At 72.8% G+C, this 230,686-nt stretch carries 160 protein-coding genes, 5 tRNA genes and 7 pseudogenes (2 of these 172 cut by a window edge); 65 read left to right on the top strand and 107 right to left on the bottom strand.

Going from position 1 to position 230,686, the window contains the following annotated elements:
• Both dnaJ and hrcA read right to left on the bottom strand, forming a co-directional pair.
• Positions 1 to 7, bottom strand: the beginning of a protein-coding gene (gene dnaJ / locus E4N63_RS22505; protein ID WP_043460094.1) for a molecular chaperone DnaJ. Its footprint begins 1,130 nt before the window's first position; only the first 7 of its 1,137 coding nucleotides appear in the window; it begins with the start codon at positions 5 to 7; its stop codon lies beyond the left edge, outside the window.
• A complete protein-coding gene (gene hrcA, locus E4N63_RS22500) occupies positions 8 to 1,024 on the bottom strand; it encodes a heat-inducible transcriptional repressor HrcA (protein WP_125621947.1) in 1,017 nt (338 codons plus the stop codon).
• A 193-nt stretch (positions 1,025 to 1,217) separates the two neighbouring features.
• Between hrcA and E4N63_RS22495 the strand changes: the two genes are divergently transcribed.
• Together E4N63_RS22495 and E4N63_RS22490 are read left to right on the top strand one after the other, a co-directional pair.
• Positions 1,218 to 1,940, top strand: a complete 723-nt coding sequence (locus E4N63_RS22495) for an MBL fold metallo-hydrolase (protein WP_125621817.1) — start codon at positions 1,218 to 1,220, stop codon at positions 1,938 to 1,940.
• A 35-nt stretch (positions 1,941 to 1,975) separates the two neighbouring features.
• Positions 1,976 to 2,821, top strand: a complete 846-nt coding sequence (locus tag E4N63_RS22490) for a DUF3097 domain-containing protein (protein WP_125621819.1) — start codon at positions 1,976 to 1,978, stop codon at positions 2,819 to 2,821.
• A 56-nt stretch (positions 2,822 to 2,877) separates the two neighbouring features.
• Here the strand turns inward: E4N63_RS22490 and hemW are convergent, their stop codons facing one another.
• From hemW to lepA, 3 genes are all read right to left on the bottom strand, one after another.
• Positions 2,878 to 4,110 (bottom strand): radical SAM family heme chaperone HemW, encoded by a 1,233-nt coding sequence (gene hemW, locus E4N63_RS22485; RefSeq protein ID WP_125621821.1) that lies wholly within the window; start codon positions 4,108 to 4,110, stop codon positions 2,878 to 2,880.
• A 230-nt stretch (positions 4,111 to 4,340) separates the two neighbouring features.
• The gene (locus tag E4N63_RS22480; RefSeq protein WP_230241559.1) at positions 4,341 to 6,227 is read right to left on the bottom strand and encodes a long-chain fatty acid--CoA ligase; all 1,887 of its coding nucleotides are present in this window, start codon (positions 6,225 to 6,227) and stop codon (positions 4,341 to 4,343) included.
• 232 nt (positions 6,228 to 6,459) lie between these two features.
• A complete protein-coding gene (lepA, locus tag E4N63_RS22475; RefSeq protein ID WP_230241558.1) occupies positions 6,460 to 8,334 on the bottom strand; it encodes a translation elongation factor 4 in 1,875 nt (624 codons plus the stop codon).
• Positions 8,335 to 8,520: 186 nt separating this feature from the next.
• Here lepA and rpsT point away from each other — a divergent pair, with 186 nt between their 5' ends.
• Positions 8,521 to 8,787 (top strand): 30S ribosomal protein S20, encoded by a 267-nt coding sequence (rpsT, locus tag E4N63_RS22470; protein ID WP_019709101.1) that lies wholly within the window; start codon positions 8,521 to 8,523, stop codon positions 8,785 to 8,787.
• 383 nt (positions 8,788 to 9,170) lie between these two features.
• Here the strand turns inward: rpsT and holA are convergent, their stop codons facing one another.
• A complete protein-coding gene (holA, locus tag E4N63_RS22465; protein WP_125621827.1) occupies positions 9,171 to 10,166 on the bottom strand; it encodes a DNA polymerase III subunit delta in 996 nt (331 codons plus the stop codon).
• Positions 10,167 to 10,337: 171 nt separating this feature from the next.
• On the opposite strand from holA, the gene E4N63_RS22460 reads away from it, so the two are divergent.
• On the top strand, positions 10,338 to 10,559 hold the full coding sequence (locus E4N63_RS22460; RefSeq protein ID WP_374112814.1) for a hypothetical protein: 222 nt from the start codon (positions 10,338 to 10,340) through the stop codon (positions 10,557 to 10,559).
• A gap of 173 nt (positions 10,560 to 10,732) precedes the next feature.
• Here the strand turns inward: E4N63_RS22460 and E4N63_RS22455 are convergent, their stop codons facing one another.
• The 5 genes from E4N63_RS22455 to leuS all read right to left on the bottom strand — a co-directional run bounded on the left by E4N63_RS22455 (position 10,733) and on the right by leuS (position 19,796).
• Entirely contained in the window at positions 10,733 to 13,423 is a 2,691-nt protein-coding gene (locus E4N63_RS22455; RefSeq protein ID WP_230241557.1) for a ComEC/Rec2 family competence protein, read from the bottom strand.
• Complete coding sequence (locus E4N63_RS22450) at positions 13,420 to 14,157, bottom strand: ComEA family DNA-binding protein (RefSeq protein WP_308188731.1); 738 nt, start codon at positions 14,155 to 14,157, stop codon at positions 13,420 to 13,422. Before E4N63_RS22450 ends, E4N63_RS22455 begins: the two co-directional genes overlap by 4 nt.
• Positions 14,158 to 14,799: 642 nt before the next feature.
• Complete coding sequence (locus E4N63_RS22445) at positions 14,800 to 15,648, bottom strand: DegV family protein (protein ID WP_230241555.1); 849 nt, start codon at positions 15,646 to 15,648, stop codon at positions 14,800 to 14,802.
• A gap of 246 nt (positions 15,649 to 15,894) precedes the next feature.
• Entirely contained in the window at positions 15,895 to 16,713 is an 819-nt protein-coding gene (locus E4N63_RS22440; RefSeq protein ID WP_230241554.1) for a hypothetical protein, read from the bottom strand.
• A gap of 176 nt (positions 16,714 to 16,889) precedes the next feature.
• Positions 16,890 to 19,796, bottom strand: a complete 2,907-nt coding sequence (leuS, locus tag E4N63_RS22435; RefSeq protein WP_230241553.1) for a leucine--tRNA ligase — start codon at positions 19,794 to 19,796, stop codon at positions 16,890 to 16,892.
• Positions 19,797 to 20,169: 373 nt separating this feature from the next.
• On the opposite strand from leuS, the gene E4N63_RS22430 reads away from it, so the two are divergent.
• Together E4N63_RS22430 and E4N63_RS22425 are read left to right on the top strand one after the other, a co-directional pair.
• Complete coding sequence (locus tag E4N63_RS22430; RefSeq protein ID WP_230241552.1) at positions 20,170 to 21,597, top strand: hypothetical protein; 1,428 nt, start codon at positions 20,170 to 20,172, stop codon at positions 21,595 to 21,597.
• Positions 21,594 to 23,165 carry an NADH-quinone oxidoreductase subunit NuoF family protein gene (locus E4N63_RS22425; protein ID WP_125621843.1) on the top strand — a complete coding sequence of 524 codons (1,572 nt, stop codon included), beginning with the start codon at positions 21,594 to 21,596 and terminating at the stop codon, positions 23,163 to 23,165. The genes E4N63_RS22430 and E4N63_RS22425 overlap by 4 nt, the downstream gene beginning before the upstream one ends.
• 174 nt (positions 23,166 to 23,339) lie before the next feature.
• Here the strand turns inward: E4N63_RS22425 and E4N63_RS22420 are convergent.
• Positions 23,340 to 23,412 (bottom strand) — tRNA-Ala (locus tag E4N63_RS22420).
• A 379-nt stretch (positions 23,413 to 23,791) separates the two neighbouring features.
• On the opposite strand from E4N63_RS22420, the gene E4N63_RS22415 reads away from it, so the two are divergent.
• The gene (locus E4N63_RS22415; RefSeq protein WP_374112813.1) at positions 23,792 to 25,210 is read left to right on the top strand and encodes a glycosyltransferase 87 family protein; all 1,419 of its coding nucleotides are present in this window, start codon (positions 23,792 to 23,794) and stop codon (positions 25,208 to 25,210) included.
• Positions 25,211 to 25,236: 26 nt separating this feature from the next.
• On the opposite strand, the gene E4N63_RS22410 is transcribed toward E4N63_RS22415, so the two are convergent.
• The 8 genes from E4N63_RS22410 to E4N63_RS22375 form a co-directional block, all read right to left on the bottom strand.
• Positions 25,237 to 25,470, bottom strand: coding sequence for a hypothetical protein (locus tag E4N63_RS22410; protein ID WP_019706682.1), 234 nt, complete (start codon positions 25,468 to 25,470; stop codon positions 25,237 to 25,239).
• Positions 25,470 to 25,631: a hypothetical protein gene (locus tag E4N63_RS22405; protein WP_167466102.1), complete on the bottom strand. Its 162-nt coding sequence runs from the start codon at positions 25,629 to 25,631 to the stop codon at positions 25,470 to 25,472. Before E4N63_RS22405 ends, E4N63_RS22410 begins: the two co-directional genes overlap by 1 nt.
• 160 nt (positions 25,632 to 25,791) lie before the next feature.
• Positions 25,792 to 25,864: transfer RNA gene (locus tag E4N63_RS22400), tRNA-Ala, on the bottom strand.
• Between the two features lie 156 nt (positions 25,865 to 26,020).
• Positions 26,021 to 26,674: a histidine phosphatase family protein gene (locus tag E4N63_RS22395; protein ID WP_125621845.1), complete on the bottom strand. Its 654-nt coding sequence runs from the start codon at positions 26,672 to 26,674 to the stop codon at positions 26,021 to 26,023.
• Positions 26,671 to 27,111 (bottom strand): ribosome silencing factor, encoded by a 441-nt coding sequence (rsfS, locus tag E4N63_RS22390; RefSeq protein ID WP_019709087.1) that lies wholly within the window; start codon positions 27,109 to 27,111, stop codon positions 26,671 to 26,673. The genes E4N63_RS22395 and rsfS overlap by 4 nt, the downstream gene beginning before the upstream one ends.
• A 150-nt stretch (positions 27,112 to 27,261) precedes the next feature.
• Positions 27,262 to 29,091, bottom strand: a complete 1,830-nt coding sequence (locus E4N63_RS22385; RefSeq protein WP_230241551.1) for an LCP family protein — start codon at positions 29,089 to 29,091, stop codon at positions 27,262 to 27,264.
• Between the two features lie 31 nt (positions 29,092 to 29,122).
• Positions 29,123 to 29,746, bottom strand: coding sequence for a nicotinate-nucleotide adenylyltransferase (gene nadD, locus E4N63_RS22380; protein WP_125621849.1), 624 nt, complete (start codon positions 29,744 to 29,746; stop codon positions 29,123 to 29,125).
• A gap of 43 nt (positions 29,747 to 29,789) precedes the next feature.
• Positions 29,790 to 29,954, bottom strand: a complete 165-nt coding sequence (locus tag E4N63_RS22375) for a hypothetical protein (protein ID WP_019709084.1) — start codon at positions 29,952 to 29,954, stop codon at positions 29,790 to 29,792.
• 197 nt (positions 29,955 to 30,151) lie between these two features.
• Here E4N63_RS22375 and E4N63_RS22370 point away from each other — a divergent pair, with 197 nt between their 5' ends.
• Complete coding sequence (locus E4N63_RS22370; RefSeq protein WP_230242597.1) at positions 30,152 to 31,252, top strand: M48 family metallopeptidase; 1,101 nt, start codon at positions 30,152 to 30,154, stop codon at positions 31,250 to 31,252.
• On the opposite strand, the gene E4N63_RS22365 is transcribed toward E4N63_RS22370, so the two are convergent.
• From E4N63_RS22365 to proB, 5 genes are all read right to left on the bottom strand, one after another.
• On the bottom strand, positions 31,249 to 32,355 hold the full coding sequence (locus tag E4N63_RS22365; protein WP_230241550.1) for a hypothetical protein: 1,107 nt from the start codon (positions 32,353 to 32,355) through the stop codon (positions 31,249 to 31,251). The genes E4N63_RS22370 and E4N63_RS22365 overlap by 4 nt on opposite strands.
• Positions 32,356 to 32,448: 93 nt before the next feature.
• On the bottom strand, positions 32,449 to 33,057 hold the full coding sequence (locus E4N63_RS22360) for a hypothetical protein (protein WP_185831066.1): 609 nt from the start codon (positions 33,055 to 33,057) through the stop codon (positions 32,449 to 32,451).
• Between the two features lie 91 nt (positions 33,058 to 33,148).
• Positions 33,149 to 34,471: a glutamate-5-semialdehyde dehydrogenase gene (locus E4N63_RS22355; protein ID WP_185831067.1), complete on the bottom strand. Its 1,323-nt coding sequence runs from the start codon at positions 34,469 to 34,471 to the stop codon at positions 33,149 to 33,151.
• A gap of 178 nt (positions 34,472 to 34,649) precedes the next feature.
• Entirely contained in the window at positions 34,650 to 35,165 is a 516-nt protein-coding gene (locus tag E4N63_RS22350; RefSeq protein ID WP_125621852.1) for a hypothetical protein, read from the bottom strand.
• A gap of 243 nt (positions 35,166 to 35,408) precedes the next feature.
• Positions 35,409 to 36,551, bottom strand: a complete 1,143-nt coding sequence (proB, locus tag E4N63_RS22345) for a glutamate 5-kinase (RefSeq protein WP_125621854.1) — start codon at positions 36,549 to 36,551, stop codon at positions 35,409 to 35,411.
• Positions 36,552 to 36,985: 434 nt separating this feature from the next.
• Here proB and E4N63_RS22340 point away from each other — a divergent pair, with 434 nt between their 5' ends.
• Complete coding sequence (locus E4N63_RS22340) at positions 36,986 to 39,133, top strand: hypothetical protein (RefSeq protein WP_230241549.1); 2,148 nt, start codon at positions 36,986 to 36,988, stop codon at positions 39,131 to 39,133.
• A 110-nt stretch (positions 39,134 to 39,243) separates the two neighbouring features.
• Here the strand turns inward: E4N63_RS22340 and galE are convergent, their stop codons facing one another.
• From galE to E4N63_RS22260, 16 genes and pseudogenes are all read right to left on the bottom strand, one after another.
• On the bottom strand, positions 39,244 to 40,224 hold the full coding sequence (gene galE / locus E4N63_RS22335; protein WP_230241548.1) for a UDP-glucose 4-epimerase GalE: 981 nt from the start codon (positions 40,222 to 40,224) through the stop codon (positions 39,244 to 39,246).
• 143 nt (positions 40,225 to 40,367) lie between these two features.
• Positions 40,368 to 41,807 (bottom strand): GTPase ObgE, encoded by a 1,440-nt coding sequence (gene obgE, locus E4N63_RS22330; RefSeq protein WP_125621860.1) that lies wholly within the window; start codon positions 41,805 to 41,807, stop codon positions 40,368 to 40,370.
• 228 nt (positions 41,808 to 42,035) lie between these two features.
• Positions 42,036 to 42,293, bottom strand: a complete 258-nt coding sequence (gene rpmA / locus E4N63_RS22325) for a 50S ribosomal protein L27 (protein ID WP_019709074.1) — start codon at positions 42,291 to 42,293, stop codon at positions 42,036 to 42,038.
• A 14-nt stretch (positions 42,294 to 42,307) separates the two neighbouring features.
• Positions 42,308 to 42,628, bottom strand: coding sequence for a 50S ribosomal protein L21 (gene rplU / locus E4N63_RS22320; protein ID WP_019709073.1), 321 nt, complete (start codon positions 42,626 to 42,628; stop codon positions 42,308 to 42,310).
• A gap of 379 nt (positions 42,629 to 43,007) precedes the next feature.
• Positions 43,008 to 47,163, bottom strand: a pseudogene (locus E4N63_RS22315) (Rne/Rng family ribonuclease).
• 217 nt (positions 47,164 to 47,380) lie between these two features.
• Positions 47,381 to 48,184 carry a TIGR03936 family radical SAM-associated protein gene (locus E4N63_RS22310; RefSeq protein ID WP_125621862.1) on the bottom strand — a complete coding sequence of 268 codons (804 nt, stop codon included), beginning with the start codon at positions 48,182 to 48,184 and terminating at the stop codon, positions 47,381 to 47,383.
• A gap of 249 nt (positions 48,185 to 48,433) precedes the next feature.
• Complete coding sequence (locus E4N63_RS22305) at positions 48,434 to 50,359, bottom strand: TIGR03960 family B12-binding radical SAM protein (RefSeq protein ID WP_125621957.1); 1,926 nt, start codon at positions 50,357 to 50,359, stop codon at positions 48,434 to 48,436.
• A 112-nt stretch (positions 50,360 to 50,471) separates the two neighbouring features.
• Entirely contained in the window at positions 50,472 to 51,671 is a 1,200-nt protein-coding gene (gene rodA, locus E4N63_RS22300) for a rod shape-determining protein RodA (RefSeq protein WP_125621864.1), read from the bottom strand.
• Positions 51,668 to 53,797, bottom strand: coding sequence for a penicillin-binding protein 2 (mrdA, locus tag E4N63_RS22295; RefSeq protein WP_125621866.1), 2,130 nt, complete (start codon positions 53,795 to 53,797; stop codon positions 51,668 to 51,670). The genes rodA and mrdA overlap by 4 nt, the downstream gene beginning before the upstream one ends.
• A gap of 94 nt (positions 53,798 to 53,891) precedes the next feature.
• Entirely contained in the window at positions 53,892 to 54,626 is a 735-nt protein-coding gene (gene mreD / locus E4N63_RS22290; protein ID WP_125621868.1) for a rod shape-determining protein MreD, read from the bottom strand.
• A gap of 3 nt (positions 54,627 to 54,629) precedes the next feature.
• On the bottom strand, positions 54,630 to 55,568 hold the full coding sequence (mreC, locus tag E4N63_RS22285; protein ID WP_125621870.1) for a rod shape-determining protein MreC: 939 nt from the start codon (positions 55,566 to 55,568) through the stop codon (positions 54,630 to 54,632).
• 206 nt (positions 55,569 to 55,774) lie between these two features.
• Positions 55,775 to 56,794, bottom strand: a complete 1,020-nt coding sequence (locus E4N63_RS22280) for a rod shape-determining protein (RefSeq protein WP_039821277.1) — start codon at positions 56,792 to 56,794, stop codon at positions 55,775 to 55,777.
• A gap of 304 nt (positions 56,795 to 57,098) precedes the next feature.
• Positions 57,099 to 57,512, bottom strand: a complete 414-nt coding sequence (gene ndk / locus E4N63_RS22275; RefSeq protein ID WP_019709064.1) for a nucleoside-diphosphate kinase — start codon at positions 57,510 to 57,512, stop codon at positions 57,099 to 57,101.
• Positions 57,513 to 57,660: 148 nt separating this feature from the next.
• Positions 57,661 to 57,999, bottom strand: a complete 339-nt coding sequence (locus E4N63_RS22270; protein ID WP_019709063.1) for a DUF4233 domain-containing protein — start codon at positions 57,997 to 57,999, stop codon at positions 57,661 to 57,663.
• Between the two features lie 3 nt (positions 58,000 to 58,002).
• Positions 58,003 to 59,532, bottom strand: a complete 1,530-nt coding sequence (locus E4N63_RS22265) for a folylpolyglutamate synthase/dihydrofolate synthase family protein (RefSeq protein ID WP_125621871.1) — start codon at positions 59,530 to 59,532, stop codon at positions 58,003 to 58,005.
• Positions 59,533 to 59,718: 186 nt separating this feature from the next.
• Positions 59,719 to 62,355 (bottom strand): valine--tRNA ligase, encoded by a 2,637-nt coding sequence (locus E4N63_RS22260; protein ID WP_228429796.1) that lies wholly within the window; start codon positions 62,353 to 62,355, stop codon positions 59,719 to 59,721.
• Positions 62,356 to 62,473: 118 nt separating this feature from the next.
• On the opposite strand from E4N63_RS22260, the gene E4N63_RS22255 reads away from it, so the two are divergent.
• From E4N63_RS22255 to E4N63_RS22245, 3 genes are all read left to right on the top strand, one after another.
• A complete protein-coding gene (locus tag E4N63_RS22255) occupies positions 62,474 to 63,427 on the top strand; it encodes a hypothetical protein (RefSeq protein ID WP_230241547.1) in 954 nt (317 codons plus the stop codon).
• A gap of 28 nt (positions 63,428 to 63,455) precedes the next feature.
• The gene (locus E4N63_RS22250) at positions 63,456 to 64,391 is read left to right on the top strand and encodes a hypothetical protein (RefSeq protein WP_230241546.1); all 936 of its coding nucleotides are present in this window, start codon (positions 63,456 to 63,458) and stop codon (positions 64,389 to 64,391) included.
• Between the two features lie 111 nt (positions 64,392 to 64,502).
• The gene (locus E4N63_RS22245; protein WP_125621879.1) at positions 64,503 to 65,321 is read left to right on the top strand and encodes a hypothetical protein; all 819 of its coding nucleotides are present in this window, start codon (positions 64,503 to 64,505) and stop codon (positions 65,319 to 65,321) included.
• Between the two features lie 89 nt (positions 65,322 to 65,410).
• On the opposite strand, the gene clpX is transcribed toward E4N63_RS22245, so the two are convergent.
• The 5 genes from clpX to E4N63_RS22220 form a co-directional block, all read right to left on the bottom strand.
• Complete coding sequence (gene clpX / locus E4N63_RS22240; RefSeq protein ID WP_125621881.1) at positions 65,411 to 66,700, bottom strand: ATP-dependent Clp protease ATP-binding subunit ClpX; 1,290 nt, start codon at positions 66,698 to 66,700, stop codon at positions 65,411 to 65,413.
• Between the two features lie 180 nt (positions 66,701 to 66,880).
• A complete protein-coding gene (locus tag E4N63_RS22235) occupies positions 66,881 to 67,555 on the bottom strand; it encodes an ATP-dependent Clp protease proteolytic subunit (RefSeq protein WP_125621883.1) in 675 nt (224 codons plus the stop codon).
• Between the two features lie 68 nt (positions 67,556 to 67,623).
• Positions 67,624 to 68,226: an ATP-dependent Clp protease proteolytic subunit gene (locus E4N63_RS22230; protein WP_078648994.1), complete on the bottom strand. Its 603-nt coding sequence runs from the start codon at positions 68,224 to 68,226 to the stop codon at positions 67,624 to 67,626.
• 315 nt (positions 68,227 to 68,541) lie between these two features.
• Positions 68,542 to 69,981, bottom strand: a complete 1,440-nt coding sequence (tig, locus tag E4N63_RS22225; protein ID WP_125621885.1) for a trigger factor — start codon at positions 69,979 to 69,981, stop codon at positions 68,542 to 68,544.
• A gap of 274 nt (positions 69,982 to 70,255) precedes the next feature.
• A tRNA-Pro gene (locus tag E4N63_RS22220) sits at positions 70,256 to 70,332 on the bottom strand.
• Between the two features lie 138 nt (positions 70,333 to 70,470).
• Between E4N63_RS22220 and E4N63_RS22215 the strand changes: the two genes are divergently transcribed.
• Both E4N63_RS22215 and E4N63_RS22210 read left to right on the top strand, forming a co-directional pair.
• A tRNA-Gly gene (locus E4N63_RS22215) sits at positions 70,471 to 70,541 on the top strand.
• Positions 70,542 to 70,632: 91 nt separating this feature from the next.
• Positions 70,633 to 70,998 carry an ArsC/Spx/MgsR family protein gene (locus tag E4N63_RS22210; protein WP_230241545.1) on the top strand — a complete coding sequence of 122 codons (366 nt, stop codon included), beginning with the start codon at positions 70,633 to 70,635 and terminating at the stop codon, positions 70,996 to 70,998.
• A gap of 101 nt (positions 70,999 to 71,099) precedes the next feature.
• Here E4N63_RS22210 and E4N63_RS22205 read toward each other — a convergent pair whose 3' ends face one another.
• Positions 71,100 to 71,294: a hypothetical protein gene (locus E4N63_RS22205; protein WP_125621888.1), complete on the bottom strand. Its 195-nt coding sequence runs from the start codon at positions 71,292 to 71,294 to the stop codon at positions 71,100 to 71,102.
• A gap of 423 nt (positions 71,295 to 71,717) precedes the next feature.
• On the opposite strand from E4N63_RS22205, the gene E4N63_RS22200 reads away from it, so the two are divergent.
• Positions 71,718 to 72,935: an acyltransferase family protein gene (locus tag E4N63_RS22200; protein WP_230241544.1), complete on the top strand. Its 1,218-nt coding sequence runs from the start codon at positions 71,718 to 71,720 to the stop codon at positions 72,933 to 72,935.
• Positions 72,936 to 73,048: 113 nt separating this feature from the next.
• On the opposite strand, the gene E4N63_RS22195 is transcribed toward E4N63_RS22200, so the two are convergent.
• From E4N63_RS22195 to E4N63_RS22145, 11 genes and pseudogenes are all read right to left on the bottom strand, one after another.
• Entirely contained in the window at positions 73,049 to 74,494 is a 1,446-nt protein-coding gene (locus E4N63_RS22195) for a DUF6177 family protein (protein ID WP_230241543.1), read from the bottom strand.
• Positions 74,495 to 74,554: 60 nt separating this feature from the next.
• Positions 74,555 to 78,543: pseudogene (eccCa, locus tag E4N63_RS22190) on the bottom strand (type VII secretion protein EccCa).
• Complete coding sequence (locus E4N63_RS22185) at positions 78,540 to 79,688, bottom strand: hypothetical protein (protein WP_230241542.1); 1,149 nt, start codon at positions 79,686 to 79,688, stop codon at positions 78,540 to 78,542. Before E4N63_RS22185 ends, eccCa begins: the two are co-directional and overlap by 4 nt.
• Before the next feature lie 40 nt (positions 79,689 to 79,728).
• Positions 79,729 to 81,072, bottom strand: a complete 1,344-nt coding sequence (eccD, locus tag E4N63_RS22180) for a type VII secretion integral membrane protein EccD (protein WP_125621898.1) — start codon at positions 81,070 to 81,072, stop codon at positions 79,729 to 79,731.
• 41 nt (positions 81,073 to 81,113) lie between these two features.
• Positions 81,114 to 81,386 carry a hypothetical protein gene (locus E4N63_RS22175; protein ID WP_125621900.1) on the bottom strand — a complete coding sequence of 91 codons (273 nt, stop codon included), beginning with the start codon at positions 81,384 to 81,386 and terminating at the stop codon, positions 81,114 to 81,116.
• 13 nt (positions 81,387 to 81,399) lie between these two features.
• A complete protein-coding gene (locus E4N63_RS22170; protein ID WP_125621902.1) occupies positions 81,400 to 81,801 on the bottom strand; it encodes a hypothetical protein in 402 nt (133 codons plus the stop codon).
• Between the two features lie 60 nt (positions 81,802 to 81,861).
• Positions 81,862 to 84,177: an ADP-ribosyltransferase gene (locus E4N63_RS22165; RefSeq protein WP_230241541.1), complete on the bottom strand. Its 2,316-nt coding sequence runs from the start codon at positions 84,175 to 84,177 to the stop codon at positions 81,862 to 81,864.
• The gene (locus tag E4N63_RS22160; protein WP_125621906.1) at positions 84,174 to 84,590 is read right to left on the bottom strand and encodes a DUF6507 family protein; all 417 of its coding nucleotides are present in this window, start codon (positions 84,588 to 84,590) and stop codon (positions 84,174 to 84,176) included. Before E4N63_RS22160 ends, E4N63_RS22165 begins: the two co-directional genes overlap by 4 nt.
• 101 nt (positions 84,591 to 84,691) lie before the next feature.
• The gene (locus tag E4N63_RS22155; protein WP_125621908.1) at positions 84,692 to 85,000 is read right to left on the bottom strand and encodes a pore-forming ESAT-6 family protein; all 309 of its coding nucleotides are present in this window, start codon (positions 84,998 to 85,000) and stop codon (positions 84,692 to 84,694) included.
• A gap of 20 nt (positions 85,001 to 85,020) precedes the next feature.
• Complete coding sequence (locus E4N63_RS22150; RefSeq protein ID WP_125621959.1) at positions 85,021 to 85,353, bottom strand: hypothetical protein; 333 nt, start codon at positions 85,351 to 85,353, stop codon at positions 85,021 to 85,023.
• 143 nt (positions 85,354 to 85,496) lie between these two features.
• On the bottom strand, positions 85,497 to 86,636 hold the full coding sequence (locus E4N63_RS22145) for a PP2C family protein-serine/threonine phosphatase (protein WP_125621910.1): 1,140 nt from the start codon (positions 86,634 to 86,636) through the stop codon (positions 85,497 to 85,499).
• 150 nt (positions 86,637 to 86,786) lie between these two features.
• On the opposite strand from E4N63_RS22145, the gene E4N63_RS22140 reads away from it, so the two are divergent.
• Positions 86,787 to 88,016: a GNAT family N-acetyltransferase gene (locus E4N63_RS22140; RefSeq protein ID WP_230241540.1), complete on the top strand. Its 1,230-nt coding sequence runs from the start codon at positions 86,787 to 86,789 to the stop codon at positions 88,014 to 88,016.
• Positions 88,017 to 88,122: 106 nt separating this feature from the next.
• Here the strand turns inward: E4N63_RS22140 and E4N63_RS22135 are convergent, their stop codons facing one another.
• The 3 genes from E4N63_RS22135 to E4N63_RS22125 form a co-directional block, all read right to left on the bottom strand.
• Positions 88,123 to 88,929, bottom strand: a complete 807-nt coding sequence (locus E4N63_RS22135) for an Fpg/Nei family DNA glycosylase (protein ID WP_125621914.1) — start codon at positions 88,927 to 88,929, stop codon at positions 88,123 to 88,125.
• Between the two features lie 23 nt (positions 88,930 to 88,952).
• Positions 88,953 to 89,441 (bottom strand): ribose-5-phosphate isomerase, encoded by a 489-nt coding sequence (locus E4N63_RS22130; protein WP_125621916.1) that lies wholly within the window; start codon positions 89,439 to 89,441, stop codon positions 88,953 to 88,955.
• A 273-nt stretch (positions 89,442 to 89,714) separates the two neighbouring features.
• Complete coding sequence (locus tag E4N63_RS22125) at positions 89,715 to 90,311, bottom strand: biotin transporter BioY (protein WP_095757386.1); 597 nt, start codon at positions 90,309 to 90,311, stop codon at positions 89,715 to 89,717.
• A gap of 457 nt (positions 90,312 to 90,768) precedes the next feature.
• Here E4N63_RS22125 and E4N63_RS22120 point away from each other — a divergent pair, with 457 nt between their 5' ends.
• Positions 90,769 to 92,217, top strand: coding sequence for an amino acid permease (locus E4N63_RS22120; protein WP_230241539.1), 1,449 nt, complete (start codon positions 90,769 to 90,771; stop codon positions 92,215 to 92,217).
• Between the two features lie 78 nt (positions 92,218 to 92,295).
• On the opposite strand, the gene E4N63_RS22115 is transcribed toward E4N63_RS22120, so the two are convergent.
• Positions 92,296 to 92,949 carry a DsbA family protein gene (locus tag E4N63_RS22115; protein ID WP_230241538.1) on the bottom strand — a complete coding sequence of 218 codons (654 nt, stop codon included), beginning with the start codon at positions 92,947 to 92,949 and terminating at the stop codon, positions 92,296 to 92,298.
• 172 nt (positions 92,950 to 93,121) lie between these two features.
• Here E4N63_RS22115 and pepN (E4N63_RS22110) point away from each other — a divergent pair, with 172 nt between their 5' ends.
• Positions 93,122 to 95,722, top strand: a complete 2,601-nt coding sequence (gene pepN / locus E4N63_RS22110; protein ID WP_125621920.1) for an aminopeptidase N — start codon at positions 93,122 to 93,124, stop codon at positions 95,720 to 95,722.
• A gap of 87 nt (positions 95,723 to 95,809) precedes the next feature.
• Here the strand turns inward: pepN (E4N63_RS22110) and E4N63_RS22105 are convergent, their stop codons facing one another.
• Together E4N63_RS22105 and E4N63_RS22100 are read right to left on the bottom strand one after the other, a co-directional pair.
• Positions 95,810 to 96,997 (bottom strand): serine hydrolase, encoded by a 1,188-nt coding sequence (locus E4N63_RS22105; RefSeq protein ID WP_125621922.1) that lies wholly within the window; start codon positions 96,995 to 96,997, stop codon positions 95,810 to 95,812.
• 186 nt (positions 96,998 to 97,183) lie between these two features.
• Complete coding sequence (locus tag E4N63_RS22100; RefSeq protein WP_125621924.1) at positions 97,184 to 98,932, bottom strand: TIGR03767 family metallophosphoesterase; 1,749 nt, start codon at positions 98,930 to 98,932, stop codon at positions 97,184 to 97,186.
• A 538-nt stretch (positions 98,933 to 99,470) separates the two neighbouring features.
• On the opposite strand from E4N63_RS22100, the gene E4N63_RS22095 reads away from it, so the two are divergent.
• From E4N63_RS22095 to pepN (E4N63_RS22085), 3 genes are all read left to right on the top strand, one after another.
• The gene (locus tag E4N63_RS22095) at positions 99,471 to 102,779 is read left to right on the top strand and encodes a S8 family serine peptidase (RefSeq protein ID WP_230241537.1); all 3,309 of its coding nucleotides are present in this window, start codon (positions 99,471 to 99,473) and stop codon (positions 102,777 to 102,779) included.
• Positions 102,780 to 102,872: 93 nt separating this feature from the next.
• Positions 102,873 to 103,898 (top strand): aspartate-semialdehyde dehydrogenase, encoded by a 1,026-nt coding sequence (locus tag E4N63_RS22090; RefSeq protein WP_125621928.1) that lies wholly within the window; start codon positions 102,873 to 102,875, stop codon positions 103,896 to 103,898.
• Positions 103,899 to 104,120: 222 nt separating this feature from the next.
• Entirely contained in the window at positions 104,121 to 106,733 is a 2,613-nt protein-coding gene (pepN, locus tag E4N63_RS22085; RefSeq protein WP_230241536.1) for an aminopeptidase N, read from the top strand.
• A gap of 215 nt (positions 106,734 to 106,948) precedes the next feature.
• Here the strand turns inward: pepN (E4N63_RS22085) and E4N63_RS22080 are convergent, their stop codons facing one another.
• The 4 genes from E4N63_RS22080 to E4N63_RS22065 form a co-directional block, all read right to left on the bottom strand.
• Positions 106,949 to 107,191, bottom strand: a complete 243-nt coding sequence (locus E4N63_RS22080) for a hypothetical protein (protein WP_125621932.1) — start codon at positions 107,189 to 107,191, stop codon at positions 106,949 to 106,951.
• Between the two features lie 49 nt (positions 107,192 to 107,240).
• Positions 107,241 to 109,424 (bottom strand): 4-alpha-glucanotransferase, encoded by a 2,184-nt coding sequence (gene malQ / locus E4N63_RS22075; RefSeq protein WP_374112812.1) that lies wholly within the window; start codon positions 109,422 to 109,424, stop codon positions 107,241 to 107,243.
• A complete protein-coding gene (locus E4N63_RS22070; protein ID WP_185831070.1) occupies positions 109,425 to 109,700 on the bottom strand; it encodes a hypothetical protein in 276 nt (91 codons plus the stop codon).
• 262 nt (positions 109,701 to 109,962) lie between these two features.
• Positions 109,963 to 111,453, bottom strand: a complete 1,491-nt coding sequence (locus tag E4N63_RS22065; RefSeq protein WP_230241535.1) for an amidase — start codon at positions 111,451 to 111,453, stop codon at positions 109,963 to 109,965.
• Between the two features lie 379 nt (positions 111,454 to 111,832).
• Here E4N63_RS22065 and E4N63_RS22060 point away from each other — a divergent pair, with 379 nt between their 5' ends.
• Positions 111,833 to 114,796, top strand: a complete 2,964-nt coding sequence (locus tag E4N63_RS22060; RefSeq protein WP_230242595.1) for a beta-N-acetylglucosaminidase domain-containing protein — start codon at positions 111,833 to 111,835, stop codon at positions 114,794 to 114,796.
• Positions 114,797 to 114,922: 126 nt separating this feature from the next.
• Here the strand turns inward: E4N63_RS22060 and E4N63_RS22055 are convergent, their stop codons facing one another.
• The gene (locus E4N63_RS22055; RefSeq protein ID WP_019709022.1) at positions 114,923 to 115,459 is read right to left on the bottom strand and encodes an HNH endonuclease; all 537 of its coding nucleotides are present in this window, start codon (positions 115,457 to 115,459) and stop codon (positions 114,923 to 114,925) included.
• 265 nt (positions 115,460 to 115,724) lie between these two features.
• Here E4N63_RS22055 and E4N63_RS22050 point away from each other — a divergent pair, with 265 nt between their 5' ends.
• From E4N63_RS22050 to E4N63_RS22020, 7 genes are all read left to right on the top strand, one after another.
• On the top strand, positions 115,725 to 116,819 hold the full coding sequence (locus E4N63_RS22050; RefSeq protein ID WP_125621938.1) for a mechanosensitive ion channel family protein: 1,095 nt from the start codon (positions 115,725 to 115,727) through the stop codon (positions 116,817 to 116,819).
• A 64-nt stretch (positions 116,820 to 116,883) separates the two neighbouring features.
• Positions 116,884 to 118,182, top strand: a complete 1,299-nt coding sequence (locus tag E4N63_RS22045; RefSeq protein ID WP_230241534.1) for a 6-phospho-beta-glucosidase — start codon at positions 116,884 to 116,886, stop codon at positions 118,180 to 118,182.
• Positions 118,173 to 119,396, top strand: coding sequence for an N-acetylglucosamine kinase (locus tag E4N63_RS22040; RefSeq protein WP_230241533.1), 1,224 nt, complete (start codon positions 118,173 to 118,175; stop codon positions 119,394 to 119,396). The genes E4N63_RS22045 and E4N63_RS22040 overlap by 10 nt, the downstream gene beginning before the upstream one ends.
• Before the next feature lie 51 nt (positions 119,397 to 119,447).
• Positions 119,448 to 120,758 carry a hypothetical protein gene (locus E4N63_RS22035; protein WP_125621944.1) on the top strand — a complete coding sequence of 437 codons (1,311 nt, stop codon included), beginning with the start codon at positions 119,448 to 119,450 and terminating at the stop codon, positions 120,756 to 120,758.
• The gene (locus E4N63_RS22030) at positions 120,755 to 122,200 is read left to right on the top strand and encodes a PP2C family serine/threonine-protein phosphatase (RefSeq protein WP_230241532.1); all 1,446 of its coding nucleotides are present in this window, start codon (positions 120,755 to 120,757) and stop codon (positions 122,198 to 122,200) included. The genes E4N63_RS22035 and E4N63_RS22030 overlap by 4 nt, the downstream gene beginning before the upstream one ends.
• 1,348 nt (positions 122,201 to 123,548) lie before the next feature.
• Positions 123,549 to 123,905 carry an FHA domain-containing protein gene (locus E4N63_RS22025; protein WP_228429797.1) on the top strand — a complete coding sequence of 119 codons (357 nt, stop codon included), beginning with the start codon at positions 123,549 to 123,551 and terminating at the stop codon, positions 123,903 to 123,905.
• A gap of 116 nt (positions 123,906 to 124,021) precedes the next feature.
• On the top strand, positions 124,022 to 124,432 hold the full coding sequence (locus tag E4N63_RS22020) for a globin (RefSeq protein ID WP_125626658.1): 411 nt from the start codon (positions 124,022 to 124,024) through the stop codon (positions 124,430 to 124,432).
• Between the two features lie 107 nt (positions 124,433 to 124,539).
• Here E4N63_RS22020 and E4N63_RS22015 read toward each other — a convergent pair whose 3' ends face one another.
• The 9 genes from E4N63_RS22015 to E4N63_RS21975 form a co-directional block, all read right to left on the bottom strand.
• The gene (locus E4N63_RS22015) at positions 124,540 to 125,196 is read right to left on the bottom strand and encodes a response regulator transcription factor (protein ID WP_043459974.1); all 657 of its coding nucleotides are present in this window, start codon (positions 125,194 to 125,196) and stop codon (positions 124,540 to 124,542) included.
• Positions 125,148 to 126,509 carry a sensor histidine kinase gene (locus E4N63_RS22010; protein ID WP_230241531.1) on the bottom strand — a complete coding sequence of 454 codons (1,362 nt, stop codon included), beginning with the start codon at positions 126,507 to 126,509 and terminating at the stop codon, positions 125,148 to 125,150. The genes E4N63_RS22015 and E4N63_RS22010 overlap by 49 nt, the downstream gene beginning before the upstream one ends.
• A gap of 104 nt (positions 126,510 to 126,613) precedes the next feature.
• The gene (locus tag E4N63_RS22005) at positions 126,614 to 127,426 is read right to left on the bottom strand and encodes a hypothetical protein (protein ID WP_125626659.1); all 813 of its coding nucleotides are present in this window, start codon (positions 127,424 to 127,426) and stop codon (positions 126,614 to 126,616) included.
• A complete protein-coding gene (locus tag E4N63_RS22000) occupies positions 127,423 to 127,893 on the bottom strand; it encodes an acyl-CoA thioesterase (protein WP_374112811.1) in 471 nt (156 codons plus the stop codon). Before E4N63_RS22000 ends, E4N63_RS22005 begins: the two co-directional genes overlap by 4 nt.
• Positions 127,894 to 127,895: 2 nt before the next feature.
• Positions 127,896 to 129,560 carry an energy-dependent translational throttle protein EttA gene (ettA, locus tag E4N63_RS21995; RefSeq protein WP_125626660.1) on the bottom strand — a complete coding sequence of 555 codons (1,665 nt, stop codon included), beginning with the start codon at positions 129,558 to 129,560 and terminating at the stop codon, positions 127,896 to 127,898.
• A gap of 306 nt (positions 129,561 to 129,866) precedes the next feature.
• On the bottom strand, positions 129,867 to 131,285 hold the full coding sequence (locus tag E4N63_RS21990; RefSeq protein WP_125622736.1) for a Cys-Gln thioester bond-forming surface protein: 1,419 nt from the start codon (positions 131,283 to 131,285) through the stop codon (positions 129,867 to 129,869).
• A gap of 286 nt (positions 131,286 to 131,571) precedes the next feature.
• On the bottom strand, positions 131,572 to 132,111 hold the full coding sequence (locus E4N63_RS21985) for a single-stranded DNA-binding protein (RefSeq protein WP_230241530.1): 540 nt from the start codon (positions 132,109 to 132,111) through the stop codon (positions 131,572 to 131,574).
• Positions 132,112 to 132,308: 197 nt separating this feature from the next.
• Positions 132,309 to 134,933, bottom strand: coding sequence for a GTPase (locus E4N63_RS21980; RefSeq protein WP_230241529.1), 2,625 nt, complete (start codon positions 134,931 to 134,933; stop codon positions 132,309 to 132,311).
• A 5-nt stretch (positions 134,934 to 134,938) separates the two neighbouring features.
• Positions 134,939 to 136,588 carry a dynamin family protein gene (locus tag E4N63_RS21975; RefSeq protein ID WP_230242592.1) on the bottom strand — a complete coding sequence of 550 codons (1,650 nt, stop codon included), beginning with the start codon at positions 136,586 to 136,588 and terminating at the stop codon, positions 134,939 to 134,941.
• Between the two features lie 364 nt (positions 136,589 to 136,952).
• Here E4N63_RS21975 and E4N63_RS21970 point away from each other — a divergent pair.
• Positions 136,953 to 137,025 (top strand) — tRNA-Arg (locus E4N63_RS21970).
• Between the two features lie 213 nt (positions 137,026 to 137,238).
• Here the strand turns inward: E4N63_RS21970 and E4N63_RS21965 are convergent.
• The 4 genes from E4N63_RS21965 to E4N63_RS21950 all read right to left on the bottom strand — a co-directional run bounded on the left by E4N63_RS21965 (position 137,239) and on the right by E4N63_RS21950 (position 140,779).
• Entirely contained in the window at positions 137,239 to 137,685 is a 447-nt protein-coding gene (locus E4N63_RS21965) for a hypothetical protein (protein ID WP_228429564.1), read from the bottom strand.
• 272 nt (positions 137,686 to 137,957) lie between these two features.
• Positions 137,958 to 138,509: a DUF421 domain-containing protein gene (locus E4N63_RS21960; protein ID WP_125623067.1), complete on the bottom strand. Its 552-nt coding sequence runs from the start codon at positions 138,507 to 138,509 to the stop codon at positions 137,958 to 137,960.
• 323 nt (positions 138,510 to 138,832) lie between these two features.
• Entirely contained in the window at positions 138,833 to 139,858 is a 1,026-nt protein-coding gene (locus E4N63_RS21955; protein WP_230241528.1) for a Ku protein, read from the bottom strand.
• Positions 139,859 to 139,861: 3 nt separating this feature from the next.
• Positions 139,862 to 140,779 (bottom strand): hypothetical protein, encoded by a 918-nt coding sequence (locus E4N63_RS21950; RefSeq protein ID WP_230241527.1) that lies wholly within the window; start codon positions 140,777 to 140,779, stop codon positions 139,862 to 139,864.
• Positions 140,780 to 140,843: 64 nt separating this feature from the next.
• Between E4N63_RS21950 and E4N63_RS21945 the strand changes: the two genes are divergently transcribed.
• Positions 140,844 to 142,145 carry a DUF2188 domain-containing protein gene (locus E4N63_RS21945; protein WP_230241526.1) on the top strand — a complete coding sequence of 434 codons (1,302 nt, stop codon included), beginning with the start codon at positions 140,844 to 140,846 and terminating at the stop codon, positions 142,143 to 142,145.
• An 82-nt stretch (positions 142,146 to 142,227) separates the two neighbouring features.
• Here the strand turns inward: E4N63_RS21945 and E4N63_RS21940 are convergent.
• From E4N63_RS21940 to ctaD, 4 genes and pseudogenes are all read right to left on the bottom strand, one after another.
• Positions 142,228 to 142,427: pseudogene (locus E4N63_RS21940) on the bottom strand (tyrosine--tRNA ligase); the annotation flags it as partial.
• Positions 142,428 to 142,960: 533 nt separating this feature from the next.
• Positions 142,961 to 144,115: a PP2C family protein-serine/threonine phosphatase gene (locus E4N63_RS21935; RefSeq protein ID WP_125623071.1), complete on the bottom strand. Its 1,155-nt coding sequence runs from the start codon at positions 144,113 to 144,115 to the stop codon at positions 142,961 to 142,963.
• Positions 144,116 to 144,424: 309 nt separating this feature from the next.
• On the bottom strand, positions 144,425 to 144,862 hold the full coding sequence (locus E4N63_RS21930) for an SPW repeat protein (protein ID WP_125623072.1): 438 nt from the start codon (positions 144,860 to 144,862) through the stop codon (positions 144,425 to 144,427).
• Between the two features lie 141 nt (positions 144,863 to 145,003).
• Positions 145,004 to 146,761 (bottom strand): cytochrome c oxidase subunit I, encoded by a 1,758-nt coding sequence (ctaD, locus tag E4N63_RS21925; RefSeq protein WP_230241525.1) that lies wholly within the window; start codon positions 146,759 to 146,761, stop codon positions 145,004 to 145,006.
• 364 nt (positions 146,762 to 147,125) lie between these two features.
• On the opposite strand from ctaD, the gene E4N63_RS21920 reads away from it, so the two are divergent.
• Entirely contained in the window at positions 147,126 to 147,515 is a 390-nt protein-coding gene (locus E4N63_RS21920; RefSeq protein ID WP_125623073.1) for a hypothetical protein, read from the top strand.
• Between the two features lie 159 nt (positions 147,516 to 147,674).
• On the opposite strand, the gene E4N63_RS21915 is transcribed toward E4N63_RS21920, so the two are convergent.
• Both E4N63_RS21915 and adhE read right to left on the bottom strand, forming a co-directional pair.
• Complete coding sequence (locus E4N63_RS21915; RefSeq protein WP_230241524.1) at positions 147,675 to 148,574, bottom strand: universal stress protein; 900 nt, start codon at positions 148,572 to 148,574, stop codon at positions 147,675 to 147,677.
• Between the two features lie 104 nt (positions 148,575 to 148,678).
• Entirely contained in the window at positions 148,679 to 151,465 is a 2,787-nt protein-coding gene (adhE, locus tag E4N63_RS21910; protein WP_230241523.1) for a bifunctional acetaldehyde-CoA/alcohol dehydrogenase, read from the bottom strand.
• A 338-nt stretch (positions 151,466 to 151,803) separates the two neighbouring features.
• On the opposite strand from adhE, the gene ppdK reads away from it, so the two are divergent.
• From ppdK to E4N63_RS31230, 5 genes are all read left to right on the top strand, one after another.
• Positions 151,804 to 154,539, top strand: a complete 2,736-nt coding sequence (gene ppdK, locus E4N63_RS21905) for a pyruvate, phosphate dikinase (protein WP_125623075.1) — start codon at positions 151,804 to 151,806, stop codon at positions 154,537 to 154,539.
• A gap of 916 nt (positions 154,540 to 155,455) precedes the next feature.
• Positions 155,456 to 156,832, top strand: a complete 1,377-nt coding sequence (locus tag E4N63_RS21900) for an HNH endonuclease signature motif containing protein (protein ID WP_230241522.1) — start codon at positions 155,456 to 155,458, stop codon at positions 156,830 to 156,832.
• Between the two features lie 938 nt (positions 156,833 to 157,770).
• On the top strand, positions 157,771 to 158,376 hold the full coding sequence (locus tag E4N63_RS21895) for a TetR/AcrR family transcriptional regulator (RefSeq protein WP_125626915.1): 606 nt from the start codon (positions 157,771 to 157,773) through the stop codon (positions 158,374 to 158,376).
• Between the two features lie 119 nt (positions 158,377 to 158,495).
• Complete coding sequence (locus E4N63_RS21890) at positions 158,496 to 159,368, top strand: enoyl-CoA hydratase/isomerase family protein (protein ID WP_230241521.1); 873 nt, start codon at positions 158,496 to 158,498, stop codon at positions 159,366 to 159,368.
• Between the two features lie 207 nt (positions 159,369 to 159,575).
• Positions 159,576 to 160,160 carry a YcxB family protein gene (locus tag E4N63_RS31230; RefSeq protein WP_230241520.1) on the top strand — a complete coding sequence of 195 codons (585 nt, stop codon included), beginning with the start codon at positions 159,576 to 159,578 and terminating at the stop codon, positions 160,158 to 160,160.
• Positions 160,161 to 160,273: 113 nt separating this feature from the next.
• On the opposite strand, the gene E4N63_RS21880 is transcribed toward E4N63_RS31230, so the two are convergent.
• The 5 genes from E4N63_RS21880 to E4N63_RS21860 form a co-directional block, all read right to left on the bottom strand.
• Positions 160,274 to 160,993, bottom strand: a complete 720-nt coding sequence (locus E4N63_RS21880) for a histidine phosphatase family protein (protein ID WP_230241519.1) — start codon at positions 160,991 to 160,993, stop codon at positions 160,274 to 160,276.
• A gap of 503 nt (positions 160,994 to 161,496) precedes the next feature.
• Complete coding sequence (locus tag E4N63_RS21875; protein ID WP_228429561.1) at positions 161,497 to 162,468, bottom strand: nitroreductase family protein; 972 nt, start codon at positions 162,466 to 162,468, stop codon at positions 161,497 to 161,499.
• A 79-nt stretch (positions 162,469 to 162,547) separates the two neighbouring features.
• On the bottom strand, positions 162,548 to 163,249 hold the full coding sequence (locus tag E4N63_RS21870) for a response regulator transcription factor (protein ID WP_019706220.1): 702 nt from the start codon (positions 163,247 to 163,249) through the stop codon (positions 162,548 to 162,550).
• Positions 163,250 to 163,515: 266 nt separating this feature from the next.
• Positions 163,516 to 164,223, bottom strand: a complete 708-nt coding sequence (locus E4N63_RS21865; RefSeq protein ID WP_374112810.1) for a CBS domain-containing protein — start codon at positions 164,221 to 164,223, stop codon at positions 163,516 to 163,518.
• A gap of 89 nt (positions 164,224 to 164,312) precedes the next feature.
• Complete coding sequence (locus E4N63_RS21860; protein ID WP_125626748.1) at positions 164,313 to 165,038, bottom strand: CBS domain-containing protein; 726 nt, start codon at positions 165,036 to 165,038, stop codon at positions 164,313 to 164,315.
• A 428-nt stretch (positions 165,039 to 165,466) separates the two neighbouring features.
• On the opposite strand from E4N63_RS21860, the gene E4N63_RS21855 reads away from it, so the two are divergent.
• From E4N63_RS21855 to E4N63_RS21835, 5 genes are all read left to right on the top strand, one after another.
• The gene (locus E4N63_RS21855) at positions 165,467 to 166,078 is read left to right on the top strand and encodes a DoxX family membrane protein (protein WP_125626749.1); all 612 of its coding nucleotides are present in this window, start codon (positions 165,467 to 165,469) and stop codon (positions 166,076 to 166,078) included.
• Between the two features lie 157 nt (positions 166,079 to 166,235).
• The gene (gene gap, locus E4N63_RS21850) at positions 166,236 to 167,249 is read left to right on the top strand and encodes a type I glyceraldehyde-3-phosphate dehydrogenase (protein ID WP_230241518.1); all 1,014 of its coding nucleotides are present in this window, start codon (positions 166,236 to 166,238) and stop codon (positions 167,247 to 167,249) included.
• Between the two features lie 268 nt (positions 167,250 to 167,517).
• Complete coding sequence (locus E4N63_RS21845; protein WP_230241517.1) at positions 167,518 to 168,411, top strand: universal stress protein; 894 nt, start codon at positions 167,518 to 167,520, stop codon at positions 168,409 to 168,411.
• A 195-nt stretch (positions 168,412 to 168,606) separates the two neighbouring features.
• On the top strand, positions 168,607 to 170,187 hold the full coding sequence (locus E4N63_RS21840) for a hypothetical protein (protein ID WP_230241516.1): 1,581 nt from the start codon (positions 168,607 to 168,609) through the stop codon (positions 170,185 to 170,187).
• Positions 170,188 to 170,321: 134 nt separating this feature from the next.
• Complete coding sequence (locus tag E4N63_RS21835) at positions 170,322 to 170,642, top strand: GatB/YqeY domain-containing protein (protein WP_230242590.1); 321 nt, start codon at positions 170,322 to 170,324, stop codon at positions 170,640 to 170,642.
• Here E4N63_RS21835 and E4N63_RS21830 read toward each other — a convergent pair.
• The 6 genes and pseudogenes from E4N63_RS21830 to E4N63_RS21805 form a co-directional block, all read right to left on the bottom strand.
• The gene (locus E4N63_RS21830; RefSeq protein ID WP_230242589.1) at positions 170,639 to 171,568 is read right to left on the bottom strand and encodes a MerR family transcriptional regulator; all 930 of its coding nucleotides are present in this window, start codon (positions 171,566 to 171,568) and stop codon (positions 170,639 to 170,641) included. The genes E4N63_RS21835 and E4N63_RS21830 overlap by 4 nt on opposite strands.
• A gap of 105 nt (positions 171,569 to 171,673) precedes the next feature.
• Positions 171,674 to 171,823 (bottom strand): annotated as a pseudogene (locus tag E4N63_RS30710) (transposase); the annotation flags it as partial.
• Positions 171,820 to 171,948 (bottom strand): annotated as a pseudogene (locus E4N63_RS21820) (IS5/IS1182 family transposase); the annotation flags it as partial. The pseudogenes E4N63_RS21820 and E4N63_RS30710, both read right to left, overlap by 4 nt.
• Before the next feature lie 658 nt (positions 171,949 to 172,606).
• A complete protein-coding gene (locus E4N63_RS21815) occupies positions 172,607 to 174,028 on the bottom strand; it encodes an ATP-binding protein (protein ID WP_230241515.1) in 1,422 nt (473 codons plus the stop codon).
• Between the two features lie 285 nt (positions 174,029 to 174,313).
• Entirely contained in the window at positions 174,314 to 177,547 is a 3,234-nt protein-coding gene (locus tag E4N63_RS21810) for a glycosyl hydrolase 115 family protein (protein WP_230241514.1), read from the bottom strand.
• A gap of 329 nt (positions 177,548 to 177,876) precedes the next feature.
• Positions 177,877 to 180,729: an AAA family ATPase gene (locus E4N63_RS21805; RefSeq protein WP_230242588.1), complete on the bottom strand. Its 2,853-nt coding sequence runs from the start codon at positions 180,727 to 180,729 to the stop codon at positions 177,877 to 177,879.
• 383 nt (positions 180,730 to 181,112) lie between these two features.
• Between E4N63_RS21805 and E4N63_RS21800 the strand changes: the two genes are divergently transcribed.
• From E4N63_RS21800 to E4N63_RS21790, 3 genes and pseudogenes are all read left to right on the top strand, one after another.
• Positions 181,113 to 181,826: a response regulator transcription factor gene (locus E4N63_RS21800; RefSeq protein ID WP_230241513.1), complete on the top strand. Its 714-nt coding sequence runs from the start codon at positions 181,113 to 181,115 to the stop codon at positions 181,824 to 181,826.
• 255 nt (positions 181,827 to 182,081) lie between these two features.
• Positions 182,082 to 182,828: a DUF4255 domain-containing protein gene (locus E4N63_RS21795; protein ID WP_125626701.1), complete on the top strand. Its 747-nt coding sequence runs from the start codon at positions 182,082 to 182,084 to the stop codon at positions 182,826 to 182,828.
• A gap of 26 nt (positions 182,829 to 182,854) precedes the next feature.
• Positions 182,855 to 185,228 (top strand): annotated as a pseudogene (locus E4N63_RS21790) (ATP-binding protein).
• A gap of 166 nt (positions 185,229 to 185,394) precedes the next feature.
• Here E4N63_RS21790 and E4N63_RS21785 read toward each other — a convergent pair.
• Positions 185,395 to 186,753 (bottom strand): ricin-type beta-trefoil lectin domain protein, encoded by a 1,359-nt coding sequence (locus tag E4N63_RS21785; RefSeq protein WP_268271515.1) that lies wholly within the window; start codon positions 186,751 to 186,753, stop codon positions 185,395 to 185,397.
• A 559-nt stretch (positions 186,754 to 187,312) separates the two neighbouring features.
• Between E4N63_RS21785 and E4N63_RS21780 the strand changes: the two genes are divergently transcribed.
• The 13 genes from E4N63_RS21780 to E4N63_RS21720 all read left to right on the top strand — a co-directional run bounded on the left by E4N63_RS21780 (position 187,313) and on the right by E4N63_RS21720 (position 203,575).
• Positions 187,313 to 188,941 carry a phage tail sheath subtilisin-like domain-containing protein gene (locus tag E4N63_RS21780; protein ID WP_125625120.1) on the top strand — a complete coding sequence of 543 codons (1,629 nt, stop codon included), beginning with the start codon at positions 187,313 to 187,315 and terminating at the stop codon, positions 188,939 to 188,941.
• Between the two features lie 178 nt (positions 188,942 to 189,119).
• Entirely contained in the window at positions 189,120 to 189,563 is a 444-nt protein-coding gene (locus tag E4N63_RS21775) for a phage tail protein (protein ID WP_043472998.1), read from the top strand.
• The gene (locus E4N63_RS21770; RefSeq protein ID WP_043473001.1) at positions 189,563 to 190,051 is read left to right on the top strand and encodes a hypothetical protein; all 489 of its coding nucleotides are present in this window, start codon (positions 189,563 to 189,565) and stop codon (positions 190,049 to 190,051) included. Before E4N63_RS21775 ends, E4N63_RS21770 begins: the two co-directional genes overlap by 1 nt.
• A complete protein-coding gene (locus E4N63_RS21765; RefSeq protein ID WP_230241511.1) occupies positions 190,048 to 190,206 on the top strand; it encodes a DUF6760 family protein in 159 nt (52 codons plus the stop codon). The genes E4N63_RS21770 and E4N63_RS21765 overlap by 4 nt, the downstream gene beginning before the upstream one ends.
• 3,469 nt (positions 190,207 to 193,675) lie before the next feature.
• A complete protein-coding gene (locus E4N63_RS21760) occupies positions 193,676 to 194,170 on the top strand; it encodes a hypothetical protein (protein ID WP_230241510.1) in 495 nt (164 codons plus the stop codon).
• A gap of 211 nt (positions 194,171 to 194,381) precedes the next feature.
• Entirely contained in the window at positions 194,382 to 194,816 is a 435-nt protein-coding gene (locus E4N63_RS21755; protein WP_019711338.1) for a phage tail protein, read from the top strand.
• Positions 194,816 to 195,583 (top strand): LysM peptidoglycan-binding domain-containing protein, encoded by a 768-nt coding sequence (locus E4N63_RS21750; protein WP_125625114.1) that lies wholly within the window; start codon positions 194,816 to 194,818, stop codon positions 195,581 to 195,583. The genes E4N63_RS21755 and E4N63_RS21750 overlap by 1 nt, the downstream gene beginning before the upstream one ends.
• Positions 195,584 to 195,764: 181 nt before the next feature.
• On the top strand, positions 195,765 to 197,702 hold the full coding sequence (locus E4N63_RS21745) for a VgrG-related protein (RefSeq protein WP_230241509.1): 1,938 nt from the start codon (positions 195,765 to 195,767) through the stop codon (positions 197,700 to 197,702).
• 180 nt (positions 197,703 to 197,882) lie between these two features.
• Positions 197,883 to 198,329, top strand: a complete 447-nt coding sequence (locus E4N63_RS21740; RefSeq protein ID WP_019711342.1) for a GPW/gp25 family protein — start codon at positions 197,883 to 197,885, stop codon at positions 198,327 to 198,329.
• Positions 198,329 to 200,281, top strand: a complete 1,953-nt coding sequence (locus E4N63_RS21735) for a putative baseplate assembly protein (RefSeq protein ID WP_125625110.1) — start codon at positions 198,329 to 198,331, stop codon at positions 200,279 to 200,281. The genes E4N63_RS21740 and E4N63_RS21735 overlap by 1 nt, the downstream gene beginning before the upstream one ends.
• A gap of 5 nt (positions 200,282 to 200,286) precedes the next feature.
• On the top strand, positions 200,287 to 200,952 hold the full coding sequence (locus E4N63_RS21730; protein ID WP_125625108.1) for a phage tail protein: 666 nt from the start codon (positions 200,287 to 200,289) through the stop codon (positions 200,950 to 200,952).
• A gap of 911 nt (positions 200,953 to 201,863) precedes the next feature.
• On the top strand, positions 201,864 to 202,808 hold the full coding sequence (locus E4N63_RS21725; RefSeq protein ID WP_125625509.1) for a zinc ribbon domain-containing protein: 945 nt from the start codon (positions 201,864 to 201,866) through the stop codon (positions 202,806 to 202,808).
• A 191-nt stretch (positions 202,809 to 202,999) separates the two neighbouring features.
• Positions 203,000 to 203,575, top strand: a complete 576-nt coding sequence (locus E4N63_RS21720; RefSeq protein ID WP_019706684.1) for a TerD family protein — start codon at positions 203,000 to 203,002, stop codon at positions 203,573 to 203,575.
• A 165-nt stretch (positions 203,576 to 203,740) separates the two neighbouring features.
• On the opposite strand, the gene E4N63_RS21715 is transcribed toward E4N63_RS21720, so the two are convergent.
• A complete protein-coding gene (locus E4N63_RS21715) occupies positions 203,741 to 204,187 on the bottom strand; it encodes an ATP-binding protein (RefSeq protein ID WP_125625508.1) in 447 nt (148 codons plus the stop codon).
• Positions 204,188 to 204,546: 359 nt separating this feature from the next.
• Here E4N63_RS21715 and E4N63_RS21710 point away from each other — a divergent pair, with 359 nt between their 5' ends.
• The gene (locus tag E4N63_RS21710; RefSeq protein ID WP_095758124.1) at positions 204,547 to 204,819 is read left to right on the top strand and encodes a GlsB/YeaQ/YmgE family stress response membrane protein; all 273 of its coding nucleotides are present in this window, start codon (positions 204,547 to 204,549) and stop codon (positions 204,817 to 204,819) included.
• A 39-nt stretch (positions 204,820 to 204,858) separates the two neighbouring features.
• Here the strand turns inward: E4N63_RS21710 and E4N63_RS21705 are convergent.
• From E4N63_RS21705 to E4N63_RS21695, 3 genes and pseudogenes are all read right to left on the bottom strand, one after another.
• Positions 204,859 to 209,874, bottom strand: a pseudogene (locus tag E4N63_RS21705) (DNA repair ATPase); the annotation flags it as partial.
• A gap of 622 nt (positions 209,875 to 210,496) precedes the next feature.
• Positions 210,497 to 212,566, bottom strand: coding sequence for an SPFH domain-containing protein (locus tag E4N63_RS21700; RefSeq protein ID WP_230241508.1), 2,070 nt, complete (start codon positions 212,564 to 212,566; stop codon positions 210,497 to 210,499).
• Between the two features lie 193 nt (positions 212,567 to 212,759).
• Positions 212,760 to 213,377: a hypothetical protein gene (locus tag E4N63_RS21695; protein ID WP_230241507.1), complete on the bottom strand. Its 618-nt coding sequence runs from the start codon at positions 213,375 to 213,377 to the stop codon at positions 212,760 to 212,762.
• Positions 213,378 to 213,608: 231 nt separating this feature from the next.
• On the opposite strand from E4N63_RS21695, the gene E4N63_RS21690 reads away from it, so the two are divergent.
• On the top strand, positions 213,609 to 214,721 hold the full coding sequence (locus tag E4N63_RS21690; protein WP_230241506.1) for a CdaR family transcriptional regulator: 1,113 nt from the start codon (positions 213,609 to 213,611) through the stop codon (positions 214,719 to 214,721).
• Positions 214,722 to 215,668: 947 nt separating this feature from the next.
• On the opposite strand, the gene E4N63_RS21685 is transcribed toward E4N63_RS21690, so the two are convergent.
• Both E4N63_RS21685 and E4N63_RS21680 read right to left on the bottom strand, forming a co-directional pair.
• Positions 215,669 to 215,827 (bottom strand): hypothetical protein, encoded by a 159-nt coding sequence (locus E4N63_RS21685; protein ID WP_230241505.1) that lies wholly within the window; start codon positions 215,825 to 215,827, stop codon positions 215,669 to 215,671.
• A gap of 489 nt (positions 215,828 to 216,316) precedes the next feature.
• On the bottom strand, positions 216,317 to 222,469 hold the full coding sequence (locus E4N63_RS21680) for an RHS repeat domain-containing protein (RefSeq protein ID WP_230241504.1): 6,153 nt from the start codon (positions 222,467 to 222,469) through the stop codon (positions 216,317 to 216,319).
• 468 nt (positions 222,470 to 222,937) lie between these two features.
• Between E4N63_RS21680 and E4N63_RS21675 the strand changes: the two genes are divergently transcribed.
• The 4 genes from E4N63_RS21675 to E4N63_RS21660 all read left to right on the top strand — a co-directional run bounded on the left by E4N63_RS21675 (position 222,938) and on the right by E4N63_RS21660 (position 228,821).
• Complete coding sequence (locus tag E4N63_RS21675) at positions 222,938 to 226,033, top strand: FG-GAP-like repeat-containing protein (protein ID WP_374112809.1); 3,096 nt, start codon at positions 222,938 to 222,940, stop codon at positions 226,031 to 226,033.
• Between the two features lie 62 nt (positions 226,034 to 226,095).
• Positions 226,096 to 227,625, top strand: coding sequence for an RHS repeat-associated core domain-containing protein (locus E4N63_RS21670; protein ID WP_308188730.1), 1,530 nt, complete (start codon positions 226,096 to 226,098; stop codon positions 227,623 to 227,625).
• Complete coding sequence (locus E4N63_RS21665) at positions 227,625 to 228,242, top strand: hypothetical protein (protein ID WP_230241502.1); 618 nt, start codon at positions 227,625 to 227,627, stop codon at positions 228,240 to 228,242. Before E4N63_RS21670 ends, E4N63_RS21665 begins: the two co-directional genes overlap by 1 nt.
• 66 nt (positions 228,243 to 228,308) lie before the next feature.
• Positions 228,309 to 228,821 (top strand): DinB family protein, encoded by a 513-nt coding sequence (locus tag E4N63_RS21660; RefSeq protein WP_230241501.1) that lies wholly within the window; start codon positions 228,309 to 228,311, stop codon positions 228,819 to 228,821.
• Positions 228,822 to 229,003: 182 nt separating this feature from the next.
• Here the strand turns inward: E4N63_RS21660 and E4N63_RS21655 are convergent, their stop codons facing one another.
• Entirely contained in the window at positions 229,004 to 229,483 is a 480-nt protein-coding gene (locus E4N63_RS21655; protein ID WP_230241500.1) for an ATP-binding protein, read from the bottom strand.
• Between the two features lie 212 nt (positions 229,484 to 229,695).
• Between E4N63_RS21655 and E4N63_RS21650 the strand changes: the two genes are divergently transcribed.
• Positions 229,696 to 230,686, top strand: partial view of an XRE family transcriptional regulator gene (locus E4N63_RS21650; RefSeq protein ID WP_230241499.1) — the 5' portion only. It continues 290 nt past the right edge of the window; only the first 991 of its 1,281 coding nucleotides appear in the window; it begins with the start codon at positions 229,696 to 229,698; its stop codon lies off the right edge, out of view.

Raw genomic sequence — 230,686 nt, 5'->3', positions numbered from 1 at the left:
TGGCCACTTACGACTCCGCCAGGATCTGTCCGACGTAACGTGCCACTGCGCGTACCGCTCCCATCGTTCCGGGGTAATCCATGCGGGTCGGTCCGACCACGCCGAGTTTCGCCACCGCCTCGTCGCCCGAACCGTAGCCGACGGCGACGACGGAGGTGGATGTCAGGCCCTCATGGGCGTTCTCATGCCCGATGCGCACCGTCATCCCGGGCTCCTCGGAGGCGCCGAGCAGCTTCAGCAGCACGACCTGCTCCTCCAGGGCCTCCAGCACGGGCCGGATGGTCAGCGGGAAGTCGTGGCGGAAACGGGTGAGATTGGCGGTACCGCCGATCATCAGCCGCTCCTCGGTCTCCTCGACGAGGGTCTCCATGAGGGTGGCGAGCACCGTGGAGACCGTCCCGCGGTCCTCCGTCTCGAAGGACTCCGGAAGATCCTGCACCAAGCGCGGCACATCCGCGAAACGGTGGCCGGAAACCGCGCTGTTGAGGCGGGCCCGCAGATCGGCCAGCGAGGTGTCCCCGAACGGCGCGGGGCAGTCCACCATGCGCTGTTCGACCCGGCCGGTGTCGGTGATCAGGACGAGCATGATCCGCGCGGGCGCCATGGACAGCAGTTCGACATGGCGCACGGTCGAGCGGGTGAGCGACGGGTACTGCACCACCGCCACCTGCCGGGTCAGCTGCGCGAGCAGCCGCACCGTGCGCCCCACCACGTCGTCGAGGTCGACGGCGCCGTCCAGGAAGTTCTGGATGGCCCGGCGCTCCGCCGTGGAGAGCGGTTTCACACCGGCGAGCTTGTCGACGAACAGCCGGTAGCCCTTGTCCGTGGGGATGCGACCGGCACTGGTGTGCGGCTGGGCGATGAAGCCCTCGTCCTCCAGCGCGGCCATGTCGTTGCGCACGGTGGCGGGCGACACGCCGAGGCGGTGGCGCTCCGTGAGCGCCTTGGAGCCGACCGGCTCCTCGGTGCCGACGTAGTCCTGGACGATGGCGCGCAGCACTTCGAGTCTGCGTTCGCTCAGCATCGCGCTCACCTCCCAGTCGGTCCCTCTGGTCCGGTCTCTGGCACTCGATCCGCGCGAGTGCCAGTTTCCCCGGCCAAGTGTACGGCGGTGTGGTACGGCAAGGGCAAGGCCGGACCGGTTACGGGGCGGATACGCGGCCGGTGGACGGCACCTCGGGCGGACACGGCGACCCGCCTGCGACTAGCGTCATCGTATGGAGCACGGTTGGGAAGAGGCGGACTGGGAGCAACTGGCGCGCGGTGTCGCACGCCGCCGTCTGCCGGGCTGGGACGCCACGACGGGACTGGTGTACGGACCGGACGCGGCCCTGGTCGTGGACGCGGGGGCGAGCCTCGCCGAGGGGGCGGACATCCGCCGGTGGGCGCGGCGCCTGGCGGGGCGCCACGTGACCCATCTCGCATTCACGCACGGGCATTTCGACCATGTGCTGGGCGCCGCCGCCTTCGCCGGCGTCCGGACCTACGGGGCCGTGGGCCTGGACCGGCTGCTCAGCGGCGGAGGGGAGGCGGTGGCCGCCGACGCCGTCCGGCACGGACTGGACGCCGGGGACGCGGCCGAGGCCGCCGATCTGCTGGCCCCGCCGCAGCACCCGGTCTCCGGCGAGATGACGGTGGGCCTCGGCGGCGGCCGGGAGGCCGTGCTCGTCAACGTCGGGCCGGGGCACACAGCGCACGATCTGGCGGTGCTGGTGCCGGGCGACCCCTGCGTCGTCTTCTGCGGCGACCTGGTGGAGCAGTCGGGGGAGCCCCAGGCCGGCCCGGACGCCGTGCCCGGGCGCTGGCCGGCCGCGCTGGACCGGCTGGTGGAACTCGGCGGCGAGGACGCGCTGTACGTGCCCGGTCACGGAGCGGTGGTGGACGCACGCTTCGTACGGGCCCAACGCGACGCGCTGGCGGGGCGGTTCGGCGTGTCGTGACCGGCGCCGGCCCGCCGTTCGTATCGTCTGAGCCCATGCGCAGCAGACAGTACGGGCCCGATCTGACCCCGCCGTGGAAGAAGACCCGGCCGGCGCCCGAGGTGGCGGCCGAGCCCGGTCTCGTCGTGGAGGAGGCCGCCAGCGGGTTCTGCGGCGCGGTCATCCGCTGCGAGAAGACGGCACAGGGGCCCGTGGTGACCCTGGAGGACCGCTTCGGCAAGCACCGGGTGTTCCCGATGGAGCCGCGCGGCTTCCTGCTGGAGGGGCGCACGGTCACGCTGGTGCGCCCCGCGGCCGCCGCGCCCGCCGCCCCGCGCCGCCCGGCCCGCACCGCCTCGGGGTCGGTCGCCGTCCCGGAGGCGCGGGCGCGGGTCGCACGCGCCGGGCGGATCTATGTGGAGGGACGGCACGACGCCGAACTCGTCGAGCGGGTCTGGGGCGACGATCTGCGCATCGAGGGCGTGGTGGTCGAATATCTGGAGGGCATCGACGATCTCCCGGCGGTGGTACGGGAGTTCGGGCCGTCGGCGGACGCGCGGCTCGGGGTGCTCGTCGACCACCTGGTGCCCGGCTCCAAGGAGTCGCGAATCGCGGCGGAGGTCATGGCGGACGGTGCCCTGGGCGAGCACGTTCTCGTCGTCGGCCACCCGTACATCGACATCTGGGAGGCCGTGAAACCGGCCTCCGCCGGCATCCCCGCCTGGCCCTCGGTGCCCCGGGGCCAGGACTGGAAGACGGGCGTCTGCCGTGCGCTGGGCTGGCCGGAGAACACCGGCGCGGCGTGGCAGCGCATCCTCTCCTCCGTGCACAGCTTCCGGGACCTGGAGCCGGAGCTGCTCGGACGGGTGGAGGAGCTCATCGACCATGTGACGGCGCCGTAGCCCCCGGCCACCGGCCTTCGTGTCCCGGATCCGGCACCCGGCCGCCGGCCCCCGGGTCAGTCCACCAGGTCGCGGACCACCGCGTCGGCGAGCAGCCGTCCGCGCAGCGTCAGAGCCGCCCGGCCGTGCTCGTACGGCCCGGGCCGGAGCAGGCCGTCCGCCACGGCGCGGGCCGCCGCGCGCAGGCCTGCCGGGGCCAGCAGCTCCAGCGGGCAGCCGTCGGAGAGCCGCAGTTCGAGAAGGATCCGCTCGACGCGCCGGTCCTCGGCCGTCAGCACCTCGCGCCCGGCACCAGGCGCGCGGCCCTCGGCGAGCGCCTGGGCGTACGCCCCGGGGTGCTTCACATTCCACCAGCGCACCCCGCCGACGTGGCTGTGCGCGCCGGGGCCCGCGCCCCACCAGTCGGCGCCGCGCCAGTACAGCTCGTTGTGGCGGCAGCGGGCGGCCTCGGTGGTCGCCCAGTTCGACACCTCGTACCAGTGGAAACCGGCCGCCGACAGCCGTTCCTCGGCGATCAGGTAGCGGTCCGCGTGCACGTCGTCATCGGTCATCGGTACCTCGCCGCGCCGGATGCGCCGGGCGAGCTGCGTCCCCTCCTCGACGATCAGCGCGTAGGCGGAGACATGGTCCGGGCCCGCGCCGATCGCCGCGTCCAGCGAGGCGCGCCAGTCGTCGTCGCTCTCGCCCGGCGTGCCGTAGATGAGGTCGAGGTTGACGTGCTCGAAGCCGGCCGCGCGCGCCTCGGCGACGCAGCGCTCGGGGCGGCCGGGGGTGTGCGTGCGGTCGAGCACCCGCAGGACGTGCTGCCGCGCGCTCTGCATCCCGAAGGAGATCCGGTTGAACCCCCCTTCCAGCAGCCCGTCGAGGTACCGGGGGTCCACCGATTCGGGATTGGCCTCGGTGGTGATCTCCGCCCCTTCGGCCAGCCCGAACTCGTCCCGGATCGCGCCGAGCATCCGCGACAGGCCGGCGGCGGGCAGCAGGGTCGGTGTACCACCGCCGACGAAGACGGTCTCCACCGGGCGCGGGTCGTCGCCGAGCACCTTGCGCGCCAGCCGCACCTCCTCGGCCAGCGTGTCGGCGTAGTTCTCGCGCGAGGCGAGGGCGCCGCCGGAGCCGCGCAGCTCAGCGGCGGTGTAGGTGTTGAAATCGCAGTAGCCGCAGCGCGTGGCGCAGTAGGGCACGTGGAGATAGAAGCCGAGGGGCCGCTCCGCGGCGCCGTCGAGGGCGTGGGCGGGCAGCGCCCCGTCGTCGGGCACGGGTTCGCCGTCGGGCAGTACGGAGGGCATACCGGCCATTGTCCGTCATCGCCACGGGTCCCCCGACGGTACGGGCGGAGGGGCGGACGGCGGGAGGACGGAACACGGCCCGGGCCCGGCGCGGATCGCCTCCACGCCGGGCCCGGGCCGTTCTCGGGTCACGCCTCGCGCGACCCCGCGTACATCTCCTCGATGAGGTGCTCGGCAGCAACCACCCGGGGAGCCACCCCCGTACCCCCGGGCAGCCACCGCCCCGCACGTCACGCCTCGCGCGACCCCGCGTACATCTCGTCGATGAGGTGCTTGTACTCGCGCTCCACGACCGGACGCTTGAGCTTGAGGCTCGGGGTGAGCTCGCCGTGCTCGACGTCGAGGTCCCGGGGCAGGATGCGGAACTTCTTGATCGTCTGCCAGCGCTGCAGCCCCTCGTTGAGGCGCTGCACATAGCCCTCGATGAGCTGGTGCATCGCCGGGGAGGCGACGACCTCGGCGTACGGCTTGCCGGCCATGCCGTTCTCCTCGGCCCAGCCCGTGACCGTCGGCTCGTCGAGGGCGATCAGGGCGGTGCAGAAGTTCCGGTCGGCGCCGTGCACCAGGATGTTGGAGACGAACGGGCAGACGGCCTTGAACTGGCCCTCGACCTCGGCCGGGGCGATGTACTTGCCGCCCGAGGTCTTGATCAGGTCCTTCTTGCGGTCGGTGATCCGCAGGTAGCCGTCGGCGGAGAGCTCGCCAATGTCCCCGGTGTGGAACCAGCCGTCGTCCTCCAGGACCTCGGCGGTCTTCTCCGGCAGCCCGTGGTAGCCCTGCATGATGCCGGGGCCGCGGAGCAGGATCTCGCCGTCGTCGGCGATGCGCACCTCGGTGCCCGGCATGGGCTTGCCGACCGTGCCGGTCCGGTAGGCCTCGCCGGGGTTGACGAAGCTGGCGGCGCTGGACTCGGTGAGGCCGTAGCCCTCCAGGATGTGGATGCCGGCGCCGGAGAAGAAGAAGCCGATGTCGGGGGCGAGGGCCGCGGAGCCGGAGATGGCCGCCCGCAGATTGCCGCCGAAGGCCTCGCGCAGTTTGGCGTAGACGAGCTTGTCGGCGATGGCGTGCTTGATCGTCAGGCCGGCCGGGGCGGCCGCCTTGCCGGTGCGGCGGTAGTTGTCCTGGGACACCCGGGCGTACTCGCGGGCGACACCGGCCGCCCACTGGAAGATCTTGTACTTGGCGCCGCCGCCGGCCCGGGCCTTGGCCGCCACCCCGTTGTAGACCTTCTCGAAGATCCGCGGCACGGCGGCCATGTAGGTCGGCTTCACGACCGGCAGATTCTCGATGATCTTGTCGATGCGGCCGTCGACCGCGGTGACGTGCCCGACGCCGATCTGGCCGGCCGTGAGCACCTTGCCGAACACGTGGGCGAGCGGCAGCCAGAGGTACTGCACGTCCTCACCGGTGACCAGCCCGCTGGCCTCGATCGCCCTGGCCATGTACGACCAGCAGTCGTGCTGGAGCCGCACGCCCTTGGGCTTGCCCGTGGTGCCCGAGGTGTAGATGAGGGTGGCGAGCTGGTCGGCGGTGATCGCGGCGACCCGCTTGCGGATGAGGTCCGGCTCCTTCTCCAGCCGGGCCGCGCCGCGCCGCTCCAGCTCCGCGAGGGAGAGGACCCAGCCCTCCGGGTCGCCCTCGGCGGGTGCGGCGGCCTCGTCGAGCACCACGACATGCGCCAGCTCGGGGAGCTCGGCACGCCGCTCACGGACCTTGGCGAGCTGCGTGGCGTCCTCGGCGATCAGCACGCGGCTGCCGGAGTCGGCGAGGATGTAGGCCGTCTCCTCGGCGTTCGTGCTGGGGTAGACCGTGGTGGTCGCGGCGCCCGCGCAGAGGATGCCCAGGTCGGCGAGGATCCACTCCACCCGGGTGTTGGAGGCGATGGCGACCCGCTGCTCGGCCTCCACGCCCAGCTCGATCAGGCCGGCGGCAGCGGCGAAGACCCGCTCGGCCGCCTCCCCCCAGGTGTAGGAGCGCCACTCGTCGGGGCCCTTGCCCGAGGCAGGCGGGACCGGATAGCGGTACGCCTCCCGGTCCGGGGTCGACTCGACCCGGTCGAGGAAAAGAGTCGCCACGGAGGGCGGCCTGTTCTCAATCAACGTCTGCGTGTCGCTCACGACAATCCTCCGTGCCCCGCTGTGGTGCTGAAACGGAACTTGTTTAACCGGCGAGTAACCTTCAGGCAGGCCCAGAGTAGAGGGCGACCGGCCCGTTTGTAAGGGTCTGAGAGCCACTCGTTCGCAAAGCGGAACCTACCCCTCCCCGGGGTCGTGGCCAGCACAAAGGCGCCCGTCCGGCGGGGACGGGCGCCTTTCACGGCGTGGCCTCGGAGGGCTCGGGAGCCGCGGGCTACTTCTTGCCCTTGCTCTCGCCCGCGGCGGAGTCCGAGGACAGCACCGCGATGAACGCCTCCTGCGGCACCTCCACGCTGCCGACCATCTTCATCCGCTTCTTGCCCTCCTTCTGCTTCTCCAGCAGCTTCCGCTTCCGGGAGATGTCACCGCCGTAGCACTTGGCGAGGACGTCCTTGCGGATGGCGCGGACGGTCTCGCGGGCGATGACCCGGCTGCCGATGGCGGCCTGGATCGGCACCTCGAAGTTCTGCCGCGGGATGAGCTCGCGCAGCTTGGCCACGAGCCGCACCCCGTACGCGTAGGCCTTCTCCTTGTGGGTGATCGCCGAGAAGGCGTCCACCTTGTCGCCGTGGAGCAGGATGTCCACCTTGACCAGATCGGCGGTCTGCTCGCCGGTGGGCTCGTAGTCGAGCGAGGCGTACCCGCGGGTCTTGGACTTCAGGGCGTCGAAGAAGTCGAAGACGATCTCGGCCAGCGGCAGGGTGTAGCGGAGCTCGACACGGTCCTCGGAGAGGTAGTCCATGCCCAGGAGGGTGCCGCGGCGGGTCTGGCAGAGCTCCATGATCGCCCCGATGAACTCGCTGGGCGCGAGGAGGGTGGCCCGGACGACCGGCTCGTGGACCTCGGCGATCTTGCCGGTGGGGAACTCGCTGGGGTTGGTGACGGTGTGCTCGGTGCCGTCCTCCATGATCACGCGGTAGATCACGTTGGGCGCGGTGGCGATCAGATCGAGGCCGAACTCGCGCTCCAGCCGTTCGCGGATCACGTCCAAATGGAGCAGGCCCAGGAAGCCGACGCGGAAGCCGAAGCCGAGCGCCGCGGACGTCTCCGGCTCGTACACCAGGGCGGCATCGTTGAGCTGGAGCTTGTCCAGGGCGTCACGGAGTTCCGGATAGTCCGAGCCGTCCAGCGGATAGAGGCCGGAGAACACCATGGGCTTGGGGTCCTTGTAGCCGCCCAGCGGCTCGGTGGCGCCCTTGTTGAGCAGCGTGACGGTGTCACCGACCTTGGACTGGCGGACGTCCTTCACCCCGGTGATCAGATAACCCACCTCGCCGACGCCCAGGCCGTCGGAGGGCGTCATCTCGGGTGAGGAGACGCCGATCTCCAGCAGTTCGTGGGTGGCGCCGGTGGACATCATCCGGATCCGCTCGCGCTTGGCGAGGCGGCCGTCGACGACCTTCACATAGGTCACCACGCCGCGGTAGGCGTCGTACACGGAGTCGAAGATCATGGCGCGGGCGGGGGCGGCGGCGTCGCCGACCGGTGCCGGGACCTCGGCGACGACCTTGTCGAGCAGCGCCTCGACGCCCTCGCCGGTCTTCGCCGAGACCTTCAGCACGTCGGACGGGTCGCACCCGATGAGATGCGCCAGTTCGGCGGCGAACTTCTCGGGCTGGGCGGCCGGCAGGTCGATCTTGTTCAGCACTGGGATGATCGTGAGGTCGTTCTCCATCGCCAGATACAGGTTGGCGAGGGTCTGGGCCTCGATGCCCTGGGCCGCGTCCACCAGCAGGATGCAGCCCTCGCAGGCGGCCAGGGAACGGGAGACCTCATAGGTGAAGTCGACGTGGCCGGGGGTGTCGATCATGTTGAGCACATGGGTGGTGCCCCGGCTCTCGACCTCTCCGGGCGCCCAGGGCAGCCGCACCGCCTGGGACTTGATCGTGATGCCGCGCTCGCGCTCGATGTCCATGCGGTCGAGGTACTGGGCGCGCATCTGACGCTGCTCGACCACACCGGTCAGCTGGAGCATCCGGTCGGCGAGCGTCGACTTGCCGTGGTCGATGTGCGCGATGATGCAGAAGTTGCGGATCAGCGCCGGATCGGTACGGCTCGGCTCCGGCACAGGGGTAGGGGTCGCGGGCACGCAGGGTCCATTCGGTGATGAGACGCAGCTTGGTCGGGTCTGTGACAGTGCCCCCATCGTCCCACGACCGCGGCGCCCGGTCCGGTTTGGGAGGCCTCGGGCCTGCTGGTAGCCTGGTCCATCGCGTCTCGTGCCCTCTTCGCACGGCGCCCCCGAGAATCCGACGAAGCTGCAAAGGCTCTTTACGTGGCGAACATCAAGTCCCAGATCAAGCGGAACAAGACCAACGAGAAGGCGCGCCAGCGCAACAAGGCCGTCAAGTCCTCGCTGAAGACCGCGATCCGCAAGACCCGCGAGGCCGTCGAGGCCGGTGACCTGGAGAAGGCCACCGTCGCCGTCCGCGAGGCCTCCAAGAAGCTGGACAAGGCCGCCAGCAAGGGCGTGATCCACAAGAACGCCGCCGCCAACAAGAAGTCGGCGCTGGCCCAGCGGGTCGCCTCCCTCAAGGGCTGACCTCCGCCCCTCCGTCTCACGCGCGGTACGGAACCGACCCGCCGGCGGCACGCCGCGGAAGGCCGTACCTCATTCGCCCGACCCGGGATCTCTGCTCCCGGTAACCGCCGGTCCGGACCCAGCGGGCCCTCTCAACCGCTCCGAACCGGCACCACTCCTCCGCGGCCCCGCCGCGGAACCGCGCCGCACGCGGCCTGCGTTCGCCACGCGGGTGCGGCGCAACCCAGCTCGGACCGCAAGGCCCCGCGCCACCCCTTCCCCGGGTGGCGCGGGGCCTTCGGCGTTCCCGGACCCGCGAACGGCAAGAGCGGCAGGAACGGCGTGGAGCGGGCCGGAGATGCCGGTGGCGTGGCCGAGGGAGCCCTGACCCGGCCCGGGCCGGGTCAGGGACGCCGGGTCGCCGGACGGGCCGCGCGGGCCACCGCCACCACGGCTTTCTCCAGCGCATAACCGGGGTCGGCGCCACCGCCCTTGACGGCACCGTCCGCCTCGGCGACGGCCCGCAACGCGTCGGAGACCCCATCGGCCGACCAGCCGCGCATCTGCTGCCGCACCCGGTCGATCTTCCAGGGCGGCATGCCCAGATCCCGGGCGAGATCACCGGGCCGGGCCCCGCGCGGGGCGGACGCCAGCTTGCCGATGGCCCGGACCCCCTGAGCCAGCGCGCTGGTGATCAGCACCGGGGCGACACCGGTGGACAGCGACCAGCGGAGCGCCTCCAGGGCCTCGGCGGCCCGGCCCTCGACCGCCCGGTCGGCGACCGTGAAGCTGGACGCCTCCGCGCGGCCCGTGTAGTAGCGCGCCACGACGGCGTCGTCGATCGGGCCGTCGACATCGGCGGCGAGCTGCGAGCAGGCGCTCGCCAGCTCCCGCAGATCACTGCCCAGGGCATCCACCAGGGCCTGGCACGCCTCCGGCGTCGCCGACCGCCCCGCGGCACGGAACTCGCCCCGGACGAAGGACAGCCGGTCGGCGGGCTTCGTCATCTTGGGACAGGAGACCTCCCTGGCCCCCGCCTTGCGCGCCGCGTCCAGCAGCCCTTTGCCCTTGGCGCCACCGGCGTGCACGAGCACGAGGGTGATCTCCTCGGCGGGCGAGCCCAGATAGGCCTTGACGTCCTTGACCGTGTCGGCCGAGAGGTCCTGGGCGTTCCTCACCACCACGACCTTCCGCTCGGCGAAGAGCGACGGACTGGTCAGCTCGGCCAGGGTGCCGGGCTGCAGGACGTCGGGCGTGAGGTCGCGCACGTCGGTGTCGGCGTCGGCGGCGCGCGCCGCGGCGATCACCTCCCGCACGGCGCGTTCCAGGAGCAGCTCCTCCTGGCCCACGGCGAGCGTGACGGGGGCGAGCGGGTCGTCGGTCGTCGTCTTTCTGGCCATCGCGGTCCAGCATCCCACGGGGCGCCGACAGCGCTCGCCGGGTGGACCGCCCCTGCCCGACCCCGCGGCCCGGGCCGCGGCCGCCGGTATCGCACAATGTGCGGATGAACGGAGCACACCCCGCCCGACGAGCCCGCCCCGGCCGGGGCGGAAGCCGTACACCACCTGCTGGTGCTGCCCGACCGGGACGCGGCCGAGGAAGCGGCCGCCGAGGCCGTGGAGCGCTTCCGCCTCGGCAGGGAACCGGAACTGGTACGGGAGGCGCTCGCCGGTGAGGACGACGCCGAGGACGCCCAGTGGCTGGTGGTGATCGAGGAGCCGGCGCCCGACCTGGACCCGGCGGCCCTGGACGCGCTCGCCGCCGAGTACGACGGCTGGCTGGAGTCGGATTGACGCCGGGAGCGCGCGGGTCCGGCCGGGGCGGGGACGGAGCCTGCGCCGATGAAGGGACAATCCCGAACAGCCTCCGATGATCGAGCCCGACAGCGAACCGGTGGAGCAGGGCCGCCACCCGTACTGGACGGTCGAGTACGTCCACACCCACGGCACTCCCCGGGATGGCGGTCTCACCGCCGATTTCCTGGCCTGTCTCCACAGCGGCACCGCCGAGAACGTGATGCGTTCCCACGGCCGCGTGCCCTGCGTCGGCCACCGCTCCCTGCCGGAGTCGCTCTGCCGGCCGTGACGGCGGCGCCCGGCCGGGCGGGCGGACCGGTCACCGCGATTCCCCCGTCCGTGTCCGTCCGCAGCACGACGGCGCCCCCGGCGCGGAGGGCGGCGACCGTACGCGGAGCCGGATGCCCGTAGTCGTTGCCGGCCCCGCAGGAGATGACGGCGATCCGGGGCCGCAGCCGGGCCAGCAGCCCGGGGTCCTGGCGGGCGGAGCCGTGGTGGGCGACCTTGAGGACGTCGACGGGCGGCAACGGGACGGTGGACGCCAGGCGTTGCTGCGCGGGCGGTTCCAGATCGCCGAGCAGGAGCAGGGTCAGTCCCGCGGTGCGGACCAGCATGGTGACACTGGCGTCATTGGCACCGGTGGCCGCGGTCCGGCCCGGCAACGGCCAGAGGACCCGCCAGGCGACCGGGCCCAGTCGGCGCTCCCCCGGAGTGGTCCGCAGCACCCGCACTCCCGCCGCTGCCGCTGTCCGGCGCACGAACGCGGCCTGGCCCGGCGGCTCTTCGAGCGTCGTCGTCTCGATGGCGCCGACCGCCCGGCCCCGCAGCACACCGGGCAGACCCGCCACATGGTCCGCGTGGAAATGGGTCAGGACCAGAAGCGGGACGTGCCGGATGCCGAGGCTCCGCAGACAACGGTCCACCGCCTCCGGCTCCGGCCCGGCGTCGACGACCAGGGCACGGTCCCCGCCCGCCGCAAGCACCAGGGCCTCTCCCTGGCCCACGTCGCAGACGGCGAGCCGCCACCCCGGCGGAGGCCAGCCGGTGACGAACCGCGGCAGCGGGCCCGGGCGCAGCACGACCGCCAGCAGGACCAGGGCGCAGGCGGCGCAGAGCCACGGGTGGCGGGCCAGCCGCGGCGCCACCGGCACCAGCAGCACCGTGAGGGCGGCGAGCAGCAGCCCGCCGGTCCAGCCGCCGGGCCAGTCCAGCTCCGCGCCCGGCAGCGCCGCGCCGGTACGGGCCACGGCCGCGATCCACTCCACCGGCCAGGCGGCGAGCCGGGCCAGTGCCTCGGCGGCCGGCATGGCGAACGGGGCGGTCGCGAGCGCGGCGAAGCCGAGCACCGTGGCCGGGGCCACGGCGAGTTCGGCGAACAGATTGCACGGGACCGCGACCAGGCTCACCCGCGCCGCCAGCACCGCGACCACCGGCGCGCACACGGCCTGCGCCGCCGCGGCGGCCGCCAGCACCTCGGCGAGCCGGCCCGGTACCCGCCGCCGCTGGAGGGCCGCGCTCCAGCGCGGAGCGATGGTCAGCAGGGCACCGGTCGCCAGAACCGAGAGCAGGAAGCCGTAGGAACGGGCCAGCCACGGGTCGTACAGGACGAGCAGCAGCACCGCGGCGGCCAGCGCGGGCAGCAGTGATCTCCGCCGGCCGGTGGCGATGGCCAGCAGGGCGATCCCACCGCAGGCCGCGGCCCGCAGGACACTCGGCTCCGGCCGGCACACGATGACGAAGCCCAGGGTGAGCAGCCCGCCGAGCAGGGCCGTGCCGCGCAGTGGAATCCCGAACCGGGGCGCCAGGCCACGCCGTTCGGCCCGGAGTGCCAGATGTGGTGGCCCGATCAGCAGGGCCAGCACGATCGTGAGGTTGGCTCCGCTCACGGAGAGCAGATGCACCAGGTCGGTGGCGTGGAAGGCCCGGTCGAGATCGGCCGGCACCCGGGAGGTGTCGCCCACCACCAGTCCGGGGAGCAGCGCCCGGGCATCGGCCGGCAGCCCGTCGGACGCCTCCCGCAGCCCCGCCCGCAGCTCACCGGCCGCCCGCTGCACGGCGGTTGGTCCCCGCACCACCGCCGGCGGTCCCTTGCCGCCGACCCGCAGCACCGCGGCCATCCGGTCTCCTCCGCCCTGCGACGGCACGGCCCGCGCCTCCAGCCGCAGCCGCGTGCTCGGCAGCAGCCTCAGCCACGCCGCCCGCTCCCGCACGCCCGTGCGCTGTCCGCCCCGGCCTCCCGTGTCGGCCCGGAGCGGAACGATGAGGAGCACCGGGGTGCGGACCTCGGTGGCCGCACCGTCCGCAGCCGTGACCCGCCGGGCCTCCGCCGTCAGCACCACGGCGGGCGGACTGCTGCGTGGACCGTTCACCTGCGGACGGGTGAGCCGCGGATCGCCCGTGACCGTCACCTCGGCCGTGATCTCGGCCGACTGCCGTGCCAGGCCGGGCAGCGGTCCCCGGTACAGATCGGCGGCGTGCAAAGCCCCCGAGCCCGCCGCGGCCGCCGCGCAGAAGAGGGCCGTCGCGAGCGCGACCCGCGCGCTGCCCCGGCGCCGGGGCACGGCCGTCCCCGCCTCCGGCCCCGTTCCGGGCGGATCGCCCGCCGCCCGGCCGGGAATCCGGCTCCGGCCGCGCGCTCCCGGGCCGTGGGCGAGAGCTGCGAGCAGCAGCGCCAGGCCCACCGCCGCACAGCAGACCGCGCCGACCGCCGCGACGGGGGGCCGGACGCCGACCGCCACGGCGGCAGCCGCCCAGGCGGCCAGAGCGCACGGCAGCAGCCGCAGGTCCGGACCCTCCGGACGCGGGCGCGGAGAGACCGCGCTCCGCCCGGGGGAGACGGCGGGGACGGCCGTCCCGGTCATGGCCGCACCAAGGGCTGGAGGTCCGCGAACCGGCGGTCGCCGATCCCGTTCACCTCGCGGAGCTGGTCGACGGAGGTGAAACCCCCTTGGCGGTCGCGGTGCTCGAGGATGCGCCGGGCCAGGACCGGTCCGACACCGGGAAGGCCGTCGAGTTGTTCGAGGGTGGCGGTACTGAGACTGACCGGGCCGGCGACCGCGCCCCCGGGTGCCGGACCGGGCGTGCCCGCCGCTCCCCCGCCGGTGGCGGCCGCCGGTGCGGGACCACCCACCACGATCTGCTCACCGTCCAGGAGAAGCCGGGCCCGGTTGAGCCCGGCGGTGTCCGTGCCGGGACGGACACCGCCCGCCGCCTCCAGCGCGTCCGCGACCCGCGATCCCGCGGGGAGCCGGTGGATCCCCGGCTCGCGGACCTTGCCGGCCACGTCCACCACGACGGCGCGGTCACCGGCCGGCCGGGCGGGGCCGGGGGCGGGAGGAGCCGGATCGGGCTCCCCGGTTCCCGGAAGGGCCGCCGGATCCGCCGCGCCGGCCGGCTCGGCCGAGGGCACCCGTACCGTCTCGGGGCGTCCGCTCCAGAAGTGGTAGCCCGCGAATCCGACCGCGACCACGAGCAGGACGGCGAGCGCGGCGAGCGTCCTCGGGTCCGCTCCGCAGCGGAGGCCCACCCACAACGGAAGCCGTTCGCAGAGGGCGAGCCGCCATCGGGCGGACCACGGCAGCGGACGCTCCCGCACCCCGCTCCGCCCCGGCGTGTCCGGGGCGCTCACCGGTGCGGGCACGGGTTCGGCCGGCGGCTCCGGTTCGGGGACGACCGGCTCCCGGGCCGGAAGGCCACCGAAGAGGGCCGTCGCGCGCGCCCTCGTTCCGTCCGGTGCGTCCCGGCGGTCGTGAGGCGTCGTACGACGAGACCGGTGCCGGCGCCGGGCGCGGTGATCCGCCCCGGGCCTTCCGGGGCCGCGCGTGGCGCCGCGGGCCGGCCCCGACGGGGTCGTCACGGAGTGTGATCGGATGTCCATGCGGTGACGGTAGGCCGGGTGTCCGTCCCCGGCAGAACGGTCCGAAATTCCGTGGACAACTCGCCGGTTGTGGAAAACTCCGTGACCGTTTCGGATGAATGTCCGCTCTCAGGCCACCAATTCGACCCATCTGCCGCTTCACTGCGAGGCATGAGCCGTTTCCGTCTTCCCGCCTCGCCGCTGCCCCGTCTCCGTGCCCTCCTGGCGCGCTGCTTCCGGATCCGCCGCACCGGGTGGTCCGCCGCTCCGCTCACCGTCCTCACCCGGCCGCCGCGTCCGCCGGCGGCGCCGGGCGGTGTTCCCGCGGCCCCGCTCCCCCGCGGTACGGAGGGTCCGGCCCAGACCGCGGGCCGCGCGCGGTCAGATCCGCGGCGACAGCACCACGCCCAGCAGCCCGGGTCCGGTGTGGGCGCCGATCACCGCGCCCACCTCACTGACCAGAAGTTCGGCCAGCCCGGGCACCCGCCTCCGCAGCCGGTCCGCCAGGGCCTCCGCCCGTTCCGCCGCGGCGAGATGGTGCACCGCGACGTCCACCGGGCCGGCAGCGGCCCGTTCCACGACGATCTCCTCCAGCCGCGCGATGGCCTTCGACGCCGTGCGCACCTTCTCCAGCGGCTCGATTCGCCCGCCGCCCAGTCTCAGCAGCGGTTTCACCGCCAGCGCCGAACCGAGCAGAGCCTGCGCGGCGCCGATCCGGCCGCCGCGCCGCAGGTAGTCGAGGGTGTCCACATAGAAGTAGGCCGTGGTGCCCTCCGCCCGCTTCTCGGCCGCGGCCACCGCCTCGTCCAGAGTGCCGCCGGCCTCCGCGGTCTCCGCGGCGGTCAGGGCGCAGAAACCGAGGGCCATCGCGACCATGCCGGTGTCCACGACCCGCACCGGCACCGGCGCCTCACGTGCAGCGAGCACCGCCGCGTCATAGGTGCCGGACATCTCCGCCGACAGATGGAGGGAGACGATCCCGGTCGCCCCGGCCACGGCCGCCTCACGGTAGGTGGCCGCGAACATCTCCGGGCTCGGCCGGGAGGTGGTCACCGGGGTCCGGCTCCGCAGCGCCTGGGCGACCGACCGTGCCGAGACCTCGGTGCCCTCTTCCAGGGCCCGGTCACCGAGGACCACGGTCAGTGGTACGGCCCTGATGGCGTGCCGTTCCATCGCCTGCGGCGGCAGATAGGCCGTGGAATCGGTGACGATCGCGACATGGCGGGACATGAAGGGGAGGCTATCCGGGGATGACATGCGCGGACAGCACGGGGGCGGCCTGCCGGCCACCGGTCCCGGAGCGCGACGCCGGCAGGAACCGGGGCGGCGGGCCCGGAGCCGGGGTGCGGAGGACCGGCACTCTCCGGCCGGACGCCGCCGGTACGGACTCCGGTCCGGTCGGACCGACGGCCGTCGGCGGCCCCGCGGCGGCGGCGGACGCGCCACCGCGCGGACGGCTCACGGGGTGCGGGAGGCTCATGTGGTGCTCTCGGGGCGCCGGGTCTTCTCCCAGGGGAAACCGGTGCGCAGCCGGGAGTCGCGGGCCGTGATGGCGGGCGGTGTCCGCGGGGCCTCCGGCGCTCCGGACTGCCCTGGGCGGGCCTCCGGCCGGGTGGCGTCCGGCCCGGCCGAGTCCCGTCCGGCGGAGTCCCGTCCGGTGGAGTGCGAGCGAACCGGGCCCGGCCCTGCGGGGGCCGCGGCGTCCGCAGGCCCGGCGTCACCGCCGGCCAGCGTCCGGCCCGGGGTCTCGGCCGGCGTCCAGTGCCGCAGGGCGCCCGCCTCCATCTGAATCTGTCCGGTGAGGTCGCCCAGGTCGTCGTCGGCGAACTGGCGGGCGCGGTCCTGTGCGGCCCAGCGCAGGGAGTCGGCCGAGTGCACGATCCGCTCGGCGCGTTCCCGCAGTCCGGGAAGGCATGCGGCGACCCGGCTCTTGTCGGGCTCGTTCTCCAGGCGCTTCAGCTCGGCGTCCAGTTCCCTGCCGTGCGCGCTGAGCCGGTCGAAGAGGCCGAGCGCCTCTCCGAGCGAGGCGTCCTCCGGCGCGGCCGCCCGCAGGGTCTCCTGGGTGGCCCGCATGGAGGTGCGGAGCGAGAGCCGGAGTTGGGCCACCTCGCCGGCCGCCCCGGGCAGGGTCAACTGCCGGGCCTTGAGCGTGGTGTCCTCGACGGTGCGGCGGGCCTGCGCGACCGTGCGGTCGACACCGCGTTTGGCGGCTCCCACGGCCTTGGCCGTCGCATACACCCCGCCCGCGACGAAGAGCACGAAGAAGAGGATCACCACCAGAATCGCGGCTTCCATAAACGCTCCCTCGCAGTCTTCCGTCCACCGGTGCGCGGCGTCCGGAACATTCGCCCGCACAGTGGGGCACCGCGCGCCCCACCCCTCCACGGTAAACGCCCGGGGCGGGGCGGGGGTTCCGTACGACCCCCGGGCCCGCCCGGGAAAAACCCTGAGAAACCCCTACGGGCCGCCGGTCACGCCGGGACGATGTTGACCAGCTTCGGGGCCCGCACGATCACCTTGCGGATGTCCGCGCCGCCCAGCGCGGCCCGTACCGCGTCCTGCGCCAGGGCCAGCGCCTCCAGTTCGCCCTCGGCGATGGACGGCGCCACCTCCAGCCGGGCCTTCACCTTCCCCTTGACCTGGACGACGCAGGTGACCGTCTCGTCCTGGGCGTAGGCCGGGTCGGCGACAGGGAAGGGCTCGTGGACCACCGAGGTGGTGTGGCCCAACCGGTGCCACAGCTCCTCCGCGATGTGCGGAGCCAGCGGCGCGACCAGCAGCACCAGCCGCTCGGCGACGGTCCGGGGCACCGGGCGGCCCGCCTTGGTCAGATGGTTGTTCAACTCGGTGACCTTGGCGATCGCCGTGTTGAAGCGCAGTGCGGACATGTCCTGGGTGACGCCGTCGATGGCCTTGTGCAGGGCGCGCAGGGTGGCCTCGCCGGGTTCGGCGTCGGTGACGGTCACCTCGCCGGTGTTCTCGTCGACGACGTTGCGCCACAGGCGCTGCAGCAGCCGGTACTGGCCGACGACCGCGCGGGTGTCCCAGGGCCGGGAGACGTCCAGCGGGCCCATCGCCATCTCGTACAGGCGCAGGGTGTCCGCGCCGTACTCGGCGCAGATCTCGTCGGGCGTGACGGCGTTCCTCAGGGACTTGCCCATCTTGCCCAGCAGCCGCGTCACCTTCTCGCCCCGGTACCAGAAGGCGCCGTCGCGCTCCTCGACCTCGGCCGCCGGGACCGCGATGCCGCGGCTGTCGCGGTAGACGTAGGCCTGGATCATGCCCTGGTTGTACAGCTTGTGGAAGGGCTCGGCGGAGGAGACGTGCCCCAGGTCGTACAGCACCTTGGACCAGAAGCGGGCGTACAGCAGATGCAGCACGGCGTGCTCCGCGCCGCCCACGTACAGGTCGACACCGCCGTGCGGCTGCCCTTCGCGCGGGCCCATCCAGTAGCGCTCGATCTCGGGATCGACCAGCTTCTCGCTGTTGTGCGGGTCCAGGTAGCGCAGCTCGTACCAGCAGGAACCGGCCCAGTTGGGCATGGTGTTGGTCTCGCGGCGGTACATCCGGGGGCCGCGCCCGTCACCCAGGTCCAGACGCACGTTCACCCACTCCTCGTTCCGGGACAGCGGGGTCTCCGGGGAGGTGTCGGCGTCGTCCGGGTCGAAGGTGCGCGGGGAGTAGTCGTCGACCTCGGGCAGTTCCAGCGGCAGCATCGACTCGGGCAGCGCATGGGCGACGCCGTCCTCGTCGTAGACGATGGGGAACGGCTCGCCCCAGTAGCGCTGGCGGCTGAACAGCCAGTCGCGCAGGCGGAAGTTGACGGTGCCCTCGCCGATGCCGCGCTCGGTCAGCCAGTCGGTGATCCGCGCCTTGGCCTCGGTGACGGTCAGTCCGTCCAGCGACACGTCCTCGCCCGCCGAGTTGACGATCCGGGCGTCGTACGAGGCGAAGGCGTCGTCCCAGTCGGCCGGGTCGGTGCCGCGGCCGTCGGACGGCTCGACGACGCAGCGCATCGGCAGCTCGAAAGCGCGCGCGAAGGCGAAGTCACGGCTGTCGTGCGCCGGTACCGCCATGATGGCGCCTGTGCCGTACCCCATCAGGACGTAGTCGGCGATGAAGACGGGCACGCGCTCGCCGCTGACCGGGTTGACGGCGTACGCGCCGGTGAAGACACCCGTCTTCTCCTTGGCCTCGGCCTGCCGCTCGACATCGGACTTCGACGCGGCCTGCTTGCGGTACTCGGCGACGGCCTCGGCCGGGGTCGCGTGCCCGCCCGTCCAGACGGCGTGGGTGTCCTCCGGCCAGGCGGCCGGGACGATCGAGTCGTCGCCGGAGACCAGTTCGTGCTCCGGGGCCAGCACCATGTAGGTGGCACCGAACAGGGTGTCCTGCCGGGTCGTGAAGACGGTGATCGCGCGCTCACCGCCGGCGGCCGTGCGCACCGGGAAGTCGACACGGGCGCCCTCGCTGCGGCCGATCCAGTTGCGCTGCTGCAGCTTGATGGCCTCCGGCCAGTCCAGCGCGTCGAGGTCGTTCAGCAGCCGGTCGGCGTAGGCCGTGATGCGCATGTTCCACTGGCGCAGCTTGGCCTTGAAGACCGGGAAGTTGCCGCGCTCGGACCGCCCCTCGGCGGTGACCTCCTCGTTGGCCAGCACGGTGCCCAGGCCGGGGCACCAGTTGACCGGCGCGTCGGAGGCGTAGGCCAGACGGTACTCGCCCAGCAGACCGGCCCGCCCGGCCGCGTCCAGCTCGCTCCAGGGGCGCCATCCGGCGGGAGTGTCGCGCTCCCCGCTCTCGAACTGCTCGACCAGGGTGGCGATGGGCCGGGCCTTGTCCGCCACCTCGTCGTACCAGGAGTTGAAGATCTGCAGGAAGATCCACTGGGTCCACTTGTAGTAGTCCGGGTCGATCGTGGCGAACGACCGGCGCTTGTCGTGGCCCAGGCCCAGCCGGCGCAGCTGGGCCTTCATGTTCTCGATGTTCGCCTCGGTGCTGGCCCGCGGGTGCGTGCCGGTCTGCACGGCGTACTGCTCGGCGGGCAGGCCGAAGGCGTCGAACCCCAGGGTGTGCAGGACGTTGTGGCCGGTCATCCGGCTGAAGCGGGCGTAGACGTCGGTGGCGATATAGCCCAGCGGGTGGCCCACGTGCAGTCCCGCGCCCGAGGGGTAGGGGAACATGTCCATGACGTACTTCTTGGGCCGGCCCACCGCGTCGGCGCCGCCGTCCGCGGCCAGGTCACCGGTGGGGTTGGGGGCCTCGTAGACGCCCTCGGCGTCCCAGAAGTCCTGCCAGCGTGCCTCGATGTCGGCTGCCAGGGCCGCCTCGTACCGGAAGGGCGCCGTGGCCGGCCCGGGGGCGGAATGGGTGTCGCTCATCGTCTCAAAGCTCCATCGATCGTCTCGGCCGTCTGCGAGGCATGTTCCGGAAATGGAAAAACCCCTCACACAGGAGGGGACGCCGCGCCGATTCCGGCCTGGTGGTTCGTCCACCGGCCGGGACTGATCAGCGCGGCTCGCTAAGCAGAAGGCGTACGGCACGCATGCGTGTCAGGGTACCGCAGCGGTCCCGGCCGACGCACCGAGCCGCCGATTGAACGCTGGGCGCTCCCGCTCCGTATTGGTCGTTCGAGCAAATATCCAACTCGCCCGGACGTTGCCGGACAGGCCACTTAGCATGCGGAGCCGGGACCCCTTCTTCGCACCACAGGAGTCGCCTCGCATGAAACCTCACCGCAAGGTTCCACGGAACATGTCCTCCATACCCAAACCGGCCGCATCGCAGACGAAGGTCTTCGCCGCGTCGGTCGCACTCCTGATCGTGATCCCGCTCATCCTGGCCCTGGCCACGGGTGAGCGTTTCCGCGCCTTCCTGGACTTCGGTGCCGGCGTCCTGTCGCTCCTCACTCTCACCGCGTCGGTGGTGTGGGGCCTGATCGCGGCCCACCGGCTGCTGCTGAACCCGCGGGACCGGCTGCTGGCGCAGGGGGTCCACCGCGCCGTCGCCGTCGCCTCGCTCGGTTTCATGGTGGTGCACGTCGCGGTCAAGGTCTCGCTGGACCACGCTCCCCTGATCGCCGCCCTGGTCCCCTTCAGCCTGGGGATCACCGGTACGGGCGGGCTGATCGGGATGGGCTCGATGGCGGCCTACCTCATGGTGATCGCGGGCTCCACCGGCGCGCTGCGCAGCACCTTCGTGCCCAACCGGGAGGTCGCGGGCCGCTGGCGCGCCATCCACGCCGTGGCCTACCCGTCGTGGTGCTTCGCCGTGATGCACGGCCTCTACGCGGGTCGTCCCGCCGCGGGCTGGGTGACCGTCATGTACGGGCTGTCCCTGCTGGCCGTCGGGCTGGCGGTGGCGGCGCGGCTGCTGCCCCCGCCGCAGCGGCGCAGGATCGCGCAGCTGGTGCTGTCGGTGATGCAGCCGGAGGCCCTCGGCGCGGGACGCGGCCGCGCCGCGGCGGCCGAGGAGGGCGCCCGCCGCGACACCTCGGTCTCCCCGCTGCCGGGCGCGGGGGCCAGGCCGCGCAGCGCGGCAGCGTCCGCGCCCGCCTCCGCCGGCGTCCGCGACGAGATGCGGCCACCGCTCGACTCGACCCGCGCGGTGCCGATCGGCAGCGGTCTGGGATCCGGTCTCTCGGCGGGTTACCGCGCGATGGCGTCCGACCAGACGTCCGGCGGGCCGGGGGGCTCGTTGTCGGCGCCGGCCGGCCAGGGCTTCGCCGAGGCGCCCACCCGGCAGATGCCGACCTTCGCGGACTCCGGCGGCGGGACGGGCGGCTATGGCGGGACGGGCGGATACGGCGGATCGGACGGATACGGCGGGACGGACGGATACGGCGGCTGGGGTGGGCCCGGCGGTCAGGTGGGCCAGCCGCTGACCGGCTCGGTGACGGGCCAGGGCGACCCGCTGACGGAGCCCTTCCCCCGGCAGATGGGCGACCCCTCGGCCGGACGCGGCCCGGACCCGCTGCGCGATCCGCTGACCGAGCCGTTCCCCGGCGTCACCCATCTGGCATCATCCGAGCGCTGGCCGACGCCGTCCCCGCCGCCGCCCGCACCGGCCGAGAACATCAGGCCCGCGCCCCAGCCGGACCCGCTGACCGACACCTCGACCGGATTCTCGTATCCGCCCCCGCCCGGTGAACCCTGGCAAGAGACCGCAGGAGGCCGACCATAAACGCCGAGCTGCCCGACGTACTCGATCTCCGGGTCGTGGGAGTCCCCCAGCTGACCGCCGGCCTGGACCTCGCCCACCGCCTGGATCTCGACATGCACCTGAAGGTGCACGGGCCACTCCAGCCCATGCCCGGGGAGCGCCTGGCCGAACTGGCCGAGCTCATCTCGCTGAAGGGCAAGGGCGGCGCCGGCTTCCCCTTCGGCAAGAAACTGCGGGCGGTGGCCAAGTCCGCGATACGCCGCGGGGTCCGCCCCGTCGTCGTCATCAACGGCAGTGAGGGGGAGCCCAACTGCCGCAAGGACACCCTGATCATGAACCGGGCCCCCCACCTGCCGCTGGACGGGGCCCTGCTGGCGGCCGAGGCGCTGGGCGCCCGCACCCTCGTCATCGCCGTCACCCGGGACTCCACCGAGGCGTCCATGCGGCAGGCCCTGGCCGAGCGCGGGCTCTCGGACCGCCGGGGGCAGCCGCTGCGCGCGCGGGTCGTGCGCACGCCCGAGCGGATGGTCTCCGGCGAGTCCTCGGCGGTGATCCGGGCGGCGAACGGGGGGCCGTCGCTGCCGCCCGGACGCAAGGTCCGCGCCTCCGACTCGGGGGTGGCCAACGCGCCCACGCTGCTGTCCAACTGCGAGACGTTCTCCCAACTCGCCGTGGCCGCACGGCTCGGCGCCGACCGCTACGGCAGCATCGGACTGAGCACCGAGCCCGGCACCGTCATGCTCACGGTCTCCGGTTCCGTGCCGCGGCCGCTGGTCATGGAGGTGCCCAGCGGGGTGCCGCTGCGATACGTCCTGGAGCTGGCCGGGGCCCCGCCGATGCCGCAGGGCGTACTCTCCGGCGGCTACCACGGCAAGTGGATGGACGGGATGTCGGCGCACGGCGCCACCATCTCCCGGGCCTCGATGGACGCGGCGGGCGGGGCTCTCGGCGCCGGCGCGCTGCTGCCCCTCAGCCCGGACACCTGCCCGCTGGGCGAGTGCCTGCGGGTCGCCAACTGGCTGGCTGCGGAGACGGCGGGCCAGTGCGGCCCCTGCAAGCTCGGCCTGCCCGCGGCGGCGGCCGGGCTCGCGGAGGTGCTGGGGGGCGGCGGCCGTACGGCGCTGGAGGCGCTCCGGCAGGTCACCCAGTCGGTGAAGGGCCGCGGCGCCTGTGCCCACCCGGACGGCTCCGTGCGCTTCCTCACCTCCTCACTGAGCGCCTTCACCGACGACCTCGCGGCGCACGCGCTCCAGGGCGGCTGCGGCCGGCCCACCCACGGCGTGCTGCCGCTCCCGTCGCCCGGCTACCAGGAGGAGGGCATCCCCAGCGGGCAGAAGCTGATGGTGGACTGGACCCTCTGCAAGGGCCAGTTGATCTGCGTGGGGGTGCTGCCCGAACTGGTCCGGCAGGGCCCGGACGGCTACCCGGTGCTGGCCGACACACCCGTGCCGCTGCATCTGCAGGGCGAGGCGCAGCGGGCCGTTCGCCGCTGTCCCGAGCTGGCGCTGCGGCTGGAGGAGGCCCCGGCCCCGCGCAACGCCATACCGCCCTCGGGCGGCCGCAAGGCGCTTCCGCGCGGCGGCGGCTGAGTCGGGCCGTCACGGCCACCCCCGGTGCCCCCGCCCGCGTCCCGGTGACGCGGGCGGGGGCACCGCGCGTCGGGCGTCCGTACACACGGCGGGGGCAACCCCACGGGCAGCGGGAACCACACTCCGGGAACGACAGAGCGGGCCGTCCGATCGGACGGCCCGCTCTGTTCACTGTGGAGCTAAGGAGAATTGAACTCCTGACCTCCTGCATGCCATGCAGGCGCTCTACCAACTGAGCTATAGCCCCGCGCTCCGGCCCCGGTTCCCCGTGGCGGCTGCGCCAACATTACACGGACTCCACCGCTCGACGCCAAATCATTCTCCCGCGGGCGGATCATCCGCGGGCCCCGCCGGGGTAGTCGTCTGGCCAAGGGTTGTCCCGTAATCCGCGGTGGGGCAGCGCGCGGCGTCGGATGCGGTGCATCGCAAGGCGGAGGGGCGTCCGCATGCTGGATGTGTGCGGACGTTCCGACAACGCGGCGTGGGGGCGCCCCCGGCCGGAGGCTGGGGGAGTGCCGTAGCCGGCGTCGCGCCCCGCCGGGGATTACGGGACAACCCTTAGCATCGGTCCCCGCACCCGGAGCACAGCCGGGTCCGTCCCCCGAACCCGACTGGAGCCCCGCAGCGTGACCGCTACGGAGTCGGCCGACAAGGCCCTCGCCCCGTCCCTCCCGCCGGCGACGCGTGAACTGATCCGGGGCCGGCCGATGCTCACCACCCTGGCGTGCTGCCTCCTCTCCTTCGCGCTCTTCTGGTGCGCCCAGCGCCTGGCGAACGTCACGATGATCGACCTCATGGTCTACCGGGCCGAGGGCTGGGCCGCGCGCGCCGGGGCGGACCTGTACGCGATGCGCGCCACCGAGGCCCGGCTGCCGAACACCTATCCGCCGTTCGCGGCACTGCTGTTCATGCCGCTCACCCTGCTCGGGGTGGACGAGATGCGGACGCTGGCGACCGCGGGGAACCTGGTGCTGCTGGTGGTGCTCGTCCATCTCACGCTGCGGCTGGTGGGCCGCCCCCTGTGGTGGCCCCGCGCGGCGGTGGCACTCGCCCTGGCCTCCGCGGCGGTCTGGTGCGAACCGGTCTGGACGACGCTGCGCTACGGCCAGATAAACCTGCTGCTGGCGGTGCTGGTGCTGTGGGACCTCTCCCGGCGCCCCGGGGACGCCGGCTACCGCTGGGCCGGTCTCGGCATCGGGATGGCGGCGGGGCTCAAGCTGACGCCGGCGCTCTTCGCGGTCCTGCTGGCCGTGGCGGGCACCGTCCGGGGATGGCAGCGGCTGCGCGGGCGGCGGACGGGTTCGCCGGGCAGGACAGGTCTTGCCGGCCATGCGGGCCGGGCGGGCGGGACAGGCCGGGCGTGCTTCTGGAACCCGCTGCTGCGGCAGGCGCTGACGGCGTGCGCCGCGTTCCTCGGGACCGCCCTGCTGGCCGCGGTGGCGCTGCCGCGCGACTCACGCCGCTTCTGGACCGAGGTGATGTTCAACACGGACCGTCCCGGCCTCGTCGAGCAGACCGCCAACCAGTCGCTGCGCGGGGCGCTCGCCCGGCTGCTGCACACCCCCGATCCCGGGCTGTGGTGGGCCGGGGCGGCCGCGGTGGTGGCCGTCGCCGGGCTGGCCGCCGGGACGGCCGCGCTGCTGGCGGGGCTGGACGCCTGGGCCGCCGTGGCCTGCGCCATGACCGCCCTGCTGGTGAGCCCGGTCTCCTGGTCGCACCACTGGGTGTGGTGCATACCCCTGCTGGTGCTGCTGGGTTCGGAAACGCTCCACCGTTCCGGGCGGCGCGTGTGGCGCGCGGCCACCGCCGCCTCCGCGCTGCTCTTCTGCTCGTACGCCCTGTGGTGGGTGCCGCACACCCCGGGCGCGCGGGCGGAACTGCGCCAGAACGGCGCTCAGATGCTGCTCTCGGCCGGGTATCCGCTGTGCGGCGCGGCGTTCATCGGCCTCACCGCGGTCGTCGCGGTACGGGCGCTGCGGCGCCGGGCCGCGACGGCGGCCGGGGCCGGGGCGGAGCCGGCGGCCGGAGCGGGTCCGGCGCGGTGAAGGGGTGGGCGCCGGTGCCGGGAGGGTCAGGCCGTGGCGAACGAGTAGAAGCGTTTCAGCGTGCAGTACTCGTCGAGCAGACGTCCGTAGATCGGCTCGCCGTCGAGCTCGCGGTAGGTCTCGATCGGATCGCCGACGATGATCAGGGCCCGCGCGCACTCCTCGCACCAGTACTGGTAGTCGGAGTCGAGCGGTTCCATGTCGCGGACGACGGGCGTACCGCTGCCGCACCAGTCGCACTTCCGGCTGTGGGCACCCATCAGTCACTCCAGCTGTGGCCACAGGCCGTGCAGACGTAGGAAACTCCGCCGTTGTCCCCGAGCACCTGGGCGACCAGGGCCGATCCGCAGGAGGGGCAGTGGAGAAGGGGCACGGTGCTGCCGAGAGGACGGGCCGGCGCCTCGATCGTGCTCGTCGGCATCTGACTCCCTCCCCTTCCGACGTCCGATTCTGCCACGGGAGCACCGGCCCGGTCAGCGCCCACGGCACAGGAGTCGTCCGCCCGCGGTCGCTGTCGTTCCGGTTCCTCCCGCAACGCGACGATCCCGCCTCCCCGGAGGGGAGACGGGATCGCATGAGGGTGGAGCTAAGGAGAATTGAACTCCTGACCTCCTGCATGCCATGCAGGCGCTCTACCAACTGAGCTATAGCCCCGTGTTCGCCGCGCACCGGCCGGGTTTCCACCGCCGCGCTGTGAACGAGCAGAAGCTTAACCGGTGACCAGCCGGAATGAGAAATCCGCCCCCGGGCGCCCGGTGTGCGGCCGCGGCCGGGCCCGCGGCGCCGCTCGGGGCCCCGCCGGCCGGTCCGTCAGGTGTCGTCGCCGAGCACCGGCTCGGGCAGCGTTCCGGCGTTGTGCTCGGTGAGCCGCCAGCCGCGCACCCCTTCGCTCAGCACGGACCAGCAGCAGTTGGAGAGGCCGCCGAGCGCCTCCCAGTGGTGGGAGTCCAGGCCGAGCAGCCGGCCGATGGTCGTCCGGATCGTGCCGCCGTGGCTGACGACGACGAGCGTGCCGCCGTCGGAGAGCTTGTCGGCGTGGCTCATGACCACGGGCGCCGCCCGGTCGGCCACCTCGGTCTCCAGCTCGCCCCCGCCGCGGCGCACCGCCTCGCCGCGCTTCCAGCGGGCGTACTGCTCGCCGTAGCGCCCGACGATCTCCTCGTGGGTCAGTCCCTGCCAGCTGCCGGCGAAGGTCTCCCGCAGTCCCGCGTCGTGGGTGACCTCCAGGCCGCACAGGACGGCCAGCTCGGCGGCCGTGTCGGCGGCGCGCCGGAGGTCGGAGGCCACGATCGCCTGCGGCTCCAGGGCCGTCAGCAGCCGGGCGGCGCGGCGGGCCTGGGCGACGCCGGTGCCGGTCAGCTCGATGTCGGTCGTCCCCTGGAAGCGGCGCTCCACGTTCCAGGCCGTCTGGCCGTGCCGCCAGAGCACGATGCGGCGGCCGCGGCCGTTGCTGCTGCCGTTCAGTTCAGCTCACCGTCCTGCCCGGCCCCGTCGGCCGCGCTCTTCGCGTACTCCTCGGACCGGCCCCGGGTCGCGGCGGCGTCGGCGGGCAGTTCCAGCTCCGGGCAGTCCTTCCAGAGCCGCTCCAGCGCGTAGAACACGCGCTCCTCGCTGTGCTGGACGTGCACGACGATGTCGACGTAGTCGAGCAGCACCCAGCGGGCCTCCCGGTCGCCCTCGCGGCGCACGGGCTTGACGCCCAGTTCCTTGTTCAGCCGTTCCTCGATCTCGTCGACGACCGCCTTGACCTGGCGGTCGTTGGGAGCCGAGGCGAGCAGGAAGGCGTCGGTGATCGACAGCACGTCGCTGACGTCGTACGCGATGATGTCGTGCGCGAGCTTGTCGGCGGCCGCTTGGGCGGCGGCGTTGATCAGCTCGATGGAGCGGTCCGTGGCGGTCACAGGCAGGCTTTCGGTCGAGGAACGGAGGACCGGCCGCGGTGCCCCGGGGGGCGCCACGACCGGTATCCAGGATCGCACGCCCGGCGGACAGTGCCGTACGGCTCCGCCCGCCGGGATCGGCCCGGGCGCGGCCCGCTCCGGGTCCGGCCGCTACGGAGAGCCCTGCCCGGCCTCGTAGTCCTGCCCCAGGACGACCGTCACATCGGCGTTGGACGCCCCCTTGCCCTTCTTCACCGCGGTCTCCGGCAGGCCCAGCGTGACGGCGATCTCCTCGGCCTTCGCCGCCTGGCCGGCTTCGGTGTACGTCACCTGGGAGAGCTGCTGCGCTGCGTCGGCACTGCCGCCGTTCACGACGGTGTAGCCGCCGTTGACCAGGGCCACCCGCGCCTTCTCGGCGGCGCTGTCGTCACCGGTGGCGTTGCGGACGCTGATCCTCGGGGTGGCGTCCGGGTCGGCGTTGGTGACCTTGCCGCCGAGCACGTCCTTGACCACGGTCTCGGCGGTCTCCGGGGCGAGCGTGCCGTCGGGGCGCACGGGCAGCAGTTCGGTGGCGTACTCGCCGCCCTTCGCCTGCTCCCCCAGCTCGGCCAGGGAGGCGCCGAGCTGTGCCTCGGTGAGCGAGGGGTCGGCGATCTGGTTGAGGGAGCGGACGGTCTCGGTGGCCATCTCCGCCTCGCCGGGCATCTTCCGCAGCACGGCCCGCATGACCTGGCCGAAGCGCTGGAGCTGGTCGGTCTGGGCCTCGCCCTCGCGCAGCAGGGTGGCGTAGCCGACGGCCGCCTGGCCGCCGAGGCTCACGTCCTTCCCCTTCCGCGCGAGCGGCTCGTCCCCCTTCTTTGCGCCCGGGACGTCGGCGTCGGTGTCGACGGTGATCCCGCCCACCAGTTCGACGAGATTCTCCAGGTACGGGGTGTCGAGCCGCCAGCTGTGCTTGATCTCGGAGCCGAGCAGCGTGTTCAGGGCGTCGCGGGTGGGGCCGTTGCCGTCCTCCTCGACGGAGCTGCCGAGGGTCGTGGAACCGCCGCCCTCGGACGAGACCGCGAGGGCGTTCGGCAGCAGCAGGGTGGTGCCCTTGCCGGTGGTCTCGTTGTCGACCAGGAGCGCGGTGGAGCTGCCGCCGTCCTTGGTGTGCCGCAGATGCACGATGATCACGTCGCGCTTCTGGGGACCGCCGGCCGCCTGCGTTCCCTCCCCGGAACCGGACAGGCCGGGCAACTTGCCCGCGTACCAGAGGTAGCCCGCGCCGCCGGCCAGGGCGAGGACGAGGACCACGACCAGGGCGACCAGGCGGTTGCGTCCCTTGCGCTTGCGCTCGTCACGCCGCTCGGTGCGGGTCTCCGCGAACTTCAGCCAGTCGATGACGTCCTCGGCGTCCTCGTCGGGCTCCTCGATGAACGAGAACTGCTCGGTGCGGTAGCCGGCGGGGTCTCCCCCCTCGCCCGCGCCGTCCCCCCGTCCGCCGGCGGGCGCGGGCCGGGGGGCCGGCCCGTTCGCGGACTCCGCGGTACGGGTCTGCTGCGGGGGGACCCAGTTCTCCTCCCCGGCCTGCTGCGCCGCGTACGGGCGCCGGTTCTCGTACGTCCCCGGCTGCGTCTGCTGCGCGGGCTGTTGCTGCTGCCCGGTGGTGCCGGGCGCCGTCGCGCCGTAGGCGGCCGGGTCGTAGCCGTAGCCCTGCTGCTGCGGGTCCGTGTACGGCTGGTAGGGGCGGCCGTAGGCGTCGTACTGCTGGGGCTGCGGGGACTGGGGCTGGGACTGCTGCGGCTGCTGGTGGCCGTACGGGTCGTAGGAGCCCTGCTCGCCGTAGGGAGCGCCGTACGGGTACGGCTGTTCCGGCTGGTCCGGCCGGCGTGCCTGCCCGGCCTGCGCCGGGTCGCCGCCGCCCTGTGAGGGGTCGTAGTACTGCTGGGTGTACGGGTCGTAGACATAGGGGTCACGGCCGTCCTCGGGCCTCCCGTACCGCCCGGAGTGTGCGTCGTTCACCAGTGCCCCTTCCCTTGCCGGCCCGGATCGCTCAACCGGCGTCCCGGTACAGCCCGCGCTTGTCGATGTAGCGCACCACCCCGTCCGGCACCAGATACCAGACGGGTTCACCCGCCGCCACCCTCGCCCGGCAGTCCGTCGACGAGATGGCGAGCGCCGGCACCTCGATCAGCGAGACGCCGCCGTCCGGCAGCCCGGGGTCGGAGAGCGCATGTCCCGGCCGGGTGACGCCGATGAAGTGCGCCAGGGAGAACAGTTCGGGGGCGTCGCGCCAGCCCAGGATCTGGGAGAGGGCGTCCGCTCCGGTGATGAAGAACAGGTCCGCTTCGGGATTCCGGTCGCGCAGGTCCCGCAGGGTGTCGATGGTGTACGTCCGGCCGCCGCGGTCGATGTCGATCCGGCTGACCGAGAACTGCGGGTTGGACGCCGTGGCGATGACCGTCATCAGATAGCGGTCCTCGGCCGGGGAGACGTTCCGGTGGCTCTTCTGCCACGGCTGCCCGGTCGGTACGAACACCACCTCGTCCAGGTGGTACTTGGCGGCGACCTCGCTGGCGGCGACGAGGTGGCCGTGGTGGACCGGATCGAACGTCCCGCCCATCACACCCAGCCGGCGCTTCGCCGGACCGGTCACAGGCATGTCCTGCTCTCCCATGCGTGCAGAGCCTACTTCCCGGTCCGGGGCAGCGTCCCGGCCCTCAGCGGTCGCGGTTGAGCCGCGTGGTGATCCAGAGCAGCAGGAGCAGCGCGAACAGCGCGCCCCCACCGGTGAGATAGGGGTTGAGGCTCTCGTGGTTCCCGCCGTGTTCACCGCCCTCGGCGGCGAGCACGATCAGGGAGTGGGCGGAGCTGGGAAGACTCATCTCGCAGACCTATCCAGGTGTTCGTCGGGCAGGGACGCTTGGGTAGCGCCCTCATCGTAAGCGGGGCCCCGGCGCAACCTCACGCCGACTCCTTGCGTCCTAGGAGTCCGACCGGCGTCGTCCCGCCGTCACCGCCGCGAACTAGGGTGGGGCCGCAAGCGGGACGAGGCCAATCCGGGCCGACAAGGGGGGTCATGATGACCGAAGCAAGCCATGAGCGCGTGCCGGACCGCAACCGCAGGCGGTTCCCGGGGATCTCCTCGCGTGCCTACGAGCATCCCGCCGACCGGTCCGCGCTGGTCGCGCTCCGCAAGCTGAGCGGTTTCGACACCGTCTTCAAGGCGCTCAGCGGGCTGCTGCCCGAGCGGTCGCTGCGCCTGCTCTTCCTGTCCGATTCGGTGCGGGTGAGCGACCAGCAGTTCGCGCATCTGCACACCATGCTGCTGGACGCCTGCGACATCCTGGACCTGGAGAAGGTCCCGGCGATGTACGTGCAGCAGAACCCGCAGCCCAACGCCATGTGCATCGGCCTCGACGAGCCGATCATCGTGGTGAGCACGGGCCTCGTGGAACTGCTGGACGAGGAGGAGATGCGGGCGGTCGTCGGCCACGAGGTGGGCCACGCGCTGTCCGGGCACTCCGTCTACCGGACCATCCTGCTCTTCCTCACCGGGCTCGCCCTCAAGGTCGCCTGGATCCCGCTGGGCAATGTGGCGATCATGGCGATCGTGACGGCGCTGCGCGAGTGGTTCCGCAAGTCGGAGCTGTCGGCGGACCGGGCCGGGCTGCTCGTCGGGCAGGACCTGGAGGCGTCGATGCGGGGCCTGATGAAGATAGCCGGCGGCAACCATCTGCACGAGATGAACGTGGACGCCTTCCTCGCCCAGGCCGAGGAGTACGAGGCCGGCGGCGATCTGCGGGACTCCGTGCTGAAGATCATGAACGTGCTGCCGCGCAGCCACCCGTTCACCACGGTCCGCGCCGCCGAACTGAGGAAGTGGGCGCGCAGCCGCGACTACCAGCGGCTCATGGACGGCCACTACCCGCGCCGGGACGAGGACAAGGACACTTCGGTGACCGACTCCATCAAGGAGTCCGCGAGCCACTACGCCGACACGGTGCGCACCAGCAAGGACCCGCTCATGGGCCTGGTGCGGGACATCGCGGGGGGCGCGGGCGACCTGGGCGGCAGGCTGCGGGAGAAGTTCACCGGCGCGGCGAACGGCGGCGGCACGGGCGGCGGCAGCGGTGCGGGCGGTGCCGGCGGCAGCGGTTCCACGCCGTCCGGAAGCAGCTAGCGGGATCCGCGGGGGAGGTCCGGCTGGGCCTCGTCCGCGAGGACGCCGCAGACCGCGGAGGTGGACCGGCCCGGGGCGAACGGGTCGGTCTCGGCCGGGCCGCCCTTGTCCGCCCGCTCCCCGGCGAGCAGCGGCCGCAGATAGCGGGCCGTGTCCGCGGAGCAGCTCATCGGGCCCGCGTGCACCTGGCTCTGTACCACTTCGATCCGGTGGTCGCGCAGATCGCCGCGGTCGAATCGGAAGCGCGTCTCGCGGCGCACGGTGAAGAGGGAGGCGCGCTCGTCCCCGCCGCCGCTCTCCCCCGCCCGCCCGGTGTCCGCCGGGCGGAGCGCGTAGACGAAGGTGTGGTCGCCGGTGACCTGCAGCTGGTCCGGGCCGGCCTCGGTGACGGCGAGGCTGCCCCGTACCCGTACCCCCGGGTCGGCCAGCGCCACCTCCGCGGGGTCGAAGCGAACCAGCCATCCGGATGCGGTGTGCCGCCCGTCGTCGGCCGGATCCTCCATGCTGCGGTCGAACTGCTCCTGCTGCAGGGGGTCCACCAGCAACCGCACCGGGCGTACCGTGCCGCCGGTGAGCACCTCCGGATCGAGGGAGGACCGGACGATGTACTCCTTGGCCGCGTCCAGCGCGGCTAGCACCTGACTGTCGGTGAAGCTTCCGGTGCGCCGGGCGACGGGCAGCGAAACGCCGTCGGCGCCCACCTTGAAACCCGCCGCCGGGCTGTTCTCGAAGAGCCTGTCCGGCGCCGCCCCGGGCACACTGCCGCGCGGGGCCAGCGGGAGGACCGCGCTCCGCAGGGGGTCGGGATCGTGCTCCGTGGCCGCCGGATAGGGGCTGCGCACCCCGAGATAGACGGCCGTGGAGAAGGCCAGGGTGATCAGGACGACCAGCAGGATCACCTGCCGGTGCCCCCGGCGGTGGCCCCAGGGGCTGCGGTCGCGGACCGCCGGAGCCCGGTCGGTGAGCCGTTCCTGCGCGGAGAACTCCTGAAGCCGGGCAGCGCGGATGAACGATTCGTCGAAGACGACGGATCGGTAGTCGTCGTCGCCACCGCCCGGGACGCCCTCGGGTGTCCCCTCAGGTGGGTCTCCAGGACCGGCCATACCAACAGAGTAGGTCGGAAGGGCCCCTGGTAAACGCGGAGGTCCGGAGCGAATTCCGGACGGCCTGATGGGCCACCCGGGTGAGGCCCGCCCTCAGCGCCGGGCCGCCGGGGCGGTGGGCTCCGGAATGCCCGCGGAGACGGGCGGCAGTCCGCCCGGCGGGCCGCCGAGTCCGCCGATCCGGTCGCCGTCCACCCCGGTGGTCGCGGGCGGCGGTGCGGGGTCCTGACGGGCGCCGGACTCCCCGCGGTAGACCGCAGCGAAGGCGAGCGCCACCATGCCGACGCCCATCACCACGGCGAGCACCCAGGCCACCGGCCGGTGCCAGCGGATCCGTCCCCGGTAGGGGCGCAGGGCGCCGCCGTAGGGACCGTAGGGGTCGTGCGGGTCGTGCTCCCCGCCGTCGGCCTCGTACCAGGGGTCTCCCGCGTCGCGTTCCGTGCGGCCGACGCCGTAGAGCTCGTACAGCTCCTCGTCGGTGGTGGGGACCCCGGGCCGGGAACGGCGGGCCGCCTCGGCCTCCGCCCGCGCCTGGGCGGCGGCCAGCATCCGCTCGACGGCGGTGGGTTCGTGTACCGGTGCCGACCGGATGAAGTCCTCGTCGAACGCCACGGTGGCGAACTCCTCGTCCGCTGCCCCGTGGTGGTGGCTGTCGGGCTCGTCACCGTCCGGGAACGGCCTGCCCCCCACATCGTCCGGCACCCGTCCAGGTTAGCCCCGGACCGGCCGGTTTGGGCAGGGAGAGCTGAAAATCAGCCCGGCGCACCGGTGGTGCGCCGGGCCCGCGCGGGGGTCAGCAGGACGGGCGTCCGCCACCCCGGACATGGCCGTCACCGGTGACGATGTACTTGGTGGAGGTCAGCTCCGGCAGGCCCATCGGGCCGCGGGCGTGCAGCTTCTGGGTGGAGATGCCGATCTCCGCGCCGAAGCCGAACTGGCCGCCGTCGGTGAAGCGGGTGGAGGCGTTGACGGCGACCGTGGTGGAGTCCACCAACCGGGTGAACCGGCGGGCGGCGGCCTGCGAGGTGGTGACGATCGCCTCGGTGTGGCCGGAGGACCAGAGCCGGATGTGGGCGACGGCCGCGTCCAGCGAGTCCACGACCCCGGCGGCGATGTCGTAGGAGAGGTACTCGGTCTCCCAGTCCTCGGTGGTGGCCTCGACCACGGTCGCTCCGGTGTCCGCGCGCCCGGCGATCTCCCGCACCCGCTCGTCGGCGTGCACGGTGACCCCGGCCTCCGCCAGCGCCGCCAGGGCCCGCGGCAGGAACTCCTCGGCGATGTCCTGGTGGACGAGGACGGTCTCGGCGGCGTTGCAGACGCTGGGCCGCTGCGCCTTGGAGTTGACCAGGATCTCCACGGCCATGTCGAGATCGGTCTCGGCGTCGATGTAGACGTGGCAGTTGCCCGTGCCGGTCTCGATGACGGGCACCGTGGACTCCTCCACGACCGTCCGGATGAGCGAGGCGCCCCCGCGCGGGATCAGCACGTCGACCATGCCCCGGGCGCGCATCAGCTCGCGTACCGACTCACGGCTGTCGCCGGGCACGAGCTGCACGGCGTCGGCGGGCAGACCGGCACCGCCGACGGCGTCCCGCACCACGGTGACCAGGGCCTTGTTCGAGGCGGACGCGGAGGAGGAGCCGCGGAGCAGCACCGCGTTGCCCGACTTCAGGCAGAGCGCGGCGGCGTCCACGGTGACGTTCGGCCGGGCCTCGTAGATGATGCCGACCACGCCGAGGGGGACCCGCACCTGGCGCAGGTCGAGGCCGTTGGGGAGCGTCGAGCCGCGGACGACCTCGCCGACCGGGTCGGGAAGGGCCGTCATGGCCCGGACGTCGGAGGCGATCGCGCGGATCCGCTCGGGGGTCAGGCTGAGCCGGTCGACGATCGCCTCGCTGGTGCCGGCGGCCCGGGCCCGCTCCACGTCCTCCGCGTTGGCCTCGACGATCTCCTTGGTGCGCACTTCCAGGGCGTCGGCGATCGCCCGCAGCACGTCGTCCTTGACCGACCGGGGCAGCGGGGCGATCTCGGTGGCCGCGGCACGGGCGCGGTAGGCGGCCCGGAGGACCGGGGACTGCGGCATCGGATCGGCGAGGGGCGAAGGGAAGACGCTCATGGGCCCAGGGTACTGAGCCGGGCCCGCGTTCCCCCGCGCATTCCGCAGCGCGAGACGGCCGGTCCCCCGGTCCGGGGACCGGCCGCACACGGGGCCGGTGGCGGACCGCCGGGTCTCCCCCAGCGCCGCGCCTTGCCCGGACCGCTGGTCGGCGCCACCGGAGCGGCGCCGGCCGGCGTCAGAACGGATGGACGCCGACCGGGGAGACGGGTGGCGGGCCGTAGCCCTCGGTGACGCGCTGGTGGTAGGTCTCCCGGTCCACGACCTCCAGGCCGACGATCTCCCACGGCGGCAGCCCGGCCGTCGAGCGGTGCTCGCCCCAGAGCCGCAGGGCGACCGCCGCCGCGTCGTGCAGGTCCCGCGCCTCCTCCCAGTACCGGATCTCGGCGTGGTCGGCGGCGTAGCGGCCGGTCAGCAGGAAGGGGTGGTCGTGGGCGAGCTGCTCCAGTCCTCTGCGGACCTCCGCCGGCGGGGTCCGCGCGCCGGAGACGCTGAGGGTGATGTGCCACAGCCGGGACGGCTCGCGCTCGCCCGCACCCGGACCGTCCTCCCGCGGTCCGGTCCCGGCACCGGGCGCGGCCGGGACGACGGAGACGGGCGGGCGTGAGGTGCGGTCGCGGCCCCCGCCGGTGCCGGCCGGAGCCCTCCGCTCCGCCGTGACCCGGCGCAGCGCCTCCAGGCGCCCTCGTCTCACCGGCGGCCTCCTGTTCCGATGCGGCGCTCCGCGTCCCCGCGGGCGGGCCGTGTGCTGCTGCCGGGCCGCCTCCCTTCCGCGGAGCACGGCACCCGGGACGCCGCCCCGGCGTCCGTACCAAGAGTTGACCAGTCCGCGGGCGGCCGTGCGGGGTTTTCGGAAAAGGTCCCGGGTGAAAAGGGCGGAGTCCGGCCGTTCCGCCGCGGGGGTCCGCGGCAGGGAGTCGGCGGCGGGGGATGTCCGCTAGCGGAGCAGGACGAGGTCGTCGCGGTGGACGACCTCCCGCTCGTACGCCGGCCCCAGCTCCCGAGCGAGGTCGCGCGTGGAGCGGCCGATGAGCCGCGGGATCTCCTTGGCGTCGAAGCTGACCAGCCCGCGGGCGACGGGGGTCCCGGCGGTGTCGCGGAGCTCGACCGGGTCCCCGGCGCTGAAGTCGCCCTCCACGGCGGCGATTCCGGCCGGCAGCAGGGAGCTGTGCCGTTCGACCACGGCCCGTACGGCACCGTCGTCCAGGGTCAGGGCGCCGAGCGGTGTCGAGGCGTGGGCGAGCCACAGCAGCCGGCCGGCCGAGCGCCGCCCGGTGCGGTGGAAGTACGTGCCGACGGGGCGGGCGGCGAGCGCGTCGGCCGCCCGGCTGGCGGAGGTGAGCACCACCGGGATGCCCGCGGCCGCGGCGATCCGGGCCGCCTCGACCTTGGTGACCATGCCGCCGGTGCCGACCCCGGCCTTGCCGGCGCTGCCGATGGAGACCCCGTCCAGGTCCTTCGCCCCCCGGACCTCGGCGATGCGGCTGGTGCCCGGGGTGCTGGGGTCGCCGTCGTAGAGGGCGTCGACGTCCGAGAGCAGCAGCAACAGATCTGCGCGGACGAGATGGGCGACGAGGGCGGCGAGCCGGTCGTTGTCGCCGAAGCGGATCTCGTCCGTGGCCACCGTGTCGTTCTCGTTGACGACCGGGAGGGCGCCCATGGCCAGGAGTTGGTCGAGGGTGCGGTAGGCGTTGCGGTAGTGGGCCCGGCGGCTGGTGTCGTCGGAGGTGAGCAGCACCTGGCCGACGCGGATGCCGTAGCGGGCGAAGGAGGCGGTGTAACGGGCCATCAGCAGGCCCTGGCCGACACTGGCCGCCGCCTGCTGGCGGGCCAGGTCACGGGGCCGGCGCCGCAGGCCGAGCGGGGAGAGACCGGCGGCGATGGCTCCGGACGAGACGAGCACGATCTCCTTCGCGCCGTTGCCGCGCGAGGTGACCAGGGTGTCGACGAGGGCGTCCACGCGGTCGGCGTCGAGTCCGCCCGCGGAGGTCGTCAGCGAGGAGGAGCCGACCTTCACCACGATCCTCCGGGCCGAGGTGACCTCGTCCCGGTCCGCTGCCGATCCCGCTGCCCCTGACACCGCGCTGCTTCCTTCTCTCTCACCGGCCGGCCCACCGCGGCCGGCCGGGCCGGACCGGTCGGCCGGATGATCGAACCGCTGTCTTCCCGAGAATCTACGCCAGGTCACCGGGCGTCCGCCGGGCCGTCCGCCTCGCGGGACGGACGGCCGGGCGCACGGCCCTCGCGGGGACGGTCCCGCCGCCGGCCGCGCCCGGCAGCCCTCGCTCCGGCTCCGCGGCCGGCTGCCCGTCGGCTCCGGAACGTTATGAAACGGTCATGGGGGATCAGGCCGTCGGTCACCCCGGTGACACCCGTCACGTGAAATTGTCATAGGGGCGGCGCACGTCATACGGTCAGTGGTTGTCCTCCGTGGCAGCCCGCGTTCAGCCCGCGGCGCGTGCACCGGACCCATGCGGTCACCCTCCGTCCACTCCCCCGCCAGGAGCTCAGCTCGTGCCCTCTGCCGGACCAGCCACCCGACGTGCTGTGCAGCTCTCAGCACTCTTCGCGATGTTCGCGGCCTATACGGGCCAGCTCGCGGGTGCCCTGCTGCCCCATGTGCCGATCTTCATCATCGCCTCGGCAGGGGGGCTCGCCCTCGACCTGTATCTCCAGCTGCGGCAGCCGGGGCTGCTGTCACTGCTGAGCAAGGTCCGCTTCGACGTCACCGTCCGGCAGCTGCTGCGGGACATGCTGATCGTGCTGGGGCTCCTCCGGATGGAGGACATCAACCCGATCGCGGAGCACTCCCCGCTCACCATCGGGCTGCTGGCCTTCTACATGACGCACTTCGCGTGCCAGGCCACCGCGGTGCTGGTGCGCCGCAGCCGGACGCTGCCGATCGTCACCCGGAACATCGACACCTCGGCCCTGCGGCTCTCCCCCGCGCCGCCGCGCATCCTGTCCCGCCGCCCGGGCCACCGGCTGCTGGCCTTCTCGGTGCCGGTCACCGCCGGCCTGCTGGCCACCGTGGTCACCCGGGACGCCCTCTGGGGCGGGGTCGGACTCTCCCTGGCCCTTGCCGTCGCCATCGCCGGCACCCTGTACCTCGCGGGCTGGCTGCTGCCGGCCAAGCGCTCGGCGACCGAGGCGCAGGTCCTGAAGTGGCTGAACCACTGGCTCGCGGACTACCGGCCCACGGTCGGCATGTACTTCTCCGGCGGCACCACCTCGGCCTACCAGGCCAACATGTGGCTCTCGACGCTGCCGCAGCTCGACGGGAAGCCGGTCATCGTGCTCCGCGAGCGCTTCATGGTGCAGAAGATCGACGCCACGGACGTGCCGATCGTCTGCATTCCGAAGGTCGCGCATCTGATGCATCTGGAGCACTCGACGCTCAAGATGATGCTGCACCCGGCCAACTCCGGTAAGACCTCGCAGGTCCTGCGCATCCCCTCGATCAAGCACGCGTTCATCAACCACGGCGAGAGCGACAAGCTCTCCAGCTGCAACCCCTACGCCAAGGCGTACGACGAGGTGTGGGTGGCCGGCCCGGCCGCCCGCGAGCGCTACCAGCTCGCCGACATCGGCGTCGACGACCGGGACGTGGTGGAGGTCGGGCGCCCGCAGCTGTCGCCGATCCGCCCGTACGGCGGGCCCCCGGCCGACGACGGGCTCACCACCGTCCTCTATGCCCCCACCTGGGAGGGCTGGACCAACGACCCGGGCAACACCTCGGTGATCCTCGCCGGTGAGAACATCGTCCGCCGGCTGCTGGCCGACCCCGGCGTGCGGCTGCTCTACAAGCCCCATCCCATGACCGGGTCCGTCGACCCGCGCGCCGCCCGTGCCAACGAGCGCATCCAGGCGATGATCACCGACGCGAACTCCCGGCGCGGCGGCCCGCGGCCGGGCCCGGAAGCCGCCGCCGAGCTGCGCCGCCGCACCGTCGAACTGGACCGGCTGACCAGCACGCACTTCCGTCCCGACGCCGACGAGGCCGAGCGGATGATGATCCAGTCGACGCCCGACACCGACCGCGCCGCGGCCGTGACGGCGGCGACGGCCGCCTGGGAGCGCGCGTACTGGGCGTCCTTCCCGGAGTGGGAGCACCAGATCATCACCGGCCCCCGGCCCGCCATCTACACCTGCTTCAACCAGGCCGATCTGCTGATCAGCGATGTGTCGAGCGTGGTCTCCGACTACCTGACCAGCGAGAAGCCCTATGCCGTGGCCAACACCAGCGGGCTGAGCGAGAAGGAGTTCCGCGCCGGCTTCCCGACCGTACGGGCGGCGGCGATCCTCAGCCCGGACGCCGACGGCCTCCCGGAGCTGCTGGAGGCCGTGCGGAATCCGGAGAAGGACACCCTTGCGGCGGCCCGTGCCGAGCTGAAGACGTATCTCCTCGGCCCGTCGGACCCGCCGTCCCTGGCCCGCTTCAACGAGGCCGTGGTCGCCCTGTGCGCGAAGGCCGACGAACGGCGCGCCCGGATGGCCGCCCGCGCGTCCTCCGACGTGCCCACGCAGCGCGAGGGCGCGGAGGAGACGGCGGCCGAGCTGGCGTCCGAGGAGATCGAGCTGGAGCCGACCGGGACCCGGGAGCCGGCGGGCACGGCCGACCCGGCCGACGCTCCGGAGGGCAGCGACTCGGTCAACGTCTGACCGGCACCGGCACCGGGCCCGCAGCCCGCGCGCCGTACCACCGCACAGGGGCGGGGCCCCGGAGGACAGCCTCCGGGGCCCTGCCCCCTTCCGCGCCCGCCGCCGGGCGCTCAGCCCGTGCCGGTCTCCGGGTGCCGGGCACACCAGCCGGCCCAGGCCGACTCCACCATCTCCCGCACCCCGTACCGGGCCGACCAGCCGAGCTCCTTGCCGATCAGCTCCGCCGAGGCGACCACCCGCGCCGGGTCGCCGGGCCGCCGCTCCCGTACCTCGGGCCGTGCGTCCAGGCCGGTGACCGAGCCGATGATCTCGATCATCTCGGTCACCGAAACCCCTTCACCGCGGCCGATGTTGAGCACCAGGGAGGTCTCCGGGTCGGCGGCCAGCCGCCGCACCGCCGCCACATGCGCGTCGGCCACGTCCTCGACATGGATGTAGTCCCGGACGCAGGTGCCGTCGGGCGTGGGGTAGTCGTCGCCGAAGACGAGCGGCGGCCGCCCCTCGGACAGCCGCTCGAAGACCATGGGGACGAGGTTGAAGACGCCCGCGTCGCTCAGCTCCGGCGAGGCCGCGCCGGCCACGTTGAAGTAGCGCAGGGAGACCGTCGCCATGCCGTGCGCCCGCCCGGCCGCGGCCACCAGCCACTCGCCGGCGAGCTTGGTCTCGCCGTACGGGCTCATGGGCAGGCAGGGTGTGGCCTCGGTGACGAGATCGGTCTCCGGCATGCCGTAGACGGCGGCCGAGGAGGAGAAGAGGAAACGGCTCACCCCGGCCTCGGCGGCCGCCTGGAGGACGGTCCGCAGCCCTTCGACGTTCTCCCGGTAGTAGAGCAGCGGCTTCTCCACCGACTCGCCCACCTGCTTCCTGGCGGCGATGTGGACGACGCCCGTCACGCAGTGCTCGCGCAGGACACGGTCCAGCAGCCCGCGGTCGAGGACCGAGCCCCGCTCCAGGGGGACCCCGGCGGGCAGCCGCGCGGCCTCCCCGGTGCTCAGATCGTCGAGCACCACGGCGCGTTCACCGCTGCCGGCCAGTGCCTGTACTACATGGGAGCCGATGTATCCGGCACCGCCTGTGATCAACCACGTCATGGCGCCACCCTATGCCGTGCCGGGCGGCGGCAGGATGCCTCCCGGCGCGCGAGGGCCCCGCACGCCCCGGTGTGCGGGGCGGGCGGGGCCCGTGTGGCGGCAGGGGCCGGAGACGCCGGGGCGGGCGCCGGCCGGCGGCCCGGTCAGGAGAAGGGGTCGAACCCCCGGTACTCCGCGTCGGCCTCGTCCCGCTCCGCGTCACGGTCCCGACGGCGTACGGCGGCCGGGCGCGGCGCCTCCAGGCGGTGGTCCTCACCGCGGCGGCCGAGCATCTCGGCGCCCGCGGCCATGCTCGGTTCCCAGTCGAAGACGACCGCGTCGTCCTCCGGGCCGATCGCGACGCCGTCGCCCGCCCGGGCACCCGCCTTGACCAGCGCGTCCTCCACGCCGAGGCGGTTGAGCCGGTCCGCGAGGTAGCCGACGGCCTCGTCGTTGCTGAAGTCCGTCTGCCGCACCCACCGTTCGGGCTTCTCGCCCCGCACCCGGTACAGGTCGTCCGCCTCCCGGGTGACGGTGAAGCCCGCGTCGTCCACGGCCTTCGGGCGGATGACGATCCGGGTCGCCTCCTGCTGGGGCTTGGCGGCGCGCGCCTTCGCCACGATCTCGGCCAGCGCGAAGGAGAGCTCCTTGAGACCGGTGTGGGCCACGGCCGACGCCTCGAAGACCCGGTAGCCGCGGGACTCCAGATCGGGCCGGACCATCTCGGCGAGGTCCTTGCCGTCCGGCACGTCGATCTTGTTGAGGACGACGATCCGCGGCCGGTCGTCCAGGCCGCCGTAGCTCCGCAGCTCCTCCTCGATGGTGTCGAGGTCGGAGAGCGGGTCCCGTTCGGACTCCAGGGTGGCGGTGTCCAGGACGTGCACCAGCACCGAGCAGCGCTCGACATGGCGCAGGAACTCCAGGCCCAGCCCTCGGCCCTGGCTGGCGCCCGGGATCAGCCCGGGGACGTCCGCGACGGTGTAGACGGTCGAACCGGCCGTCACCACACCCAGGTTGGGCACCAGAGTGGTGAAAGGGTAGTCGGCGATCTTCGGCTTGGCGGCGGAGAGCACCGAGATCAGCGAGGACTTGCCGGCGCTCGGGTAGCCGACCAGCGCCACATCGGCGACGGTCTTGAGCTCCAGGACGATGTCCCCGGTGTGCCCCGGCTCGCCGAGCAGCGCGAAGCCGGGCGCCTTGCGGCGGGCCGAGGCCAGCGCGGCGTTGCCGAGACCGCCGCGGCCGCCCTGCGCGGCGACGTAGGAGGTGCCCTGGCCGACGAGGTCGGCGAGCACCCGGCCCTGCTTGTCGAGGACGACGGTGCCGTCCGGGACCGGCAGCACCAGATCCTGGCCGTCCTTGCCGGAGCGGTTGCCGCCCTCGCCCGGCTTGCCGTTGCCGGCCTTGCGGTGCGGGCTGTGGTGGTAGTCGAGAAGCGTGGTGACGGACTGGTCGACGACCAGGGTCACATCGCCGCCCCGGCCGCCGTTGCCCCCGTCGGGGCCGCCGAGCGGCTTGAACTTCTCACGGTGGACGGAGGCGCAGCCGTGGCCTCCGCTACCCGCGGCGACATGCAGTTCGACGCGGTCCACGAAGGTGGTCATACGGGTGCCTCCTGCTGTGTTACCGGCCTTCCGGCCTGGTGACGGGGTTGTCCTGCGGTACTGCCGGTCCTGCTGCCGCGCCCCCGCGCCGGGCGGGACCTTCCGCCCGGCCGAGGGGGTACGGCCGGTTCAACGCGCCGAGGGCGGACCGGCTTCCCGCCGCGAGCGTGCGCTGCGCAACGGGAAGGGCGGCCCGCCCTCGGTGCTGTGTCTTCGCGTCCGGGCTGATTACTCGGCGACCGGGACGATGTTCACGACCTTGCGGCCGCGGCTGGTGCCGAACTGCACCGCACCGGCGGCGAGGGCGAACAGCGTGTCGTCGCCGCCGCGGCCGACGCCGTTGCCCGGGTGGAAGTGGGTGCCGCGCTGGCGGACCAGGATCTCACCGGCGTTGACGACCTGACCGCCGAAGCGCTTCACGCCGAGCCGCTGGGCATTGGAGTCGCGCCCGTTCCGGGTGGACGATGCGCCCTTCTTGTGTGCCATGTGTTCTCAGTCCCTTACTTCGCAGCCGCGGGGATGTCGGTGATCTTCAGCGCCGTGTACTGCTGGCGGTGGCCCTGGCGCCGGCGGTAACCGGTCTTGTTCTTGTACCGCAGGATGTCGATCTTGGCGCCCTTGTGGTGGTCCACGATCTCGCCCTGGACCTTGATGCCCGCGAGGACCCACGGGTCGCTGGTGACGGCGTCGCCGTCGACCACGAGCAGGGTCGAGAGCTCGACCGTGTCGCCGACCTTGCCGGTGGAAATCTTGTCAACCTCAACGATGTCGCCGACAGCAACCTTGTGCTGGCGACCACCGCTGCGCACGATGGCGTACACGCGGATCTCACTCTCTGCTCGAACGGGACCCCTGATGCCAGCCGCTCACGCGGAAGCCGGATCTCCGAAGGATCCGTACCCGCGGTTTCCGGAAGGACGAGCGGCCTCCCCCGGCGGACCGGGAGGGATGTGCTCAAGGGGTTGGCGTACACACGCCGACGGTCAAGATTACGGGGCCTTGACACGCCGGTCAAACCGGCCCTGACCGTACCCGGGCCGTACGGTCCGGGGCCTCCCGGGGACGCCCCGGCCGTGCGGACGGCGGCGTGCGACAGCGGCACGATACGCCGGCCCCGCACGGCCCCGGGCCGGCGCTCCGCCCTCCGGAGAGGGGGCGCACCGGCCCGGCGCACACACGGGCCCGTGGGACCCGTCCCGGCTACGACTCGTCGGCCGAGGCCGCGGCCGGGGCGGAGGACTGCTCCGCCGCCTTCTGCGCCGTCTTCCGGGTGGCGGCCTTCTTCGCCGTGGCCTTCTTGGCCGCCGCCTTCTTCGCCGTGCCCGGCTCCTTCTTGGCAGCCGTCTTCTTGGCGGCGGTCTTCTTGGCCGCGGCCTTCTTCGCCGTCACCTTCTTGGCCGCGGCGCGCTTTGCCGCCTTCTTCGCCGGGGCGGGCTCGGTGGCCGCGGTCTCCGCGGCCTCCGGCGCCCCGGGCTCCGTTACCCCGGCCACGACCGGCTCACCGGCGGACACGACCACCACGGCCTTCTCCTCCGGCTCCTCGGTGCCCTTCGGCAGGCCCGCGGGAGCCGAGGCCTTGCGGACCGCCCGGCGGCGGGTACGGGCCGGGGGCGCCACCGCCTCGGCGGGCGCGGGCTCCGGCGCGGTCCCGGCGGCCGGCTCCGCCACCGTTTCCGCCACCGTTTCGGGCCGTTCCTCGGGCTCGGCCGGGGCGACCACCACGACCGCCTCCTCGGCGGCCGCCTTCGGGGGACCCGCCGGGGCGGACGCCTTGCGGACCGCCCGGCGCCGGCCGCGGCCGACCCGGGAGGCCGCGGCCTCCGCCTCGGCCGCGCTGCTGTACAGATCCTCGTCCGGGCTGAACGCGGGCTCCGGCAGCGCCACCGGCTCGGCGGCCTCCGCGGCCACCTCGGCCGGGGACTCCGGGGAGGCCACCGCGGCGACCGCGGCCTCGCCCCCGGCGCCGATGTCCGAGGGCTCGGGCGCGTGGATGTGCGGCTCCGCCGCGGCCGCGCCGCCCTTGCCCTTCTTCTTCCGCTTGCCACCGCCGCCGGGCGCCGACGGCTGCTCCATGTGCACGATGACGCCGCGCCCGTTGCAGTGGACACAGGTCTCAGAGAACGACTCCAGCAGCCCCTGGCCGACCCGCTTGCGGGTCATCTGCACCAGGCCCAGCGAGGTGACCTCGGCCACCTGGTGCTTCGTCCGGTCGCGGCCCAGGCACTCCAGCAGCCGGCGCAGCACCAGGTCCCGGTTGGACTCCAGCACCATGTCGATGAAGTCGATCACGATGATGCCGCCGAGGTCGCGCAGCCGCAGCTGGCGCACGATCTCCTCGGCGGCCTCCAGGTTGTTCCTGGTGACCGTCTCCTCCAGGTTGCCGCCCTGGCCGGTGAACTTGCCGGTGTTGACGTCGACGACGACCATCGCCTCGGTCCGGTCGATCACCAGCGAGCCGCCGCTGGGCAGCCAGACCTTGCGGTCCAGCGCCTTCATCAGCTGCTCGTCGATCCGGTACGTGGCGAAGACGTCGACGTCCGACGTCCACTTCTGCAGCCGGTCGGTGAGGTCCGGGGCGACGTGCGAGACATAGCCCTGGATGGTCTCCCAGGCGCCGTCACCGCTGACGATGACCTTGGAGAAGTCCTCGTTGAAGATGTCGCGGACGACGCGGACGGTCATGTCCGGCTCACCGTAGAGGAGGGTGGGGGCGCCGCCGCCCTTGGCCTTCTTCTGGATCTCGGCCCACTGCTGCTGCAGCCGCTCGACGTCCCGCGCCAGCTCCTGCTCGGACGCGCCCTCGGCCGCGGTGCGCACGATGACGCCCGCGTCCTCGGGGACGATCTTCTTCAGGATCTGCTTCAGCCGGGACCGCTCGGTGTCCGGCAGCTTGCGGCTGATGCCGGTCATCGAGCCCTCGGGCACGTAGACCAGGTAGCGGCCGGGCAGCGAGACCTGGCTGGTGAGCCGGGCGCCCTTGTGGCCGATCGGGTCCTTGGTGACCTGCACCAGCACGGACTGGCCGGACTTGAGCGCGGTCTCGATCCGGCGCGGGCCGCCGGACATGCCGAGCGCGTCGAAGTTGACCTCACCGGCGTACAGCACGGCGTTGCGGCCCTTGCCGATGTCGACGAAGGCGGCCTCCATGGACGGCAGCACGTTCTGGACCTTGCCCAGGTAGACGTTGCCGACGTAGCTGGTGGCCTGCTCCTTGTTGACGAAGTGCTCGACGAGGACGCCGTCCTCCAGCACGCCGATCTGGGTGCGCTCACCGCTCTGGCGGACGACCATCACCCGCTCGACGGCCTCGCGCCGGGCCAGGAACTCGGCCTCGGTGATGATCGGCACCCGGCGGCGGCCCTGCTCGCGGCCCTCGCGGCGGCGCTGCTTCTTGGCCTCCATCCGGGTCGAGCCCTTGATGGACTGCACCTCGTCGAAGCCCGTGCCGGGCTCGTCCTTCTTGCGCGGCTCACGGATCTTGACGACCGTGCGCTCCGGGTCGTCCTGGGAGGCGTCGACCGGGTGGTCGCCCGCGTCCCCGCTGCGCCGGCGGCGACGGCGACGGCGACGGCTGCTGCTGGTGCCGCCCGCGCCGCCGTGGTCCTCCTCCTGCTCGTCGTGCTCCCCGCGCTCGTCCTGCTCCTCGGTACCGGCCGCGGCGCGCTCCCGGTCCCGCTCGGCGGCGGGCTCCCCGGCGTCCTCGGCAGCGGCGCCCTCGGGGCCCTCCTCGCCGGTCTCCCCGGCCTCGCCGTTCCCCTCGCCCTCGCCCCGGCGGCGGCGACGGCCACCCCGGCGGCGACGGCGGGACGGGCGCTCGCCGGACTCCTCCTCACCGGCCTGCGGCTCGGCGGCGGCCTCCGGCTGCTGCTCCTCCTCGGCGGCGGCCCCGGTCCCGGCCTCGGGACCGGTGTCCTCCGCGGCACCGGCCCGGCGGCGGCGACGGCGGGGGCCGCCGGTGGCCGCGGCGGGCTGCCGCTCCTCCGCTTCCGCGGCCCCGGGCTCCTCGGCCTCGGCGGCGGCCGCGGCCGCGGCGCGCTCCGGGGTCTGGAACATGGGCTCGGTGAAGACCGGCGCCTGGAACACGGCCGTCGGCGGCCGGACGGCCCGGCGGCGGGTGCGGCCGGACGGCTCGGGCTCGGGCTCGGGCTCGGGCTCCGCGGCGGGCGCCGTGAACGCGGCACGCCCCTCGGCACCGGCTCCCGCTCCCGTCTCCGTCCCGGCTTCCGCGGCGGGCTGCCGGCGCTCGGCCCGGCGGCGCGAACGGGCGGGCTGCCCCTCGGCGGCGGAGCCCTCCGCCTGCTCCGCCTCCCCGGGGGCCGCCGCGGTCTCACCACGGGACGGTACGGCGGCGTCGTCGGCCACCGGGGCGAGCTCGGGAGCGGCCAGGCCGGTCTCGCTCCGGCGCGCGGAACGGCGGCGGGTGCGGCCTCTCGGCGCCTCCACCGCGTCGGCCACGGTCACCGAGCCCTCGGTCAGCGGCTGCGGCGGGGCCTCCGCCGGTGCGGCCGCCTCGGGAGCACCGCCCTGGGCGGCCTCGGTCCCCTCGGCCGCGGCGGCCACCTCGGCCGGAGCACCGGCGGGGCCGTGGCCTTGCGGACGGCGCGGCGGCGGGTGCGGCGCGGTGCCTCCTCACCGGGCGCGGCGGACGCGGTCTCGTCGGCGGGGGCCACGGCCGGAGTCTGGTCGCCCACGACCGTGGGCTCGGCCAGGTCGCCGTCACCGGTGACCGTGGGGCACCGGCCGGGGCGGTCGCCTTGCGGACGGCGCGGCGGCGGGTCCGGGTGCGGGGAGCGGCCTCCGCCTCGGCGGCCGGCTCGGCCTCGGGTGCGGCCGCGGCGGCTTCGGCGGGCTCCGCCGCCGGGGTGCCGCCGGAGAGTTCGTCGTCCTCCGCGGCGACCGCTTCCGCGACGGCTTCCTCCTGGGCGGCGGCGATCTCCTCGGCCGTCTCCCCGGCCTCCTCCGCCTCCTCCGCGTCCGGTGTCACGGCTTCCGGTGTCACGGCCTCCGGCTCCTCGGCCGCCCTCGGCGCTCCGGCCGGGGCCGTGGCCTTGCGGGCCGCGCGCCGCCGGCGCGGCGGGGCGGCGGGCTCGGGAGCCGCCTCCGCGGCGGCCTCCTGCTCCGAGAGGGCGGAGAGTGCCGCCGGGGCGGCGGGCGCGGAGTCCGCGACCACCGTCGTGGCCTCGACCGGCTCCGCGGCCGGTGCTTCGGCGCCCGGAGCGGAGGGCGGACCCGCCGGCCGGGAGGCCGCACGGCGCCGCCGCCGCGGAGGCAGGGTGTCGCTGGGGCTGTTGTTCTCCGGGGTGTCCCCGGCGGCGCTGTCGCGCGCCGCCTCACGGGGCTCCATGGACTGGGGCATGCGGGCGTTTCTCCCGTCACGCTCCCGGGCGCCGGGCCGGTGTCCGGTCGCGGCCCGCGTGATGTGCGCGGTTCCGCGGTCCGGGGCCTGGGCGCCGCACGGGAGCTGTCGTCTCACTCGCCGGTCCGTGGGGACGGACCGGCGAAAGCTTCTGTGTCAACGCGTCGCCGGACCCGGGTGGCTCCCTGGTGCGTCGGCGGCGCTTCGACGGCCGTCCTTACGCGGTACCCACCTGCGCTGCTCCGCCGAACGGCGGTGCCTCCGTCGTGGCGGTCGGTACGGCGGCCGTGGGTGGGGCGGCCGTGACAGCCTCGCGGTCGGGCACGAGCGGGTCGGTCACCGTGCCGGACTCCTCATCGAGCGGCCCCTGCGCCAGCCTGGTCACCGCTGCGGGGACCGGCGGCGCCAGGTCGGCCGCAGCTCGGAGGCCGGACAGGACGTCGTCGGGTCGTACGGCGGGTGTCGAATGCCGTACTACCAGGCGCAGTATCGCACAGGCCGTGTCGCCCGGCCCATCAGCCGGTGATTCCCCGGCCTCCAGCCGTACGACGGCGGCGCGTGCGTCGAAGGTGCGCATCCCGTTCTTGGTGCGCCGCTCGACCTCCACCGACTCGGCGGCGAGGAAGGCGGCGACGGCCCGGCGGGCCTCCTCGGGGCCCACCCCGGGAAGCCTCAGCTCCCACTCGGAGGCCTGCAGCCGGTCGGCCAGACCGGAGGTCCGGGCCTCGACCGCGTCGATGACGTCCAGACCGGCGGGCAGCGACGCGTCGAGCAGCGCCCCGAGCCTCTCCGGATCGCGGTGCTCGGTGAGGGCGATCTCCAGGAACTCGGCCTCACTGCCCGTGCCGGTGGGTGCGGCATTGGCGTAGGACACCTTGGGGTGCGGGGTGAAGCCCGCCGAGTACGCCATCGGTACCCCGGCACGCCGCAGTGCTCGTTCGAAAGCGCGCTGGAAGTCGCGGTGGCTGGTGAACCGGAGGCGGCCCCGCTTGGTGTAGCGCAGACGGATGCGCTGCGCCACCGGTGCGGGCGGGGGGCCTTCGGGCTGTCGCTTGCCCAGGGTCGCTCAGTCCTTCGTGAGTCACGGTCGTCCTCTTCCCAGGGTACGTGTGACGGGCACCGAGGGTTCCCGCAGGGGCACACCGGCGGGTGCGGCGGCGGGAGGACGGGCCCGCGCGAAGGCCCTCCGTTCCCGGTGTCCCGGGTCCGGAGGGCCTGGTGCGCGCGGCGGCCGGAGCCTCGCCGGGGGGCGGCCGGCCAACGTGTCCGGCTACTTGACGACCGTGAGCGGCAGCAGCTTCTTCCCGGTCGGGCCGATCTGGATGGCGGTGTCCATCTGGGGGCAGACACCGCAGTCGAAGCACGGCGTCCAGCGGCAGTCCTCGACCTCGGTCTCGTCGAGCGCGTCCTGCCAGTCCTCCCAGAGCCAGTCCTTGTCCAGGCCGGAGTCCAGGTGGTCCCAGGGCAGGACCTCCTCGTAGGACCGCTCGCGGGTGGTGTACCAGTCGACGTCCACGCCCTGCGGCGGGAGCGTCTTCCCGGCGCACTCCATCCAGCGGTCGTAGGAGAAGTACTCACGCCAGCCGTCGAAGCGGCCACCGTCCTCGTAGACGGCGCGGATGACGGCGCCGACCCGCCGGTCGCCGCGGGAGAGGAGGCCCTCGACGATGCCGGGCTTGCCGTCGTGGTAGCGGAAGCCGATGGAGCGGCCGTACTTCTTGTTGCCGCGGATCTTGTCGCGGAGCTTGGTCAGCCGGGCGTCGGTCTCCTCCGCGGAGAGCTGCGGTGCCCACTGGAAGGGGGTGTGCGGCTTGGGAACGAAACCGCCGATGGAGACGGTGCAGCGGATGTCGTTGCTGCCGGAGACCTCCCGGCCCTTGGCGATGACGTTCACCGCCATGTCGCCGATCTGGAGGACGTCCTCGTCGGTCTCGGTGGGCAGGCCGCACATGAAGTACAGCTTCACCTGCCGCCAGCCGTTGCCGTAGGCGGTGGCGACCGTGCGGATCAGGTCCTCCTCCGAGACCATCTTGTTGATGACCTTGCGGATGCGCTCGGAGCCGCCCTCGGGGGCGAAGGTGAGTCCGGAGCGGCGGCCGTTGCGGGTGAGCTCGTTGGCCAGGTCGATGTTGAAGGCGTCGACCCGGGTGGAGGGCAGGGAGAGACCGACCTTGTCCTCTTCGTAGCGGTCGGCGAGGCCCTTGGCGATGTCCCCGATCTCGCTGTGGTCGGCCGAGGAGAGGGAGAGCAGGCCGACCTCCTCGAAGCCGGTGTTCTTGAGGCCCTTCTCCACCATGTCGCCGATGCCGGTGATGCTCCGCTCCCGCACCGGGCGGGTGATCATGCCCGCCTGGCAGAAGCGGCAGCCGCGGGTGCAGCCGCGGAAGATCTCCACGGACATCCGCTCGTGCACGGTCTCGGCCAGCGGGACCAGCGGCTGCTTGGGGTACGGCCACTCGTCGAGGTCCATGACGGTGTGCTTGGACACCCGCCACGGCACTCCGGAGGCGTTGGGCACGACGCGGGCGATCCGGCCGTCCGGCAGGTACTCGACGTCGTAGAAGCGGGGGACGTACACCCCGCCGGTCCTGGCCAGCCGGAGGAGCAGTTCCTCGCGGCCGCCGGGCCGGCCCTCCGCCTTCCAGGCCCGGATGGTCTCGGTGATGGTGAGCACGGCCTGCTCGCCGTCGCCGATGACCGCGCAGTCGATGAACTCCGCGATCGGCTCGGGGTTGAAGGCGGCGTGGCCGCCGGCCAGGACAACTGGGTCGTCCTCGGTCCGGTCGGCGGCCGACAGCGGGATGCCGGCCAGGTCCAGGGCGGCCAGCATGTTGGTGTAGCCGAGCTCCGTGGAGAAGCTGAGGCCGAAGACGTCGAACGCCTTCACCGGGCGGTGCGCGTCCACGGTGAACTGTGGGACCCCGTTCTCCCGCATCAGCTTCTCGAGGTCGGGCCAGACGCTGTAGGTGCGTTCGGCGAGGACGCCCTCGCGCTCGTTGAGCACCTCGTAGAGGATCATGACGCCCTGGTTGGGCAGTCCGATCTCATAGGCGTCCGGGTACATGAGCGCCCAGCGGACGTCACAGGCATCCCAGTCCTTGACGGTGGAGTTGAGCTCTCCGCCGACGTACTGGATGGGCTTCTGAACATGCGGGAGAAGCGCTTCCAGGCGTGGGAAGACCGACTCGACAGGCATCGCGATGTCTCTCATGAGCGGATAGGGGGACCATCCAGCGTACCGCCCGTTCCGTACGGGCCGGACGCGCCGGCCGGGCGGACGGGAACGGGGGCGGCGGCGCGGACGGGTCTCAGGCCGAGAGAGGGCGCTGCACCTTGATGGACTGGAGAAGGCCGACCGCGATCCAGACCGCGAACATCGAGGTGCCGCCGTAGGACACGAAGGGCAGCGGCAGGCCGGCGACCGGCATGATGCCCAGGGTCATCCCGATGTTCTCGAAGGACTGGAAGGCGAACCAGGCGATGATGCCGGCGGCGACGATCGTGCCGTACAGCTCGGTGGTGTCCCGGGCGATGCGGCAGGCGCGCCAGAGGATGACCCCGATCAGCAGGATGATGAGCCCGGCCCCGAGGAAGCCGAGCTCCTCGCCGGCCACGGTGAAGATGAAGTCGGTCTGCTGCTCCGGCACGAACTGGCCGGTGGTCTGGGTGCCGTTGAAGAGCCCGGTGCCGTAGAGGCCGCCGGAGCCGATGGCGATCCGGGCCTGGTTGGTGTTGTAGCCGACACCGGCCGGGTCGAGCTCGGGGTTGGCGAAGGCGGCGAACCGGTTGATCTGGTATTCGTCGAGCACGCCGAGCTGCCAGACGAGGACGGCACCGACGGCGCCGGTGCCCATCAGCCCGAAGACCCAGCGGTTGGAGGCGCCGGAGGCGAGCAGCACGCCGAGCACTATCACCGCCATGACCATCACGGAGCCGAGGTCCGGCATCAGCATGATGACGGCCATCGGCAGGGCCGCGAGCGCGAGGGCCTGGACGACGGTCCGGTGATCGGGGTGGATCCGGTCGCCCGCGTCCACCCGCGCGGCCAGCAGCATGGCCATGCCGAGGATGATGGTGACCTTGGTGAACTCGGACGGCTGGAGGGAGAAGCCCCCGATGTCGAGCCAGGCGTGCGCGCCGTTGATGGTGGTGCCCAGCGGTGTCAGCACGAGGGCGACCAGCAGCACGGAGAGCCCGTAGAGGATCGGCACCGCGCCGCGCAGGGTGCGGTGGCCGAGCCAGACGGTGCCCACCATGAGGGCGAGTCCGATACCGACGTTCACGGTGTGGCGCACCAGGAAGTCGTACGGGTCGCCGTTGTTGAGCTCGGTGCGGTTGCGGGTGGCCGACCACACCAGCAGCGAGCCGAGGCCGGAGAGCATCAGCGCGGCCAGCAGCATGGGCCAGTCGAGGCGGCGGAGTATCGAGTCGCGCGCGGTGAGCCGGCCCCAGGCGCCCTGCTGGGGGGTGTAGCGGCTGACGGAGAAGCCGAAGCCGTGTGCGGTCACTCGCCGTCCCTCCGTCCGGCCTCGGGCAGCGGGGCCGCCTTGATCGAACCGTCCTCGCGGATCTCGGGCAGGTTCTTCTGGGGCTTGGGCAGCAGCGCCTTCTTCTTGTTGATGCCGCCCTTCTCGTCGATGCCGTAGAGCGCGTTGTAGATGTTGCGCACCGCGGGGCCGGAGGCGCCGGAGCCGGTACCGCCCTGGGAGATCGTCATGACGATCGCGTAGTCCTCGGTGTACGTGGCGAACCAGGAGGTCGTCTGCTTGCCGTAGACCTCCGCGGTACCGGTCTTGGCGTGCATCGGGATCTTGTCCTGCGGCCAGCCGCCGAACCGCCAGGCGGCGGTGCCCCGGGTGGCGACGCCCTCGAGCGCCTTGTCGATCTGCCGCATCGTCTTCTTGCTGACCGGCAGCTTGCCGCGCGCCTCGGGCTCGATCTCCTCGATCTCCTTGCCGTCGGGGCTCACGATCGCCTTGCCGACGGTCGGGGTGTGGAGGGTCCCCCCGTTGCTGAGGGCCGCGTAGACGGACGCCATCTGGACGGGGGTGACGAGGGTGTCGCCCTGGCCGATGGAGTAGTTCACCGAGTCATAGGCGTGCAGCTTCATGCCCCCCAGGCAGTTCTCCCGGGAGAGCACGGTGACGTAGTCCTTCTTCTTGGGCCACTGCTTGGCGCGCTCGCACCAGTTCTCCTTGTTGGCCTTCCAGAAGTCCTTCTTCCACTGCCGGTCGGGGACGCGGCCGCTGACCTCGTTGGGGAGGTCGATGCCGGTCTTCTCGCCGAGCCCGAACTGGTGGGCGGTCTCGTAGAACCAGTCCTTGGCGTTCTTCTTCGGCTTGAGGCCGCCGTCCTTGCGCCACTCCTGGTGGGAGAGGCGGTAGAAGACGGTGTCGCAGGAGACCTCCAGCGCCCGGCCGAGGTCGATCATGCCGTGGTCCTGCGACTCGAAGTTCTTGAAGACCTGGTTGCCGATGCTGTACGAGCTGGTGCAGGCGTAGTTGCCGTTGAAGTCGTAGCCGGCCTTGACCGCGGCGGCGGTCGGGATGACCTTGAAGATCGAGCCGGGGGCGGCCTGGCCCTGGATCGCCCGGTTGAGCAGCGGGTAGTTGGACTTCTTGTTGGTCATCTTGGCGTAGTCCCTGCCGGAGATGCCGCCGACCCAGGCGTTGGGGTCGTAGTCCGGGTTGGAGGCCATGGCGACCACCCGGCCGGTCTTGGCCTCCATCACGACGACGGCGCCCGCGTCCGCTTCGTAGTTGCGGTTGGTGTTGCGGTCGTGCTGCTTGCGGGCTTCCTTCATGGCCTGGTGCAGTTCCTTCTCGGCGAGCGCCTGCACCCGGGCGTCGATGCTCGTGATCACGTTGTGCCCGGCCACGGCCGGGTCGCGCTCGGTCATGCCCATCACCCGGCCGAGCTTGTCCACCTCGTAGCGGGTGACACCGGCCTTGCCGCGCAGCCACTTGTCGTAGGACCGTTCCAGGCCGGAGCGGCCGACCTGGTCGGAGCGGAGGAAGGGCGAGTCGGTGTCCTCGGCCTCCTTGATCTCCTCGTCGGTGACCGGCGACAGATAGCCGAGGACCTGCGCGGTGCCGGCGCCGGCGGGCGCGGCGTAGCGGCGTACGGCGGTGGGTTCGGCGGTGATGCCGGGGAAGTCCTCGGCGCGCTCGCGGATCGTCAGCGCCTGCTGGGCCGTGGCCTCGTCGGTGATCGGGATGGGCTGGTAGGGGGAGCCGTTCCAGCAGGGCTGCTTGGTCTCGGCGTCACAGAGACGGACCTTCTCCAGGACCTCCTGGGGCTCCATGCCGAGCACCCCGGCGAGCCGGGTCAGCACGGCCTCGCCGTCGTCCCTCATCTTCAGCAGTTCGGTGCGGCTGGCGGAGACGACGAGACGGGTCTCGTTGTCGGCGAGCGGCACGCCGCGGGCGTCGAGGATGGAGCCGCGGACGGCCGGCTTGACGACCTGCTGGACGTGGTTGCCCGCGGCCTCGGCCGTGTACTCGTCGCCGTTGCGGATCTGGATGAACCAGAGCCGCCCGGCGAGGGTGGCGAGGAGGGAGAAGACCAGTATCTGGATGGCGATGAGCCGGATGGTGACACGGGAGGTCCGCCCGGTCTCCGGGATATTGCTCACTGCGCTGCCCCCTGGGGTGCTGCTTCCGGCCGTGCCGTCCGCGCGGCTCGGCCGGCTCGGTCGTCGGGTCGTACGGGTGTGCCCGGGTGCGTCCTCACAGTCGCTTGACCCCCTTGACACGGGCAGCCCGCACCTTGGCCGGCCGGCCGCCGCCGAGCAGCCCGCCGCGCTGAGTGCCGCCCAGCAGTCCGCCCCGCTGGCCGCCGATGCGGCCCCCGAACCGGCCGCCGCGTCCGGTGCCCAGCCGCTGCCCGGTGCCGGCGCTCAGCCAGTTGCCGTACGCCCCCTTGCCGCTGCCCGTGCCACCGGCGGACTCCGCCAGCGGATCGCTCTCGGTGCGGCGGGCCAGCGCCATCACCCCGGGAACGACGAAGGGCGCCAGCAGCAGGTCGTAGAGGGCCGCGGTGGCGAGGAGGCCGGCGAGGCCGACCTGGCGGGCGGAGGTGTCGCCGACGAGGGCGCCGACGCCCGCATAGAGCAGGGTGGTGCCGACGGCCGCGAGGACGACGGCGAGCAGCGGGGCGGTGGCCGAGCGGAGCCGTCCGCTCTCGGGCTTGGCCAGGCCGGCGAGGTAGCCGATCAGGCAGAGGACCAGGGCGTAGCGGCCGACGGCGTGGTCGGCCGGGGGCGCGAGGTCGGCGAGGAGTCCGGCGGTGAAGCCGATGAGGGCGCCACTCACATGGCCGTAGACCAGGGCCAGCCCGAGGACCACCAGGAGGGTCAGGTCGGGGACGGCGCCGGGCAGCTGCAACCGGGCGAGAACGCTCACCTGGAGGACGAGGGCGACGACGACGAGGGCCGCGGAGAGCAGGATCCGGTTGAGGCGCATCGGTCAGTTCCCGTCGGGAGCGGGGATGGAGGCGGTGGGCGTGGCGGTGACCGTCACCGTGGGGGTGGGCTTGGGCCCCTTCGGCTTGGGCGGCAGCACGGTGTCGCGCGGGTCCTTGCGCGGCGGCTGGACGACGACGCCGACGAGGTCGAGCCGGGTGAAGCCGACGAAGGGCCGGACCTGCACCGTACGGGTCAGCTCTCCCCGGGAGGGGTCGACGCGGGTGACCTCGCCCACGGGTACGCCGGCGACGAAGGGCTTGCCGCCCTGTGAACCGAAGGTGACCATCCGGTCGCCCTTCTTGACCACGGTCTTTCCGTTGAGCAGCTGGACACGGAGGTCGCGGCCGCCCTGGCCGGTGGCGAAGCCGAGTTCGCCGCTGCCCTCCAGCCGGGTGCCGACGGTGAAGTCGGGGTCGTTGGCGAGCAGCACGGTGGCGGTCGAGGGGCCGACGGTGGTGACGCGTCCGACGAGGCCGTCGCCGTTGAGCACGGTCATGTCGCGGGCGATGCCGTCGTCGCTGCCGACGTCGATGGTGACCGTCCAGGAGAAGCCCTGGGCCGCTCCTATGGCGATGACCTGGGCGCCCTTGATGCCGTACCGGCCGGCGCCGGCGGTCCTGAGGATCTTGTCCAGTTCGGCGGCCCGGCTGCGGGTGCGGGCGTCGCTGCCGAGTCTGAGCTTCAGCGCGGCGTTCTCCCGTTCCAGGGCCGCGATACGGCTGTGCCGCTCGCCCGAGTCGCGGACGGCGCCGACGGCGTTGCCGATCGGGTCGACGGCGGACGCGACCCCGTTCTCCACCGGCCCGAAGGCCGACGCGGCGGCCTGCCGGGCGCCGTTGAGCGGTGACTCCTCGCCGCCGCGGATGTCCACCGTGATCAGTGCGAACGCGATGGCGATCAGCAGCACCAGGAGCAGCCGGCTCTCTCGTGTGTCCCTCACGTGCGGCGGCGTGCCTTCCTCATCGGACCGGTCGGCGGCGGGCCGGGTCCGGTCATCATCGGGAGCTGTGGGCCCGGGCTGGCCGGGGTCCGGAAGCGGGTTCCGGACGGTGGAACGGGATGGGGGTCCGCGGTGTGCGCGGCCCCCCGGGGACCGGCGGTGGGTGACACGCCGGCCGGGAACCGGCGCGGCGCGTCACCCGGGGTCTAGCGGCGGGGCTGGGAGTCCAGCACCTGCTGGAGCGCCTCGAACTCCTCCACGCACTTGCCCGAGCCGAGCGCGACGGAGTCGAGGGGGTTCTCGGCGATGTGGATCGGCATGCCCGTCTCCTGGCGCAGCCGCTCGTCGAGCCCGCGGAGCAGGGCGCCGCCGCCGGTGAGGACGATGCCGCGGTCCATGATGTCGCCGGACAGCTCCGGCGGGCACTTGTCGAGGGTGGTCTTGACGGCGTCGACGATGGAGTGAACGGGCTCCTCCATGGCCTTGCGGACCTCGCCGGAGGAGATGACCACGGTCTTCGGCAGACCGCTGACGAGGTCCCGGCCCCGGATCTCCGTGTGCTCGTCCTCGCCGGAGTCGAAGGCGGAGCCGATGGTGATCTTGATGTTCTCGGCCGAGCGCTCACCGAGGAGGAGGCTGTACTCCTTCTTGATGTGCTGGATGATCGCGTTGTCGAGCTCGTCCCCCGCGACCCGGATCGACTGGGCGGTGACGATGCCGCCGAGGGAGATCACGGCGACCTCGGTGGTGCCGCCGCCGATGTCCACGACCATGTTGCCGGTGGCCTCGTGGACCGGGAGACCGGAGCCGATCGCGGCGGCCATCGGCTCCTCGATGATGTGCACCTGCCGGGCACCGGCCTGCGTGGACGCCTCGATCACGGCACGGCGCTCGACCCCGGTGATCCCGGACGGCACGCAGACCACCACCCGCGGGCGGGCCAGATAGCGCCGCTTGTGGATCTTGAGGATGAAGTAGCGGAGCATCCGCTCGGTGATCTCGAAGTCGGCGATGACGCCGTCCTTGAGCGGGCGGACGGCGACGATGTTCCCGGGGGTGCGGCCGATCATCTTCTTCGCCTCGGCGCCGACCGCCAGAATTCCGCCGGTATTCGTGTTGATGGCGACGACCGAGGGCTCATTGAGGACGATGCCGCGGCCTCGGACATACACCAGGGTGTTCGCGGTGCCGAGGTCGACAGCCATGTCACGGCCGATGAACGACATGTTGTTCCCCATGAGGATATGTCTGGCCTTCCCAGCTGGAAATGATGACTTTTGAGGTCAGGCGGGGTGAGCACGGTGGGTGTGAAGCTTCCATCGTAGTCACGACCGCGGCAGCTCCGCGCGACGGCCCTCCCATTGTCGGGGGAAGGAATGCCTGCCTCTGTAATGCTGACGTCGTGTCGGAGTGATGGGTTCCCCTCCGGGACCGCGCATATGCCGAGGGGCGGCCGGTTTCCTCGGCCGCCCCAGGTCACGCGGGGGTTACCTCTGACAGCACGTCAGGTTGGAAAAAGCCGCGGGAGGCTCACGCCACCCCGGGGAAGAACAGCTTGAACTCGCGCTCCGCGGACTCCTCGGAGTCCGAGGCGTGGATGAGGTTCTCCCGCACGATGGTGCCGAAATCGCCGCGGATGCTGCCCGGCCCGGCGGCGATCGGGTCGGTCGGGCCGGCCAGCGCGCGGACGCCCTCGACGACGCGTTCCCCCTCGACGGCCAGCACCACGACCGGGCCGGAGGACATGAACTCCACCAGCGGCTCGTAGAACGGCTTGCCGACGTGCTCGCCGTAGTGCTGCTCCAGCACCTCGCGGCTCAGCTCGCGCAGCTCCAGCGCGCTGATCCGCCAGCCCGCCTTCCGCTCGATACGGCCGATGATCTCGCCGATCAGGTTCCTCCTGACCGCGTCCGGCTTGAGGATGACGAGCGTGCGCTGGCTCACGGTACGGGCTCCTTCGAATCTGCGGGTGCGGGGTGGCACGAGGCTACAGGGGCGGCCGCGGCGGCGGTCACGCCGCGTCGGTTCCGGCCCGTCCCGGAGCCCCCGCCGCCGCGGAGCCCCCGCCGCGGGAGCCGCCGGACGGGGCCGGTCAGGCCGCGGCGCTCGCGGCGTGCCGGGCCTTGGCCTCGTCGATCTTGCGGCCGTAGTGCACCGAGGCCCACCACAGGCCCGCGAAGACGGCGCCGAGGAAGAACATCATCGGCACCACCACGCCACTGGCGATGAGCGCCACTTGCAGCGCCCAGCCGGTCCCCACCGCGCCCGGCCGGGACAGCACACCGGCCAGGGCCAGACAGAGCACCATCGCGGTGCCGCTCACCGTCCAGACGAGGCCGGCGGAGAGGTCCGAGGTCCGCATCGCGACCAGCCCCGCGAAGCCGATCACGAAGAACTCACCGATCAGCGTGCTCGCACACAGCGTCCGCATCGCTCAGCCCCTGCCCTTCCCCAGCAGCAGCCGGGCCTCGCCCACCGTGATCACGGAACCCGTCACCAGCACACCCGCGGCGGCGAACTCGCCACCCTCCTCGGCCAGGGTGATCGCGGCCTCCAGCGCGTCGTCCAGCCGGGGTTCGACCTGCACCCGGTCCTCGCCGAACACCTCGACGGCGAGCGCCGCCAGTTCGTCCACGTCCATGGCCCGGTGGGTGGAGTTGCGGGTGACCACGACCTCGTGGAACACCGGTTCGAAGGCCTCCAGCAGGCCCTTGACGTCCTTCTCGGCGCTCGGGCCGACCACGCCGATCAGCCGGCTGAAGCCGAACGCCTCGGTGACCGTCCCCGCCGCCGCGCGGGCCCCCGCCGGGTTGTGCGCCGCGTCCAGCACGACCGTCGGGCTCTTCCGCACGACCTCCATCCGGCCCGGCGAGACCACCGAGGCGAAGGCCGTGCGGATCGTCTCGGCGTCCAGCGTGCGGGCGTGCTCGGAGCCGATGCCGAAGAACGCCTCGACGGCGGCCAGCGCGACCGCCGCGTTGTGCGCCTGGTGCGCGCCGTGCAGCGGCAGGAAGATCTCCGGGTACTCGCCGCCGAGGCCGCGCAGCGACACCATCTGCCCGCCGACCGCGATCTCGCGGCCGGTCACGCCGAACTCCATGCCCTCGCGGGCCACGGTGGCGTCCACTTCCACGGCCTTCTTGAGCATCGCCTGCGCGGCGTCCACCGGCTGCTGGGCGAGGACGACCGTGGCTCCCTGCTTGATGATCCCGGCCTTCTCCACGGCGATCTCGCCGGGCGAGCCGCCGAGCCGGTCGGTGTGGTCGAGGTCGATGGGCGTGACGACGGCGACGCCGGCCTCGATGACGTTGGTGGCGTCCCAGCTGCCGCCCATGCCGACCTCGACGACCGCGACGTCCACGGGCGCGTCGGCGAAGGCGGCGAACGCCATGCCGGTGAGCACCTCGAAGAAGGAGAGCCGGTGCTCCTGCGCGGTGTCGACCATCTCCACGAACGGCAGGAGATCGCGGTAGGTCTCGATGAACTTCTCCGCGGCGACGGGCGCGCCGTCGATGCTGATGCGCTCGGTCACCGACTGGACGTGCGGGCTGGTGTAGCGCCCGGTGCGCAGGTCGAAGGCGGTCAGCAGGGCCTCGATCATGCGGGCGGTGCTGGTCTTGCCGTTGGTGCCGGTGATGTGGATCGACGGATAGGAGCGCTGCGGCTCGCCGAGGACGTCCATCAGCGCGCTGATGCGGGTGAGGGACGGCTCCAGCTTCGTCTCCGGCCAGCGGCCCGCCAGCTCGGTCTCGACCTCGCGGAGCAGACGGTCGGTCTCCGGGTCCTCCGGGCGGGCGGGGGCCTCGTCGGCCCCGAGCGGACCGGCCTGGGTGCGCAGGGTGCGGCTCCCGGCCTCGATCACCGCCAGGTCCGGATCGCGGCCGGTCTCCGCCTCGACGATCTTCTCGAAGGGGTCGTCGGGTTCGTCGGGCTCGGGATTCCCGTGCGGGGCGCGCTCACTCACGGGGGTCAGTCTACGGAGCCGCGGAGGTGCCCGGGCCCGACCGGGCCGTGCTCCCGGTCACCCCCGCCGCGGCACGCCCGGCGGCCCTCCATCCCCGGTCGGCGCGGGGAACGGGTGTACGGAACGCCGCGTCCCCCGCACCCGGCGGACGGCCGGGCGCGGGGGGCGGTGCGGTCCGGCCGCCGGTCAGCCCTGCGGAAGGCCCGCGAGCTGGGCGGTGATGCGCTCGATGTCCGCCTCGGCGGTGCTCAGCCGGGTACGGATCTTGTCCACCACGTGGTCCGGGGCCTTGGCCAGGAACGCGCCGTTGCCGAGCTTCGCCGTGGCCTGGGCCTTCTCCTTCTCGGCGGCGGCCAGGTCCTTGGTGAGCCGCTTCCGCTCGGCCGCCACGTCGATCGTGCCGGAGAGGTCCAGCGCGACCGTGGCGCCCGCGACCGGCAGGGTGGCGGTGGACGTGAAGCCCTCCCCCTCCGGCTGGAGGCGGAGCAGCTGCCGGATGGCGGGCTCGTGCCCGGCGAGGTCCGTGCCCGCCAGGTCCAGCCGGGCGGGGACCTTCTGGCCGGGCTGGAGCCCCTGGTCGGCGCGGAACCGGCGGACCTCGGTGACCACCTGCTGGACCGTCCCGATCTCCCGCTCGGCGGCGGCGTCGCGGAAGCCGCTGTCCGTGGGCCACTCGGCGATGACGACCGACTCGCGGCCGGTCAGGGTGGTCCACAGCGTCTCGGTGACGAACGGGATCACCGGGTGCAGCAGGCGCAGCGTGACGTCGAGGACCTCGCCCAGGACCCGGCGGGAGACCTCGGCGGCGGGGCCGCCGGCCTGGAAGACCGTCTTGGTCAGCTCGACGTACCAGTCGAAGACCTCGTCCCAGGCGAAGTGGAAGAGGGTGTCGCTGAGCTTGGCGAACTGGTAGTCGTCGTAGTAGGCGTCGACCTCGGCGACGACCGCGTTCAGCCGGGAGAGGATCCAGCGGTCGGCCGCCGAGCGGCGCTCCGCCGCGGGGAGGTCGCCCTCGACCGTGGCGCCGTTCATCAGCGCGAAGCGGGTGGCGTTCCAGATCTTGTTGGCGAAGTTGCGGGACGCCTGGACCCAGTCCTCACCGATGGGGACGTCGACCCCGGGGTTGGCGCCGCGGGCCAGGGTGAAGCGGACGGCGTCGGATCCGTACTTGTCCATCCAGTCCAGCGGGTTGACCGCGTTGCCGAAGGACTTCGACATCTTCTTGCCGAACTGGTCGCGGACCATGCCGTGCAGGGCGATGGTGTGGAACGGCGGGGTGCCGTCCATCGCGTACAGGCCGAACATCATCATCCGGGCGACCCAGAAGAAGAGGATGTCGTAGCCGGTGACCAGAACCGAGTTGGGATAGAACTTCTCGAGGCTCTCGGTCCGTTCGGGCCAGCCGAGGGTGGAGAACGGCCAGAGGCCGGAGGAGAACCAGGTGTCCAGGACGTCGCTGTCCTGCTGCCAGCCCTCGCCGGACGGCGGCTGCTCGTCCGGGCCGACGCAGACCGTCTCGCCGTTCGGGCCGTACCAGACCGGGATGCGGTGGCCCCACCACAGCTGCCGCGAGATGCACCAGTCGTGGAGGTTGTCGACCCAGCCGAAGTAGCGGGACTCCATCTCCTTGGGGTGGATGGTGACCCGGCCGTCGCGGACGGCGTCGCCCGCGGCCTTCGCCAGCGGGCCGACCCTGACCCACCACTGCATCGACAGCCGCGGCTCGATGGTCGTCTTGCAGCGCGAGCAGTGGCCGACGGAGTGCGTGTACGGACGCTTCTCCGCGGTGATCCGGCCCTCGGCGCGGAGCGCGGCGACGATGGCGCTGCGCGCCTCCAGCCGGTCCAGCCCCTGGAACGGGCCGTGCGCGGTGATGATCGCGTGCTCGTCCATGACCGTGAGGTTGGGCAGGTCGTGCCGCCGGCCGATCTCGAAGTCGTTCGGGTCATGGGCGGGCGTCACCTTGACGGCGCCGGTGCCGAACTCCGGGTCGACGTGCTCGTCGGCGACGACCGGGATGCGGCGGCCGGTGAGCGGCAGTTCGATCTCGGTGCCGACGAGGTGGCGGTAGCGGTCGTCGTCCGGGTGGACGGCGACGGCGGTGTCGCCGAGCATCGTCTCCGCGCGGGTGGTGGCGACGACGATGGAGTTCTCGCCCTCGCCGTAGCGGATGGAGACCAGCTCGCCCTCGTCGTCCTGGTATTCGACCTCGATGTCCGAGATGGCCGTGAGGCAGCGCGGGCACCAGTTGATGATGCGTTCGGCGCGGTAGATCAGCTCGTCGTCGTAGAGCCGCTTGAAGATGGTCTGGACGGCGCGGGAGAGGCCCTCGTCCATGGTGAAGCGCTCACGGGACCAGGCGACGCCGTCGCCCAGGCGCTTCATCTGGCCGGAGATCTGACCGCCGGACTCGGCCTTCCACTTCCAGACCCGCTCGGTGAACGCCTCGCGGCCCAGGTCGTGCCGGGACTTGCCCTCCTTGGCCAGCTCGCGCTCGACGACGTTCTGCGTGGCGATGCCGGCGTGGTCCATGCCGGGCTGCCACAGCGTCTCGTAGCCCTGCATCCGCTTGCGGCGGGTGAGGGCGTCGATCAGCGTGTGCTCGAACGCGTGGCCGAGGTGGAGGGATCCGGTGACGTTGGGCGGGGGGATGACGATGGTGTAGGGCTCTTTGCCGCTCTTCGCGTCCGCCTCGAAGTAACCCCGTTCTACCCAGCGCTCGTAGAGCGGCCCCTCCGCGTCGGCCGGTGCGTACTGGGTCGGCAGGTTGGCGGGGGCGCTGCTGTGGGCCCCGGTCCCGGGGCGCTGGGAGTTGTCGGTCACGACCGTCAGTCTAAGGGCGGGGCCAGTGCTGTTACGAACCCGTTGCCGCCCCGGGGTAAAGCCCGCATAAGTCGTCGGGGAGGATGAGCCCAACTGTTCTGTGCACCGAGGGGGATCCATGAGTCACCACCAGCCGCCACCGCAGCCGGGCCGGTACGGGGGCGGCACGCCCGGCCCGTACGGCCCGGGCGGTGCGGCCGGAGCTCCGGGTCCCGGCCACCCGCCGCAGGCCCCGGGCCAGGTGCCCCCGCAGGGTTACGGGTATCCGCAGCAGGGCGGCCCGCAGCCCGGCCCGTACGGTCAGCCGCCGCAGCCCGGCCCGTACGGCGGCGCGCCCGGCCCGTACGGTCGGCAGCCCGGCGGCCCGCAGCCGCCCTACGGACAGCCGCAGCCGTACGGCCAGGTGCCGCCGCCCCCGCCGGGCGGCGGACGGGGCAAGCGGACCGGCCTCGTCATCGGCGCCGCGGTGGCCGTGGCCGCGATCGTCGCCGGTGTCGTCTTCTTCACCGGCGGTTCCGGCGACGACGGCCCGCACAAGCTGACGACCCCGCAGACCGTCGCCGGGGAGTACGAACGCAAGGGCGAGGGCAGGAACGACTCCGGCGTCTCCGGCAAGGACCGGGAATCGCTCGACCAGCTTCCCGGCGTCAAGGACCCGCGTCCGGTCCAGGCCGAGTACGCGACGGCCTCCAAGAAGCAGATGCTGTTCACCGGCGTCTGGGGCACGGTCGACAACCCCGAACAGGTCATCGACGCCATGTTCACCGTCCTGCGGACGATGGCCGAGGACGAGGGGACCGTCGAGGTTCTCGGCAGCCCCGAGGAGGCCGAGCCCGACGGCCTGGGCAGCGCCGTCATGAAGTGCCAGAAGTTCAAGACGACCAACGACGATCCGAACGCTCCCGTGAAGGAGGCCGAGCTCCCCGTGTGCATCTGGGCCGACTCCAGCACGGTCGGCGGCGTCATGGTCATCGATCCGCTGGCCGTGCTCGCGGGCAAGGCGGACCTCGGCGCCGTCGCGGAGACCGCGGCCAAGGTGCGCGCAGACGCCCGGGTCAAGCTCGACAAGTGACCCGCCCCGGGGAGAGGACAGTCCGCGCATGAGCCACCATCAGCCGGGTCCGTACGGCGGCCCGCCGCCGCAGCAGCCGCCGCAGGGCGGACCGGGGTACGGTCACCCGCAGCAGCCGCCCGCGGGGCAGCCGGGCTACGGCCACCCGCCGCCCGGCGCGGTGCCACCGGAGCAGACCGGCCCGTACGGCGGCCGGACCTACGGGCAGCCGGGCGGTCCGCAGGCGCCGGGGCCCTACGGTCAGCCGGGAGCCCACGGCGGACAGCCGCAGCCGTACGGCCAGGTGCCGCCGCCCCCGCCGGGCGGCGGACGGGGCAGGCGGACCGGCCTCGTCTTCGGCGCCGCGGCGGCCGTGGCCGCGGTCGTGGGCGGTGTCGTCCTCTTCACCGGTGGCGGCGCGGACGGCGGCGGTGACACGGCCCCGTACACCTTGAAGCTGCCGAAGAAGCTGATCGGCGGCGAGTACACCAAGGCCGCGGGCAGCGACACGCGGGGCGGGGGGCTGGCCGGCCAGAAGGAGGCCGAGAAGCTGGGCGTCAGGAACGGCACCTCCGTCTCCGGCAGTTACGCCAACGCCGCCTCGGACAACGTCGTCGTGGCCGGCCTCTACGGCGAGATCGACGACCCCGAGGCGGCCGTCGACAGCCTCTTCGCGCAGATGGAGAAGAACCAGAAGGCGGTGTCCCGGACCGTGCGGATCGAGGAGGTCACCCCGGTCCGCGAATACTCTCCGGACGGATTCGACGGAACCGTCATGAAGTGCAAGACCCAGAAGGCGACGGCCGGTTCGGGCGCCGCCGAGGTCACCTCCGGGGCGACCTTCTGCGCCTGGGGCGACACCAGCGCGCTGGGCGTGGTCCAGTTCCAGATCACGTCGATGGACGAGTCCAGCGAGCTCAAGTCCACCGACGAGGTCGCGGAGATGACGAGCACGGCCCGGGAGGAAGCCCGGGTCGAGAAGTAGCCCCGGCCGGCGCGCACCGCGCGACGGACACCCCGAACACCCACGGCTTCCGGTACAGCAGAGCACCGGAAGCGGGAACCACCAGCAGAGCGCGTCCCGAGGGGGGACCTCATGAGCCACAACCAGCCTCCGCCGTCGCCCGGTCCGTACGGCGGCGGACAGCCTCCCAACCCGTACGGCGCCCCGCAGCAGCCGGGTTACGGCTACCCGCCGCAGGGGCAGCCGCATGTGCCGCCGCAGGGCCAGCCGGGCTACGGCTACCCGCCGCAGGGCGGCCCCGCGGGGCAGCCCTGGCCGCAGACCCCGCCGCCGCCCCCGTCGCGCGGGCTCGGCAAGGGCGCCGTCATCGGGATCGTCGCCGGTTCGCTGGCGGTGCTGACCGTGGTGGGGCTCGGGGTCGCGGCGCTCCTCGGCGGTCCGGAGGGCACCGAGAAGCTCACCACACCGCAGTCCCTGCTCGGCGGCGACTACGAACGCGCCGAGGACAGCGCGCAGCTGGAGCAGCAGCGCAACATACTCCAGGACGAACTGCCGTCCGACGGCACCGCGGTGGTCGCCCAGTATCTGAAGGGCGGCAGCATCGAGAAGGGTGCGCTGATCCTCTCCGGCGCCTGGGGCGACATCGACTCCGACCCGGAGGACATGCGCAAGGACGCGCTGGACGGTATGGTGCAGGGCCAGCCGGGTTCCCAGGTCGTCCAGGAGCAGACGGACTACGAGATCAACGGCGACACCCTCAGCTGCCAGCTGGTGAAGGCCGGCCAGGGCCTGGCGAACATGTATATGCCCGCCTGCGCCTGGGCGGACAACTCGACCATGGCCGTGGTCGCCGTCGTCTCCGCCGACTACACCTCCGAGGACTCCGTGGACCTCAAGGAGTTCTCCGAGACGGTCGGGCAGGTCAAGCAGGAGACCGTCAAGCCGAAGTAGGGGCCGGGCGGGGCTCGCGGACGACAAAGGGGCGGACCGGTGAACTGCGGTCCGCCCCTTCGGCGTTGTCCGTACGGCGCGCGTGAGGCTCAGGCGCTCTTCTCGTGCCGCTCCCCCGGCTCGCCGCCGCGGGTGCGCGGCACGAGCGTCGGGTTCACATTGGAGTGCACGACATCGGCGGTGATGACGACGCGGGCGACGTCCTTGCGGGACGGCACCTCGTACATGACCGACATCAGCACCTCCTCCATGATGGCGCGCAGGCCCCGCGCCCCGGTGCCGCGCAGGATCGCCTGGTCGGCGATGGCCTCCAGGGCGGGGCGGTCGAAGTCCAGCTCGACGTTGTCCAGTTCGAAGAGCCGCTGGTACTGCTTGACGAGCGCGTTGCGCGGCTCCACCAGGATCTGCAGCAGCGCCTCGCGGTCGAGGTTGTGCACGGAGGTGATGACCGGAAGCCGCCCGATGAACTCGGGGATCATGCCGAACTTCACCAGGTCCTCCGGCATGACCTCCTGGAACTGGTCGCTCGCCTCGATCTCCCGCTTGGAGCGGATGGTCGCGCCGAAGCCGATGCCCTTGGCGCCGGCCCGGGACTCGATGATCTTCTCCAGACCGGCGAAGGCACCGCCCACGATGAACAGCACGTTCGTGGTGTCGATCTGGATGAACTCCTGGTGCGGGTGCTTCCGTCCGCCCTGCGGCGGCACCGAGGCGGTGGTGCCCTCCAGGATCTTCAGCAGGGCCTGCTGCACGCCCTCGCCGGAGACGTCGCGGGTGATCGACGGGTTCTCGCTCTTCCGCGCGACCTTGTCGATTTCGTCGATGTAGATGATCCCGGTCTCGGCCTTCTTGACGTCGTAGTCGGCCGCCTGGATCAGCTTCAGCAGGATGTTCTCGACGTCCTCGCCGACATAGCCGGCCTCCGTCAGCGCGGTGGCGTCCGCGATGGCGAACGGGACGTTGAGCATCCGCGCCAGGGTCTGCGCGAGCAGGGTCTTGCCGGAACCGGTCGGGCCGAGCAACAGGATGTTGGACTTGGCCAGTTCGATACCGTCGTCCCGGCTGTCGCGGCTGCTGTTCTCGCCGGCCTGGACCCGCTTGTAGTGGTTGTAGACGGCGACGGACAGGGCCTTCTTCGCGGCCTCCTGCCCGACGACGTACCCTTCCAGGAACTCGGAGATCTCCCGGGGCTTGGGCAGTTCCTCCCAGCGGACCTCGGAGGTCTCCGCGAGTTCCTCCTCGATGATCTCGTTGCAGAGGTCGATGCACTCGTCGCAGATGTAGACACCCGGGCCTGCGATGAGCTTCTTCACCTGCTTCTGGCTCTTTCCGCAGAATGAGCACTTGAGCAGATCGCCGCCGTCACCGATACGTGCCACGAGGTGCTTCCCCTTCGCCTGGGATCCGCCCTGATCATCGGACCCTGGTGCCTGTCTGGGTTGTCCGGAGTCCGCGACGCGGTCGGTCGTCACGGTCCGCCGCCCCCTCCCGACGGTACCTTGCCGGGCCCCCGGTCCGGGCCCCCCTTGGACCGACTCGGCCCAAGGGGGATACCGCACTTACATGGAAACGGAACTCTTCCGGGTCGAAACGATCTGGTCGATCAGACCGTACGCCAGGGACTCGTCCGCGTTGAGGATCTTGTCGCGCTCGATGTCGTCCTTGATCTGCTCGATCGGCGTGGTGGAGTGCTTGGCGAGCAGCTCCTCCAGCATCGAGCGGGTCCGGATGACCTCGTTCGCCGCGATCTCCAGGTCGGAGACCTGACCGCGCCCGATCTCACTGTACGGCTGGTGGATGAGGACCCGGGCGTTGGGGAGGGCCATGCGCTTGCCCGGGGTGCCGGCGGCGAGCAGCACGGCCGCGGCGGAGGCCGCCTGGCCCATGCACACCGTCTGGACGTCCGGCTTCACGAACTGCATCGTGTCGTAGATCGCGGTCAGCGCGGTGAACGAGCCACCGGGGCTGTTGATGTAGATCGAGATGTCCCGGTCCGGGTCCATGGACTCCAGGCAGAGCAGCTGGGCCATGACGTCGTTCGCCGAGGCGTCGTCGATCTGCACCCCGAGGAAGATCACGCGCTCCTCGAAGAGCTTCGCGTACGGGTCGTACTCACGCACGCCCTGGGAGGTGCGCTCGACGAAGCGCGGCACGATGTAACGGGACTCGGCCTGGGGGCCGGTGTACTGAGCGCGCAGACCCTCGGGGAGGCCGCTGCCGGAGAGATTGTTCATATGACTGTTCACCGTCCTGGTGGCGATCTGTGGGCTGAGGGGTCTGGACTCGGGGCCGCCGACAGGGCTCAGGCCCCGGTGCCGCCCCCGCCCGGAACGCCGGTGGCGGAGGGCATGACGTCATCGATCAGGCCGTAGTCCTTGGCCTCATGGGCCGTGAACCAGCGGTCGCGGTCGGAGTCGTGGGTGATCTGCTCGACGGTCTGGCCGGTGTGGAAGGCCGTGAGCTCCGCCAGCGTGCGCTTGTTGCGCAGCAGCCGCTCCGCGTGGATCTTGATGTCCGAGGCGGAACCGCCCAGGCCCGCGGACGGCTGGTGGATCAGGATCTCGCAGTTCGGCAGCGCGAAGCGCTTGCCGCGGGTCCCCGCGCTCAGCAGGAACTGGCCCATGGAGGCGGCCAGGCCCATGCCGATGGTCACGATGTCGTTCTTGATGTACTGCATGGTGTCGTAGATCGCCATGCCGGCCGTCACCGAGCCGCCGGGACTGTTGATGTAGAGGTAGATGTCCTTGTCCGGGTCGGCGGCCAGGAGCAGCAGCTGCGCCGTGATCTTGTTGGCGATGTCATCGTCCACGGGCTGGCCGAGGAAGATGATCCGCTCATTGAGCAGCCGGTTGTAGACCTGGTCGCCGAGACCGCCGAAATTGGGCTCAGCGGCGGCGGAGGGCATCGGGATCGTCACGTGTCCACCTGCTCTAGTCGGACGGCGACGGGCCGTCTCAGCGTGTCATTCGGGCCGGGGATCCGGGTGGTGGCCGGGGCGCTCCCGGCGCCTTCCGGAGACTCCCCTGCCCCCGTATCTACGGACCCTAACGCGCTGGTCGGCGGGCGCCATCCCGCATTGTCAACTGTTCGCTGTGAGCGCAGGCCCGGCGGCGCGGGCGGCCGGACGGGGCACGGCGGGACGCGGCAGGCCCGGACGCGGTTGCGCGTCCGGGCCTGCCGCAAGCGGTCCCGCTGGTTCCGCGCCGTGGCGCGGAGAGGCTCAGGCGCCGGTCTCGCCGGTCTTCGCGGCCTTCTCGGCCGCTTCCTGGCCCTCGGCGGCGGTGTCACCGGACTCGGGGGCCGACTCCTCGGAGGCTGCCCCGGCCGTCTCGGCGGTGCCGTCCTCCTCCTCGTCCTCCAGGTCGACGACCTCGCCGTTGGTGTCCTTGACCGTGGCGGCCTCGACGACCACGGCGAGCGCCTTGCCGCGGGCCACCTCGCCGACGAGCATCGGCACCTGGCCACCTTCGACGACGGCCTGGGCGAACTGGTCGGGGCTCATGCCGGAGGACTGGGCGCGGCGCATGAGGTGCTCGGTGAGCTCCTCCTGGCCGACGGAGAGCTTCTCCTTGTTGACCAGCTCGTCGAGGACGAACTGGGTGCGGATGCCCTTCTCCGCCTGCTCGCGCAGCTCGGCGTCGAACTCCTCGGCGGTCTTGCCCTGGACCTTGAGGTAGCCGTCCAGGTCCATGCCCATCTGGCCGAGCTGGTGGTGCTCCAGGTTGTGCTTGCGCGTGTTGACCTCGTCCTCGAGGAGCTTCTCGGGGATCGGGACCTCGACCAGCTCCAGGAGGGCGTCGAGCACCTTCTCCTGCGCCTGGGTGGCCTGCTCGTACACCTTCGACTGCTCCAGGCGCTTGCGGCTGTCCGCGCGCAGTTCCTCAAGGGTGTCGAACTCGCTGGCCAGCTGGGCGAAGTCGTCGTCCAGCTCGGGCAGTTCGCGGGCGGCGACGGCGGTGACGTCGACCTTGACCTCGGCCTCCTTGCCCTGGGCGGAGCCGCCCTTGAGCTCGGAGGTGAAGGTGGCGCTGCCGCCGGCCTCCAGGCCGGTGACGGCCTCGTCGATGCCGTCGAGCAGTTCGCCGGACCCGATGGTGTAGCTGACGCCCTGGGCGACGCCGTCCTCCAGGATCTCGCCGCCGACCCTGGCCTCCAGGTCGATCGTCACGACATCGCCCTCGGCGGCGGCGCGCTCGACCGGGGTGGTGGAGGCGAAGCGGTCACGGAGCTGCTCGACCGCCTTGTCCACGTCCTCGTCGGTGACCTCGACGGCGTCGACGGTGACCTCGATACCGGAGTAGTCCGGGATCTCCAGCGCCGGGCGGATGTCCACCTCGGCGGTGAAGGCCAGGACCTCGCCGTCCTTGAGCTCGGTGATGTCGACCTCGGGCTGGCCGAGCGGGTTGAGGTCGCCCTCGTTCACCGCGTCGGTGTAGAACTTCGGCAGCGCGTCGTTGACGGCCTCCTCCAGCACCGCGCCGCGGCCGAACCGCTGGTCGATCACCCGGGCGGGGATCTTCCCCTTGCGGAAGCCCGGCACCGTGACCTGCTGGTTGATCTTCTTGTACGCCGCGTCGAGGCTGGGCTTGAGCTCCTCGAAGGGCACCTCGACAGTGAGCCGAACCCGGGTCGGGTTCAGGGTCTCCACGGCGCTCTTCACGGTTGGGTCTCCTTGGGGCTGACTTCTGGGATTCTGCAGAGGGATTTCGGCTCTCTGCCGATGGCGCCCCATGCGGTGATCGACTGGGTGGACCGACGTTGGATGATCGACACAGACGGACACGGGCACGCAGCTTGCATAGTAACCGCAAGCGGTATCCGGCCCCTAACGGGAGCGGACCTCCCCCGGCCGCTTCCGTTGACGGCGGCTCCGGGTGACGCGGCCGTGCCGGAGCCGCGGGCCTCGCACCCGAGGCGGGGGACGGCGGTGGTGGTGGTCGGGGTGGCCGGATTCGAACCGACGGCCTTCCGCTCCCAAAGCGGACGCGCTACCAAGCTGCGCCACACCCCGCTGGTGCGAGACGTAGGGTACATGCCCGCAGGTGCGGCGGGGGCGCGTATCGGGGCGGCCGGTTACGGGTGTGCGAGCGGCCGCCGGGACCCGCTACGATGCACATCGTGCCGCGGCGGCCTCGCTTCCGGGGCGCACGCGGGCGTAGCTCAATGGTAGAGCCCCAGTCTTCCAAACTGGCTACGCGGGTTCGATTCCCGTCGCCCGCTCACGGACACCGGGGCCGGGCCGGAGGATCTTTCCTCCGGCCCGGCCCCGGTGGCGTTATCGGGGTGGCAGCGCCCGCTTTAGGGTGGCGGCATGGAAATCTGGGTCAACCCCGCGTGCTCCAAGTGCCGCTCCGCCGTACGGCTTCTCGACGAGGCCGGCGCCGATTACACGGTCCGCCGCTATCTGGAGGACCCGCCGGACACCGACGAGCTGCGTGCCGTACTGGACCGGCTCGGCCTGGAGCCCTGGGACATCACCCGCACCCAGGAGCCGCAGGCCGAGGAGCTGGGGATCGGTGCCTGGCCGAAGGAGCCGGCCGAACGGGAGCGCTGGATCGGGGCCCTGGCCGCGCATCCGCGGCTGATCCAGCGCCCGATCATCACCGCCGACGACGGCAGCGCCGCGGTCGCCCGTGACGAGGCCACCGTCCGGGACACCATCGCGCGCGGGCACTGAGGACGCGCGGGCGCGGAAGCGGGCGGAAGCGGGCGGGGCCGGTACGCGCCGCAGGGCGCCCCGTGCGGGCGGCCCGCGGTCCCGCCGCTGCGGTGCGCCGGTCAGAAGCTGAGCTGGTTGAGCGTGTCCGCCAGCGAGTCCAGCAGTCTCTGGATGGTCGGGGCCATGCCCGAGGAGGCCAGGAAGAAGCCGAACAGCACGGCCACCAGGGCCGGTCCGGCCTTGAGCGACCCGGACTTCATCAGCACGATCATGATGATCAGCAGGACGACAACAGCAGACAGCGAAATGACCACAACTGATCCCACCCTTGGTCGGAACGACGTCACCGGCCCCGGAAGTGCGGCCCCGCACCCCACGCCGGGACCATCGTGCCACCAACGCGGGACGGGGTTGTCCCCTGTTGGCATTTCGTCGGTCATCTGTTCACGCCAGCCCTATGCCCGCGACTCCCCCTCGGGCAAACGAGCGGGTCCGCGGCGGCCCCGGCCCGTGATCCATGTCATGTTCACGGACAAGGACCGATACCCATCAAACGGGCGGATCACCGCCCTTGAGCTGCGCCGGACGGGGTAGCAGCCGACAACGAAGGAGAGCAGGGGGAAGGTTTTACGGACAACGCCCCCCGACGCTATGGTGCCTCAGATGTTGCACGCTGCCCCGTCCCCCTCGTGCGGTGACGTCCCGGTCCGCCCTCCCCAGGCTCTGCGGGAGGTCCGGTGACGAACGTGCTGCGCCCCCACGGCCACCAGCGGACGCCGCTCCCCGGAGACCCGTGCGTCCCTCTCGCCCCGTCCCACGACTCCACGACGCCGCATCCCGGGGGTTCCCCCACTCCCCCGGGCGGAAACGGCGCCGTCAAGAAACGTGATCCGTTCTTCGACAACGCCAAGTACCTGGCGATCGTCCTCGTGGCCATCGGCCACGCCTGGCAGCCGCTGACGGCCCACAGCCGCGTCGCCGAAGCGCTGTACATGTTCGTGTACGCCTTCCACATGCCGGCCTTCATCGTCATCTCCGGCTACTTCTCCCGCAGTTTCGACATGCGGACCGACCGGCTGCAGCGGCTCATCACCGGCGTGGCCGTGCCGTACATCGTCTTCGAGACGGCCTACAGCTACTTCAAGCGCTACGCGAACGACGATCCGGGTTACCCGATCAGTCTGCTCGACCCCTGGTACCTCACCTGGTTCCTGATCGCGCTCTTCGTCTGGCGGCTGACGACCCCGCTCTGGAAGGTCGTGCGCTGGCCCGTGCCGCTCGCGCTCGCCGTCGCCGTCCTGGCCTCGGTCTCCCCCGACATCGGTGACGACCTGGACCTCCAGCGGGTTCTGCAGTTCCTGCCGTTCTTCGTGGTCGGCCTGATGCTCAAGCCGGAGCACTTCCAGCTGGTGCGCCGCCGCGAGGTGCGGGTCCTCTCCGTACCCGTGTTCGCCGCCGCGCTGCTCTTCGCCTACTGGGCGGCGCCCCGGATGGCGTCGAGCTGGTTCTACCACCGCGACAGCGTGCAGGAGCTCACCGCTCCCTGGTGGACCGGTCTGGTGATGACGCCCGCGCTCTTCGGCTGCTCCATGGTGCTGGCGGCCTGCTTCTACGCCTGGGTGCCGCGGCGCGAGATGTGGTTCACCGCTCTCGGCGCCGGCACGCTCTACGGCTATCTGCTGCACGGCTTCCTGGCCAAGGGCTCGCGCTTCTGGGACTGGTACGACGCGGCCTGGGTGAACACCGCCTGGGGTGCCGCCGTGCTGACCGTCCTCGCCGCGGCGGTGGTGACCGTGCTGTGCACCACGCCGGTGCAGCGGGTGTTCCGTTTCGTCATGGAGCCGAAGATGGAATGGGCGTTCCGGCGGGACGCGGCCGAACTGGCCCGCGGCCGGGCGGAGGAGAAGGCGCCCGCGCGGACCACCGGGGACGGTGGGGCCGCCGCCCGCGGCTGAGGCGCCCCCACCGTCTCCCACCGCTTCCCCGTCCGTACGGACGGCCCCCACGGGACAGCGCCGCGGCCCCGGGTTCACCGCCCGGGGCCGCGGCGCCGTCCCGTGCCGTCCCGCTATGCCCCGGGCCCCTCCGCGGAGGGAGCCGCCGTGCGCCGCAGGTGCCGCATCAGGATGTCCAGATGCGTCCAGCCGTCCGCCGAGGAGCCGTCCCCGAGCGGGTAGTAGAAACCCGGCCGGGCGGCGGCTCCGAGCTGCGCCGGGCGCACGGTCAGCGGCGGCCGGCGCGCGTGGTCCGCGCCGATCTCCCGGATCTCCTCCGCGCCGAGGGCGAAGCCGACCGGGACGGGCGGCGCCTGGAGCCGGGCGGGCACGCTCAGGTCCCGGCCGGCGGCGCGCAGCTGGACGAGCAGGCTGACCAGGTTGTGCCGGGACACCAGTTCGCCCGCGAGCTCGGCGAGGCCGTCGAGCGGCGGCTGCTCGTCCTCGCCGTAGCCGGCGGTGAACGTGATGTCCTCCTCGACGCCCTCCTTGGTCCGGATGACGCGCAGCGTCGCCACGGCCGGGCGCTCCGGGGTGCCGACGGCGACCGTCCAGGTGGACTCGGGGGCCCGCTCGTGCGCGAGTTCGGTGAGGCGCCGCCGCGACCACGGCAGGTTCACCGGCTCCGCGGTGCCCCAGCCGGCCGGCGGGCCGCCCGTGGCCGTCTGCCAGACGGCCTCCAGCGCGCCCCCGAGCACCAGTTGCTCGTCGGCCGGGTGTGCCGTGCGCACGGAGACGGCGAGCTGGCGCTCCCGGGTGGGCGCGGTGTCCTTGAAGATCTCGGCGACCGGGGTCTCGCCGGACTCGCCCGGCGCCGGGCCGAAGGCGCCGTCCCGCCAGCTGAGCACCGCTCCGGAGAGCCCGTCGTAGTAGCCGCCCTCGCCGTCCTGGACGACCCAGCGCGACGGCGGGCCGAACAGCACGGAGCGCGTCGCGAACGACAGCCGGCTGGTGTGCGGGGTGACGATCTGCAGTCCCCGGTCGGAGGCCACCGTGGCGCGGCGGGCGTCGGACAGCCATGCGGTCATGGCGATCACGGGCCGGTCCTGGAGGACGACGGCGACCTTGTCGGTCAGGACGTCGACGGCCGGCTGCGCGGCCACCGGTGCGGGGGCGGCGGTGACGCCCGGGGGCACCGGTTCGCCGTCGCCCGCCGCCTCGCCCGCGCCCGGCGGCCAGACCGTGCCGCCGAGCATCCCGGCGAGCCGTCCGGCGAAGGCGCCCGCCAGGCGCTCCGCCTCGGGCACGGCCGTGGAGGCCCGGGCCTCGACCCACCAGACGGGACCGTCCCCGTCCGTCGCGGCCTCCGGGCCCAGCAGCCGGGCCGTCTCCCCCGGCACCTGCACCAGCACGGGCGACTCGACCGACACCAGCGGGCGGCCGCCCTCGTCGCAGAGCTGGAGCACCGCCCCCTCGCCGGCCGTGCGGAGCCGCAGCTCGGGCCCGCCCGCGAGCAGTCCGGCGACGACGCTCCAGGCGTCGGGCATCTTCCCGGTGAGCGCGATGATGTCCTTCGTCATACGGGGTCCTCGGGTCTGCGGAGTGGCCCCCGGCCGGGTGGCGGGGCGGGGCGGGCGCGGTCATGCCGCGGTGCCGTCCGCGAGCGCGGTCTGGATCAGCCGGTTCGGCTCCCCCCGGCGGACGAGCAGACCGCGGCCGGGCGGCTGGGCGCCCGCGTAGACGCCCGGGAAGAGCTGCCCCTCGGAGCGGTCACCGGTCATCACGAGGGCCGAGGTGCCGCTCTCGCGGAGAGTGGTGAGGAACGGGTCGTACATGGCGCGGGAGGCCCCGGCGACGCGGCGGGTGACGACGAAGTGCAGCCCGATGTCCGCCGAGGACGGGATGAACGGCAGGAACGGCTGGAGCGGCTGCTGACCGGCGGTGGTCAGGATGTCGTAGTCGTCCACGAGGATGACGATCCGCGGGCCGGTGTACCAGGCGCCGTCGGCCAGCGCGTCCTGGTCCGCCAGGTCGTCCGGCATCCGTTTCTCCAGCTCCTTGGCGATGCCCGCCGAGAGCGCCCCGCAGATCTTGGAGTTGTGTGCGTAGCCGCCCCGGTACTCCTCGGGCACGAGCGTGCGCAGGCCGCGCCGCGGGTCCATGACGGCGAAGACGAGGTCGTCCTCGCCGTGGCGCGCCATGAGCCCGTTCGCCACGAGCCGCAGCAGATTGCTCTTGCCGCACTCGCTGTCGCCGAGTACCAGCAGATGCTGGTCGCGTTCGAAGAGGTCGAGCAGGACGGGCGCCAGCGCGGTCTGGTCGAGGCCGATCGGGACCCGCTGCGGCTGCGCGGTGACCGACGGCAGTGAGGAGAGCTGGACGCGCGGCGGCAGCACCCGCACCTGCTGTGCCAGGTCGCCGGGCCAGGCGGCGCGGACGGACCGGGCCGCCTGCTCGACCGCCGGGCCGAGTTCGGTGGTGGAGGAGAGCGAGTCGATCCGGGGCAGCGCCACCTGGGCGAAGAGCTTGCCGTCGGTGAGGACGCGGCCGGGCTCGTCCGGTGCCAGGGTCTCGGCGAGCTTGCGGTCGATGCTGCTGTCGCCGGGGTCGTTGAGCCGCAGCTCCACGCGGGTGCCGAAGGTGGACTGGGTGGCGATGCGGACGTCGTTCCAGCGGAGCATGCCCGCCACCACGTGGATGCCGTAGCCGCCGCCGCGCTTGAGGAGGTCGACCACGGCGTCGTCCAGTTCCTCGAAGTCGTCGCGGAGGGCGCCGAAGCCGTCGACGAGCAGGACGACGTCGGTGGAGGGGAGCTGCGGCAGCCTGCCCTCGGCGCGCAGTTCGCGCAGCCGGTCGACGGAGTCGATGTTCTGTTCGCGGAACAGATCCTCGCGCAGGGCGAGCATGCCGCGGACCTCTTCGACGGTGCGCATGGCGCGCTCGCGGTCGGCGCGGCCCGCTATGCCGCCGACGTGCGGCAGCCCGGCGAGCGCCTGGAGGCCGCCGCCGACCAGGTCGAGCCCGTAGATGCCCACGTCCTTCGGGGTGTGGGTCATGGCCAGCGAGAGGGCGAGGGTGCGCAGCAGGGTGGTCTTGCCGGACTGCGGGCCGCCGATGACGGCCACATGGCCGCCGGCCAGGGTCAGATCGAGCACCCACTGGCCCTGCCACTGCTTGGCCGGGTCGTCCAGCAGCCCCAGCGGCACCTTCATCGGCCCGGGCCGCACCGCGAGCCGCATGCCCTGCCCGCCGGCCTCGACCGGTCCGGCCGCGGCGTCGAGCGGCAGCGCGGCGGGCAGCGGCGGCAGCCAGATCCGGCGCACGGGGGCGGCGGCCGCCTTGAACTGGTCGACGATGACGGACATGACGGTCGGGCCGGGGTTGCGGTGCCGGGAGTACGGCTCGGAGGCGGAGCCGCTCTCCTTGGACCGCTGCTGGTCGAGGGTGTTGTAGGCGGGGTAGGGCAGCACGGCCGGGCCGGTGTCCTCCTCGCTCTCCCGGCGCACCGGTCCGGTGTAGGGGCCGGAGACGTAGCTGGCCTTGAAACGCTCGTACGCCGAGGTGTCCACCTTGAGGTACCCGAAGCCGGGGAGCGGCGGGAGGTGGAAGGCGTCGGTGGTGTCGAGGACGGTGCGGCTCTCGTCGGCGGAGAAGGTGCGCAGGCCGAGGCGGTAGGAGAGGTAGGTGTCCAGGCCCTTGAGCTTGCCGCCCTCGATGCGCTGGCTGGAGAGCAGCAGATGCACGCCGATGGAGCGGCCGATGCGGCCGATGGAGAGGAAGAGGTCGATGAAGTCGGGTTTGGCGGTGAGGAGTTCGCCGAACTCGTCGATGACGACGAACAGGTGTGGCAGCGGGTCGAGGTCGGGCCGGGTCTCGCGGAGGGCGGCGTAGTGCGCGATGTCGGCGACGTTCCCGGCGTCCTTGAGGACCCGCTGGCGGCGCTGCACCTCGCCGGCGAGGCTGGCGTGCACGCGTTCGACCAGTCCGGCCTGGTTCTCCAGGTTGGTGATGACGCCGGCGACGTGCGGCAGGTCCGCGAAGGGCGCGAAGGTGGCGCCGCCCTTGTAGTCGACGAGCACCATCGCCAGGTCCTCCGGCGGGTGGGTGGCGACGAGGGCGAGGACGAGGGTGCGCAGCAGCTCGCTCTTGCCGGAGCCGGTGGCGCCGACGCACAGGCCGTGCGGGCCCATGCCGAGTTCCGCGGATTCCTTGAGGTCCAGCAGGACCGGTTCGCGGGAGTCGTTGATGCCGATCGGCACCCGCAGGAACGCGCGTTCGCCACGGGGCGCCCACAGGGCGCCGATGTCGACGGCGGCCGGGTCCTCCATGCCGAGCATGTCGGCGAAGTCGACCGGTCCGGACAGCGGCGCGTCGACCAGTGATTCGGCCGACAGGCGCAGCGGGGCCAGCATCCGGGCGAGGCCCTCGGCGCCCGCGGTGGTGACGTCGTCGACGGTGCCGTGCGCCACCAGCGGCTGCTCGCCGCGCAGGTCCTCGACGGTGACCCGGTCGCCGTCGACGGTGATGCGCAGGGACACCTGTCCGGGCTCCCGCACCCGCTCGGAGAGCAGATGGAGCACCGTGACACCCATGTCGCGCAGCGAGACGGCCTCATCGGGCCGCGGCAGGTCCTGCGCGGTGGCGCCGTACTCGTCGCTGACCACCAGCAGCCGGCCGGCCATGGCGAGGGCTTCCCGGTTGGACAGGCCGCGGCGCAGCTCGGCGGCGTAGCTCGCGCGCTGCCGCAGGTCGCGGCCGAGGAGCCGGGCGAGCTGGTGGACGTCCGGGGCGATGCGGCGGGCGCTGACCGGGCCGTCGCGCTCGTCGCCGTCGAGCAGGTGCGGGAGCCACTTGAGCCATTCCCAGTCGGCCATCCGGTCGCCGGGGCAGCCGAGGGCGATGTGCACGTCGTCGGGGGCGTGGGTGGCCGCGGTCTGCACGAGCAGCGCGCGGGCGACCCGCAGCACACCCTCGCGGTCGCCGATGACGCTGGCGTTGCCCGCGCGGTCGAGCGGCACGGTCAGCGGCAGATCGCCGGTGGTGCCGAAGCGGCTGATGAGCGCCCCGGCCTCGTTGAGCATGAACCGGTCGGGCGGGGTGAGCACGCTGCCGCTCTGCTGCCCGACGGTCAGCGGGCGCAGCGGCATCTCGCCGCTGCCGACGCGCACCTTGAGGAAGTCGGCGTCGAGCCGCCGCCGCTCCCACAGCCGGGACGGGTCGCGCACGATGTCGTAGAGCGCGGCGGGCGGCGGGTTCAGGACCCGGGCCGTCTCGCGCAGTTCGCGCTCCTCGGCGGCCAGCTCCTCGCGCAGCTCCTCCAGGTACTCCAGATAGCGCTCGCGCTGCTGGCGGCGGGTACGCTGGGCCTTGCCGCGCTGCGACAGCAGCATGCCGACACCGCCGATGACGGCGACGACCAGGACGACGGCGCCGATGGCGGCGAACTGGCTGTTCCGTACGACCGTCATCATCACGACGGAGCTCATCACGCCGGCCATCGGCAGCAGCGCCATCGCGCCGCTGCCGGTCTTGCCCTCGGGCAGGTTGGGCGGTGCCTCGATGGTGCGGGCGGGGGCGCGGCGGCGGGCCGTTCGGTGCGGGCGGGGCGGTGGATCAGCCGGGTCGTCATCGGCGGCCGCCCACGGCGCGGTTGAGCAGTTCGGCGGCGAGCCGGGTGGCGGCGGCGCGGGTCTTCTCACCGAGCATCCCGGTGCGGATGACGCCGCCGGCCGCGAGATGCCGGTCGTACGGCAGGTGCACCACCTCGACGCCGTCCAGCCGCAGATGGGCGGCGGCGGCCTCCTCGTCCATCGTCATGTGCGGGGCGGAGGAGGTGAGGACGACGACCGTGCCCGGCAGCAGCTTGGGCCGCGGGACGCCCGCCATCCAGTCGAGGATCGCGCGGGTGCTCGTGACACCCTCCAGGGAGGCGGGGGCGACGAGCACGCGGGCCTGCGCGGCGACCAGCGCGGTGCGGGACAGCTCGCTGGGCAGCGTCTCGCAGTCGACGACGGTGATGCCGAAGTAGCGGCGGAGCGCCACCATCACCTCGCGGTACTGGGCGAGTTCGAGGCGGGCGCCGACGGTGCCCTGGCTGCCGGGGAGCAGCCAGCCGCCCTCGGGGAGCTGCACCAGATAGCCGGTGATGTCGGTCAGCTGCATGGACGGGTCGATGATCTGTGCGAGATCGCCGCAGGTCCAGCGGACGGTCTCGGCGCCGGTCCGGATCGGCAGGGTGCCGAGGGAGGGGTCGGCCTCGACCAGCAGCACCGGGTCGTGCCGGTAGTGCTCGAACGTCCGGCCGAGGAGGGCGGCCACGGTCGTCTTGCCGGCGCCGCCGCGGATGCTGGTGACGACGATCTGCCGCCCGGTGGTGATCGGCTGCTGGAGGTCCTGGGCGACGCGGGTCACGGCCTCCACCTCGGCGGCGGCCGAGGAGCCGGCGAGCTTGCGCAGTCCGCGGCCGGCCCGGGCAGCGGCCGGCTCGCCGTGGCGCGGCTTGCCCTGCGCGCGGGCGAGATCCGGGTTGAGCACGGGGATGGAGACGGGCGCTGGCCGGGGCGCGGCCGTCTGCTCCGGAGCGGTACGGGGCTGCGCGAACTGGCTCATTTCCGGCTGCGGTTGCAGCTGCTCGCCGGGTCCGGCGGTCTCCGGCGGCCCGGCCTGGCGCCCCTGCTGCGGCGGTGCCGCCGCGGCGGCCGCGGGCTGCGCCTGCCCGGCGCCGGCGCCGCTGAGCTGGTGGAGGACGTCCCCCTGCCAATCGTTCCCGGCCATCCGTATCCCCCCTCAGAGGCGTTGTCCCGCGTTCCGTGGCTCAGAACGCGTTGAGCAGTCGTCCGTACACCCCGAACACACCGACGGCGAGCGGGAAGAGCGCGATGACACCGACCGACTCGATGAAGTCGACGAAGCGCCGCAGCCGCACCCGTACGTGTTCCGGCGGCTGGACGGCGAGCACGCCCACCGGCACCAGCGCGGCCAGGGCCAGCAGGCCCAGCGGCCCGGACGGAGCGCCGTCCAGCGAGTCGATCCAGAGCGTCACCAGCCGCACCAGCAGTACGGAGGCGGCGCCCAGCAGCACCACGACCTCGGCCACGAGCGGAAAGGCCCGCGAGCGCGAGGCCAGCACGAGCGCGAGCACCGCGGTCAGCGAGATCGCCCACGGGTTCGACACGGTGGAGGCGAGCAGCCCGGCGGCGGTGACGGACACGGCGGTGACGATCGTCGCCAGCGCCAGCCCGCGGTGCGCGGCGGCCAGCGCCGTGTCGACCTGGTGACGGCTGACGGAGGCCCCCGCGGAGCGGCGGTCGTCCAGCGCGGTGAGCCCGGCGGCCATCAGCGCGAGCCGCGGCAGCAGGCCGAGGACGACGACGGAGACCACGCCCAGCACGGCGCCGACCCGGGCCGGCTCGTCCTGCAGGGCGCCGGTCAGTAGCCAGATGCCGGTGGTGGCGAACGCGGCGGCCGCGCCGATGAGTCCGCCCCGTCCGACCGGGGTGAACAGCCCGAGCAGCAGCAGGGTGAGGACGACCGCCGCGGTGACGCCGGCGAGCCGCGCCTCCGCCGTCCAGGACTGCGCGTCGGCGGCCGTCCAGGCGGCCAGCAGGCCGAGCGCGCCGGCGGCGAGATGGAGCGTGGTGGCCAGCCCACGGTTGCCACCGCCGAGCCGGGCGGCGAGCGCCCCGGCGGCCGCGAGCAGTACCGTCAGCGCGAACAGGGCCCCGGCGACGGCGGACTTGTCGAAGGCGTCCCGGGCGAGCAGTGCCGCAGTGACGGCGAAGCCGACGGTCGCGGCTCCCGCGGTGGCGCGGCGGGCCACGGGCCGCCAGCGCCAGGCGCGCAGGTCCAGGTCCTCGGCGACCTCGTCGGTGACGTCGTGCACCACGGGCGCGGCCGGCGCGTCCTGCGCGCGGACCAGCCGGAGGACGGCTCCGTCGCGCACCTCGGAGGATGCGAGGGTGGAGTCCAGCGGCAGTACGGCGCCGGAGGCCGTGACCAGCCGGCGCAGTTCGGGCCGGGCGGCCACCCGGTCGTCCAGCAGCTGGATGACGTCCGGCAGCAGCCGGCCGACCGGCTCGTCGGACGGCAGGACGAGATCGACCCGCCTCCGCTCACCGACCAGGGTGACCCTGCTGAGTTCCGTGCTCCGCGCCCCCATACTCACCACTTGATCGAACCTACCATCGGGATATCACCGGTTCACCGCTTCGGTTCCGGGCTGACGACCGCGGGCGAGGAACTCTGCCCGGGCTTGTCGGCCTTCTGCTCCGCCAGCTTGTCCTGGATGAACGACCAGCCGACGCAGCCCGCGCACATGACCGCCGCGATGGCGATGCCGGCGAAGAGCTTGCCGAGCCGTTCGTCGGCCGTGCGCCGCGCGCGCTGCGGGCCGTAGAGGAGGGCGTCCCGCATCCGGCGGCGGCGTACGGAGACGGACTCCAGGAGCTGGCTGTCGTAGTCCTTGGTGGCCATGACCGCCGCGCCCTCAGCCGCTCGCGGCGAGGTCGCGCAGGGCGGCCAGGCTCGGCGCCTCGGCGAGCGGCCCGGGGACGACGGCGCTGGGCGCGTCCTCGGCGGGGGGCTCCCCGGCGATCTCGCGCAGGGCCTCGGTGGGCGGCAGTTCGCGGGACCTGGCGTCCCGGAGCCTCGCCAGCCACGGCCGGGCGCCGTTGAAGGCGTCGCCGCCCGCGGCGGGACGGGGTTCCCAGCCGGCGGCGCCGTCCTCGTCGTTGGCCCAGAGGTAACCGATCACACCGCTGCGGTCGTTGGCGACCGTCAGATAGCGGACCGGTTTGCCGGTGGTGTGGTGGTAGACCGCGGGGCCGCCGGTCTGCTTCAGCCGCAGGTCCTCCGTGAACCGCGGTACCGCGCGCGGATCCGTTCCCATGTGTGCCCCCTTCTCCCGCTTCGGCCGCGTTTCCGGTGCGGTGTCCCGCCTGCTCATCGGCTACGGCCTCGGCAGGATCTCGCCGTAGACCTGCCACTGGCCATTGTCCCAGAAAACCCTGGTCACCTTGAATGCCGAGCCGCGGGCGAGCAGGAGTTCGCGCTCGCCGCCGCCGAAGGCCGAGACCCGCTCGACCCAGGTCGCCGGGGTGCCCTGCGGGACCCGCAGATGCAGGACGGCCTCCTTGCCGGCGAAGGCCGCGACCGGCTGGTCGCCGAGGGAGGTCGACATGTAGGCGCCGTCGTCGAAGACCCGGCCCTCCATCTCCAGCGGCGAGGAGAGGTTGAGGTGGCCGAGCCCGGTGCCGCGCACCACCATGACGTCCTCGGGGACGGGTCGGGCGGCCATCGCCCGGTCGATCTCGGCGACGTCGTGCCGTACGGCCGGGGTGTCGTAGGCGTTGTCGCCGCGGAGGAAGCCGTTGATCTCGTGGTAGGTGACGCCGCCGGGGTTGGTCTCCTTCGTGTAGTCGAGGAACGCCTCCTTCTGGGAGGGCGACAGGTTGTCCGCGTAGTCGTTCCAGTAGGCGGCGCCGTAGCGGGCCGCCTCGACGTCGTTGACGAAGGGCACGGTGCCCTGCGAGACCTCCCACGAGGCGAGGCGGTGCATCTCCTCCGGGGTGAGGTTGTCCCAGTCGGCCGGGTCCGGCAGCGGGTCGCCGCCCCCGGCGGGCGTGCCGGGCGGGTCGCCGGCATTGGTGTACGGCGGGTCGACGGGACCGCCGCCGCCCGGGCCGTTCGGACCGCCGGGGTCGGGGCCGGGGACTGCGGGGTCGGTGTGGTGGGCCGGGTCGGTGTGGTGCACCGGGTCGGTGTGGGTGCCGGCATCCGCGTGGTGCGCGGCGGAGTCGGCGGGGCCGCCATGGCTGCCGTGGCCGCCGAAGGTGTGGTCGATGACGCCGCCGGGCGGCAGGGCGTCCCCGTGTGCCGCCGGGAACAGGGTGTCGGGGGCGTCGGACCGGCGAGGGAAGCCCGGATCGGGGGCGCCCGCGTGGGCCAGGGCCGGGGCCGGGGCCGGAGTGTGCGCGGGCGCGGTGGGCGGAGTGGTGTGCGGATCGGCCGCCCAGCCGTCGGGCAGCACCGAACCGTTCGGCAGAGCCGAGGAGTTGGGGACGTTCACCGTGCCGTCGGGCAGCTTGAGGGTGCCGTCCGGCGAGAGCAGCGAGCCGTCCGGGAGCTTGACCGTGCCGTCCGGCATGTTCGCCATATTCGGCAGTTCGGGCATCTTCTCGGGGAACATGTTCTTGAGCCCGCCGAGCACGTCCGAGATCTTGGTGACCTTGCCGGCCGCTCCCGCGACATAGGTCATCGGGTCGATGACCTTCCCGGTCTTGCTGACGAGCGCTGCGGCCTTGGCCGCCGTGCCGCCCTTGGCGACGTTGCCGACGCCGGTGGCGGTGGTCAGGACGTTGAAGGTGACGGCCCCGGCCGCGCGGGCCGGGTTCTCCTTCCAGGTGTCCCAGGCCAGCATCGCCTTGCCGGCTTCCTTGGCCACCTGCTTGGAGTCCTTCATCCACTGCGGCAACGCGGAATCCGGGACCGCGTAGGCCAGCGGCGAGGTGTACAGGGCCGTGCCGACCACCAGCATGCCCAGGCCCTTCCAGGCATCCTTCATCGCATCCCAGCCATCGAATCCGACCAGGGTGCCCAGGCCCTTGATGGTGCCCCACACGCCGTCGACGATCAGGCCGTCCCACACAAAGCTCTTGATGTGCTGGTGGACCTCGTACCAGTGGTACTTCTCGTTCTCCGCCGTGCCCCAGGGGACTTCGGCGTCTTTCATGTCGTCGGCGGAGAAGCCGTACATGTTCTTGCCGTCCGAGCCGTCATTCGCCCGGTACTGGGTGCCGCCCACCAGCGCGGTGATCTTGTTGGCCGCGGTGCGCTCCGCCTCCCAGAACGCCGCCACCGTCGCGGTGACGTCCGACTGGAGCGCGTTGTGCTCATCGATCTTGTCGCCGTCGTACTTCCACTCGTCGTCATCCTCCACACTGGCGACGAACGCGGCAGCATCGGCCTTGAGCTGCTTCAGCTTCGCCACCAGAGGACGCACCTCGGCGGCGTACTCGTCCAGCGCTGACTTGACCTTCTCCAGATCATCGGCGAACTCATCCGCCCGGTCCTGCACCGGCTTCGTCGACGCGAACAACGCCTCCGCCTCCGGAGCGGTGTAGAACGCCGACAGACCCTGGAACTGGGTGTGGACGCCCTTGCCCGTCTCCCGGATGTCGTCAGCATCGTTGCCCAGGCCGGTGGCGTCCTTCTCCAACTGCTCCAGATCACCCGTGAACTGGGGTATCGCCTCAGGCTTGATCACTTCGGTACCTGCCGGCCGTGACTACCGTCACCGCCGGCGTTGTTCTGGGCCTGGGCCTTGAGTGCCGCCAGATCCGGAGCCTTGAGAGCCTCGCGCTGCGCGGCCGCGGCCATGTCCAGGTCACCCTGGTTGTACGCCTTCACGGCGTCCACCGCACCCGTCATCGACTTGCCCGCACGCGCCCCGACGAACATCAGATCGTCCTGCGTCTTCATCGCGAACTCCGCCAGCGCCGCCCCGACCAGACCCATCTCCGGAGCCTCACCACCACCCGCGATCGTCCCCGCCGACGACGCCGCACTCTCCATGTGATCCGAGTACGAAGAAGCCTGCGTCTCCAGCTTCCCCGCCACCTCACCCGTCTTGGAGAGAACCCCCTGGACACCGCCCACGTCGATATCCCAGCCCGACACAACGACCCCCGTTGTCACGTCATGTGTGTGCGCATACCTGCTTCCGGCCGGTCCGGGCTCGCCCGGACCGGCCGACCCTGCCGTTGATCAGCCGATACCGGTCAGCCGATGTTGTCGACGGCGGCCTTCGCCTTCGCCAACGTGGCCTGCGCCGTCCCGTCGTTCTGCTCCAGCGTCGACCGCACCAGCTGAATGATCGACCGCACCTCGTTCGCGGCCGTGTTCCACCGCGCTTCCTTGTCGTGATACAGATCCGACACACCATCGGCCTGGAAGTCCGCCATCGCCGACTTCACCGCACGATCACGCTCACCCAGCACACGCTCCAACTGCCCCACGATCGAGGACAGCGAACCCTGCACCTCCGTCGACGCACCCGTGTCATACGACCGGCGATCCTGATTACCCACCGTCAAAACCCCCGCTCAGCTCAACGCCCGCCGAAACGAGCAGCATCGAAATTCGCCGCCGCCATCTGCTGCCGCGCATTGTCCGCCGACTCCTGATCACCCGTACCGAACGACTGATCCATCCCCGACTGACCACCCAGAATCGCCCGCAACGACGAATTCAACGCAGCCGTCACCTCATCCGAACTCGCCTTGAACTGATCGAACGCCGCCTTCCCCGCACCGTTGAACTTCCCCTCCAACGGCTCCGCAGCAGCGATCAACATCCGGATCAAACCACCCAGATCATCCGAAGACCCCTGAGTATTCGACACCAGAGACGACAGCGCCGTACTGCCCATATCGAACTTCACCAGCTCACCCCCGTGGATCGGCACTCGACACGACTACGTCTACATGTACTACCACGCCCGTACGGGCACAACTGGTTCCCGGATCCGGGGTGCTGACGGGCACTCCCGCCCCGGCCGGGCGGGCACGGCCGCGTGCCGGGCGGTCAGTCGCGGCAGATCATCAGCAGGGCGCGGTCGTCGTTGACGTCCTTCGCCACCGCCTCGATGAGGTGCCAGGCGGCGCCGTGGAAGCCGGAGGCGACGTAGCGGTCGGCCTCGCCCGTCAGACGGTCGAGGCCCTCGCTGAGTTCGCGCTCCGCCGACTCCACCAGGCCGTCCGTGAAGAGCATCAGGACGTCACCCGGGCACAGGGTGCCCTTCACCGGCTCGAACTCCGCCCCGTCGTACACGCCGAGCAGCGGGCCCTCGGCGCCCTTCTGCTCCCAGCGCCCCGTGCCGGCGGAGAACTGCAGGCCCGGCGGGTGGCCCGCCGAGATGAGTTCGTAGTCGCCGGTGTCGAGGTCGAGGACGAGGTGGATGGAGGTGGCGAAGCCCTCGGTCCAGTCCTGGCGCAGCAGATAGCCGTTGGCGGCCGGGAGGAACTGGTGCGGCGGGAGCGAGCCGAGCAGGCCGCCGAAGGCTCCGGACAGCAGCAGGGCGCGGGAGGCGGCGTCCATGCCCTTGCCGGACACGTCGGTGAGGACGACCTCGAGGGTGCGGCCGCCGTTGGTGCGGGCCGCGACGACGAAGTCACCGGAGAAGGACTGGCCGCCGGCCGGGCGGAGCGCCATCTCCCGGTGCCAGCCGCGCGGCAGGCCGGGCAGCTTGCTCTGGACGCGGATGCGTTCGCGCAGGTCGAAGAGCATGGTTCCGCCGCGTCGCCAGGGCACGCCGACCCGGCTGCGGAACTGGGCGATGATCAGGCCGGAGAAGCCGACCGCGCCGACGACGAGGATGTCGCCGGGGGTGACCACGGGGACGTTCGCGTACTCCTCGATCACCGACGCCTCGACGATGAGGGCCGCGGCCGCCGCCGCGTACATCAGCAGCACGCTGGAGGGCCGCAGCAGCAGTCCGGCGGCGACGATCGGGAGCACGAGGGCGGAGGGCGGGCACCACAGGGGTGCCGCCATGGTCCCGGCCGCGATGGCGGGGACGGCGAGCAGCAGGGCGACGAGGGCGATCCAGTCGGAGCCGTCGCCGCGGAAATAGTCCACGGCGGCCTTGCGCAGCCCGATCCGGACCCGGTGCGTCCTTCTGCGCATGCGGGCCGTGAACGTCTCCACTCTCACCTCGTGTGCCATTTCACCGGGACCTTATCCACCCGTTCGGCGGCGCGTCGATTCACGGCGCGTCGGATTCCGCGGATACTTGCGCCCGGCCCGCCTCCGTGCGCTCCCGACGCACCCGAAACCCGGTCGCCTGTTCGGAACCCTGCTGGTAGTCATGGGCTCATGACCACAGAGACGCGGGTGCTGCGGCCCGCGGAATGGGACGAATGGTACGACCGACTCGATCTTGCGTTCGGCGGTGTTCCCGAACCCCCGGAGGAGCGCGAGCTCTGGCACGGGCTCACCGAGTACGACCGTTCGATCGGGGTCTGGGAGGGCGGCAATTGCGTCGGCACGGCCGGCGCCTTCAGTTTCCGGATGACGGTGCCGGGCGGGGCGCCGGTGCCGGCGGCCGGGGTGACCATGGTGAGCGTCCTGTCGACGCACCGCCGGCGGGGGATTCTCACGGGCATGATGCGGCGCGTGCTGGACGACGTGCGCGCCCTCGGTGAGCCGCTCGCCGTACTCACCGCCTCCGAGCCGGGCATCTACGGCCGCTTCGGCTACGGCATCGCGTCCCAGGAGCTCGCCCTGGAGATCGACACGGAACGGGCCGGGCTGACAGGACCGGACCACACGGATGGCGTAACGCTGCGGCTGGCCGCGCCCGGCGACGTCCAGGACCGGTGCGAGGCGGTCTACGCCCGGCGGGTGCCCGCCCGGCCCGGGATGCTCGCCCGGTCCCCGGGGTGGGAGCGGCTGCCGCTGCTCGACCCGGAGGCCGGCCGGGCGGGTGCGTCACCGCTGCAGTGCGTGCTGGCCGAGCGGGACGGCGAGACGGCCGGCTACGCGCGCTATGCCCTCAAGCCCGAGTGGGGCCCGCAGGGGGCGGACGGCACGGTGGTCCTGCGCGATCTGGAGGCCCTGGACCCGGAGGCGTCCGCGGCGCTCTGGCGCTTCCTCTTCGGCATCGACCTGACCTCGCGGCTGCGGGTGCGGAACCGGCCGGTCGACGACCCGCTGCTGCATCTGGTGTCCGACGTCCGGCGCTGCTCGCCGCGGCTCCGCGACGGGGTGCATCTGCGTGTGGTGGACGTGGGCGCGGCCCTGGAGGCCCGGACCTACGCCTGCCCGGTGGACGTCGTACTGGAGATCACCGACCCCTTCTGTCCCTGGAACGAGGGGCGCTGGCGGCTGAGCGGCGACACCAAGGGCGCCTCCTGCGCCCGTACCTCGGACCCGGCCGAACTGTCGCTCTCCGTCCGGGAACTGGGGTCGGCCTATCTGGGCGGCTTCTCGCTGGCCGCGCTGGCGGGCACCGGGCGGGTGCGCGAGCTGCGCCGCGAGACCCTCGGCCAGACGGCGCGCGCCTTCCTCGGCGAGGTCGCGCCCTGGCTGCCGCACGGCTTCTGACCCGGGGGCACGGCGGTTGTCCCCGTGCGCACGGCTCCGGGCGGTGCCGGGCGGGCCCGGGGCCGGGTGGCAGGGGCCCCGTCCCACCGGACCGGTCGGGGCGGGCTCAGCCGGGCTGGCAGCCGGGGCACCAGAAGAGGTTGCGCGCGGCCAGCTCGGCCGTGCGGACCTCGCCGCCGCAGATGTGGCAGGGCATCCCGGTGCGGCGGTAGACGTACACCTCGCCGCCGTGGTCGTCGACGCGGGGCGGGCGGCCCATCGCCTCGGGGGTGTGCTCGGGGCGGACGGTGTCGATCCGGTTGTTCCGCACACCCTCGCGCATCAGCGTGACCAGATCCGCCCAGATCGCGTCCCATTCGGCGCGGGTGAGATCGCGGCCCTCGCGGTAGGGGTCGATGCCGTGCCGGAAGAGGACTTCGGCGCGGTAGACGTTCCCGACGCCCGCGACGACCTTCTGGTCCATCAGCAGGGCGGCGACACTGCTGCGGCTGCGGCTGACGCGCCGCCAGGCGCCCTCCCCGTCGTCACCCCGCAGCGGGTCCGGCCCGAGCCGGGCGTGTATCGCCCGCTTGTCGCCGTCGGTGAGCAGGGCGCAGGTGGTGGGGCCGCGCAGGTCCGCGTACGCCTCGGTGTCCGCCAGCCGCAGCCGTACGGTCTCGGCGGGCGGTGGCGCCGGGGCGGTGCCGAAGCCGAGTTTGCCGAAGAGGCCGAGGTGGATGTGGATCCAGGTGGAGCCGGGGAAGCCCAGGAAGAGATGCTTTCCGTGGGCCTCGGCGGTCTCCATCACCTGGCCGTCGACCAAGGCGGCGCCGTCCGCGAACTTGCCCTGCGGGCTGGTGGCGCGCACGGCGCGGCCGCCGAACCGGGAGAGGTGGTCGGCGGCCAGCCGGTGGATGGTGTGCCCCTCGGGCATGTGCTGTCCGGCCCTCCGCCCGCTCAGTCCTGCCGCGGGTGGTGGGCCGGGATCTCGGGGAGCTTCCCGGTGTTCTCGTAGGCGGTGAGCATGTCGATGCGGCGGGTGTGCCGCTCCTCGCCCGAGTACGGGGTGTTCAGGAAGGTCTCGACGAACTTCACCGCCTCGTCGCGGCTGTGCATCCGGCCGCCGACACTGATGACGTTGGCGTTGTTGTGCTCCCGGGCCAGCTCGGCGGTCTGCTCGCTCCAGACGAGCGCGGCGCGGACGCCCTTGACCTTGTTGGCGGCCATCTGCTCGCCGTTGCCGGAGCCGCCGATGACGATGCCGAGGCTCTCGCTGTCGGCGGCGGTCCGCTCGGCGGCGCGGAGGCAGAACGGCGGGTAGTCGTCCTGGGCGTCGTAGATGTGCGGGCCGCAGTCGACGGGCTCGTGGCCGTTGGCCGTGAGCCACTCCACGAGGTGGTTCTTGAGTTCGAAACCGGCATGATCGGAGCCGAGGTACACGCGCATGGGAAGCAGTGTGGCACGGCCCTGCCGGGGCGTCGCCGAGGGTGGGCCGAGGGGCGGCGGCTCCCGCGGGCACGGGGCGGCGGGCGGCCCGGGCGGCCCGGGAGCCACGGCGGGAAGACCGCGGGACGGACACGGGTGACGCGGACGAGGGCCGTACGGCGACGGGCCGCACGGGAGCAGCACACGGCAGTACGGGCGCAGCACGAACACGGGCCGGGCCCGCGACCGCGGTGAGGCGGTGCGGGCCCGGCCCGTGTTCGTGAGGGGCCGCGGTCAGCCGCGGCGGCCGGCGAGCTTCCAGGCGGCCGGCAGGGCGCCCATGGCGAGGGCGGCCTTCAGGGCGTCCCCGATGAGGAAGGGCACCATGCCGACGGCGAGGGCCTTGCCGAAGGAGAGGTCCGCGGCCAGGGCGAGGTAGGGCACGCCGACCGCGTAGATGATGAGCGAGCCGAGGGCCATGGTGCCCGCGGTGCGCAGCAGGCCGCGGTCGCCGCCGCGCCGGGCCAGCGCGCCGACGACGGTGGCCGCGAGCAGCATGCCCAGGACGTAGCCGAAGGTGGCCGAGCCCGCGCCGCCCGCGAACCACGGCATACCGGCCATGCCGACGAGCGTGTAGAGGGCAAGCGAGAGGAAGCCGCGGCCGGCGCCGAGCGAGGCGCCGACGAGCAGCGCGGCGAAGGTCTGGCCGGTGACCGGGACCGGGGAGCCGGGCACCGGGACGACGAGCTGGGCCGCGGCACCCGTGAGCGCGGCGCCGCCCACGACGAGGGCCGCGTCCCGCAGCCGGGCGCGGGTGGCGGTGGCCGCGGGCAGCAGGTCGGCGAGGACCGCGCCGGGGCGGTGGGTACGGGTGACGGCGGCAGTGCTCATGTGGGCTCCGCGGAACGAGGACGGCGGGGGACACGGTGACGCTAGCCGACGAGTCAACGATCGTTCACCATGAGCCGTCGACAAAGGCGGGGCGGGAGGCTTGGTAGGTTTCCCATAACGGCCCGGTGGCACCCGGGCTCGCGGTGAGTGGACGGGGCGGGGCACACCCGTGACGCTCGTCACGCGGACCTGCCGGAGAGAGCGGTTCGCGGAGCGGGCCGCCAAGGGGCGGCCGCCGGGCGGGAGATGGGCCAGCACTGTGGGGACCCACCAAAAGACCTCTGCGGCCCGGGGCGGGGCGGCCGGGCCGGACGGTTCCGGGGCGGCGCGGCGTCAACACGGAGGGTCAATCGACCGTCCGGATATCGGTACATGACATGGGCGAAGTTGTTCTGAGCGGTACACACCGGGACACTGAGGCCGCCCGTCCCACCTCACGTACTGGACACCACGGCTCATGAATCCGACGTCCCCGCCGTCCCCGCCGTCTCCGGTCTCCGCGCCCGCCCGCGCCGGGGCGCCCGGGGCCACGGAGCGCGGCACCCCGCTCCCTGGCGGTCTCAAGCAGCGCCATCTGTCGATGATCGCCCTCGGCGGGGTGATCGGCGCCGGCCTGTTCGTCGGCTCGGGCGCCGGTATCGCCGCCGCCGGCCCGTCGATCGTGCTCGCCTATGCGCTCTCCGGCGCGCTGGTGCTGCTGGTGATGCGGATGCTGGGCGAGATGTCCGCCGCGCACCCGGCCTCCGGATCCTTCTCCGTGCACGCGGAGCGCGCCATCGGCTCCTGGGCGGGCTTCACGGCGGGCTGGATGTTCTGGACGCTGCTGTGCGTGGCGGTCGCCGCCGAGGCCATCGGCGCGGCGGCGATCATGACCAGTTGGCTTCCCGGGACCGAGTCCTGGATGTGGGTGGCCGTCTTCATGGCGCTGTTCTGCGGCACCAATCTGGCGGCGGTCGGCAACTTCGGCGAACTCGAGTTCTGGTTCGCCGCGCTGAAGGTGTTCGCCATCGCCGCCTTCCTGCTCCTCGGCGTGCTGGCGATCCTGGGCGCGCTCCCGGGCACGGAGACGCCGGGCACCGCGCACCTCACCGGTGACGGCGGCTGGCTGCCGAACGGCGCGGAGGGCTTCCTGGTCGGCCTGCTCGCCTCGGTGTTCGCGTACGGCGGCCTGGAGACGGTGACCATCGCCGCCGCGGAGTCGGAGCGGCCCCGGCACGGTGTCGCCCGCGCCGTGCGCACGGCGATGTGGCGAATCGCCCTTTTCTACGTCGGCTCCATGGCCGTGATCGTCACTCTTGTCCCCTGGAACGACGCCTCGGTCGTCAAGCCCGGTCCGTATGTGGCCGTGCTGGACTTCCTGGACGTGCCGGCCGCCGCGCAGATCATGAACGCCGTGATCCTCGCGGCGCTGCTGTCCGCGATGAACGCCAACATCTACGGCGCCTCCCGCATGGCGTACTCGCTGATCGCCCGGGGCAACGGCCCGGCGGCCCTGGGCCGGGTGACCGGCGGGGTGCCGCGCCGCGCGGTGCTGGCCTCCTCCGCCTTCGGCTTCCTGGCGGTGCTGTTCAGCTTCTGGTGGCCGGAGACGGTCTTCGTCTGGCTGCTCAACATGGTGGGCGCCGCGGTGCTCGTGGTGTGGGGCTTCATCGCGGCGGCCCAGCTGCGGGGCCGGCGGCGGCTGGAGCGGGAGGCACCGGAGCGGCTGACCGTGCGCATGTGGTGGTTCCCGTACCTCACCTGGGTCGCGCTGGCGGGCATCGCGGCCGTCCTGCTGCTGATGCTGCGGGACGGCGAGACGCGGACGCAGCTGTTCTTCACCGGCGGGCTGACGCTGCTGCTGGCCGGTACGGGCTACCTGCGGCAGCGGCGGACGGGCGGGCGCGGCGTTCCCGCGCCGCGCTGAGCGCCCCCGGCTCGGACACGAGGGCCCACGCGCGCAGCCGGCACGCGGGGCCCTCGTCGTACAGCCTGGGCGGGCGGGTCAGTCGAAGACCGGCCCCTGGGTGCGGGTCCGCTTGATCTCGTAGAAGCCGGGGGTGGAGGCGACCATCAGCGTGCCGTCCCACAGCTTCGCCGCGGCCTCGCCCTTGGGTGCGGGCGTGACGACCGGACCGAAGAAGGCACAGGGCTCGCCGTCGGCGCCCGGCACGGCGATCACGGGGGTGCCCACCTCCTCGCCGACGAGTTCGATGCCCTGTTTGTGCGAGGCGCGCAGCTCCGTGTCGTAGGCGTCGGTGTCCGCGGCGTCGACCAGCTCCGCCGGCAGCCCGGCGTCCCGGAGCGCCGCGGCCATCGACTCGCGGGAGACGCCCTCGCCGCCGTTGTGGAAGCGGGTGCCGAGCGCCGTGTAGAGCGGCCCCAGGACATCGCTGCCGTGCTCCCGCTCGGCCGCGACGGCGACCCGTACCGGGCCCCAGGCCGTCTTCTCCAGCATCTCGCGGTACTCCTCCGGAAGCTCGTCCAGCCGCGGTTCGTTGAGCACCGCCAGGCTCATCACATGCCAGCGCACCTCCACCGGACGCACCTTCTCGACCTCCAGCATCCAGCGCGAGGTCAGCCAGGCCCACGGGCAGACCGGGTCGAACCAGAAGTCGACGGGCGTCTTCTCGGGTGCGGTCACAGGGGTTCTCCTCATCGAAGGGCTCGGTCCATCGTGGTGTGCTCGGGGTGGTTCCCACGGTCAACCACTGGCCCTGCGTGACGCATTCCCACCCGCCGGTGAGCGCGTGACACTATGGCGGCTGTTCGCACTGTGAGACCCGCAGTGTGTGACTCGCGTGAGTGACAGACGAGGCAAAGGAGCCGTCGTGCCCGGTGAGAACCTGACCCGTGACGAAGCCCGCGAACGGGCCGGGCTGCTGACCGCCCACGGGTACGAGGTGGCGCTGGACCTGCGGTCGGCGACGGCCCCCGACGCCCCCGAGCCGCGCACCTTCCGCTCCGTGACCACGATCCGCTTCGGCTGCGCCCGGCCCGGCGCGTCGAGCTTCGCCGATCTGCTGGCCCCGTCCGTCACCTCGGTCGTCCTCAACGGCCGCGAGCTGGACCCGGCCGCCGTGTTCGACGGCACGCGGATCGCGCTGGAGGACCTCCGCGAGGAGAACGTCCTCACCGTCGACGCGCAGTGCGCCTACAGCCGCACCGGTGAGGGCATGCACCGCTTCGCCGACCCGGAGGACGGCGAGGTCTACCTCTACACGCAGTACGAGCCCGCCGACGCGCGCCGGGTCTTCACCACCTTCGAACAGCCCGATCTGAAGGCCCCGTTCATCTTCACCGTCACCGCGCCCGAGGGCTGGACGGTGCTGAACAACGGCGCGGCCGACGGGGAGCCCGTCCCCGCGGAGGGCGGCGGCGCCGTCTGGCGCTTCCTGCCGACGAAGAGCATCTCGACGTACATCACCGCGGTCGTCGCCGGGCCGTACCACATGGTCCGCGACACCTACCGGCGCACGCTGGACGACGGCAGCGAACTGGTGATCCCGCTCGGCGCCCTCTGCCGCAAGGGGCTCGCCCGCTACTTCGACGCGGATGACATCTTCACCGTCACCAAGCAGGGCCTGGACTTCTTCCACGAGCACTTCGGCTACCCGTACCCGTTCGGCAAGTACGACCAGGCCTTCGTCCCGGAGTACAACCTCGGCGCCATGGAGAACCCGGGCCTGGTCACCTTCCGCGAGGAGTACGTCTTCCGCGGCAAGGTCACCCAGGCCTCGTACGAGAGCCGGGCCAACGTCATCCTGCACGAGATGGCGCACATGTGGTTCGGCGATCTCGTCACCATGGAGTGGTGGGACGACCTGTGGCTGAAGGAGTCCTTCGCCGACTTCATGGGCGCCTTCTCGCTCGTGGAGGCGACCCGCTTCGAGAACGGCTGGATCACCTTCGCCAACCGCCGCAAGGCGTGGGCGTACCGCGCGGACCAGCTGCCCTCCACGCACCCGGTGACCGCCGACATCCGCGACCTCCAGGACGCCAAGCTCAACTTCGACGGCATCACCTACGCCAAGGGCGCCTCGGTGCTCAAGCAGCTCGTCGCCTATGCCGGCCGGGACGCCTTCCTGGAGGGCGCCCGCCGCTACTTCCAGCGGCACGCGTACGGCAACACCCGCCTCGAACACCTGCTGTCGGTGCTGGAGGAGACCTCCGGCCGGGACATGGCCGAGTGGTCCCGCGCCTGGCTGCAGACCGCGGGCGTCAACACCCTGACCCCGGACGTCGTCCAGGACGCGGACGGCCGGATCACCGAGTTCGCCGTCCTCCAGGAGGCGGCCCCCTCGCACCCGGAGCTGCGCCCGCACCGGGTGGCCATCGGCCTCTACCGGCGGGAGGGCGACGCGCTCGTCCGCTTCCACCGCGTCGAGACCGATGTCGCCGGTCCCCGCACGGTCGTCACCGAGCTGGCCGGGGCCGCGCGGCCCGATCTGATCCTCGTCAACGACGACGACCTCACCTACTGCAAGACCCGCTTCGACGCGCACTCCCTCGGCACCCTCCGCGCGAGCCTCGGCGACATCACCGACCCGCTGGCCCGCGCGCTGTGCTGGTCGGCGCTGTGGGGTCTCACCCGGGACGGGCTCATGCCCGCCCGCGACTTCCTCGACCTGGTGCTGCGCTTCGCCGGCCGCGAGAGCGACATCGGCGTGCTGCAGATGCTGCACGCCTGGGCGCACTCCGCGCTGGTCCACTACACCGCCCCCGACCGGCGCGAGCAGAGCGGCCGGGCGCTGGCCGAGGGGGCGCTCGGCGAGCTGCGGCTGGCCGAGCCGGGCAGCGGCCACCAGCTGGCCTGGGCGCGGTTCTTCGCGCTGACCGCCGGCAGCGCGGCCGATCTGCAGTTGCTGCAGGGCCTGCTGGCGGGCACCGCCAAGATCGACGGTCTGGAGGTGGACCAGGAGCTGCGCTGGGCCTTCCTCGAACCGCTCGCCGCGCACGGGGCCGCCGGGGCGGCCGAGATCAACGCCGAACTGGCGCGCGACGACACCGCCTCCGGCAAGCGCCACCAGACGCGCTGCCTCGCCGCCCGGCCCTCCGGCGAGGTCAAGGAGCGGGCCTGGGCGGACGTGGTGGAGTCGGACACACTGTCGAACGCCCTGGTCGAGGCCACCATCGCCGGCTTCGACCAGCCCGGTCAGCGGGAACTGCTGGCCCCGTACGTCCCGCGGTACTTCGCCATGATCGAACAGGTGTGGGAGAAGCGGTCCATCGAGATCGCCATGTCGGTCGTTCGGGGCCTCTTCCCGATGCTGCAGGGCAACCAGGAGACGCTGGACGCGGCGCAGACGTGGCTCGACGAGCACCGGCAGGCGCCGCCCGCTCTGCGGCGGCTGGTGCTGGAGGCGCACGCCGATCTGGCGCGCGCCCTGCGGGCCCAGGACTGCGACCGGGCGGCGGACTTCGCGGACTGAGGACGCCGCGGCGGGACGACGGCCGGCCGCCCATCTCCCCGGTGCGGGGGCGGGCGGCCGGCCGCTGTGCGGCGGCGGGCGTCCGGGTCAGGACGTGCCGCAGTACTCCGCCTCGGCCACGGCCCGGCCGTCGCCGGTCCAGTCGCCGTTGACGTTGAAGGAGGCCGCGTGGTCCCCCGCCCGGGTGACGGTCGCCGCGGAACCGGAGCCGCGGATGCCGCCGCTGTGACCCCAGATGGTCACGCCGCAGGAGAGGGTCTCCGGGTAGATGCCGAGGCCGTAGCGGTCGAGTCCCGGCAGCCCGGTGTCCACGGTGTTCAGCATGGCCTTCAGCTGACGGTCCGGCAGCAGCTTGCCGCGCACCAGCGCCCGGTAGAAGCGGTTCAGGTCGCCCGTGGTGGAGATCATCTCCCCGGCCGATCCGGCGACGGAGGGGTTGAGTTCCGTGGTGTCGTAGATCTTCTCCTCCGGGTCGCCGCCCAGCGTGGAGTAGGCGCGGCCGTGCGGGCGGGGCATCTCCGGGTCGGTACCGGGCACCGTGGTGGCGCGCAGCCGGAGCGGGCGGAGGATGCGGCGCTCGATCTCCTCGCCGTACTCCTCGCCGGTCACCCGCTCGATGACCATGCCGGCCAGGATGTAGTTGGTGTTGGAGTAGTTCCAGCCCGTGCCCGGCGGGAAGTCCGGCTCGTGCGCCATGGCGGTCTGCACGAGCTGCTCCGGCGTCCAGGTGTCGTAGCGGTGCTCCAGGAAACCGGGGCCGGAGATCTTCTCCTCGATGCCGGGGTCGTCGGTGTAGTTGAAGACGCCGCTGGTGTGGTTGAGGAGCTGCCGGACGGTGATCTTCCGGCCGTCGTTGCCGTTGCCGCGCACCATGCCCGGGAGCCACTGCTCGACGGTGTCGTCGAGGTCGATCCGCTGCTCCGCCTCCAGTTGGAGGAGGACGGTGGCCACGAAGGTCTTGGTGATGCTGCCGACGCGGAAGCGGTCCTTCGGCAGCCGGGGGCGCTCGGTCTCCAGGTCGGCGACGCCGGAGGAGCCGTTCCAGACGCCGTGGCGGTCGACGGCCTGGAGCAGCACGCCGGGGAGGCCCGCGGCGACCTGTGCGTCCATGGCCTCCTGTGTCGCCGCGTGCCCGCGGCCCGTGCCCGGCTTCCCCTCCTCCGCCGGGCCCGCCGCGGCCGCGGCCGGGGCGCTCAGCGCGCCGAGCGCGAGGACCGCCGCCGTCAGGGCCGCGGCGAGTGGGCCGCGCCGTTCTCTGCCTGAACGTGTCGCCATGAAGTCCGTTCCCTCCGTTGCCTGCTTCCGATGGACCGTGCCGTGCCGCGGCGGGGCCGCGCCGGGAAGGACCTCCGCGCCGGTGCGGGAGTTGACGCCGTTGCGGCAGCTCGGGGCGGAGGGGCTGGTTCCGTCCGTTCCGCGGCGCGTTCCGGCTGGTGGGGACGGGCCTCGCGGCGGCACCCGTCAGCCCCGGGCGAGGAGCAGTTCGGTGTTGCGGTCGCCCGGCTCGCCCGAGAGCGTGGTGCGCGCGCCGGGGGTGTTGAGGGACAGCTCGCGGTAGAGGGAGGCCAGTCCGGTCTGGGAGAGGTCGGAGTGGTCGGCGCGGTACGGAGCGGCCGATTCCACCAGCGTGGTGAAGAGGGAGAGCGTGCCGTCGCGGTTGTCCACCAGTTCGATCACCCGGGCGAGTTGGGGGAAGTCGACGTGCGAGGCCGTGGAGATCTCCCAGAAGCCCTCGCGCGGGGTGATGTTGTTCTTGTGGCTGTGGCCGTTGATCCAGGCCAGGACGTTGCGGTGGCGGCCGAGCAGGGCCAGCAGTTCCTCGCCGCCGTGCCGCTTCTCGTCCGGCCGGGCGGGGTCGGGGCGCAGATTGCGCATGGTGGAGCCGGTGTGGTGGCTGAAGACCAGGACGTGCTCGTCGCGGTGCTCGGTGAGGGTCCGCTCCAGCCAGCGGAGTTGCGCGGTGCCGAGGGAGCCCTCGTAGTGGCCGCCGTTGTCGGTGCTGTCGAGGCTGATGCCGAGGACGCCCTCGGCGATGCGGAAGGAGTAGTACAGGCGTTCCTCGGCGAGGTTGGCGCTGGTGTAGCCGTGGCCGCGCGGGCCGGGCCCGGTGTGCCAGGGGTCGAGGTGCGCGGTCACGTATTCGAGCGGCGTGAAGGGCGCGCGGCGCTCGTCGGGGGTGACCCGGCGCATGGCGCGGGTGCGGGAGCGCAGCAGCTCCTCGAAGCGGCGGCCCTCGGGGTCGCCGGCCTTTCTGACGTTGGTCCAGAGGGCGGCGCCCTCGGCCGGGGACAGGCTCTCCAGCTTGCGCCCGCCGACGGCGAACTCGGCGAAGAAGCCGCCGCGGGCGTAGGCGCCGCCGGGCAGGGTGTCGTGGTTGCCGACCGTGGAGTACCAGGGCATGCGCAGCCCGGGGCTGCGGACCTCGCGGATCGCCGCGTCGAGGAAGCCGTCGATCCGGGGGAAGCCGAGTTGCTTGTCGCCGTCGCGCAGGGTGTCCTCCGGCTGCCAGTAGAGCGGAAGGCCGCTGTTCTGCACGCCCTCGTAGCGGCGGTCGTCGCCGGTGTTGGGGATGATCCGGCCGCCGCTCATGGCGGTGAGGAACCACTGCAGTTCGGCGCGGGAGTTGTTGTCGGTGTTGTCACCGGTGGTCATGGCGAAGGCGAGCGGGCTGCCGGTGGCGGGGCCGCCGGGCAGCGCGTTGACGCGTTCGATGAGTGAGACGGTGCCGGCGACGGAGAGCGCCTCCTGCGGGCGCCAGGCGCTGGCGGTCGAGGCGCGCAGGTACTCGTAGCGCAGCGGGTGCTGGACGTCGACGATGTGCAGGTCCGTGAACTGGACGAAGCAGGCGAGCGCGGTGCGCCGGTCCGCTCTGCCCTTCCGGGCGGACGCCAGTTCGGAGCGGACGACGCGGGGCCAGCCGGGGCCCTCCCCGAGCCGCCGGTAGCCCGTGGCGCCGCGCGGGGTGGCCACCGTGTCGAGCGTGGTGCCCTGCCGGGAGGAGGTGGTGCGGGCGCGGTCCGGCGGCGCGGTGGACGGCCCGGTGACGGGCCCGGCGGAGCGGGCGCGGGGCGGCGCGGTGGCGGCCTCCGCCGGTCCGCTCCCGGAGCCGAGGGCCGTACCGAGGCCGGCGGAGACCCCGAGCGCGCCGACGGTGGCGAGCAGGGCACGGCGGTGGAGGGCTGCGGAGTCGGTCGTTCCGATGCGGGACATGGGGGCTCCCCGAGTGCTGCGCGCGGACACGGCGGAAGCGGGGGCGCGCCCCGCTCCCTCGGATGCTTGGCACCGGGGGTGGCCCCTGTTTGAACGAGACCGGAACGTCCGGCGCCCATCGCCGCACATCGATCACCGGTACGGGAAGCGGTCATCCGGCTCCGGCCCGCGGGTTCCCCGCCGCTCACCCGGCGTTCACCGGGGCCCGGCCCGTGCCGGGGGCGGACGGCAGCACGACGACGGGACAGCGGGGGGAGACCGCGGCGGCGCCCGGCGGCGGCACTCGGGGGGTACGGCGGACGGCAGAAGGACGGCCGGCGTGGAACGGCGGCCTCCGGAGCGGTCGCCGAACGGCGGTCACCCGGCTTTCAACGAACTTCCGCCACCGGCGAATTGGGGCTTCGGACCCGCTTCGCCCCCGAATGGCGGTGGCGGAAATACGCCACCGTCCGCTCAGCGGGCGCCCAACCCTCCCCAAACTCCTCGCACTTACATATAAGTGCGGTCAACCGGATCCGATTTCCGAACAAGGGTGGCCATGCCTTCTTCTCCCATACCCGAGCCGCCGTCCGGCCCGAGACGCGCGGCCCGCGCGGCGATCACCGCGGGCCTGGTGGCCGCGCTCGCCGCGGCCGGCCCCGTCCCGGCCTTCGCCGCGGACGGCGGCCCCGGCTCCTCCCCCGCCCCGGCGAAGTCCGCCGGGGACAAGCTCGGCTCCGCCGACGCCGAACTGCTCGCCGAGGCCAAGTCCGACGGCGACAAGAACGTCACGATGATGCTCGCCACCGCCCCCGGGGCGACCGAGCAGGCCGTGGACGAACTGGAGTCCGTCAAGGGCGCCTCCGTCGGCAGCACCTACGACAAGCTCGGCTATGTGCGGGCCACCGTGCCCACCGGCCGCGCCGACGCCGCCATCGCCAAGGCCGCGAAGCTCTCCTCCGTGCACGGCATCGACCTCCGCCAGGAGATCCGGCTGCCGGACCCGACGCCGAAGGGCGACCGCGCGAAGGGCGCCAGGACCGGCCCCACGGGCTCGTACGACGGCCCGGACGAGGACACCCCGGCGAAGAACCCGTACCAGCCGTCCCACGAGACCGGCGCCGTCGACTTCGTGAAGAAGAACCCGAAGGCGGACGGCCGGGGCATCACCATCGGCATCCTCGACTCCGGCGTGGACCTCGGGCACTCCGCCCTGCAGAAGACCACCACCGGCGAGCGCAAGATCACCGACTGGGTGACGGCGACCGACCCGATCGTGGACGGCGACGGCACCTGGCGCCCCATGGTCCAGGACGTCTCCGGGCCGACGTTCACCTACGCCGGCCGCACCTGGACCGCGCCCGAGGGCTCGTACCGCGTCAGCCGCTTCGCCGAGTCCGCCACCACCGGCGGCGACATGGCGGGCGACCTCAACCGGGACGGCGACACCACCGACACCTGGGGCCTGCTGTACGACCCGGCCGCCGGCACCGTCCGCGTCGACCTCGACGACGACGGCGACTTCGGCGACCAGGAGGCGATGAAGCCGTACAAGGACGGCTTCCACGTCGGCTACTTCGGCACCGACGACCCGGACACGGCGATCGCCGAGCGGATCCCCTTCGTGGTGGAGATCCGCAAGGACGTGCCGATGGACCCGTACGGCGGCGACTGGACCGGCAAGACGGCCGACTTCGTCAACATCGGCGTCGTCGAGGGCTCCCACGGCACGCACGTCGCGGGCATCACCGCCGCCAACGGCCTCTTCGGCGGGAAGATGGACGGCGCGGCCCCCGGCGCGAAGCTCGTCTCCTCGCGCGCCTGCACCTGGTCCGGCGGCTGCACCAACGTCGCGCTCACCGAGGGCATGATCGATCTCGTCGTCAACCGCGGCGTCGACATCGTCAACATGTCCATCGGCGGACTGCCCCCGCTGAACGACGGCAACAACGCCCGTTCCGAGCTCTACACCCGGCTCATCGACACCTACGGCGTCCAGCTCGTCATCTCCGCCGGCAACAGCGGTCCCGGCGCCAACACCATCGGCGACCCCTCGCTCGCCGACAAGGTGATCAGCGTCGGCGCCTCCGCGTCCCGGGAGACCTGGGCGGCCAACTACGGCTCCGTGATGCGGACCCGCTACTCGATGATGCCGTTCTCCTCCCGCGGCCCGCGCGAGGACGGCGGCTTCACTCCGACCCTCGCCGCGCCCGGGGCCTCCATCAACACCGTCCCGAGCTGGCAGCCCGGCCAGCCGGTCGCCGAGGCCGGCTACGAGCTGCCGCCCGGCTACGGGATGCTGCAGGGCACGTCGATGGCCTCCCCGCAGGCCGCCGGCGCCTCCGCGCTGCTGCTCTCCGCCGCGAAGCAGAAGAAGATCGACCTCACCCCGGCGAAGCTGCGCACCGCGCTGACCAGCACGGCCCACCGCATCAGGGGTTTCCAGGCGTACGAGCAGGGCGCCGGGCTCATGGACGTGGTGGACGCCTGGTCCGCGATCCGCAACGGCGCGAGCGCCCACACGTACACGGTCTCCGCCCCGGTGAACACCGTGCTCTCCGGCTATCTCAAGACCCCGCACCGCGGCACCGGCGTCTACGACCGCGAGGGCGGCCTCAAGACCGGCAAGTCCCGGACGTACGACGTGACCGTCACCCGCACCAGCGGCCCGTCCGGCCCGGTCCGGCACGAACTGAACTGGGCGAACAACGACGGCACCTTCTCCCTCGTGGGCTACGACACCGTCAACCTGCCGCTGGACAAGCCGGTCACCGTCAAGGTCCGGGCCAAGGCCCGTAGCGCCGGCTTCCACAGCGCCGTCCTGGAGCTGGACGACCGGCGCACCAGGGGCACCGACCAGCAGATCATGACGAGCGTCGTGGTCGCCGACGAGCTGGCCGCCCCGTCGTACGCGGTGAAGAAGTCCGGCACCGCCGAGCGGAACCGGAACACCTCGTACTTCGTCACCGTGCCGGAAGGCGCCAAGAGCCTCGAGGTCCGGATGGACGGGCTGAAGGACGGCAGCCAGACCCGGTGGATCGCCATCAACCCGTACGGCGTGCCGGTCGACCCGAGCAGCACGATCTACTGCTACCCGAACTACAGCAGCCCCAACAACACCTGTGACCCGTCGCGGCGCGGCTACGCCGACCCGATGCCGGGCGTGTGGGAGATCGAGGTCGAGTCGCGGCGCACCTCGCCGCTGCTGTACAACCCGTACACGGTGACGGCGACGGCGCTCGGCACCGTCTTCGACCCGGCCGTGCGGACCATCGAGGAGGCCGAGACCGGCACCCCGGCCTCGGTGGACTGGAAGGTCACCAACGGCTTCGGTGCCATCGACGGCAAGCTGCGCGGCGGCGAGCTGGGCTCGGCCAAGAGCGCGCGCCCGTCCATCGGCGACGGCGCCTCGCAGGAGACCACCGTCGAGGTCCCCGAGGGCGTCTCCCGGCTGGACGTGACCATCGGCTCACCCTCCGACACCGGCGCCGACCTGGACCTCTCGGTCTACAAGGACGGCGCGCTCGTGGACTACGACGCGGACGGCGACTCCGAGGAGTCGGTGACGCTGACCGAGCCCGCGGCCGGTACCTACACCGTGGTGGTGGACGGCTACTCGGTGCCCGCGGGCACCACCGAGTACGACTACCTCGATGTGTTCTACGCCTCCTCGCTCGGCGAGGTGACCGTGGACGAATCGGCGGTCGTGAAGCTCGGCAACGGCGCATCCGCGCAGGTGGGAGCCGAGGTCGTGGTGAACGGCGCGGCTCCGGAGGGCCGTGAGTTCTTCGGCGAGGTCAGCCTGCTGAACGCCCACGGCACGGTCACCGGCAAGGGCAGCGTCAAGATCGAAAAGGTCCTTCCGTAGCGGCCTGAGACACTGGACGGCGGGGCGGGCGCTCTCGGAGCACCCGCCCCGCCGGCAGTACGGCACCAAGGCAGCAGCAGAGGAAGGCGTCCCATGAGGATCGGAATCGTCGGAGCCACCGGACAGGTCGGCGGCGTGATGCGGAACATGCTCGCCGAGCGGTCGTTCCCGGTGGAACGGCTGCGGCTCTTCGCCTCGGCCCGCTCGGCCGGGAAGACCCTGGACTGGCAGGGCGAGCAGATCACCGTCGAGGACGCGACCACGGCCGACTACTCCGGTCTGGACGTGGTGCTCTTCTCGGCGGGCGGCGCCACCTCGCGCGCCCTGGCCGAGAAGGTCGCCTCCGCCGGCCCCGTGGTGATCGACAACTCCTCCGCCTGGCGGCTGGACCCCGATGTCCCGCTGGTCGTCGCCGAGGTCAACCCGCACGCCGCCATGCGGCGCCCCAAGGGGATCATCGCCAACCCGAACTGCACCACCATGGCGGCCATGCCCGTGCTGCGCCCGCTGCACGCCGAGGCCGGGCTGTCCTCCCTGGTCGTCTCGACGTACCAGGCGGTGTCCGGCAGCGGCCTCGGCGGAGTCCAGGAGCTGGACGAGCAGATCCGCGAGGCGGCGGGGTCGGCGACGGCGCTGACCCACGACGGTGCGGCCGTGAAGTTCCCCGAGCCGCAGAAGTACGTGCGGCCGATCGCCTTCAACGTGCTGCCGATGGCCGGGTCGGTCGTGGACGACGGGTCCGCCGAGACCGACGAGGAGCAGAAGCTCCGCAACGAGAGCCGGAAGATCCTGGAGATCCCCGGGCTGAAGGTCTCCGGCACCTGCGTCCGGGTCCCCGTCTTCACCGGCCACTCGCTCCAGATCAACGCCCGCTTCGAACGCCCGATCAGCCCGGAGCGCGCCAAGGAGATCCTCGCGGGCGCCCCGGGTGTGACCCTGTCGGAGATCCCCACCCCGCTGCAGGCGGCCGGCCAGGACCCGACCTTCGTCGGCCGCATCCGCGCGGACGAGACGGTGGAGCACGGGCTGGCGCTCTTCTGCTCCAGCGACAACCTGCGCAAGGGCGCGGCGCTCAACGCCGTCCAGATCGCCGAACTGGTGGTCGCCCAGGCGGGCTGATCCCGGCGGGCTGATCCCGGACAGCCGGTCCCGGTCCGTCATGGGCCGGGACCGGTCTTTTCCGGGCTGGTCCGGTCCGTTCCGGGCACCGGGGCCGTCCTTCCGCGACGGCCCCGGAAACCCGCCGGAACCGGGCCCGGCGGCTCCGCAAAACCTGCTGCGATCATGGGGTCCCCCCGTGCGAGGATGGCCGTTCCGTCCGACGAATGGGAGATGCCTACCGTGCCTGGCACGAACCTCACACGGGAGGAGGCGCAGCAGCGGGCGCGCCTCCTGACCACCCACGGTTACGAGATCGAGCTGGACCTGAGCAACGCGCGGGAGCCGGAGGGGGGCACCTTCCGGTCGGTCACCACGGTCCGCTTCGACGCGGCCGAGGAGGGGGCCTCCACCTTCATCGACCTGGTGGCGCCGGCGGTGCGCGAGGTGGTGCTCAACGGCACGGCGCTCGACCCGGCGGAGGTCTTCGCCGACTCGCGGATCGCGCTGCCGTCCCTGGCGGCCGGGCCGAACGAGCTGCGGGTGGTCGCCGACTGCGCGTACACCAACACCGGTGAGGGCCTGCACCGCTTCGTCGACCCGGTGGACCAGCAGGCGTATCTCTACACCCAGTTCGAGGTGCCGGACGCCCGGCGGGTCTTCGCCTGTTTCGAACAGCCCGACCTCAAGGGGACGTTCACGTTCACCGTGACGGCGCCCGAGGGGTGGACGGTCATCTCGGGCGCCCCGCTCGCGGACGGCGCGGAGAAGCCGGCGGACGGCGTCTGGCGGTTCGCCCCGACCCCGCCGCTCTCCACCTACGTCACCGCGCTGATCGCGGGCCCGTACCACAGCGTGCACAGCACCTGGGAGGGCGACGGGCGCTCGGTGCCGCTGGGCGTCTACTGCCGTCCCTCCCTGGCCGAGCACCTGGACGCGGACGCGATCTTCGAGGTCACCCGGCAGGGCTTCGACTGGTTCCAGGAGAAGTTCGACTACCCGTACCCGTTCGAGAAGTACGACCAGCTGTTCGTCCCGGAGTTCAACGCGGGCGCGATGGAGAACGCCGGTGCCGTCACCATCCGCGACCAGTACGTCTTCCGGTCCAAGGTGACCGACGCGGCGTACGAGACGCGCGCCGAGACCATCCTCCACGAGCTGGCCCACATGTGGTTCGGCGATCTCGTCACCATGGAGTGGTGGAACGACCTCTGGCTGAACGAGTCGTTCGCCACCTACACCTCCATCGCCTGCCAGGCGCACGCCCCCGGCTCGAAGTGGCCGCACTCCTGGACCACCTTCGCCAACTCCATGAAGACCTGGGCCTACCGGCAGGACCAGCTGCCGTCCACCCACCCGATCATGGCGGAGATCCGGGACCTCGACGACGTCCTGGTCAACTTCGACGGCATCACGTACGCCAAGGGCGCCTCGGTGCTCAAGCAGCTCGTCGCCTATGTCGGTATGGACGAGTTCTTCCGCGGCGTGCAGACGTACTTCAAGCGGCACGAGTGGGGCAACACCCGCCTCTCCGACCTGCTGGGCGCGCTGGAGGAGACCTCCGGCCGCGATCTGGGGGCCTGGTCGCAGGCGTGGCTGCAGACGGCGGGCATCAACGTCCTGCGCCCCGAGATCGCGGGCGACGGCTCCACGATCACCTCCTTCGCCGTAAGGCAGGAGGCCCCGGCGCTGCCGCTGGGCGCCAAGGCCTCCGTCTCCGGCGAGGCGGGCCCGCCGCTGGGCACGCTGCGGCCGCACCGGATCGCCATCGGCTGCTATGAGCTGCGGGACGGCAAGCTGGTCCGCACCGAGCGGATCGAACTGGACATCGACGGCGAGCTGACCGAGGTGCCGCAGCTGGCGGGGAAGAAGCGCCCCGCCGTGATCCTCCTCAACGACGACGACCTGTCGTACGCCAAGGTGCGGCTCGACCCCGAGTCGCTGGCCGTGGTCACCCAGCACCTCGGCGACTTCACCGAGTCGCTGCCGCGGGCCCTGTGCTGGGCCTCGGCCTGGGACATGACCCGGGACGGCGAGCTGGCCACCCGCGACTACCTGGAACTGGTCCTCTCCGGGATCGGCAAGGAGTCGGACATCGGCGTCGTCCAGTCGCTGCACCGACAGGTGAAGCTGGCCCTGGCGCTGTACGCGGCGCCGTCCTGGCGCGAGCTGGGCCTGGCGCGCTGGAGCGAGGCGGCCCTGGAGCACCTGCGGGCGGCCGAGCCGGGCAGCGACCACCAGCTCGCCTGGGCCCGCGCCTTCGCCGCCACCGCCCGCACGGAGCCCCAGCTCGACCTGGTGCAGGGGCTGCTCGACGGAACGGAGACGATCGGGGGTCTCGTCGTCGACACCGAGCTGCGCTGGACGCTGCTGGAGCGGCTGGCGGCCACCGGCCGGGCGGACGAGCCGGAGATCGCGGCCGAGCTGGAGCGCGACCGCACCTCGGCGGGCGAGCGGCACGCGGCGACCGCGCGGGCGGCCCGGCCGACGGAGGAGGCCAAGGCGGAGGCGTGGGCGTCGGTGGTCGAGTCGGACAAGCTGCCGAACGCACAGCAGGAGGCCGTCATCGGCGGCTTCGTCCAGACCGACCAGCAGGAGCTGCTCGCCCCGTACGCGGCCAAGTACTTCGCCGCGGTGAAGGACGTCTGGGAGTCGCGCAGCCACGAGATGGCGCAGCAGATCGCGGTCGGTCTCTACCCGGCGCTCCAGATCTCCCGGGAGACGCTGGACGCCACGGACGCCTGGCTGGAGTCGGCCGAGCCCTCGCCGGCCCTGCGCCGGCTGGTCACCGAGTCCCGGGCCGGGGTCGAGCGGGCGCTCAAGGCGCAGGCGGCGGATGCGGCCGCCGCTGTCTGAGCCGGCCGGTCCCCGGCCTCCGGCGCCGGAGGGCGCTTCCGCGGGCACTCGGCGGGCACTCCCGCGGCACGGAGAGCGGCGGGCCCGGGCGGTACGTCACGGACGTACCGCCCGGCGCCCGCCGTTCCGCGTTCGCGGCTGCGGACGCAGGCGGCCCCCGGACCAGGGGCGGTTCCGGGGGCGGCGCGCGCCGGGGCGCGGAGTGCGGCGGCGGCTCAGACCTGCCGCTTCTCCTGCTTGCGCGACTTGTCCAGCACCATCACCAGTCCGGCGATGACGAGGAAGGAGAGGACCGGGAGGGCGACGTAGAGACCCAGGGTCTCGCCGACGCTCAGGCCCTGGCCCGGGTCGTCACCGTCGTCGCGCGTCAGGGCGAACGCCGGGGACGACATCAGCAGCATCATCAGCGTCGAACCGGCCATGACGGCACCGGTGCGCAGCACGTTCTTGTTGTCCACGGTGCCAACGTAGCGAACGCCCGGCGGACCCGCGCGGCCGGGGTGCCCCTCACGGCCATCCGGCGGCCCCCGCCCCGTCCGCCGGGGACGCGGCCAGGTGCCCGGCGAGATCGGTCATCAGGGCGTGCAGGCGCGGTGAGGCCGCGAGGTGTTCCAGGGTGACCGGGCGGCCGGTGGCGTCGGCGACGGGCAGCCGCCAGTTGGGATATTCGTCCCAGGTCCCGGGCAGGTTCTGCGGGCGCCGGTCACCGACGCAGTCCGGCAGCCAGACGCCGACCATGCGGGCCGGGGTCCGGCAGAGGAAGCGGTAGACGGCGCGGACCGCCTCCTCCTCGTCGCCCCGTCCCCCGGCCAGCAGGCCCAGTTCGCTGAGCACCGCCAGCCACTCGGCGGTCTCCACCGCGTCCTCGGCCTGTTCCTTGGCGAGCGGGCGGGTCAGCAGGCCCAGCCGGTGCCGCAGTTCGACGTGCTCACCGGTCAGCCGGGCGGCGGTGCTCGGCAGGTCGTGGGTGGTGGCGGTGGCCAGGCAGCCGGCCCGCCAGCGTTCGGGCGGCAGCGGTCGCGGCCGCTGCCGGACGGCGGCGTCGGGGGCCGCGGTGCCGGCGGGGGCCGGGGAGGCCCCGGTACCGGCAGCGGGCGCCTGGGCATCCCGCTCCTCGTAATCGCGTTCGAACCAGAGCACCGATGTGCCGAGCACCCCGCGCTCCGCGAGGGCGTCCCGCATCCCCGGCTCCACCGTGCCCAGGTCCTCGCCGACGACGACAGTCCCGGCCCGGTGCGCCTCCAGGGCGAGCACGCCGAGCATGGCCTCGGTGTCGTAGCGGACGTAGGCGCCCTCGGTCGGCCGGCGGCCCTCGGGGACCCACCAGAGCCGGGAGAGCCCCATGACGTGGTCGATGCGGAGGGCGCCCGCGTGCCGCAGCAGCCCCCGCAGCAGCCCCCGGTACGGGGCGTAGCCGGTGGCGGCGAGGGCGTCGGGGCGCCAGGGCGGCAGGCCCCAGTCCTGCCCGTGCGGGTTGAAGGCGTCGGGGGGCGCGCCGACGGACATCCCGGCGGCGTAGACGTCCTGCCGCGCCCAGACGTCGGCGCCGGAGGGGTGGACCCCGACCGCGAGGTCGTGCACCAGTCCGATGGGCATGCCGGCGTCGAGGGCGGAGCGCTGCGCGGTGCCGAGCTGGCTGTCGGTGAGCCAGGCGAGCCAGCAGTGGAAGTCGACGCGGTCCAGGATCTCGCCGCGGGCACGGGCGGCCTGCGGGGAGCGGGGGTCGCTCAGCCCGTCGGGCCACTGCCGCCAGTCGGGGCCGTGGATCTCGGCGAGGGCGCACCAGGTGGCGTGGTCGTCGAGGGCCTGTCCCTGTTCGGCGAGGAAGGCGCAGTAGGCGGCGCGGCGGCCGGGACCGAGCGGCACCGTGCGCACGAGTTCAAGGGCTTCGCGCTTGAGCCGCCAGACGGCGTCGCGGTCGATGAGCGCTCCCCGGCGCAGGACGCCCTCCCGCAGCGCCTCGGCGCGGGCGGCGACGGCGGCGGCGCGCTCGCGCTCCGGGGCGGGCAGCCGGACGTACTCGGGGACGTCCTCGACGCGTAGGTGCACCGGGTCGGGGAAGCGGCGGGAGGAGGGCCGGTACGGCGACGGGTCCGTGGGGTTGCCGGGTACGGCGGCGTGGAGCGGGTTGAGCTGGAGGAACCCGGTGCCGAGCTCCCGGCCGGACCAGGCCGCGAGCTCGGCCAGGTCGCCGAGGTCGCCCATGCCCCAGGAGCGGGACGAGAGCAGGGAATAGAGCTGTACGAGGAAGCCGTGGGTGCGGCCGGGCGGTTCGGGCATCCGTTCGGGCGCGACGATCAGGACGGCCCGGCCGGACCGGCCGCCGGGTGCCTCCGCGTGAAGCGTGTGGCAGCCGGTCGGCAGGGTCACGGCCGGGCCGGGGTCCCAGTCCAGACTCTGACCGGTCTCGGTGCGGACGCGCAGGGCCGCGTCCTGCGGCAGGCCGGGCAGCGTTCCGGGCCGCGGCGGCCGGCCCGTCGTCACGACGACGGACGGCGGCAGCAGCCGTTCACGCTCGGCCCGTTCCCGCCGGTCCAGGGCGGCGCGCACGGCCCGCGGGGTCGAGGCGTCGACTCCCAGTGCCGCCAGCACGGCGACAACGGTGTCCTCGGGGACCGGGAGCGTACGGCCCGGGGAGGGCTCGTACGACGTCGCGACCCCGTGCAGCGCTGCGAGCCGCGCGCGGCCCATTCAGACCTCCGTGCACTCCAGACCGGCACCCATGCCGGTGGCCGTGGGTTCACTGGTCAGCGGAAGTTCGGTGGCGAGCGCGGGCTCGCTGGTGAGGGGGGTGCTGTCGGGCAGCGGTGGTTCGCTGGTGAGCGGGGGCTCGGAGTATTCGCCGGAGCTGGCGCCGTCGAGACCCGAGTCGATGTCCGTCAGCCCGTCGAGGTCCAGCGGATTGAACGGTTCGACCGGGTCGCCGGGTTTGGAGAGGGTCGAGAGGAGAAGAGCGGATGTGGCCACCTGGGCCTCCGTAGATCGTGGTCGGTACGACACAGCAGCCCTACCCCGCTGGAGCCGGGCCAGACCCAAACGCGGGGCGAACGTGGCTCTCGTCACAATCGCTCCCCGGTGGGTTGATTTCGCGGCCGAACAGCGCTTCCGGCGCAGGGCTTGAAGCCGAAAGGGTAGTCAAGGCGGCGGATTTATTGCGAGAGAAACAAGGGGGGCAGTGGCGGAGTCAACGAAAAAAACGGGACACGACGGGACGAATCCCCCGGCGAGCTCACCAGACGCGGGGCCGCGGACCCCATCCCCACGGCCCCGGACGGGGTGCCACGGCCGCCTCGACCTGCGCGGCCAGCGCCAGCAGCGGGCCCTCGGCCCCGTGCGCGGCGCCGAGCATCATCCCGACGGGCAGCCCCTCGTCCGTCCACTCCACGGGCAGGGAGACCGCGGGCAGACCGGCGATGTTCCAGGGCCCGGTGAACGGGGTGAACGCCACCTGGGCGGCGAAATCGGCCGCCGGGTCGTCGTCGTTCCGCAGCGCCCCCACGGGCGCCGGCAACTGGGCGAGCGTGGGGGTGAGCACGGCGTCGCACCGGGCGACGGCTCCGGCCAGCCGCCGCCCGACCCGCTGCATGGACTCCAGGGCCCGCGCGTAGTCCAGCCCGGTGGCGGCCCGGCCGCGCTCCCGCAGCCAGCGCGTGAGCGGCAGCAGCTCCTCCTCCCGCTCCGCGGGGACGGGCACGAGCGCGGACATCACCGCCCAGACGGGCGTGAAGGTGTCCCGGTCGCCCGGCCGCAGCGGCTGCTCCACGTCCACGACGTCGTGCCCCAGTCCGGCGAGGAGCGCGGACGTCCGCTCGTACGCGGCGAGCACCTCCGGCTCGACGGTGACGCCGGGCACGTCCGGACGGGCCCAGCGGCCGATCCGCAGCCGGCCGGGCGTCCGGTCGCACCAGCGGAGGAAGGGCGTCCCGGGCGCGGCGAGCGGCACCGGGTCCCCGGGCGCCGGGGCCGCCATCACGTCGAGCAGCGCGGCGGCGTCCCGGACGGTACGGGCGAGCGGCCCGGCGGTCGCCAGTCCGCTGATGTCGCCGCCGGGGGCGGGGCTGACCCGGCCCCGGCTCGGCTTGACGCCGACGATGCCGCAGCAGCTCGCGGGGATGCGGATGGAGCCGCCGCCGTCGCTGCCCTGCGCGGCGGGCGCCAGCCCGGCGGCCACGGCGGCCGCGGCGCCCCCGCTGGATCCCCCCGCGCCCCGCGACGGGTCGTGCGGCGAGCGGGCGGGCGGGCCGACCCGGCCCTCGGTGTAGGCGGGCAGCCCGAACTCGGGGGTGTTGGTCTTGCCCAGCAGAACGGTGCCGGCCTCCCGGAGCAGCGCGACGAGCCGCGGTTCCTCGCCCTCCGGGGCGGTGTGCCCGGCGAAGACGGCGGAGCCGTAGGTGCAGCGGACGCCCGGCACGGCGTCGAGGTCCTTGACCGGCAGCGGCACCCCCAGCAGTGGCGGCAGCCCGGCACCGCCGCGCGGACCGCCGCCCTGCGTGCCGCCGCCCGCGGTGCCGCCGTCCGCCGCGTGCCGTGCGAGGAGGCGCTCGGCCCGCCGCGCGCCGTCCAGGGCGCGGTCGGCGGTGACGGTGAGGTAGGCGCCGACGGAAGCGTCCAGGCGTTCGACGCGGCGCAGATAGTGCTCGGCGAGTTCGACCGGGGACAGCTCTCCGTCCCGTACGGCAGCGGCCTGTTCGAGCATCGTCAACTCATGGGGATCCGCCATCCGCCCACTCTAGGACCGGGACGGCGGCAGCTCCCGGACACCGCCCGGCGGAAGACCCTGTATACCCGCCCGGCCCCCGCCAACACCCTGCCATACCTCGCCAATCGGGACATGCGGGGCCCGAACGTTGACACTTCTCCCGGGGCGGTGGTGGGCTCGGTTCCGGTTGCCCGGGGTTCCGCCCCGGCAGGGGCGGGCGGCCGGCAGGTCTGGACAGGGCGAGGAGACAACCGTGCAGTTCCGGCTCACCGGCCCGCTCGGGGGCGGCGCAGACGACGGACGGGGCGATTCACGGCCGGCGGACGGGCCCGCCGGACCGGGCCGGCGGAGCGCCGGGCTGCGCCCCCGCGCCGCCGGGGCCACCGCGCTGGCCGCCGCGATGATCGGCGGGCTCGTCGGAACGGCGCCCTCCGCGGCCGCGGTGCCATCCCCCGCGGGCGACTCGGCCTCCACGGCCGAGGAGCGCAAGAGCGACACCTCCGTACCGTCCGTCTGGCCCCGCCCGCAGGATCTGCGCGCCCGGGGGAAGCCCGTTCGCGTGACCGAGCAGGTCGCACTGGTGTCCGACGACGACGCCGACCCGTACGCGCTCGACGCGCTGCGCGCCCTGCTGCGGTCGGCCGGCGCCCGCAGGGTGCTCGATGTCCGCCCGGGCGGCGAACTGCCGCACGACGCCCTGGTGGTGCGGGCGGACGCGAAGGGCGCGGCGGAGGCACTGCGCGCCCTGCGCGCACCGTCGGCCGGTGATCTGCCGTCCGGCGGCTACCGGCTGGCCGTCGGCCGGACCGGTGGGCGCGACACCGTCGCCCTCACCGGCCGGGGCGGCGACGGCCTCTTCCACGCCGTGCAGACGCTGCGTCAGCTCGTCGTCCCGTCCGGCGACGGTGACGGTGACAGCCGCAGCGGCAGCGACGGCGGTACGGCGGACCGGGCCGGCCGCTCCTTCGCCGGTGTCGTCGTCCGCGACTGGCCGGGCACCGCCGTGCGCGGCGTCACCGAGAGCTTCTACGGCACCCCCTGGACCCGCGAACAGCGGCTGGAGCACCTCGACTTCCTGGGCCGCACCAAGCAGAACCACTACCTCTACGCGGCCGGCGACGACCCGTACCGGCAGAGCCGCTGGCGCGACCCGTACCCGGCCGGGCAGCGCGGCGAGTTCCGCGCGCTCGCCGAACGGGCCCGCGCCAACCATGTGACGCTCGGCTGGGCGGTCTCCCCCGGCCAGGCCCTCTGCTTCTCCTCCGACGACGACCTCAGGGCGCTCACCCGCAAGATCGACGCCATGTGGGCGCTGGGCGTCCGCGCGTTCCAGCTCCAGTTCCAGGACGTGAGCTACAGCGAGTGGCACTGCGACGCGGACGCCGAGCGGTTCGGCTCCGGCCCGGAGGCCGCCGCCAGGGCCCAGGCCCGGGTCGCCAACGCCGTCGCGGAGCATCTCGCCGACCGCCACCCCGGCGCCGCCCCGCTGTCGGTGATGCCCACCGAGTACTACCAGGACGGCACCACCGCCTACCGCAGCGCTCTCGCGGGAGCGCTCCGCCGGGAGGTGGAGGTCGCCTGGACGGGCGTCGGCGTCGTGCCGGAGAAGATCACCGGCGGTCAGCTGGCGGACGCCCGCGAGGCGTTCGGCCACCCCCTCGTCACCGTGGACAACTACCCGGTCAACGACTTCGCGCAGGACCGGCTCTTCCTCGGCCCGTACCGGGGCCGGGAGCCGGGCGTCGCCGTCGGTTCCTCCGCCCTGCTGGCCAACGCCATGGCCCAGCCGACCGCCTCCCGCCTCCCGCTCTTCACGGCGGCCGACTTCTCCTGGAACCCGCGCGGCTACCGGCCGCAGGAGTCCTGGCAGGCTGCCGTCGACGCCCTCGCGGGCCCGGACGCCCGGTCCCGCCGGGCGCTGGGCGTCCTCGCCGCCCACGGCGCCTCCTCCGGGCTGGGCGGCAAGGAGTCGGCGTACCTGCGGCCCCTGATCGACGCGCTGTGGACGGCCCACAGCCGCGGCGACCGCGAGGAGCTGGAGACCGCGGGCGAACGGCTGAGCGAGGCCTTCCGGGTCATGCGCCGCGCGCCGGAGCAGCTTTCCGGTCCGGCCGGCGAGGAACTGGCGGCGGACCGCGAGGCCGGTCCGTGGCTGGCGCAGCTCGCGCGGTACGGCCGTGCGGGCGAGCGCGCCGTGGAGATGCTGCTCGCACAGGCGCGCGGGAACGGCGGGGCGGCCTGGCGGGCGCAGCTGGACCTGCAGCGGCTCCGCAAGGAGATCGCCGCCTCCCCGGCGACCGTCGGCGAGGGCGTGCTCGACCCGTTCCTGAAGAAGGCCGTCGGGCGCGCGGACGCCTGGACGGGCGCCGACCGGGCGCGTCCCCGCGAAGCGGTCACGGAACGCCCCGGGGAACTCCGCGTCGACCTGGGCGGCACCCGCCCGCTGGCCGCGGTGACCGTGCTGTCCGCCCCGGACCGGGACACCGAAGCGGTCGTGGAGGCCCGTGTGCCCGGCGAGGGCTGGCGGAGCCTGGGGCGGCTGTCCGGAGAGGGCTGGACGCAGCTCGGCGCGGAGGACGTCCGCGCGGACACCGTGCGGCTGACCTGGCCGCGCGGCGGCCGGTCCCCGGAGGTGCGGGGCGTGGTGCCGTGGTTCGCCGACCTGCCGGACGCGCGGCTGGACCTGGCGCGCGGGGAGACGGACGTCACGATCGGCGGCGAGGAGAAGATCCCGGTCGAACTGACGGCGGAACGCCCCGCGGACGTGCGCGGCCGGCTGGTCGCCACGTCCCCCGAGGGCATCGAGGTGAAGGTTCCGCAGGGCGTCACCGTGCGGCGGGGCACGAAGACCGAGGTGCCGGTGACGGTCTCCGTCCCGGAGGACACCCCGGCGGGTTCGTACGAGGTGCCGTTCGATTTTGCGGGCGAGAAGCGGACCCTGACCGTACGGGCGTTCCCCGAGACCGGCGGCCCGGATCTGGCGCGCGGCGCCACGGCCACCTCCTCGGGCGACGAGACCGCCGACTTCCCGGCCCCGGCGGCCGTCGACGGCGACCCGGCGACCCGCTGGTCCTCCACGGCCGAGGACAACGCCTGGTTCCAGATCGAGCTGGACCGTCCGGCCCGGGTCGGCCAGGTGGTGCTGCACTGGCAGGACGCTTACGCGGCCCGCTACCGCGTCCAGGTCTCGGCCGACGGGCGCGTCTGGCGGGACGCGGCGGCCGTGCGGGACGGCCGGGGCGGCCGGGAGTCGGTGCGGATGGACGCGCCGGACACCCGGTTCATCCGCGTCCAGGGCGAGAAGCGCGCCACCCGGTACGGCTACTCGCTGTTCTCCGTGGAGGCGTACGCGGTCGGACGCTGAGTCCCGGCGCGCCCGCGCCGTCCGGCAGCCGCCCCGGCGCCCCGCGCACGAGCGGTGACCGCCCCGCTCCTCCGCGGCGTACCGGGGCGGGACCGGGCGGCCCGGCAGGCGCAAGAGGGCCCGGATCTAGGCGGATATGCCGTCGATCCGGGCCATCGCGTCCTCGGCGCCGTAGGGCTGCAGATAGGGCAGCCAGCGTGGGTCCCGATGCCCGGTGCCGATGATGCGCCAGGCCAGCCCGGAGGGTGGGGCGGGCTGGTGCCGGAGCCGCCACCCCAGCTCGGAGACGTGCCGGTCCGCCTTGACGTGGTTGCAGCGCCGGCAGGCGGCGACCACGTTCTCCCAGGAGTGCTGGCCGCCGCGGCTGCGCGGGATGACGTGGTCCACGCTCGTCGCGGTGGCGCCGCAGTAGGCGCAGCGCCCGCCGTCCCGGGCGAACAGGGCCCGCCGGGTGAGCGGGACGGGCCCGCGGTAGGGCACCCGTACGAAGCGCTTCAGGCGGACGACGCTGGGCGCCGGGACCGTCTGGGTGGCGCTGTGCATCAGGGCGCCGGAGTCCTCGAGGCTGACCGCCTTGCCGTTGAGGACGAGCACGAGGGCGCGGCGGAGCGGTACGACGCCGAGCGGCTCGTACGACGCGTTGAGGACCAGGACATGCGGCACGGTGCCTCCTTGTACGCCGGCGACGCGTGGCTCGCGCCGGGACGATCTGCAGACAGTTTCCCCTCAGCCCAGGTGATGGCGCCACCAGGTCCGCGTAACGCATCAGGAGTGTTTTCGACCACACGGGGTTCTTGCCCCGCAGGAAGAGCTCTCTCCCTCGAACGGAACGAACAGGTGGACCGCCCCGTCCCGTTAGTCTGGTTGGTCTGCCGGCCGGACCGTCCGGTGCCACCGGGCGGCCGGGTCGTTCACGGAGGGTTTCGCTGTGTTGTCCAGGTTTCTCGCCGATGCCACGCCTCCCGCCGCGCCGACGCTCCGCGAGGCACAGGAGAACGCCGGCCAGGCGGCCGGATGGGTGGAGGAGAACTGGTCCGTCTGGCTGGGCGCGGGGCTGCGCATCCTGCTGATCATGGTGGTCGCCTTCGTCCTGCGCTCCGTCGTCCGGCGGACCATCACCAAGTTCATCGCCCGGATGAACCGCGGCTCCCAGGCCACCGAAGGTCTTCCGCTGCGCGGTCTGCTGGTGAACGCCGAGCGGCGGCGCCAGCGCTCCGAGGCGATCGGCTCGGTGCTGCGCAGCGTCACCTCGTTCGTCATCCTCGGCACGGCGGCCCTGACGGTGCTGTCGGTGCTGAACATCAATCTGGCGCCGCTCCTCGCCAGCGCCGGCGTGGCCGGCATCGCTCTGGGCTTCGGCGCGCGCAACCTCGTCACCGACTTCCTCTCCGGGGTCTTCATGATCCTGGAGGACCAGTACGGCGTGGGCGACGTGGTCGACGCGGGCGTCGCCAGCGGCGAGGTGATCGAGGTCGGCCTGCGCGTGACCAAGCTGCGCGGCGACGAGGGCGAGATCTGGTACGTCCGCAATGGCGAGATCAAGCGGATCGGCAACAAGAGCCAGGGCTGGGCCACCGCCTCCGTGGACGTTCATCTGCGGCCCGAGGAGGACCTGGAGAAGGCCCGCCGGACGATCGCGGAGGCCGGTGAGCGGATGGCCGCCGAGGAGCCGTGGAGCGAGCGGCTGTGGGGCCCCGTCGAGGTGCTGGGCCTGGAGTCGATGACCCTGGAGTCCGTGGTGATCCGCACCTCGGCCAGGACCATGCCGGGCAAGCGGCTCGGGGTGGAGCGGGAACTGCGCTGGCGCATCAAACACGCTTTCGACGGGGCGGGCATCCGGATCGTCGGCGCCGAACCCGAGCCGGCGGACGGGGCTCCGCGGCCGGATCCGCTGGCGGGCGTGGCGCCACCGTCGGCCCTGGCCAGCTCCACCTCACCGCAGTCCGTCAACGCCTCGCCGCTGCCGCAGAACCCGCAGACCGCCTCGCCCTCCCCGGCGTCCGGCCCTCACCTGTCCAAGTAACGGCCCGCACAGCGGCCCGGTTCGGGCCGGTCACCGGCCCCGCCGGGGAAGGGAAGGGAAGACCATGCGGCTCGCGGTCGTCGGCGGAGGCTCCACCTACACCCCCGAACTCATCGACGGCTTCGCCCGGCTGCGCGACGTCCTGCCGGTGGACGAACTGGTGCTCGTCGATCCCGAAACGGACCGGCTGGAACTCGTCGGCGGCCTGGCGCGGCGCATCCTCGCCCGGCAGGGCCACCCCGGCCGGATCGTCCTCACCGGGGACCTGGACGCCGGGGTGGAGGGCGCCGACGCGGTCCTGCTCCAGCTCCGCGTCGGCGGTCAGGACGCCCGCCGGGAGGACGAGACCTGGCCGCTGGAGTGCGGCTGCGTCGGCCAGGAGACCACCGGCGCGGGCGGTCTGGCCAAGGCGCTGCGCACCGTCCCCGTCGTCCTGGACATCGCCGAGCGGGTGCGGCGGCGCAGCCCGCACGCCTGGATCGTCGACTTCACGAATCCGGTCGGCATCGTCACCCGCGCACTGCTCACCGCCGGCCACCGGGCCGTCGGTCTGTGCAACGTGGCCATCGGCTTCCAGCGGCGGTTCGCCGCGCTGCTGGACGCCGACCCCGCCGACGTCTCCCTGGACCACGTCGGCCTGAACCACCTGACCTGGGAACGCGGGGTGCGTCTGGGCGGCACGGACGTCCTGCCGAAGCTGATCGCCGAGCACGGCGACACCCTGGCGGACACCCTGCGCCTGCCGCGCACGCTCCTCGAACGGCTCGGCGTCGTCCCCTCGTACTACCTGCGCTACTACTACCGGCACGACGAGGCCGTACGGGAACAGCGGGAGGGCACCTCGCGCGCCGCCGAAGTGGCCGGGATCGAACGGCGGTTGCTGGAGATGTACGCCGACCCGGCACTCGACCGCAAGCCGGAACTGCTGTCCCAGCGGGGCGGCGCCCACTACTCGGACGCGGCGGTGGCGCTCACCGCCTCGCTGCTGGGACGGCAGGGCACGGGCACGGGCGGCGGCGCTCCGGGCGGCGGGGGCGGCGGGGAGGACGTGCAGGTGGTGAACGTCCTCAACCGCGGCACCCTGCCGTTCCTGCCCGACGACGCCGTCATCGAGGTTCCGGCCGCCGTCGGCCCGCACGGCGCCCGTCCGCTGCCGGTGCGCCCCCTGGAGCCGCTGTACGCGGGCCTGGTCGCCCAGGTGACCGCGTACGAGCAACTCGCCCTGGAGACGGCCCTCAAGGGCGGGCGCGACCGGGTGTTCGAAGCGCTGCTCTGCCACCCCCTCGTCGGCCAAATCGACCGTGCCGAACAGCTGACCGACTCCCTGCTCGCGCACAACCGGCACCACCTGGCATGGGCGTGAACCCCGGCTCCGCACCACCGGCCCCGGACGGTGACGGGCCCCGGCCGGACTCCGCCCCTCCCGCCGGGCCCCTCCCGGCGGCCGTCCTCGCCTTCGACGCGGGCAACAGCAAGACCGACGCCGCCCTCGTCGCCGCCGACGGCCGTGTCCTCGGCACCGGCCGGGCCGGGGGCTTCCGGCCGCCCGCCACCGGCATCGACGCGGCCGTGGACGTCCTCGCCCGCGCGGCCGCCGGGGCGGCGGAGGCGGCGATGCTGCCGTTCGGCGCCGGGCCGGTCGCCGAGCAGGTGTCGGCCTGCCTCGCCAACGCCGATCTGCCCGTGGAGGAGCGGCGGCTGCGGGACGCCGTGGCCGCGCGCGGCTGGGGCCGTGCCACCGAGGTCACCAACGACACCTTCGCCGTGCTGCGCGCCGGAGCCGACGAACCCCGGGGTGTCGCGGTGGTGTGCGGGGCCGGCATCAACTGCGCCGGGATGACCCCGGACGGGCGGACCGCCCGCTTCGCGGCCCTCGGCCCGCTCTCCGGAGACCTCGGCGGCGGCAGATGGCTCGCCGACGAGGCGCTGTGGTTCGCCGCCCGCGCCGAGGACGGGCGGGGCGAGCCGACGGCACTGGCCCCCGCCCTCCCCGCGCACTTCGGGCTGACCACCATGGCGGAGCTGATCGAGGCCGTGCACCTGGGCCGGATCGGGACGGGACGCCTGCACGACCTGGTGCCCGTGCTCTTCGCGGTGGCCGCCGCCGGCGACCCCGTGGCGCGGTCGGTCGTCCACCGCCAGGCCGAGGAGATCGTCACCCTGGCCCGCGTGGCGCTGGAGCGGCTCGGTCTGCTCGGCGAGGAGACCCCGGTCGTCCTCGGCGGCGGTGTGCTCGCCGCCCGCCACCCCCTCCTGCACGGCGCGATCACCCGGCTGCTGGCCGAGCGGGCGCCGAAGGCCGTCCCCCGGGTGGTCACCGCTCCCCCGGTGCTCGGCGCCGCCCTGCTCGGCCTGGACCGCACGGGAGCACCCGCGGGCGCCCGCGCCCGCCTGCGCGAGCACTACGGTCACCGCACCGCCCCGGGTGACCCCTTCCCGACACCCCGCCGATGCCCGGTGACAGGCCGCAACACGGCGCGCACCACCGCGAATCGGCGCGCACCTGGCAGGATCGGCACGGCGGGGCGCGTAAGGCGGACGAGACCGGGGAGTATGACAGCGCGCCGCGGAAGGTGATCGGGGACGGCGACGCCACGGCGGCCGCCACGCACACAGGAGAGGTGATCGATGGGGGTCCCGGGATCCAACCCCGGCGCCACGGGGGAACCTCAGGGTCCGGTCATGGACGTGGACGAGGCCGACCGCGCCCTGGCGCGGCTCTGCGCGGAACACGAGGCGATCGAGACCTCGCTGCTCGCCCTCCAGGACCATGCGGGCCGCCGCCTGCTGGAGGGCGCCGAGCTGACCGGTGTCACCAAGAGCCGCTGGGCGGCCACCGAGGAGGTCATCGGCTTCCTCTGGACCTGTTTCGACGCCTGCACCGCCACCCTGGACCGGGCCCGCGAGCTGCGCTCCCGGCGGCGCTGGCCGACCGACGGCGAACTGGCCGAACTCACCGCCCTGGTGCGGGAGGCCGGCGTCGTCCTGCCGCCCTCCGGGGACCCGGCTCTCGCCGGTGACGCACCGGAGCCCGGTGAGCGGATGACGCTCCGGACCGCCATCGACCGGATGAACAGCGGCTACGCGCAGGCCCTGGAGGTGGTGGTGGCCGCCGAGGCCGTCTGGTCGGCGCTCCCCGCGCGGATCGACATGCTCTCCGCCGAACTCCGGCGCACCCGCTCCCTGGCGCACTCCGTCGGCGTCCGCCCCGGCGAGCACCCCGCGGGCGACCGCCTGGAGCGGATCACCGACGAGCTGACGGCACTCCGGGCCGAGGTGGTCTCCGACCCGCTCGCCTACTGGACGCCCGCACGCGGCAGTTCGGCTCCCGGCGGAGGCCGCCCCGACACCACCCGCTACGACCGCGAGGCCCGCGCCCTGGAGGACGTCCGGCGCGAGATCGAGGCCGTGCTCGACGTACGGCAGGACGCCGAGCAGCGGCTGCACCGCCTCCGGGACGTGCTCTCCCGCGCGGACCGCACGCTCACCGAGGCCCGGCAGGCACGCGGCGAGGTCCTCGCCAAGATCGCCGCATCGGAGGTGCCCGCGGTGAGCGGCCCGCCGACCGCCCTGCACGAACAGCTGTCCACCGCCGCCTCGTACCGCCGGCACGGTCAGTGGCACCGGCTGTCACCACTGCTCGACAGTCTCGAACAGCGCGCCGAGGAGGAGCTGTTGCGGGCCCGCGAGTCGCTGACGGCGGTGACGGCCCCGCTGGCCGTACGGGCCGAGCTGCGCGGACGCCTCGACGCCTGCAAGGCGCGGCTCGCCCGGCAGGGCCTGGCCGGTGACCCGCTGCTGGCCGAGCGGTACGACACCGCCCGCCGCATGCTGTGGAGCGCTCCCTGTGACCTGCGGGCGGCCGAACGCGCGGTGCTGCGCTATCAGGAGGCGGCGGCGGAGGCCCTCATCCCGCGCCGGCGGAGGCCGGAGGAATGAGCGACCGCCGCCACCCCGGCCGCGCGGCCGGTCACGGTCTCCCCGGCGCCGGAGCGGCGGGCGCCGCGGCCGGCACCACCAACGCTCCCGGCGCGCCGGTGCCGCCGGGAGACGACCCCCCTCCCGCACTCTCGGTACGGAGCACCATGGAACCGGACGACTACCCGCTCGCGGCACCGCGTTCGGCCCCGGCGGCCGACCCGCGCGCCCTCTGCACCCCCGACGCCCACCACGGCGCCGACGACCACGGGACCGGTACACCCGGGCCGCAGGGCTCGAACGGCTCGCACGGAGCGGAGCAGCCGGACCACCCGGCGGACGCCGCCGGGACACGGCCCAAGGAGACCCCGGCCCCGGATAACACGGCCGCCGGTACGACGGGCGCCACGGCGGGCGCCGCCGACGGCACGGCCGGCGCCACGGCGAACACCGGAGCAACCGCCGGCCCGGCCGCCGGTGCCCCCGGCGGCAGCGGCACCCCCGGCACGCTGTGCGTCGCCTGCCGCAAGGGCGCGGTCGGCCGGGACGGTCACTGCGAGCACTGCGGCCACGCGCAGCCCCGGGAACGCGACCACGTGGAGAGCGAACTCGCCGGTGCCGTCGCCGCGGTGACCGACCGCGGCCTGCGCCACCACCGCAACGAGGACGCGTTCGCGCTCTGCGAGACCGCACTGCCGGACGGCACACCGGCCGTCGCGGCCGTGGTCTGCGACGGTGTCTCCTCGGCCACCCGCCCGGACGAGGCCTCGGCCGCCGCCGCGGCAGCGGCCCGGGAGTCCCTGCCCGCCGCTCTGCGCTCCGGTACACCGGTCCGGCAGGCGCTGCACGACGCGCTGGTCGCCGCCGGGACGGCCGTCACCACGCTGTCCGGCGTGGACGGCACGGACTACCGCTACGGCGAGCCGCGCCCCCACCAGAACGCCCCGGCCTGCACGATCGTCTCCGCTCTCCTCAGCGGTGACGAGCTCACCGTCGGCTGGATCGGCGACAGCCGGGTGTACTGGGTGCCGGACGACCGCACCGCTCCGGCCCGGCTGACCGAGGACGACTCCTGGGCGGCGCAGATGGTCGCGGGCGGGCTGCTGACGGAACGCGAGGCGTACGCCGACCCCCGCGCCCACGCGATCACCGGCTGGCTGGGCGCCGACGCCTACGAACTCGCCCCGCACATCGCCACGTTCCTCCCCGACCGGCCCGGGGTCGTGATCGTGTGCACCGACGGTCTGTGGAACTACGCCGAGAGCGCCGGCGAGATGGCCCTGGCGGTACCGGCCGACGCCCGCACCCGTCCGCTGCACGGGGCGCAGGCCCTGGTGGGCTACGCCCTCGACGGCGGCGGCCACGACAACGTGACCGTGGCCGTCCTCCCGTTCTCCGGCGCCCCCTCCGGCGCCGCGGAACCGGCCGGCGCCGCGGAACCGGCCGGCGAGGCGACGGCCTGACCCCGGGCGCCGGCGGCCCGTGGGCGATCTGCCCGGGCAGCGCGCCTCCGCGCCGCTTCCCCGGCCCGGGCGGACGGTACGGGCGCGGAGTTCACCCGGTGCCCGGGCATCCCGGCGGCCCGCGCACAGGTCGCGGGTCGCGCCCGCCGCCGGCTCCCCGGAAGCGGAGCGAACCGTTCGGTCACCGCACGCCTCCTGGAACAAGAGGACCGTCACACCACCCCGTGGTGGTGGGCGCGCTGTCCGCAACGACCGGTACTGTGCGACTGAAGACAAGCACCGCGGAAACCGACGAGCTGACGCTCCGAGACGCGTTCCTCCCGAACGGCGCGCGTCAGGCAGTGACACACCCGAAGGGCTCTGAAGGGCCCGGGGGAAAGGGGGAAGCACCGACATGCCGACCTGTCCGAACGGTCACCAGTCGGGGTCCGACAACTGGTGCGAGGTCTGCGGACTTCTCATGCCGGGTGCCGGCGCGCCCGCGGGATCCGCACAGCACGCGCCCCCGCCGCCTCCCGCGCCGGGCGGTCCGCCGCCCGGTCCTCCCGGAGCCCAGCAGGGTGGTCCCGGACCGCACGCCGCCCCGGGGCCGCAGGGCTCCCCGGCGGTTACGGCTACCCTCCCCAGCAGCCGCCGCCCGGGCCGCCGCCCCAGGGCCCCGGCCCGTACGGCATGCCGCCCGGCGCGCCCGGCTCCCAGCCGGAGCAGTGCCCGCGCTGCCGCAGGCCCCGCGAGGCGCGGGCGTCCTTCTGCACCGAGTGCGGCCACGCCTTCGACGCCCCGCCGCAGGGCGGCTTCCCGCCGCCTCCGCAGCAGCCGGGCCAGAGCCTGCTCCCGCCCGCCTTCCAGCAGCCGCCGGCGCAACACCAGCACCACCAGCAACAGCAGCACCAGCCGCCGCAGCCGGGCCGGCCTCCGCAGGACTCCGGTTACCCCGGTCCGCCGCCCCAACAGCCCGGCCGGCCCGGCGAACCCCGGCCCCCGACGCGGGCCCCCGGCAGTCCGCTCCGCAGCAGACGCCGGCCGCGCCGCCCCGGGAGGCCGCCCGCCCGGCGGGTTCCCGCCGCCCCCGCCCGCCCCCGCGCCGCCCGGCCAGGGTTTCCCCGAGAACGACTGGACCCTGCCGCCACCCGGACCGGCAGCGCAGCGGCAGCAGCCGCCCGCCCCCGCCTACGGGGACGACCCCGCCTTCGGTGACCACGCCGGCTACGGAGGCGGCCCCGGCTACGGCGCCCCGCCGCCCGGGCCCGAGGCCCGGCGGCAGGACGGGCCCCAGCCGCCCCGTCCGCCCGCGGCCGGGGAGGAGTGGGTCGCCGTCATCGCCCCGGACCGGGAGTACTTCACGGCGATGCTGTCCCGCAGCGGCCCCGAGGCGGCCCAGCTGAACCTGCCCGCGTACTCGCCCGAGCAGCGCCTTCCACTGGACGGTCCCCAGATCACCATCGGACGGCGCCGGCACAGCACGGGCGAGGCCCCGGACATCGACCTCTCCCAGTCCCCGGAGGACCCGGGCGTCTCCCACCAGCACGCGATGCTGGTGCGGCAGCCCGAGGGCGGCTGGGCGGTCGTGGACCAGGACTCCACCAACGGCACCACCGTCAACGGCGGCGAGGAGCCGATCCAGCCCTATGTGCCCGTCCCGCTGCGCGAGGGCGACCGGGTCCATGTCGGCGCCTGGACCACCATCACGGTCCGCCGCGGCTGACGCCTCGTCCGCCCTCCGGGCCCCGGCCGGGCCACGAGCGACCGGCCGGGGCCCGGAGGGGAGGGCGGGACCTACGTCCCCGGACTTGGTCCCGGTGCGTCTGAGAGCATGGAGGGGTGAAAAGGATTCCGCGCGGCACGCTTCAGGAGCAGACCTTCTACGAGCAGATCGGCGGGGAGCCGACCTTCCGGCGGCTGGTGCACCGCTTCTACGAAGGGGTCGCCGAGGACCCCCTGCTGCGGCCGATGTACCCGGAGGAGGATCTGGGCCCGGCCGAGGACCGGCTCGCCCTCTTCCTCATGCAGTACTGGGGCGGCCCCACCACGTACAGCGACAACCGCGGCCATCCCCGGCTGCGGATGCGGCACGCACCCTTCACCGTGAACCGGGCGGCCCACGACGCCTGGCTGCGCCATATGCGCACGGCGCTGGAGGACCTGGGACTCTCCCCGGAGCACGAGGAGCAGTTCTGGCACTACCTGACGTACGCCGCCGCCACACTGATCAACACCGACGACGAGGCGTGAGGGCAGGGCTCCCGGAGCCCGTCCCCGGGGCCCCGGCCCCGCCCGAAGGCGCTGAGCCGGGGTTCCGGGCCGGGACCCGCCGGGCTCCGGGCCGGCCCGGCCCCGGCTCAGAGCCGCCGCTTGCCGCTCAGATAGGCGAGGACCGCCCGCACCCGCCGGTTGTCGTCCTCCGACGGCGCCAGGTCGAGCTTGGCGAAGATGCTGGTGGTGTACTTGCTGACCGCCCCGTCGCTCAGGACCAGTTCCCGGGCGATGGCGGCGTTCGACCGGCCCTCCGCCATCAGCTCCAGCACCTGCTGCTCGCGTGGGGTGAGCCGGGCCAGCGGTTCGTCGCGGGCGTTGCTGGCGAGGAGCTTGGCGATCACCTCCGGGTCCATGGCCGTACCGCCCTCCGCCACCCGGCGCACCCCGTCCACGAACTGCGCCGAGTTGAACACCCGGTCCTTCAGCAGGTACCCCACCCCGCCCCGGCCGTCGGCCAGCAGCTCACGGGCGTACAACTGCACGATGTGCTGGGAGAGGACGAGCACCGGCAGGCCGGGCTGTTCGAGGCGGGCCGCCAGGGAGACCTGCAGCCCTTCGTCGGTCTGCGTCGGCGGCAGCCGGACGTCCACCACCGCCACGTCCGGCCGCTCCTCGCGCAGCGCCCGGGCCAGCTCGGGGCCGCTGCCCACGGCCGCCGCGATCTCGAAGCCGTGGGCCTCCAGCAGCCGGATCAGGCCCTCTCGGAGGAGGTAGAGGTCCTCGGCGAGGACAACGCGCACGGTATCTCCAGGGTCAGCATCGTGGGTCCGCCGTGCGGACTGCTCAGGGCGAGGACGCCGTCGAAGGCGGCGAGCCGGCGTTCGACGCCGCGCAGCCCGCCCCCGTCGGTGAGTTCGGCGCCCCCGTGTCCGTCGTCGGTCACGGAGACGCGCAGCGCCTCCCGGGGGGTTCCCGTCTCCGCCGTGTGGAGGTCGATCCACACCCGTTCGGCACCGGAGTGGCGGGCGGCGTTGGCGAGCAGCTCGCCCACGGCGAAGTAGACGGCGGACTGCAGCGCGGCCGGCACCTCGCCCGCCAGGTCGGCCGTGACCTCGGCGTCGAGCGGGCTGTCGACGGCCACCGCCCGTACGGCGTCGACCAGTCCGCGTTCGGCCAGGACGGGCGGGTGGATGCCGCGCACCAGTCCGCGCAGCTCGGCCAGGGCCCGCTCGGAGGACTCCCGGGCCTGGGCGGCCATCATCCGGGCGGCGGCCGGGTCGCTCTCCGTGAGCTGCTCGATGGCCCCGAGGTTGAGCCCGACGGCGATCAGCCGGGCCTGCACCCCGTCGTGCAGATCCCGCTCGATGCGCCGCAGTTCGGCGGCCTGGGCGTCGACCGCCTCGGTGCGGGTCTCGGACAGCTCCTGCACCCGCAGGGCGAGCACGGCCTTGCCGGTGGGACGGAGCAGGGCCTCGGAGACCCGGTCGTGGAGCCGCAGCAGCGGCGGTGCCGCCCAGAGTCCCAGGCCGGCGGAGAGCAGCCCGAACCCGATGCCGGAAGCCCGGGCGCCGAGGAACGAGCCGAACCACTCCGAGGCACCGTGCGGATCGCCCAGTGCGCCCGGCAGCAGCAGGCCCAGGGCTCCGTAGGCCACGGCGGCCGCGGGCAGCAGGGCCAGCAGCGCGAGTGCCGGGCTCAGCACCGCCCAGTGCAGATCGCGCCAGGTCGCGGGGTCGGTGAGGTAGCGCTGGAAGGTGCGCTCCACCTTGCGGTACCGCGGGCCGCGCCAGGTCGTGGGCCATCCGCAGCCGCTGCCCTCCGCCTCGCCGTCCGCGGGCAGCGGGGCGTACGGACTCGGGACCGGTGAGCCCGTACGCCGGCCGAGCCGGAGCCGTTCGGCGCCGGCCGCCCTGCGCAGCCGCTCGACGGCGGGTGGCCAGGCGACGATCAGTCCCAGCCCGAAAGTGAGCACCAGGGCGACGGCCGCCACGGCGGCGGCCAGCGCCGCGTCCGCCGCCCGGTGCGCCGCGGCCACCCCCTGCCCCATCGCGTGCCATCGCTCGGCCAGCCACCCGGCGGCCTGCCGTTGTCCCCGTTCCATGTTCCTCACCATGCCCCGATTCTGGGCGCGGCGGGAGGAGGTGAGCACTCCCCGCAGCCCCCCGGCCGGGGTGGGCCTGGACCCACCCCGGACCCGGACGGGCGGTGCCGCGGCGGTCAGACCGGTGTGAGGGGCAGCCCCGGCCGGGCGGTGCCGCGCACGGCGATCGAGCCGTACGGGGTGCGGAGCCGGAGCCAGTCACCGGCGGCGAGCAGTGCCAGGGGCTGTTCCGGGGCGGTACGCGGGGCGACGGCGGTGGCCGTGGCCGTCGCACTCGCCGCTGGGCCCGTACCGCCGCGGCCGGCCGGGACGGGCCCGTTCCGTCTCGGGACCGGGCGGAGGAAGCCGAGGGCCTGCGCGGCGTGCGCGGCGCGCAGCGGAAGCCCGGTGCCGTCCAGGGTGCGGGACCAGATCTCGCGTCCGATGCGGTCGCGCTCGGCGCGGGTGCGGTGCGGTTCGGGGAGCGCCTCGTCGCGGCGGCGGAACTCGGCCACGGCGGCGGCCAGCTCCGCGCGGATCTCCTCCGGACCGGGCAGTCCCGGCAGCTGCCGCCAGCCGCCGCGCGGCGGCAGCACCCCGGCCCAGGGCGGGCCGGTGACACTGCCGGGCACGCCGACGTCCGCCCCGCCGGCCGCGTCACCGGACGCCGCGTCCAGGGCGTCGGCGAGCTGACCGGCGGACACCGTCAGATCGAGCCCGCCCGGACCGGGGGCCGGAGCGCTCTCCCGGGACGGGCCCGCGGGTCCGTCCGCGAGGCGGGCGGTCCGGACGGCCAGTACCTCGAAGGGCGCCGGCCGGCCGAAGACGGCGAGCACGCCGCCCCCGGTCTGCAGGCGCACCGCCGCGGCCCGGTCGTAGTGGATCAGCCGGGCGAGGAAGGCGGCGAGGTCCGCCGCCTCCCCGGTGTCCGCGAGGCGCAGAGCCGTCATGCCGGGACGGCCTCCCCGGCGGGTCCGCCGTCCTCCGGGTTCCCGGTGTCGGGGCCGCCGGCCGCGTCGTCCGTGTACGCCTCCAGGAAGGCGCGTTCCTCGGCGGTGATCCGGCGCGGCCGGCCCTCGGCGAGGTTGTACGGGACGATCATGGTCGAGGCCCGGACATACACCTGATCCCGGTCCTTGACCTCGTAGGCGACGGTCAGCGAGGCCGCCCCGATCTTGGTCACCCAGGTCTCGACGGTGACCGGCTCGTGGCGGTGGACCAGGGGCCGCAGATAGTCGATCTCGTGCCGGGCGACCACCGAGCCGCCGGTGAAGGACGTGCTGCCCTCCCCCGGCGCCAGCCGGAACATGAAGTCGATCCGCGCCTCCTCCAGGTAGCGGAGGAAGACCACGTTGTTCACATGGCCGAAGGCGTCCATGTCCGACCAGCGCAGGGGGCAGGAGTAGACGTGTCGCACGCTCAGCCCCGGGTCAGCTTCTTGTGCGTGGCACGGTGCGGACGGGCCGCCTCCGGGCCGAGCCGCTCGATCTTGTTCTTCTCGTACGACTCGAAGTTGCCCTCGAACCAGAACCACTTGGAGTCGCCCTCGTAGGCGAGGATGTGCGTCGCCACGCGGTCGAGGAACCAGCGGTCGTGGGAGACGACCACGGCGCAGCCGGGGAACTCCAGCAGCGCGTTCTCCAGCGAGGAGAGGGTCTCGACGTCGAGGTCGTTGGTCGGCTCGTCGAGGAGCAGCAGGTTGCCGCCCTGCTTGAGGGTCAGCGCCAGGTTGAGGCGGTTGCGCTCGCCGCCGGAGAGGACGCCGGCCGGCTTCTGCTGGTCCGGGCCCTTGAAGCCGAAGGCGGAGACATAGGCGCGGGAGGGCATCTCGACCTGGCCGACGTTGATGTAGTCCAGCTCGTCGGAGACGACGGCCCAGAGGGTCTTCTTCGGGTCGATGTTGGCGCGGTTCTGGTCGACGTAACTGATCTTGACCGTCTCACCGACCTTGATCGAGCCCGAGTCCGGCGTCTCGATGCCCTGGATCATCTTGAACAGCGTCGTCTTGCCGGCTCCGTTGGGGCCGATCACGCCGACGATGCCGTTGCGCGGCAGGGTGAAGGAGAGGTCCTCGATGAGGACCTTGTCGCCGAAGGCCTTGTTGAGCTTCTCGACCTCGACGACGACGTTGCCCAGCCGCGGGCCCGGCGGGATCTGGATCTCCTCGAAGTCCAGCTTCCGGGTCTTCTCGGCCTCGGCGGCCATCTCCTCGTAACGGGTGAGACGGGCCTTGGACTTGGCCTGCCGGCCCTTGGCGTTGGAGCGGACCCAGTCCAGCTCATCCTTGAGCCGCTTGGCGCGCTTGGCGTCCTTCTGGCCCTCGACCTTGAGGCGGGCGGCCTTCTTGTCGAGGTAGGTGGAGTAGTTGCCCTCGTAGGCGATGGCGCGGCCGCGGTCGAGCTCCAGGATCCACTCGGCGACGTTGTCCAGGAAGTACCGGTCGTGGGTGACGGCCACGACGGTGCCCTTGTACTTGGCGAGGTGCTGCTCCAGCCACTGGACGGACTCGGCGTCCAGGTGGTTGGTGGGCTCGTCGAGCAGCAGCAGGTCGGGGGCCTCCAGCAGCAGTTTGCAGAGGGCGACGCGGCGGCGCTCACCGCCGGAGAGGGTGGTCACGGACCAGTCGCCGGGCGGGCAGCCGAGGGCGTCCATGGCCTGCTCCAGCTGGCTGTCCAGCTCCCAGGCGTTCGCGTGGTCGAGCTTCTCCTGGAGCTTGCCCATCTCCTCGAGCAGCGCGTCGGAGTAGTCGGTGGCCATCTGCTCGGCGATCTCGTTGAACCGCTGGAGCTGGTCGATGGTCTCGCGGACGCCGTCCTGGACGTTCTCCAGCACGGTCTTGGTCTCGTCCAGCGGGGGCTCCTGGAGGAGCATGCCGACGCTGTAGCCGGGGGTGAGGAAGGCGTCGCCGTTGGACGGCTGCTCCAGCCCGGCCATGATCTTGAGAACCGTCGACTTGCCGGCGCCGTTCGGGCCGACGACGCCGATCTTCGCGCCGGGCAGGAAGCTCAGCGTGACGTCGTCGAGGATCACCTTGTCGCCGTGCGCTTTGCGCGTCTTGCGCATGGTGTAGATGAACTCAGCCAAGAGAAACCGTCCGGCAATCGATGGGTGGGTGGGTACACCCATCTTGCCGTACCGCCGCTCCCGACCGGAAACCCGTTGTCCGCGTCGCGGACGCGCCGGGCGGCGGGCGGTGGCGGGACCGGGCCCCGGGCACCTCCCGCGCCCCTGGGGCCGGGACGGCTGCGGGACGGGAGCCGGTCCGGAGCGGCCCGGGCATGGCGAAGGGCCGGAATCCCTGGGGATTCCGGCCCTTCACTCGGGTTTTTCACAGGTCACCGCGGAGGGTGCGCACCGCGCCGGCCCGGCCTGCGGCCGGCGCGTCCGGGGTCACTCACCCGCGGTGGCGGCCTTCTTCCTGCGGAGGAGGAAGACGGTGGCTCCACCGGCCAGCACCAGGGCGAACGCGACGCCCGCGATCACGGGGGTGGCGCTGCTGCTGCCGGTCTCGGCGAGGTCGCCCTCACCGGCCGGGGTGTCGGAGTCGGCGTCGCCGGCCTCGTCACCGGAACCGCCGGCCGTGGCCGGGCTCGGCTCCGAGGACGGCACGGGGCCCTCGTCGGTACCGACGGTCTCGCAGTCGAGCACGCCCTCGAAGGTCTTCTCGAAGCCGTTCGGACCGGTGATGGTGAACTTGTAGGCCTGGTCCTCCTTCACCGGAAGGGTGACGGTCTCGGACTTGCCCGCCTCGATGGTGTGCTTCTGACCGCCGAGCTCGAAGGTGAACGGCTCGTCACCCTCGTTGGACGCGGTCACGTCCACGCCGCCCTTGGTGCAGTTCTCCGTGGCCGAGACGGCCGGGACGGCACCGGTCTTGGCCCACTCCGCCGTGGCGGTGGCGGTCACGGTGGACTCGCTGGAGCCGGCCAGGATCTGGGTCTGGCTCTTGGTCGGGCTGGCGAAGGCGCGGCCGACCTCGACCTTGGTGGTGGCCTTGACGTTCAGCGAGGTGGAGCCGGCCGGGGTGTCGGTCGGCACGTCGAAGAACAGCTCACCGCCGTTGGCGATGCTGGTGACCGGCTGGCCGTTCTTGTCGACGACCTTGACGTCGGCCGCGGCGGCACCGGGCTCGACGGTGGCCGATTCGGCGTTCGTCTGCACCTTGATCGGGCCGAGGCGGTCACCGGGCTTACCGGAGACGGCCGGCGGGTCCAGGATGAGCGACGCCTTCGGCTCCTCCAGGTTCTGCGCCGACTTCTCCAGGTAGTCCGCGAGCTTCTCGGCCTCGGGGTTCTTGGCCTCAACGTTCGCCTGGTCGGAGTAGCGCCAGATGGCGACCTGGGTACCGGCCGCGGCGGTCTTCTCCGTAAGGCTGCCGGCACCGGCGGCCTTGGCCAGCGCGGCGAGGTCGTTCACCTGCGGGTAGGAGTTCTGCAGGATCCAGCGGATCTTGCCCGCGTCGGCGTTGTTGTGCAGCGAGGTCTGGTCCCAGGACTTCTCCTCGTACTGGGCCTTCTTCTGCGTGGGGTTGGCGATGTCGATGCAGTAGGTCTGCAGGCTGCCGCCGCCGTTGACGGTCATCCCGAAGAGACCGGCGCCCACCTTCTGCTTCTTGCCGTCCTTGTGGGTGATGACGGCGTCGTCGAACACCTCGAGGCCGTTGAGGGTGGCGGTCACACCACCCTCGAACGGGACGGTGTCGTCCGCGACAGCCGGTGCGGCGGTGGCTATCGCACCTGCCGCGACGAGGCCGGAGGCCAGAACCGCGGCGGCAAGGCGGGCAGAGCCCCGCCTGCGTACAGAGATCATGAAATTTCCCCTCCGAGCGAGGCAGCCTTGGGAGCGCCTCGCGGTCAAACCTGTAAGCCCCCGTGGCTACGCAGGGGATCTTAGGAAGGAAGTGTGACCGGATGACCGGCCAGTTCATCCGATAAGCGTTCCGAAGCGGAATCGTTATACGGGAACGCGTTTCTGACCTGGGATTATCGACAAATCTGCTTGCAGTCGCCGGGGCATTCACGGCGGATTCGGAGCACAATCCCCATGACCGGAACAGCTCACCGGAAGAGCTGGGATAGTCCCGCAATCCGGGCGTTCAGGGACCGGCGCCCGAACGCGGGGGTGAGGAGTCCGCCCGCGGCCGGCCACCGGCCGCCGGCTCCACTCCCGCTGCTCCCGCCGGTGCTCCCGCCACTGCTCCCGTCGGCGTCCCCGGTGGAGCGCCCGGCGGCCCCTGGGCCGCGGCGGCGCGACGGGCCGTCAGCTCCGGGACGGAGCGCGACACCCGGTGGAACGCGGAGGTGCCCCGCGAGAGGTCGTGGCCCACCGCCGTCGCGTCGATGTCCGCCGACAGCCGCTGCCTGCCCTCGTGTTCCTGCTCACGGACCCGCAGCCGGCCCCGGACGATGAGCGGTTCCCCCACGGTCACCGAGGCGGCGACGTTCGCGGCCAGCGTCCGGCGCGTCCACACGGTGAAGAAACTGGTGTGCCCGTCCGTCCACGCCTCACGCCGCCGGTCCCAGCGGCGCGCCGTGGCGGCCAGGCGGAAGCGGGCGACCACCAGCCCGTCCGCCGCCTCCCAGCAGTCCACCCGTGTCGCCGCGTTGCCCGTCACCGTCAGCACGGTCTCGTTCATCGAATCCGCCCTCCCCTGGTCTCCTGCGGCCCGCTCTCCTGGCGGTCCGCCCGCTGCTCGTCCGGTCCCTGTGGCAGCCGGTCCGTAGGGCAGCCATCGTGGCCGCCTCCACCGGAGTCCGCTCGGGCCTGTGGACTACTCGCCGGTTGTGGACAACAGGTTCACCCGGGAGGCTTCTTGCGGAAGATGACCGGGCGTTACAAACGCCCGGGACTGCCCGCGGTGACGGCATGCTGGGCCCGCGCCTCGCGGTAGCGCAGCAGTTCCGCGGCCACCGGTTCCAGAACCCGGGACCGGCCGCAGGCGGCGGACGCGTCGCGCAGCCACCGCTCCGTGTCCCGGCCGTGGAGGCGGGCCGGGCCCCGGGCCGCGAGCCGGCAGACGCGGGCGAGCAGCGGACCGCCGAGCGAGGCGGCGGCCAGCAGCAGCGCCGGCCGCGGCCAGTCGCCGGCCGGTCCGGCCGTCAGCACTGCCACCAGCCATACGGCGGCGGCCGCTTGCAGCACGAGCAGCAGCCACTGGGTGGCCGAGACCGCCGTCCACCAGCGCGGCCGGGCCGGCCTGACACCGGGCAGCGGCCGGGCGGCCGCCCGGTCGAGGGCTTCCGCCAGCCCCTTGGTCCCGCTCACGGCGGTGTCCAGCACCGAGCGGGCCCAGGGCTCCGGCAGGCCGGCCGTCGCGTCACCGGCCAGGGCCCGCACGGCCTGTTCCACCACGGCGCGGGCGGCCCGCGCCCCCGGCTCCCCGCTGCCCGCACCCGTGTCCGTTCCCGTGTCCGTTCCCGTTCCCGTGTCCGTTCCCGTGGCCGAGTCCGGTGCGGTGCCGGCTTCCGCGGTGGCCGCCGGGACGGTGACCGGGGCATCCGGCCCGGGACACACGGCGTCCCTTCCGGGCGCGGAACCCGCCGCCGGGCCGTCCGCCGCGGGCATCGCCACCGCCGGGGGAACGGAGGGAACGGATGACCGCCCGGCGGCGCGGCGGTGGCGGAGCCTGGTCCACGGCGTTCCGCACGCCTGTTCCGCCCGGCTCAGCCAGGCGCGTTCGGCGGCCTGCCCGGCGGCCGCGGCGCCGACCGAGGCGGCCAGCCGGTCCTCGAACTCCTCACGCCCCCGCGCGGAGAGCCCGGTCCAGCCCCCGGCGAGGCAGACCGGAGCGAGCCGGTCCGCGGCACCGTCCACATCGGCGGCCAGTCTGCGTTCGGCCGCCGTGCGGGCCGCCACGAAACGGGCGAGCTGGTCCCGCAGCTCGCCGACGCCCTCCCCGGTCAGCGCCGACAGCGCCAGCACCACCGCCCCCGGCTCGCCGTGCTCGCCGACAGCCAGGCCGTCCTCGTCCAGCAGCCGTCGCAGATCGTGGAGCACGCGGTGGGCAGCGTCGCCGGGAAGCCGGTCCGTCTGGTTGAGGACCACGAAGGTGACCTCGTCATAGCCCGCCAGCGGTCGCAGATAGCGCTCGTGCAGCACCGCGTCCGCGTACTTCTCCGGGTCGACGACCCACACCACCGCGTCGACCAGGCCGAGCAGCCGGTCCACCTGGCGGCGGTGCCCGGGGAGGGCGGAGTCGTGGTCGGGCAGATCGAGCAGGACCAGCCCGTCCAGGCCCGGCGCGGGGCCGCCCGCGTCACCCGGCCGCGGGCCGGGTGCGAGCCCGGGCCACTGCTCGTGGGTACGGCGCGGCGCGCGGCGGCGCAGCGCGGACGGTACGCCGAGCCGGTCGAGAAGGCCGTCGGCGCCGTCCGACCAGGTGCAGGCCAGCGGCGCGGTGGTCGTCGGACGGCGGATGCCCGCCTCGGAGACCGGGGCGCCGGCCAGTGCGTTGAACAAGGTCGACTTGCCGCTTCCGCCCGCTCCCGCGAGCGCCACGACGGTGTGGTCGAGCGAGAGCCGGTGCCGGGCCACGGCTTCGTCGAGCACATGTCCGGCCTCCGCGAGGGTGTGCGCGTCGAGCCGGGCGGCGGAGAGTCCGACGAGTTCCCGCAGGGCCTCCAGCCGGGTGCGCAGGGTGCGGCTGAAGCCGGTGTGCGGAGGCAGCGGCACCGGAGCGGCCGGGAGATGCTGCTCTGCGGAGGTGGTGCCGCTCTCGCCGGCGCTCCCGGCCCGGGTGCGGTTCCCGGGACCGGCCGCCGGCCCGGTCTCGCCCCGGGTCCCGCCGGCGCCCTCGCTGCCCCCGGCGGTGTCCTCCGGACGGTCGTCCGGGCGGATCCGCTCGATGTCGAACGGACGGGCGGGCCGGGTGACGCGCGCCCAGGGTGCGCGGCGGGCGATCAACCCGTCGTTCCAGGCCAGATCCTCGGGTGCCTGCGGTTCCGGGGTGCGTTCCCGGGCGGGGCCGGGCTCCGTCTCGTACCGGTGCTCCTCACCCCGGGGCGCGGAGGGTGCTGGTTCCGGCGCCGTGGGGGCGGTCCCGGCCGCGTTGTCCTCCGGACCGGACGGGGCGCCTCCCGCGCGGGCTCCGTCCCCATGGGCCGTGTCCCTCTCGGCGCCGTCCGCGCGAGTGTCCGAGTTGTCGGCGCCGCGCCCGGCGGTGCGGTGCTCCGCATGCCCATCCGCACCCGCACCCTCGCCCTCGCCTTCACCCGCACCCGTGCCGGTGTCCGAGCCGGGCTCGCTGCCCTCTTCACGGCCCGCCGGCGCGAAAGGCTCCGGACGAGGCTCCGGGCCCGGGCCGGCGTCCTCACCGGCGGCTGGGCCCGGCCGCCGGGCCTCCTCCGCCCGCGCGGTCGGCAACAGCGGGGGCGCGTGCTCCGCGGGGCAGGGTTCGGCGGCGCCCGTGCCGGCCAGCGGGTGGTCGGCGTCCTCGGGGCGGTCGGCGGTGAAGGCCATGCCGGTCACCTCTCCTTCTGCAGTACGGACAACGCGGCGATCAGGCCGGCCTGGTGATCGGGTGCCAGGTGGAGTTCGTCGAGCGGTGCCAGCCGCCGGTCGCGTTCGCCGTGCAGGGTGCGTTCCCCGCACTCGGTGAGGAGCTGCTCCCCCCGGCCGCGCAGCCGGAGGGCCGCGTCGTCGCCCAGCATCCGGGCGAGCCGGTCCGACGCCGTGCGGGACCGGCCGCCGCCCAGGAGCGCGACGGCCAGCAGCGCGGCCACATGCTCGGGGTCGGCGGTGCCCGGACGCTCCACCAGGGCGGCCTCCTCCTCGGCCAGTTCCTCGACGCAGCGGGACCAGCGCCGTACGGCCACGCCGATCCGGTCGGCGGAGCCGGCCGCACGGGCGGTCATCTCGGGGAGCGGACCGGCTCCGGCAGCCCGGTCGCGCCGCCAGTTCTCGCGCATGCGTTCGTCGGCGTGGATGACGGCGCAGCACAGGTGTGCGGCGAGGCTGTCGGAGCAGGCCTCCAGGAGTTCCCCGGGGCCGCTGTGCCAGGGGTAGCCGCGCCAGCGGGCGAGGGCGTCACCGGCGAGGACCGCGCCGGCGGCCAGCTCACCCCGCGCCCGCGCCGCGGCCTCCTCATAAGCCTGTTCGACGCACTGGGACAGCCGGACGGCGGCGGAGTGCTGCGCGGCGGCGGCCGCGGCCAGGGCGGGCACCCGCACGTCCAGGGAGGCGAGCACGCCGTTCACCGTCCGGGTGGCGGCGACGGTCCGGGCGGCGGGGTCCTGCGCGCGCTGGGCGAGCCAGTCGCGGAGCCCGGCCACGGCGCTGGCGGGCAGCAGCCCGCCGCCGTCACCGGCCGACTCGGGGAGCTCCGGAATGGTGAAGCGGGGGACGTCGCAGAGCCCGGCCTTGTCGAGCAGCGAGCCGTACTGCCGGGAGACATCCGCGACGACCTGATGCGGCACCCGGTCGAGCACGGTGACGAGCGTCGCGTCGTACTCCTTGGCCGAGCGCAGCAGATGCCAGGGCACCGCGTCGGCGTAGCGGGTGGCGGTGGTGACGAGCACCCAGATGTCGGCCGCGCAGATCAGCTGGGCCGCGAGTTCGCGGTTGCGGACGACGAGGGAGTCGATGTCGGGGGCGTCGAGCAGGGCCAGTCCCGGCGGGATGCTGCTCGCGGTCTCGACGCGGAGAGCGGTCTCCGCGCCGCATTCGTCGTCGATCTCCTCCAGCTCGTCGGCGAACAGGTCGTGGGCGTACGGCAGAAGCCCGCTTCGTTCCACGGTCTCCTGCCGCACCGCGCGGGCCCGCACCAGATCGGGGAGCACCCGCCGGCCCGCGAACCAGTGGTGGTCCTCGGGATGGCAGACGAGCACGGGGACGCGGGTGGTGGGCCGCAGCACTCCGGCGGGGCTGACGGGCCGTCGCACGAGGGAGTTGACGAGCGTGGACTTGCCGGCGCCCGTCGAGCCGCCGACGACGGCGAGGAGGGGCGCCTCGGGGGCTCTGAGCCGGGGGAAGAGGTAGTCGTCCAGCTGCGCCAGCAGTTCCGCCCGGTTCTGCCGGGCCCGCACGGCTCCGGGGAGGGCCAGCGGGAAGCGCAGGGCGGCGACACGGTCGCGCAAGGCGGACAGTGCGTCGAGCAGTCGGGGCTGTGCATCCAAAGTCGCCACATGCGAAGAATGCCCGTTTTTAGTGGGTTTTTGAAGCGTATGGCGGTCCTGCGCGCCGGAAGATCGTGATACGGCTGTGACCCCCGGGGGTCAGGCATAACGAGTGCACAACACCCGACGGTTGAGGCGTGAAAAGCGATGCGGGATTCGCACCTGCCTGCGATTATCGGGGGCGCTTCACCGAAACTCCACAAGGTGTCACGGAGGTGAAGCAAGCGGGACGAGGTGCACGGAGCCCTATCCTTGTCCCGGCAAGGCAAGGCCACGGTCCACCGATCCGCGGGCACCCGGCACCACCGCCCGCAGCGCGGTCGGGCCCGCTGGCACCGGGGCTCCAGGCCGCCGAGGCCATCCGGCCCCCGTAGCTCAGTGGATAGAGCAGGTGCCTTCTAAGCACTTGGCCGCAGGTTCGAGTCCTGCCGGGGGCGCCCACTGAACGCCGCAGAGCCCTCCTCTCACGGAGGGCCTTTTGGCTGGTCAGAGCTAGTTTCACTCTCGTAGAGCAGTCGGCGACCACTCCCCGAATCTGGGAGCGGATCGCCGACTGCGTCCGGCTGTCACCGGGTCTCTGCGGGTGGCTGCGCCGAATGTGTGTCGAAGGCGCCGGCGGCAAGGGCGACAGGCGAGTGCTTTCCCGAGAGCTACAGGTCCACTCCCAACTGATGGGCCCTCCGGCTGACCCTCTCAGCTACGAGGCCAGCGCGCCCGGCTCGCGAGCGCTTCTCACCCGTGAGGTGCTCTGGCACAGGGCGGGCGATACCGCGCATGTCCAGAAGCAAGGCAGCCTTGCGCGGCAAGGGGAGTTGTTCTGCGCTTCTGCGCATGTCTTCCCAAGAGATGGGCGAGCCCGGTACGAAGGCGCAGTCGGCGTGAGCCACCGCGAGGATTTGGTGGTCTTGCTCACTACCGATCAGAGTCTCGTAGGGCTCATCGAGCTTGCGAGACAGCCACTTCGCAGGGCCCTTCTTCGCCGCACGCTGCTGGAGTTCGTCGACCGTCAGGTCGGCGAGGTCGCCGTACTTCTCGCGCTTCTGCTCCAGCCTGCGGTCACCGTGCTGGGCGCGGGGGTTGTCCCGCTCTCCTGCCATGAGCTCCCTCTTCCATCGGACCTTGTCCGGGTCACCGAGTGGTGCCCGAGCACCGAGGCACCCCGGCATACAGCCAGAAAACGGGCAAATGTTTTACGGGGAGAAGAGCTGGATCTGTGCGGCTGTCCGGCCCTCGGCGGTTTCGGTGGCAGTCACCGCGGCGGGCCGGGTGCCACGCACCTGGAAGCCCCGCAGAAACGGTGCCGCTCCCTCCTCTGCTGCGCGTCGGCAAGCAGGGCGACACCGCATCGCGCGGCCGGCGGGTGTCCGGGTCACGCGCCGCTGCGCTTGGACGTCTCGTTGTCGGCCGCGGGCTCAGGTGTCTGCACGTCGGCGAGAGCGCTGCGGGAGCCGGCGCTCGAGCGGGTAACCACGCTCATGCCGCCGTCTGTCTCCAAGACGACGGCGGCGACGTCGTCGATGTCGCCGACGCCCTGGGTACGCAAGGCCTGCCGGACCTCTCCGGCGGTGATGCGCTGCCGCGCCATGGCCTGCCTCAGCATCTCGCCGTTGTGCAGCAACAGGGTCGGCTGCTGTTTGACGGTCTTTCGCGCGGTGCGCGAGCGCGTGGCGGACCATGCGCTGAGCGCCTGCAGAGCGATCAGGACACCCAGCGCCACGGCGCCTTCCGACAGGGAGACGGAGGAGTTGAGCAGAATCGTGGCGAGGGCCGAACCCAGGGCCACGGTGACGACCAGATCGAAGGAGTTCAGCTTGGCGAGCGTCCGCTTACCGGAGACGCGCAGCACGCCGACGAGTAGCAGATAGCCCAGAGCGGCCATGCCGGCAACCCGGCCCAGGTCATACCAGGAGTCAAAGAGCATGCAGCCTGTCCTACCCGAGCTGAGCCCGGGCCCACCGAGCTGATCGTGCGATGACCCCTTCGTTGATTTTGTCGGGTGACCGGGCTGTGGGCGCAGAGGGTCCGCTGGTCCCGCTCAGCTCCCCCCCGTTGCGTTCCGATCGCATGGGTGGGCGGGGCGGGTGACCAGCAGGCCGGAATGGCGGCCGGACGGCCACGCAGAGCGGCCGTTCAAGGTGACTGCCGGATCCGCAGTCGGCCCTGCGGTCGCGGTGGTGCTCCGACCTGCACGGCCGCCCGGGGAGCTCCCGGGGTCCCCGCGGGAGACGCCACCACCGTCGCTGGTCAGGAAGCCGTGCGGCTGAGGGCCCGGATGAGCTGGTCCCGGTTCATCTTGGACCGGCCGGGGACGCCGAGCTCGGACGCCTGCTGGTACAGCTCCCCTTTGCTCAGTTGCTCCAGCGAGCCTTTCCCGCCCCTGGGCGCCTTGTCCCTCTTCCCCTTCCTCCCGTCCTTCTCTCTGCTGCCCGCCGGCCCGCCGGCCGGAAGCCGCCTGACCTCTGCCCGGCCGGTGGAGGGCCGCTCACGGCCCTTGGCGTGCTGGTCGACGCTGCGCTGGAGGGCTTCCATCAGGCTGAGGACATTGGTGGCCTCCGGCGGGGCTTCCTCGCTGACGATCTCCTGACCCTTGGCCTTGGCGTCGACCAGTTCCTTGACCCGCTCCTCGTAGGTGTCGTGGTACTCCTCGGGATTCCAGTCGACGGACAGGGCGCCGATCAGCTGCCGGGCGGTGTCCAGCTCCTTGCCGTGGGCGTCTGCGTGCCCGGGCAGCACCGGCAGTTCCCGGTGAGGATCGCGGACCTCGTCGGCCCAGTGGAGGATGTGCAGCAGCAGCACGTCTTCCTGCGCGCGGAGCGCCACCAGATGCTGCTTGCCACGCATGACGAAGGTGGCGATACCGGTCTTGTTCTCCTCCTCCAGGGCGGCGCGCAGCAGCTCATAGACCTTGGTGTATTCCTCCCCCTTGGGGGCGAGGTAGTAGGGGCGGTCGAAGTACACCGGCTCGATCTGTTCCAGGTCGACGAAGCCGGTGATCTCGATGACCTGGGACTTGCCGGGGGCGATCTCGTCCAGTTCCCCGGGCTCGACGATCACGTAGTCACCGCCGCCCAGGTCGTAGCCCTTGACGATCTCGCCGTAGTCGACCTCCTGACCCGTTCTCTCGTTGACCCGCTGGTAGCGGATGCGGTCGGAGGTGCCGCGCTGCAACTGCCGGAAGTGGACGGTGTGGTCCTCGGTGGCGGTGAACATCTGCACCGGTACCGTGACCAGCCCGAAGGTGAGCACTCCACTCCACATAGCTCGTGCCATGGCTCATCCCTGGCCTTTCTCGCGCTCACGGTCGCGGGTGTGTTCGGCGAGTTCGCGGGCGTGGACGGCGGCGTCCCGGGCGCGGCGGCGGGCCTCGCGCAGGGCCCGGTCGGCGGCCCTTGCGTGGTCGCGGGTTTTGCGGGCGTCCTCCCGGGCCTGCCGCTGCTCGTGGTCGGCTTCCTGAAGCTGCCGGGTCAGGTGGGTGATGCGCTGTTCGGCCTGCTGCTGGTCTTCCTCGGCCCGGCTCTGCTCCTGCTCGGCAGCGGCCAGCTCGCTTTCCTGTTCGTGCGCTTCGCGCTGGGTGTCCGCGGCGTGCTGCCGGGCGCGCCCCAGGCGCTGGTGGAAGTCACGGCGCCGGGCGTGCTCCTCCTCCCGGTCGGCCGCGCCCCCGGCAGTCGACGGCGCGGGGCGGGGGAGGTCCGCAGAAGGCGCGGGCTGCCCGGAGGACGCGGGGAAGCCGGCCGGGGCGCTCAGCGGCTTGGTCATGCGCCCTGCCGCCCACTGCTCGGCCGTCCGGGGGTCGGCCAGAACCGCGTGCAGGGTGTCCTGAATCTCCTGCCGGGTGCCGTCACTGATGCGATGCCCGGCCCGGGCCGCGAGCCGGCCGGCCTGCCGGGCGAGGGCGAAGGTGATCTGGTGTTGCCGTTCCGACAGCTCCCTCAACTGCTCGCCGTCCATGTCCCGGTGGGCTTGCCGCAGGGCCTCACCCAGCTGCAGCAGCCGGCGGGCCTCATCCGGCTGTTCACGCACCAGTAGGTTGCCGGCCCAGGCTGCCAGGGCGGGCCGGCGCAGTCGGCGGATACGGTCGGCCAGCTTCCGGTCCCCGGCGGCGCGGGCCGCCTTGGCCCGCTCGTCACGGGCAGCGGTGAAGTCACCCGGCGGCAGGCCGTACAGCTCGTCGGCGACTGCGTCCAGATCCATCCTCTCCTCCCGTGCCCATCACCCCCGCTTGTACATTTTGTCACGCTTTGGTGTGGTAGGTGATGTGGTTATCACTCCGCCACTGGAGCCGATACTCGCCCGCGCCGTGGAGGTGCTGCCGGGTCCGACCGCGCTGCCCGGCGGAACGATGTACGAGCCGAAGTACGACGGCTACCGGCTGCTGGTCTTCACCTGCGGCGGTCGGGTGTTCCTGCAGTCGCGGAACGGCAACGACCTCACGGCCGCCTTTCCGGAGATTGCCCACGCCGCCCGACAGCTCGGCGAGGACCTGGTCCTCGACGGCGAGGTGATCATCTACCAGGAGGGCCGGCTGGACTTCGCAAGCCTGCAGCGGCGGATCAATCGCCGGCCCGCAACGACCGTCCACCTCGCCCGTGAGCAGCCCGCCCACCTGATCGTCTTCGACCTGCTCCACCGCGTGGGAAACGACCTCATCCGCCGGCCCTACCGGGAACGCCGCGCCGCACTGGAAGCCCTCTTCGCAGACCACGCCCTCGGCGCGCCGTGGGTCCTGACCCCGGTGACCGAGGAGGTGGACCAGGCGCGGGAGTGGATGCGCCAGTGGGCCGCCTCCGGGGTGGAAGGAGTGCTCGCCAAGGGCCGGAACCAGCCCTACCGGCCCGGGAAGCGGGGCTGGAGGAAGTACCGGCACCGCGACACCGCGGAGGGCGTCATCGGCGCCGTCACCGGCAGCCTCACCCGCCCCGAAACAGTGCTGCTCGGCCGCTACACCGGGGATGGATCCCTCAGCCTGGTCGCCCGCAGCACCCCCCTGACCGCCTCCCTGCGCCGGGAACTCGCCCCCTTGCTCACTCCGGCCGGCCCCGACCACCCCTGGCACGGCATGCATCTCTCGTCCCACTGGGGCAGCCACCAGGAGTTGGCCTTCACCTCCACGGCTCCCGATCTCGTCGCCGAGTTCCACGGCGACACCGCCATCGACCGGGGACGCTGGCGCCACCCCGTCCGCGTCCGCCGACTGCGCCGCGACCTCGCCCCCGGCGACGTCCCCATGCGCTCGGCAAGCGCACCGACACCCGGCAGCGCACCATCACACCCAGAAGAAGAAGTAGAAGGAACAGACATGGCAGCCAAGCAGACCAAGCGCGCGGTCTACCACATCACTCCCGCCGCCGACCGCCCCGCAGGAGAGAAATGGCAGATCCAGCACCAAGAAGGCCGCCGCGCAGTAAGCGAACCCCACCGCACCCAGCGGCAGGCCATCGACGCCGCCCGGGAGAAAGCCAAGCAGCACCAGCCCGCACAGGTCGTCGTCCACGGACGTGACGGGCGCATCCGCACCGAATACACCTACGGCAACGACCCACGCCGCACCCCCGGCTGAATCACACACCCCGGCGGCCCCCGGCAGATGCCGGGGTAAAGCGGGGCATCGACAGGCCGGCGTTCCGGGCAGCGGACGAGTTCCCGGTGACTTCGATCGCCGCCAGGTTCTTCTTGCCGCGGGCGCAGCACCAGCCGGCGTCCGTGCAGCAGCTGGCCGGCGGTGGTGACCGCGTCCTCGGCGTGACCTTCGTGTTGTTCACATGGGCGCCGCCCTCCTTCGCGGTGCGGCGGGCGGCCGACTTGCTGCCACCAGGCCGACCTCCGCGAACAGGTCGGTGACCGTCCGCCTTCGTCATCCGCGGCGTCGCGAGGGCGGCGAGGAGGAGTCCGGGAGCCCTGCGGACGGGCGCGGCGGGGACGGCACCGGCGACCCGCGGCCCGGTCGAGCCACCTCGGTGAAGTGAAGTTTCACCGGTAACGGCGGTGGTTACAGCAGGTCCTGGGCGACGGGCGGCCACAAAGCAGCTTTCCGGGGGACCAGTCTCCGAGGCCACGCGCACGCTGACGCGCAACAGCGCCGCTGCGCCCGCGACTCCGAGTCCGGTGACGTCCGGCCTGCCCCGCGAGGACCTGACCCGCAGCGGCACCAAGGGGTCGGACGCGGGCGTGGCGCCGCTGCTGCGCGGCACATCCGCCGGTCCGGCCGGCCCCGGGGTCCGCACCAGCGGCAACGGCCGGGCCCGGCGCGGGCCGGCGGGCACGGCAGGGCAGGGCAGGGCACCGGAAACCGGCGGCGGGACGGGTCCGTGTTCCGGGTGGCTGCTCCCGAGCCGGACCGGGTACGGCTTCCGGCGCGGGCGGACACCGCCCCCGTCAGCCCGGGAGCGCGGGAGACTCGTGGCGGGATTCCGCCGGGTCGCGGGCGATGGCCAGAAGTGCCATGTCGTCGGCCGTCCGCCCCTCCGTGTGCGCCTCGACGTCTTCGAGCAGCGCGTCGAGGAGGGCGGGCGGCCCCGGGAAGCGGCGGCCGCGCAGCCGGGCCACCGGGTCGTAGAAGACCCCCTCGGAGTTCCGCGCCTCGGTCACCCCGTCCGTGTAGAGCAACAGCGTGGCGGCGGGCGGGAAGGGCACCACGGTCTCGCCCGCCTGCGGCTCCTGGCTCAGGGCCGCCAGGCCCAGCGGCAGCGCGTACGATCCCGGCTCCAGCGGCTGTACGGTCCCGTCCGCCAGGAGCAGCACGGGCGGGGGGTGGCCGCGGTTGACGATCCGTAGCTGGTCCGGCCCGCCGGCCGGGACCTCGGCGAGGACAGCCGTGACGAACTCCTCGGTCTGCTCCGGACCGGCCCGCTGGCGGGCCTCCCGGCGCAGCGCGTTCTCGATCCAGTCCGCGACCTCCGGCAGGTCCGGTACCCGCTCGGCCGCCTCCCGGAAGGCGCCGAGCACGACCGTCACGGCGTCCACGGCCGACAGCCCTTTGCCGCAGACGTCGCCCACCACCATCCGTGCCCCGTACGGCGTGCTCTGCACCGCGTACAGGTCGCCGCCGATGCGGGCTCCCGTGTACGCCGCTGCGTAGCGCACCGCTACGGACAGGTCATCGATCCGGGCGGGCGGTGTCGGCAGGACGGCGATCTGTGCCGTCTCGGCGATCTGCCGGGCCGAGGCGAGCCGTATGACACTGTGCCGCAGGGCGCCGTTGAGGGCCAGGGACAGCAGAGCCACGAAGACGACCGTGGCCAGCCGGATCAGCGCCTCGGACGTGCTCAGCCTGTCCCACCAGAAGGCGTTCAGCGACATCATCGCCATCGCGACGGCCGACACGGCCAGCGTGCCGCGCAGGCTGCACAAGGCCGCGGCCGCGAGCGGTGCGGCGGCGTAGGTGGCGGATACGGTCGTACCCCGCGGCACCGCCAGATTGATGACGATTCCGGCCAGGACCAGCCCGTAGGGCACGACCCACCCGGCGCGGCCGAACCATCCGGTGGTGCGGAGGCGCTCCCAGGGGTCCTCGTCACTGCCGTCGTTCATGCGCCCGTGCCGCCCTCTCGCCCTTCCGGCGTCCGCGCCCACCGGGGCTCCCCGGGCCCCCGGCCCGCACCGCGACGCGTCCTCGGGTTCCAATGTCACGCCCGCCCGGCGCCTCGGCCAGTCGGCCGCCACCAGACGGACGAGTCGCGGCCCGGGACGTCGCGCAACCCCGCGCCCGGCGAGGTGGCGGGCACGCGCGGAGGGGCGTGACGCCGTGAGCGCCACGCCCAGAAGGGTGTTCGATCCGGTCGATCGGGAAGGGGCCCGGCACGGGCCGGGGACCCGGGGCCGATCAGGCCGCCGGTTCGCTTACGCGTGCCGCCGGCCGCGTCCCGCCATGGCCGCGGTGGCGAATGCCAGCAGGGCCGCGACACCACCGGCGATGATGTTGGTCGTGATGGTCCTGGTCGTCGACACGTCTCCGGCGATGACCCAGGGTGCGACGACGGTCCACAGACCGATACCGGCCATGGCCCAGCTCATGCCGTGCGTGCGGTCGTAGGCGTCGCCGCCCATACCGCGCGCCAGGAGGACGAAGGCCAGACCCGTGATGAGGTTGGTCACCGCCAGCGCCGTCAGGCCGCTGAATCCCACGATCCAGGGCGAGGCGGCGATGAAGAGACCGGTCAGCAGGCTCAGGGCCTCGACCGCCTGAGCGGTCGGTGAGGCCACCGCCCGTTCGGACTGGGCCTGCAGGGCCACGATGTCGGGGTGCTGGGCGATGCTCGACGACGTCTGTGCAGTCACCTGGAACCCCTCCTTCCCTTTCGTCTGGAGTGCCTACTACTCACGACGTAACCGTGGGGTTCCCGGCCAAACACGGCATGTCCACCGGATCGCCACCGGATCGCCACCCGGATCGCCGCGGTCCTCCCCCGCGCGGTGCCCTCAGCCCCGCCCGCCTTCCTGCCCGCCGTCCTCCAGACGTCCGGACCGGAGTCCCGCGCCGCCCGTGGCCTCCCGCGCGTCGAGCAGATCCCGGCGGCCCGTGTGCTCCGCCTGGTCGGCGGCGGCGGTCTCCGGGTGGTGCAGGTCGAAGGCCGGGGACTCGGAGCGGATGCGGGGCAGGGTGGTGAAGTTGTGCCGGGGCGGCGGGCAGGAGGTGGCCCACTCCAGCGAACGGCCGTAGCCCCACGGGTCGTCGACCTCCACCCGCCGGCCGTACTTCGCCGTCCTCCACACGTTGTAGAGGAACGGCAGGGTGGACAGGCCCAGCAGGAACGCGCCGACGGTGGAGACGGTGTTGAGGAGCGTGAAGCCGTCGGCGGCGAGGTAGTCGGCGTAGCGGCGCGGCATGCCCTCGGCGCCCAGCCAGTGCTGGACGAGGAAGGTGGTGTGAAAGCCCGTGAACAGCGTCCAGAACTGGATCTTCCCGAGCCGTTCGTCGAGCATCGTGCCGGTCATCTTCGGCCACCAGAAGAAGAAGCCGCCGAACATCGCGAAGACGATGGTTCCGAAGAGCACGTAGTGGAAGTGGGCGACGACGAAGTAGCTGTCGTGGACGTGGAAGTCCAGCGGCGGGGAGGCGAGCAGCACACCCGTCAGCCCGCCGAAGAGGAAGGTCGTCAGGAAGCCGAGCGCCCACAGCATCGGCGTCTCGAAGGAGAGCGAGCCCTTCCACATCGTGCCGATCCAGTTGAAGAACTTCACGCCGGTCGGCACCGCGATGAGGAACGACATGAACGAGAAGAACGGCAGCAGCACCGCACCGGTGGCGAACATGTGGTGCGCCCAGACGGCCACGGACAGACCGGTGATGGCGAGCGTCGCGCCGATGAGGCCGATGTAGCCGAAGACCGGTTTGCGCGAGAAGACCGGGATGATCTCGGTGACCACGCCGAAGAAGGGCAGCGCCAGGATGTACACCTCGGGGTGCCCGAAGAACCAGAACAGATGCTGCCAGAGCAGCGGGCCCCCGTTCTCGGCGGAGAACACGTGCGAGCCGAAGACGCGGTCGGAGGCGAGCGCCAGCAGGGCGGCCGCCAGGACGGGGAAGGCGATGAGCACCAGGACGGAGGTGAGCAGCACGTTCCACGTGAAGATCGGCATCCGGAACATCGTCATGCCGGGGGCGCGGAGGCAGATGATGGTGGTGATGAAGTTGACCGCCCCGAGGATCGTGCCGAAGCCGCCCAGCGCCAGGCCCAGGACCCACATGTCGGCGCCCGTGCCCGGGCTGTGCTCCCGGCGGCTGAGGGGGGTGTAGGAGGTCCAGCCGAAGTCGGCTGCTCCGCTGCTGGTCAGCAGGGAGCCGACGACGATGAGGCCACCGAAGAGGAACAGCCAGTACGACAGCATGTTCAGCCGGGGGAAGGCCACATCGGGCGAGCCGATCTGCAGCGGCATGATCGCGTTGGCGAAGCCGGCGAAGGTCGGGGTGGCGAAGAGCAGCAGCATCACCGTGCCGTGCAGCGTGAACGCCTGGTTGTACTGCTCGTTGGTCAGCAACTGCAGCCCGGGGCGGGCGAGTTCCGCGCGTATCGCCAGGGCCAGCACGCCGCCGAGAAGGAAGAAGGCGAACGAGGTGATCAGATAGAGGTGACCGATCTTCTTGTGGTCCGTCGTCGTCAGCCAGCTCACGACCACCGCTCCGCGACTGCGGCGGCGCTGCGGCGCGGGGGTCACGGGCTCGGTGGAGGTCGCCATGGGCATCCTTGCGGTCGGAACGGAACGGAGGCGCGGGACGCATCCCGGTACCCGCCGGGGCCCGGCCCAACCGCGCCGTCCGCGCCGGCATCGCGGCACGCCCGTTCCTTCCCCCGTTCCGCCCGGTGAACCGGGCCCGGCCGCCCGGCGGGCGGCTCTGTGACACGTCTCACGCGCAGCCGTATCGGCCGGTTCCGCAGGCGAGTTGGAGGCTTGGACCGCGGTGTCCGGGGGTAAGCGGGGCCGGGTCGGGCATGCCCGCACGGGAGCCGGGTACGCGCGCTCTCGGCCCACCGCGGCCGGGCCGTCCGGTCCGCGCCTCACGGCCGCCTCGCACCCTCGTCGACAGCGAAGGAACACCACTGTGGCCACGGCAACCGCGAACCCCCCGATCTACCAGCTCCTCGTCGAGGAGCACGGCGACGTGCTCGCCGCGACCCGGGATGCCGCCCGGGAGACGCAGCGCGCCGCGAGCGCGGCGCTCGACTGGAGCGACCTGCGCCTGGACCGCCGGGCGGTGGAACACAGGCGGGCGGAGCACCGGACCGGGGACGGCGCCCGCGAAAGCGCCTGGGGCGGCCGCACCCCGGAGGCCGGTCCGGCGTCCGAAGGGGAGCCCCGCGCGGCGGCCGGGCACGGCACCCCTGAGGCCGGAGCTCCGGAAACCGGGGACGACGCGGCGGAGGCCAGGGCGGAGGACGGCTGGTTCGACCGCTCGGAACCGTCCGGACAGCCGGAGCCGGCCGGGCACTGAGACCCCGGCACGGCTACGGCCGCCGTGCGCCGGGCACGGCGGCCGTGGGACGCGGTCGGGCGCGGTGACGAGGACCACCGCTGCCCGCCTCGCGGTTCGGATGCCCGTCCTTCCCTTCCGTCGTGCGCTCCCTTCTCCGGTCGCGGTTCCGCCGGTGTCTCAGCCGGTCGGGACCAGGACGACGGGGCAGTGCGCGTGGTGCAGCACCGCCTGGGTGACCGGGCCGAGCTGCAGCCCCAGGTGACGGTGCGTGCGGTGGGTGGCGAGCACGATCACGTCGGCCGTGCGGCTGGCCTCGACCAGCGCGGGGGCCGCCGCGTTGCACTCGTTGTCCGGGATGACCTCCACGTCCGGGAACTCCTTCCGGAACGGTGCCACCTCGTAACGCGGCAGGGCCTCCGCTTCCTTGCGGCGCTCGTCGCCCTCCTTCGGCGGCACGTCGAAGGCGCCCATGTACGCGCCGGTCGGCAGCGCGGGATACAGCCAGGCGTGCAGGGCCCGCAGCCGGGCTCCGCGCCGGGACGCCTCCTCGAAGGCGAAGCGCACCGCGTCGCCGTCCTGATCGGACTCCACGCCCACCAGCACCGTGCCGTGGGCGGCGCCGTCCGCGGCCTCGCCCCGGACGACCATCAGCGGGCTCGCGGAGTGCGCGGCGACGCGGAGGCTGACCGAGCCGAGCAGCAGTCCGGTGAAGCCGCCGTGGCCGCGGGTGCCGAGCACCGTCAGGGCGGCGGTCTCGCTGTGCCGCACCAGGGCCGGCACGGCCGCCTCGCTGGTGATCACGGGTACGACCTCCAGTCCGGGGTGGGCCGCGCGGACCTTCTCGACCGCCTGGCCCACCATGGCCTGGGTCTCCTCGGCGAGGGTCGGCGGCTCGTGCGGGGTCTCGCCGGGCAGCGGCGGCGGGTTCCACGGCCAGCCGCACAGGACCTCCAGCGCGGTGTCGCGCCGGACGGCCTCCTCGGCGGCGCGGTCGAGGGCGCGGAACGACGGTTCCGAACCGTCGAAGCCGACCACGACACGGCCGCGGGTGTCCTCGTTCTTGCCGGTGGCAGTCATGACATTCCTCCCGAGTGATCAATACGGTGTTGCCGTGCAGCGGTTGTGGTCCGGCCGGTCCCGGCCGGGGGCGGACGGCGCCGTCCCCGGCCGGGCCGCCCGGGCTATCCGGCGGCCGGGACCCGGTCGCCGTAGTAGGCGGCGCGCATGATGGCCTGCATGTCGTCGAGCATCGGCATGCGGGGGTTGGCCGGTGCGCACTGGTCCTCGTAGGCGTTGAGCGCCTGCTGCGGCAGGGCCTCCAGGAAGGCGGTCTCGTCGACGCCGGCGGCCTTGAAGGACGGTTCGATGCCGGCCGCGTCGCGCAGCCGTTCGACCGCGACGGCGTAGGACTCGACGCCTTCGGCGGGGGTGGCGGCGGGCAGGCCCAGGGCGCGGGCGATCTCCTGGAAGCGCTCCGGTGCCCGGTAGCTCTCGTACTTGGGCCAGCTGGTGAGCTTGGTCGGCACGGTGCCGTTGTAGCGGATGACGTGCGGCAGCAGGATCGCGTTGGTGCGGCCGTGGGCGACGTGGAAGGTGGCGCCCAGGGTGTGCGCCATGGCGTGGACGATGCCGAGGAAGGCGTTGCCGAACGCCATGCCGGCGATGGTGCCCGCGTTGTGCACCCGCTCCCGGGCCTCCGGGCTGGCGGCCCGGTTGTTCACGGCCTGTTCGAGGTTCTCGAAGATGAGCTTGATGGCGTGCAGGGCGGGGCCGTCGGTGAAGTCGTTGGCGTAGACGGAGACATAGGCCTCGGTGGCGTGGGTGAGGGCGTCGAAGCCGCTGTCGGCGGCCAGCGCCGGCGGCAGGTCGGCGGTGAGCAGCGGGTCGACGATGGCGACGCTGGGGGTCAGCGCGTAGTCGGCCAGCGGGTACTTGCGGCCGGTCGCCGGGTCCGAGATGACGGCGAACGGGGTGACCTCCGCGCCGGTCCCGGAGGTGGTCGGCACGCACACCAGGCGGGCGCGCTCGCCGAGGACCGGGAAGCGGAAGGCCCGCTTGCGGATGTCGGAGAACTTCTGCCGCATGTCGGCGAAGTCGATGTCCGGCTGTTCGTAGAGCAGCCACATCACCTTGGCCGCGTCCATCGGCGAGCCGCCGCCCAGGGCGATGATGGTGTCCGGCCTGAAGTCCCGCATCAGGGCGGCGCCGCGGTGCACGGAGTCGATGCTGGGCTCGGGTTCGACGTCGTCGATGACCTGGACGGTGACCGGCTGCGGGCGGCGCTGCAGCACGCGGTTGATCCGGTCCACGTAGCCGAGGCGGGTCATGGTGGCGTCGGTGACGACGGTGATCCGGTGGACGTCCGGCATGGAGGCCAGGTAGCGGATGGCCTGCGGCTCGAAGTAGATCTTCGGCGGCACCTTGAACCACTGCAGATTGTTGTGACGGGTGCTCATGCGCTTGATGTTGAGGAGGTTGGCGGCCGAGACGTTGTTCGAGACGGAGGTCGAGCCCCAGGAGCCGCAGCCGAGGGTCAGCGACGGCAGCAGGCTGTTGTAGATGCCGCCGATGGCGCCGTGCGAGGAGGGCGCGTTGACGATGACGCGGACGGTCTTCATCCGGCGGCCGTAGGCCTCGGCCAGCTCCTCGTCGGCGGTGTGGATGACGGCGCTGTGGCCCTGCCCGTGGAAGGCGACCATCGCCGCCGCCAGGTCGAAACCCTGTTCGGTGGAGCCGGCGCGCAGCACCGCCAGCACGGGGCAGAGCTTCTCGCGGGTCAGCGGCTCGTCCGGGCCGACGTGGTCGGCCTCGACGAGGATGACCGAGGTCTCCGCCGGCACGGTGAAGCCGGCCCGCTCGGCGATCCACGCCGGGCTCTGGCCCACGACGGCCGGGTTGACCTTGGCCTCGCAGCCCTCGCCGCCGTCGGCGCCGGCCGGGAAGAGGAACGCCTCCAGCTTCCGCTTCTCGTCCGCGGTGGCCCGGTGGGCGTGCAGCTTCGCGAACTCCGCGAGCGCGGCCTCGTAGATCTCCTCGTCCAGGATGACGGCCTGCTCGGAGGCGCAGATCATGCCGTTGTCGAACGCCTTGGAGAGGACGACGTCGTTGACGGCCCGGCGCAGCACGGCACTGCGGTGCACATAGGCGGGGACGTTGCCGGCGCCGACGCCCAGCGCGGGCTTGCCGGCCGAGTAGGCCGCCTTGACCATGCTGTTGCCGCCGGTGGCCAGGATCATCGCGACGCCGTCGTGGTGCATCAGCGAGGCGGTGCCCTCGATGGACGGCTTCTCGATCCACTGCACGCAGTGCTCCGGGGCGCCCGCCGCCACCGCCGCGTCCCGCACGACGCGCGCCGCCTCGGCGCTGCACCGCTGGGCGCTGGGGTGGAAGGCGAAGACCACCGGGTTGCGGGTCTTGAGCGCGAGCAGCGCCTTGAAGATGGTGGTCGAGGTCGGGTTGGTGACGGGGGTGACGGCGGCGACCACGCCCACGGGCTCGGCGATCTCGACGATGTCCTCGATGTCGTCGCGGCTGATGACGCCCACGGTCTTGGTCTTGGCCATGCTGTGGGTGACGTGCTCGCAGGCGAACATGTTCTTCGCGGCCTTGTCCTCGAAGACACCGCGGCCGGTCTCGTCGACGGCCATCCGCGCGAGCTGGGTGTGCTTGTCGAGGGCGGCCACCGAGGCCTTGGCGACGATGTGGTCGATCTGCTCCTGAGTCAGGTGCTCGTACGCGGCGAGAGCCTTGAGACCATTGGTCACCAACTGGTCGACGGCAGCGTTCCGTTCGCCGGAGGTGCTGCTGCCGGTGGCCGCGCCGCCGCCCGTCACGCCGCTGTCCGCCGCGCCGCCGGTGGCCGGGCCGGTGCCCGCGCCGCCGACGGGGGCCGGCTGGGCCGGCTGGTCGGACTGCGTGGGCTTGGCGGGCTTCGCGGCGGGCCGGGTGCCGGCGTCGTGTCGGGTCATTGCGGTGAGCCTCCGTCGTGGGGTCGCGTGACCATTGCGGATCGCGGGGCTCGGTCCGGTGGGGCCGTGTCCCGGGGGCTGGTTGCCGCCCCTCGTCCATCAGACTTCCGCAGCGACGGGGCCGTCCACAGGTCCCGAAGGTCCCGCCGCGGCGGGCCGATGGGGCTGTATAACCACCGTACGACAGGGACTCCGGGCCGGGTCCCGGCCGGGACCGCCGGGACGGCGGGGACCCTTGGGGCCGATCGGTCCCCCGCGCGGGGACGACAGGGACCTGTCGGGCGCCGGTGCTCCGGGCGACCGTGGAGGTACGTCCTCACCAAGGAAGAGGCCCCACCATGGTCCGTTACGTGTACGACTTCACCGAGGGCGGCCGCGACATGGCCGGCCTGCTCGGCGGCAAGGGCGCCAATCTGGCGGAGATGACCCGGATGGGCCTGCCCGTGCCGCCCGGCTTCACCGTCACCACCGAGGCCTGCCGGGCCTTCCTCGCCACCGGCTCCGAGCCGGAGGGCCTGGGGATCGAGGTGGCGGAGAGCCTGGCGGCGCTCGAACGGTCGGCCGGACGGCGGCTGGGTCAGGCGGACGACCCGCTGCTGCTCTCCGTGCGCTCCGGGGCCCGCTTCTCCATGCCCGGCATGATGGAGACCATCCTCGACATCGGCCTCAACGACCGTTCCGTGCTGGGGCTCGCAGAGGTCTCCGGGCAGGAGCGCTTCGCCTGGGACTCCTACCGCCGCCTCATCCAGATGTTCGGCAGCACCGTGATGGGCGTCGACAGCGCTCTGTTCGAAGCCGCCCTCGCCGCGCTCAAGGAGCGGCGGGGCGCCTCGGACGACCTGCACCTGGACGCCGCCGACCTGACCGGACTCACCGAGACCTACAAGGAGATCATCCGCCGCGAGACGGGCGAGGAGTTCCCGCAGGAGCCCGAGGAGCAGCTGCAGCGGGCGATCCGCGCCGTCTTCGACTCCTGGAACGGCGAGCGCGCCCGCATCTACCGCCGGCGCGAGCACATCTCCGACGACCTGGGCACCGCCGTCAACGTGCAGCGGATGGTCTTCGGCAACCTCGGCCCCGACTCCGGCAGCGGTGTCGCCTTCACCCGCGACCCGGCCACCGGGCGCCCCGGCATCTACGGCGACTACCTGGCCAACGCACAGGGCGAGGACGTCGTCGCCGGCATCCGCAACACCGTCCCCCTGGAGGACCTGGGGCGGACCGACCCCACCTCGTACGCACAGCTGCGCGAGTACCTGCAGACACTGGAGGACCACTACCGCGACCTCTGCGACATCGAGTTCACGATCGAGCGCGGCAAGCTCTGGATGCTGCAGACCCGGGTCGGCAAGCGCACCGCCGAGGCCGCCTTCGCCATCGCCTCCGAACTGGCCGATGAGGGCATGGTCAGCGAGGACGAGGCACTGGCGCGGGTCTCCGGCGACCGGCTCGCCCGGCTGATGTTCCCCCGCTTCGACACCGAGGCGGTCGGCGCCACGCTCGCGCACGGCATCCCGGCCTCGCCCGGTGCCGCCGTCGGCGTCGCGGTGTTCGACTCCGCCGAGGCGGTGCGGCGCGCGGCGGCCGGCGAGAAGGTCGTCCTCGTGCGGCAGGAGACCACCCCGGACGACCTGCCGGGCATGATCGCCGCGCAGGCCATCCTCACCAGCCGCGGCGGCAAGACCAGCCACGCGGCGGTCGTCGCCCGCGGCATGGGCAAGGTCTGCGTCTGCGGCGCCGAGGAGCTGACGGTCGACGTCGAGGCCCGGCGGTTCACCACCAACGGCACCACGGTGACCGAGGGCACCGAGATCTCCGTGGACGGCTCGGCCGGCACGGTGCTCCTCGGAGCGGCCCCGCTCATCGACTCCGTGGTCATGCGGTACTTCGAGGACGGCGGGCGGATCGCGGACGACGCCACCGCTGCTGCCACCACCACCGCTGCCGGAGAGAACTCCGCGCCCGTCGTCGCGGCCGTGGACCGCATCATGCGGCGCGCGGACTCCGTACGCCGCCTCCAGGTGCGGGCCAACGCCGACACCCCCGAGGACGCCGAGCGGGCCCGCCGGTTCGGCGCCCAGGGCATTGGCCTCTGCCGCACCGAGCACATGTTCCTCGGCGACCGCCGCAAGCTGGTGGAGTCGATGATCCTCGCCACCACGGACGAGGAGCGCGACGCGGCCCTGGCGGCCCTGCTGCCGCTCCAGCGGGAGGACTTCACCGGAATCCTCGCCGCGATGGACGGCCTGCCAGTCACCATCCGGCTGCTCGACCCGCCGCTCCACGAGTTCCTGCCCGACCGCACGGAGCTCTCGGTGCGCGTCGCCTCGACGGTGGCGCGCGGAGAGACCCCGGAGCCGCACGACGTCGAGCTGCTGGCCGCCGTCAACCGGATGCACGAGGAGAACCCGATGCTGGGCCTGCGCGGAGTGCGCCTGGGCCTCGTCGTCCCCGGACTCTTCGCCATGCAGGTGCGGGCCATCGCCGAGGCGGTGGTGGAACGGAAGCGGGCCGGCGGCGACCCGCGCGCGGAGATCATGGTGCCGCTCGTGGACACCGTCAAGGAACTGAGCCTGGTCCGCGAGGAGGCCGAGGAGGTCCTCGCCGAGGTCTCCAAGGCGTCCGGGGTGACGGTGGACCTCCCGATCGGCACGATGATCGAACTGCCCCGGGCCGCGCTCACCGCGGGCCGGATCGCGGAGGCCGCGGAGTTCTTCTCCTTCGGGACGAACGACCTCACCCAGACCACCTGGGGCTTCTCCCGGGACGACGTCGAGGCCGAGTTCTTCTCCGCCTACCTGGAGAAGGGCATCTTCCCGGTCTCCCCGTTCGAGACCCTCGACCGGGAGGGCGTGGGCCGGCTGGTGGAGATCGCGGTCGCCGAGGGCCGCGCCGCCCGCCCGGACCTGAAGATCGGCGTCTGCGGCGAGCACGGCGGCGACCCGGACTCGGTCCACTTCTTCCACGGCGCGGGCCTGGACTACGTGTCCTGCTCCCCCTTCCGGGTCCCGGTGGCCCGCCTGGAGGCCGGCCGCGCCGCGATCCCGGACGACGGGACCGACACGACGAAGTGACGTGACGGCGGCGGCCGGGCCCGGACAGCCACCAGCGACCGGGCCCGGCCCCCGCTTCGCAGGAGGCCGCCGCCCTCCCCCGCGTCCGTACCCGGCATGTCAGGACCGGGTACGGGCGTACGGGCGTACGGGCGTACGGGCGTACGGGCATGATGCGCCGGATGCACCGGACCCGGACCGCTGTCTTGCCATGCACCACCGGGTGGGTGTTCGGCTGAAAGCTTGCGACCACTCTGGAGGGGGCCGACTCACGGGTTGGCCTGCGACCGTCAGCTTCCGCCCGAGCACCGATCGGGAAGCAGAGCGGCAGCTGTGAAAACTGACGCTTGTCCAGGGAGCACTCACGACCGGTGGGTGGTTGCGCTTACGGCGTCCGGGTGGGCGGCGCGATGGGGGTGGCGGGTGCGTCGCGGGCTGCGGGCGGTCGTGGTGGTGGGGGTTACGGCATCCGTGCTGGGGTGGGCCGGGGTCGGTCGTCTATCCGGTGCCGTGCGCGCCCGGGGACGGGTTGAAATGCGATGACGCGGCTGGTGCCGCTGGGGGTGCGCGGAAGCACACGCGCGCCTGGGCTCTTCGGCTTCCCCCTTCGTTGTGGCGGGCTGTCGGTGGTGACGGTCGTAGCGGGTGATTGTCGGTAGCTGCTGTGGTCGTGTCGGCTGTCGCCGGGGTGAGGTCCCGGGGCGTGGGGCCCCGGTTCTCTGGCACGTCGGCGGCCGGGTTCGGAGTGGCCGGCAGTCCGTGGTGGTGCTGGTGTGCGGCGGGGCGATAGGTGGAGCCTCCGGGTCCATTTTCGATCACCCGTTCGGGTGGTTCCGGGACGTGGACCTGGCTTCATCACCGTCCGTGACGGAAAATGGGAGGTAGGAACTCGCTCTGTGAGGGCGGGGGTTCACGCGTGTGATCCGGACGGGGGGACATGATGCAGGCCACGCTGCTCGACCACGACGATACGGCCACGACTGGGGAGACCGGCCCGCCGGAACAGCCGGTGACGGCTGATGAGTGGGCCACGCACCTGGCCTCCGCGGTGCCGGGCCCGCAGACAGCGGCGATGCTCGGCCTGCTGGAGCGGGACGGGTTGTCGAGGGCAGGGCGGATCGACGCCCTCAAGGCCTGGGAGCGGCATATCGCATGGATTCAGGCGCAGCAGGTGGGCTTGCTGGCGGATATCGAGGCGGATGCGCTGGAGGCGGTGCCAAATGACTTCGGGTGGGTGGACTATGACTGGAACTTCGCCTGTGAGGATGTGGCCTGTGCGTTGAAGCTGTCGGGGAACACGGCCGCGGACCGTCTGGCGGTGGCCACGGCCCTGGAGGGGCGGTTTCCCACGACGGTGGGCCTGTTGGAGCGCGGGGAGATCTGCTACTTGCAGGCGAAGGCGGTGGCGGAGGTCACCGGCACCCTGGACCCCGAGGCCGCGGGTGTGGTGGAGGCGATGGTGGTGCCGAAGATGCCGGGCCAGTCGGTGGGGCAGACCCGGCGGGCGCTGAACCGTGCGGTCCTGAAGGCTGATCCGCGGGGTGCGGAGCGGCGGCATCGCCGGCGGCGGGAGGACCGGACGATCTGGCACCGGGCCGCCGAGGACGGTATGGCCACCTGGAGCGCCTTCCTCCCCACCCCGCAAGCCGCCCAACTGGACGCGGCCGTCGACGCGCACGCCGCCACGTTCACCGAGGACGGGCGCACCCTGAATCAGAAGCGGGTGGACGCCCTGTATGACCTGGTCGTCAACCGCCCCGCCGGGACGGACACCCCCGCCGGAGGCACAACCCCGGGCGGCCGGTCGGCGGCGGTGGTGCAGGTGACGGTGTCGATGGACACGTTGATCGGGGTGGATGAGGAGCCTGGACAGCTCAAGGGCTACGGCCCGGTCAGCGCCACCGCGGCACGGGAGGTGGCTTTCGCTCCGGGCACGATCTGGCGGCGTCTGATCACCCACCCGAAGACCGGCCTGCTGATCAAGACCGACCCCACCACCTACCACCCCACCGCCGAGACCCAACGCCATGTCATCGCGCGGGACATGACCTGCACCTTCCCCTCCTGCCAGATGCCCGCCCACCGCTGCGACCTCGATCACATCGAGCCGTTCAACCACCAGGACCCGCAAGCGGGCGGCAGGACGGAGCCGGGCAATCTGATGCCGCTGTGCCGACGCCACCACCTGCTGAAACACCGCACCCGATGGCAGGCCGAACGCAACCCGGACACCGGCGAAGTCACTTGGACCGCGCCGACGGGCCACACCTACACCAACCCACCCCACACCCCCACCCCCACCCACATCACGTAGCCCCCGCCCCCGGCAGCTACCGGCGCCAGCCCCTCCGCCGCCACGCGGAGGGGCCCACACCCCTGCCCTAAACCCGAACCCGACACCCACCCCGCGCCACCACCGGGTGGGCAACACCCGGCCGGGGCCATGCGTGCACCTCGACGGCGAGCACCGGCGAACGACACCCGCCCCTCGGCCTCAACGCGCAGGCGCCGTTTTCACCATCCACCGGCCGGCAGCCGGGAGAGTGGATAGCTCTGAGCCCCCCGTGCCGTCAGCCGCCACGACCGTCACCACCGACAGCCCACCACGACGGCGGGCGAGCCGAAGAACTCAGGCGCGCGTGTGCCCCCGCAACCACCCACCGGCACCAGCCACGCCATCGCTTTTCAAGACGACCCCGGGCGCGCACGGCACCGGATAGACGACCGACCACCGGCCCACCCCCAGCACGGATGCCGTAGCCCCAGCAGGAGAACATCCGGCAGACCGCGACGCACCCGCAACCGCCACCGCGCCGCCCACCCGGCGCCGTAACCCCCGCCCAAACGGCGACAGCCGGCCCGCAGCACCCATCGTCGCCCCGAACCGTTCCGTGCACGGCCGGTGCGAGGCTCGCCTTACGGCTTGGGCTTGATCGGCTTGCCCTCGTCACCGTTCAGCAGTATCCGGGGGGCCTGACCTGCCTGAACCTCGGCCAGGGCCGGAACCGCTGCCACCGTGGCAGAAGGCGGCGGCCGGTCTCTTCAGCAGTGTCCGGCGGGAACTCTTCGCGGTCTTCACGGGTGTGTCTCTCCGCACCTCTCGGCATCGGCTCCTCTTCCCGCATCATCACCGTCCGGCCCAGGGAGCCGTAGGACACCGCAGCACGGGCGGGGGCAGCCGCCCGGTGCGGCCGGAGCCGGAGGGAGGAACGCTCGCCACCGGGCCGTTCTCGCGCGGCCTATTGTTGCCCCGTGACACAGGAACCCGGGTCAGGAGTGAGGGCGCGGTCGCGGCCGGGCGGCCGGACGGCGCGCGTCAGCGAGCAGGTGCTCGATGCGACCGTTGAGCTGATCGCCCGGCACGGGGTCGCCGCGGTGACGTACGACGCGGTCGCCCAGCTGGCCGGATCCAGCCGTGCGACCGTCTACCGCAAGTGGCCGCGGCGCGACGACCTGCTCCGGGCGGCGCTCACGCGGTTCGCGGAGGTGTCCGTCTCCGTCCCGGACACCGGGGATGTCCGTTCCGACCTGGTCGAGCTGCTGTGCGCGATCGGCGGCATCCTGGCCACCCCCACCGGCCGCGCGATCATCAACGCGTCGATCACGGCGGATGACGACGATCCGATCCGCGCGCTCGGCCTGGAGGTCCTCCGGACCCGGCTCGCGGTGCTGGAAGCCCGTATCGCCGGCGCGGTGGAGGCCGGGGAACTGCCGCCCACGGACGCGTCCTTCCTCAACACGATGCTTGTCGCGCCGGTCCACCTCCATGTCATGCGCGACCGCCGCCCGCTCACGCGGGAGTTCGCCGAGCGCGTGGTCCGCACGGTCTTCGACGGAGTGGTGCCGCGCGAGAGCTGATCTCGGACCGTTGACGACCCACCGCTTAATGATACAGTCTCGTATCGTTAAGCGGTGGGTTTGCGGCGCGTGCCGCGTCTCCGGCCCAGCCGTCCGGACACCACAACAGGAGCCATGACATGGCGAGTGACCACGGCAACCACAGCGACTACGGCGACACCTGGACCGGGCACGTCCCGCCCGTCCCCTTCGAGGAGTACTCCGAGAGGTACTCCGCCTTCTTCAAGATGCGCCGCGAGAACGGCGTCATCGAACTCCGCCTGCACACGGACGACGGCCCGTACATCCACAACTGGGCCGCGCACAACGCCTGGAGCCGCGTCTGGCAGGACGTGGGCAACGACCCCGGGAACCAGGTCCTCATCATCACCGCGACCGGTGACAGCTGGTTCCGGGGCGACCCCGACAAGACCTGGCAGAAGCCGATCGCCGACGAGGAACCCGACTACATCTTCCAGCAGACCCACGACGGCTGGAAGCTCATCGAGAGCTTCGTCGGCAACCTCGACATCCCCACGATCGCGGCGGTGAACGGACCCGGTATCCACACCGAGTTCGCCCTGCTCTGCGACATCACACTCGCCGTGGAGGAGGCGGACTTCATGGACCCGCACTTCCTGGTCGGCAGCGCCCCCGGCGACGGGCAGGCCCTGGTCCTGCAGGCGCTCATGGGTACCAAACGAGCCGCCTACCACATCTACGGAGGCAAGCCGATCCCGGCGAGGACCGCTCTCGAGCTCGGCATCGTCAGCGACGTGCTTCCCGGCGAACAGCTCCTGGACCGCGCATGGGAGCTGGCCGAGTTCATCATGCAGCGTCCGCGCTTCGCACGCTGGGCGACCCACAACATCCTCGCGCGGCCGTGGAAGAAGCTCGTCGCCGAGGACTTCGGCTTCCACATTTCACAGCAGATGCTGAGCACCGTCGCGTCGAAGGAGCTCATCCCGATCCGCTCCCTGATCGCGGACGCGGGCGCACGCAAGATCTGGTGACGCCCCGCGCCCGCACGGCCCCTGGTCCGGCTCCGGGTCCTCGCCATGCCGGTGCGTCCGGGCGATCCGGTTCCGGGCGATCCGGCAGATCGCCACATCAGGACCAGCCGTTCCGGACCAGCACGTCGCAGGCCGGAGACCGGGTCGCGCCCGTACCCCCGTAGCCGGCCGACGTCAGGCGCGAGGCCGCGTACTACGATCCCACCCGTGGAGAACGAGGAGCGGAAGGCAGCACCGGGGCCGACCGAGGTGGAGCTGGCCTATATGCCGACCTCGGCCGACATGACCGAGGCACTGAGCGCACGGACCAGCCCCACCGCACGCGGGCGTCTCCCCTTGATCGCCGGATTGATCTCGGCTGCCGTTCTCGTTGTTCTCCTGATGCTCGCGGCCCCCGGGGCCGTCCTGGCCGCGGTGGCGGCCACAGGCCTGTGCACCGTGCTGGGGAGCCTCGTGGGCGGGTGGGCGAACCAGCGGCACCGAGCACGGCAGTTGACCACGTACGCGCGTTCCCAGGGCGGGTACACCATGCGGGCGGACGACGACGGCATACACGCCACCACGGCGGTCGCGGAGACCACGATCCCCTGGGCGTCGTTCTGGCACTGCATCGAGACGGCGAACCTCTTCGTCCTGGTCATCGACGACACGGTGGGCGGAATGGCCGTGCTGCCGAAGCGCGGCCTGCGTGACGGAGCGGATGCCGACGGGTTGCGCGCGGTCGTCGCGCGGCATGTCACACCGGTCTCTCCCGCCGGGCAGCGGGCCGGGCAGCGCTCCCGGACGATGTGAGCGACGCGAAGAAGTGACGGCGGCGCGGCCGGCCGGACCCGGGATACGGGGCCCGGCTCCGGGGTCGGCCCGAGGCACCCGGGCGGCCCCGGGAACGGCCGGTGAGAGGAGCCTTACGACCCGGGCTTGATCGGCTTGTCCTCGTCACCGGCCAGCAGCATCTGGGGGACCTGCCTGAAGGTCCACCCCTTCTTCGTGTACTCGAACACCCACACCACGTCGAACCGGTGGCCCGGCCAGTGGCTCGGGATGTTCAGCCTGCTGCCGTCGGCTCCGGTCAGGTCTCGTGCGAGTTTCGGGATCGTCCCGTGGTGCCAGGCCACCAGTGTCGCGCCCTCCTGCCCGGCGAGCTTCTTGGCCAGCTTCTTCTCGTCGTCGTTGTCGTAGGAGGTGTCGATCGTCTTTCCGAGCTTGTCCGCCAGGGGGGTCACGGTCTCGATCGGGCGCTGGCTGACGGGCCGCCCGTGGTGCTCCGAGGATGTGGCGTAGATCCGGTCCGGACGGGACAGACCGGAGCGCGGAGTGCCCTCGTGCGGCGCGAACAGCTCCGCCAGCGCCCCCGCCCGCTGCCAGCCCCGCACCGTGATGGAGTCCTTGTCCTGCTCTCCGGACTCCTCGACTCCGTACGGAAGATGCCCGTCGTCGGCGGGCTTCTCCGCATGCCGGATGATCATCACGGTGGCGCGGGTCCCGTCGGGGGCCTGCCCGGCACGCCCGGCATCACCGGAGGCCGAGGCGGAACCTCCGGCCAGAGCCGGAACCGCCACCACTGCGGCGCAGGCGGCGGCCGACCTCTTCAGCAGCGTCCGGCGGGAACTCTTTACGGTCTTCACGGGGGTGTCTCCTCAAAGCCTGTCGGGATCGGCTGCTTTTCCCGCATCATCACCGCCGGGTCCGGAGAGCCGTGAGACGCCACAGCGCGCCCACCGCGAACCACCCGCCCAGCCGAGCCGAGCCGGTTCGACCGAGCGGAGGCCAGTCGGGGCGGGGTGCGTACCCCCGGCGGGCCGGGGCTTCGCTCTTCGGAACCGCCTGGTCCCAACCCGGCAGGCCGCCTGTGCACATCGGCACGCTGATCGCCACGGATTCGGGGCTCCGTGAGCGGGTCTTCCGGCCTTCCGTCACGCCCACGGCCCCTCCTCCGGCCAACGGCCCGCGCCCCGGACTGGCGGAGGCGTCCGGGGCGCGGGGTCCCGTGCCGGAGGGACGGGCGGGGCGGCGGCCCGGTGCGGCCGGGCGCCGCCGGTCGGGGCCGGGCCTGTCGGCGCGGTCCGGGGAGGGCTGCTCGTGGAGGGCCGGGGAGAGTCTGCTCGTCGGGGCGGGGAGGGGTCGTCCGTCAGCGGTCGCGGACCAGGCGGACCGGGCGGCGCGGGGTGGCCGGGCCGGTGGGGCCGTAGCCGAGGCGGATCAGCATCTGGACGTGGCGGGGCCGGCCGCGGCCGTCGCCGAGGGCCCAGCGCAGGTCCGGGTACTCCAGGCCCTGGTGGAGCATGGACGCCCGGACGCCCTCGGCGGTGGCGACCAGCAGCACGTGTTCGAGGGCCTGCCCGGCGCGCAGCCAGTCCGCCCGGCGGTCGTGAGTGGTGGAGAGGACGGCGATGACCGGTCGCCGTTCGAAGACGGCGGACGGGCGGCCGCTGGCGGGGCGCAGGCCGGCGAAGTCCCGCATCGGCAGCTGTCCCGTGGCGTCCTGCGGGCCCAGCACGGAGCCGGGCATCCCGTCGGCCGTCCCCTCCCGTATCCACCGGCGGCTCTCCGCGCGCCGGACCTGGTCGTGGGTGTTGCGGCGCTCGCCCTCCGCGGTGACGCGCAGCAGCCGGGTGGTCTCGCTCGGGCCGGGGAAGGAGAGCAGCACGCCCTCGGCGTGCGCGGCCTCGGTGAGCTCGGCCGGGAGACGGGTCGGCAGGGGGTGCGCGGAGTACGGGAAGCGGCTGCTGTGCCGGTGCCACAGGGCTTCGTAGAGGTCCGGGCGGTGGCTGCCCCGGAGGGGCTGGCCGGCCAGGCGCACGGCGGCCAGCAGGTCGGGCTCGCCGGGGCGCGGCAGCAGGCGGACCACCGGTTCCCAGCCGAGGTGGGCGGCGGCGACGCGCAGGTTGAACAGGGCCGCGCCGACGGAGACGTGCAGCGCGCGGCCGACCGGGTCGGCGTGGCGCAGCGCCCGCTCCGCCGCGGCGCGGATCTCCACGGTGTCGGTGGCGGTGTCCAGCCGGTAGCGCCAGGGCTGGGTGTTGTACATCGAGGGTGCGGCCACGGAGGCGGAGATCAGCTTCTCCAGGGTGGCCGTGTCCGGCGGGGCGGTGGTCGTCATGTCGTCAGTCCTCCCGGTGCCCGGCGTGGGATGCCCGCGCCGTGGAAAACGCGCCGTCCGGGTCCCGTCCGGGCCCGGTTCAGCAGGTGCCGTGTTGCAGGGACGGCTGCGGCGCCGCCTGGGTGGCCAGGACGGCGGCCTGGATCCGGCGTTCCACGCCGAGCTTGGCGAGCAGCCGGGAGATGTGGTTCTTGACGGTCTTCTCGGAGAGGTAGAGCCGCCGGCCGATCTCGCGGTTGGTCAGTCCCTCGCCGATGAGGCCGAGGATCTCCCGTTCCCGCGGGGACAGGTCGGCCAGCACCTCGTCCCGGGCCGCCGCCTCGTCGTCCTCGCCGCGCAGGCTGGTCATCAGCCGGGCGGTGGTGGCGGGGTCGAGCATGGACTGCCCGGAGGCCACGGTGCGGACGGCCGAGACCAGGTCGAGGCCGGTGATCTGCTTGAGGACGTATCCGGAGGCGCCGGCCATGATGGCGTCGAGCAGCGCCTCGTCGTCATCGAACGAGGTGAGCATCAGGCAGGCCAGGTCCGGCATCCGGTCGCGCAGCTCGCGGCAGACGGCGATGCCGTTCCCGTCGGGCAGGCGTACGTCGAGCACGGCGACGTCGGGCCGGAGCGCGGGGCCGCGGACGAGCGCCTGCTCGGCGGTGACCGCCTCGCCGACGACGTTGATGTCCGGCTCCGACTCCAGCAGGTCCTGGACTCCGCGCCGGACGACCTCGTGGTCGTCGAGCAGGAAGACCCTGATGGGCTTCTCCGGTGCTGCCTCGCGTTCCTCGGCCATGGTGTCCCTCGGGGAGTGGTGAACCGTCGCTCCACCGATCGTCACGCCGCCGGGGACCTGCCGGTTAGGGCCGAACGGTCCCTGTGGTGCCGTCCGTTGGTCACCGGCTCGGCGGGGCCCCGGGGGGGACGGCCCGATGGCGCCCCGCCCCCGCCGGGACGCGCCGGTCCCCGGACGGATCCTCCTGACCCGGATCCGGCCGGGGACGCGCGCGCGCCCCGGGCGCGCGCGCCATCGGCGGGCGCGGTGCGTCGGCGGCCCCGGCGTCAGGCCTCCGGCACTCCCCCGACGGCGAGCGGCGGGATGGCCGGCCGGGTGGCCGGCGGGCACGGCTCGGGCCCGGCGAAGGCGCACTCCACGTCCACCACACCGGCCACCGCGCGGGTCAGCCGGGCGGCGACCGGGACCAGGGCGCAGTCGGGGATGCGTCCGGCGAGGACCACCATGCCCTCCCGCACACGCACCTCCACGGCCGCCGAGGCGCCGAAGAGCGGGCCGGTCACCTCTCGGCGCACCTCCTCCTCGATGTCCTCGTCGGAGCGGAGGAAGACCTTCAGCAGATCTCCCCGGCTGACGACTCCGGCGAGCATGCCCCCGGGGTCGGTCACCGGCAGCCGTTTGACCTTCCGCAGCGCCATGATCCGCGCGGCCTCGGCGAGGGTGGCGCCCGCCCGCACGGTGACGGCGGGGGACGTCATCAGCTCCCCGGCGGTGTACGCCTCCGCCTTCACCACGTCGCGCCGGCGCTCGGGATCGTCCAGGCCGGGCGGACAGAGCCTGCGGAACTCCTCCTTCGGCAGCAGATCGGCCTCGGAGACCACGCCGACGACCCGGCCGTCCTCGGCCAGCACGGGCAGGGCGCTGATCTCCCACTCCAGCATGGTCCGGACGATCTCCTTGAAGGGAGCGTCCCGGCCGACGCCGATGACCGTGTGCGTCATCACGTCATTGACGATGTGCTCTCCGCTCTGCACGGCTTCTCCTCGGTCGGTGTGGCGCTCCGGTGTGCGACGGGTACGGATGCGGGAAGCCCGGGATTCCGGGAGCCCGCGGGCCCCGGCCATCAGAGGCTGCGCAGCCAGTCCTCGACGGTGCCCTGCGCGGTCGACGCCTCGGCCGGCCGGAGCCGGGAGTCGTCGTAGCGTGAGGTCAGCCGGTCCACCACGGAGACGACACCGTCGATCTGCCCGGTCATCCGGACGGCGACGGGCACCTCGCTGCTGCGCTCCAGCTCGCCCTCCAGGGTGACGACGCCGTCGGTGACGGTGACCTTGACGGCCTGCGGCACCAGCCACAGGGTGCGGACCAGCACCTCGTCGATCACCTCGGCGCGGATCTCCTCGTCCGGCCGGAGGAAGACCTGGAGCAGGTCGCGACGGGTGACGATGCCGACCAGCCGGTCCTCCTCGTCGATCACCGGCAGCCGTTCGACGCGGTACTTGGCCAGGATGCGGGCCGCCTCCGCGATGGAACTCTCCGCGCGCACGGTGACCGCCGGGGAGGACATCAGTTCGCCGGCCGTCCGCGCGCGGGCCTTGGCGGCGGTCCGGTGCGCGGCGGGGGTGAGCCGGAAGCGGTGGCGCCGCTCCCCCGGGTCCGTCTGCTCGGTCTGCCGGGCCATGAGGTCCGTCTCGGAGATCACGCCGATGACCTTCTCGTCGTCGTCCACGACGGGCACCCCGCTGATGCGGTGCTCGTCGAGCAGGGCCGCGATGTCCTTGAACGGGGTGGTGCGGACGACCCGGACGACGTCGTCCGTCATCACGCTGCCGACCTTCCGCTGCTTCATGGCCATCTCCTCATCCCCCGGTCCTGTGCGGGCCGGTCCGGTGCGTGGGTTCCTTCGTCCGGCTCGTCCCGCCCGCCCGCTGCCGGCGGTGTGCCGGTACGGGCGGCGCGGCCACGGGTCGCGATTCCACGATCCGCCCGGCCCCCCGCCCTTCACAGGGGCTGCCCGGGCCGGTGACGGGGCCGTTCGGCCCACCGGGGCCCGGGCCGTACGGCGCCGCCGCGCGGACCTCACCCGGGACCTTTCCCGGCCGGGCCCGGCCGGCGTCCAAGGGGCCCGGGAAACGGGGGCCGTTGGGCCCGTACGAGGCGGTCTTTCGGCACCGGTCGCACACCGGTCCGAGACGCCATGGTTGAAGCGTCACCCCGACCGGGAGCCACCGGACGGGAGACACCCGAAAGGGTCCACCCCGAGTGAAGGAGCCCGTCATGGCCGTCATGCAGGAACCCCGTCTGAACCGCCGTATGCAGGTCCCGTCCCAGCGTGCGGCCCTGACCGCCCCGGAGCACGGCGCGGTGATGACCCCGGCCGGGGCGAAGACCTTCGCGATCGTCCGCATCGTGACCGGCTTCGTCTTCCTCTGGGCCTTCCTGGACAAGACCTTCGGGTGGGGCTACGCCACCCCCGCGGGCAAGGGCTGGATCGACGGCGGATCGCCCACCAAGGGCTTCCTCAGCGGCGTGGCCGTCGGACCGCTGGAGTCCACCTTCCACGACATCGCGGGCGCCGGCTGGGCGAACTGGCTGTTCATGCTCGGCCTGCTGGGCATCGGCGTGGCACTCCTCAGCGGTGTGGCACTGCGGCTGACCGCCGCCGCCGGGTCCCTGATGATGATGCTGATGTGGGCGGCCGAATGGCCACTCGCGCAACACCTGTCGAACGGCGCGCCGAGCATGTCGACCAACCCCGTGGCCGACTACCACCTGATCTACGCGCTGGTCCTGATCGCCCTCGCCGCCGCCTACGCCGGCAACACCTGGGGCCTGGGCCGCAAGTGGGCGGAACTGCCCATCGTCCGCAAGAACCGCTGGCTCCTCTGAGCCTCATGAGCCGCGACAGGGAAACCCCGACCGGGCCGGCGCCCAGCACCGCCGGCCCGGCCGGATGTCCGGGCCCGGTCCCGCGCCCGGCCCCGGCGCCCGGCGCCCGCACCGCCGTCACCACGCATCCGCCAGCACACGTTCCGGAGGAACGGACATGACCGTACGGGTAGGCATCAACGGCTTCGGCCGCATCGGGCGCAACTATCTGCGCAGCGCCCTGGGGCGGACGGACGACACCACACCGGTCGAGGTGGTGGCGGTCAACGACATCGCGCCCACGGCGACCCTCGCGCACCTCCTCGAGTACGACTCCACCTACGGGCGGCTCGGCCGCACCGTCTCGCACGACGCCGGCTCGATCACCGTGGACGGCCACCGGATCGCCGTCACCGCCGAGCGCGACCCGGCCGAGTCGGCCTGGGCGGAGCACGGCGTGGACATCGTCATCGAGGCCACCGGCCGCTTCCGCACCCGCGAGGAGATCGCCCGCCACCTCAAGGCCGGCGCCCGCAAGGTGCTGCTCTCCGCGCCCGGCAAGGACGTGGACGCCACGATCGTCATGGGCGTCAACGAGACGGACTACGACCCCGAGCGGCACGAGATCGTCTCCAACGCCTCGTGCACCACCAACTGCGTGGTGCCGATGGTGAAGGTGCTCCACGAGCGGTTCGGCATCGTCAAGGGGCTGATGACGACCATCCACGGCTACACCAACGACCAGTCGGTGCTGGACAGTCCGCACAAGGACCTGCGCCGCGCCCGCACGGCCGCCGTGAGCATCATCCCGACGTCCACCGGCGCCGCCCGCGCCGTCGGCCTGGTCCTGCCCGAGCTGGCCGGCGCCCTGGACGGCATCGCCGTCCGCGTCCCCGTCGAGGACGGCTCGCTCACCGACCTCGCGCTGGTGCTGCGCCGCGAGACCACCACCGAGGAGATCAACGAGGCCTTCGCCGAGGCGGCCGAGGGCCCGCTGAAGGGCGTGCTGCGGGTGAGCACCGCGCCGATCGTCTCCCGCGACATCGTCGGCGACCCGGCCTCCTGCGTCGTCGACGCCCCGCTCACGCAGGCGCACGGTGAACTGGTCAAGGTCTTCGGCTGGTACGACAACGAATGGGGCTACAGCAACCGGCTGCTGGACCTCACGGAGTACGTGGCCGCCCGGCTCTGACCGGCCCCGCCGCACCGGGGCACACCTGTGCGGGCCGCCCCGGCGACCGCCGCCGGCCCCGCCCGGCCGTACGGCACCACCGGATCACCGGCCACTCCCGCCCCACCCGCCCTTCCCCGCCACAGCCCGGCGCGGAAGGGCCCGGCGCGTTCCGGGACCGCCGGCCCGCGAACGGGACCTGCGGCCCTCCAACAGCCGTTTCCTACCTGTGAGTATGTAAGCGAAGCAAGGACGTCACCGCGGCGTTCGAATCCTGGAGGTAGCCACCATGTCCCGTCCCGTCACCCTCGGTCTCGACGGCTCCCGCGAGAGCATCGCAGCCGCCGACTGGGCGGCCCGCGAGGCTGAGCTCCGCGGACTGCCGCTGCGCGTCGTCCACGTCTGGGAGCCGCTGCCGTACCCGCTCCCGCCGAGCAGCGGCCCCGAGGTCCAGCGCCACTGGGCCGAGCGCATCCCGCGCGAGGCCACCGAAGAACTCAGCGCCCGCCACCCGGACCTGGAGATCACCAGGGACCAGCTCCGCGGCCACCCGGTCGAGGTGCTGCCGCTGGTCGCGGAGGACTCCGAGCTGCTGGTCCTCGGCTCCCGCGGTCTCAAGGGGCTGACCGGCTTCCTGGTGGGCTCGGTCGGACTGTCCACCGCCGCCCACGCCCGCCGGCCGGTCGTCCTGGTCCGGGCCGGGGAGCAGGCGGGCGACGAGCACCGGCCGGACCCGGCGGCCCGCACCTCCGCCGCCACCCCGTACAAGGACGTGGTCCTCGGACTGGACCTGTCCTCCCCCAGCGACGAACTGCTGGAGTTCGCCTTCGACGCCGCCGCGCGGCGCGACACCCGGCTGCGCGTGGTGCACGGCTGGAGCGTGGCGCCCCACGGCGACCTGCCCCAGTCCGCCGACCTGGAGGCCGAGCTCGGCGAGCGGCGGTCCGCACAGCTCGCCGACATCCTGCGCACCTGGCGGCAGAAGTTCCCCGGGGTCGAGGTCGAGGCGCAGGCGGTCATCGGCAAGCCGGCCGACCACCTGCTGGAGTCGGGCTGCGACGCCTCCCTGGTGGTCATCGGCCGCCGCATCCGCCGCTCGCCCATCGGCACCCACCTCGGCGCCGTCGCCCACGCGGTGCTGCACCACTGCTCCGTCCCGGTCGCGGTCGTCCCGCACGACTGAGACGCACCGGGCGATGTCAACGGCCCGCCGGAAGCCCCGGTTCACGGGGGCGGCCGGCGGGCCGCGGTCGTCTGCGGCGGAATCCGGCACAACGCGTCGCACACCATCCGTGGACCGTTTCCCGGCTGCTCCCTTTCCGTTGGCCGGGCCTGGCTACTCTCCCCTCGCCCGGTCCGGCCCAGGAGAGGCACGTCCATGAGCACCCCGGTCCACCGCATCCCGACTCGGCCGTCCGTGACCGCCCTGACGCCGAACCGGCAGCGCCGGGACCGAAGCAGGGCAGGGAGTCCGTCGGGAAACCCGGCGGAGCGCGCCCTCCGCGAGATCCAGGCCGGCGCCGGCAACCGGGCCGCGACCGCGGCGGTGCAGCGCGCCAGGGGCGCGGCGAAGGAGAAGGGGAAGGAACCGGAGAACGGCAACGCGTCCGCCGCACCGAAGAGTTACCGTGACCGGATCGCCGCGGTCCTCGACCGGCTCAAGAAGAACCTCGAATTCATCGACACCTTCGTCAAGGGCGTCCATGTCCCCGCCAACGCGGGCTTCTCCCAGCAGGCCTCCGCCACGGTCAACGACGGGCTCAAACACTCCGCCGCCTCCTCGGGGACCGCCGCCGCGTCGGAGAACCTCGTCACGGAGTCCGCCGGCGCCGTGCTCAGTGGCATGGAGGCGGCCAAAGCCAGGAAGAGCGCCAAGAAGCACGAGAAGGGCGCCGCTTTCCACGAAGCGGACAAGAAGTCCACCTCGAAGACGGCCGACGCGGTCGTCGGTGCCGCCGGCTCGGGAAGCTACGCCCTTGCCATCGCCAAGGAGCTGACCAAGGCCCAGAAGGCGGCGAACGCCATGACAACGGCCGAGGCGAGCGGTATCACCTCCGGTGCCGTCGGCGCGGTGAAGGGCGCCCGCGCCGCGAGCCGCGTCGGGATGACGGCCCGCAAATACCGTGCCCTGAAAGGGCTGGACAAGCCCGACCGCACCGAGGAGGGAGCGCTGGTCCGGCTGAACCAGGCGCGGCAGGACGCCGAATGGGCCGCGGCCGAGGCATACGTCGCGCTGGACATGCAGTGGGACCACGAGGGCGAGGACCGGCTGGAGCGCGTTTCCGAGGCCATCGACGCGGCCTGGGCAGCGATGGGCGACGCCCGTGACGCCGCCGGAGACCTCCGGCGCGCCGAGGACGTGAACACCCTGAACACGGTGCACACGTATGCGCTCGGCAAGCAGCGCCACAAGATGGGCAAGCAGGCGGCCACCGCCGTGGGGGAGTCCACCAAGGCCGCGGGCGGCATCGTGACCGCGGTCGCCGCCACAGCGGGAGGAGCCGGGCTGGCCGGCAACCCGGTCGGCTGGGGCCTCGCCGCGGGTGCGGCCGGCCTCATCCTCGGCGTCACCGCCTACCGGGCGGGCCGCGCGGGCATGAAGCGCTACGACGGGGCCCGCCACCCCGAACGCTGGGCGGCGGAGGAGGAGACCCCGGCGGAGCCCGCCTCCCGCGAAGACGCGCTGAAGGAGGCCCTGAAGTTCTGGAAGAAGGTGGAGAACGGCGAACGCCAGGCCATGGCGCGGAAACTCTACGGATTGGCGGCGGGTCCCGACATCCGCGGGAGCGGCGGCACAGCGGCCGAGATGCGGGACTCGGCCAGAGCCCTCCTCATCGCTCTCAAAGCCGGCCCCGACAACCACCGGCTGACCCCCGACGAGTGGGCGGACTCCCTCAACGATCCGGCGAAGACGGCCGCATGGATCAAGGAGATAGCGGAACAGCTGTCCTCGGCCTGACCGGGGGCACGCGGCCTCCCGGCAGGCGTCAGTCCGGGCGCTGCGCGCATAACGCGTTGTGGGGCCGGGGGTCCGTCCCTAGGGTCACCGGTATGTCTCTACGTCTCCGTATGCGCCAAGCCCTGCCGGAAGCGATGCGCGCCCGCGACAAGGCGGCGGTGAGCGCCCTGCGCGCGACACTGGCCGCGCTGGACAACGCCGAGGCGGTGCCCGTGGGCGAAGCCGGACTCCGCGGCGTGGCCCTGGAGCAGTCGCCGGCCGGAGCCGGTACCACCGAAGCGGCGCGGCAGGAGCTGAGCGAGCGCGATGTGGTGGACGTCGTGCGCACCGAGGCAGCAGAACGGCTGGACGCCGCAGCGCAGTTGACGGCACCCGCCCACGCCGACCGTGCCGCCCGGCTCCGCGCGGAGGCCGCCGTCCTGCTCCGGTTCCTCGACGGGCCCGGTACCGCCTAAGCCGTGTTCTGGGTAGCGGGTGAGTCCTGGGCGGAGAGTTCTTCGGCCAGTTCCATACAGCGCAGGCGGGCTGGGGAGAAGCCGTAGGGCATCTTGCCGGTGGCTTCGAACGCGCTCATGGAGTCAGCCTCCCGCCTGCCGGAGCTGGGGTCGGCCTCGCCCTCGCCGTCGCCGTCGTCGGCGGTGGCAGGGTGCAAAGTGTCCCAGGCGTCGAAGAGGTCATCGTCGTCCTTACCCAGGCCGGACTCCTCGATGACGGCCTGCAGGGCGCTTTCGAAGATGTGCCGCTCGACGGCCACTTGAGCCACCCGTGGATCATCGACGGCGACACTGTCATCGAGTGCCTCCTCGGCCTCATCGATGCGGTCGGAATCCTCCCGCAGCGTGGGATGCGTGGCCAGGACGACGAAGCGGGTGGCCTGGACGGCCGCGCCGAGCGGGCCGAAGATCCGCTCGGTGACCAGCAGACTGTCCAGGTCCGCCTGACGCAGGGAGCCCCCGGGCAGGCCCTTGAGGCGTTCGGTGACGAAGTCGGAGAGCAGGCCCATCCGGCTGCCTTCGGTGCGCATCCGCTGCACGGCGGTCCGCTGCCGCCGCAATTCCGCCTCCCGCTCGGCGAGGGTTTCCTCCAACCGCTCCAGGATGCCCGCGATACCTTCTCCACTGTCCGCACCGGCGGAAGCCGTGCCGGTGGTAAAGGCGTCACGGATGTCGTCCAGGGCGATCCCGGCATCGGCCATCCTGCGAATCCACAGCAGGCGGATCATGTCCTCGTACCCGTAGCGGCGGCGGTCATCGCCGCCCCGCTCAGGCTCGGGGAGCAGCCCGATCTCGTGGTAATGGCGAATCGCCCGTGGCGTGCTGCCGGCGAAGGCCGCCGCGTCACCGATCTTGACCCGGCGGGGTGGCACGAAAGACGAATGCATGAGCAGGGACCTTTCCTCAAGGCATCGGGACGTAAGTCCACCGGACCACATGCCGCTACGGAAGGTGCAACCCCCTACGCACCGCTCCGCCCGCCGGGCCCACACACCCCGACGCTGCCATCTCCGGAACAGTCCATACACCGTCTGCCACGGTCCGTACTCGAACGGCAGGTCCCGCCACGGAACTCCGGTCCGAACCCGCCACCGCACACCGTCTATCAGCCGCCGACAGCTAGGTTCTGTCTCTTTGGTCAGCGTCGGGCCCAGATGAGGATGCCCGCGAGGTGGAGTGCGGCCCGGTAGGCGATCGCCAGCTTGTCGGTTCGTGTAGCCAGGCCCCGCCACTGCTTGAGGCGATTGATGCACCCCTTGACGCTGTTCCCTCAGACCTAACGCAGGGGAGCCAACTGACGGTCGAGACCGGCGGAGTGGTCAGGGATTGCGCTTTTCCACCGCGACGTTGGTGACGCGATCGTCGGAGAAAGCACAGCTGGCCTGGCTGACGTCACGCCCCGGCGCCGCCCAAGGACCATAATGCGTCTGTGTGCTCCCAAAAACCGTCAGGCAAGTCACTTTGACACGGAAGGCACCGGTACCGGTCGTGCAGTACGCCTGGCCATACCATGAAAACGCCTGGGTCGAGCAGCCTTGCGGCCATGCCTGAGCGGCACCGGCGCCCGCCAGAAGAAGCCCGCTCGCCGCTGTGGCTGTTAGCGCGGCGCATGCCAGCAACCTACGCATCATCGTCCCCCTCATAGAGGGCGCCCTGCTGCCCGCATGGCATCGGTGCACCCACTGTGTCGCTCCCCTTTCCCTTCCCCTTCCCCAGACGGGAGGAGATTTACCGGCCGACACCGGACGCAAGCCCCTTCCAACGAAGGAGAGTTGGGCCTCAACCCCTCTCGGCCGTGATCGGCTTGTGCCCGGCAGACAGTGGAGCCCACCGAGACCGTCCACTCCGCGTCGCCATGAGTGGCGCAGGCGTTGTGCGTTCCCTGCCGCAACAGGCCGCTGTACCGGAAGGGCGGTGAAGCGGGATCAGCGCCAGGCCTCGATGAGATCCTCCGGGGTGAGGGCGGTGACGCCGGAGGCGGTGGAGCCGCTGCGGGTCACGGCGAGGAGCGGGGTGGTGGCCTCCGCGCCGGGGAGCTGGGAGCGGTGGGTGTGCAGGCGGGCGAGGTCGCGCTGGTCGAAGGGCTTGTTCTCGAGCCACTTGATCGAGCCGACCGCCGTGATCCTCTTGGCGATCGGCGAGCGGTCCGCGCCGACGATGTCGATCTCGGGGTCGTTGGTGCGGGTCCAGTAGCCGCCGATGGTCTGGGTGCCCGCGGGGAGGTGCTCGTCGATGAGGCGCCAGAGCGCTTCACGGACCACGGGTTCGACGGCGCGTCCGCGCCACGTCGTCCAGTGGGCGCGGATGGTGTCGAGGACGCGGTCACCGCGGCCGCGTTCCACGGTGGGGATCCCAGGACCGATGAAGGAGAGCCAGAAGCGGAGGTAGGGATCCTCGATGCGGTAACGGGTCTCGCGGCTGGGACGGGTGGACAGGGGGAGGTCGGCGGCCACCATGCGGCGGCCCGTGAGGAGTTGGAGGGAACGGGTCAGGGAGCTGGGGTGGAGGTCCCCCGCGGCGCGGCCGATGAGGGTGAACGTGCGCTCTCCGTGACCGATGGCGCCGAGCACGGTGCGGGCCTGGGCCTCGGTGGGGAACTCCGCGGCCAGGGTGCGTTCGCCGCTGACCAGGAGGGCCGAGGTGGGGTGGCGGAGGGCGGTGTCCAGGTACTCCCACAAGTCCGCGCCACGCGGCCACTCCTCCAGGATGAGCGGCAGTCCGCCGCTGATCAGGTAGGCGTCGAACGCGTCGGCCGCCGGAAGGTCGAGCATGGCGGCGACATCGGCGGGGCTGAGCGGCGGGACGACCATCTCCGTGCCGCGCTGGTAGAAGGGGCGGCCATAGGTGTTGAGCTTCTCCATCATCGCGAGGTCGGACCCCACGAGGATCAGCAGAACGGGGAGCCTGGAGAGGGTCCGGTCGAAGGCTTTCTGGAGGGCGCCTTCGAAGCTGGGGTCCTCGCCGACCAGGTAGGGCATTTCGTCCAGGACGACGACGCTGGGCGAGTCCGAGGGCAGCGCGGTCGCCAGCATGCTCAAGGCGGCGTCCCAGGACTGAGGGGTACCGAAGCCGCTGAAGCGGGTGGCGTCCGGAAGGCTGGACGCCGCGAGTTCGGCTCCGAAGCCGGCCAGGTCCTCTTCTTTCGAGCCTCCGACGGCCGTGAAGAAGAGGTGGGGCAGCCGGGAGCGCTCGATGAACTCCTCCACCAGCCGGGACTTGCCGACGCGGCGGCGGCCGCGAACGAGGAGCGCCCGGCCCGGGCGTCCTGTGCGGCTCCCGGACCGCACCTTCTCCATGAGGTCGTCGAGGTGGGCCAGCTCGCTGCGCCGTCCGATGAATCCGTCCACTGCCGACTGGTTCCTTCCGCGCCGGGGATACTCGCATCGATGATACTTCCATCGATGCGAGTATCCCCGGCGCGGCGCGGCGCGGGATCGGGAGAGCCGCCGGCGCGGCGGCGCGGCAGCCCGGCGCGGGGACGGCACCGCCAAAGGGGTCCGCGCTCGCCCGGCGGGCGGGTGCCGGGCGAGCGCGGTGGGGCGGGGAGGACCCCCTCAGGTCCTTCCCGCGCCCGGTTCCGGCGGCCGGCCGAGGCGCGGTCCCTCCCGCCCCGGCCGTCCTGTCCGTCCCGGTCAGCGGCGCTCGCGGAGGCTCTCCGGCGGGCCCAGGTAGCTGGGCTCCAGGCCGCCGGTGTCGACCACCAGCTTCTGCACGACCACGGTCGGGTCCACCATCCACAGCTTGAGCAGGTGCCGGCCCGGCCTGGCGATGGTGTGGCGGGTGACGGTGAGGTTGATGTTGTCCGAGGTGTTCCGCGCCCACTGGCGGTTCATGCGGGTGTCGTCGGAGCCGGTGGCGGCGATGATGTCCACCGTCTGCGGGGTGTCGTCGTCGAACGAGACCGCGTAGCGCAGGCCCTCGGTCGGCAGGACGTTGTTCCGCGGGGACAGATACGCCAGCACCTCCACCTCGCCCGCCGTGACGAGCGTCAGCTCGTACTGCAGGTGCGGGCCCCGGCCGCCGGGCTTCCGGCTGGGCGCGGTCACGGGGAACGGGGTGACGCCGGAGCCCGTGCGGCCGATGCCGGGCACGACCTCCCAGCGGACGCCGTAGGCGCCGACGGCCCGGGTGAAGTGCGCGGCCTCCAGGGAGACATAGCCGCTCGCCTCGATGAAGCCCCGGAGGGCGCGGCGCGGCAGCCGGGGGTTCTCGACGACCGCGCGGACCTCCACGGAGGTGCCGCCCGGCCCGGTGATGGTGATCGGCACCTCGGTGGTGCCCTTGGGGGCGCGCGACCAGTCCACGCGCACCGTCGCCCGCACCTGCTTCTCGACCCGGCCCCGGCCCTTCTCGACGCGGACCCACGGCACGGACGGCTCGATGAGGTAGCCGAAGGGCCGTGAGCCGCGGTTGAAGACCTCGATGTACTGGTCGGGGCGGGTCTGGTACGGACTGAAGGCGGGGAGGACCGCCGGTTCCTCCGCGTGCGGCCACCAGGCGTCGGAGCCGTCGATGCCGACGCCCATCTCGGCCCGGTCCGGCAGCTCGATCCGCTTGACCTTGGGGAACACCTCGTCGGGCAGGGCGACGTGGTTCGGGGTCTGCGGCTGCTGCCAGCCGGCGTCGGGGCCGTAGCGCTCCTTGTCCCCGTAGCCGATCTTGGGCTGGGTCTGGAAACCCTTCCACTTCCCGCCCGCCAGGCGGTTGTTGTAGTAGTCCGACATGGCCTGGTCCTCGGCGAACCGGGCGTCGGTGGTGTCGGCGAGGTCGTTGGTGAGGGCGCGGCCCTGGCCGGCGTAGTGGATGTTGGTGAACTCGGCCAGGCGGAGCGCGTAGAGGTTGGCGGTGGCCTTCACCTGGTAGTACACGAGCTGGTAGTAGGCGTCCTGCCAGGCGCGGGGGATCCTGCGGCGGATGCGCCCGGCCTCCTCGGCCAGTTCCCGCCACTCCTCGGTGACGCGCTCCAGCTCCCGGTAGTGGTTGAGCCGGAAGGGGCTGGCCTGGTCGTCGTAGACGACGGCGTCGGAGTCGGTGGCCGGGTCCTTCGCCGGGTCGAGGGTGATGCGGCGGTTGAGAAGTTCGGGCTTGCGGCGGGCCTGGAGGCGGCCGTAGGTGTTCAGCACCTCCGCGATGGCCTCGGCCTGCCCGTGGCCGAAGTTCTCCTCGGCGTACGCGCGTTCCCATTCGTCCAGGCGGTCGAGCGGCCAGCGCTCCGGGTCCCAGGCGTAGTCGAGGAAGAACTGCAGGGGCAGTTCCTCGGCCTTCATGTCGCCGACGTTGACCACCCAGAGCCGGTCCACACCGTAGGAGTGGGAGAGGTGGAGCTGCTCCCAGGTGTTCGCCAGGTTGATGGTGTCGACCCACTTGTAGTTGCGGCCGTCGCCCACGTAGTCGAAGTGGTAGTAGATGCCGTAGCCGCCCTTGCGGGCGGGCAGCGACTGGTCGGGCAGCTTGCGCATGTTGCCCCAGTTGTCGTCGCAGAAGACGACGGTGACGTCCTCGGGCGGGCGCAGGCCCTTGTCCCAGTAGCGCTGGACCTCCTTGTAGAGGGTCTGCACCTGCGGGACCTCGGTGAGCTTCTCCTCGCCGAAGAAGTCGGTGAGGATCTCCCGCTGGCTGGCGATGATCGACTCCATCAGGTCGATGCCGTCGCCGTCGGGCAGGCTGACGTCGCCGTTGCCGCGCATGCCGAGGGTGACGACGCCCTCGAAGTCCTGGTCGACCATGCGGCGGATGCCGTCGGCCCAGTACTTCTTGAGGGCCTCGCCGTTGCGGCGGAAGCTCCACTCGCCGGTGCCGCCGTACGGGTCCTCGCCCGGCTCGGTGATGTTCCCGTTCTCGTCGCGCTTGGCGGCGGTGGCGTGGCGGTTCCACTCCTCGATGCCGCGCATCATCGGCGCCTCGTGGGAGGTGCCCATGACGACGCCGTAGCGCTTGGCGGTGGCGTGGTTCTCCGGGTCGTCCTCGGCGAACGCGCGGCCCCAGACGGCGGGCCAGAGGTAGTTGGCCTTCAGCCGCAGCATGACCTCGAACACCTTGGCGAAGAAGGCGCTGTTGAAGCCGTTGGGGAAGCCCGGGGCCTTGCCGGGGCCGAAGAACTCCGGCGCCCAGGTGCCGAGGGCCGGATTCTCGTCGTTGATGAAGAAGCCGCGGTACTTCACGGCGGGGGTGCCCTGGCTGTGGCGGCCGGGCAGCACGTACAGCCCGTCCCGGCGGCGCGGCGGCACGTCGTCCCACCAGTGCCAGGGGGAGACGCCGATCTGGCGGGAGGTCTCGTAGGCACCGTAGATGGTGCCGCGCTGGTCGCTGCCCGCGATGACGAAGGCCCGGTCGACGCCCGGCATCGGGTGGCGCACCACTTGCTGGAGGGAGGTCTCCCACTTGCCCTCGATCCCGCGCACGTCCAGCTTGCCCGCCTCGATCAGGCCGTCGATCAGCGGGCTGCGGCCGATGGTGCCGACGATGACGAGGTCGCGGTGCGGAGACTCCGCAGCCTTCGCGGACCGGGCGCCGTCGGTGACGGCGGGCTTCACACCGGTGACGCGCTCGATGTCGGCCCGGAGGTCGTCCACGACGCGGACCACCCCGGGGTGGTCGTCCGGACTGACCGCGATCGGGGCGGCCTTGCCGCGGGCGACGAGCGGGAAGGCGTCCCGGCGTGCGTCGAAGGCGATGAAGCGGCCCCGGCCGGTCTTCCCCGGCGTCACCCGGCCGAAGGCGGAGCCCCGTTCGGCCGCCGCCGCGGCGGGGGCGACGACGGGGGCCACGGCGGCGGTGGCGGCGGTCGCCACGGCGGCGGCCAGCAGGGTGCGCCGGCTCGGACGGCTCGGCTGCGCGGGGTCCGGAGAAGTTCCGAAGGATCTCATGAGCGCGATCTCCGCAACGGTGGTGGAGGAGGTGGTGCCGCGAAAGTTATCGGAGATGTTCCGGAACAACAATGGATCGGACAGCCTGGTCATGACGCGCCCTCAGAACCACACGCCACAGTCGCCTTACGGCGCAAGGGTCGGGCGTCCGGCCGTTACCGGATGCACACTGAAAGCTTTCGGCGCGGGCACGCGGCGGGGCGGGCGGGCCGGACCGGGCACGGGGCAGGTACGGGGCGGGACCGCCGCCCGCCACCTCTCGCGTGCCGGGCCGACGGGGCCTCTTCCGCCCCGCCCGGCCCTGTGCCCGCCCGCCCCGGACCCGGCGCTCAGGCCCCGCCGTCGGAGAGGGGGCCGAGTGCCGCGGGCAGCTCCGAGCGCCGCCGGATGCCCAACTTGCGGTAGGCGCTGGTCAGATGCGTCTCCACGGTCCGCCGGGCCAGGTGCAGCAGCTCGCAGATCTCCGCGTTCGTCCGTCCCTCGGCGGCGAGTCCGGCGATCCGCCGCTCGCTCTCCGTCAGCGCGGCCACCCCGCTGTGGACCCGCGTCACCCGCGCCCCGCTGTCCACCAGCGACCGTTCGGCCGCCGCCACCATCCGCCGGGCACCCAGCTCCCCGGCCAGACCCGCCGCCTCGCGCAGCACCGTACGGGCCCGGCCGCGCTCCCCGGCGGCGGTCAGCCGTTCGCCCAGCGCGATGAGCGCGAGCACCAGTTCGCGTTCCACGCCCTCGGGGGCGGTGCGCAGCACGGCCACGGCCCGCTGGCTCAGCTCCGTGCCGCGGCGGCCACCGGTGACGGTGCCCAGCACCCGCAGCGCCCGTCCCACGGTCCGGGAGGTACCCCAGACGAGGGCCAGCCGGTACTCCTCCTCGGCGAGTTCCAGCGCCTCGGCCGTCCGGCCCAGCCGCCGCAGGCACTCGGCCGCGCCGGACCGCCAGGGGGTGACGACCGGGCTCAGCACCTCGCGGTCCGTCTGCCGCCGGCCGCACTCCCGGAAGTCCGCGAGCGCGGAGGAGTAGTCGCCGTCCGCGGCCCGCAGCTCGCCCCGGGCGTGGAGGAAGCGGTTCCACTCCCAGGAGTCACGCGGGCCGCACGCGGCGATGCGGTCGGCCAGCCGCCACGCCTCGTCCCGGCGTCCGGTCTCCAGCAGCGCCAGGACGGCCTGGGAGAGGATGTTGACCGAACCCTGCAGGGCGGAGGCGTCGGCCGGGCCACCGGGCCGGGGGTTCTCCAGAACCGCCCGGACGGCGGGGTCGGCCAGCAGTTCGCCGTACCGGCCGCGGGCCGCGGCGGCGTCCGCGCGGGTGTCCGCCAGGGCGTGCAGGGCCGGGTTGAGCGCCACCGGCCGGTACGCGGAGAGCCCTTCCCCGATGATGCGGTCGACCTCCTCGTACCGTTCGGCCCACTGGAGGACGGCCGCGACGGTGGCCAGGACGTACGGCGCCAGGGCGGGGTCGGCGGGGATGCTCGACAGCACGCAGAGACGTTCCACCGCCTCCTTGGCGGAGATCAGCCCGGCGGTCGCCTCATAGCGGACCAGCAGGGCCCGTTCGGCCTGGTCGAGCCGGTCCGGCGAGTGGGCGGCGACATGGCGCAGCCCGGCCATCACCCGCAGCCAGCTCGCCCGGTCGTACGCGGAGAGCAGCGCGCCCGCGGCCTGTGCGGCCCGGGCCTGGGCGGAGCGGTCGGGCAGTTCCTCGCAGAGGTTGCGCAGGATCTCCAGGGCCGCCTGCACGTCGCCGCCGCGGGCCAGGGCGGTGCCGAGGGCGACGGTGGTGCGGAGCCGTCCGGAGCCCGTGGGCTGCCGCAGCGGCACGGCCTCGGCCAGGTGCCGTACGCCGACGGGGCGCCCGGCGTCGGCCTCCAGGCAGCCGAGTTCGGTCAGCACCTGCCCGCGGCGCTCGCGCGACAGGGGCTCGTCCAGGGCGCGGCGCAGGAAGTCGCCGGCGTGCCGGGTCCGGCCCTCGCGCACCGCGGTGGCCGCCGCCTCCAGCAGCGCGTTGACCGCCCACTCCGCGCCGACCGCCGGCACGGACAGCAGCCGGCGGGCCACCGCACCGGCGGACTCACCGCGCTGGTACAGGAGTTCGGCCGCCGCGCGGTGGATCTCCTGCCGGCGCCGGTGCGGCCAGCCGTCGAGGACCGCGTCGCGCAGCAGCGGGTGCGCGACGCGGGGCGGGGCGCCGGGCCCGGCGCGGACGACGAGTCCGGAGCTCGCCATGGCGTCGATCCAGCGCCCGGTCCGGCCGGGATCGGTCCCGGCGACGTCCGCCAGCAGCGCGGTGTCACCGGTGGTGTCCAGTTCGGCGAGGGTGCGGGCCAGTTCGGCGGTGGCCGGGCCGGCGCTCTCCAGCGCCCAGGCGATCATGGTGGTGTAGTGGCTGGAGTACAGCCGCGCCCCGGTGTCCGGGAAGACTCCCGCGCCGCCGGTGACCGCCGTCAGCCGCGCCAGGTCGGTCAGCAGGGCGTGGAGGAACAGCGGCACGCCGCCGGTCGCGCGCAGGCAGCCGTCGATCCAGCCGGGCGGGAGCCCCGCGCCCAGCCGCTCGCGGACCAGCTCGGCGGCGGCGCGGAAGCTCAGCGGGGCGAGCGTGTGGAAGCTGAACAGCGTGGACGGCAGGGTGCGCAGCAGGCACGGCGGTGGCGGGTCCAGGTCGTACTGGGAGCGCTCGGTGAGGACCAGCAGGACGGGTAAGCGGTCGAGCAGCCGGGCGGCCCGGACGAACCAGCCGCGCGAGGACGGGTCGGCCAGGTGCACGTCGTCCACGACGAGCAGCAGCGGTCCCGCGGCCGCGTGGGAGCGCAGCAGCCGCCAGAGCCGGGCGGCCCGTCCGGTCCCGTGCAGGGAGTGGTCCTCCCCGGTTCCCGGCTCGTCCCACGCGTGCCGGTCGGGGGCGGGGGGCCGCAGCTCCACGTCCAGGAGTTCGGCCACGGCGGCGAACTCGGCGCGTGAGTCCTCCGGGGAGCAGCGGGCCCGCAGCACGCGCATGCCCCGCCGCGACTCCCGGGCGGCGACCGCCTCCAGCAGTGCGCTCCGGCCGGTGCCGGTGGCTCCGCACACCAGGACGATACGGCCGGTGCCGGCCCGGGCGCGGGCGGCGTCGGCGGACACCCGGTCCAGCACATCACGGCGTTCGTGCAAGCCGGCGAGATCGCATGGCTCCGCGGTCACGCCCGTCATCGTGCTCCCGTTCATGGGGACCTCTCCGGTGTCTGCGTCACACCCCGGCGGAACGTGGCTCCGCGGCGGGGCCGGTCGGCGGAATCACGCTCTCCGCGTCGCATGAAGAGATGCCGGGAGCGCTCCCATGGTTGAGTCCGTGGTCTTCTCGTGGTTGACCACGATTGCAGGGGGACACCTCCGCGGGGAAACCTGTGCTCGGTGGCGTCGGACACAAATCCCGTCACAGAATGAACTTTTGTCGCCAATATCCCGTCAATGACGGTATGAGACGTGCGGCAAGCGGTCCCTCGGACAGTGGTGCCGGCGCCGTCGCCGCCGTCCGGCCGCCGAGCAGCAGCAGACGGAACCGGTGACCCGGAGTTCCGGAAGTGGGGGAAGACGTGCGTACGACGTTCAAGGGCACGACGACGGTCGAACGGATACCCGTGGTCATCCACGCCTCCGACCCGATCACCAGAGCCGGCGCCGTCAGCCAGCTCCGGCAGCGCCCCGAGGTCGAACTCGTGGGCGAGACACGGGGCTCGGAGACCCGCGCCAACGGTGCCCGCGCCGGGGAGGCGCGCCCCGGTGAGACGCGGGACGGTGTCCGCACCGTCGCCGTGGTGCTCGCGGACCGGCTGGACGAGACCACGATGCTGCGGCTGCGGAGACTCGTGCGGACCGACGGCCTGAACGCCGTCCTGGTCACGGGTGTCATCCGGGAGGCCGAACTGCTCCAGGTCATCGAGTGCGGCGTCGGCGCCATCCTCTGGCGCCACGAGGCCACCGACCAGCGGCTGCTGCAGGCCGTGGTGGCCGCGGCCCGCGGCGAGGGCGATCTGCCGTCCGATCTGCTGGGCCGGCTGATCAACCAGGTCGGACGGCTCCAGCGGAACGCCGCGCAGCAGCCCGGCGGCAGCCCCGCCGGACTCGCGCCGCGCGAGATCGACATCCTCCGGCTGGTCTCCGAGGGCATGGACACCCGGGAGATCGCCGGAAAGTTGTCCTATTCCGAGCGCACCGTGAAGAACGTGCTGCACGGACTGACCACCCGGCTCCAGCTCCGCAACCGGGCGCACGCCGTCGCCTACGCGCTGCGCGAGGGGTACATCTGATCCCTTGCACGCCTCGTACGCCGTCCACGCCGTGCACGAGCCGTCGTGAGCTCTCCCGGCCGGGCGGCGGGGACACGGTGCCGGCGGTCCCGCGCCCGCCGGCCGTCCGGGCGGCGGCGCGGTCCGAACGGGCAGCCGGGACTGCCCCCGCGCCGTCCCCCCGGCACGGGACGGACGGGCCCCGGCGGCGGCAGGATGGCGCGGGGGACCGTACGGCAGCGCGGGACAGCGGAACGGGAAGGGCCGGACAGCACGGTGATTCATGAGGTCGACCACGTTCTGAAGGGCCTCCTGCGCGGTGGTGTGTTCTCCGGTACGGATGTGGAGGTCTCCTTCGAGGCCCCGAGCCGCGACTGGGCCGCGCGCCGCAACACCCCGACGATCAACGCCTATCTGTACGACATCCGCGAGGACACCGAGCGGCGGCAGCGCGGCGCGGTCTCCGTGAAGGATGCCCGGGGCATCGTACTGAAGCGCCGTCAGCCACCCCGCTGGTTCCGGCTGTCGTATCTGGTCACCGCCTGGACCAAGCGGCCGGAGGACGAACACCGGCTGCTCTCCGCCGTCATGGCCACGCTGCTCCCGCACGAGGTGCTGACGCCCTCGGAGCTGACGGGCGCCCTGGCGGAGCTCGGGCTCTCCGTGCCGATCACCATCGGGGTGCCGCCGGCCGAGTCGCGCTCCCTCGCCGACATCTGGTCGGCGCTGGGCGGTGAGCTGAAGCCGTCGCTGGACGTGGTGGTCACCGCTCCCTTCCCGGCCGTGCCGGAGTACGCGGCCGGACCGCCGGTCACCGAGGGCGCGGGGGTCCGGGTGCGCGGGCTGGACGGCACCCTGGACGGCTCGCCCGAACGGCACCACCGCCCGCGCCACCTGCGGCAGTTGGCCGGGGGTGCCGGTGCCTCCGGACCCGGGTCCGGAGGCGGGCCCGGAACACCGTCCGGTGACCGCGGGGCCGCCGGGACGGCGGACCGCCGCAAGGGCGGAGCACGGCCCCGGTGACAGCCTTTCCCCATCTCACGGATCACATGAACCCCGCAGACCCCGCATACCCTCCGGACCCGGCGGACCCCGCGGACCGCACCGGCCGCGCAGCCCACGCGGGTCGGGCGGACGGCACGGACCACACCGGCCTCCGGGACGGCCGGGTGCCCGGCCCCGCCGCGGCCCTGACCGCCCGGCTCACACGCCTGCGCGAGGACGCCGCGGCCCTGGTGGAGCTGCGCAGCGCCGGCGACCCGACCGCGGACGACCCGCTGCGCGGCCTGTACCTCTCCCCCGACGCGATACGGCACGCGCTCCGCACGGCCGACGGCACACCCCCGACCGGCGAGGACGGCGGCACCGGCGCCGACGCGCACGATGACGTCGGCGGTGAACTCGGCGGTGACCTCGGCGGTGGTGAACAGCCGCCCGGCGCCCCCGCGCACCCGGGCGACCGGCTGCCACGGCTGGCGGCCCGCTTCGGCCTCGCCCTGCTGGACGTACGCATCCTGCTGGCCGCGCTCGCCCCCGATGTCGACCGGACCTTCGAACCCCTCTACGGCTATCTCAACGACGACGTCGGCAGGCGCCGCGCCACCACCGGACTGGTGCTCGACCTGTGCGGCCTGCCCGCGGACTCGGCCGCCGCCCGGGCCCGGCTCCATCCGTCCGCACCCCTGCGCGCGAGCGGACTGCTCCTCGTCGAGGAGGGCGAACGCCCGTTCCTCTCCCGCTCGTTGCGCGTCCCCGACCGGGTCACCGCCCATCTGCTCGGCGACGACACCCCGGACGCGGCCCTCGCCGGACACGCCCGGCTGCTGCCGGCTGCGGACGCGGCCGGGACCGGTACGGGCGCACGGGGCGGCGCCGGGGGACCCGATCCCTTCACGGACCGGCTCGCCGCCCGGCTGGCCGCGGGCCCCCTGCTGGTGCATCTGCGCGAGCACCGTCCCGGCGACGGGCTCTCCTGCGCTCTCGCCGCGCTGCGGGCGGCGGGCCGGGAAGCGCTGCTGCTCACCCCGCTCCCGGCCGGTGGGACGGCGCACGCGGACGGCCACGACCACACGGAGCCCGCCGCGGCCCACCCGCCCGCGCACTCCGCCCATCCCCGCCGCTCACCGCGCTGCTGCGCGAGGCCCGGCTGCGCGACTGCGCGGTCGTCGTGTCCCCGCTGCCGGACGGCGAGGCGGCGGCCCCGCTGGTCCGGGGGCTCTCCGTGGGCGACGTACCGGTGCTGCTCACGGGGGCACAGCCGTACGACCCGCAGTGGTCCGGGGAGCACACCGCGCCGCTCGCCCTCGACGCCCCCCGGCGGACGGCCGGTGCCGCCGCCGTCTGGGCCGAGGCACTGGGCCTGGACGAGAGCGCGGGCGACGGCGGCACGGACCACGACGGCGGCGCGAGCCGCGGCAGCCACAGCGGCGGCACGGGCAACGGAGGTGACGGCAGTGACGGCGGGCTCGATCTGGCCCGGGTCACCGCCGCCTACCGGCTCGGCGACGAGCAGATCCGGCGCGCCGCCGGGGCCGCGCACGGCCTGGCCGCGTTCGACGGCACCCCGCTCACCGCCGCCCATCTCCGGCTGGCCGCGCGCCAGCAGTCCGCCTCCGGTCTGGAGCGGCACGCCCGCCGCATCCGGCCCGCCGTGGACTGGGACGATCTCGTCCTCCCCGAGACTCCGCTGGAACAACTGCGCGAGCTGGCCCTGCGGTCCCGGTTCCGGGACCGGGTGCTGGGCGAGTGGCGGCTGAGCGCGGGCGGCGGCCGGGGGCGCGGAGTGCTGGGCCTGTTCGCGGGCGAGTCCGGCACCGGCAAGACCCTGTCGGCCGAGGTCGTGGCCGCCGAACTGGGTCTCGACCTCTATGTCGTCCAGCTCTCCTCCGTCGTCGACAAGTACGTCGGCGAGACCGAGAAGAACCTCGAACGCATCTTCACCGAGGCCGACCGCACGGACGCGGTGCTGCTCTTCGACGAGGCCGACGCCGTGTTCGGCAAGCGCTCCGAGGTGAAGGACTCGCACGACCGCTACGCCAACATGGAGAGCGCCTATCTCCTCCAGCGGCTGGAGTCCTTCGACGGCATCGCGCTGCTGACCACCAATCTCCGGGCCAACATCGACGAGGCGTTCACCCGCCGGCTCGACCTGGTGATCGACTTTCCGTTCCCGGACGCGGAGCAGCGCCTCTCGCTGTGGCACAACAGCCTGTCGGCCGTGCCCTGCGAGGAGGGTCTCGACGCGAGGCCCTGCGCAGAGGAGTTCGAGCTGTCGGGTGGCGCGATCCGCAGCGCCGTGGTCACGGCGGCGTACGCGGCGGCGGCCCGGGCGGGGCGGTGGGCCCGGAGGACCTGCTGGCCGGGGCGCGGCGCGAGTACCGCAAGGCGGGGCGGCTGGTGCCGTCGGCCGGCAGGGGCTGGTGACCGGCCGGGCACGCAGCCGCGGCGGGTGACCCTTCCGGGCCGGGACCGCGTCCCGCCATGGCGCGGGCCGCCCACGGGCCGGCTACGGGAGAACGGCTGACCGGGGGAACGCCCGTCCGGGAGGACGGCCGGCCCGGAGGGAGGCCGGCCGCCCGGTCCCGGTGGTTCAGGCCGGCAGCCGTCCGTTGAACTTCCAGAGCTGGTTGGTCGCGCCGTTGCAGGGCCACAGCACCGCGACGCTGCCGTCGGCCTTCTGGTGGTCGAAGATGTCGACGCACTTGCCGGAGTCCACGGCGCGCAGGTGCCGCTGCTCGTTCATCTCGAACTGCTGGGCGGGCTGCCCGTTGCAGTTGGCGATCTGGATGTCGGTGAAGTCGTCGTGCTTGCCCCAGGCCACGTCCATGCACATCCCCTGGGAGCGGAACGTGCCGTCGCTCTCGGCCTTCCAGGTCTGCCCCGCGGAGCCCTCCCGGCAGGTCTCGATGACGAGCTGGGTGCCGTCCAGGCCGTCGGTGCTGCTCAGACACTTGCCAGAGTCGTCGCTGACGAAGGTGCCGGTGTCGGACGGTTCCTTCTTCTTCGCGGGCGCCTTCTCCTCGGACTCGGAACCACCGCCACCACCGCCGTCGCCACCGTCCTCTTCCGCCGGGGGCTTCTCGGGCTGCTTCGGCTCCTCCTGCTCCGGGGGCGCCGACTCCGAAGGGCCGGCCGACGCCGAAGGGCTCGCGGACGGCGGTGCGAGTTCCTGGGGCTTCTCCTCGGCGGCCGCGGCCTTCTCGGTGGCGAGGGTCGTGACCTGCGGGCCGCGGGCGAACCAGATGATCGCGAAGGCGATGCCCAGCGCGAACAGCAGACCGAAGGTGGCCATCACCCAGTGCGGGAAGACGCTGCGCTGGACGTAGGTGCCCTCGACGTTCAGCGGCTCGGTGCCCGAACGCTGGAGGGCCAGGGCGTAGGGACGGATCTCCTTCCGCCCGAACCAGGTGACCTCCTTCGGCCGCACACTCGACTTGACCCAGGCGGCGCGGCCGGGCTCGATCTGCAGACTGCTCGGGTGGATGTCGAAGCCGAGCTGGTCGCTGGGGTCGCCGCCGGTGACCGACGCGGTCAGCCGGGTGTTGCCCAGGTTGTCCACCGCGAGGACGGGGCGTCCGCGGAAGCGTCCCTTGGTGACGGGCGGCACCAGTTCGGCCCGCACCTCCGTGAACGGGGTGATGGTGAGGTTGCCCTCCACCACCGTGGCCGCCTCCGGATGCTCCGTCGGCACGATCTGCACGCCGTACGGATTGGGTCCGGCGGTCGCGTCGGGCGACCGCGGCGGCGAGAACCGCAGCTCGACCGTCCCCGTCTGCCCCGGATACACCTTCAGGGCGGCCGGGTCGGCGCGCACCCACAGGGCCGGGTCGCCCACCGGGACGACGCGGTACTCGTCCACCACGTCGCCGGTGTTCCGGATCCGCAGCCGCACCATCGTGGTGCCGCCCGGGTCAACGGTCGTTGAAGCCGGCTCAAGAGAAGTCCACATACTCACGCGCCCGACGCTAGCCATCCCCGCCGGAGCCGGTCACCAGGAGACGAGGCAGGACCGATGCCCCAACGGGCGCCGCGCGGCTGCCTCTTCGGCACGGCGCGGGCCCGTGGCCGGGAGGGGGACGGCCCGGCCGGCGCCCCGGGCGCACGGCGGGCGGGCGGAGGGTTGTACGGAAGGGCCGGGGACACTGCCCTCGGACAGGGCCTGCCGGACAGCCTCTCCTCCGCCCGGAGGGGGCATGACTTGACTGTCCGGGCCGAGGTGTAACGGGCGACCCGCGGGCGTGCACCGGTCCGTCCGCCGGTCTCCGCGTCCCGCCCTCCGCGCGGCGGCCCGTCCCGTACCCGCGACGGAGGCGGCACCGGCGCGGCACCACCGGCCGGGTAGCGACCCCGGCGGGGTACCGCGGCGGCGGGCCGCCCGGTTGGCGTGCGCCCCCTGCCCGTACGGGCAGTCGCCGTGCCCCCGGCCGGGTACCCGTGACCGTTTCCGCCGGGGGCGGGCTCGGTGAGGCTGGGCGGCGTCACATCGCGTACTCCGAGGAGAGCCCAGCATGCCGTCGTATCTGTCACCGGGCGTCTACGTGGAGGAGGTGGCCAGTGGCTCTCGTCCCATTGAGGGGGTGGGCACCTCCGTGGCGGCCTTCGTCGGCCTCGCCCCGGAAGGGCCGCTCAACGAACCGACACTGGTGACCAACTGGACGCAGTACGTGGCGGCCTTCGGTGACTTCACCGACGGGTACTACCTCGCCCACTCCGTCTACGGCTTCTTCAACAACGGCGGCAGCGCCGCCTATGTCGTCCGCGTCGGCGGAGTGCCCGGCGGGGAGTCCGGGACGGGGGGCGCGGGCGGCACCCGTAACGGGAGCGGGAGGGACGCGGCCGGCGACGGCCCGGCGGCCCTGCCCGCCGGTGAGCCGCGCCAACTCGGCAAGTTCAAGGTGGCCGCGATCGCTCCCGGTGAGAGCGGCGCCGGGCTGAGCGTCGAGGTCGCCGACCCGGAGGGCGAGGGGCCCGCCGAGCGTTTCCGGCTGATCGTCAAGGACGGCGACCGGGCCGTCGAGACCTTCGACGTCACGGCGAACAAGAAGAGCGGCCGCACCTACGTCGTCAGCCAGGTGCGGGAGCGGTCCCGGCTGATCACCGTGGAGGAGGCCGCGCCCGCCGCGCAGCTGGCGCGTCCCGAGAACCAGACGGTGGCGCTGCCCCCGGCCGGCGCCGTGGCGACCCGGGGAGCCGGCCGCGGCGGTGTGGCTCCGGCGGGCAACGGCCAGGCCGGACCGGGCGAGTACCTCGGTGACTCCGCCGACCGCACCGGCTTCGGCGGTCTGGAGGCCGTGGACGAGATCTCCATGGTCGCCGTCCCCGACCTGATGGCGGCCTACCAGCGCGGCGCCATCGACCTGGAGGCGGTCAAGGCCGTCCAGCTCGGGCTCATCGCGCACTGCGAACTGATGGGCGACCGCGTCGCCGTCATCGACCCGCCGCCGGGGCTCAACGCCCGCGAGGTCCGGGTCTGGCGCCAGGAGACGGCCGGCTACGACTCCAAGTACGCGGCGCTCTACTACCCCTGGATCAAGGTCTTCGACCCGTCCTCCGGCCAGCCGCGGCTCGTTCCGCCGAGCGGCCATGTGGCGGGCATCTGGGCCCGCAACGACTCCGAGCGCGGCGTGCACAAGGCGCCCGCCAACGAGGTGGTGCGCGGCGCCGTCGACCTGGAGCTGCAGATCACCCGCGGCGAGCAGGACCTGCTGAACCCCGTCGGCGTCAACTGCATCCGGGCCTTCCCCGGCCGCGGCATCCGCGTCTGGGGCGCCCGCACCCTCTCCTCCGACCCGGCCTGGCGCTACCTCAACGTCCGCCGGTACTTCAACTACCTGGAGGAGTCGATCCTGATCGGCACCCAGTGGGTGGTGTTCGAGCCCAACGACCACGCGCTGTGGGCCCGGATCCGGCGGAACGTCTCGGCGTTCCTCGTCAACGAGTGGCGCAGCGGCGCCCTGTTCGGCGCCCGGCCGGAGGACGCGTACTACGTCAAGTGCGACGAGGAGACCAACCCCTCGGAGTCGGTGGACCTCGGGCGGGTCATCTGCGAGATCGGCGTCTCACCGGTGAAGCCGGCCGAGTTCGTGATCTTCCGGCTGGCGCAGTTCTCCGACGGCGGCGGCCAGCTGGACGAGTGACCGCGTCCACCGCCGGGACGGCGTGCGCCGACGGTACCGCCGTCTGTCAGCCGCCGGCCGCCGGCCGCTCTCCGTCAGTCAACAGCCATCAGCCGTCATGCCTCCCGGGCCACCGGGGAGTTCACGGGCAGTCCGCCGCGTCGCGTACCGGCGGAACGAGTAGAAGGACCACAGCTCCATGAGTCTGCAGCCAGGTGACGCCCTCACCTCACACAATTTCGGCATCCAGATCGACGGCGTCATGGTCGAGTTCCTCCAGGAGGTCAGCGGTCTGACCCGGGAGCAGGACGTCATCGAGTACATGCAGGTGTCCGACCAGGGCAAGCCGGTGACGAAGAAGATGCCGGGCGTCGCCAAGGCGGGCGAGGTCACGGTCGTGCGCGGCGCGACCCAGTCGTCCGTCTTCAGCGAGTGGATCGACACCTCCATGGCGGGCACGATGAACTCGGCCCGCAAGAACGCCACGATCGTGGTGATGGACTACGAGAACAACCCGGTCAAGCGGTACAACCTGCGCCAGGCGTGGGCCCGCAAGGTGGACACCAGCACGGTCAAGGCCGGCGAGGCATCCGCGCTCACCGAGACCGTGACCATCACCTACGAAGAACTGGTCATGGACTGATGCGCCGTTCCGTCAGCGGGCTGGCCGCGCCCTCCGCTCCCGACGCGCTGAGCAGCGAGGAACGGGCGGCCATCGGCACCGGCCCGGCCCCGCCACCCGCGCGGCAGCAGCGGCGTCAGCTGCAGACCGAGTTCGAGTTCGAACTGCCGCGCGGCTATGTGGACGACGCGGGCGCGGTGCACCGGCACGGCGTGATGCGGCTGGCGACCGCCCGCGACGAGCTGGTCCCGCTGCGGGACGTGCGGGTCCAGGAGAACCCGGCCTATCTGTCGGTGGTGCTGCTCAGCCGGGTCATCACCCGGCTGGGCACGCTGCCGGCGGTGCACGACGGGATCGTGGAGCAGCTGTTCGCCTCCGACCTGGCCTTTCTGCAGGACTTCTACCGCCAGGTCAACGCCGAGGGGCACACCCGCGCCGGGGTGACCTGCCCGCACTGCGAGCAGCCGTTCGAGGTCGAGCTCGGCGGGAGCCGCCTGGGGGAATCGTGACGTACGCGACCGACCGTATCCATGAGGAGGTCGCGTACATCGCCTATCACTTCCACTGGACGCTGGACGACATTCTGGATCTGGAGCACGGCGACCGGCGGGCCTACGGCCGGCGGATCGCGGAACTCGTCACGCGCGCCGGCGCGGAGGGGTGAGGGGGAACCGTGGGAATCCTGGACCGGCTGCGGGGACGCGGTGCCGGCGGTCCCGGTGACCGCGCGGGCGCCGGAGCCGACGCGGGCACCGGGTCCGGCGCGGGTGCACCGTCGTCCGCCCCGGCGCCGTCCGCCGCGCCGTCTTCTCCCGCCGGGTCGTCCTCGCTGCCGGCTTCCGCGGGTCCGGCGGCGGCTTCGGCTTCCGGGGTGCCGGGAGGGGGACCCGACACGGCTTCCGGCACCCCGGGACACGGGGCCGCGGCCCCGGCCGGTCATCCGGGCGGTGGAACGCACCACCCGGGTGACCGGTCCGCGCTGCCGCCGATCCAGCGGACGACCGCCCACGGCGGGCCGGTGGCGTCCACGGACTTCGGCCGCGCCCTGCGGACCTGGCAGAACCCCTCCTTCTCCGGACCGGGTCTCTCGCACGCCGTCCTCGACGACGCTCCGACGGGGATCATCCACGGCCTGCTCAGCAGCCGCGGGCCGGACGGCTCCGCCCCGGCCGCGCCGGCTGTCTCCACCGGGCCGGTCGCACCGGCCGCCGCGGCCGCCCAGGGCCCGCCCGGTGGGGCCGCAGCACCGCGTACGGACGGCACGGTGGCACCCGCTCCCGAGCGGGCCGTTCAGCGCGCCGTGGCGGCGGCACGGCCCACCGGGCCCGCCGTGGCCCCGGTCCGTACGTCCTCCGGCACGGACCGGCCCCGGGCCGCGCTGACGACCGCCGCACGCGGTGCCGCCACCCAGGCCGGCGGCCTGCGCACGCTGCCCGTCGCCGCCCGGTCCGCATCCGCGTCCGCGTCGGCGTCCGTGGGGGAGGCCGGGCAGCGGGGGCCGAACAGCCCGGCGAAGGGCGGGACTCCGGCTTCTTCCTCGCCTTCTTCGACTTCTTCGACTTTCTCGCCTTCCGCTGCTTCGTCCTTCCCGTCCGCCGCCCCGGTGACCGATCACCGCTCCCGCGGGGATGGGGCGGCCCCGGCGCCCTCCCGGCCCTCCCGCTTCTCCGACACCTGCCGAGCAGCGGCCGTCCTCCGGGCCGCCGCCCGCCCGCCGCTCCGGCGAGGCCGCGCGCGGACGGCCGCTGCTCGGCGCCCCGGTGCCGGGTCCGCCATCCGGCGCCGTGCCGCTGACCGGCCCCTCGACCGGTGACGGCTCCCCGGTACAGCGTGCCGCCGCTCCGAACTCCCCTGCTACACGGCCCGGTTCCACGACGGGACCGGTCCGGGGCGGCAACGGCCCGGCCGCCACGGACCCGGCCGGACAGCGCTCCGGCCCGGCCGGCGGTACGGGCCCGGCGGCCACTACCGCGCCTGCCACCGGTTCCTCCCCCGCGGCGGGTGGCGGGTCCGGTGCGAGCCCGGGATCGGGTTCGGGATCGGGATCCGGTTCGGGGTCGGGTAGCGCACCGGCCGTGCCCGCCCCGCCGCGGCGGGCTCCGGTCCCGCCTCGCCCTCCTCGGCCCGCCCCGCGCCCGCCGTCCGCACGACGCCTCCTCCGGTCCGGCCGCTGGCCACGGCCCGGCCGCTCCGGCTCGCCGGGGCGGCCCGGCCGGGCCGCCCGCCGTCCAGCGCTCCGCCACGGCACCGGCCGTCCGGATGCGCCGCCTCGACCCCGCGCCCGCGTACCGGACTTCACGGGACCGGTCCCCGGCCGACCGGGCCCCCGGCCCCGCCGAACCGGCCGCGACCACGACAACCGGCGCCCCGCATCAGGGCGTTGGGCCGGACCTGCCGGTCCAACGCTCGGCCGCGCCGTCCCCGGTCCCCGGGGCCTCCGTTCCCGCTCCGGCGGCTGAGGGGGCCCGGCCCCGGGCCGGGGACACCGGCGACGGCACCGCCCCGGTACCGGACTCCCCCGGCCGCCGGGGGAGCCGAGGCGTCGGCGCACGGCTCCGCGAGGCCCTCGGCCGGCGCGACGGCGCGGCGGCCGGTGTGCCGGGGTCCCCGGCACCGGCTCCGTCCCGGACCTCCGGCGCCGCGCCGCGAACGGCCACGGCCGTGCAGCGGCGTGCCCGCGCCCACACGTCTCCGCCGTCCGGGACCGCCACGGAGCGGCCGGGCGGTGCGGACCGCGGTGACACGGAACGGGCCTCGCGGTCCGCTTCCGCCGCCCCGGCCGCCGTACCCGGCCACCGGGCGCCCTCGGAGCGGGCCGGCGACCCCGGCCCCGGTCGCGTCCCGCCGCCGCCCCTGGCGCGCGGGGCGCGACCGCCCTCGGAGCAGCGGACGGGTCCGGCGCCGCAGCCGCCCCCGGGACGCCTCTTGGGGCGGGACACTCCCGCGCGGGCGACCGGGCCGCCCGGTCCGCACAGCCCGGCAGCGGCCCGTTCACCGCGCGTACGCCCGCGCCGACGGGGGCGGCGGACACGGGACGCGTGGAGGCGGGGTCCGCGACCGTCCAGCGGTCCGCCACCGCGCCCGGCTCCGGGCGGTCCGGCGCTCCGGGGAGCGGGCAGCGGCCCGGTTCCCCCGGTGCTCCCGGTGCTCCCGGTGCCAAGGCGGGCGATGGCCCCGTCCGTCCGGTCGCAGGGCGGAAGTCCCGGGGAGAGGCCTCACAGGGCGCGGCTCCCTCGAACTCCGTTTCGCCGAACGCTCTTTCGGCAGGACCGTCGACCGCTGCCGGGCGGCGGGCGGGTGACTCCGCCGCTCCGGCCGCCGGACAGGCACCGATGCCGGTGCAGCGCGCGGCCGTCGCCGGACCCACCCCTCGTCCGTTCGCCCCGGGAGGAACGCCTGTGCCCGCACCGGGCACGGACGCGGCCCCCGCACCCGCACCCGCACCCGCACCCGCTGACGGTTCGCCGTCACCCGGCGGGGCACCTACCCCGCTCACCGCTCCGGCCGTCCCCGCGAGCGCACCGGGACCGGAGGCGCTCCCCGTCCAGCGGCTGATCTCCGCCCCGGACGCGAACGGGGCGTCCCGGGGCCCCGGCGGCGCACCGTCGCCGGGTCCGGCCACGCCCCTCGCGGCCCCCGCCCGCGCCGCGGGCAGCCCGGTCCCCGGGCACACCCGGCGGGCCGGGCGACCGGAGCGGTGCCACACCGACGTCCGGGGAACCCCCGTCCAGCGGCTGTCCGCCGCTCCGGACGCACCGAGCACACCGGGGTCCGCCCCGTCCGCCTCCGCGATACCCGCCGCCACCGCCCCCGTGCAGCGGCTGGTCACCCCGTCCTCCCGGCCGGACGCGGCCGGCGCCGCGACGCCCGTGGCCGGCCTCGGCGGGCCGCTTCCCCGCTCCGCCTCCCGTACCGGCACGGTTCCGGTCCCCGGTTCCGCACGGCGCGGCCCGGGCGTGGCGCGGACCGTTCCGGGACCGGCTCCTCGGGCCGGTGCCCCCGTGGTGCAGCGCGCGGGGCTCGCCGCGCCGGTCCGCACGGTGCCCGGCGGCCCGTCCTTCGCGCCCGGTCCGGTGCGGCACGCGCCCGGACGGCACGGGGCCGGGCCCGGCGCCGGAGGGCAGCGTCCCGGTGTGCCGCTCACCGCGGCCGCGGCCGCTCCTCTCGTCCCGCTGCCGATCCAGCGCGCCGCCACCGCCAGTGCTCCGGACCCGTCACCGGCCGGTCCGGAGGCGGGGCAGCGGCAGCCGCCGGGCGTCACCACCGTGCAGCGCGCGCCCGCCGCGGCGGCGCCCCGGGCACCGCGACCGCCGTCACCCGCCAAGGCGGGACCGCAGGGCGGCCGGGGCCCCGGCCAGGGGTTCGCCCCGGAGTCACTGACGAAGGACCAACTCGACCAGCTCGCGGGGCTGCTGCTGGCACCACTGCTGCGGCGGCTCCGCAAGGACAAGGAGAAGAAGGACACGCTGGCCCGTCTGCTCTTCCACCCGACCATGCGGCTGCTGAGGGAGAACGGCCGGCTGGACGAGCTCGCCCGGGTGCTGCTCGGCCCGCTCTCCCGGCTGCTCCGTGCCGAACTCCGCCAGGAACGCGAGCGGATCGGCAGGCTCCGCGACGTGCGCCGCTGACCCCGCACCACAGTCCCGGGCGGCTCCGGCCGCCACGGAACGCCCCACCGCCGGACCAGCCGCAAGCCCGCACGGCACCGACCGCCCCGCACGCACCGCCCCGCACAGCCACCGTCCAGCACAGCACCGCCCGCACCGAAGCCCAGCGCCGCACCGCGACCCCACCGCCCGGTCGCCGGACCGCCGACGAGAGAAACCGGAAGGTCGACCCATGAGCACCGAGGATCCCGGCTCCACCATCTACTTCACGCTGTCCATCGACGGCCAGAGCCTGGGCTCGTTCAACGGGTGCGAAGGGCTCGCCTCCAGCGTGGAGGTGGAACAGCGCCACGAGGGCGGGAACAACGACTTCGTCTGGCAGCTCCCCACCCGGGTCGTGTTCTCGAACATCCGGCTGACCCGCCCCCTCACCCCGGACACGACGCGCGTCGCCGCCTGGATCTCCGAGGTCGCCACCGGTGTCACCCGCCCCACCGCGCAGATCTCCGCCCTCCGCGCGGACGGCTCGCTCGTCGCCCGCTGGGGCCTGGTCGACGTCCTGCCGGTCAGCTGGACCGGCCCGACGCTGGACCCCGAGAACCCGAGCGTGGCCACCGAGGTCCTGGAGATCGCCCACCACGGCTTCACCGACGCCGGAGCGGCGTGATGGCCGGCCGGAAGAACGGCCCGGCCCTCGGCAAGAGCGGTGGGAAGGGCGGCGGCAAGAGCGGGGCCGGCAAGAGCCTCGTCCGGGCCACGCTGCGCGTCCACCAGCCGCCGACCGGGAAGAGCAACTCCCCCGGTGCGCTGATCAAGGAACTGGAGTTCCAGTTCAACCCCTCCGAGCTGTCGCTGAGCCGCCGCTCCACCTGGAAGAGCACCGCGGCGGCGGCTGTCCGCGACGCGCCGCCGCCGGAGTTCATCGGTCCGGAGCCGCGCTCGCTGGACGTGGAGGTGTTCCTCGACCGCTCCGACGACCCGGGCTCGAACGATGTGCAGAAAGCCTGCGAACTGCTGCTCTCCTGCTGCGAGGTGACGGAGGCCAGCATCGCCGCCAAGCGGCCGTCCACGCCCTGGGTGAAGTTCCAGTGGGGCAACTTCTCCACGGTCAGCTTCAACGCCTACGTCAGCTCGGCCGACGTCGAGTACACGCTCTTCAGCGCCACCGGGCTGCCGATGCGCGCCACCTGCCGGCTCCACCTGGAGGAGATCCCCAGCGGCAAGCCGGGCCAGAACCCGACCTCCGGCGCGCTGACCACCCGGCGCGTGCACCGCGTGGTGGCCGGTGACTCGCTCCCCTCGCTGGCCTTCCGCGAGTACGGGGACGCCACCGTCTGGCGCCTCATCGCGGAGGCCAACGGCATCGACGACCCGTCACGCCTGCTGCCCGGCCGGGAGCTGCTGCTCCCGGCGCCCGAGGAGGTGGGTGCGTGACCGGCACCGCGGCGCCCCGCACCGGGGCCCCGGGCAGCGGGCGGGCGCCGTGCGGCCGGTTCCGTAACGGGACGGGACGGTCCGCGGCCCGCACCCGGACTCCCTAGCACGGCGGTACGAGAACACCGCACACCGCAGCGCGAGAACACCGCAGGACGAGAAGGAAACAAAGGTCACCGACGTGCCAGAGGCAACCCGCTCCCATGTGCTGGAAGTCAGCATCAACGGCGCCGTGCTGCGCGGCGACGACGCCCTGCTGCTCATCGAGGGCTGGGTGGACTTCGCCGCCGGGGTGCCGGGCGCCTTCCAGCTGACCTTCCGCGACGAGGACCGCGAGGCGCTGCAGCTCGTCGGTGCCGAGATCGGCGCCCCCGTGGTGCTGACCGCCGTCTCCGGCCCGCAGCGCACCAAGCTGCTCACCGGGGAGATCACCGGGCTGGAGACCGACTACGACGGCCAGGGCAGCTTCAGCATCGTGCGCGGCTACGACGCGGGACACCGGCTGCTGCGGAAGAAGCGGGTGGCCGGCTACCGGGGCATGAGCGCGGCCCTCATCGCGCAGCAGCTGCTCCAGGAGGCCGGGGTGGCGGCCGGGAAGATCGGCCCGACGCCGGGCACCTACCCGTACATCACCCAGGCCGGCGTCTCCGACTGGGACTTCCTCTGCCGGCTCGCGGACGAGAACAACGTGGTCATGTCGGTGGACGCCGAGGGGAAGTTCCAGTTCGCGCCGGCCAAGCGGGCCTCCGGCGCGCCCGCCGCCAGTTCCCCGCTCTCCCCCACCGACAACCCGCTGGAGCTCCGCGGCGGCCAGGAGGTGCAGCGGTGCCGTTCCACGGTCACCGCCTCCGACCAGGTCGCGCGGGTGGAGGTGCGCGGCTGGGACGTCTCGGCCAAGAGCGCCCTCACCGCCAAGTCGCCCGCCGAGGCCGCCAACAAGGGCGCCCTGATCGGCACCACGCCGGGCAGGGCCCTCGCGGGCTTCAAGCCGGCCAAGAAGATCGAACTGGCGCGCACCGACACCCCGTTCGACAACCAGCGGCAGGTGAAGCAGGCCGCGGACGCGCTCGCGGACGATGTCACCGGCGCCTTCGCCGAGGTCGAGGTCTGCGTGCACGGCGAGCCCAAGCTGCGTCCGGGTGTCGCCGTCACGCTGACCGACGTCGGCAAGCCGTTCGAGGGCAAGTACACCGTCACCGGTGCCCGCCACCTCTACGCGGCCGGCTCCGGCTACGAGACCTGGGTGACCGTCACCGGCCGCCAGTGGCGCTCCTTCTACGGCCTGGCGTCCGGCGGCGGCGACGGCTACGGGGGACGGCTGCCGAGCGTCGCCAACGCTCTGGTCACCGATGTGCAGGACCCGCTGCGCCAGGGCCGGGTCAAACTGAAGTTCCCCTGGCTGGACGACAAGTACATCAGCGACTGGACCCGCACCGTGCAGTACGGCGGCACCCAGGGCGGCGGGCTGATCACCCCGAGCGTCAACGACGAGGTGCTGGTGGCGTTCGACCGCGGCGCGCTCGACCATCCGTACGTCATCGGCAGCCTCTACAACGGCCGGGACAAGCCCAGCCGCGGCGACGTGCAGTACTACGACAAGCTGGGCCGGGTCGTCCGCCGCACCCTGGCCGACCGCGCCAACAACCGGCTCGACCTGCTGGACCAGCCGACGATGCGCCGCAAGCGCGGCGTCCGGCTGAGCACCGGCGACGAGAAACTGACGGTCCACCTCGACCGCACGAAGACCGAGATCACCGTGGACAGCAAGGGCGCGGTCTCCATCACCGGGGGCACCGACGTCACCATCAAGGCCGGCCGGTCCCTCAGCATCCAGGCGGGCGGGCCGATCTCGATGCGGAGCGGCGGGGCCATCACCATGACGGCCGCCACCCGCTTCCAGACCACCGCCCCCACCGTCGGTATCACCGGCTCGACGACCGTGAGCATCAAGGGCGCCACCACGGATGTGAAGTCCACGCTGGTGAGCCTCAGCGGCGGGGCGGTGAACGTGGTGTCCGCCGCGGCGCTCAGCCTGCAGGCCACCGCCGCGGTGTCGATCCGGGGCGCCACGATCCCGCTGCTGGGCCTCGTCACCGCCAACGGCAAACCCGTCATCTGACCGCCCGTGTCCGCCACCGCCACCGCCTCCGCGCCCGCCTTCCGCCCGTGCCCGTCCGCCCGCTCCGTCCCTCCGCCCTCCCCGACCCCGTCCGTCCCGTGACCGCTGGAGCCCCGCTCATGCATCCGACCGCACCGACCGCACCGCAGCACCGCACCGGCCCCGGAAGGGCGGCCCGTCATGGCTGAGCAGTTCGTCGGTTCCGGCTGGGCGTTCCCGATGCGCATCGGCCCGTCCGGGGGCATCGCCCTGGTCAGCGGGGAACGCGAGATCGAGGAGGCCATCCGGCTGGTGCTGGCCACCGCACCCGGTGAGCGGCCCATGCGGCCGGAATACGGCTGCGCCATCCACGACCTCGTCTTCGCACCCGTCAACGAGTCGACGGCGGGCCGCATCCAGAGCGAGGTCCGCTCCAGCCTCGACCGCTGGGAGCCGCGCATCGAGGTGGACGAGGTGGAGGTGACGGCGGGCGAACCGGCCGTGCTCTACATCGACGTCCGCTACCGCGTCCGCGGCACCAACAACCCGCGCAGCCTCGTCTTCCCGTTCTATGTGATCCCCTCCCACGACGAGCCGACCTCCGCCTCCGCCGAGGACGGCGGACCGGCCACCGAAAGCGACCGCTGATGGCTCTGCCCTCCCCCAACCTCGACGACCGCCGCTTCCAGCAGTTCGTCGACGACGCCAAGCGCTACATCCAGCAGCGCGCCCCGGAGTGGACCGACCACAACGTGTCCGACCCGGGAGTGACGCTGGTGGAGACGGTCGCGCACATGGCCGACCAGATCGTGTACCGGCTCAACCGGGTGCCGGAGAAGAACTATCTGGCGTTCCTCGACCTGCTCGGCATCACGCTCTTCCCACCCTCCGCCGCCCGCGCCGACATCACCTTCTGGCTCTCCGCGCCACAGCCCCAGCCGGTCCTGCTGCCCGCCGGCACCGAGGTGGCCACCGAGCGCACCGAGACGGAGGAGGCGGTCGTCTTCGCCACCGAGGACGACCTCAACGTGCTGCCCTGCTCGCTGCGGCACGTCGTGGTGCAGCCCGGCGGGGAGACGGCCACCGACCGGACCCATGACGTGGCCGAGGGCAAGGACGTCACCTGCTTCGCGGACGCGCCGCGCGCCGGCGACGCCATGCTGTTCGGGCTCAGCGCCGCCGTGCCGCACTGCGCGGTCGCGCTCGAACTCGGCAGCCGTGTCGACGGTGTCGGCGTCGACCCGCGGCAGCCGCCGCTGGCCTGGGAGGCGTGGACGGCCGACGGCTGGGCGCCCTGCGAGCCGGAGGAGGACACCACCGGCGGCCTCAACCGCCCGGGCGAGGTGATCCTGCACGTCCCCGGCGGGCACATCCTCTCCCGCACCGGCCGGCACGAGGCGGGCTGGCTGCGCTGCCGGGTCACCGAACCCGCCGCCGACCAGCCCTTCTACACCACATCCCCGACCCTGCGGTCCGCCGACGCCTTCACCATCGGCGGCACCACCCGCGCCGTGCACGCCGAAGTGATCACGGACGAGGCGCTCGGCGAGGCCACCGGCCTGCCCGGGCAGCGGCTGCGGCTGGCCCGCCCGCCGGTGGTCGCCGACGACCCGCCGCTGCGTCTCCAGGTCGCCGAGGACGACGGCTGGTCCGACTGGGAGGTCGTGCCGCACCTGGCCGCCTCCGGCCCGGACGACCGGCATGTGACGCTCGACCCGGCCACCGGGGAGATCGCCTTCGGCCCCTCCGTCCGCGAACCCGACGGCACCCTGCGCCAGTACGGTGCCGTGCCGCGCAAGGGCGCCGTCATCCGCGCCCGCCGCTACCGCACCGGCGGGGGCCGGTCCGGCAACGTCGCCCGCGGCACCATCCAGGTGCTGCGCAGCTCGGTGCCGTACGTCACGCGGGTGGAGAACCGCGAGGCGGCGAGCGGCGGCGTGGACGGCGAGACGGTCGAGGAGGCCAAGGTCCGCGCGCCCGTCACCCTGCGCGCCCAGGACCGGGCCGTCACCCTGCGGGACTACGAGCAGCTGGCCCGCCGCGCCGCGCCGGAGACCGCGCGCATCACCTGCCTGGAGGCGGACCCGGAGGAGCACGGGGCGTACGCGGTGCGGGTGCTGGTCGTCCCCGACGCCGTACCCGACCGGGGCGGGCGGCTCCGTTTCGAGCAACTGGTGCCCGCCGACGACCTGCTGGAGCGGATCACCCGCTATCTGGACGAGCGGCGCCTCATCGGCACCCGGCTCGCCGTGGGCCCGCCCTACTACCAGGGCGTCACGGTCGTCTCCACGCTGCACGCCTTCCGGGGCGTCGACCACGACAAGGTGCGGCAGCAGGCGCTGGACGCCCTGTACCGGCATCTGGACCCGCTGATCGGCGGCGCGCACGGCAAGGGATGGCGGTTCGGCCACCCGGTGCAGGCCGGTGAGGTCTTCGCGGTCCTCCAGCGCGTCCCCGGGGTCGAACTCGTGGACGAGGTGCGGCTCTACCCGGCCGACCCGCTGACCGGCAAACGCGGTGACGCCACCGACCGCATCGACCTCGAACGGCCCGCGCTGGTCTTCTCGTTCGACCACCGCGTCCGCGTGATCGGGGGCTGATCGCGGTGCGCGGATCGATCGACGGACTGGGCAGCGCGCAGCCGCTCGGCCTGATGCTGCCGGCGCTCTTCGCCGACGACGAGCTGGCGCAGCGCTTCACGGCCGGCCTGGACGAGGTGCTGGCCCCCTTTCTCAACGTCCTGGACTGCCTGGAGGCGTACTTCGACCCGTCGCTGGCCCCCCTGGACTTCACCACCTGGCTGGGCGGCTGGGTGGGCGCGGAGACGGAGCAGGACACCGCCGCCGGCGCCCCCTCCGGCGGGCCGCCACCGGCGGGCGCACCGGCGCACGGTGCCGGTGCGCCCGCCGGTGCGGACGTGCCCGCGGAGCCCCCGCTCGACGGTCCGGCGGAGGCGCGGCTGCGCGAGGCCGTGGCCGTCGCCGCCACCCTGCACCGGCTGCGCGGCACCCGGCGCGGACTGGCCACGGCGGTCCGGCTGGTGTTCGGCGTGGAGCCCGAGATCACCGAGAGTGGCGCGGCGAGCTGGGAGGAGCGCCCCCTGGGCGCCGTCCCCGGCGAGCGCCGCCCGCGTCTGCACGTGTCGATCCGGCTCCCCGAGCCGGATCCCGGGGCCGAGCCCCGCCTCGACGAACTGGTCGCGGCGGCCCGCCCCGCCCATATGCCCTACACGGTCACGGTGACCGTCGCAGAGAGGACAACCCGAACGTGAACAGGGACAGCCGAACGGAGGACCGCGGCACCGGACGGCCCGACGCCTGCGCGGAGTGCGGTACGCAGGCGGAACCGGGACAGCCCTTCTGCGAGGGATGCGGAGCGGTCCTGGACTGGAGTCCGGCCGGCGGCACGGGCGGTACGGGCCGGAGCGGTACGAGCCGGCCCGGCACGGCCCGCAGCGGTTCCGCGGCGAGCGGCACGGCCGGCGGCGGTACGGAGCGGAGCGGGGCCGCGGGCGGCGGGGCCCGGGACGGCGGAGCCGTGAGCGGCCCGCCGGGCGGAAGTCCGGGCGGGAGTCCGGGCGCGGATTCCGCAGGCCCGTCCGGTGGGAGTCCCGGAGGCGGTGCCGCCCCGCCGGGGCCGTCCGGCCGTACCGGGCAACCGCCCCGCAGCACCTCCACCCCGCCGCGCGGGAAGCGGTCACCGCCGCCGGGGAACGAGCCACGCACCGGAGCCCCGGGAGAGCCGGGGCGGGGGCGGCACGGGGCCCGCGCACCGCACACGGCCGCCGTCGGAGCCGCGTCCGGCGGCACCGGGGACGGAGCCGGGTACCCCGGCGCCGGAGCCGGAGCCGGTGCCGCGCAGGACCCCTCCGACGACGAGCCCACGGTCCGCAACGACGCCGTCCGGGCGGACGCCCCGCCACCCCCGCGTACCCGGCCCAGCCGCCCACCGCGCACCCGGCCCCGGCCGACGCCCCGCACACGGCGGGAGACCCCGCCGCCCGCACCCCGCCCCGCGCACCCCGCCGGCGTACCGCACGGCGGTGACGCGGGTGCCCCGGGCCCGTACCGGGGCGGACAGTCCGGCGTGCCCCGGAGCGCACCACCCGCCGGGCACGCCCCCGCCTCCCCGGCCCGGGACGGCCACCGCGCACCGGAGCCGCCCACCCTCCGCAGCCCGACCGTGCCCGCACCGCGCGGCACCACCGAACGGCCGCCGCGGGAGGACGACGCCGCGGCCCGGGCCCGCGCCCTGGTCGTCCCCGTGGCGGAGCCGGGGCCGCGGGCCCCCGCCGCGCCGGACCCCGTCGCGCCCGTCCTTCCGGGGCGGCCCAACGCCGCCCGCCCGCAGGTGCGCAGGCCCGCCGGCGAGGTGGAGGAGTCCGGCGCCGTATGCCCCTGGTGCTCCACCGGCAACCGGCCCGACCGCCACTTCTGCCGCCGCTGTGCCATGTCCCTGGCGGGCGAGCCCGACGGCCCGGCCGGCCGCCGCCCCTGGTGGCGACGGCTGTTCGCCGGACGGAACGAGGTGCGGTGGGCCGGTGAGCGGCCGCGCCTGCGCCGGGGGCTGGCCTGGCTGCTGCCCCTGATCGGCTGGGGCCTCGTGGCGGCGCTCGTGATCACGGCGGTCTTCATGGCACCGGCCGCGATCCAGGCGGTGAAGGACCACTTCGCCAAGCGGGCGCCCGTCTCCCCGGACACCTACGCCGCCTCCCGCTCCTACGCCGACAACGGCCCGGAACTGGCGTTCGACAAGTTCTCCAACACCTTCTGGGGCCCGGGCATCACCGGCGACGGCGCGGGCGAGTGGATCGAGGCGCGCTTCGCCCAGCCCGTCGACACGCTGGACGTGCTGGTCACCCCCGGGGTCTCGGCGCGTTCGAACGAACTGGCCAAGAGCGCCCGGCCGAGCCGTCTGGAGGCGCTGATCACCACTGCGGACGGCAAGAAGGAGACCCGGACGCTCACCCTGGACCAGGGCACCCGGCAGCAGCGTCCGCTCCGGGCCCGGGACGTGATCTCCGTGCGGTTCACGGTGGTGTCCTCGTTCGGGGCCGGGGCCGACAAGCAGGTGGCGATCGCCGAGATCGAGTTCTTCGGCCCCTCGGGGTCGTACTCCCGCCGCTGAGCGGAGCCCGGCGGGACGGGCCGGTCAGCCGGCCGGTCAGCCGCCCCGGCCGCCCGCCGGGCCGTCCCGCCGGCCCCGCCCGCCCGGAATTCACCCGGGCGGCGGGAACCGTCTCCGTCCCGCACCCGTTGCACAGACGGGCAAAGAAATCGTCAAGGGCGCGGCCCGCGCCGGATTGAGCAGGGGATTCCATGGGTGTCAGCCTCTCCAAGGGCGGCAATGTCTCACTGAGCAAGGAGGCACCGGGTCTGACCGCGGTCACCGTCGGGCTGGGCTGGGACGTCCGTACGACCACGGGAACGGACTTCGACCTGGACGCGAGCGCGCTGCTCGTCGACAGCGCCGGCAAGGTCCTCTCGGACCAGCACTTCGTCTTCTTCAACAACCTCAAGAGCCCCGAGGGCGCCGTCGAGCACACCGGCGACAACCTCACGGGCGAGGGCGAGGGCGACGACGAGCAGATCAAGGTCTCGCTGACCACGGTCCCGGCTCAGGTCGACAAAATCGTCTTCCCGGTCTCCATCCACGAGGCCGAGACCCGCCAGCAGAGCTTCGGCCAGGTGCGGAACGCCTTCATCCGCGTGGTGAACCAGGCCGACAACAACGAGCTGGCCCGCTACGACCTCAGCGAGGACGCCTCGACGGAGACCGCCATGGTCTTCGGCGAGCTGTACCGGCACGGCTCGGACTGGAAGTTCCGCGCCGTCGGCCAGGGCTACGCCTCCGGCCTGCGCGGCATCGCCCAGGACTTCGGCGTCAACGTCTGAGCACGGGCGCACCGCCGCGCCGCCGGCCCGCGCACGGGCCGCACCGCGCCAGTCCGCCGCAGGGGCGGGCCGGGTTCCCTCCCGGCCCGCCCCTGCCGCGCGCCGGAACCACGCGCCCCGGCACCGGGGGTCCGGCGCGGGGGTGCCCGGGGCGCGGTCCCGGTGTCAGTCCGGGGCTCCGCCACTCAGGCCCACGACGAGTGTGACGACCGCGCCGACCGCGCCCCCCGCGATGTCCATGCGGTCCGTCAGCTGCCGGGAGAGCCACAGGCCCCGGCCGCTCTCGCCGCTGAGTTCGCCGGGGGCTTCCGCCGGGACGAGGTCCGCGGTGAAGCCGGGGCCGTCGTCGGCCACCCGGCAGTGGAGCGCGCCGCCGGCGTGTTCCAGGACGAGCTGCCCCGTCCCGCCGCCGTGTTCGACGGCGTTGCAGGCGACCTCGTGGACGGCGAGGACGAAGTCGCTGCGCCGCGGCTCCGCCAGGCCCGCCTCCGCGGCGCATTCGCCGACGCGGAGCCGGAGTCCGGGGATGTCCTCCGCGCCGAAGGAGAGCTCCAGCAGCGGTTTCCGCGGGGTGCGGGGTTCACGTGGTGGTCCGCCCGTCTGCACGCTCATGGCCTCGCCACCTCGACCTCCAACGACCCCGGCCACCGCTCTCCCGCGCCGGCCGGCGAGTCCGGAAAGGGTGCGGACGCCGGACCGGGGGCGATGACGCCCCTCGGCCTCCGCGGCCGGGGCGGGCACGGCCGCCCCGTGTCCGCGGCGTTCGGCACGGGCTCCTGACTTTCAGTGCCGACAGACACTACTCGCAGTCATCAATCGACACCATGTGTAACCGTAATTGCTTCGCTGCCCACTGCTCTTGACCGGATGCACCGGTAAGCCGACCGAAAGCGTCGTTGTAGTGTCCGCAACCGTGCCATCGCGGAGATGATCAGCCGCGTATATCGCTATCACACGGGGAGAACTCGCCCATGAGCATCGTCAGTTGGATCGTCCTCGGCCTGATCGCGGGAGTGGTGGCCAAGGTTCTGCTGCCCGGACGCGACCCGGGCGGCCTCCTCGGCACCACCCTGATCGGCATCGCGGGGGCCTTCATCGGCGGCTGGCTGTCCTCCGAGTACCTGGACCGGCCGATCGACAAGGACTTCTACGACCCGGCCCTGTGGGTGGCGGCCGTCGCCGGCTCGCTGGTCCTGCTGATCGCCTACCGCATCCTCTTCGGCCACTCCCGAGACCGCCGCTGAGGGCAGCGCGGGTACGGAGGACACCCCCGGTACGGCGGGCCCCGCCGCCGGGGCCCTTCCCGCGCGGGCACTCCGGGTGATGGCCGCCTCGACGGCCGCCACCCGGTCCGCGAGCAGCCCCAGGGCGCCCACCGCCCGCGCCAGCGGGTCCTGTCCGGCGCCGCCCAGCGCCCGATCCCTGAGGTGGCCGTCCGCGATCTCCCGGCGGCGGGCCTCCTGTTCCGGGGTGAGCCGGCCGCGCAGTTCCGCCAGCTTCAGCAGGTTGAACTCCGCCTCGCCGTGCAGGGTCTGCGCCTCGGCCGCGTAGTGGTCGTCGAGCAGCGACTCCAGCTCCGCGTCGTTCATCACGGGGACGATCCGCTCCGCCAGCTTGTTCATGTCGCGGTAGGAGCCCTGGAGCCGGAACGGGGGTTCGGTGCGGGAGGCGTCGGACCGCGCCGCCGAGGCGATGTACGCGGCGTTGACGGCCAGGACGGTGCGGCGCGCCGCGAGCAGCAGCCGCAGCACGGCCGTGATCCGCTCCAGCTCGGCGGGCGGGTACGGGTGTGCGAGCCGGTCGGGGCGTGCGCTCCCGTCCCCGCCGGCCATCCGTACGAGCAGTTCGAGGTCCGCCCGGTCGCGGCCGGCGAGCGGGGCGAGCACCGGGTTGGCGGTCAGCGCGTTCTCCACGAAGCTGAGCGCGAAGACGTCCTCCCGGCCGGAGAGCACGTCGCCGAGGTTCCAGACGTCGGCGCGGTTCGCCAGCATGTCCGGCACCCGGAAGCGCTGCCCGGACTCGGTGTACGGGTTGCCGGCCATGCAGACCGCGAAGCGCTTGCCGCGCAGGTCGTAGCGGCGCGGACGGCCCCCGTGCACCCCGTCGATCCGGCGCTGGGCGTCGCACAGCGGGATGAACTTCTGCAGCAGCTCGGGCGAGGTGTGCTGGATGTCGTCCAGGTACAGCAGGACGTTGTTGCCCGCCGCCAGCGCGAAGTTGATCTTCTCGACCTCCTGCCGCGCGGTCGCGTCGGGGGCCCGCTCCGGGTCGAGGGAGGTGACGGAGCGGCCGAGGGCAGGGCCGTCGATCTTGACGAACATCAGCCCGAGCCGGTCGGCGACGTACTCCATCAGCGTCGTCTTGCCGTAGCCGGGAGGCGAGAGCAGGAGCAGCAGACCGCTGCTGTCGGTGCGCTTGGCGTCTCCGGCCGCGCCGATCTGCCCGGCCAGGTTGTCGCCGATGAGCGGCAGGTACACCTCGTCGATCAGCCTGCTGCGGACGAAGCCGGTCAGCGGCCGCGGCCGGAACTCGTCCAGCCGCAGCCGGGCCCGCTCGCGTGCCACCAGAGCGGTCCGCCGCCGCTGGTAGGCGCGGAAGCCCGGCACCCGCTCCTCGCGGAACCTCCGCGTCCGCTCCAGGAACTCGTCCAGCCGCAGCCTCAGCGAGCCGCCGGTGACGCGCGGGTGGTCCCCCAGCAGCCCCTCGACGGTGACCTCCGTGGCGGCGTCGCGGGGGTAGCGGGGCAGGTCCGGGCAGAGCTCCGCGGCGACCGCCTCGGCGAGGTCGCCGTCCGCCGCGCCGCCGGAGGCGCGGGCGTACGAGCCCAGCCAGGCCGCGGCGAGCTGGCGGCGGGCCGGCAGATCGCCGTCGAGCGCCGCCAGGTCCTCGGTGCAGCCCCGTCCGGCCTCCGAGTCCCGGAACGCGGCGGTCAGCCGCCGGGCGCCCGGTCCGGTGACGAACCCGTCCGGCTGCGCGGCCAGTTCCTCGAACAGGTACGCGGCGGCGCTCCGGTGGTGGCCGGCCTCCCGGCCGCCGGGCGGCGCATGGCCCGTCTCCGCGCCCGCGCCCGTCTCCATGTCCGCGCCCGCGCCCGCGTCCGCCCCGGCGCCGCTCTCCGCCGCGAACGCGGCCATGGCGGCGGCCAGTTCGGCCACCAGTTCGCCGATCTCCGGCGCGCCTCCGAACACCGCCCGGGCGCGCGCCAGGGACGCGGCCCGCCGCGCCCAGGCCGTACGGGCCCGCGGTGTCGTGCCGTGCGCCCAGAACAGCTGGGCCACCGCGCGCACCTCACCGCCGTGGCACAGCAGCCCGGCGTCATCGCGCAGCCGCAGCAGGGCGGCCAGCAGCAGGGCCGCGTCGTGGTCGTGGACCCCACGCTCGTGCCCCTCGTCGTACGCGGCGTGGGCCGCCTCGCGCACCAGTGTGAGCAGCCCGCCCTCCTCCCCGGCCGCCTTCCGCAGCCGGTCCTCGTCCTCCGTGTGCAGGACGGTGGCGGCGAGGTGCTCCGCGCGGTAGACCTCCGGGGTCTCGGACGGCAGCGACTGGCCCCAGTACGGCCGGGTGGCCGCGAACTCCGGGTCGGTGACCGGTTCCCGGTAGTCCGTGCCGGTGAGGACGAGGGACATCCCCTCGCCCGACGGCAGCAGGGCGAGCCCGGCGGGCCGGGTGGTGACGGCGAAACGGTGCCGGCCGAGCCGGATGGTGCCGCCGCCGTCGCCGTACAGGTCGGCACGGTCGCGCTGGGCGCGGGCGGCCTCCTCGCGGGCGGCCTTGAGACGGCCCCGGAGCTCCTCCGCCCGTACGGTGTCGCCGAGCCCGTCCAGTTCCTCCGCGGTGGCGCGCACCTTGGCGGCCATGGGGTCGGTGGCGAAGAAGGTGTGGACGGCGCCGGGGCCGTCCAGGGCGGCGGCGCGGCGGCGCACCGTGTCCAGGATCCGGCCCGCGGAGTCCGCCAGCCGTCCGGCGTGCCGGGCGCGGGCGTCCCGCAGGCTCTGGGCGCGGCCGGCGAACGCCTCCTCCACCTCGGCCCGCTTGGCGTCCAGTTCGGCGGTGAAGTCCTCGAACGCGGCGAACCGCGCCTGCGCCTGCTCGATCCGCAGCAGCAGTCCGGCCAGCTGCTCCTCGCAGCTCTCCGGGGTGGAGGCGGCGGCCAGCGCGGCGGTGGCGGCCTGGCCGAGGAGCGCGAACTCGGCGGTGCAGGCGGCCCGGCCCTCGTGGTCCAGCAGTTCGCGGCGGCGGGCGGCGAGCACGGCCCGGGCGCGGTTGACCCCGCCGAGCGTCTCGGCGATCCGCTCCAGGATGGCGGTGCGCACGGTGGCGTCGGCGATGTCCAGGCCGCCGACGACCTCGGTGACGGTGCGCAGGTCCGCCGCGAGCGCGTCCAGCCGCCCGCCGAGCGGCTCGGCCTCGGCGACCGTCCGGGCCCGGCCGGCGGCGTCCGCCAGCTCGCCGATCTCGTCGCGCTGCCCGGTGAAGGCGTCCTCGCGGCCGAGGAAGGCGACGGCCCGCTGCCCGGCGAACTCCAGTTCGTGCTCCAGCCCGGCGGCGAGCTCCGTGATCTTCTCCCCGTCCGCGTACCGCAGTTCGCGCACGCTTTCGAGCCGGCCGCGGCAGTGGCGGAGTTCCGTCAGCCGGGCGATCCACTCACCGGCGCCGGCCGGGGACTCGCCGCGCACCCGGCGCACCACGGAGGCGGTGTGCTCCGCCGCCGCCTCCAGCGCCTCGGCGGCCCGCCGCTGGAGCGCGGTGACGGCCTCGAACTCGTCCAGCGCCCGGCGGGCAGTGTCCCGCAGCGCGGCCAGCGGCTCGTGCAGGCCGCCGCAGTCCCCGGCGGCCAGCCAGTGGTACCGGTCGGCGACCCGCTCACAGGACTCCGCCAGAGTGCGGTACACGGCCGCGGCCGGAGGGGTGTCCTCCACGGCACGCACCACGCCCAGGCAGGCGGAGATGCCGCCCACCAGGTCGGCGTTGCCGATCCGGGCCAGCGGACCGCCCGCGGCCGGCGGGTGCGCCGCCGCGTGGGTGTCGGAGGTGTACGGGGTGTGCCAGAGCTGCACCGGGTGCACCCGGGCGGGCTCCTCTTCCTCCCGCTCGCGCAGCACGACGAGGGTGCCGTCGTCGAACAGGGCGTGGCCGCGGCAGGCCAGCGGAGGGGCGACCTCCTTGCGGATGACGTTGTACGACAGCAGCAGCGCGCGGCCCCGCGCCCGGTCCCGGAACGCGTACAGCACGTCCTCCCCGTTCGGGGAGCGCACGGTGCGTTCGAAGGCCAGACCGGCGGTGTCCGCGGCGTCGAACGTCTTCACGGTGCCGGTGGCCAGGCAGTAACCGCCGGGGAAGACGATGCCCTCGTCGCCGGGGAGGCGGCGGCAGGCGTCGCCGATGCCGTCGAGGCGCACCGCGTGCTCCGTGGTGCTGTTGACGACGTAGTACCGGTCGGTCTCCTCCTTGTACGGGCGGACGCGCAGCAGCACCAGCGGGCCGACCCGGGCGTGCGCGACGTCCGCGTCGGCGAGCGACTGCAGCGGCTCGTCGACGGGCTCGCTCAGGATGCCCTCGGCGGTCTCCGTGTCGTCCGCGGTCTTCAGCACCAGGGCGCCGCCGACGCACGACACGTACAGCCCGCCGACGGTGCGGACGTGCGGGTGGCGGCCGGGGACGTGATCCTCACGGGTGGCCTCGGTCCAGGTGACGTCGTGCGCGGGCTCGGCGGTGTCGTCGCGGTCGCCGCGCCCGTCGAGGAACTCCGCCGTGCCGTCGCCCGCCAGCCGCCAGCGCAGCACCCGGGTGTCGGTGGGGCCGGTGTGGAAGACGGCGAGGAGTTTCTCCCCGGTCCGGCGCAGCCGCAGCAGTTCGGCGTCGCGGTAGTAGCGGCGCAGCTCGGCGAACTCCCGTACGAAGCCGGGGTCGTCCAGTACCGGATCCGCGTCCCGCTCGGCGAGGGTGAAGCCGCTGCCGTGGCCGCCGCCGTCATCGCCGTCGCTCTCGCCGCCGTCGCCGTTCCGTCCGAGTCCGTACGCCGTGAGGACGGCGCCGTCGGCGGCGGTGTTGGTGCCCACCAGCAGCCGCCCGCCGACCGCGACGAGGTCCCGGACCACCCCGGGCCGCGCGGTGCGGACCGTCCCGGTGCCGAGGAGCCGCAGCCCGCCGGTGCCGAAGACGGCCGCGCGCCGCTCGTTGAGCGCCTCGGCACGCCGCGCCAGCTCGCGGGCCTGCGCCCCGAGCCGGGCGCGCAGCACCTCGTGGGTGCCGGCGTCGACCGCTTCCGTCCCGCCGACTCCGCCGTCCAAGCCGTCCAAGCCGTCCGCGCCGTCCGCGCCGGTCCGCCGCCGCTCCTGCTCCGTGCCCACATCGACCTCTCAGCCCGTTCCGCCCGCCGGTCCGTTCCCGGCCGGGTCCCGCTTCCCGTCACGGCGTGGCCGTGCACGCCGTCTTCCGGGTCTCCCGCACACCCGTGCGGGGATTCCGCTGTGAAAGCCCCGGCCCGCGCCGGGACTCCGGCCGGTTCCGCCGGGGCCGGCCCTCCACGGCCGCCTCACCGTGACGGGCCGCCGTGACGGCCCGGGGCCCGTCACCGGCAGGTGAGCGGGCGGGACACACCCCGTGTCCCGCCCGCCCCGTTCCCGGGCGGCCTCCGGCAGCCCGGTGCCGGATCCGGCGACCGGTCAACCCAGGGCGTCCGCCGCCCCGTTGGGCAGGCGGCACGGCGGGCGACACCCCCGTCGCCTCCCGCCGCGCCCTCCCTCCGGCGGCGCCCGGCCGCCGGAGCACCGACGGGCCGTGCCGCCCGGCACCGGGCCCGCCGGCTCCCGTACCGGCGGCCCCGCCGCCCCTACCGGGGCAGAGCCGGGCCGGCGCGCCCGTTCGCCGAGGCAGCGGCGTGCGCCCCGACCCCCGTGCGGGGCGCACGCCCGTGCCGCGCTACGCGACGGCCTTCGCCCCCGCCCCGTTCAGGCCGGGGCCGGCCACCGGCAGGTCCGCCAGGCCCAGCCGCTCGGCCGTGTCCAGGAGTTCGCGGAGACCGCCCGCCCGGGCGCCCTCGCCGCCACCGGCCTTCATGAGCTTCATCAGCAGCGCCGACACCGTCAGATCCCGTACGTCGGCCGCGCCCACCGAACCCAGGACGCGGGTGAGGTCCTCGGTGAAGGACGCCTCGCCGTTCAGCCACGGCCCGGCCAGCGCCCGCGCCGTCCCGGAGTTGGCCACGAACCCGTCGACGCTCTTGCCGAGCGTGACCGCGCCCGCGATCCGGTCGAAGAAGGCGCTCTCGCCGCCGACGATGGAGATGTCCGCGCTCTCCAGACCGGTGGCCAGCACCGTCGCCTGCGCCTCGGCCACCTGCCGCTGCGTCTCCAGGCCGGCCAGCCGGATGTCCTTCTCCGCCTCCAGCCGCAGCCGGTACTCCTCGTGCTCCCGGGACGCGGCGTCCAGCGCCGCCATGGCGGCCGCCTTCTCGGTGAGCCCCTCGGCCTCCGCCTTCAGCTTGCTGCCGACGGCCTCGGCCTCGGCCAGCGCCCGCGCCCGGACCCCCTCCGCCTCGGCCCGCAGCCGCGCCTCGGTGGCCTGCGCCTCGGCCAGCCCGGTCTTCTCGATGGCCTCGGCCTCCTTCTCCCGCACCTGCACCCGGGCGAGTCCGGCGGCGGCCTCCTCGGCCTGGATGCCCTCGGCGAGGCGGGCCTTGGCGCGGGCGTCCATCTCCGCCGTCTTCTGGCGGGCCTCGGCGAGCGTCAGCTCCTCCGCGGCCCGGTGCGCGGCGGCCTGCTCCGCGGCCTCGGCGGCCTTGATGTCCTTGACGAGCCTCTCCTGCGCCTGGGCCTCGGCGGCGATGACCAGGGCCTGCCGCTCCCGCTCGGCCTCCTCGACGGCGCGCAGCCGCTTGATGCTCTCCTCCTGCTCGGCGACGGTGCGGTCGACGGCGACGCGCTCCCGGATCACCTCGGCGATGTCCCGCTTCTCGGCCTCGACCTCCTTCTCGGCGGCGATGCGGGTGAGCTGGGTCTCCCGCTCCCGGGCGATGACCTCCAGCAGCCGGTCCTTCTCGATCCGCTCGGACTCGATGGCGATGACCCGCTCGCGGTTCTTGCCCGCGACCTCCACCTCGCGCTGCTGGTTCTCCCGCTGGACGCCGAGCTGCTCCTCGGTGCGCAGGAACGCGGCCTGGGAGCGCAGCCGCTCCTCCTCCATGACGCGCGCGGTCTCGGCCTCCTCGCGGGCCCGTACGGTCTCGATCTCCCGGCGCTGCTTGATCTCGGCGTCCGCCTGCCGGCGCTCCAGTTCGAGGACGGCCTCCCGGGCGTCCACGTTCTGCCGGGTGATCTCCTTCTCCTCCTGCCGCTGGAACTCGTTGGTGCGGACGTGCTCGATGGCGGTCAGCTCGGTGATCTTGCGAATGCCCTGGGCGTCGAGGATGTTGGCGGGGTCGAGCTGCTGGAGCGGGGTCTGCTCCAGGTAGTCGATGGCCGCGTCCTCCAGGCTGTAGCCGTTGAGGTCGGTGCCGATGACCTGGATGATCCGGTCCCGGAACTCGTCGCGCTTGGTGTAGAGGTCGGCGAAGTCGAGCTGCTTGCCGACGGTCTTGAGCGCCTCGGAGAACTTGGCGTTGAAGAGTTCCTGGAGCGTCGCGCGGTCGCTGGCGCGTTCGGTTCCGATCGCCTGGGCGACCTTGATGACGTCCTCCACGGTCTTGTTGACCCGGACGAAGAACGAGATCCGGATGTCGGCCCGGATGTTGTCCCGGCAGATCAGCCCCTCGCGACCGGTGCGGCCGATCTCGATGGTCTTCACCGAGATGTCCATGATCTCGGCCCGGTGCAGCACGGGCAGCACGACCTGCCCGGTGAAGGTGACGTCGACCTTGCGCATCTTCGAGACGATCAGCGCCTTGCCCTGCTCCACCTTGCGGAACAGCCGGCTGATGACGAAGACGAGCGCGATGACGACGAGGAGCACGACGGCGATGAACACGCCGATGCCCAGGGTGATGGCATCCATCGGAAGTCCCTTGCGGCAGAGATGAGTTGAGCGGAAAGAACAGCGGGGAGGCGGGCGGGGCGGCGGAGGCCGGCACGGCGGCACGGCGCTCCAGGGTCGGGGCGGAGGAGGGCAGGGTGAAGCGGGCTCCGCGAACCGGAGCTTCAGGTCCGGAGTCTCGGGGCCGGCGGAACCGTCGGTCGCGGTACGGCCGTCAGGCGGCGGTACTCCGGGGATCGAGCGCCGGATCGTACGGCGCGGCCCAGAAGAACTCCCGTTCCTCGTCATAGGCGTAGAGCAGCGCGGTGGACCCGGCGGTGAGCCCGGGGTCCCGGCCGTTCTGCCGGACCTGTACGAGAGCGGTGGAGCCGTCCCGCGCGGCCACCTCCGCCTGGCCGAAGCCGGGGCCGACCGAACCGGTGCGGATGGTGCAGGTGAGCCCGACGAAGTCCTGCCGGGACGGCTCCGGTCCGGCCGCGAAGACCCGGCGCAGCGGCCGCGCCAGCAGCGCGGTCACGTACCAGGAGAGCAGCAGCGCTCCGGCGAGCAGACCCACCGAGGCGGCACCGCGGCCGAGGCCGGCGAGGCCCGTGCGGTCCAGGAGGACGGTGCCGGTGAGGCTGGTGAGCCAGGCGACCGGCACCAGCAGCGAGAAGGCCACGGCGACCGGGACACCGCCGAGGCCCAGCGCCCCGGAGTCCACGTCCCCGTCGAAGATGTCGTGCTCGGCCGTGCCGAGCCCCACCAGCAGCCAGAAGGCGGCGATCACGAGGACCGCGGAGCTGAACAGCACGGTCGGGAAGGCCACTGCCGCCGCCAGGAATTCAGCCACCGGGTTCCGTCCTCTCACTCCGCGCACCGTAACGGGGAAGCACAGCCCCGGTGCCGGAATCCTTCCGGAGTCCGGCACCGGGGCAGCCCCCGTTTCCCCGTGGCACCCATACTGGCAGCCGAACCCGACCCGGCACATTGCCGGAATCCGGCAACCTTTACGGTTGATCCCATGCCGGGAGGCGCCGCCCCGCGAACCCCGGTGCGGCATGAGCACAGTGGAGGGGGACCCGTGACACCGCAGGACGAAGAGCCGGGCCGGGACGAGTTCCTGGCCGGGTACGCCGAGATACTCGCCGAGGTATCCGCCACCGGCCGCCGCCTCACCCGCGACGAACTCGGCTCCCGGCGGCGGGCCGGCGAACGCGCCGCCGAACGGGGCTACGGACTGCGCCGGCTGGTCGCGGAGCACCTCGACGCGACCCGCACCGGCTGGTCCGCCCTGCCCGGCGCCACGGCCGCGAACGGCATCCGGGAGCTGCGCACCGTCGTGGACTGCGTCCTGGCCGCCACCCACCAGACCATCGACGCCGTGGCCGAAGGCTACGAACGCGCCCAGCGCCTCGCCGTCCGCCAGGAGGAGGCGGCCCGCCGGGAGTTCATCGACGACCTCCTCTACGGCCGCAGCGACCTCGGCCGCCTCGCGGAACGCGCGGAACGGCTCGGCCTGCGCCTGGCGCACGAGCACACCGTCGCCGTCGCCGACGGCCCGGACCTCTACGACGAGACCCACCCGGTGACGCGGCGCGTGGAGGCGGCGCTGCTCGCCCGCTTCGGGGACCGGCGCATCCTGCTGACGACGAAGGACGGCCGGATCGTCCTGGTGGCACCCGGCAACCACGAGGAAGTCGTCCGCCACTTCGCCAAGCAGGCCCACGTCGCCATGGGTGGCGGCGGAACGGACCGGGTGGCCGTCGGCCGCTCCCACCCCGGGCCGGGCGGCGTCGTCCACAGCTACGAGGAGGCGCTCACCGCCCTCGAACTGGCCGACCGCATGGGCCTCCCGGGCCCCCTGCTCCGCGCCGCCGACCTGCTGGTGTACCCGGTGCTGACACGCGACCGGCAGGCCATGGCCGACCTGGTCCGCACCACCCTCGGCCCGCTGGAGCAGGCCCGCGGCGGCGCCGAGCCGATGCTGCGCACCCTCTCCGCGTACTTCGACGCGGGCTGCGTGGCGGCGGAGACAGCCCGCCGCCTCTCCCTCAGCGTCCGTGCCCTCACCTACCGCCTGGCCCGCATCCACGAACTCACCGGCTCCGACCCGTCCGACCCGATGCACCGCTACACCCTCCAGACGGCGGTGATAGGCGCCCGCCTCCTGGACTGGCCGGCGCAGAAGCTCTGACCGTCCGGACCGAGCACCAGCAGCACGGCCGGCGCCGTGGGCCCCGGCCCGATGCGGACGGAAACCCACGCCATGCTGCGGGGAACGGGGAGAGCGTCAGCTGACCTCGGCCTTTCACTTGAGCCGGCATCCGCATCCTGAACGGGAAAGCGAAAGCACCTTCTAACCTGCGACGACAGACCTTTTTCAGGTTCACGTTGTTCGAACAGGAAGGTACTTTCCACCAGCACACCATGGGTTCGCACCCTCGGCTTGTCCTCTCGGCCAACGGCCATGGAGTGCCCAGTTACGCCGAGGCCCGATCGCTGGCCGATGGTGCTACCACCGGCGTGACCACGGTCTTCAGTAGCGCACCGCGGCGGTCGCGGCTCAGGCGCACCCATCACCACGGCACCGACCTGCTCACCGGCACGGACAGCACTGGAGCCGCCAAGGCGCTCCTCCATCACATACGCACCCTGTGCGCCCGCGAAATCCACACTTTCTCGCATTTCGCGCCTGGTGGGCAATGGTGATCTCGCCCGAGATCCTGCACTGCGGTTCGCAGTCGGCGAGGAGCTGTTCCGGGGTACGCCCTCAGCCATCATGTCGGCGTCTTCCGGGTTCTCGGAGAACTGAGGGCAGTCGGCGGGGCGGCCGGGGAAGAGCACTTCAAACCGGGTCTGCTCGGTCCAGCACAGACGGAAGACGATCTTCGCCATCATCAACAGCGGTGAGGACGGCAGAAGGGAACAGTGGGCGTCGGCGTCCGACAGCCCTTCGCACCTCATGTCAACGATCGAGCGCTGCATATCGAACCAGAGAAGCTGAGTCCATTCGCCTGCGGCGAAAGGGAGCGCTCACGCAAGATGCCATACAGCGCTATCGGTAACAGAAATGGACATCCGGTGCCATCGCGCAGGTATGAGGAAACTAGCGAGCCGCCCCGTTCCCAACCAATTCGACTTTCATAGCTGGCGAAGCAGTGGATTCAACAGAAGTATACCAATATCTGCCATCTCGAAGAAAAGAATGGCGGGCATAGATTTCAGACCATCTTCTTCCGTTTCCCACTGGCCGCGTGATCGTCGAGCCAGAACAATCGCGTTCTCATCTTCCAGCCACACGCGAAAAGATCTCCTCCGGAACCTGAGTGTAGCCCGCCCGGGAAAGTGGAGAACGACGGATCTGCGTGCAGCCATAAAGGATCCGAGTACGCTGATTTCGCATGGGTGTCCGGAGATTTCAGCATGGACACCTTCCCGCATCCTCCATATCAACGGATACCCGGGAGCCGCAAGGTCAAAGACCTTTACAACAGTCTCGCCATTGATCAGGATTTTCCAGTCTTCCCATTTTCCGGCCAAGGCCTCGGGGTGTCGATTACTCGAAGGCGACCGTATCAGTGAGACCCTGCCGGCCGGGATCTCACAGTGGGCGTAAGCCCGTTCCTCTGCTGCAGGGTTACTCCATGTCCGCAGCGGAACGTCGAGCTTTCGAGTGATGGAGAACTTCACTTTGAACCTCGGCAATACGGTGAGACGTAGGTTGCACTCTGATCGATGCGGGGTGGCTCGACACTCCCTGGGCCGCCCCTCGTCCGTGTGAGAGTACGCCTACTCGGTCCGACGCCATAGACTTGCCACGGAATCCATGGCCCGCCGCGTGTAATAGCCCGCTGGCCCTTGTCCAGTAAGACTTCTGAACGCGCCCTGGAAACCACCGCTCACGACAGCTCGCGATAGGTAACCCACGGCTTCAGGTCCTGTTGTCTCATGGCCGTAAGCCTTATCGATGGCCAGATTCGCTGGAACGGCGACCAGGGCCCCTATGACTGCTCCTGCGATTATCACGCATCCAAGCCCTGCGGTTCCAGCGCAGGCGGCAACGGCACCGATGCCCGCCAGCATGCCGATCCCTACGTTAGCTACTGTTTGAGTCCAGAATCGGCTCGTTGTCAAACTTTCCTGAAAGCTCTCCTCTTTCTTGTTCTGTTTCGCCTGCTGCTCAGCTTTCTTTCGCTCAGCTTCCTTGCGTTCGCGTTCCTTTTGGAGGCGATATTTTTCGCCCGCGGCACGTTGGGCCGGGGTGTAGCGCGTGACGCCTTTACCCTTGTTGTAGGTGAAGGTCAGGCCGGTGGCTTGCTGGGTGTAATAGTTGGGGGAGATGGTGCCGCCGCGGGCTTGGGTTTCTCTTTCGTAGTTGTTGCCGAATTCGACTTTTTGGAGGTCGCCGGTTCCGCCGGGGCCGTTGGTGCAGTTGTACTGGCCGCTGGTGCATTCGTCGTAGGCTTCGCCGGTGGGGTCGGCGTAGGTGGCGGGGTTGTTGTTGCCGTAGATGTAGGGGTTGTGCTGGGTGGGGTCGTTGGTGAGGAGGAGGGGGTCGACGGACAGGAAGCGGCCCAGGTCGGGATCGTACTCGCGGGCGCCGAGGTGGGTGAGGCCGGTGGGGTCGGTGGTGCCGCCGAGGAAGCCGCGGTCGCCGGGCCAGTTGGAGGTACCGGTGTTGGTGCGGGGGGTGCCGAAGGGGAGTTGTTTGCGGCGGGTGACGGCTTGGCCGGCGCCCCAGGCGACGGCGATCAGTGCGGTTCCCTGGCGGTCACCGAAGAGGAAGTGGATACCGGAGCTGTTGCGGACGGCGATGGTCTCGCCGCCGTGGGTGTAGTAGCGCGTGGCGGTCTTCGTGCCGGCGCTGGTCGTATTCAGCTCGTTGCCGCCAGGCATGTAGGCGGTCGCTGAGCCGTCGGCTTCCTTGGCGAGCAGGCGGTTGCCGGAGGAGTCGTAGAGGTATTCGGTGGTCTTGCCGTTCTCGGTGAGGGTGGCGAGTCTGCCCTCCGGGTTCCAGGTGAGCTGCTGGTTCCGGGGGCCGCCGGTGCGGCTTTCGGTGTTGCCGGCCTCGTCGTAGGTAAAGGTTTCCGTGGTCCCGTCCTCGGGCCCGCCGGCGGTGGTCACCGAACGCAGGGCATGCGGGTTGTCGTCCGCCGGTGTGCCGGGGGTGTAGGTGCGGGTGATATCGGCGGATCCGGCCGCGGTCGCGTGCCGGGTCTCCTTGGTGCGATGGCCCGCCACGTCGTAGGTGTAGGAGTGCCAGTAGGCGTCCGGGCCGCCGACGGTGGAGGCGGACGGGCCGGCGGCGCAGGTGTCGTCGGCGTTCTTGGTGGTCCAGGCGTCTGTCATCCGGCGCAGGGCATCGACGCTGAAGCACTGGGTGTCGGTCGAGGCGGTCTCGCCCTGGCCCGAGGTGCTGGAGACGCGCTGGACATTGCCGGCCGCGTCGTAGCCGTAGCGGGTGTCCTCGATCCGCAGTACCTCATCCCCGTCCAGGGTGCTGCGGGTCAGGTCACCGGTGTGCTCGTCCCAGTTCTGCGTCCGGTAGACCTTACGGCCCAGGACCCCGTACTCGGTACGCACCGGACGGGAGAACACATCATGCGACGTGGCATTGACCAGCACGATCGAGCCGATCGTGGTCTTCTGCGGAAGGTCGCCCTCACCGAAGACCGTGGTCTGGCGCTCGCCGGGCAGGTTGCCGAGGGCGGGGTGCCGCATCCACTCCTGAGTGCCGGTGTACTTGTTGTAGCCAAAGGTCCAGGTGTAGTCACCGGCCAGGGCTCCCGCACCGGCGGGGAGGGTGGTGGTCGACGACGTCGGCTGATAGCGGTCGTTGTAGGTGTTGATGCGTGTCGCGTAGGCCTGGCCGTCCACATGGCTGGTGCTGGAGGAGGGCAGACCCTTGGCAGCGACGTCGTATGTCCAGGAGGCGCGCAGTTCGCTGCCCTGCTTCAGTTCCTTCTGCCGGCCGAGCTCGTCGTAGGTCGTGGTGAGTTCGACGCCCCGGGCGTCTGTGACCTTGAAGGGCCGGTCCGCGTCGTCATAGGCGGTCCTGGTCAGGCCCTTGTCCGGGTCGTCCGCTACCGTCTGCCGGCCCCGGGCGTCGTACGTCCAGGTCCACACGGTGCCGGACGGGTCGGTCATCTTCGTCAGGTTGCCACGCCGGTCATAGGCGTATGTGGTGGCCTGGAACTCGGTGCGGTCGGCGTTGGTGTGGGCCCGCGACTCGGTCTTCCGGCCCAGTGCGTCCGTGATGGTGGTGGTCGCGGTGCCGCCCTGAGGGGGGATGACCGTGGTGCGGTCGCCACCGTGCACAGTCGTGGTTCGCTTGGTCTCGTCACCAAACTTCAGCGCGATCGCGGCCGTCGTCCGTCCGGCGCCGTCGTACTCCATCTCCACGCCCGCCGGAACCTTGGTGTCATCGCCCGCCCGCAGAGTCGTCGAGGGCTTGACCGGCGCGTAATAGGCACCGTAGGTCTTCCATGTCTGGCCGCGGGTGTCGTAGAGGTTCTCGGTGATGACACTTCCGCCTGCATCGCCGATGGCGGGGGACTGGGTCTCGCGCTGGCGCAGGAGACCGTCGTAGAAGGTGTAAGCGGTGTCGTACTCGCCGAGGCGGTTGATGGTCTTGGCGGTGACGACGTTGGGGCTGGTCCGGGAAATCCGGTAGGCGTACTCCGCCGACGGCTGTGCGGGGTGGTCCGCCTTCGCCCAGCCCGGCGCCCAGGCCCGCAGGACCCGGCCCAGGGCGTCGTACTCGACATCGGTGCGCTTGTCGTTCGCGTCGACGGAGGCGGTGACGGTGCCGCGGAGCGGATCGGTGAACTCGGTCGTCGTGTGGCCGAGTTCGTTGGTGGAGACGGTCTCGGTGGGTGTCTGGCCGGCGGCCGGGGTGCGGCTGATCGTTGTGGTGGCGCCGGAGGCGTCGGTGGCTGCGGTCTGGCGCCCGAAGGCGTCGTAGGTCGCGGTGCTGACGGTTACGAAGCCGGTGCCGGCCCCGTCGTTCTCGTCACGCCGGGTCTCTTCGCCCTTGGTGGGGGCCGCGTCCAGTGTCGTAGCGCCGTCGTAGTAGGAGCGGTTCACCGAGACGAGATCGCCGGGCAGGTCGGGTGTGGCGCCGCACGGTTTGGCGACCGTGGTGGACTCGGCGACCAGAGTGAGGATGTTCTTGTCCGTGTTCCGCGCGTAGGTGGTGCTGGTGCACCGCTCGTCGCCGCTCTTCGCGGTGTCGCCCGTCCGGGACACCGAGTCGACCTTGCCGTACGAGTCGAAGGTCCGGCTGGTCTCGGTGCGCCGCAGCGCCGCGCCGGCGATGGTGGTGCGGGAGCGGTCCTCCTCCACCCCGGTCCGGTAGGCGTGTACGGCCGGCAGACCGTCCGCCGTGCGGGAGTGCGTTGCGGTGGCGCTTGAGCGCCAGGGGATGTGACTGGTGGCCGAGACCAGGTCGCCGCCCACGCCGTTGTAGGTAGCGGTCTCACGGGTCATCCCGGCGAACGCCTCGTGGTCGGTGACCTCATTGCCCTCGCCGTCGGGAACCTTGGCACCGGTGATACCCCGGAAGTAACGGGTCTCACTCAGCGTCTGGGTGCCCTGTGCGGGGTCGCCGGCCCGGGTCTGGACGCGCTCGTATCCCTTGCGGTCCCCGTAGGTCCGGTGCTTCGCCTTGGTGAACTCGTCGTCGCCCTTGGCCCAGGCGAGTCCGCCAAGGTAGGAGTAGTCGGTGCGCTTGACGGGCGCTCCCGCGGTGTTGTCGGACTCCAGGATCTGGGTGACCACATAGGAGTGGAACCAGTCCTGGTACGGCTCGTAGTCCGCGGCCGGGGCGTCCGGCGGGGACCAGATCACGGGGTAGCAGCGCTTGGTGTTCGAGGACGGTGTGGGCAGGTTGTCCGCCGCGCACTGCCGGGCCGAGTAGGTGACGCCGACAGTGCCTCCGGTTTCGGTGTCGACTCCGTACACGCGGTAGCGGTTGTACGGCGGTATCTCGTCGACCGCGCCTTCCACCCGGTTGGGGAGCTGCTGTCCGCGGAAGGAGACGGCAGGCAGTGTGACAGGGCTGTCCGCCGTGTGGCCGGTGCGCGTGATCGAATCCAGCCACAGTGCCGGGTCGGTGCCGTCTCCTGTGGCGGGGAAGTCGTGCTTCAGCTCCCAGGAGTCGACCTTCTTGTAGGCGCCGCCGTTCATGGCCGACGTGGTGACGCCGGTCAGCCGCTTACGGGTGAAGTAGGAGGGCGACGAATTGCCTTCGCAGGTGGCGCCGGAAGCGCAGTACTGGTCGAACGGAACGTCCGGCCACTTCTTGGCGTTGGCTTCGGTGAACTTGTCCGTAGCGCAGTCAAAGGTGTCCGTGGGCAGGCAGCGTTCGGCCACGGTGAACTCGGCCTTGGCCACTGCCTGGTCCGCGTACATGCGGTTGGACCGCAGGCCGTACTCGATCCGCTTGAGGTAACCGCCCCGGGTGTAGTCGGTCGGGGTGCCCTCGTACGAGGCGTTGATGTTGCGCTGGTAGCGGTTGCTCTCCTTGGTCCAGTAGTAGGCCATGGCATTGGAGTGCGGGTCGACGACGTAGTCGAGGTTCCACCGCCATGCCTGCTGGCACCAGGAGTCCTTGAACGCGGCAGCATGGCACGCCTCGCCGGAGTGATTGCCGAACACCGGGACCGTCCAGGCGGAGTTGGTTTCCGGCTTGCCCTCTGCCCAACCGGGCAGCCGGTTGTAGCCGAAGTAGTAGCGGGTCCCGTCGGGCGCGGTCACCCGCCAGTACTCGCCGTCGTTGTCCCCGTTGCCACGGTTGGTGCTCTTCAGCTGAGCGATCTTGGTGCCGTCGTCGTTCTTCTTACGCCACTCGCCAGTGTCGTCGTCCTTGACGAGCTCACTGGAGGAACCGCCGAGCGAGAGGGTGGCGTTCTCCTTCTTCCAGCACTGATCGCCCACCTTGTGGGAGGGGTTGTTGCCGCCCTCCTTGTCGTCCTCACAGGACACATAGCGGCGCTCGATGGACCCCGGCGAGAGCGACCAGCCGTCACCGATCCAGTTGGCCTGGTTGTTGGTGGCGGCGGTGCGGCCGTCGATCGCCTGGGAGGAATACGACAGTCCGAGGTCCGGCTCCAGACCGCCGGGCACTGCGGGGGTTTCCATGTCGTACGTCCACGAGAAGCCGCCCGAGGAGCCGCCGGCCTCCCACTTGCCCGAGGGAGCCAGCGAAGTGGCGGTGAAGTCGCCGGTAGCACCCGAGGGCGCTGCGGTCACGGCGAACAGTGTGGTGCCGGACGACACGGCGCCGCTGAGGGAACGGGCGCCGGGAGAGGATGACGCCACCGGGGCGTCCGGGGCCTGGGCTCCGGCCTTGACGACATCCGTCTCGACCTCAGCCGAAAGGGTGCCCTTCTCGCGGTCGTTACGGGTGCTGAGGATCTCCCCCGGCGCGCAGTCCTTGCTGCGGGGGGTGCTGAGCACGCAGTCGGGCATCTTGCGCAGGACAAGCCGGGAGGCCCAGTCACCGCCGTACATCCCGGCGAAGCCCGAATAGTCCAGTTCGATCCCGAACTCATCCGTGCCCTTCTTCGCGCCCTGGGCCCGGACCGCGATCAGGACACCATCGGTCCCGACCCTGTCGGCGGCCTTGCGGTCCAGCACTTGGACCTGCACCCGTTCTGCGATGGCCCCACCCTTGCTCCGGGGCTTGTCCTCAGCGGCCTCCAGGGCCAACGGCAGCGAGCCGGCCTTGACCTGCTTGCCCTTCCCCGCGCCCGGCACTGCGGTCGTCACCGTGCCCGGCGCAGGCCATGCAGCCCTGCTGTCCGGCTTCCAGTCGTTCTTCGCGGCCTCGTCCGGCTTGTTCAGGCGGCGCGCGTCAACCTCGGAGACGGGTACCGGGTCCGGCTGCTGAAGCTTCCGTAGCTGCAACTCGGCGGCGACGGCCACTGGGCCGGCGAGCAAACCGGCCAGGAGGTATGCCACAAGGGTTGCGGCGATCAGCCGTATACCACGCCAGGAATTCCGGGCAGTACGTGATACCGACTTCGGCCTGCCGGACACGTGACCGATCACCGTTCCCCCCACAGGGTCTTCATTAAATGCAAAGGAATCGTGAACGTAGCACCGCGGGTGACGCCTTCCAAGGGGCCAGAAGTACCTTGATCACTCCGTTACCGAGAATCATTGACCGAATGCCCCGTTCGCCTCCATTGAGGTCGGTCCGCCCCTTTGATCCATCATCAGTTCTGTTGACGACCAGGGTGGTTCAGTCAAGACCGCCCTGCCGACCGACCAGCCGACCGGGCGGCCTCAAGCGTGATCAAGGGAACTTATTGGGCATCTAGCTTTCCGGGCATTTCCGTCTAGGGTGGCTTCCCGATGGCCCACTCTGCTTCCATGTGGAAGAAAAGGAAATGAAAAGGATCTGCGATGAGGACACTTAAGAGAGGGCTCCCCGGCGATCCGCGAAGACGTCGTGGAGTCATCAGTTCGGCATTGGCGCTCGCACTGTGCGCGCCGCTTTTCGCCGTGCTGCCTGCCGCAGCCGCCGAGGAGCAGGAGCCGGCCGTGGAGCGGTCCCTCACCGAGGAGGCGCAGGCTCTGGAACAGGCTTCCGACACCGGCGAACCGGCGGAGGTCCTGTCCCTGCGGACCGAGACCTCCCAGGTGTTCGCGAACCCCTCGGGAACCTTCACCCAGGACAGCTACGCCCTGCCGCAGTGGGTCAGGAAGGGCGGCAGACTCGTCGGCGTCGACACGACACTGCACGAGAACGAGGACGGTACCTACTCGCCCAAGGCCACAGAAGTGGGCGTGCGGTTCTCGGGTGGAGGCGGCGGACCGCTCGTGACCGTCATGCGTGACGGTCGAAGCATGGCATGGAGCTGGCCACACGACCTGCCGGAGCCGGTGGTCGAGGACGACACCGTCACCTACCGCGATGTCCTGACCGATGTGGACCTGAAGCTCAAAGCCGGGTCCGCCGGTTTCGGCCAACTGCTGGTCGTCAAGACGGCGGAGGCCGCCGCCGACCCCGCACTGGACCGGATCGACTTCGGTCTCGCCACAGAGGGGCTCAGTGCCGAGGCCGACGACCACGGCAACCTCACCGCGAGCAATCCGGCCGGCCAGGAGATCTTCACCGCGCCCACGCCGCTGATGTGGGACAGCACCACCACCGAGCAGGTCTCGGCATCCGGGACGGCAAGCCTGCGTACGGCAGCTTCTGCACCGCCCGTCGACGAGTTCGAGGTTCCCCACGGTGCCCGTGACGCGGCCCTAGGCCTCAGAATCAACGATGACACCCTCTCCCTGACGCCCAATCAGAGCGTGCTGAGAGGCGAGGAGACCCAGTACCCCGTCTACATCGACCCGTCTGTCTCCGGGTCGCGCTACGCGTGGACCATCGCCTACAAGAAGTACCCCAGCACCTCGTACTACAACGGCAACGGCTGGAAGAACTCGAACGGTTCATATGGCACCACGACCGCGCGAGCCGGCTACGAGAACCACACCAACGGGCTGGCGCGCTCCTACTTCCGCATGAACACCAAGAATCTGTGGAGCACCGACAAGGTCGTCTCCAAGTCGACCTTCCGGATCAAGAACACCTGGTCCTGGTCGTGCACGGCCAAGCCGATCGAGCTGTGGCGTACTGCGGCGATCGGTTCGTCGACCACGTGGAACAACCGGCCGACCCGCCGCGAGAAGATGGCCACGGTCACCGACGCCAAGGGCTGGAGCAGCAGCTGCCCTGCGGGCAACCTCGCCTTCAACGTGACACAGGCGGCCAAGGACGCGGCAGCCAGTCACTGGAACACCGTCACCTTTGAGCTCGCGGCGTCCAACGAGTCCGACGTGTACGGCTGGAAGAAGTTCGACGCCAAGTCCGCCGTCTTCTCCACCGAGTACAACACCCGTCCGGGAGCACCCACAGGGCTGGACACCAGTCCCAGTACCAGGAACGACGAGGGTTGCGGAGACACACCTCCGCACGGGTTGATCGGCAACACCGACATCTACCTGAAGGCCAAGGCCACGGACAAGGACGGTGGGACGGTCAACATCAAGTTCCATCTCTGGGCCACCGGACACCACCCCAACAGTGATCCGAACGGTGTCCTGATCGTCGACAAGACGGTCGCCGTGACGTCCGGCACCGTGGCGAAACTCAAAGTCACGAAGGGCACACTCTCCCCGCATATCGCCACGGCGAGCGGCAACTTCTCCTGGAAGGCACAGGCCAGCGATGGCAAGCTGTCCTCCGACTGGACGCCGACCCTTGGTGCCCCGGGTTGCCGCTTCGTCTTCGATCCCGACCGGCCCAGCACCCCGCCCGGCGTCACCTCCACGCAGTTCCCCGACGGCAGCGACGGCTGGCCCTCCGTGACGGGCTCCGTGCGGACGGAGGGTTCCTTCACGCTCTCCAGTGGTGGAGTGGCGGACGTCGCGAAGTATGAGTACTGGACCGACTCCGAGCCGGCTGTGCGCAGCGCATCGCCGGGCACCGCGGGCGGGAGCGTCACCGTCAAGATCACTCCGTCCAGTGCCGGGGCCAACGTCCTGTACGCCCGCAGCCTGGACAAGGTGGGCAACAGATCCGACCAGGTCGGCTATCTCTTCTACGCGAACGGACTCGCGGAAGCCGACAAGCCCGGAGACATCAACGGCGACGGCAACCCGGACCTGTGGGCCGTGGACAAGGACGGTGACCTGCACCGCTACTACGGCGCGGGCGACGGCAGTGTCACGGACAACGCCAAGACCGCGTCCAACATCCTCTGGAACGACACAGAGATCACCCACCGCGGTGACTGGACCGGGGACGGCTATGAGGATCTCATCGCCCTGAGCCGTGAGGCCGACGGGACCAGTCGTCTGTGGCTCCACCCGAACAACGGCTACGGTTTTGCCTGCACCAACTGCGCGGGTGAGGACAGCGACCGCCGGGAACTCACGGTCTACGAGGACGGGAACGACCACTGGCAGAACGCCGACCAGATCCTGGCCATCGGGGACGTCGACGGCCCGCTCGACATCGACGGTGACGGCACAGCCGATCAGCCGGGCTACCCAGACTTGCTCGTGAAGGAAGGCGACTGGGTCTGGCTGTACTTCGGCGCTCCCGACACCCGCTTGGACTCCGATCGCGAGCCCGTGCTGCTCGCCTCCGAGGCCTGGGCGGAACAGGACCTCATCGCTCCTGGTGACACCGATGGAGACGGCCGGGTGGATCTCGCCACACGCGACCGTGCCACCGGCGATCTCTTCATTCATCAGGGTGCCGATGAGTACGGAGACTGGCTCACCGACGAGTCGAACAAGATACAGGCGGGCACCAGCTTCACCGTGGCGGCCAACCCGCTGATCACATCGCCCGGCGATGCCGATCACAGCGGGGGGTTCGACCTCTGGTACACCCGCAGCAGCACCAACATCCTCGTCGCCTATCTGGATCCCGGCACTGACCACAAGCGAAAGGTTGAGCTGGCGGGGGACTGGACGGGCTACCAGGCCATCAGCTGACGGCCCTCGCGCAGCGCGCCGTGGGTTCCTGTCCGCATCGGGCGGGAGCCCACGGCGTCGGCATGCTCCGGTGCGGTTCAGCGTTCCACTACGCGTCGTCCCCGGACAACCCGCATGCCCTGCGCTCGGTAACCACCGCTGGCGGGCCCGAGGACGGGACCACGGAAACCTTCGCCTACGACGAGGCCGGCAACACCGAAAGCCGCACCGGCGGACCCCGGAACCAGCAGCTCACCTGGAACCCGGAGGGCAGACTCGCCACCCTCACCGAGAACGGCAAAACCACCCAATACCTCTACGACTCCTCCGGCAACCGCCTGCTCGCCAAGGAAGCCGACGGCTCAGCGACCGCCTACATGCCTGGCGGCAACGAGCTGAATACGACCAGCGCCGGCACGAAGACCACCACGCGCTACTACACCCACGGCGGCGAGACCATCGCCGTCCGCAACAGCTCCGGCCTCCACTTCCTCTTCGGCGACCGCCAGGGCACCGCCCTGATCGCCGTCGCCTGGGGCGCCGGCCAAGCCGTCACCCGCCGCAAACAACTCCCCTTCGGCAGCCCCCGCTCCAGCAGTGGCACCTCCAACTGGCCCGGCGACCGCGGCTTCGTCGGCGGCACCACCGACCCCACCGGCCTCACCCACCTCGGCGCCCGCGAGTACGATCCCGACCTGGGCCGCTTCCTGTCCGTCGACCCCCTCCTCCTCACCAACGACCCCACCCAGCACAACCCCTACACCTACGGCAACAACAACCCCGCCACCTACGCCGACCCCACCGGCGAAGCCTACGACGAATGCGCCAGCGGCCAATACAACTGCACCAACGGCCCCGGCGGAACCGGCGACCTCCAAAAAGTCGAATTCGGCAACAACTACGAAAGAGAAACCCAAGCCCGCGGCGGCACCATCTCCCCCAACTACACCATCCAACAAAACACCGGCTACCAACACGTCTACACCAAAAACCAAGGCGTCACCGCCCCCACCGCCGCCCAAAAAGCCCGCTCCGCCGCCATCGAAAAACAAAAGCGCATAGAACGCCAACGCAAAGCCGCCGAAGCGCGACAGAAAGAGAATGAAAAGGATCAGAGCTTCTGGAAGAACCTCATCCAGGGTAATTTCAGCAGCGCTGCGGACAGTTTGAGCTCGTGGGAAACCTGGAAGAGCGAGATAATCCCTGCGGCTGCTTTCACTGCCTGCGTCATCGCCTCAGCAGGCGCTTGCATCGCAGCTGGAGCAGCAGCGAGTGCCGCATTTTTCGCCGGCGACCTTGCGACCACCGGCGAAATGCACTTCAAAGATCTCGCTATGAACGGAATATGGACGAGCCTAGGAGGGCTTGCAGCGATCAAGTACGCCCATTGGGGCGGAGCCACCTTGCGGCAAGCGGTTTGGGGTAAGCCGTGGGTCCGAGAAACTGGCATGAAGATGATACGTGCAGCATCAGGAACAAAGCACGCCATCATGCGCCCCGTCACTCGCTCCTTCGTCCCCACAGTCAAAAACTTGGGAACCAACACGGCCTTCAACTTCGGTTATTGCGGTGCGGGCTCCTACAGTGCCGGAAAGCTGATGGGATCGTGCTGATGGCTTGGCAGGACAAAATCCGAAAGATTAATCGAATATTCGAGGTGGCCGGAATCAGGATTGAGTTCCGGAGAATTCTCGGGGGGCGGACCCTGCAGAGGAAAACCTTTCGGTTCTACGCCGTCACATTCTGGCTAGCCGCCGTCGGCACAGCCATATACGTAGGGATCGAAGGGTCAAAGACATCGAGCGGACAAGCTCTTATCGCTTCCGCGCTCATGTTGCTGACCGGCGGTCTTTGCGTGCGCATTTTCCGATCCCGGGTGCACTTGAAAAAGTCTAGTTTGGTCATCGTCAATCCCCTCAGGTGGCACGACATACCTTACGGGGACATCAGAGAGATCGAGCATGCCTCATCCGGGTCTCTCATTGTTCATTCCTGGTCCAATAGGAAATCCGGAGGAGAAGGGTACCTATCCGTCGGGTTCGCCGGTTCCCTCATAGACGGAATTTTCAAGACCTCCGCAAAGGCGGCAGCCCAGATTAAGGCGGAAGTTGGCAAGCAGAGGAGAATGAAAGACGCCCAATCCTCCACAGGCTTCGTTTTGGACATCTGGGCGGATTCTCTCACCCTCTGCGCGATCCTGTGCTCCCTGGCCGCTCCCCTTTTCTGGTGACCATTCGAGCAAGCTTGCGGAAAACCTCATGCGGCGGCGACCCGCCGCCGGGTATCGTCACCGCTCATGACTCCCCCTCGTGAGCGGCCTCCCTTCTCAGCGGATGAACGGACCCAGCTTCTCGGCTGGTTCGACATGCAGCGCGCGATCATCCACATGAAGTGCGAAGGGCTGTCGGACGCCGACGCCCACCGCTCACTCCTGCCGGACTCACCGCTGATGACGATGGCGGGGATCGTCTCCCATCTGCGCTGGACCGAGCAGACCTGGTTCGAGGTGCTCTTCCTCGGACGCCCGGCCGACGGACCGCAGTTCTCCGAGGACCCGGAGGACGTCGACATGATGGCCGAAGGCATACCCCTGGCCCAGCTCCTCGCCGACTACGACCGGCAGTGCAGGATCTCGGACGAGATCATCGCCGCCCACTCCCTCGACGAGACCGGCCGCCACCCCGACTTCACGTCCGCCCAGGCCAGCCTGCGCTGGATGCTCATCCACATGACCGAGGAAACCGCCCGCCACGCCGGCCACATGGACATCATCCGCGAACTGCTGGACGGCGGTAAGGGCTACTACTGACCGGAGCCGGCCTGTCTGTCCGGCCCGGTGCCGCAGTCGTCCAACACGGCAGGCAGCCACCCCGCTGCCACTCGCCCGGGGTGGCTCTGGGTTCCCGGGAACAGCCGTACATCAACCAGCCCCACGAGGCGTGAACGGCCGGCACAACTCCCGCTGTTTGACGTGCCGAACAGCGCCATGCGTCAGCCGCCCGTGCCACCGACGGGCACTCGCTCCGCCACGCCCGCCGACTCGCTGCGTCCCACCCCTGGCGCAGCCGACACGACCGCCCACACCGCCTTTCCGCAGCCGACCCGATCGCTGATGCCCCACTCGTCGGCCAGAGCTTCCACCAGGGCGAGTCCGCGGCCGTTCTCGGCGTCGGCGCCGACCGCCAGTCTCCGCGGCCGGGCCTCAGCGGCATCGTGAACCTCAATGCGCAGGCCGACACCGACCAGTGCGTACCGGGTCTCGATCTCTCGGCCGGACGGAATCCGGGCGTGCCGCACGGCGTTCGTGACCAACTCTGACAGGACCACGAGTGCGGCGTCCTCGATCTCGGTCAGGGCCCAGGCAGCGAGTGCCCTGCTCAGCTCGGCCCGAGCCAGTCGTACGGAACGAGGGTGGCAGGTCCAACGGCGCACCACTTCGACACCGTTGAGCGTTTTCTGGTGTTTCTGCATGCCCCAGAGGATGCTGGTCCGGGAGAGCCGTGGATTCCCGGCGAAAGGGGTACCCATGATGGGGACTCTCCACCGGGCGGCGAGCTGGTATCCCTTCTGTTCGGGCAATCTCGGGGAACGACATGTCTGGGCACTTCTCAGCGGCTTTACCGGAACACGTACTCGGTCGTACCGACGTCCGGGCTGCCCTGAGGCGGCATGACTTCGGCCAGGTGTTCAAGCTCGCGCGGCAGTGGGGTGGTATCAGCTTCCTCAAAATCGCCGACGCCTGCGAGATCAAGCCGGAGCGTGTGGGCAGACTCGCCCGCGGTCAGGGCTCCGTCACCACCTACGAGAAGATCGCGAAGATCGCCGACGGGCTGCGTATCCCTGGTCATCTACTTGGGCTCGCACCCCGTCCCTGGGAGAAGGCATCGGGAGCCGTGGTCCCCGTGTTCTCTCCGGAGGGAGTTCCGCCGCCTGTTGCTACCCGGTACCACGTTTCCAGAATCGGCGACCCAGGGGCCACGGACCAAGGAGACGAAGTGCAGCGCAGAGATTTCCTCGCAACCACCATAGGAGTCACGGGTGGCGCACTCATGCCACCGGAGGTCGCGCGGGGCCGCCGCATCGGAGAACAGGACGTACGGCAACTCCAGCGCCGGACCGCTCGCTTGCGGGCGCTCGACGACGTGCTCGGTGGTGCTGACACACGACGGCTCTACCGGAGTGAGGTGACGACCACACTGCACCTGGTCCGTACCTGCTCCTACACCGAACCGGTCGGCCGCAAGCTGCTCGGTGTCCTGGCCGAGCAGGCACAGCAGGCGGGTTGGGCAGCTTTCGACGCGGGCCGCCAGGCCGAGGCATCGACCCTGTACCGCCGGGCCCACCGGGCGGCCACGGAAGCCGGGGACCGGGCACTCGCGGGCAACTCGCTGGCGTTTCTCGCCTATCAGCAGGTGAGTTCCGACGCTTCCGGTGTCGCCACGGCCGCCGCTTCCTGCGAGGCAGCGGGGCGGGACGCCCCGTCGAGCGTGCGGGCACTGCTCCACGAACGCCGGGCGTGGGCCCACGCCAAGGCCGGGCAGCCGAAGGAGACCGAGCAGGCGTTGAGCGACGCGGAAGAAGCCCTGGGCGAGCGGAACGGCGAAAGTCCCGTTCCTCACTGGTCCTCGTGGGTGGACGATCGCGAACTGCAGATCATGAAGGGCCGCTGCTGGA

It is taken from the genome of Streptomyces sp. MNU89, from assembly GCF_020982505.1.
GTDB lineage: Bacteria > Actinomycetota > Actinomycetes > Streptomycetales > Streptomycetaceae > Streptomyces > Streptomyces xinghaiensis.
Note: the sequence above shows the minus strand (reverse complement) of the source record. Positions and strands in the feature narration are given on the sequence as shown.

Bases quoted from the DNA above. Each gene is read 5' to 3' on its own strand.
- E4N63_RS21935 (WP_125623071.1), bottom strand. From the start codon at position 144,115: ATGAACGACGGCAGTGACGAGGACCCCTGGGAGCGCCTCCGCACCACC.
- E4N63_RS22410 (WP_019706682.1), bottom strand. From the start codon at position 25,470: ATGGGTGCCCACAGCCGGAAGTGCGACTGGTGCGGCAGCGGTACGCCC.
- E4N63_RS22185 (WP_230241542.1), bottom strand. From the start codon at position 79,688: ATGGCCGGGAACGATTGGCAGGGGGACGTCCTCCACCAGCTCAGCGGC.
- E4N63_RS22445 (WP_230241555.1), bottom strand. From the start codon at position 15,648: ATGTCCCGCCATGTCGCGATCGTCACCGATTCCACGGCCTATCTGCCG.
- E4N63_RS21660 (WP_230241501.1), top strand. From the start codon at position 228,309: ATGACTCCCCCTCGTGAGCGGCCTCCCTTCTCAGCGGATGAACGGACC.
- hrcA (WP_125621947.1), bottom strand. From the start codon at position 1,024: ATGCTGAGCGAACGCAGACTCGAAGTGCTGCGCGCCATCGTCCAGGAC.
- ctaD (WP_230241525.1), bottom strand. From the start codon at position 146,761: ATGGCGACCTCCACCGAGCCCGTGACCCCCGCGCCGCAGCGCCGCCGC.
- E4N63_RS21855 (WP_125626749.1), top strand. From the start codon at position 165,467: ATGGCCGTCATGCAGGAACCCCGTCTGAACCGCCGTATGCAGGTCCCG.
- holA (WP_125621827.1), bottom strand. From the start codon at position 10,166: ATGGCCAGAAAGACGACGACCGACGACCCGCTCGCCCCCGTCACGCTC.
- E4N63_RS22095 (WP_230241537.1), top strand. From the start codon at position 99,471: ATGCCTTCTTCTCCCATACCCGAGCCGCCGTCCGGCCCGAGACGCGCG.
- E4N63_RS22370 (WP_230242597.1), top strand. From the start codon at position 30,152: ATGACCGAAGCAAGCCATGAGCGCGTGCCGGACCGCAACCGCAGGCGG.
- E4N63_RS22065 (WP_230241535.1), bottom strand. From the start codon at position 111,453: ATGGCGGATCCCCATGAGTTGACGATGCTCGAACAGGCCGCTGCCGTA.
- E4N63_RS22250 (WP_230241546.1), top strand. From the start codon at position 63,456: ATGAGCCACCATCAGCCGGGTCCGTACGGCGGCCCGCCGCCGCAGCAG.
- E4N63_RS21835 (WP_230242590.1), top strand. From the start codon at position 170,322: ATGCGCGCCCGCGACAAGGCGGCGGTGAGCGCCCTGCGCGCGACACTG.
- E4N63_RS22045 (WP_230241534.1), top strand. From the start codon at position 116,884: ATGCGGCTCGCGGTCGTCGGCGGAGGCTCCACCTACACCCCCGAACTC.
- E4N63_RS22355 (WP_185831067.1), bottom strand. From the start codon at position 34,471: ATGAGCGTCTTCCCTTCGCCCCTCGCCGATCCGATGCCGCAGTCCCCG.
- E4N63_RS22100 (WP_125621924.1), bottom strand. From the start codon at position 98,932: ATGTCCCGCATCGGAACGACCGACTCCGCAGCCCTCCACCGCCGTGCC.
- E4N63_RS22005 (WP_125626659.1), bottom strand. From the start codon at position 127,426: ATGACGGCTCTGCGCCTCGCGGACACCGGGGAGGCGGCGGACCTCGCC.
- E4N63_RS21665 (WP_230241502.1), top strand. From the start codon at position 227,625: ATGGCTTGGCAGGACAAAATCCGAAAGATTAATCGAATATTCGAGGTG.
- E4N63_RS21675 (WP_374112809.1), top strand. From the start codon at position 222,938: ATGAGGACACTTAAGAGAGGGCTCCCCGGCGATCCGCGAAGACGTCGT.
- E4N63_RS21810 (WP_230241514.1), bottom strand. From the start codon at position 177,547: ATGAGATCCTTCGGAACTTCTCCGGACCCCGCGCAGCCGAGCCGTCCG.
- malQ (WP_374112812.1), bottom strand. From the start codon at position 109,424: ATGGGCCGCGCGCGGCTCGCAGCGCTGCACGGGGTCGCGACGTCGTAC.
- E4N63_RS22235 (WP_125621883.1), bottom strand. From the start codon at position 67,555: ATGAACAATCTCTCCGGCAGCGGCCTCCCCGAGGGTCTGCGCGCTCAG.
- E4N63_RS22255 (WP_230241547.1), top strand. From the start codon at position 62,474: ATGAGTCACCACCAGCCGCCACCGCAGCCGGGCCGGTACGGGGGCGGC.
- E4N63_RS22060 (WP_230242595.1), top strand. From the start codon at position 111,833: ATGATCGGCGGGCTCGTCGGAACGGCGCCCTCCGCGGCCGCGGTGCCA.
- E4N63_RS22115 (WP_230241538.1), bottom strand. From the start codon at position 92,949: ATGAGGAGAACCCCTGTGACCGCACCCGAGAAGACGCCCGTCGACTTC.
- E4N63_RS22210 (WP_230241545.1), top strand. From the start codon at position 70,633: ATGGAAATCTGGGTCAACCCCGCGTGCTCCAAGTGCCGCTCCGCCGTA.
- E4N63_RS22025 (WP_228429797.1), top strand. From the start codon at position 123,549: ATGCTGTCCCGCAGCGGCCCCGAGGCGGCCCAGCTGAACCTGCCCGCG.
- E4N63_RS22405 (WP_167466102.1), bottom strand. From the start codon at position 25,631: ATGCCGACGAGCACGATCGAGGCGCCGGCCCGTCCTCTCGGCAGCACC.
- E4N63_RS21710 (WP_095758124.1), top strand. From the start codon at position 204,547: ATGAGCATCGTCAGTTGGATCGTCCTCGGCCTGATCGCGGGAGTGGTG.
- E4N63_RS21740 (WP_019711342.1), top strand. From the start codon at position 197,883: ATGGCTGAGCAGTTCGTCGGTTCCGGCTGGGCGTTCCCGATGCGCATC.
- E4N63_RS21980 (WP_230241529.1), bottom strand. From the start codon at position 134,933: ATGGCCTTCACCGCCGACCGCCCCGAGGACGCCGACCACCCGCTGGCC.
- E4N63_RS21845 (WP_230241517.1), top strand. From the start codon at position 167,518: ATGTCCCGTCCCGTCACCCTCGGTCTCGACGGCTCCCGCGAGAGCATC.
- galE (WP_230241548.1), bottom strand. From the start codon at position 40,224: ATGACGTGGTTGATCACAGGCGGTGCCGGATACATCGGCTCCCATGTA.
- E4N63_RS22245 (WP_125621879.1), top strand. From the start codon at position 64,503: ATGAGCCACAACCAGCCTCCGCCGTCGCCCGGTCCGTACGGCGGCGGA.
- E4N63_RS22090 (WP_125621928.1), top strand. From the start codon at position 102,873: ATGAGGATCGGAATCGTCGGAGCCACCGGACAGGTCGGCGGCGTGATG.
- E4N63_RS21775 (WP_043472998.1), top strand. From the start codon at position 189,120: ATGAGTCTGCAGCCAGGTGACGCCCTCACCTCACACAATTTCGGCATC.
- E4N63_RS21985 (WP_230241530.1), bottom strand. From the start codon at position 132,111: ATGAACGAGACCGTGCTGACGGTGACGGGCAACGCGGCGACACGGGTG.
- E4N63_RS22375 (WP_019709084.1), bottom strand. From the start codon at position 29,954: ATGAGTCTTCCCAGCTCCGCCCACTCCCTGATCGTGCTCGCCGCCGAG.
- E4N63_RS22030 (WP_230241532.1), top strand. From the start codon at position 120,755: ATGAGCGACCGCCGCCACCCCGGCCGCGCGGCCGGTCACGGTCTCCCC.
- E4N63_RS22490 (WP_125621819.1), top strand. From the start codon at position 1,976: ATGCGCAGCAGACAGTACGGGCCCGATCTGACCCCGCCGTGGAAGAAG.
- adhE (WP_230241523.1), bottom strand. From the start codon at position 151,465: ATGACCCGACACGACGCCGGCACCCGGCCCGCCGCGAAGCCCGCCAAG.
- E4N63_RS22010 (WP_230241531.1), bottom strand. From the start codon at position 126,509: ATGGTGAGGAACATGGAACGGGGACAACGGCAGGCCGCCGGGTGGCTG.
- E4N63_RS21890 (WP_230241521.1), top strand. From the start codon at position 158,496: ATGGCGAGTGACCACGGCAACCACAGCGACTACGGCGACACCTGGACC.
- E4N63_RS22135 (WP_125621914.1), bottom strand. From the start codon at position 88,929: ATGCCCGAGGGGCACACCATCCACCGGCTGGCCGCCGACCACCTCTCC.
- E4N63_RS22170 (WP_125621902.1), bottom strand. From the start codon at position 81,801: ATGGGAACGGATCCGCGCGCGGTACCGCGGTTCACGGAGGACCTGCGG.
- nadD (WP_125621849.1), bottom strand. From the start codon at position 29,746: ATGGGAGAGCAGGACATGCCTGTGACCGGTCCGGCGAAGCGCCGGCTG.
- E4N63_RS21720 (WP_019706684.1), top strand. From the start codon at position 203,000: ATGGGTGTCAGCCTCTCCAAGGGCGGCAATGTCTCACTGAGCAAGGAG.
- E4N63_RS22130 (WP_125621916.1), bottom strand. From the start codon at position 89,441: ATGCGCGTGTACCTCGGCTCCGATCATGCCGGTTTCGAACTCAAGAAC.
- E4N63_RS22305 (WP_125621957.1), bottom strand. From the start codon at position 50,359: ATGCCTGTCGAGTCGGTCTTCCCACGCCTGGAAGCGCTTCTCCCGCAT.
- E4N63_RS22120 (WP_230241539.1), top strand. From the start codon at position 90,769: ATGAATCCGACGTCCCCGCCGTCCCCGCCGTCTCCGGTCTCCGCGCCC.
- E4N63_RS22280 (WP_039821277.1), bottom strand. From the start codon at position 56,794: ATGTCGTTCATCGGCCGTGACATGGCTGTCGACCTCGGCACCGCGAAC.
- E4N63_RS21700 (WP_230241508.1), bottom strand. From the start codon at position 212,566: ATGGATGCCATCACCCTGGGCATCGGCGTGTTCATCGCCGTCGTGCTC.
- E4N63_RS21670 (WP_308188730.1), top strand. From the start codon at position 226,096: ATGCTCCGGTGCGGTTCAGCGTTCCACTACGCGTCGTCCCCGGACAAC.
- E4N63_RS22365 (WP_230241550.1), bottom strand. From the start codon at position 32,355: ATGGCCGGTCCTGGAGACCCACCTGAGGGGACACCCGAGGGCGTCCCG.
- E4N63_RS22145 (WP_125621910.1), bottom strand. From the start codon at position 86,636: ATGGCACACGAGGTGAGAGTGGAGACGTTCACGGCCCGCATGCGCAGA.
- eccD (WP_125621898.1), bottom strand. From the start codon at position 81,072: ATGGGGGCGCGGAGCACGGAACTCAGCAGGGTCACCCTGGTCGGTGAG.
- E4N63_RS22440 (WP_230241554.1), bottom strand. From the start codon at position 16,713: ATGGAAGCCGCGATTCTGGTGGTGATCCTCTTCTTCGTGCTCTTCGTC.
- rpmA (WP_019709074.1), bottom strand. From the start codon at position 42,293: ATGGCACACAAGAAGGGCGCATCGTCCACCCGGAACGGGCGCGACTCC.
- mreD (WP_125621868.1), bottom strand. From the start codon at position 54,626: ATGCGCCTCAACCGGATCCTGCTCTCCGCGGCCCTCGTCGTCGTCGCC.
- E4N63_RS21830 (WP_230242589.1), bottom strand. From the start codon at position 171,568: ATGCATTCGTCTTTCGTGCCACCCCGCCGGGTCAAGATCGGTGACGCG.
- E4N63_RS22040 (WP_230241533.1), top strand. From the start codon at position 118,173: ATGGGCGTGAACCCCGGCTCCGCACCACCGGCCCCGGACGGTGACGGG.
- E4N63_RS21715 (WP_125625508.1), bottom strand. From the start codon at position 204,187: ATGAGCGTGCAGACGGGCGGACCACCACGTGAACCCCGCACCCCGCGG.
- E4N63_RS21860 (WP_125626748.1), bottom strand. From the start codon at position 165,038: ATGAAGCAGCGGAAGGTCGGCAGCGTGATGACGGACGACGTCGTCCGG.
- E4N63_RS22105 (WP_125621922.1), bottom strand. From the start codon at position 96,997: ATGGCGACACGTTCAGGCAGAGAACGGCGCGGCCCACTCGCCGCGGCC.
- leuS (WP_230241553.1), bottom strand. From the start codon at position 19,796: ATGAGCGACACCCATTCCGCCCCCGGGCCGGCCACGGCGCCCTTCCGG.
- E4N63_RS21875 (WP_228429561.1), bottom strand. From the start codon at position 162,468: ATGACGACCACCGCCCCGCCGGACACGGCCACCCTGGAGAAGCTGATC.
- E4N63_RS21870 (WP_019706220.1), bottom strand. From the start codon at position 163,249: ATGGCCGAGGAACGCGAGGCAGCACCGGAGAAGCCCATCAGGGTCTTC.
- E4N63_RS21770 (WP_043473001.1), top strand. From the start codon at position 189,563: ATGCGCCGTTCCGTCAGCGGGCTGGCCGCGCCCTCCGCTCCCGACGCG.
- E4N63_RS22270 (WP_019709063.1), bottom strand. From the start codon at position 57,999: ATGCGGACGCTGTGTGCGAGCACGCTGATCGGTGAGTTCTTCGTGATC.
- hemW (WP_125621821.1), bottom strand. From the start codon at position 4,110: ATGCCCTCCGTACTGCCCGACGGCGAACCCGTGCCCGACGACGGGGCG.
- ppdK (WP_125623075.1), top strand. From the start codon at position 151,804: ATGGTCCGTTACGTGTACGACTTCACCGAGGGCGGCCGCGACATGGCC.
- E4N63_RS21655 (WP_230241500.1), bottom strand. From the start codon at position 229,483: ATGCAGAAACACCAGAAAACGCTCAACGGTGTCGAAGTGGTGCGCCGT.
- E4N63_RS21840 (WP_230241516.1), top strand. From the start codon at position 168,607: ATGAGCACCCCGGTCCACCGCATCCCGACTCGGCCGTCCGTGACCGCC.
- E4N63_RS21785 (WP_268271515.1), bottom strand. From the start codon at position 186,753: ATGTGGACTTCTCTTGAGCCGGCTTCAACGACCGTTGACCCGGGCGGC.
- E4N63_RS21915 (WP_230241524.1), bottom strand. From the start codon at position 148,574: ATGACTGCCACCGGCAAGAACGAGGACACCCGCGGCCGTGTCGTGGTC.
- E4N63_RS22125 (WP_095757386.1), bottom strand. From the start codon at position 90,311: ATGAGCACTGCCGCCGTCACCCGTACCCACCGCCCCGGCGCGGTCCTC.
- E4N63_RS21805 (WP_230242588.1), bottom strand. From the start codon at position 180,729: ATGACGGGCGTGACCGCGGAGCCATGCGATCTCGCCGGCTTGCACGAA.
- E4N63_RS22455 (WP_230241557.1), bottom strand. From the start codon at position 13,423: ATGACCGGGACGGCCGTCCCCGCCGTCTCCCCCGGGCGGAGCGCGGTC.
- E4N63_RS22195 (WP_230241543.1), bottom strand. From the start codon at position 74,494: ATGACGAAGGACATCATCGCGCTCACCGGGAAGATGCCCGACGCCTGG.
- E4N63_RS22035 (WP_125621944.1), top strand. From the start codon at position 119,448: ATGGGGGTCCCGGGATCCAACCCCGGCGCCACGGGGGAACCTCAGGGT.
- gap (WP_230241518.1), top strand. From the start codon at position 166,236: ATGACCGTACGGGTAGGCATCAACGGCTTCGGCCGCATCGGGCGCAAC.
- E4N63_RS21900 (WP_230241522.1), top strand. From the start codon at position 155,456: ATGATGCAGGCCACGCTGCTCGACCACGACGATACGGCCACGACTGGG.
- E4N63_RS21950 (WP_230241527.1), bottom strand. From the start codon at position 140,779: ATGGATCTGGACGCAGTCGCCGACGAGCTGTACGGCCTGCCGCCGGGT.
- E4N63_RS22430 (WP_230241552.1), top strand. From the start codon at position 20,170: ATGTCCTCCATACCCAAACCGGCCGCATCGCAGACGAAGGTCTTCGCC.
- E4N63_RS21990 (WP_125622736.1), bottom strand. From the start codon at position 131,285: ATGATCTCTGTACGCAGGCGGGGCTCTGCCCGCCTTGCCGCCGCGGTT.
- E4N63_RS22140 (WP_230241540.1), top strand. From the start codon at position 86,787: ATGACCACAGAGACGCGGGTGCTGCGGCCCGCGGAATGGGACGAATGG.
- E4N63_RS22495 (WP_125621817.1), top strand. From the start codon at position 1,218: ATGGAGCACGGTTGGGAAGAGGCGGACTGGGAGCAACTGGCGCGCGGT.
- E4N63_RS22175 (WP_125621900.1), bottom strand. From the start codon at position 81,386: ATGGCCACCAAGGACTACGACAGCCAGCTCCTGGAGTCCGTCTCCGTA.
- E4N63_RS22230 (WP_078648994.1), bottom strand. From the start codon at position 68,226: ATGCCCTCCGCCGCCGCTGAGCCCAATTTCGGCGGTCTCGGCGACCAG.
- E4N63_RS21735 (WP_125625110.1), top strand. From the start codon at position 198,329: ATGGCTCTGCCCTCCCCCAACCTCGACGACCGCCGCTTCCAGCAGTTC.
- E4N63_RS21965 (WP_228429564.1), bottom strand. From the start codon at position 137,685: ATGGCAGGAGAGCGGGACAACCCCCGCGCCCAGCACGGTGACCGCAGG.
- E4N63_RS21755 (WP_019711338.1), top strand. From the start codon at position 194,382: ATGAGCACCGAGGATCCCGGCTCCACCATCTACTTCACGCTGTCCATC.
- E4N63_RS21750 (WP_125625114.1), top strand. From the start codon at position 194,816: ATGGCCGGCCGGAAGAACGGCCCGGCCCTCGGCAAGAGCGGTGGGAAG.
- obgE (WP_125621860.1), bottom strand. From the start codon at position 41,807: ATGACCACCTTCGTGGACCGCGTCGAACTGCATGTCGCCGCGGGTAGC.
- E4N63_RS21960 (WP_125623067.1), bottom strand. From the start codon at position 138,509: ATGCTCTTTGACTCCTGGTATGACCTGGGCCGGGTTGCCGGCATGGCC.
- E4N63_RS21955 (WP_230241528.1), bottom strand. From the start codon at position 139,858: ATGGCACGAGCTATGTGGAGTGGAGTGCTCACCTTCGGGCTGGTCACG.
- E4N63_RS21780 (WP_125625120.1), top strand. From the start codon at position 187,313: ATGCCGTCGTATCTGTCACCGGGCGTCTACGTGGAGGAGGTGGCCAGT.